Genomic DNA, 230686 nt, shown 5'->3' on the forward strand with positions numbered 1-230686 from the left:
GAACTTCGCCGCGACGGATCGATTGGTTAACGCTTCTAGCGTCGAAGGTTCTCGAACACCGCGGCAATCCCTTGTCCGCCACCGATACACATGGTCTCGATCCCGTACCGTGCCTGGCGCCGGTCGAGTTCGCGCAGCAGATTGGCGAGGATCCGCCCACCGGTAGCGCCGACAGGATGTCCGAGCGAGATTCCGGAACCGTTGACGTTGAAGCGTTCTTCGATGTCCTGCGCGCTCAATCCCCAGGCTTTGGCGCACGCGAGAACCTGGGCGGCGAAGGCCTCGTTGACTTCGATGAGGTCGATGTCGTCGAGCGACAGATCGACACGGGAGAGAGCCTTCGCCACGGCAGGCACCGGTCCGATGCCCATCCGGTTCGGCTCCACACCGGCCACACCCCAGCTGACCAGTTTCGCGAACGGCCGCAGGCCCAGCCGTTCGGCGTTGGCCGCAGTGGTGACGATGGCCGCGGCTCCGGCGTCGTTCTGGCCGCAGGCGTTTCCGGCGGTGACTGTTGCTTCGGGGTCGACGCGACCTCGAATGGGGCGCAGTGCAGCAAGATCGGACAGTTGTATCCCTCGGCGCGGATGCTCGTCTTGGGTGACGACTGTCTGCTCACCACGGCGTCCGGGCACCGAAACGGGAATGGTCTCGTCGTCGAAGTACCCACTGTCTTGGGCGTGAACGGCCCGTTCGTGCGATCGCACCGCGTATCGGTCCTGCTCGTCGCGGGTGATCGAGTACTCCAGGCGCAAGTTCTCGGCGGTCTCGATCATGCCGCCTTCCACCGGAAAGTTGACTCCGCCGGAGTTCGTGCGCGGTTTGGCCAATCGGTCGTGGAACTCGACGGAAGGGCGCTTTGTGCCCCAACGCATGTCGGTGGAGTAGAACTCGGTTCCGCTCATGCTCTCGGCGCCGCCGGCGATGACCAGATCACTCATCCCGGTCTGTACCTGCATCGCGGCGTAGATGATCGCCTGCAATCCCGAACCGCAACGGCGATCGAGTTGTATTCCGGGAACGGACACGTCGAGACCGGCGTCGAGTGCCGCGATTCGCCCGATGGCCGCGGCCTCTCCGTTGGCGTACCCCTGACCGAAGATGACGTCGTCGACATCGGTGGACGCAATGCCGGTTCGTTCGACGAGGCCACGCACAACAGTGCCGGCGAGTGTGGTGACGGGAACGTCCTTGAAGACTCCGCCGAATCCGCCCACCGGGGTGCGAACGGGTTCACAGATGACTGCATCGTGCATGGAATGCGCCTGTCTCGAGGAGAGGTGGGGAATGCGTCGCGTGAACGGGCCGATCGAAGGGCCCACCGCGACCTGGCCACTCGAATATCCAGCACGCGTGGCGCGGTTGTCAACAGCAGGAACGACCTGTTCGGACATAGTTTCCGCCATACGGTTCGTATGCGAAATCGACTTTGACACATATACCGTTCGGGGATTGAATGGATACAGCGTCTCTGCCGCACACACGTCGCGGTGGGATGAAAGTTCCTGGAGTCGAATCAATTTCGTCGACCGGGAGGGCACGAAGTACCGACTGACAGGTGGAACAGTGACTCGTTTGGCGCAGACGGCGGGATTGACCGAAACTCAGACCGATATCGTCGGGGCGGTACGCGAGTTCGTCGATCGTGTGGTCATCCCCGCGGCGCAGGAACTCGAACACTCGGATACGTACCCGACCGACATCGTCAAGCAGATGAAGGACATGGGTCTGTTCGGACTGACCATCGACCCCGAGTACGGGGGTATCGGCGAATCATTGCTCACCTACGCGCTGTGCGTCGAAGAATTGGCCCGTGGATGGATGAGCGTGTCCGGTGTCATCAACACGCATTTCATCGTGGCTCACATGATTTCGGCGCACGGGACGCCGGAACAGAAGGCGAAGTACCTGCCGCGTTTGGCTTCCGGGGAACTCACCGGTGCATTTTCCATGTCGGAGCCTGCCCTCGGTTCCGATGTTGCTGCCATATCGACCAAGGCGAAGCGGACGGTCTCCGGCGATTACGTGATCACCGGCCAGAAGATGTGGCTGACCAACGGGGGTTCCTCGACCTTGGTGGCAGTCCTGGTCAAGACGGACGAGGGCGCGGAGAAGCCGCACAACAATCTGACGACGATATTGATCGAGAAACCCGCAGGTTTCGGCGAGGTACTCCCGGGCCTGACCATTCCGGGCAAGCTCGAGAAGATGGGGTACAAGGGAATCGACACCACGGAGATGATCTTCGACCGTTTCGAGATCGGAGCCGAGGAGGTTCTCGGTGGCACCCCTGGCTCGGGATTTCGGCACATGATGGACGGCGTCGAGGTCGGCCGGGTCAACGTCGCCGCGCGTGCCTGCGGAATTGCCCAGCGCGCTTTCGAACTGGCTGTCACCTACGCCAAGCAACGCGAGACTTTCGGCAAGCCGATCGCCGAGCATCAGGCCATCGCGTTCCGGATCGCCGAGATGGGCACCAAAGTCGAAGCGGCACATCTGATGATGGTCAACGCTGCCAGGCTCAAGGACTCGGGTGAGCGCAACGATGTCGCCGCGGGTATGGCGAAGTATCTGGCGAGTGAATTCTGCTCGGAGGTCACCCAGGACAGCTTCCGTATCCACGGCGGATACGGCTATTCCAAGGAATACGAGATCGAGCGGTTGATGCGTGAGGCGCCGTTCCTTCTGATCGGTGAAGGCACCAGCGACATCCAGAAGCAGATCATCAGCAAGGGCCTGCTTCGCACGTACAACTGAGCCGAGAAGCGGCACCGCGAATATGCGCGGTGCCGCTTTGTCGTGTCGGGTCAGCGGGTGAAGGCCAGGGTTGTCACCGGTGACCGGTTGCCGTATGCGTCAACGGCTTCGACGCGGGCTTCGTATGCGGTGCCCGCTGCGGCATCGGGAATCGGAATGTCGAGGCTGTTCGGCCGCGGCATGAAGTAGAAGTCCGAGAGCACCTTCGACGAGACCACCTTCGCTCCGGTGGCTGTGTCCGTGACCTCGACGGCGTAGTGGTGCACCATCTGATCGTCCTTGGCCTGCGCGATCCTCAGTGCGGTCGCACCGTTTTCGCCGGTCGTCACCGAGAGCGGAGTGCTCGAGGTGAACTCCGGCGCGTGCGTGTTCCGTGCGCCCGAGGTGTAGCGGAAGTTGTCCTTGATCTGCTGGTTGGTCGACCCGTCGAGTTCGACCGTCCACCCCGAACCGCTCAGCGTGCCCGCGCTCGAGTACGGCGGCTGCCAGTTGGCTGACCACGCGCCACCGGCGTAGATGTCGTGCTTGTCTGCCGCCATGTTGATTCGGTTGATTTCCGTGCGGTCCTGGTAGACCTCGACGAAGAGCGCTTGGGCAGTGGGTGATTCGAAACGGTTCGCGAGACCGGACTCGGTCACCATCTGGTAGCCGTGATCGATTTCGATGTACGACATCGAGCCGTCGTTGACCGACGTGAAGTCACGCTGATGGATCGACCGGTCGTCGTTGTTGTTCAGATGTGAGTGCCCGGAGAAGAAGATTGCCTGAGGGAAGGCACTCAGGTCTTCGGTCAATCGAGGGTTCGACGCCTGCTGCCCGTCCATGGCTGTGTTGCTTGCCGGCCGGTGTCCCTGGACCAGGATCGGCTTGGTCAGGTTCCCGGACTCCGCGGTGATTTCGGTCAGGCGGGACTTCAGCCAATTGCGTTGCGCTGAATCATTGTTGTAGGTTTCGGTGTTGACCGTGAAGAGATGGACACCATTGACGTCGGATTCGTAGTATCCGCCACCGGAATCCGGGAACCACTCCGCCGGATATCCGGCTCTGATCGCCGCGAGACTTGCATCGTGATTGCCGTTGGAGATCAGGAGTTGTGTGTCGTTCATGCCCTTTCGGGCGAGGTTTGCCTGGAAGATTTCTGCGACGATCTTGTGGTCGGGCCCCTTGCCGTCTCCGTTGTCGTTGATCATGTCCCCGTTGGAGAGGATGGCGTCGGGTTTCGGGAAGATGGAACCGATTGTGTCGAAGAAGCTTTCGTACTTCTTGTCGTTGTTCGCGTGATCGCCGACGTGGACGTCGGACATCACGACGACCTGAGCCAGCGGCTTTTCCGAGGTCTTGATCAGGTAGCCGAACGAGACGGCCGCGCTCGCGTGATCGCCGCGGAAAGCTGCGACAGTGACGTTGGTGTCCTGTGCGATGTGCAGCGGACGTCCCGGCGTGGCAGCTTGGCTGTCGGTGGTGGGTGTCGTTCCGTCCACGGTGTAGCGGACGGTGGCGCCGCGCTCGGCGGTGAAGGTCAGGTCGACGGGGTGCTCGTACCGTCCGCCGGGGACGCTGACGCCGGGCGCTGCGGGCGGCGTGTTGTTCTCGCCCGAAGAGCTGCCCCATTCGAAGGACGAACTGCCCCAGCCGGGTTCGGCGTGGGATTCGGCGGGGGCGATGCCGGGAACGGCGAGAGCCGCTGTCACGGCTGCTATCGCGATGGTCGTACGTCTCACGAGGATTCCTTGTCTTCGACGCGGTGGTTCAGACCTATCCGTAATTGGTCTGGACCAATTACGGTAGGTGGCGCCGGGTAGAAGAAGGTGTGTCCTGAATGTCCGATTAATGAAGCGTGTGTGAACACCCTGCAGTGCTTGGTACCGGTATACCCGGCTGCGTTTATGGCAAAGTCGATGGAGTGGACCTACGTCAGATCGAGTACTTCCTTGCCGTTGCCGGTGGTGAGTCCTTGTCGACGGCTGCGCAGAATCTGTCGGTCACCAAGCCGTCGCTGTCGCAGGGTATTCGTGGCCTCGAGCGTGAACTCGGAGTCGAACTGTTTCACCGCGTCGGTCGCGGTTTGGTGCTGACGGCAGCAGGTCGGGCATTGGTAGGGCCGGCGAGGCAGATGACTCGCAGCAGCGCGGCCGCGTTCGACGTCGCGATCGGTACGGCCGACGAGCCTCGTGGCCGGCTCGACATCTGCTCCGCGGCACATGGTCTCGAAGGTCCGATCGCACGCATCGTGGCAGACTTTCGTGAGCGGTGGCCTGCTGTGACCGTTCGGGTCGGTGAGTTGCCGCAGGGTGCAACGTCTGAGCAGGTGTTGGCAGACGGCGCGTGCGAGGTGGTCTTCAGTTACTGGCCACCCGACATGTCGGCGCTGTCCACGAAAGTGTTGGGGGTGAACGAGTACTGGCTGGCAGTGCCGTCGGGGGTTCATCCTGACGTCTGGCCGAATGGTGTGAAACCCGCTGCGGGAGAGCCGGTGTCATTGACGGCATTGCCCGATCTCCCCGTGGTGGGTGTGCTCAAACACTCGCGGGCTCGCCTTGCCATCGAGTCGTCTCTGCAGGCCGCCGGGGCCCGGACTCGGATGTCGACGGAGTTGGCGCAGCGGGAGACCGTCGGCGCGTTCGTCTTTGCTGGTTTGGGCATGGCATTCATGGAGCGTTCGTTGGCCGAGAGATCGGTCGCGTCCGGCGCGGAGATATTTCCGGTGGAGCCGGCGATCTCACTGAATTACGGCGTCGAGTTCGATCCGGAGACGCTCTCGCCGTTGGGCAGGCTGTTCGTGGAGGGCTTGTGACGTGGGGAGATGTTCTCGATGTACGCAGACCCGGCCGGTGAGAGCGGGCCGTCGCGGTAGACCAAGATCGTCTGCCGGGTGATCGGTGGGAAAAGCGAGCGAACCTCAGATGCCGGGGAGTCTTGTTCGGCGATCGATCTGGGCAGCAGCGCGGCGCCTACACCTTGCCCGACCATTTCCCGGACAGCAAGGCGATCTGGCACTTCCACGACGACGTCGGTGAGTTCCAGATCGTCGTCGATCGAGTGCCCGCGCCGAACTGCGGATGCCTCGACCACCATCGGCAGGCGCGCGACCACGGTGCGCGGAACCGGATCGGGGAGGTCTGTGGCCAGGCGAATGGGGATCGACAAGACCGTTTCCTGGGTGCTCACGGCAATTTCTCGAAGCCCGTCGGAGACTTCGGCACCCGGGTGGGTCTCGAGAAACCCGAGTTCACACGTACCTGCTCTGACGAGCGCGCGCACGTCCTGTGCGTTGGCGGAGGCGTTCGTGGAGAACCGAATTCCGGGTGCCGTCAGATGGAGGCGTCCGGCGACCTCTGCAACAGGGTCGATGGCGAGATCGGACTGAACTGCTATGGCGAGTTCCCCGGCGCGCAAAGCGGTTACCGCAGCCACCGCGGCCTCGGCCCGAGCAACGTCGGCGAGCAACGTACGGGCAGAATCGGCAACTGCCAGTCCGACCGTGGTGGGAGCCAGACCGCGAGTGGTGCGCTCGAAGAGTGTGGCTCCGAGAGCTCGTTCGAGGTTGCGCACGGCCTGCGAGAGGGACGGTTGCGAGATACGCAGGACGTCCGCGGCGGCAGTGACGCTGCCGTGATCGACGACCGCGACGAGATACTGCGCGCTGCGTATGTCCATGCCGGGTGCCTGCATCTGACGAATTCTCCCAGATGACGGAGCCTTGGCGGCGGTGACTTGCTGCGACCTGCGGACATAGGTCTGAGCTATGGCTCTGTGCGCCTTCTCGTCTTTGTGGCGCAGGCCATAGCGATGGTCGACTGTTCCAGTACCACCGACCGCGGTTCGTGCTCGGTGAGTACCTGGAACACAGGAGCGTGATGTGAGCGAGCTTCACCTACCCAACCGGATACGCCACTCGGCGTCGACACGGCCGTCCGATCCGGCAATCACGTGCGGCGACCGAACGTTGACTTGGGCTGAGCTGGATGGCGAGACCAGCACCTTGGCGAGTGTGCTGGCAGAAGTGACCACAACGGGTGCTCGTGTCGGTGCGCTACTGCGTATGGGGCTCGAAGGTGCGGAAACCTTCATCGCATGTGCGAAGGCAGGCGCTGTGTTCATACCGTTGAACTGGCGGCTCAACCCACTCGAACTCGTCGACATCGCCGAGGACGCGGAGCTCGACGTCTTGATCGTCGATGACGAGTTCGCCGCGGGGGCGGCGGCGATGTCCGCAGCGTTGCCGGACATCGAGGTCATAACCGTGGGAGCTGCAGGGGGCCTGCCGGATTCGCGAACCTGGGCGGAGTTCGTGGCATCAGGTACCGGTGTCGACCCCGGACACGGGCACGATCCGGACGCAGCAGTTCTGCAGCTGTACACGTCCGGGACAACCGGCCGGCCCAAGGGCGTCGTGGCCACGCACCGGAATCTGTACAACGAGCCCGAGGGGTTCGATGTCTACGAATTCGGTTCGAATGCAGTCGCACTCGATGCACTTCCCCTCTTTCACATCGCCGGTGCCGGCTGGATGAGTACATGCTTGTCGGCCGGAGTGCCTTTGGTGCTGCTCGGAGACATGGCGCCGGCTCGGGTCGCTGATGCCATCGCGACCCACCGCGTCACCCACGCATTTCTGGTGCCTGCAGTCATTCAGACGCTGGTAGATCTGCCGACTCTCGACAGTTTCGATCTGACCAGCCTGGAGGTGGTCGCCTATGGGGCGTCACCGATCACTCCGGCGCTCCTCGCCCACGCGATGACTGTCTTGAACTGCAAATTCGTTCAGCGATACGGGATGACCGAGACGACGGGTTCGGTATCCGTCCTTCGTGCTTACGACCATCATGTGAGCGGGCCGCGTTCGGAGTTGCTTCGCTCTGCGGGCAAGCCGATGATCGGCGTCGAGATCTCGATTCGAGACGTCACCACTGGTGAGGAATTGCCGCCCAATAATTCCGGTGAGATCGTCGCGCGCAGTAGAAACAACACTCGCGGATACTGGCGACGTGACCGTGAGACCGCCGAATTGTTCACCCACGACGGTTTCCTCCGAACGGGGGACGCCGGCCATCTGGACGACGAGGGGTATCTGTTCGTCACCGATCGACTCAAGGACATGATCATCACCGGCGGAGAGAACGTCTATCCGATCGAGGTGGAATCCATTCTGGCCGAGCACCCCTCGGTCGCCGAGGTCGCGGTGGTCGGGGTTCCCGACAAGCGCTGGGGTGAATCCGTGACCGCAGTGGTCAAACTGGTCGACGGTGCCGACGTGCCGAGCGTCGACGAGTTGATCGCTTTCAGCACAGCGAAGTTGGCGTCGTACAAGAAACCTCGCCAGATCCATTTCGTGGACTCCCTACCTCGCAACGCGAGCGGAAAACTGCTCAAGTCGAGCCTGCGGACCATGCTGAACGCGAGCGGAGAAGCATCATGATCGTGACCGAAGACGTCGGTGTCGCACAACGTGAGGCATGGGCGAACAAAGTCCTTCCACCGGTCGAACAGGTGCGGGACGGATTGTGGTCGATCCCCGTTCCCATGCCGGACAACCCTTTGCGTTACGTACTCGTCTACGCACTCGCGCTCGACGACGGACTTGCCCTCATCGACGTCGGTTGGGATCACGAACAGTCCTGGCAGGCTCTCGTCGACGGCATAGCATCGATCGGATACCACGTTTCCGAAGTGCGCTATGCGGCAATCACGCACCTGCATCCCGATCACTTCGGCCTGGCGCCGCGTCTTCGGCAGGTCAGCGGCGCAACGCTTGCGATGCATGTGGCCGACGCGACGCTCCTCGGATACCACGGTCCCGAGCAGACCCGCGACGACATCAGTGGCTGGAACCTGCAATTGTCCGAACTCGGCGCACCGGCCGAAGTGCTCGACGCGTCTCGGGTCGACCTGGTGCGGTTCGCCGAGCACGAAACCATCGACATTGTTCTGGGAGATGGGGATTCACTCAACCTGCCCGGTTGGAATCTCCGCGCCCAGTGGACACCGGGGCACACTCCCGGACATCTCTGCTTCGTGGAAGAGGCCAGAGGCTTGTTGTTCAGCGGCGATCACATGCTGCCGAGGATCAGCCCGAACATCTCCACGATTCCCGGTGAACTCGAGAACCCACTTCATCGTTATCTTCTCTCGCTCGAGGCGACGACAACACTGGGCGAGTGCGAAGTGCTTCCGGCACATGAATATCGATTCCGTGGGATCGCCGATCGTGCACGTCAATTGATGGGGCACCACGAGGAGCGATTGGCGGAGATCGTGGCTGCGGTGCAGGATGAGCCCGAATCCACGGCCTGGGAACTCTCACGCACGATCTCCTGGTCTCGCCCGTTCGAACAGATGTCGCCGCGACTACTTCGCTTGGCAGTCCGCGAAACCCATGCTCATCTTGTTGTTTTGGCCAAGCGGGAGATCGTGACACCGTCCGGCGGCACACCCGTGCGCTGGAGCATTCGCGCGCAGTGACCTTTCAAGAATCTCATCACGGAAGTAGGAACCGAACATGAGCGTCGTGCTCACCGACTTCGCCGACGGCGTTGCCGTCATCACCCTCAATCGTCCCGAGGCCAAGAACGCGGTCAATCTCGAACTTGCCGAAGCCTTGGCTGCGGCCATCGACGAGTTCGAGGAACGCCCCGATCTCACCATCGGCATTCTGACCGGAGCTGGTGGAACCTTCTGCGCCGGTATGGATCTGAAGGGATTTGCGCGCGGAGAGCGGCCATCGCTACCGGGTCGTGGTTTTGCCGGTCTGACCGAGGCTCCGCCGTCGAAGCCGCTGATCGCAGCCGTCGAAGGTTGGGCACTCGCCGGCGGTTGCGAACTGGCCTTGGCGGCCGACTTGATCGTGGCGTCCACGGACGCGAAATTCGGCCTGCCCGAGGTGAAGCGGGGACTTGCCGCGGCCGCCGGCGGACTCCTACGTCTGCCGAAAATTCTTCCGTATCAGTTGGCCATGGAAATCGCGATCACGGGGGATCCGCTCAGTGCCACCGTGGCGCACCATCACGGCTTGGTCAATCGGCTCGCCGAACCGGGACAGGCGCTGACCGTCGCACGCGAGCTTGCGGCCCGAGTAGCGGCTAACGGTCCACTGGCTGTTCGCGCGACCAAGCAGGTACTGGCAATGTCCGCCAAGTACACCGATCCGGATGCCTTTGTGGCGCAACGCGAATTCATCGATCCGGTCTTCACCTCTCGTGATGCCAAGGAGGGCGCCACGGCATTTGCCGAGAAGCGCTCTCCCGTGTGGAGTGGTTCATGAGTGCCGAGACGATCGAGCGTGCGGCCGTAAGCATCGAACGAGACGGTGCTGTCGCGACGATTGTTCTCTGTCGGCCGCACCGCCGCAACGCTCTCGATCTCGACGCCTGGATCGCTCTACGTGAAGCAGTCCTCGAACTTCAAGAGGACGCGCAGATTCGCTCGGTGATCCTGACCGGCGCGGATGGGACCTTCTGCGCGGGCTCCGATCTGGACAAGCGTGGCTCGTCGCACCCGCTCGATCGCATGCGTGTCATCAACGCAACGGCAATCGCACTGAGTGAGTTTCCCAAACCTCTGGTGGCGAAGGTCGACGGGTTTGCCGTCGGAGCCGGATGGAACATGGCGTTGCTCTGCGACTTCGTCGTGGCGGCCAAGGGTGCGAAGTTCAGCCAGATCTTTGCCAAACGGGGGTTGTCTGTCGACTTCGGTGGTTCGTGGATCCTGCCGAGACTGGTCGGCCTCCAACAAGCCAAGCGACTGGTGATGCTTGCCGAGACGATCGACGCACAGGAAGCCTACGAGCTCGGGTTGGTGACTTATCTGGTCGAACCGGCCGAGCTGGACGAACACACGTCAACACTGGCGCAGCGGCTCGCCGCCGGCCCGCCGGCCGCACTGAGTCAGTCTGCCGCCATGCTCGAACGTCACACCTCCCTCTCGTTGCGGGAGGCCTTGGACAACGAGGCGAGGGCGCAAGCGGTCAATTTTGCGACGGATGCCACCGACGCGGTTCGTGCCTTCGTGGAAAAGCGGGAGCCGATCTTCACCGGAGAGTGGGCCGTACCAGGGGCAACTCGGGTGGAGTGAGCGACGGATCGCTGGTCGTATGATGGATGAGTGGATCTGCACTTCGTCACCTACTTCGTCGCTGTTGTCGACCACGGTGGGATAACGAAGGCCGCTCAGGCTCTCTACATTTCGCAGCCCTCTCTGTCACAGGCAATTCGTACGCTCGAGCGTCGACTCGGCGCCACGCTGTTCGACCGGACGGGCAGGCGGTTGGTTCTTACCGACGCGGGCCGCACGTTCGATCTCGCGGCCAGGAGAATCCTTGCCGACGTCGAGCGCGCGAAGGCGAAAGTGACCGCCGTTCGCGAACTCGAGTTCGGTCGTGTCGACGTCGTCTCGTACTCGGCGTTCTCGATCGATCCGATGGTCGAGTTGGTCCGGCGATTCCGGGCCAACTTCCCGAAGATCGTCGTGCGTGTTCTCGACACGTACGGCCCGGCCGGGGTCGACAATGCGTTGCGGCGAGGGTCGGCCGAGGTCGGCGTCACCGATCTGAGTATCGGGTACGAAGGTTTGGTCACGGCTCCGATTGCCACTCAGGAGTTGGTGCTCGCCACCCATGCGTCGTTGTCCGGCCGACTTGCAACGCCGTTGGCGGATCCGGTTCCGCGAGCGCTCTTGCACAGTTTGCCGCTTGTGGTCGATCTCGGTGATCAATCGAATCAGTTCCGGGGCTTGCTCAGCGAAGGCGCCGAGAACGTAGTCGTGGACTGTGTCCACCCTGTGACCACGTGGGAACTCGTGCGTCGAGGAATCGGCGCCACTGTAGTGCCGAGAAGGGTTGCACAACAGCAGATGACAGACGTCTGCGCCTTCTCCTTCGATCCGCCGCTGACACGCGACGTCGGTATCGTCTATCGCTCGGGCGAGCAATCCCCGGCGGCCGCTGCATTCATCGCGACGGCTGCGGAAATGGCCACCTCCGCCGTTCCGTCCACGGAAGAGGAGTGAACTGTGGAGTTCCGGCAGATGGAGTACTTCCTCGCAGTGGTCGAGAACAAGGGGATCAACGGCGCCGCAGCGGCTCTCGGCGTTGCTCAGCCGACCGTGTCACAAGCGTTGCGCGGGCTCGAACGTGAACTGGGAGTGAGGCTGTTCCACCGCATCGGGCGCGGCATGGTGCTCAGTGCTGCCGGTCGCAGTCTGGTCGGCCCGAGTCGACAGGTTTTGCGAGACGTAGCTGCGGCGGCTGAACAGTTGACGGCATCCGATGGCGCCATCGTCGGTCGCCTCGACATCATGGCTTTCCCTGCACTGACCTCGGGGACGATCGTCGATCTGATTGCGGAGTTCTGTCGACGGTATCCGCAAGCACGAGTCAGATTCTCGGAACTCGAGCGTGAGGACAATCTGGAAAGTCTCATCCGGGACGGCCACTGCGAATTCGCGGTGGCTCATCTGCCGCTCGAGGCGGGCGAAGGGCTCGAAATCGTCGAATTGGGGGAGCAGGAATACCGCCTGGTCTACCCGGCGGGAACGGAACTACCCGAGGGGCCGGTACGCCTTTCGGAAATGCCGGACATTCCCATGGTATTCGTTCCTCGCGGGGCAGCGATGGGTGACGCGATCGAAGATTCGATCCGAAAGGCCGGTACCAGAACGGAACTCGCGGTGGTGACCGAGCAACGGGAGTCGCGGCTCCCGATGGTCATCGCCGGACTCGGCGGTTCGTTGGTCGAGCGCTCGGTGGCGAAATCGATGCCTGGTCAGGTGGTGGAACGGGCCTGCGAGCCGAGATTCCTGCGTGCGTACGGTCTCGCCTTCGACCCCTCGACGTTGTCGCCGGTGGGACAGGTATTCGTGAACCTGATCCACGAGTACCTGTCCGACGAACGCCGGTCACAGCACTAGAGTCGGCAGATTCGTTCTCGCGCGGCAGAGTACTCGGCGGCGAGACGCTCTACTACTGCATGCGTCGGAAGGACTGCATCGATCGCTCCGATGCCCTGTCCGGCGCCCCAGATGTCACGCCAGGCCTTGGTATCGGTGTCGTTGGTCGCGAAACTCATTGCGGATGGATCGGATTCGGCCAGGTTGTCGGGGTCCAAGCCGGCGGCAACGATGCTGCCCCGCAGGTAGTTTCCGTGTACTCCGGTGAACAGGTTGGAATAGACGATGTCGGAGGCCCCTGAACCCACGATCATCTCCTTGTACGCAGGATCCGCGTTAGCCTCTTCGGTTGCGATGAAAGCTGATCCGACGTATGCCAAATCGGCCCCGGCCGCGAGCGCAGCGAGAATCGAATCACCATGAGCGATGGCACCTGACAACAGCAGTGGACCGGCGAACCACTCACGAATCTCCCGAATCAGGGCAAACGGCGACTGCCTACCGGCATGACCACCGGCCCCGGCAGCTACCGCGATCAGTCCGTCGGCGCCCTTCTCGATCGCCTTGCGTGCAAAGCGATTGTCGATGACGTCATGGAGAACGATTCCGCCGTATGCGTGGACTGCGTCGTTGATGTCGGTGCGAGCGCCGAGGGACGTGATGACGATCGGAACCTCGAACTCGGCGATGGTCGCCAGATCCTCTTCCAGGCGGTTGTTGGACCGGTGGACGATGAGGTTGACGGCAAATGGCGCCGACGGATTCTCCGGGTGCTCACGATCATGTTCCTCACGAGCCACGGTGATCAGTTTGAGCCAATCCCGAAGTGCTGACTGCGGACGAGCATTCAGTGCCGGGAAGGACCCGATGATGCCAGAGGTGCACTGCGCGATGACGAGGTCAGGAGTCGAGATGATGAACATCGGTGAAGCGAGAACCGGGACACGCAGTTGCGACGTCAGGTCTGCGAAGGTCGTCACCTGGAACCGCCTTTCTGATCGACGGATTCGAGAAGTCTCGAGCGGAGGTCGGTCTTGAGGACCTTACCGGCAGCCGATGTCGGAAGGAGTTCTACCTCGACGACTTCGCGAATCTTCTTGTACGGCAGCACCTGCTCGGCGACGAACGCCTTGATCTGCTCGGCGTCGAACTCGGCGCCCGGAATCATCACCACGAAGGCTACGGGCTCCTGGCCGTTGCTCCCCACTTCGCGGCCGACGACCGCGGCAGTCGAGATCGCCGGGTGCGAAACCAGAATCTCTTCGAGTTCCCGCGGATAGACGTTGTACCCCTTGTAGATGAGCATGTCCTTGGCCCGGTCACAGATGAAGAGGTATCCGTCCGAGTCCAGGTACGCGATGTCTCCCGTGTCCAACCAGCCGTCGACGAACTGTTCTGCGGTGGTTTCCGGGTGTCCGAGATAGCCGTCGGTGACCTGAGGCCCACGCACCCACAGTTCGCCGCGTTCGTTCTCGCCCAGAACGGTCTTCCGGTCGAGCTGATCGCGAATCTGGATTTCGGTGTCGAAGATCGGGAGGCCGACGCTGCTCTGCCGATATTCCGAGCCGTTGATCAGCGGAGCGGCCGTGACCACACAGGTGGCCTCGGTCAGCCCGTACCCTTCGACGACGAGCGCTTTGGGAAATGCCCGGCGGAGTGCGGCGAGCGTGACACTGTCGATCGGGGCGGCACCCGAAGACACGACGCACACGCTGTCGGTGTTGCGCACCGTAGCGTCGGGATGAACCGACAGTGCGTGCCACATGGCGGGAGACCCGGTGAGATAGGTGGCCTCGTGCTTTTCGATCAGCTCGAGCATCCGGCCGGGTTCGAACCGACCGGCGAACACCTGGGTGAGACCGGAAATCAACAGGAACGACGTGTTGAGCAACGAATGTGCGTGGAAGAGAGGGGAGACCACGATGGTCGCCCCGGTCCCGGGCGTCGGACCGAGCACGTCGAGGCCGTCGATGCGTCGAGGCGTGACGAGACCGTCAGGACCTGCTTCCAACTCGTGACCGGTTCTCCACCCACACATCTGCGTGATGTTGCCGACGACGTTGCGGTGAAGAACACGAACACCTTTGGAGACTCCGGTGGTTCCGCCGGTGAACGCGATGTGTGCGATGTCGTCGCTACGAACCGAGGCAGGGGTGAATTCGGTGGGTAGATCCGCGATGAAGGAGTCGAATGCGACGACCGACTCCGGTGTGTCGAGCGCGCCCTCGGTGTCCTGGACCATCACGATCGTACGCACGGAGGTTCCGGAAGAGGCCGCGAGCAGTATGTGCAGCTGCGAACTCTGAGTGACCGCAGCAACGGCGGACGTCTCCTCGATCTGCTTGCGCAGTCCAAGTTCTGGTTGCAGCGGATTGACCAATGTGACTGTCGCCCCGGCCTGCAGGCAGCCGTAGTAGGCCTGGAGGAACTCGACGCAGTTGCCGAGGTGTAGCAACACGACATCGCCGACGCCGACCCCGGCCTGCCGCAGTGCGCCGGCGAATTGTGCACTGCGCTGACCGAGTTCGCGGAACGTGCACGTGCGCTCGCCGTCCACGACGGCGAGGCGATCACCGTAGAGTGCCGCCATGCTGGGCGCCCAGTACGCCATGGTGGTATCCGGGTATTGCATGTTGTGCCGCAGTTGTGGATTGGCGATCACGCTGGTGCCCGTCACCGGGGAGCCATTCGGATAGCGCCGTCGAGTCTGATGGTCTCGCCGTTGAGGTAGCCGTTCTCGAGCATCGAGACGGCGAGCTGGCCGAACTCGTCCGGACGACCCAGTCGTGAGGGATTGGGAACAGAGGCTTCGAGGGCCGTGCGCACGTCTTCGCGTAGGCGCGCCAGCAGGGGAGTGTCCATGATGCCGGGAGCAATGGTGTTTACGCGGATTCCGCGGCTGGCGAGATCGCGGGCAGCGGTGACCGTCATACCGACGATGCCGGCTTTGGACGCTGTGTAGTTGATCTGACCGATCTGACCTTCGAATGCTGCGACCGACGCCGTCATGACGATGGCACCTCGCTCACCGTCCACGGCGTCGAGTTCCGCCATCCGCTCGGCGCCGAGACGGAGTGCGTTGAACGAACCGACAAGATTCAGCTTGACGACGAACTCGAAATCTTCGACCGATCCGGCTTTTCCGTCCTTGTCGAGAATGCGCATACGACGCCCGGCACCCGCGCAGTGGACGACGCCGCGGAGGCCGCCGCGCTCGTGCGCCGCGTCGAGTGCTTCGGCGAATTGTTCGCTGTCGGTGACGTCGGCCGGGGCGAATTGTGCGGCAGCACCGAGATCGGCCGCCACCTGCTTACCGTCGGACGAAGGCAGATCGATCAACGTGACCTGCGCTCCGGCGTCGAGCAGCCGTCGAGCGGTTGCCAGGCCGAGGCCTGAAGCGCCGCCGGTGATCGCGGTGGAAAGTCCCTCGAGTTTCATGGATCAATTCTTCTTTCCTGCTGGATGACGTGTCGGCCCGAAAGCGTTGTCGGGTCAGATCAATTCGAGAATGGTCGCATTGGCCATGCCGCCGGCCTCGCACATCGACTGGAGACCGTAGCGAATTCCGTTGTCGCGCATGTGATGTGCCAGGCGAGTCATCAAGATCGCACCTGATCCGCCGAGTGGGTGGCCGACCGCGATAGCGCCGCCGAGCGGATTCACACGATCGATGGCTGCGCCGGTTTCAGCCTGCCAGGCAAGCGGGACGGGGGCGAATGCCTCGTTGATCTCGAAGGCGCCGATGTCGTCGATGGACAATCCGGAGCGATCCAATGCCTTTGCGGTGGCGGCAATCGGACCGGTGAGCATGATGACCGGGTCGTCGGCTGCGACCACTGCGGTGTGAATACGAACGAGCGGCTTCCACCCACGTGCCCGGGCGTACTCGCTGGTCGTGACGAGTGTGGCGCCCGCCCCGTCGGAGATCTGAGAAGAGTTGCCGGCGTGGATGGCACCGTCGGCGTCGAAGGCCGGGGGCAACTTCGCGAGCGACTCCACACTTCCGCCTCGCCGAATGCCTTCGTCCTGGGACAAGCCCGCGATCGGAGTGATCTGCCCGGTGAATGCCCCTTCATCGGTGGCACGGGCCGCGAGTTCGTGTGAGCGGAGGGAGTATTCGTCCAGAGCTGTTCGTGTGAGTGCCCATTTCCGGGCCATCATCTCGGCGCCGGTCCCCTGGCTGAAACCGTCCACCCCGTAGCGTTCGAGTACCGAAGCCGGAAAATGCTCACCGTTCTTGCTGGCGGTACCCATCGGTACTCGTGACATCGATTCGACGCCTCCGGCTACGACCACGTCGTTCTGACCGGAGATGACGGTGGCCGCAGCAAAGGAAACTGCCTGCTGGCTCGATCCGCAGGCCCGGGTCAGTGTGACGCCGGGAACGCTGTCGGGCCAGCCGGCAGCGAGTGCCGCTGTGCGGGCGATGCTTCCGGCCTGCTCGCCGACCTGACTGACGCAACCCCAGATCACGTCGTCGACCGTCGCCGCGTCGAGTCCGGTCCGTTCAGCGAGCGCACGCAGTACACGGGCGGACAACTCGGCCGGATGGATCTCCGAGAGGGCGCGGCCGCGACGGCCGATCGGTGTACGTACTGCGTCGACGATGACGGCATCTCGCATGTATCTCTCCTGCTGTTCGTGCCCGGTTCTGCGACTGTGCGGTCGGGGCGTGTCTCGAGTCGATCACGAGCGGGTCGACCCGGCAATGTCTTTCGGTGAATGGCTTTGTTAGCGAATGGCTATACGTGGAGTACTCAGCCTCGGATGAGCTTGCGATCGCGCTCGGGATTGGCGAAGACGAGGACCAGAACCGCGGCGATCACTCCGATGACGCCGATTGCCTGGAAGGACTGGGCGTAACCGTCGGCCGGGGTTGCAGCGTTGTCCACGATGACTCCCGTTGCGTAAGGAGCAATCAGGCCACCGATCGACATGATGGCGAGGAAGAATCCCATCGTTCCGGCAGTCTGCTGCGGCGGGCACAGCTCCGAGATCGCAGCGTTGATGAGCGGGAAGGTGATTGCCGAGAACCCGTAGCCGATCGAGACCATGGCGACAGCGACGATGGGGGTGGAGATCTGTGGCAGGAACAGGAGAATCGATCCGCAGATCAGAACGCCGACACAGGGAACGATGACGCGAACCGTACGAGAGGTGAAGCCGCGGCCGATCAACTTGTCCGTGACGGAACCGGAGGTGATCATGAGGACGAGACCGACGATCGAGGGCAGCGCGAACATCGAACCGGCCTGCATCGCACTGTATCCGAGGCCGACCTCGAAGTACGACGGCAACCAGGTGAGAACGACGGTGGTCAGCGCGTAGATGGTCGCGATGAGGAAGCAGCAGCTGACGAAGGTGCGGGAGAGCAGGATCTTGCGCCACGGCACGTTGGGCTCGGTGACCGCCTTCGTGGCTGTCCCGGCTGCCTCGGTTGCTTCTGTATCTGCAGTCTTGGTCGCCTTGACGGACTTGCTCGTGTACGGGCCCTCGGACCAACCGGCCAGCCAGCAACCCATCCACACGAGACCGAGAACGGAGAGCGAGAGAACTGCTGCGCGCCAGCCGTAATGAACGGCGATGAAGGTCAGTACCGGCGCGAGGGCGATCTTTGCGACAGAGGCAGATCCGGCGAGCATTGCGCCGGGAAGGCCGCGCTTGGCCGGCGGGTGCCACGAGTACGCCGCGGTGTGCATCAGCGCCGAACTGGGGCCTTCGGCAAATCCGAGGAGCATGCGCGAGACGATCAACATCGCGAGGCTGGCGCCGAGAACGAGGGGGAGCATGACCACGGACCAGATTGCGGCCAGGATCAACAGCGCCCAACGCAGGGTCAGGTACTTGTTGAGCGGTCCGGCGAGGAATCCACCGATGCAGAACATCAGGAAGAAGAGCGAGCCGACCATGCCGATTTGCGAAGACTTCAGTCCGAGCTCACGAGCGAGGGGCTGAGCGATGATTCCGAGGACTGCCTTGTCCGCGTAGTTGACGATGTAGAGGAAAACGACGAGCCCGGTCATCGTCCACGCACGCTTGCGGGTACCGAAGACGGGAACTGCTGACGAATCTGGCGTTGCTGTTGCTTCGGGCTGGACGTCGTTACGCTGTGGCGCGATGGGGGTCACGTGGCGTCCCTTCGAGACTGGTGGGCGGATGCGATCGTGCTCGAAGCGCGGCCTCGAAGCGATCGATGGTGGTGTGTTTGCCGGCTGACTCATTCAACGTGTTCTGGATCACTTTGAGCAATGTCGCGTCGATGATCGGAACGATAGCGGTTGCCTATGTATCGCAGGTCAGGCCATATTGGTACGCCCTATCGGACGCATAGCCGATGAGTGTTGGATCGAATGCGGAACATTGAGGCAAGGTGAGATCAGGATCACCCTGTCCCCTTGACCGACTGGAGTTCATACATGCAGCGCACCGTGTTCAACGAGGATCACGAGGCATTCCGGGCAACCGTTCGCGATTTCATCGCGAAGGAAGTAACCCCGGTTCACGAGAAGTGGGAAGAGGACGGTCACCCGCCCCGTGACTTCTACCGACGACTCGGAGAGCTGGGCGTACTCGGAATTCAGGTGCCGGAAGAATACGGCGGAGGCGGCGAGAAGTCGCTCAAGTTCAACGTCGTCGTCGCCGAGGAAGTTGCTGCCGCCGGGGCGTCGTTCGGCTCGCAGTCGGTGCATACGAACCTGATCCTGCCCTACCTGCTCGAGTACGCGAACGAAGAACAGAAGAGCCGCTGGTTGCCGGGCTTCGCTTCCGGAGATCTGATGTTCGCGATTGCGATGACCGAACCGGGAACAGGATCGGATCTGGCGAACATCGCGACCACGGCCAAGCTGTCGGAGGACGGTACGCACTACGTGGTCAATGGTTCCAAGACGTTCATCACCGGTGGAGTACTTGCCGACCGCGTCCTGGTGGTGTGCCGTACCGCGCCCAGCACAGCGGAGAACCGGCGCACGGGGTTGTCGATTCTGGTGATCGATACGTCGTCGCCCGGATACTCGGTGGGGCGCAAGATCAACAAGATCGGGCTCAAGACCTCCGACACTGCGGAGCTTTCGTTTGTCGACGTCAAGGTGCCCGTCGAGGACCGACTCGGAGAAGAGGGCGACGGCTTCAGCTATCTGACCCACAACCTGGCTCAGGAGCGGTTGACCATCGCGTTCGGAGCGGCCGCCACTGCCAGTGCAGCGCTTCGCTTTGCCATCGACTACGTCAAGGACCGCAAGGTGTTCGGCAAGCCGGTCGCGGCCTTCCAGAACACCAAATTCGTTCTGGCCGAATGCGCTACCGAGGTTGATGCCATCCAGCTGGTGTCCGACAACGCACTCGAATGTCATGACCGCGGCACTCTGACGATTCCCGACGCAGCGAAGGCGAAACTGTTCTGCACCGAGGCGGCAGGTCGAGTGATCGACAAGTGCCTCCAATTGCACGGCGGGTACGGCTACATCACCGAGTATCCCATCGCGCGTCTTTACGCAGACACGCGTGTCACACGAATCTACGGTGGCACAAGTGAAGTCATGAAGACCATCATCGCGAAGGATCTTGGTCTCTGACGCACTCTCGACATGTTTTCGGCCTCGGAACAAATGTTCCGAGGCCGAAAACATCTTCCGGGTAGGTCAGTTCGCCGGAACCCCGATTACGCCGTCCGCGATCAGCGTCGATGCGTGATCGGCGTTGGTTCCGAGGATGTCGGCGAGCACCGCGATCGAATCGCCGCCGACCTCGGAGGCGGGTCCGGTACCCAGGTGTGCGCCGTCGAACGAGGCAGGATTGGCGGCAGCCAGGTAGCTTCCGATTCGAGGTTGATCGAGTGCGGAGAACATCGGGTTGTTGTCCAGTTCGCCAGATTTCACCACTTCCTCGAAACTGCGGTACCTCTCGAACAGAACCGACGATGTGTCCAGCGCTGCAGCGATCTCGGCGCCGCTGTGTTCCCGGAACCAATGTGAGAACAGAGCAGTGAGTACCTCTCGATGACGGTAGCGATCCGCTTCGGCGGAGAAGTCGGCTCCGAGTGCAGCTTCGACAGCGTCGACAGCCGCCGTGGTGCCGGTGACCGACGCAAGGTCGCGGAAATGGCGGGTAGTGAGTGCAACGATCATGAACCGGTCGTTGTCGCTGGAGACGAAATCGATTCCGTACGTGCCGTAGACGGCGTTTCCGCCGGACTCGCGACTGCGACCGTTCACTTGTACTTCGGTGAGGTAACCGAGGGTTCCCGCGGTGGCCAATGCGACGTCTTCGAGTGGGAGCGTGATCCGAGATCCATGTCCGGTCGAGTCACGTTGGCGCACTGCGGCAGTGATCGACAGGGCGGCGTAGAGCCCGCATGCGACGTCCCAGGCGGGCAGTGCGTGGTTGACAACTCCGGCGTAGTCGGCGGGGCCGGTGATCTGTGGAAATCCCAAGGCGGCGTTGACCGTGTAGTCGACTCCGGGGCTGCCGTCGCGGTGTCCGAGGATCTCGAGGGTGATGACGTCGCTACGCAACTGGGCCAGGGAGTCGTGGCTCATCCACTTACGGCCGCCGGCGTTGGTGACCAGGATTCCGCCGCCAGGTCCCGGCGCCGTGACCAGTTGGCGTATCAGTTCTTGGCCGCGTTCGGCGCGCATGTCCACTGACAGTGACCGTTTGCCTTTGTTGAGTCCGGTCCAGTAGATGCTCTCGCCCTTGTCTGTGACGGGCCAGCGGTTGTAATCGGAGGCACCTCCGATCGGGTCGATCCGGATCACCTCGGCGCCGAGTTGGGAGAGCGTCAGTCCGCACAGCGGCGCGGCGACAAAGCTCGAGACCTCGACGATGCGAAGCCCGGACAGCGGGCCTGGGCTCTGAGTCATGTGTGGTCCTCCGTGATAGAAGAGTGTGTGCTCATGCCATCAACACGGTGAAACGCCAGTCGAGAACCGGAGTTTGTGTTGCAGAAGCATTGTGGGAGAACACGAGCGAACGCAGTTGCACTGCAGTTCCGTGTTCGAGGGGCGACGAGTTTTCGACGTGCAGTTCGCTCGTGAGGGTATCGCCCTCGTGAACGGGTCCGGTGTGATCGCACGAGTGCCACCCGAGAACCGTCACCACGTTGGGCAGAGCGCGAGTCGCCTGGGCGAGTGCGATCCCGATGGTGTGGCCGCCGTAGACGAGGCGACCGTGGGCGCCGACGCGATCGTCGTGGTGCGTCGCTGCGATGTTCAAGCTCAGCCGGGCAAGTTCGGGTGCGCTGGAGACGACGTCGCCGCTGCTGTGGAAGACGGAGCCCACCAAATCGGAATCGAAGTGCCTGCCGGGTACCCGCTCTCGATACGTGTCGAGGTCCCAACCGTCAGGTGATACGTACGGAGCCGGTTCGGACGGACCGATCGCCCCGAGGTCGTCGGCGTGGCGAGTTCTCGCCTCGATCGGGTCGGGGCTCAGGGGGAGCATGGCGCAGCGGTAGAAGTCGAGGACCGTGTTGCCGTTCTGATCAGCAGACGTCATCCGTAGCGCGGCAAGTCCGGTGGCGCCGCGTCCCGGCTTGGCCGAGTTCTCGCGTAGACCGACAACCTCGGTGCGCGTGTACAGGGTGTCGCCGAGTACCGGGAAACGGTGGAATCGCAGTCCACGGTAGAAGAGGTTCGCCTTGACGTGGTGTGTGACCACGGTTGACTGGCCGATGGCGATGTCGGTGACCAGTCCTGGATTTGCCACTGGTGCACCGGAACCCGTGACGCTCGACGACAAGTGTGCGTCGAGAGGCAGGCGCATGCGGTCACCGAGGATCGCCTGATGGGAGGCGGCGAGTCCACTGGTCAACGTCACCGCGGGCGCTTCGTCGAAGATCTGACCATGGGTGAGCTCGTCGAAGTACGGGCCTCCCACGTAGTGCTCGCTCATACGGTGACTCCTTCGGCTCGGGCAAGCGTACGACGCGCTGCCACGGCCACAGCTTCGTCGAGCATCTGGCCGTCGAGTTGGGCGGCACCCGAACCCAGGGTTTCGGCTTCTTCGAGTGCGGTCAGTACCCGTCGGGCGTCATTGACGGCGTCGTCCGAAGGAGTGAATGCGGTAGTGGCCGAGTCGATCTGCGCCGGGTGGATGACCCATTTGCCGTCGAACCCGAGAGCGCTGGTCCAGTGCGCGGCGCGGCGGAAAGCGTCGTCGTCGGTGATGCCGAGAAAGGGCCCGTCGATGGCTGCGACGCCGGCTGCGCGGCAGGCGATCAGAATTCTGTCCTGGACGGCAAGCCAGTGTTCAGGCAGTGCCGAGCGTGAACGGCCGAGCGCTGCACCGAGATCGGCGTATCCGATGATCGCGGCTTGGAGACGAGGAGTCGCGCGGGCGATGGAGTCGGCATTCTGGACGCCGAGCGGAGTTTCGATCAGGGCTTGCAGGGTGGTGTGGTGCCCACCGGCAGTGAAGAGGATGTGCTCGGCCTCGAGTAGTTCGTCGGCGGACTCGACCTTCGGGACGATCACGCTCGTCAGCGATTCTCCGAGGGCGCCGCAGGCGATCAGGTCGTCGCGGGCCCATGGTGTGGTCAGGCCGTTGATTCGGACCGAGATGGTGCGCGCCCTACCGAACTCGTGCACCAAGGTGCTCACGAGGGTTCGCGCCAGGTTCTTGTTCGCCGAAGTGACGGCATCTTCGAGGTCGAGAATCACCTCGTCTGCGTTCGAGAAGAGTGCTTTGCGTGCCTTGCGCTCGTCTGAACCCGGCGCGACCAGGGACGCGCGACGTCTGGTGGCGCGGTAGTGGTTCTCGTCCATAGTGTGTCGATTACCTCGATCTGGAAATCAAATGTACGGCCAGTTGTGAAGTGGATGAGCTGCCGTGAACGGCGTTGATGTGCACCGAACTGCCTCGATGCTGGCAGTTGCTGCGTATCGATGTCAAGGCGCGGTATTGACATTGCGCGAACAATATCGAAATATGGCCGTACAAACTTATTTCAAGTCGAGGCGGATTCATGCTCAAGCTCAACGACGAAGAGACATTCCTGATCGAAACCGTGCGCCGGTTCGTCGACCGAGAGGTCAAGCCCACGGTCCAGGAGGTGGAGCACGCGAACGAGTATCCCGAGAAGTGGATCGATCAGATGAAGCAGATCGGGATCTACGGGCTCGCGATTCCCGAGGAGTACGGCGGATCGCCGGTGTCCATGCCCTGTTATGCGCAGGTGACGCAGGAACTGTCACGCGGATGGATGTCCCTGGCGGGGGCGATGGGCGGTCACACGGTGGTCGCGAAACTCATCTCGCTGTTCGGTACCGAAGAGCAGAAGGTGAAGTACCTGCCGCGAATGGCAACCGGCGAGATCCGGGCAACGATGGCCCTCACCGAGCCCGGCGGAGGTTCCGATCTGCAGGCCATGACAACCAACGCCAAGAGCGACGGCACAGATCTGGTCGTCAACGGCGCCAAGACATGGATCACCAATGCCCGCCGATCCGGCGTGATCGCCTTGCTGTGCAAGACCGATCCAAGCGCAAGCCCTCGTCATGCGGGCATCTCGATCGTTCTCGTCGAGCACGGCGAAGGGCTGACCGTCTCCCGCGACCTCCCGAAGCTCGGATACAAGGGCGTTGAGAGTTGTGAACTGGCCTTCGACAATTACCGCATCTCCGAGTCGGCCATTCTGGGCGGTACTCCCGGAAAGGGCTTCGGGCAGATGATGAAGGGACTCGAGACCGGCCGTATCCAGGTGGCTTGCCGCGCACTGGGCGTCGCCACGGCCGCACTCGAGGATTCACTTGCCTACGCGCAGCAGCGCGAGAGCTTCGGCCAGCCGATCTGGAAGCACCAGTCGATCGGCAATTACCTCGCCGACATGGCAACGAAGCTGACGGCCGCACGGCAGCTGACGTGGCACGCGGCGCAGATGTACGACAGCGGCGAGCGGTGCGACATGGAGGCAGGCATGGCCAAGCTGTACGCCTCCGAGGTGGCGATGGAAATCGCTTTGTCCGCCGTCCGCATCCACGGCGGTTACGGCTATTCGACGGAGTACGACGTCGAGCGGTATTTCCGTGATGCACCACTGATGATCGTCGGGGAGGGAACCAACGAAATTCAGCGCAACGTGATCGTTTCGCAGCTGGTTGCCCGCGGCGGTCTGTGACGGATCGGTGAGCAAGTAGGATCATGTCGCTATGAGCGGTAAGGAAAGAGAGACGGAGCCGGCGTACCAACGCCTCTCTCGTGAGCTTCGTCAGCAGATCTCTGCCGGTACCTACCGCGACGGCATTCAACTGCCCACCGAATCCGAACTGGCGCAGCATCACGGCGTGAGTCGGCAGACGGTCCGCCGAGCCTTTCACGATCTGGTTGCCGAGGGCATCGTGTACCGAGTACCCGGGCGCGGAACGTTCGTGACCGAGAACAGCGGCCGCTATCTCCGTCATCTCGGATCCATCGAAGATCTCATGAACCTTTCGCGGGACACGACGATGGAAGTGGTGTCACCGCTGCACCGGCGCGTGGACATCGAGGCGGCCAGTCGGCTTCGGCTCGACACCGACGTCGTGTACACCGTGGTCTTCCGGCGGATACACGAGGGAGTTCCGTTCGTGCAGACGACGGCGCATCTGCCGGAGGCGATCGCGCGGCAGATCATCGACCTGCCCGCCATGGCGGCCGGTGCGGTGAGCGCCAATACGGTGATCGGCTTGCTGGAACCGCTGATCGACAGTCCGATTGTCGAAGCAGCACAATCGATCACGGTGTCCCCGGCCACGGCGGACGTTGCCAGGGACGTCGATTGCGAAATCGGCCACGCCATGTTGCGGGTGGACCGTTTGTACTCCAACGCGCAGGGCGTTGCCAACGAGTTGTCGGTGAGCTATTTCTTGCCGGAGCAGTACACGTATCGGGTCACGCTGCGCCGCGGCGCACATTAGCGCTGCACTTTTCTTTGCTGTTCAACACCTTTCAGGAGAGAACTATGCGAATTTTCAACGGAATCGACGAAGTAGAGACGGCTGTCGGTGAGCACTTGGGCTACAGCGCGTGGTTCCCGGTCACACAGGATCGGATCGACAAGTTCGCCGACGCCACCGAGGATCACCAGTGGATTCACGTGGATCCCGAGCGCGCAGCGCAGGGTCCGTACGGCGGCACCATCGCCCACGGCTATCTGACTCTTTCGTTGTTGCCGGTGCTCGGCGCTCAGGTGATGCGTGTCGACGGAATCTCCATGACCGTGAACTACGGAAGCAACAAGGTGCGATTCCCCGAACCGGTCAAGGTCGGTTCTTCGGTGCGGGCAGGTGCGGAGATTCTTTCCTTCGAGCGCACCGCGAAGGGCGCGACGATAGTCGTGCGGTACACGATCGAAATCGAAGGAGCGGGTAAACCTGCGCTGGTAGCGGATACCGTGCGCCTGTTGGTCTCCTGAATCCTTTTCCATTCTTCCAGAACGAGATTCGAGGTCAGTTGTGAAACGAGCAGCATTGGTCGCGCCGGTCAGAACCGCGGTGGGCCGTTTCGGAGGGGCACTTCGTGACGTGCCTGCGGAAAGTCTGGCTGCCACCGTCGTCAAGGAGACCGTGCGTCGTAGCGGAATCGATCCGTCCCGCATCGACGACGTCGCGATGGGGCAGTCGTATGCCAATTCGGAGGCACCGTGCATCGGAAGGTGGGCGGCGCTCGAGGCCGGGTTGCCGATTTCGGTAGCCGGCTTCCAGACGGATCGCCGATGTGGAACGGGTCTGCAGGCCATCGTTTCCGCGGCCATGATGGTCCAGACGGGTGCGGCCGACGTGGTTCTCGCGGGTGGCGTCGAATCGATGAGCGGGATCGAGCACTACACCACCGGAGCGCGGTGGGGCACCAGATCCGGTGGGCTGCAACTGTTCGACCGCCTCGATCGTGGCCGCGAGCGCTCGCACCCCGAGTGGCGATTCGGTCGGATCAGCGGAATGATCGAAACGGCCGAGAACGTCGCGACACGCTGCGGGATCACGCGGGAAGAGTCGGACACCTTCGCCGTCGACAGCCACCGAAAGGCAACACTGGCAAGAGAATCCGGCCGCTTCGATGCCGAAATCGTCGCCGTCGAACTGACGGATCGAAAAGGGAACGTCACACAGTTTCGTGCTGACGAGGGGATTCGTCCGGATACCTCACTCGAAACCCTGGCACGGCTGCGTGCGGTGACCGAGGGAGGCGTCGTGACCGCCGGTAACGCCAGCCAGCAGAACGACGCTGCGGCAGCGATGTTGGTTGTCGCCGAGGATCGTCTGGACGAGCTGGGGCTGGAACCCATCGGGTTCCTCGACAGTTGGGCCGCGGCCGGTTGTGAACCGGCGCTGATGGGCCTCGGGCCGGTTGCCGCCGTCTCGAAACTGTTTGCTCGCACCGGGGCACGCTTTGCCGATTTCGATCTGGTCGAGCTGAACGAGGCGTTTGCGTGCCAGGTTCTCGGCGTCGTGAAGGAATGGGGATTCGAGGACCTCGATCGCCTGAACGTCAACGGTTCCGGCATCTCGCTCGGGCACCCCGTGGGAGCGACGGGTGCGCGTATGGCAACAACCGCGCTTCACGAACTCGGCCGACGCGGCGGCGGAAAAGCGCTGTTGACCATGTGTATCGGCGGTGGCCAGGGTATGGCGGCCGTGGTGGAGTCTGCCTGACGAGGTTCGCTTCTGGGTACACTTGCGGCGGGGGATCGGAAGTTCTACGGAGGCAGTCGGTTGACGAATGCAGGCGCAGCAGACACCAGTGGCGCGCTGAGCGTCGAGGATGTTCGTCGCGCCAGGGCCGCACTCGAGGGGCTCGATGTCACCAGTTGGTCCGGTCGCTTCGAGCTTCTCTCCGACACCAACCGTCTGCGTCTGTTGCTCTGCCTTCATCACGCACCGGGTATCTGCGTCACGGATTTGTCCGTGGCGCTGGGGATGAGCGGCACAGCCGTCTCACATGCGCTGCGGCTACTGCGTAGCCAGGGGTGGGTGAGCGCGACCCGCGACGGCCGATCGATGCGATACCAACTGGCGGACGACACCGTTCACCAGCTGCTGCATTCGATCGGCGCCACACATTTTCACGACGAGACACCCACCCCCGGGCACACGCACAGCTGAGCGCTACTCAAGGAGTCGCGAAGAACTTCTCGACGGCCGGCGCAGCGTTCGGGTTTCCGTTGGTGATTCCTGCGCCGACTCCGGCAACCGTGCCGATGACTCCACCGACGATGCAGCCGGCGATGAAGTTCGGGAAGATCGACAGGCAGCCGATTCCGACGCCGAGGTTGGCTCCGATCAGGGTCGACTGCAGACCACCGTTGTTCCAGCCGATATTGACCTCGTTGGCCATCGTGTCGAACGCGGCCTGCTTCGGATCGTTACCGGGGAAGAGCATCAACGCCGCCTGGCTGTTCGACTCTGCGGTCGGTGTCAGTAGGGGTTGGGACGGATCGAAGCCCGCATTCGGGGGCGCTGCGACCGCGGTGCCGGCTCCGGCGCCGACTGCGGCGACGACGAGTACGGACATGGTGAGAGTTCGGGACAGTTTCATGGGGACGGCCAATCTGTCTGTGTGGAACCAGTCGTGAATGGTGGCGGTGCAGTTCGTTAACCAGAACTCCACCGTCTGGATCGATCGTGCGGACCTCCTCGGGCACAACGGGACCCGTCGTCTCCGCGCGACGGGCCGTGTTTGGTGGCTACCCGACTCCGAGTGCCCTGAAACCGCCTAGTCTCATTCGTTTTTCGACAACCGCGCACGCAATTCTTCGACCTCGGCAGTAAGCCGATCTACCTCGGCTTGCAGGGGTTGGCGTGCCAGAGCGAGGGATTCGTCCATGCGCTCCTTGTCGAAGCGTGGCGTGATGTTTCGACTGCAGTTCCAGTCGAACGCTTCGACGTCGATGACGATGGAACGCTGGGCTTTTGCCGTCATGGTGCCGCCGGGGACTTGCAAGAGCTGTTGCAGTAGTGCAGGGTCCTCGTCCGCTTCGATCACCTGCGCGCGCCCGTAGATCTTCAATCTCGTTCGCGTCGGGTAATCGATGACGAACAGCGAGATGCGATTGTTCTCTTCCAGATTGCCGAGCGTCACGAATTGCTGATTGCCGGGGAGATCGGCGAATCCGATTCGATTCGGGCCCAACACATGCAGGAATCCGCGCGGGCCGCCGCGATGTTGGACGTACGGCCAACCGTCGGGCGTCACCGTGGACATGAAGAAGGAATCCACGGATTTCACGAATCCCTGCGCGCGGAAATCGAATTCCATCGGGCCCTCGTCGGGCTGATCGAGTTTCGAACCGTACACGGTGAAACTTCCGGTCGACCGCTGACGCTCCACCGCAGCGGGGGAGAAGGCGATGTGTGCGTATCGGGTCGACATTTTCCAACTCCTGATGCTCAGTGCCAACGGTGGTCGGCAACGGCAGTTCGCGGACCGAACTTGGGTTTGACGGCTTGCCCGCTGACCTGCAGAAGCCTCACGGCGCGGTATCGATGCGGTTGAAGGGGAGCGAGGTACTGCACCATCTGGGCGTCGTCGATCGGTTCACCCAGCAGTGACCACCCGACGACGGCAGAAAGGTGGTAGTCGCCGACCGAGAGTGCATCGGAATCGCCGAATGCACGCTGAGCCACTTCGGCGGCAGTCCAGATCCCGACGCCGGGTACCGCTCGCAACCGTTTGGTCGCCTCGGTCCTGGGGAACGTGGATGCCTGCTCGAGGCGGTCGGCGACGCGAGCGCACTGAACGATCGTCTTGGACCTCGCGGGATCGACGTTCGCGCGATGGAATTCCCATGACGGCATTCGACGCCATTGGTCCGCGGTGAGTGGAACCCGCATTCCGTCGGGCGCGGGGCCGGGTGGGCGCTCCCCGAACTTGGTCAGCAGGCGGCGCCACGCGGCGAATGCGTCGATGCCGTGGACTCGTTGCTCGAGGATCGCGGGAACGAGAGCTTCCATGACGCGGCCGGTGCGGCCGATGCGCAGATGAGGGAAGCGTCGATGAGCTTCGGCGAGCTTGGGATGTTCGGGGGCAAAATCTTCGGCTTCGTCGTCGAGACCGAGCAGCGCTTCGGCGCCGGTCAGGAATTCCGTGGCGCCGGGACCCCAGGCCTGTACCCGGACCGTGTGGCGATCCGACTGGGTGATGCGGTAGGTCACAGGACCCGAAAGTTGGCGGGAAACTCGCCAGATCGCTCCGTCGGCTGACCGTCGATGTGCGGGGTCGCCGGGTCCGCGCTGATGCGGGCTGAGCGTCAGCGCGGCATCGAGCGGTCGCTGAGAAGTCACCGTGACTTCGTCGACCGGAGATAGCGGCGTCATCGAGGTCAGCGTATCGCCACCGTCCATCCTCCGTTAAGGCGTGTGTCGGTGGCGCAACGTATTGTCCGAGCCATGATCATCGTGAGCACCGACGGATCCTGTCTGCGAAACCCCGGTGGGGCTATCGGCTGGGCGTGGGTCAATCACGAGGGTCCGAGCATGTCCGGCGGAGAAGCGTCCGGCACCAACCAGATTGCAGAGTTGCGTGCTCTGTTCGAGGCCGTCGTCGCCCATCCCGGTGCTGATCCTCTACTCATCGAATCCGACTCGCAGTACGCCATCAAGTGCGCTTCCGAATGGTTGCCCAGTTGGAAGCGCAAGGGCTGGAAGACCGCGAGCGGCGGGGCGGTCAAGAACCTCGAACTGGTGCAGAGTATCGATCGAGCCATCACCGATCGAGTCGGTCCGGTGCGCTTTCGCTGGGTGCGCGGGCACGTCGGCAACCACTACAACGAAATGGCAGACAAGCTGGCCGGCGAAGCCGCACGCGCCATCGTCTCGGGGGACATCGCATCGGTCCCGCTTGCTGCCCCGGTGAAGAAAGAACCGACCGCCGTGAACTCTCCTTACAAGGAGAAGTCCACGACGGTCGAAGAACCGGCAGATCTGTTCACACTATTCTGAGCGGTTCAGAATCCGTCGGCAACCTGAACCAGCGCCCGGCCGGTGTACTTGCCTTCGCGGACCTGATCGATCACCGAGACGACGTCGCGGACGGCAACGAGGTTCGTGATCTCCTTCAGATGACGTGGGGCCAAGTCGGAGCCCAGACGGGCCCACAGCGCGCGACGGGGTTCGATCGGCATCAATACCGAGTCCATGCCCAGCAGTGAGACTCCGCGGAGAATGAACGGCAGCACGGTCGTAGGCAGCGCGGCGCCGCCGGTCAATCCGCTGGCGGCCACAACACCGCCGTAATTGATCGTGCTCAGAACGTGAGCGAGGGTCTTTCCACCGACGCAGTCGACGGCCGCCGCCCACTGAGATTTTCCGAGCGGGCGAGGCTTGGCGTCGGGATCCTCGGGAAGCCTGCCGATCACCGAAGACGCACCGAGTGACGTCAGAAGGTCTGCCGCGCCGGGCTTGCCGCTGGAGGCGATCACGTCGAAGCCCGCGCTTGCCAGAAGGTCGACGCTGACGGTGCCGACTCCGCCGCTCGCGCCCGTCACCAGGACGGGACCGTCGGCGGGCTTCACTCCGCTGGCCAGAATGGCTTGGACGCTCATGGCTGCGGTGAATCCTGCCGTGCCGATCGCGGCAGCGTCGGCGGTGGAAATGCCGTCGAGCTTCACGACCCACTCGGCAGGCAAACGGGCGATCTCGGCGTAGCCGCCGTTGCGGGCGGTCCCGATCTCGTAGCCATGTGCGACGACCTTGTCGCCCGGGGCGAATGCGTCGGACTCGGAGGCGATGACCTCGCCGGCGACGTCGATACCGGGGACGATCGGGTAATCGCGAACCACCCCGCCTTTCGGCGTGACCGCGAGCGCGTCCTTGTAGTTGACGCTCGAATACTCGACGCGAATGGTGACCTCACCTGCCGGGAGGAAGGATTCGTCGACGGTTTCGGGGGCGAAGTCGATGGTGCCGTCGCTGTCGCGGGCGACCCAGGCGTTGAAAGTAGTCATGGGTCGAACATAAAGGCCTTCGGCCCTGTGCGCCTTTTTGGTAGTGCGAACTACCGGAAAGGCGCACAGGGGCGGAGCCCCTAGATCAAGCTGCCCTCATGCACCGCTCGATCGAACGCCGGTAGCGGGCCACCGGCGCGCAGGGTAGTTGCCAATGCAGGATCGGCGAGATGGAGACGGCCGATCGCGATCAGATCGAACTCTCCGCTGCCGATGCGCTCCTCGAGCTGTGGGATGTTGTCGACTACAGGTGCGACGCCTTCGATGCGGCTGTCCCGCAGCGACTTTCCGATACCGACGCTGCCGACGGCCATCGTGACGGCGCCGGTCAGCTTCTTCGCCCAACCCGCCAACGAGAGATCGCTGCCTTCGAAGGCCGGCACGTCGAAACGCCTGATGCTGGCGTCGAGAACGTCGACTCCGGCGTCGACCAGCGCGCCCAGGATGACGCCCAACTCTTCGGGGGTTTCGGCGATCTTCGCGGTGAAATCTTGCTGCTTGTGCTGTGAGAAACGGTAGATGATCGGCAGATCCGGTCCGATGGCCGCGCGGATCGCGGCGACGACGGCGGCCGGGAACCTGGTACGACGCTCCAGGTCGCCTCCCCACGCGTCGTCGCGCTGGTTGGTGCCCTCCCAGAAGAAGGAATCGAGGAGGTAGCCGTGACCGCCGTGGATCGCGATGCCGTCGAAGCCGAGTTCGACGGCGTGCTTCGCGCTACGGACGTACGCGTCGATGACGTCCTGGATGTCCTGCTCGGTCATCGCTTCGGTGCTGGCCTGTGCGCGTTCGACGTAGGCAGCGGAGTACGAGGTGACGCCGAGCGGGCCCCACTCGCCTGAGGGGCGCATCGGCTTGAGTGAGGGGTCCATCTGCGTCATCGCGCCCCACAAAGGTCCGACGTGCCAGAGCTGAGGCACGATCTTGCCGCCCGCAGCGTGCACGTCGTCGACTACCTTCCGCCATCCGGCCTGAGCAGCGGGAGTGTGGAGGTTGGGGACGTTGGCGTGGTCGACAGCAGTCTCGTGATCGATCGCGACGCCTTCGGTGACGATCAGTCCGGTGCCGCCCTCAGCTCGTCGGCGGTAGTACTCGGCGACGTCCCGGCCAGGCACGCCCTCGATGGAGTACGTGCGCGTCATCGGCGACATGACTATGCGGTTGGACAGTTCGAGCGAACGGATGCGGAGCGGTTGGAACAGCGGGTTGGTCACTTCGTCACAGCGCTTTCATGAATCGGAAGAATCCGGGGTCCTGGTCGACACGGAGCCGGGTGAGGGTTCGGTAGCTGATCAGCCACTTGCCGTCTTCTTTGCGGTATTTCTCGTGGTAGTGGCCGTAGCCGTGTAGGTGCAGTTCTTTCTCGCCGTCGTTCCACCACAGCATGTCCTCCATCGCCCAGATGCCGGTTGCGGTGGTGGGCGAGGTCAGCACGATTTCGGGAGTGTGTGCGTGGTGCGCCGTGGTGAGGGGGATGTCGCCGTCGAGCATGTTCCGAATTGCCGCGGTGAGTTTGTCGATGCCCACTACCTGGTTCGAGGTGTCGCCGGTCTTGGGTTGCTTGTCTGTCGGGAGTCCGCCCCACGTCTCGCTGACGACGTCTGCGGTGTGCAGGGTTGGGTAGACGTGCCACTGCTTGGTGTCCATGCAGCGTAGGCGCGCGGCGAACACACGCTTGATTTCCTCGATTGCGAGCAGTTCCTCGACGGCACTGATCGACCCCACTTCGGACTCGGCCTGAGACATTCAACCTCCAACGGTGATCGGCAAGATGGGTTCACATTCGGGTGCTCCGGGCGGGCCGTCAACGACCTGTCCCGGTGAGCGCGACGGCACTCGGTATGGTCGAGCGAACGAAAGGGGTGTCAGACGTGTGTACCGAAGAGGTCCCATCGACCGGACCGGAGGAGATCGCCGAGGTTCGGGCTTTTTGGCGCGAGTTGGGTGTTCCTGGCGTGATCGACGTCCATACCCATTTCATGCCGAAGAGCGTCATGGACAAGGTGTGGGGCTACTTCGATTCGGCGGGACCGATGATCGGTCGTCCTTGGCCCATCGCCTACCGACTTGCCGAGGAGGAGCGGGTACACCGTCTCCGCGAGTTCGGTGTCCGGGCTTTCACGTCGATGATCTACCCGCACAAGCACGCGATGGCTGAGTGGCTCAATCAGTGGGCCGTCGAATTTGCCGCGCAAACGCCCGATTGCCTGCACACGGCCACGTTCTATCCCGAGGAGTCGGCGGCGTCGTACGTCGGCAAGGCCCTGGATTCGGGCGCGCGAATCTTCAAGTCCCACATCCAGGTCGGAAACTACGACCCGAACGACCCTCTGCTCGACAAGGTCTGGGGTCAGCTCGAGGACTCCGAGACGCCCATCGTGATCCATTGTGGATCGGGACCGGCGCCGGGGGAGTACACGGGACCTGATCGCATTGCTTCGCTGCTCGCACGGTACCCGCGCCTGTCGTTGATCGTCGCCCACATGGGGATGCCCGAGTACAGCGAATTCCTCGATCTGGCAGAGGCTTACGGCAATGTCCGCCTGGATACGACCATGGCGTTCACCGACTTCACGGAAGAGCAGTGTGCCTTCCCGAAGGCGGACGTATCACGGCTCGTCGACATGCAGGACCGGATTCTGTTCGGTAGCGACTTCCCGAACATTCCGTACCCGTATCTCACAGCCTTGCAAGCGGTTACGCGCTTCGATCTCGGAGACGAATGGCTGCGAGCCGTCGTGCACGACAACGCTGCCAAGCTCTTCTCGGTGAGCTGAGCCCACCGAGAAGTATTTCGCTCATCGCAATTTGATGCTGCCGCCGTCGGCCATCAACGTCTGTCCGGTCATGTACTTGGAATCCTCGCTCGCCAGGAACACCACGACGGGAGCGATGTCGGTTTCGGGATCACCGATGCGTCCGAGGGGCACCTTGGCAACCGATGCGGCTGCGCGCTCAGGGAAGGCTTCCTGCCACTTGACGACGCCTTCGGTGGCGGCGAACGGGCAGACCACGTTGACCCGAATGCCTTCCGGCGCCCACTCGTTGGCGACGACGCGCGTCAGGCCTCGCACAGCTTCCTTGGCCGCAGCGTAGGACGTCTGGGTGGGCATTCCGTCCAAACCTGAACCCGATGCGAAGTTGACGACCGAACCCTTGGTCTTCGCGAGTTCGTCGTGGCACGCCTGCATGAGGTGGACAACGGGGTAGAAACCGGTGTTGAAGGACAGGTCGAACATGTCCTGCGTGGTTTCGAGCAACGGAGCCTGACGGGACGCATGAGCGTTGTTCACCAGGATGTCGAGCTTGCCGAAAGCCTCGAGCGCGGCGTCACGGATCTGCTCGGCCGAACCGGCGGCAGCAAGGTCGACGTTCAGGAACTTGCCGGAGCCGGCCAGTTCTTGTTCGAGGGCCTGGCCCTGCTCGTCGTTGATGTCGACGAACAGGACCTTCGCGCCTTCACGGGCGAAGACTCGGGTGACAGCGCGACCGATTCCACCGGCGCCGCCGGTGACGATCGCTACCTTGCCGTTCAACCTCATGAAACGCTCCTCTTCGTAAGTGCTGCTCAAACTGTTGCGGTCTCGTCGACTGCAAGTGCGATCTTTTCGAGGCCGGCGATGCTGTAGGCGGCGTAGGTCTCGTACGGCCCACGGCCGGAGAAGTAAGACGAGAGCTGGCCACCGAGCTCTTCGACGGTGAACGCGGATCCGGCTGCGTCGAAACGATTCTCGACCTTGGGTGCTTCCATCAACGCCACCATCTTGCCGTAGACGACGAAGACCTGTCCGTTGATCTCGTCGGAATCGGGGGATGCGAGGTAGCTGACCAGGGTCGCGACGCGCTCGGGTGCAAGCGGATCGAGGCCGACGACGCCGGTGTTGTTCTCGCCGAAGGCTTCTGCCGTCATGGCGGTGCGCGCACGAGGGCAGATCGCGTTCGTGCGGACGCCATAACGGGAGAGACCTGCAGCGCTCGAGAGCGTCAGAGCGGTGATGCCGGCCTTGGCTGCCGAGTAGTTGGGCTGTCCGGCGCTGCCGAAGAGGAAAGCCTCGGAAGAGGTGTTGATGATGCGGCCGTAGACCGGTGCGTCGGCTGCCTTGCTGGCTGCGCGCCAGTGGACTGCGGCTGCGTGCGAGGTGGCCGCGTGGCCCTTGAGGTGCACGCGGATGACGTCGTCCCAATCGGATTCGGTCAGGTTGAAGATCATCTTGTCGCGCAGGATGCCTGCATTGTTGACGAGGATGTCGAATGATCCGAAGTTCTTGACGGCCTCTTCGATGATGCGCCCGCCGAGTGACCAGTCGGAGACGTCGCCGGTGATGGCGAGTGCCTGTCCACCTGCGGCCTTGATCTCGTCGACCACGTCGTTGGCCGCTGCACCCATGTCGTTGACGATGACGGCTGCACCGGCAGCCGCGAGTCCGAGTGCTTCGGCGCGACCCAGGCCGGCGCCGGCGCCGGTGACGGCGGCAACTTTGCCTTCCAAGCTCAGTGATTGCGTCATGTCGTGCTCCTTCGATCCGGTCTGGCGGGTAGGTATAGCAAAATTAGTATTCATTCTAATTTGAAGTCGAGAGTTCGGTAGTCGTTCCGAAAAAATCATTCGAGCGAAATCAGAATTAGTTCTAGTTTTGAACAGAAGTTTGGCCGACTGAGGAGGAGTCTCACTCAGCGGGAGCGGTGATCTGGGTCACGAGCGCTGCATGCCACCTTGGGGCGACGCGGCGATCCCACCGCGTACGCGTTTGCGTCACCACCGATCCGCTCAGTTCTCGGCCGCATTCGTCGGCTCCAGGGTCGGATAGTTCCCACCGAAAACGCAGTACGGTCGGCCCCGAATTCACCGGGCCGGACATCAAGGAAGGCACCAGCAGTGTCACTGAATTTGGCAGATCTGTACGAGGGCATCTCGGATCTGATTCCGGACCGCACGGCGCTCGTGTGCGATGGTCGTCGTCGCACCTACGTCGAGCTGGACGAGGGCTCGAATCGCATCGCCCGCCACCTGGCGAGCGTCGGTGTCGGGCCCGGCGATCACGTTGCTCTGCACATGCGCAACAGCATCGAGTTCGTCGAGAGTTTGCTCGGCTGCCTCAAGATTCGTGCGGTCCCGATCAACGTCAACTATCGCTACGTCGACGCCGAACTGACCTATCTGTACAACGATTCGCAGTCGGTGGCACTGATCGTGGACGAGGAGTTCGTTTCCGTCGTGGAGACGGTTCTCCCGGCCGCGCCCGGCATCAAGCACGTCGTTGTCGTCGGCGAGTCAGCCGTCCGCGATATCGAAGGCGTCGACGTCGTTCGATTTGCCGACGCTGCCGCGGAGCAGGCCGCCACTCGTGACTTCGCGCCCCGCAGCAACGACGACCTCTTCGTCATCTACACCGGCGGCACGACAGGGATGCCCAAGGGCGTCATGTGGCGTCATGAAGACTTCTACTTCGCGGCGCTCACCGGCGGAAATCCGTTCGGTCCGCCGCACACGACCGCTGAGGCTCTGTTCGCCGCGGTGCCGAACGTCCCCGCGATGAACATGCTCAGTACCGCACCCCTGATGCACGGTGCGGCGTCGTACTCGCTGTTCACCGGATTCTTCATGGGCGCCAACGCAATTCTCATGGCGCGGTTCGACGCGAAGACGACGCTCCAGCTCGCCGGAAGTGAGAAGGCCGTCTCCATCACCGTCGTCGGAGACGCGATGGCACGTCCGCTCGCAGACGAATTGGCAGCAAACGCAGCAGATTACGACCTCAGCACGGTCGGAATGGTCTCGTCCGGCGGAGCCTTGTTCTCGCTCTCACTGCGGGAGCAGCTCAAGTCGATGCTTCCGAACCTGGTGATCCGCGACGGATTCGGCTCCTCGGAGTCGGGCGTCGACGGCAATCTGGAGATCGGTCAAGACGGCCTGATGCGCATCGCCGCTCGCGACGAGACCCGCGTCGTGGACGAAAGGATGCGGCCGCTGGAGCCGGGATCGCCCGAGACCGGTTACATCGCTCGCAGTGGTCACGTGCCGGTCGGCTACTTCAATGATCCGGTCAAGACCGCGGCTACGTTCCCGGTGATCGACGGGGTGCGGATGTCGGTGCTCGGCGACGTCGGACGCGTGGAAGCCGACGGCTCGATCGTCCTGCTGGGGCGTGGTTCTCAGTGCATCAACACCGGCGGGGAGAAGGTGTATCCGGAAGAGGTCGAGCAGGCGCTCAAGAGTCACCCGGCGGTGCTCGACGCTTTGGTCGCGGGAATTCCGGATGCAAAGTTCGGTGAGCGCGTCGCTGCGGTCATCACGACCCGCGAAGGCTTCGACGTCCCGGACGCTGCCGAGATCGGTGAGCATTGCGCGTCGCAGGTCGCTCGGTACAAAGTGCCGCGCACCGTCATGAATGTTCCGTCGATCAGGCGTTCTCCCAGCGGAAAGGCCGACTATCGCTGGGCCAAGGCCACTCTCGCCGAGCAAGTCTCCTAGTCCGGCCGGAGCCGTCCAGCGCGTTTGTGAGGGACGCGTTGGGTGGCTCCGGTGCTCTAGCCTGTCACCGTCAGAACCAGCAGAGCGACGTTGAGTGCAACGATCAAGCCCGCCGCAATCCACGCCGCGACGGTCGTGAGCGGGGCATTGCGCGCGTCGCCCATGAGTTCGGGGTCCGAGGTCATTCGCACCAGCGGGATGATCGCGAAGGGGATGCACAGGCTCAAGACCACTTGGCTGAGCACGAGCGCCAGCGTCGGGTCGACGCCGAGTCCGAGCACGATCAGTGCCGGGATGAGCGTGACGATCCGGCGTGTGATCACCGGAATCCGAATGGCCAGAAGACCATGCATGATCTCGGCGCCGGCCGCGCATCCCACGGAGGTCGACGCGAGTCCGGAGGCGAGGAGGCCGATCGCGAACACCACGGCTACGCCCGGGCCGAGCGAATTCTCGATCGCGGCATGCGCACCGTCGATGGTGTCGGTGCCGGGTACTCCGCGCAGCGCCGAAGCGGCCAGCAGCAGCATGCCGATGTTCACGCCACCGGCGATGATCAACGCGACAACGACATCCCAACGGGTGACTTTGAGTAATCGCTGCAACCGTGGGCCGGGTTTGATGTGGCCGTGGCGATCACGTGCCAATGCGGAGTGAAGGTAGATCGCGTGCGGCATGACCGTTGCTCCGAGCATGCTGGCGGCGAGCAGTACGGTCTCGGTTCCTTCGAAGCGGGGGACCAGTCCGGCGACGGCCTCGCTGCCGGAGACGTCGGTGAAGGCGAGCCCGGTCAGGAAGCCGATGGTGATGATGGCCAGCAATCCCATGACCACGAACTCGAAAGTGCGCTGTCCGCGCCGACTTTGGATCGTCAGGATGACCATCGACACGCATCCGGTGATCAGTCCGCCGAGGAAGAGCGGGATGTTGAAGAGCAGGTTGAGTGCGATGGCGCCGCCGATGACTTCGGCGACGTCGGTCGCGATCGCCATCATCTCGGCCTGGAGCCAGAACGCGCGGCGGTTGTTCTTACGCAGGCGCTGACCCAGCATTTCGGGCAGGGATCTGCCGGAGACGAGACCGAGTTTCGCGGACAGATACTGCACGAGGACGGCCATCGCGTTGGCGAGTACGAGTACCCAGATGAGGAGGTAGCCGTACTTGGCGCCGGCGGTGAGGTTGGCGGCGACGTTGCCCGGATCGACGTACGCGATTGCCGCGACGAACGCCGGACCGAGCAGGGCGATGGATCTCCCCGTGGGTCGTCGGCGCGGAGTCGTCGGCTCTTGCGTACTGGTGCTCATCGGTCTCCTGGTCACACATACTCGGACCTGTTGGTTCGAATAAGTGAACTATAGAGTTCGGGGAGCCGAACTTTCAACAGCTGTGCGCGGTTACCGACCGCAGAGGGTCCCTAACCGCGCACAGGCCGGTTAGGCCGTCACGCCGGCAGCCAGGAGAGCGCGAGCCTCGGGTCGGCCGTCGAGGAGGGCGTTGGTACGCAGTTCGACCTTCCACTCGCCGTCCGTCTTGATCAGTTCCCAACGGTTTGCGGTGATGCGGAGGACCTTGAATCCCGTCGGGTTCTCGGGATCTTTGATGACCAACTGCGAATGGCAGGTCGCGACGGCCTTGTTGCCGTCGATGCGGATGTGGGCGGGTGTCATCATGTGGGCCGCGCCGTTCATGATCCAGTTCTGGTGTGAGGCGCTGTGAACCATCGCGCGCAGTTCGCCGCGGCCGTGCATCGCACCTGTATCGACGTCGTAGACGCCGTCCTCGAGCCACAGGTTCGCGACCTCGTCGGCTGATCCGCTGTCGACGGCAGGGCTGTATGTGGTCAGCAGTTCGGTGATCGCGAGCTTGTCCTCGAGCAATTCCACTCGGGCGAGCAGGGATTCGATCAGGGCGGTCGAGTCGGTCATCGGTACGTCCTTTGCATTGAATTGTCGGGGAATCAGGAAGTGGTGAAAGAAAAGCCCTCGGCGAGGGCGATTCGGTGAAGTTCTTCGAGTTGTTCGCAGTAGTGCTCGACGCTTCGAGCGCCGACCGAGCAGCTGGCGATGGTCGCCCCGGCGTCACGGACGCGAGTCAAGGCGCGAAGGGTGGATTCGCGATTGCCGAGAGGATCGAGCGGCGCACCGGCGGGAAGCACCACGTCGAATCCGTCGGGGAGCGTCGTGGCATCGAGCATTTCCTTCAGTTCGGAGAATCGCAGCCCGAACGGCACCCACCCGTCGCCGTGTGTGGTGGCCCGGCGCAGCGATCTCTTGGTCCGGCCGCCGATCCACAGCGGCACCCGTTTCTGGACGGCGTGGGGTTCGACGACAAATCCGGAGTAGTCGTAGAACTCGCCGTGATACTCCGGAGTCGGCGTCGACAGTGATGCCCGAAGTGCGGCCAAGGCATCGTCAGCGCGCGCTCCTCGGTCGGCAAATGGAGCATTTATGATATCGAATTCTTGTTTCAGAGTCCCCACCCCGAGGCCGAGTATCAGGCGTCCATTGCTGACGCGATCAAGCGTTCCGTAACGCTTGGCGATCTCGAGGGGGTGGTGGTAGCCCAACACCAGCACCTGGGTCGCCAGCAGGATTCGTGATGTACGCGCGGCGAGAAAACCAAGGGTGGCGAGCGGATCCCAGTAGGTTCCGCCGCGCTCGGCGGCAATCTCCTCGGGGACCGCCACGTGTTCACTGCAGGTCAGATGATGGAAACCGAGTCGATCCGCCGTGGCGGCCACTGTGGCGATCTCGCCGATGTCAGCACTTGCCTCCCACTCCGAGCGCGTGCTCGGGTGCTGAATCAGGACCGGCGTGACGATTCCCAGGTGCATCGGGCGTTTATAGCGTCCCCACTCGCCCAGCGGCAGGTGAATTACCGCTGATCGGGATCGAAAAGATCGATTCACTTTCCAGAAACTGTGACCTGGGTTATAGTCGGTAGAATCAATTCCAGTTTTCGGGAGGCGTCCATGACCATTGTTGACATGAACGACACACTGTCCACCGTCCAGACTGCCGGTGGGCAACCCAAGAAGGATCTGCCGCCGTCGATGGTCGAGCGGATGACAATGATTCTCGACGCCTTCGACGGCCGCGCCGCGCGGCTGACGCTGGAAGAGGTCGCGTGCCGTACTCAGTTGCCGCGCTCCACGGTCCACCGCATTCTCGATCAGCTGGTCAAGCTGGACTGGGTCGATCACGCATCGTTCGGCTACTGCCTCGGGCGTCGCGCGCTCGGCCTCGGTGGTGGCGACGGCGGCCACAGCCAGATCCGCGAAGCCGCTGCACCGCTTCTGCACGAACTGCACCTGCAGACCGGCATGGTCGTTCACCTATCGGTGCTCGACGGACGCGAGAGCGTCTATCTCGACAAGGTCGGCGGACGATTCGCCGCGGCGCTCCCGTCCCGCGTCGGCGGCAGAGTGCTCGCTCATTCGACGGCTGGTGGCAAGGCGATGCTGGCGTGGATCGACCCCGAGCGCGTCGACGCTCTGTTCGGGCCTTCTCTTCCCCGCTGTACCGAGAACACGATCACCGACGTCGCTGTGCTCCACCAGGAACTGAACCGCATCCGTCAGCGTCGGGGACTGGCCTTCGAACGCGGGGAGTCGGCGCGTGGAGTCGCTTGTGTGGCTTCGGCAATTCGCGGACACGAGGGTCCCGTCGGCAGCATCGCGTTGTGTGGTGACATGCGGACCGCTCAGCTCGAGCGAGTTGCTCCGCTGGTCGTCGACGCGGCTCGCGAGGTCTCACGGACGCTGTACCCCGAACTGGGTGCTCCTCGCCGCGGCCGCAAAACGCCTCCCGTTCCGACCAATACGTTCTCGGCGGAGACGATGGATCGCCTGCTGGCAGCGTCGTCCGACCACTGGATCTGACGTATTTTGATCGACTTGTCTCGCTGATCGGGACGAGTCATAGCAGCTCAGCGGTACTGATGGCACCGTTCGGACCATGACGACTGAACTGAGCTACGAGGGAACTCTGAAGGAACTGCAGACCGATCTCGGTGTGCTCCGGTACCACGAAGCCGGCGACGGCCCGCCGCTCCTGCTGCTGCACGGATCGGGCCCCGGCGTCACCGGTTGGCGTAACTACCGCGGCGTTCTCGCGGACTTCGCGGAGCACTTCCACTGCTACGTTCTCGAGTTTCCCGGATTCGGCGTCAGCGATCCCGGCCCCGACCATCCGATGATGATGGCGCAGGCGTCGGTCGGGATGTTCCTCGACGGCCTCGGCCTCGGCCCGGTCCACATGATCGGTAACTCCATGGGCGGCATCGTCGCCACCAAGGTCGCGATCGACGAGCCGCACCGGGTGAGCAAGCTCGTCACCATCGGCGGCATGGGAAAGAACACCTTCTCGCCGGGGCCCGGTGAAGGCATCAAACTTCTCATGGAGTTCACCGACAACCCCACCCGCGAAGCCCTGGTCCGCTGGTTGCATTCGATGGTCTTCGACCGTGCCGTCGTCACCGAGCAGCTCATCGAAGAGCGTTGGGCCCTGGCCACCGAGCCGACGACGCTCGAGATCGCCCGTCGTATGTACAGCAGCAAGGCCATGGCCGCCATGGGCGCGGCTGCCGCTGCGTCGACCGCCGTGCCGTACTGGGCGCAGCTGAACAAGATCAAGGCGCCGACGCTGTTGACCTGGGGACGCGACGACCGCGTCAGCCCCGTGGACATGGCGATTCTGCCGATGCGCGACATCCCCAACGGCGAAGTTCATATCTTCCCCAACTGCGGACACTGGACGATGATCGAAGCTCGCGACGCCTGGGTCGCGTCCGTTCTGGCATTTCTGACGCGTCCAGAAGGCAAATAAGGCCCGTGCGCCTTTCTGGTAGCCCCCACTACCAAAAAGGCGCACAGGGGTGCTCCCACTCACCGGGAAGCGTTTCTGCACTTCGGTGGGCTACCTGCCACCGTTTCACCAACAGATTTTCATTCTGCCCAGGCACTCGCCGGGTAGCGAAACCAGAAAGCCGGAAAAATCATGGGTCAGGTTCTGGACAACATCTCACAGTTCGCCGACGAGATCCGCGCCGACGGGGTCGAGGGCGACAAGCTGATGCGCTTGACGGACGGCAGCGCGAAGCGCTTGCGCGACTCCGGCGTCATCCGGATGTTCCAGCCGAAGGAGTTCGGAGGCCTCGAGGCGCATCCGCGTGAATTCGCCGAGACGGCAATGGCTATCGGCGCGATGGACGGTGCCACGGGCTGGGTCAGCGGCATCGTCGGTGTTCATCCGTGGGAGCTTGCGTTCTTCGACCGCAAGGCTCAGGAAGAGGTGTGGGGAACCGATCCCGATACGTGGATGGCGTCACCGTATGCGCCGATGGGCGTGGCGAGGCCGGTCGAGGGTGGGTACATCCTCAACGGTCGTTGGTCGTTCTCGTCCGGCACCGATCACTGTGACTGGATCATGATCGGCGCGATGGTCGGTGACGAGTCCGGCAAGCCGTTGATGCCGCCGAAGCACCTGCACGTACTGCTGCCGCGCTCCGATTACGACATCGACCAGGACAGCTGGAATGTCGTGGGCCTGCGCGGAACCGGGTCGAAGGATCTGATCGTCAAGGACGCGTTCCTGCCCACCTACCGCACGATCGACGCCGGAAAGGTGTACGACGGGACGGCGTGGAAGGAAGCGGGTCGTACGGAGACGTTGTACAAGTTCCCGTTCTCGTGCATTTTCCCGTTGGGGATCACCTCGTCGTTGATCGGTATCGCCGAAGGTGCGTTGGCGTGCAACATGGCTGCGCAGCGTGAGCGTGTGACGGTCAGTGGTGTTCCGATCAAGGAAGATCCGTACGTGCTGTTCGCGATCGGTGAGGCGGCGGCCGAGATCGCTGCTTCTCGGGCTGCGATCTTGGAGACGGTGGATCGTTTCTGGGACATGACGGAGAAGGGGCAGGAAGTTTCGTTCGAGCTTCGTGCGATCGGTCGGCGTACGCAGACTGCTGCGGCGTGGCGGGCGGTGCGGGCGGTGGACGAGATCTTTGCTCGTTCCGGTGGTGGGGCTTTGCAGTTGAACACGCCGATGCAGCGGTTCTGGCGTGACGCTCATGCCGGTCTCGCGCATGCGATTCATGTGCCTGGCTCCATTTTCCATGCGTCGACGCTCTCGCAGCTCGGCGGCGAACCGCAGGGTATCCACCGCTCGATGATCTAGTCCCACAAATACTTTCGAAGCAAGGACGGTTAGGCATGACTGAAATTCGGGGCCTGGGGTATCTCAGGATCCAAACGCAGGACGTGGCTCGCTGGCGCGAGCTCGTGGTCGACGGACTCGGCCTCGCGGTCGGTAGTGGCCCGGAAGCCGACGGCCTCTACTTGCGCCTGGACGAGCGTCGTGCGCGACTGATCGTCCTGCCCGGTGAGACGGACAAGGCTCTCGCAGTGGGCTGGGAAGTGCGAGATCAGTTCGCGCTCCAGCGTGTTCGTGAAGCAGTGGAGAAGGCCGGAGTCGAGGTCGAGGTTCTTTCCGAGGTCGACGCCAGCTACCGCGATGCCGAGCAGGTCATCGCATTCGACGATCCCAACGGCAACCGAGTCGAGGTCTTCTTCGGACCGGTACTCGACCACAGCCCGTTGGTCACCCCGCATGGCGGCCGTTTCGTCACCGGCGATCAGGGCCTCGGCCATGTGGTGCTTCCGGTTACGCGTTTCGACGAGGCATACACCTTCTACACCGAGGTGCTCGGATTCCTCCCGCGCGGTTCCATCCGTCTCGGCGGCATCGATGCGCCGCCGCCGGCTCGCCGCGTTCGCTTCATGGGTGTCAACCAGCGCCACCACAGCCTGGCGTTGTGCCCGGCGCCGCCGGTTGACGAGCCCGGTCTCGTGCACCTGATGATGGAAGCCGAGACTCTCGACGCCGTCGGTCAGGCTCTCGATCGTGTTGCCAAGCTCGGCTTCTCGATCTCCTCGACGTTGGGTCGCCACACGAACGACAAGATGGTGTCGTTCTACGTGCGCGCACCCGGTGGCTGGGATCTGGAGTTCGGTTGCGAAGGCATGCTTGTCGACGAAGCCTTCTACACCGCTGAGGAAATCACGGCGGACAGCTACTGGGGCCATGACTGGTCCGACAGTGAACCGCTGGCCGCGTTCACTCCCAAGAGCTAGCTCTTACGCAACGAAAAAGCTCGGTCCCAATGCATATCGGGGCCGAGCTTTTTCGTGCAATAGATCAGGAAGCTGCTGCGGCCAAACCGGTTTCGAGGTCGGCGAGAATGTCGTCGATCCCTTCGATGCCGACCGCAAGGCGGACGAGCCCCGGGGTGACGCCCGAAGCGAGCTGCTCTTCGGGAGTGAGCTGCGAGTGCGTCGTCGACGCGGGGTGGATGACGAGTGAGCGAACGTCACCGATGTTCGCGACGTGGCTGTGCAGTGTCAGGGCGTTGACGAACTTCTTGCCCGCGTCGACACCACCGGCGAGCTCGAAGGCGACGATTGCGCCGGTGCCCTTGGGCGCCAGCTGCTTTCCGCGCTCGTGCCACGGCGAGGAGGGCAATCCGGCGTAGGCGACCGAGGTGACCTCGGCGCGGCCGTCGAGGAACTCGGCAACCTTCTGTGCGTTGGACACGTGGCGCTCGATGCGCAGGCTCAAGGTCTCGATGCCCTGCGAGATGAGGAAGGCGTTGAACGGTGCGATGGCCGAGCCGAGGTCGCGCAGAAGCTGAACGCGTGCCTTGAGGGCGTAGGCGGGTGCGCCGAGATCGGCGAAGGTGACGCCGTGGTAGCTGGGATCCGGAGTGGTGAAGTTGGTGTGGCGTCCCTGGGTCCAGTCGAAGGTGCCACCGTCGACGATGACGCCGGCGATCGCGGTACCGTGTCCGCCAAGGTATTTGGTGGCGGAGTGGACGACGATGTCGGCGCCGTGCTTCAGCGGCTGAATGAGGTACGGAGTTGCGACCGTGTTGTCCACGATCAGCGGGATGCCGTGCTCGTGGGCGACTGCGCTGATGCCGGGGATGTCGAACACGTCGTTCTTGGGGTTGGAGATGGTTTCGCCGTAGAACGCCTTGGTGTTCGGAAGGATTGCCTCACGCCAGTGATCGAGGTTGTCCGGGTCCTCGACGAAGTCGACGGTGATACCGAGCTTGGGCAGCGTGTAGTGGAAGAGGTTGTACGTGCCGCCGTACAGGCGAGGGCTTGAGACGATGTGGTCCCCGGCCTCGGCGAGGTTGAGGATCGCGAAGGATTCGGCGGCCTGACCGGACGCAACCAGCAGAGCCGCGACTCCGCCTTCGAGGGCGGCGATGCGCTGCTCGACGGCGTCCTGCGTCGGGTTCATGATGCGGGTGTAGATGTTGCCCGGCTCGGCGAGGCCGAAGAGCGCCGCCGCATGGTCGGTGTTGTCGAAGACGTAGCTGGTGGTCTGGTAGATCGGAAGCGCCCGAGCGTTGGTAGCGCTGTCCGGGCCCTGTCCGGCGTGGACCTGCTTGGTTTCGAACGACCAATCGGCGGTCGGATCGGTATCGACGGGGGTGTTCTCGCTCATGAATTCATACTCCGTGGTGAAGGTGGGTTGGTGCGGGTCAGGCGGTTTCGACGACTGTATGCACTGGGACGGGATTGCGGGTGAGATCGAGTACGGGGCAGTGGGCGTCGACCGTTTCCTGCAGTTCCAGGTAGCGCTCGCGGGGTTCGGGGCCGGTCAGGGTGACGACCACGCGGACCTCGGAGAATCCCGGACGGACGGCGTCGTCGAAGCCGAAGAATCCACGAACGTCGAGGTCACCTTCGGCCCTGGCCGAGATGTCGTCGAGAGCGATACCGAGTTTGTCCGCCCAGACGCGGTAGGTGACCACCTGGCAGGAGAGCAGGGAAGCGAGGTAGTACTCGACAGGATTGGCTGCGGTGTTCTCGCCGCCGAGGGCCGGTGGCTCGTCGACCTCGACGCTGTACTTACCGAGAGAAATGGTGCTGGCAACGGCGTCGTGCGCCTGGGCGGAAGCCTTGAATACGACGTGTGCTTTGCTCGCGTCTTTGTCGATGGCGTCGGCGTTGGCTGCTACGACGGAACTCAGGTGTGAGATGGAGGCGGTGGTCATGACAGAAATGTCCCCTGATCTGGGTGTACATACGAGTATCGACGTGAGCGGCGCTCACGTCGTAGGTCCGATCAGTAGATCGGACACCCGGATGTACAGACATGCGCAAAGTCGACATGGCGCCGCCGCGTCAGCAGCGTGCCCGTCTCGTATGCGCCGATTCCCGTCACAGGAGAGACTGTAACCGGTTCATACCCTTTCCGACCAGACGTATAGGAAATCTGTCTCGGATTGTGGTCTGTCATGCGGGCGGCAGTCCGCTCCATCGGGGTGTCCGACGAGTGGCGAAAGCGTCGAGTCCTTCGGCGATGTCCGGAGAGCGCAACACTGCGTCCTTGGCGTCGTCGGTGACCTTCCATCCGTCGGCGTCGGCGTCGGCGTAGAGAGCCTCGATGGCCTTCAGACTCAGACTCACGGAGGTGGGGGAGGACTCGCAGATCTCCGCTGCCATCACCAGTGCCTCGTCGAGTGCCTTACCAGGGGCAGTGACTGCATTGACGACGCCGAGGTCCTTTGCCCGTTCGGGATCGAGTGTGCGGCCGGTGATCAAGAGTTCACGGGCGACGTTGATCGGAAGCGCGCGAGGAGCCCGAAAGAGTGCGCCGGACGTCGCAACCAGACCGCGTTTGGTTTCGGGAAGGCCGAATTGCGCTGTGGCGGAGGCGACGATCAGATCGCAGGCCAGTGCGATTTCGAAACCGCCACCAAGCGCGTAGCCCTCGACTGCAGCGATCAGGGGCTTGTTCCGCCGGCGCCGAATGACGCCGTACTCACCGCCGCGAGGCATGCGAAGGTCGGCCCGCTCTCGGATATCGGTTCCGGCGCAAAAGATGTTGGGGGTTCCGGTGATGATGCCGACCCACAGATCAGGGTCGTCGTCGAGAAGATTCAGCGCGGCTTCGATTCCCTCGGCAGTCTCACGGTTGATCGCGTTACGGCGTTCTTCGCGTTCGATCCTGACGATGAGAACGCGGTCATGGCGTTCGGTGGAAACAGTCGACATAATTGGACTGTAGTCCACTTATCGGAGGCGGAGGTGCGTCACCTGACGGGACGGACATTGGACACATTCCGGACTGTGGCGAAGACTGTGTTCTGAGGCGGAGAAGGGCAGGTCGACGTGATTTCCAAACGAGAACAGAACAAGCGCGACACCAACGACAGGTTGCTCTCGGCTGCTCGAATTCTGTTCTCGGCGCAGGGTTTCGCCAGCACGACCGTCGACGACATCGCCGAGCGAGCCGAGGTGTCGCGAGCCACCTTCTTCAATTACTTCCAGGGCAAGGACTCGGTTCTCGAGGCGTTGCACAGTGATCATCTCGATCAGCTTGCGGCACTGGTGGATCAGCTCATGGAATCGCCGATGCCGACTTCTGATCGGATCTCCCGGATTTTTCAGGATTTTGCGCAGCAAGCGATCATGCATCCGCGCTATCTGCGCATGGTGACTGCAGAACTCGAGCGCGACTTCGCCTCCTCCGGAGCGGGGGCGGCCCACGATCATCGGTTCCACGTGGAACTTCTGCGGATCGTCACTGCCGGTATCGAAGCCGGCGAAGTGAGATCGGACTACCCGCCGCTCTTTCTCGCACAGATGATCGGTGGTACGTACGGAGCGTTGGTCCGCTTCTGGCGGCAAGACGCCGATTACGACGTGGTCGGAGAATTCGATCGCGGAGCCAGGTACGTCGCGGAAGGCATCGCTGCTCGCTGATCAGGGAGTGGGCACTACCAGAGGCAGCATCTGCTGGACGCTCTCCGAAAGATAGTTTGCGGCAGTCTGATCGCCGGACAGATGGCGCAGCAGGCTCTGCTGGAACAGGCCGTCGAAGATTGCGTACATCGCCGCCGAGGTGACCGATGCCTCTACGTCGAGAAGTTCGGCGTAGCGAGAAACAATGCGCCAGATCATGTTTTCGAGACTCTCGTCGATCGCGGCGACGTCGGCTCGGAACGACTCCTCGAACATCGACTGCGCGCGCAGGTCGTACCAGAGGCGGTGCATCGTGGGTTCTTCGATCATGGTCTCGGCGAGCAGTGCGCCGAAACCGGTTTTCAGTTCCTCCGGTGTCTTCGCGGTGGCGACGATGCCGTCGTAGCGGGTGACGCAGCGTGCCTTGTAGTGGCGCACGCAGTGGGTGATGAGATCGACCTTGTCGCTGAAGTAGTAGTGCAGGACGCCGTGGGAGAACTCCGAATTCTGGGCGATTTCGCGCAGGCTCGTGCGTGCGTAGCCCAATTCGGCCAGGGTTTGCAGTGCGGCCTCGGCGAGTTGATCACGTCGCTCGGAGAATTTGTCGACCTGGCGACGCGACACCTTGTCTGCGTTGGACCGCTTGGCGGAGTCGGACCGCTTCGCGGAGTCAGACTGCTGGTCCGGGGAGCTAGGTGCAGCCTTTTTCCCTGCCTCACTAGGCTTCTCGACTGTCGTGGTCACGATGGCACGTCCTGTTCCCTGCGGTTTCCACAGCGGCACGATCACCGCGTCCGAATCAGTGTAACCCCTGGTCTTTGACGAGCGTGTAACAAAATCTTGACAGTCGTCAAGATTTCTCTTGACACTCGTCCAAAGTTGAATACTCTGTGACTCACACCACTTGGCAGCGTCGCTGTGAACGGTGGCATCGCGAGAGTCGTTTCAGTCATGGAGGCAGTCGAAAATGAGCGTGTTTGATCTCGAGGGACGAAAAGCACTGGTCACAGGTGGTGCCAAGGGGCTCGGAGCCGGAATGGCTGAGGCGTTGGCGAAGGCGGGGGCGTCAGTGATGATCGGCGACGTTCTCGAAGACGAGGGTCGTGCCACCGCAGAGGCTGTTGGTTCGGGCGGAGTCAAAACCGGCTTCGTAAAGCTGGACGTCACCGACGACGCCAACTGGGAAGAGGCAGTCGCCGCCACCGCGGAGACTCTCGGCGGCTTCGACATCCTCGTCAACAACGCAGGCATCGAGATTTCCTCGCTGGTGGTCGACCTCGATCCGAATGACATCCGCCGTATGTGTGAGGTCAACATCCTCGGAACAGCGCTCGGAACCAAACACGGACTGCGCAGCATGCGTCCGGGTGGCGTAGCCGGAACCGGCGGTTCCGTCATCAACATCTCTTCAGTGGCCGCAACCATTCCGTTTCCCGGGATCAGTGGATACTCCGCGACCAAGTCCGCGGTCGATCGCTTCACCAGAGTTGCCGCCGCCGAGTCGGGCAAGCTCGGCTACGGAGTCCGCGTCAACTGCATCTACCCGGGTCTTGTCGCCACGGAGATGGGTCTCGGACTCGCGGCGGACATGGAGAAGCTCGGTCTCTGGCCCAGCGCCGAAGCAGCAGTCGGAGACGTCATCGGCCTCACCCCGCTCGGCCGCCTCGGTGAAGTGAACGACATGGCTGACGCCGTTGTGTTCTTGTCCTCCGACGCCGCGCGATTCATCACCGGTATCGGCCTCCCCGTCGACGGTGGCATGGGCATGTAGCTCGCCCTTCATTCGTACGTACACCCTTCTCACGTCTTCGAAAGGTTCCACGAACATGTCCGAAAAGAAGCCCGTCATCGTCTACGGCGTCTCCGGGTACACCGGCCGTCTGGTGTGTGAATACCTGCGCGAGTTCAACATCCCGTTCATCGCAGCCGGCCGCGACGCCGCTCGCATCCAAGAGGTCCTCGACAAGATCCCCGGATTGGACACCGTCGATCACGAGGTCGTCGAGGTCGAGCACACCGTCGAGGCGCTCACCGAACTGTTCACCGGTGCACAGGTTGTCAGCAACATGGTCGGGCCGTTCATCAAGCTTGGCGGGACCGTCGTCGAGGCCGCGCTGAATGCCGGTTGCCACTACATGGATACCACCGGTGAGCAGGACTGGGTACTCGACGTCCAGGAGAAGTTCAGCGACAAGTATCAGGAGAAGGGCCTGCTCCTCTCTCCCGGTATCGCGCAGATGTACACCACCGGTGAGATCGCGGCCAATATCGCACTGGAAACGCCGGGGCTCGATACGCTCGACATCCTCGTGCTGTGGAAGGGATTTCCCACCTACGCGTCCACTCAGACGATCTTCACCATCCTCAAGGCGAACTGGTACTACCTCGAGCAGAACAAGTACGTGCAGTGGGCGCCCGGCCAGACTTTCGACGTCGTCGTTCCGGGCCAGCACGAAACTGCGCTTGCATTGCCGTGGGGCGGAACATGCCACCCGGTGTGGTTCAAGAACGATCCGCGAGTTTCCAACGTCAAGGCTGCGGGCGGAGTGTTCGACCGCACCGTGATGGAAGGCGTTGTCGCGACGCAGAAGATCGTGGAGGAGCAGATCAAGACCCTGCCCGCCGACGAGCAGGAAGCCGCCTTGGCCGAGATCGCCGGATCGGTTCAGGCCGGTATGCCCCCTCGTGAGAATCCGCGCATCAACACCTCACTCGACTCCGTCTACGCGTCGGGCCCGCTGGGTCGCTCGCACGTCGTGATCCACGGAAACTGTAACTACAAGCAGACGGGCCTCCTGCACGCCTATGCAGCGCATTCTCTGCTCCAGCAGGCGCCGAAGCGGACCGGGCTTGCCTCGGCTTGCCAGGCGTTCGGCCATCGCGAACTGCTCGGCGCGCTACGTAGTTTCGGGCTGGCTCTGGAGCCGGAAGTAACCATCAACGCCTAACTCGTCGCCCTCGTCATCATGTTCACGGCTCCCGGCGTGTAGCGCGCCGGGAGCCCCGCCCTGGAGGCTCCCCATGCGTTTGACCGACTATCTCGACAAGGGAGCCTCTCTTGGTTCCACCGCACCGTGTTTGACGATGGGGGAGCGCACTCTCTCCTACGGCGAGGTGCAACAGTTCAGCCGACGCTTCGCAGCTTCGCTCGCGGCTTCGGGCATCGCGCCGGGCGAAAAGGTCGCGATTCTGTCCGGCAATGATCCGATCTCGTTCTCGTGCGTATTCGGAATAAGCCGGGCCGGCGGCGTCTGGTGCCCGATCAACCCTCGCAACGAAGCTGCGGAAAACCGAGACCTGTTGGATTTGTTCGATTGTCGCGCTCTGTTCTTCCAGAAGTCCTATGCGCCGCTAGTCGACCAGATCAAGGATGCGCTTCCCCAGTTGGTGACGCTCGTCTGCATCGACGGCGAATGGGACTCGGCACAGTCCCTCGAAATCTGGCTCGGGGAAGAAGAACTCGACGCCGCGGCGCCCGACGACGTCACCATGCTGGTCGGCACCGGTGGTACAACTGGACGGCCAAAGGGAGTGATGTTGACCGGGCACAACATCGAGACGATGACCGCAATCACTTTGATGAGTTATCCGTTCGAGGGGCGCCCGGTGTATCTGGCGCTGGCACCGTTGACTCACGCCGCCGGTGTTCTGTGCTTCCCGATCATGGCCCTCGGCGGCGAAGTGGTGATCATGCCGAAGCCCGATCTCGGGTACTTCCTCGCGAACGTTCAGAAGCACAAGGTGACTCACACCTTCCTGCCGCCGACGCTCATCTACATGCTGCTCGAGCACGAGGCCCTGTCTGCCACGGATCTCAGCTCGCTGCAATGCTTCTGGTACGGAGCGGCGCCGATCTCCCCGACCAGACTCGCGGAGGCGATCGACAAGATCGGCCCGGTCATGGCTCAGCTGTTCGGGCAGAGTGAAGCCCCCATGATGATCTCGACGATGTCACCGAAGGAGCACTTCGGCTCGGACGGCACTGTCGCAACGTCACGACTTTCGTCGGCGGGTCGACCGTCGCCGCTGGTGACCGTCGGGATCATGGATGACAAAGGCGCGCTGCTCGGACGTGGCGAGCGTGGTGAGGTGGTGATTCGCAGTTCGTTGGTGATGGCGGGTTATTACAAGAACCCCGACGCAACCGCGGAAGCGTCAGCCCACGGCTGGCATCACACCGGCGATATCGGGTACCTGGACGACGACAATTTCCTGTTCATCGTCGACCGTGCGAAGGACATGATCATCACCGGCGGTTTCAACGTCTATTCGGTCGAGGTGGAGCAGGCACTCATGGCGTATCCGGGGATTCAGGACTGCGGAGTGATCGGGTTGCCGGATGACAAGTGGGGCGAACGCGTTGTGGCAGTGGTGCAACCGCACCTCGGCGCCGACATCGACGGCGCCGAGGTGATGGCTTTCGTGAAGGCTCGCATCGGAAGTGTGAAGACTCCGAAGCAAGTCATCGTCTGGGACGATCTACCTCGCTCCAAGGTCGGCAAAGTTCTCAAGAACGAGATCAAGAGCGAGCTGACGGGCTGAGGTCACGACTCGCACACCACGTCTTCGGCCGGTAGTGAGCCGTCGAGCAGGTACGAGTTGACGGCGGCGTTCGCGCAAGTATTCGCGTAGCCCGGGAACACCGCATGAGTGCGGCCTGGAACTGTCACGAGCCGTGAGCCTTTCATCGCTTCATGCATGCCGAGGCCTTCGTCGTACGTCGTGCGGGTGTCACCGGTTGCCTGGATCTGCAATGCCGGAACGTTGTTGTCGATGTCGATCCGCGTAGGGGCCTCACTGCGCCAGAACGCGCACGGCATGATCGTGTTGTGTGTGCCGGCAAAGATCGGCTGATCATCACGGTGCTCCTCCAACTTGTTGCGGTACCACTGGGGATCGCTCGGCATCGATACGTCTCCGCAGACGATGGCGATTGTCCCGGCATAGTCAGGACCGGTTCCCAGTTCGGTCTGGAACCATGCCTGCATCAATCCCGTCAGCTGGGGATGGATGTTCTCGACGGTCTTGCCTGCGGCGAGATCGCGCAACTGAACCAATACCTGTGCGAATGCCTCGCTTTCCTTTTCGGTGTCGCCGGTTCCGTTGACGTACATCAGGAATGGAAGGACGTGATCGTCGACGGCATGATCACCGATCTGTATCGGAGTGGTGGCCGCGTCCGAGATCAGCTTCTCGATGAGGGCGCGAACTTCGGCGGGCGTCGATCCGAGTGCATAGGTGGAGTTGTGTTCTGCTGCCCACTGCGAGAATCCGTCGATCGCTTTCTCGTTGGCCGGGCCCATGTCCTGGAACATCTCGTATCCGTATTTCTTCGGATCCGGTGCACTGTCGAGAACTACACGGTCGATCCTGTCCGGGAACATTTGAGCATAGGTTGCACCGAGGTATGTGCCGTACGACCACCCGAAGTACGACGCCTTCTCCTGGTCGAGGGCGCCACGAATCACGTCGAGGTCGCGGGCGATGTTTTGAGTATTGATGTGTGGCAGATAGTCCGGGTACTTGTCCCAGCATGTGTCAGCGGCCTCGCGTGCGAGCGCAACACTTTCGTTCCATCCCTCGTCCGTGGTGCCAGGCGAACGCATCCATGTCATCTGTTCGACGCCGCAGTCGATCGGTGTGCTCTTGCCGAGTCCTCGGGTGTCCATGCCGATGACGTCGTATGCCGCTGCGACTTCCGGTGTCATGCCCGCATTCAGAATCTCGGGCAATCCCAGTCCTCGGCCACCCGGGCCACCAGGGTTGGTGAGCAGGATCCCGCGTCGCTGTGCGGGGTCGGTGGACGCGACCCGCGAGATCGCCACTTCGATCGTTTTGCCGTCAGGGACGGAATAGTCCAAAGGTACTGTGACCATGGCGCATTCACTTGCGGTCGACGTTCCGGTATCTGTGGCGCATGGCCCCCACTCGAGATCCTGTTCGTAGAACGCGCTGAGATTCGATTGTGGATCATCCTGCGGAGTAGCAGGATCCGAGCACGCCGCCAATGCAGGTACGGCGAGCGCGGCAGCGGCGATTGTGGTAGCCAGCCACCTTCGTGGTCGAGGCATGCGTGATCTGGGCATGGTGAATCCAGTCATTGTCGTGTCCTTGCGTTGAGCCCATTTTCGGGCAGTGTTGGTCACCCCACTTCGAAGGTGGGGGTTAATCAGGGTTTTTCAGAGGCGGGGTTGACGGGCGGCGAACTCCGCGGCCACAGCCTTCGCGAATCTTTCCTGGGTGACGGTTCGTCGATCCGCTTGGTGTTCGCGCAGCACCGCTACCAACCGGGTGGGGGAAGCGTCCTCCGGTGCAGCCTGTTCGGGTAGCACGCTCTCGGTGAAGTCGCAGAACTGAATGGCAAGGGCCGCAATCGTGTCCGCGTCAGCCGGTGCGTCGGCGAGGGCATACATGCGAGTTATCAATTCGATGGCCTGCTCGCGGTTCGGCTCGGCCAATACCCGGCGATGGGCGGACAGGAGTGAATCGCAGACCTCGGGATCGCCCCCGGAGACCGTGAGTGCGAGGATCAGAAGTTCACGCTCGTTGTCGATCCACGCTGTCGGCGCACCGGCAACGACGTACTGTGCGAGCACTTCCGAAAACGCGTCGGGTAGTTCAGGATCGGCATTGCGGCGTAGCGACTCGATGTGCGCACGCTGAACAGCGATCTGTTCGGCCTTCGTCGCCAATTCCTTGTCGAGGGCATCGAGTGCAGACCGAGTGTCGTGAGCGTCGCCGTCGAGTAGTTCGGCGATCTTGGCAACAGGAATCCCCAGATCGCGCAGGCGGCGGATGCGACTCAGTCGTGCCAGGTCCACCGCCCGGTACGTGCGGTAGCCGTTGGGTTGGCGTTGTGGTTCTTCGAGAAGGCCGTTCGAGTGGTAGTAGCGCACGGATCTGACGGTGGTGCCGGCCAATTTGGCCAGCTCGCCGATGGTCATCATCGCCCTGCCCTCCCGTGATCGAATCGGATTCCGTCTGTGAAAACCATTCTCCAACCTTGACGCGGCGTCAGGGTCAAGATTCGCGCCGGAGAACGTGACCGTTGACACTTTAAGGAGGCGGACTTAATCTGACTTTTGTCCTTTACGACATCGTCGATTTCGAGGAAGTGCCCTGATGGCTACCCCTTTTCCTGCGGCAACAATCTTTCCGATCCCCACCGACCCGCTTGCTGCGTACGGTCCACTCGTTGCTCGCCGGAATCCCGAGTCGGTAGTCCCGGCACCGTACGAACACCTTGCGGTCAAGGCGGTCGCGCCGACGATCGGAGCGGAAATCTCCGGTATTCGACTCGGCGGGGGTCTGTCTGATGCCGTGATTGCGGAACTCCGCCGAGCTCTCCTCGAATGGAAAGTCCTCTTCTTCCGCGATCAGGACCTCGACCGAGCGGAACATCGAGCTTTTGCCGAGCGTTGGGGCGATCTCGAACAGCATCCGTTCTTCAAGTACACGCAGCCCGGGCAGACGGACGTCGATGTCACGACACTGGCGAAGGATGCGATGGTCGGCGGAGTCGAGAACAACTGGCACAACGACGTTACGTGGCACGAGTTTCCTTCGTTCGCAGCAGTTCTTCGTGCGGTCGAGGTGCCAGAGGTGGGTGGTGACACTTTGTGGGCCGATACTGCAGCTGCCTACGATCTGCTTCCTGAAGACATCAAGAAGCGTATCGACCCGCTTGTTGCAGAACACGATTGGATCAACTCGTTCGGCAGGTCGATGCCGGTGGATGCGGTCGAGATGTTGCGTCCGAAGTTCCCCGCTGTGCAGCATCCGGTGGTTCGGATCATTCCGGAAAGTGGCAGGCGGGTGTTGTTCGTCAACATGACCTTCACGCAACGGATCTTGGGTGTGTCAGAAGAAGAATCGAACGAACTTCTCACGATGCTGTATCGCCACGTCAATCGTCCGGAATTTCAGGTCCGTTTGAAGTGGGAGCCGAATACTGTTGCCTTCTGGGACAATCGGACCTGCCAGCACTACGCGGCCAGTGACTACTTCCCGGCTCGTCGTGTGATGGATCGAATCTCGATTGTCGGGGATCGACCGGTGGGCGTCGGGGCTGATACGACGCTCAGCGCCTCGAGTGTCTACTACGGGAAGTAGTAACGCACCTCACATAGTTTTTCGACGCCTTGTCGATATGATTTCGACAAGGCGTCGATAAAAGTCGGCGTGACTCGTATCGACGACTTTGGAGCTTCCCGAATGTTCCTCGCCCTGCGTGAACTGTGGTTTGCGCGAAATCGATTCCTCTTGATGGGTGCCGTGGTTGCCCTCATCTCGATCCTGATGGTGATCCTGTCCGGCCTCTCGTCCGGACTGGTCAATGATGGTGTGTCCGCGTTGCAGCGGACGCCGATTCAGGCGTTTGCCTTCGCGCCGGACACCAAAGCCGACTCGGCGTTTTCGCGCTCGGTCGTCACCGAGGAGCAGGCGCAGGCATGGCGCATGCAACCCGATGTCCAAGACGCCGAGCTCTTCGGCAACATGATCGTCAATGCAAAAACTCGCAGTGGCACGCCTGTCGATCTCACGCTCTTCGGTATCGAACCTGGCTCCTTCCTCGAGCCCGTCACCGCCGACGGGAGGGGACTGCAAGCCGACACGGACATCATCGTCAGCTCTACTTTCCGCGACGACGGTGTTGCGATCGGTGACACCGTGATACTCGATCGACTCGGTACGGAGCTGACAGTTGTCGGATTCACCGAAGACAAGCGCACTTTCGGTCACGTCGACGTCGCCTACCTGCCCCTGCGTACTTGGCAGGAGGTTCACGCCGGTGCCAAGATCGGCGAAACCGCCAATGCCAGTGCCTATTCCGAAGCAAGTGTTGTTGCGATTCGGGGCGTTGGTGGCGCGTTGCCGGACCTCGTGTCGGGCGATGCGGCGGCAGGAACGTCCGCAAAGACGCTCGAGGAATCTTTCGACTCCTCACCAGGCTTCTCTGCGGAAATGATGACAATGTCGATGATCAAGGCGTTTCTGTACGCGATTTCGGCGCTGGTGGTCGGTGCATTCTTCAGTATCTGGACGGTTCAGCGCGGTCGTGAACTCGCAGTGTTGCGCGCGATGGGAGCCTCTACCGGCTTCCTGCTTCGTGACGGCATGGCGCAGGCACTGGTAGTGCTGCTTGGTTCCATCGGCCTCGGTGTGTTGCTGGGCTTGGGGCTCGGTTCGGGGCTCGAAGGCGGGGGGATGCCGTTCGCCCTCGAGTCCGGCCCAGTCGTCAACGGCGCAGTGCTCTTGGCGGTACTCGGGCTGGTCGGCGCAGCCGTTGCCATCGTCCGTGTTACCCGTGTCAACCCGCTCACCGCATTGGGAGAAAACCGATGACCACAGTCGAAAAGACCACAACCGGATTGGTATTGACCGCTGTCAGTCTTCGATTCGGTGACGGTGACTCCACCGTGCTCGCCCTCGACAACGTGAACCTGGAGGTCTCGTGCGGTGAACTTGTCGCGATCGTCGGACCGTCAGGCGCTGGAAAGTCGAGCTTGCTCGCTGTGGCCGGCGGACTCGGTCGGCCGTCGAGTGGAACGATTGTCATCGACGGCGTGGACGTGTCGGCGATGCCGGCCCGTGCTCTCGCCAAACTTCGACGAGACAAGGTCGGCTTCGTCTTTCAGTCCGGCAACCTGATTCCAGCGCTGACGGCGCGCGATCAGCTTCGGCTGATTCCCAAGCTCACGGGGCGGCCGGGTCGCGATCCCGAGGAGTTGCTCGACTCGGTCGGTATGAGTCACCGTGCAGATCGTCGACCCGGTCAACTCTCCGGCGGTGAACGCCAGCGCGTCGGTATCGCTCGGGCATTGATGAGCAATCCCTCGCTACTGCTCGTCGACGAGCCGACGGCTGCTCTCGACCGCAAACGCAGCCATGAGGTGGTCGAACTGCTCTCGCGCGAAACTCACGAGGCAGGCGTCGCTACGATCATGGTGACCCACGATCACGACGTGCTCGGGCACTGCGACCGCATCCTCGAAATGGTTGACGGTCGGTTGCGTCAGAGCGAGTAAGCCCGCGAGGGGACTGGAGGAGATTCGGTGCCGAGGATCGATGCGCCCACTGTGGTCGAGCATCGTGCTGCTCAGCGCCGTGCCCTCCTCGACGCTGCACACGCTCTTCTGTCCGAGGCCCCGGATCGGCCACCGGGGCTCGGTGAGGTGGCAGCGAAGGCCGGGCTCGCCAGGTCGAGTGCCTACCACTACTTCCGGTCCCGGGAAGATCTCCTCAGTGCCGTCGTCGAAGACATGTTCCCGCGCTGGAACGACAAGATCGTCGAGGCGATGGCAGGCGCAGACGATCCGGTATGGGCGTACGTCGAGGCAAACCTCCAACTGGTTGCCGACGGAGAGCATGCGATAGTCGGAGCGCTGGCGACACTGACCCCGCAAACATTTCGAGATTCGCGGATCATGGAAATGCACGACAGTCTTGTGCTTCCGCTGGTCGAGGCCCTCCGCCTCCGTGGCGTGTCGGACCCGAAGCTCACCGCCAAGTTGATCAACTCGCTGGTGCATACGGGTACCGAACTGATCGAATCCGGTTGCAGCATGGACGAAGTCAGGTCCGCCGTGCGTGAGGTCCTCGCGTGAGTGGCAGCCTCAGGCCGTAATCAGATCCATCCGAAGGTACTCGGTGATGCGGAGCAGCCTCGGGGGTTGGGACACGTCTGAGGAAAGTGCTTGAAATGCTTCGTCTTTCGCGACGAGGCGTGGGGTGCCGAGGCTCACCTCCGTCTCGTCGACCGACAGTCGAGCGCTTCCCGCTCTCAAGACGTTCTGCACCCAGTCCGAGCCTGATCCATACACCAGAATGAAGACATAGCCACCCTCGACCGGATAGGCGTCGAGAGGTGTCCGGTAGGTCGTGCCGGATGTGCGTCCGACGTGAGTCAGTACCGGCCATTTCCCGCTCGAGATCGCGCGAGGATTGAACACTCGCTTGTTGACATGTCCCCACCATCTCGGCATCGGCATTGCGGTCTCCCTTCGCGAGCGCCTTACGAACGTAAGGCGGGCTTACACCTGTAAGGGTGACTTACGTATGTAAGGTTGTCAACGTATTCGTTCCGCCGAGGGGAGTCTGTGTGTCACGGCAACCGCGACAGTCGCTGAACAGAACTCGCGTAATCGAGGGTGCGATCCGCGTTGCCGACGCGGGTGGTGTCGAAGCCGTCACGATGCGACGGGTGGCCCAGGAACTGGGCATCGAGGCGATGTCGCTCTACCACCACGTGCCCAACAAAGATGCGATTCTCGACGGCCTCGTCGATGCGGTCTTCGAGGCGATCGACCTGCCCGACAGTGAGTGTGCGGATTGGCGAGACGCAATCCGTGGACGCGCCTATTCCGCTCGCACAGTCCTGTCGCAGCACCGTTGGGCTCTCGGTCTGCTGGATTCGCGACGCAACCCTGGCTCGGCGACCCTGCGTCATCTCGACGCTGTGCTCGGAGTCCTCCGGAAGGCCGGGTTCACACTCCCGATGGCCGCCCACGGAGCCTCGCTGATCGACAGCTATATCGGCGGATATGTTCTCCAGGAGGCGAATCTACCGATAAGCGCACCCGGCGACGTCGAAGAAGTTGCGAGTGACATCCTCGAGCACCTTCCGGCTGAAGAGTTGCCCTTCCTTCACGAGATGATCGTCGATCACGGTCTGAGTCCGGCTTACGACCACACGAGTGAGTTCGCCTACGGTCTCGATCTCATCCTCGATGCGCTGGAGGCGCGCCGAGGCTAGCGCTGAACCGGCACGTGCTTCGTGACTATCCGGTGGATCAGACGAGCAGCCGTTCGGGCAGTGCGATTGTCGACGTCGAGGCTCGGGTTCAGTTCGGCGACATCGAGAACCGCGAGTTTTCCGCTGGACGTGACTCGGTCACATACGTATTGGATGGTTTCGAGGCTGACTCCGTAGGCCGCAGGTGCGCTGACGCCCGGCGCCACAGCTGCAGGCAGGACATCGAGGTCGATGGTCAGGTAGACCAGATCGACGTCGTCGAGGAAGTCTGCGAGGAACTGATCCACGACGCCTCGGCCGATCGCTCCGCATTCTTCGTCGAGCAGATAGCGAACACCGAGGCGGTGAGCCGTGTCGAACAGTGCCGTGGTGTTGCTCGGTTGGCTGATTCCGATCACGCTGTACTGATGTGAGGTGCCTGCCGCGGCTTCGTCCTCGGCGATCTGACGAAAGGGTGTGCCGGAGCTGGGTATCGGATCGCCCCGCAGGTCGAAGTGCGCATCCAAGTTGAGGATTCCGAGTTTGGCTCCAGCGGTTCGCAACTCGGAGCCCGCGACGCCGAGGTATGTGCCGTAGGCGATTTCGTGTCCTCCCCCGAGAACCACAGGGAAGTGTCCCGAATCAAGCGCAGCGCTGACGGCGTTCCCGAGTGCGGCTTGACCGGCCTCGAGTTCTTCACCCGACACGGCAACGGTTCCGGCGTCCTGAATCTGCAGTGGTTCGGCCAGCGCCATGGAAGCCAACCCGGCTCGCAACGCGTCCGGGCCATCCGCGGCGCCGCGGCGGCCCTTGTTGCGGCGGACTCCTTCGTCGCTGGAGAATCCGATCAGAACACAGTCGCCGGGAGCTGTTTCGGCTGAATACGGTTGCACGGCATGATGCCACCGCAGATGCTCGGCAGTGGTGCCGTCGGAGCGCCCGGTCCACGGCTTGGGTTCGATGTCGACTGCGATCTGATGAGCCACGACGGCCTCCCGGTGAGTGTATTTCAGTAGCTTGTGGCGAGTGCGCCGTTTTTCCAGACCTCGCGCACCAGAGGGACGCCCGGGCGGTAGGCGAGGTGGAGGTACGACGGTGCATCGAGCGCGATGGCGTCGGCACGTGTTCCGAGAGAAAGGGTTCCGACGTCGGTGCGCTGCAGCGCCCGGGCGCCTCCTGCAGTGGCTGCCCAGACTGCCTCGGCGGGTGTCATGTGCATGTCTCGCACCGCAATTGCTATGCAGAACGGGAGGCTGGTGGTGTAGCAGGTGCCGGGATTGCAGTCGGCGCCGAGAGCTACGGTGACGCCGGCGTCCAGCAGTGCGCGGGCGTCGGGGTACTTGTTGCGGGTGGAGAAGTCGGCACCCGGCAACAGTGTTGCGACGGTGGAACTCTGAGCCAGGGCGTCGATGTCCTCGGCGGTGACGTAGGTGACGTGATCGACGGATGCGGCTCCCATCTCGACGGCGAGTTGAACTCCTGGCCCTTCGCCGAGTTGATTGCCGTGGACGCGGGGGATCAGTCCAGCGGCGACGCCTGCGCTCAGGACTGCATGTGCCTGTTCGCGGTTGAACGCGCCTCGCTCGCAGAAGACATCGATCCACTTCGCGTGTGGCGCACAGGCAGGGATCATCTCGTCGCACGCCATGGCGACATAGTCATCGACGCGACCGGCATATTCGGGTGGTGGAACGTGGGCGGCCAGCAGTGTGACCTCGTCGGTGAACTGTCCGGCGATCAGTGCGCTGCGTAGTTCGCTCTCGGTGTTCTGCCCGTATCCGGTCTTGCATTCGACGGTTGTGCTGCCGGAGCGCAGGGATTCGTCGAGTAGGCGTCGAACATTGGCCTGCAATTGTTCGTCGGTGGCCGAGCGCGTCGCTTCGATGGTGTTGCGAATGCCGCCGGCGGCGTACTTCTCGCCCGCCATGCGAGCTGCGAATTCCTCGGCCCGCTCGCCACCGAACACCAGGTGCGAGTGACTCTCCACGAAACCGGGGAGCAGGGCCCGACCGCCGATATCCTGACCGATATCGGCAGCCGGGGCGTCGGCGGAATCACCGACCCAAGCAACAACGCCGTCGTCGAAAACGATTGCCGCGTCGTGTCGTACGCCGAGCTTGCCCTCACCCAGAGTCGGGTCATTGGTGACGAGGGTTCCGATGTTGGTCAGAACAGTGGTTCGAGAACCATTCGTGGTCAATGTAATTCCTAACTCAGGGTGAGGTGGTGAAGCTGTTTCAGTTCTCGGTCATCGGGATTCGGACGCCGCGGGTGGCTGCCGTGTCGATGGCGTGGTCGTATCCTGCATCCGCATGCCGGATGACGCCCATCCCGGGATCGTTGGTGAGAACTGCTTCGAGCTTCTTGGCTGCGAGTTCGGTGCCGTCGGCGATGCACACCTGTCCCGCGTGGATGGAGCGTCCCATACCGACGCCGCCGCCTTGGTGGAGTGAAACCCACGAAGCGCCGGACGCGGTGTTGACCAGGGCGTTGAGCAGCGGCCAGTCGGCGATCGCGTCGGACCCGTCGATCATCGATTCGGTTTCGCGGTACGGCGAGGCGACCGATCCGGAGTCGAGGTGATCGCGGCCGATGGCGATCGGTGCGGAGAGCTCGCCCGAGGCCACCATCTCGTTGAACTTGAGGCCGGCGAGGTGGCGCTCACCGTATCCGAGCCAGCAGATACGAGCCGGAAGGCCTTCGAAGGCAACCTTTTCGCCGGCCATGGTGATCCAGCGGCGCAGGTGCTCGTTCTCGGGGAAGAGTTCGAGGATGGCCTTGTCGGTGGCCTCGATGTCCTTGGGATCACCCGAGAGCGCTGCCCAGCGGAAGGGGCCGAGGCCTTCTTCGAAGAGCGGACGGATGTAGGCGGGAACGAATCCGGGGAAGTCGAATGCACGGTCGTAGCCGGCCTTGCGGGCCTCGTCGCGGATGGAGTTGCCGTAGTCGAATACCTCGGCGCCGGCGTCCATGAATCCGACCATGGCCTTGACGTGTGCGGCCATCGCGTTGCGGGAATCTTCGGTGAACTTCTGCGGATCCTTCTCCGACATGGTCTTCATGTCGCCGAAGTCGATGCCGATCGGCAGGTAGGCGAGGGGATCGTGCGCCGAGGTCTGGTCGGTCACGATGTCGATGGGGGCCTTCATCTCCAGCAGCGCCGGGAAGATCTCTGCCGCATTGCCTTCGAGGCCGATGGAGAGTGGCTTCTTGGCATCGCGTGCCGCGGTCGCCAGTTCGAGCGCGTGCTCGATGCTGTCTGCCTTGGTGTCGAGGTACTTGTGGGCGATACGACGGTCGATGCGGGTGATGTCGCAGTCGACGCAGATCGCGACGCCGTCGTTCATAGTGACGGCGAGAGGCTGAGCGCCGCCCATGCCGCCGAGACCCGCAGTGAGGGTGATCGTTCCGGCGAGTGAGCCGTTGTAGCGCTTCTTCGCGATGGCGCCGAAGGTCTCGTACGTACCCTGCAGGATTCCCTGGGTGCCGATGTAAATCCAGGAGCCTGCGGTCATCTGGCCGTACATGGTCAGGCCGAGGTCTTCGAGACGGCGGAACTCTTCCCAGTTCGCCCAGTCACCGACCAGGTTGGAGTTGGCGATCAGCACTCGCGGTGCCCACTCGTTGGTGCGGAAGACACCGACCGGCTTGCCGGACTGCACCAGCATGGTCTCGTCGTTCTTCAGCGTCTTCAGCGTGGCGACCATGGCGTCGAAGGCAGCCCAACTACGCGCTGCGCGACCGGTTCCGCCGTAGACGACGAGGCTGTCCGGGTGCTCGGCAACATCGGGGTCGAGGTTGTTCATGAGCATGCGCAGGGCACCCTCCTGCTGCCAACCGAGCGTCGTGAGCTCGGGGCCGCGGGGAGCGCGGACGGGGCGCGGCTCGTGGCCGGGGGTGCTGATTTCCATTGTGTTCTCCTAGCTTGCTGAAGTTCGAAAGACGTTGGGGGATCAGACGCGAGAGTCGGTCATCGCGGTGTGATCGGGGTAGATCATCGACGAAGGGGGATTGCTCGTGCGCTTGGCGAGTGGGTAATAGATCAGCCCGGTGAACACGATGCCGACGAGCCACGAGATGTCGGCGCCGCCGAGCATGTCCGTGACGGGGCCGGTGTACATCTTCTGGGCGAGGAACGGGATCTGGGCGAGAACGCCGGCGGCGTAGCAAGCCAATGCGGTGAAGTTCCATGCTCCGTATCGACCGTTGACGTCGTACAGCGCCGGAATGTCGATGCGTTCCTTGGAGATCAGGTAGTAGTCGATCAGATTGATCGCACTCCACGGCGTGAACACCATCAGCAACACCAGGACGAAGTTCTTGAAGTTGTCCAGGAAGTCGGCGCTGGCGGCGATGGCGATCAAGACCGAGACCGCAGTGAAACCGAGGATGTAGAGGGTGCGCGCGGTGCTCGAGATTCGAGACTGTCCGTTGAAGGCGGTGACGGTGGTCAGGATCGACATGAATCCGCCGTAGGCGTTGAGCACGTTCACCGTCAGCTTGCCGACCAGGATGACGAAGTAGATCAGGAAGGCGATGGCAGCGGGTCCGGCCAGATCTCCCATGAAGCCGACCTGGTTACCCAGGAACGCGTCGCCGGCGCAGGCCGCGACGAGAGCGCCGAAGGTCATGGACCACTGCGATCCGATGACACTACCGAGGAACGTCGACCAGAACGTGGTGCTCTCGGAAGTGCTGCGCGGCAGGTAACGCGAGTAGTCGGCGACGTACGGGCCGAAGGTGAGCTGCCAACCGGCACCCAGCGAGATCGCGAGCAGGAAGGTGACTATGTCGAAGCCCTTGATGCCGACGTACGAGGCGACGTCGTACTCGAGGAACAGTCGAACGGCCAGGTAGGAGAATCCGACGATGCCCACGACGGTGGCGATCCTGCCGACGATGTGGATCAGCTTGTAGCCGGTGACCGCGACGAATGCGGTGAGGAGACCGAAGACGACGATGCCGACGGTGGGGCTGTCGATGTGCAGGATCTTGTTGACGGCCTGTCCGGCCAACACGGTGCCGGTGGCAGCGAAGCCGAGGTACATCAGGATGACGAGAACAAGCGGTACGACTGCTCCCTTGACGCCGAACTGGGCGCGACTCGAGATCATCTGGGGGAGACCCATACGCGGGCCCTGTGCGGAGTGAAGCGCCATGACAGCGCCACCGAAGATGTTGCCGATCAGAAGTCCGACGATCGCCCAGATGGCGTCCGCGCCGAATACGACGGCGAGAGCGCCGTCGACGATTGCAGTGATCTGCATGTTGGCGCCGAACCAGAGAGTGAACTGGCTGCGCGGGGTGCCGTGTCGTTCTGCATCCGGGACGACGTCGATAGTGCGTCGTTCCGGAGTGAGGATGACCTCGGCCGGTCCATCGTGAGTCATAGGCCTGTCTTTCTGCTGCGAGCCCGTCGAGCGACGGAATCGACGTCGGGGTATTGCCCACCTTCTTCGTGCTTGGTGCTTTGCGCCTTGTGCTTTGTGCGCTGGGTCACTGTCACTGCGGATAAATGTATATGCCTGTATATACAGGCGTCAATACCCGGGACCCGTTTTCGCGTAAATGCTGTGTAACACCGCGCGAGAAATCAGAAACCCTTACCCGGGTTGAGGATTCCGAGCGGGTCGAAGGCAGCCTTGATCGATCGGTGCAGTTGCATGCTGTCCTCGCCGAGCTCGAGAGAGAGCCAGCGACGCTTCAGAACGCCGACGCCGTGCTCTCCGGTCAGAGTTCCGCCGAGTTCGAGAGCACGCCGGAAGACCTCGTCCGCGGCGGTCCACACGGCTTCGGGGACCGAGCCGTCGGCAGTGCGGTCGAAGACGAAGGTCGGATGGACGTTGCCGTCACCAGCATGCGCGACGGTCATGATCTTGACCATGTGCTCGGCGGCGGCTCGGTCGATACTCTCGAGCATGTCGGGCAGTTTCGACCGCGGGACCCCGACGTCTTCCACGAGACATTGCCCGAGTCGTTCGGAAGCCGGATAGGCGAGTCGGCGAATCTCGAGTAGCTGTGCGGCTTCTGCCGCGTCCTGCGAGACGGCGACAAAATCTGCGCCCGCCCTCTCGAAGTGTTTCTGCATCGCCGCGGCTGCTGCGTCGGCATCGACCCCGTCGGCCTGTGCGATCAGCATCGCGGCGGTGTTGTCTTCCAACCCGATTCGTTTCCAGTCGTCGACTGCGCGCAGCGTTGCTCGATCGATCAGCTCCAGCAGGCTCGGTCCGATCCCGTCGCGAACGACCGCGGTAACTGCGTCCGCTGCGGAGCGGAGAGAATCGAAACTGCCGACGACGGTGACCGGTGCTCTCTTGGGCTTGGGCTGCAACTTCAGCGTGGCACTCGTGACGACTCCGAGTGTTCCCTCCGAACCGACGAGAAGACTGGTCAAGTCGTATCCCGCAACACCTTTGACGGTCCTTCGGCCTGTCCGCACGATCCGACCGTCGGCGAGCACAACCTCGAGACCCAGGACTGAATCGCGGGTGACGCCGTACTTCACGCAACGCAGTCCACCGGCGTTGGTGGCGATGTTTCCGCCGATCGTGGAGATCTCGAAACTGCTCGGATCAGGGGCGTACATCAGCCCGTACTCGTCTGCTGCTCGACTGATGTCGGCGTTGATCACCCCGGCTTCCACGACAGCGAGTTGATCGTCCGGATTGACCTCGAGAATCGAGCGCATGCGAGTGGTCGAGATGACCAGGCAGCCCTCGACGGCTGCCCCGCCGCCCGCCAAACCGGTTCCCGCACCGCGGGTTACCACCGGGACACGGTGAGCAGTAGCCCATTTCAGCGCCTCGGAAATGTCGGCCGCAGTTTCGGCGAGCATGACGGCTGCCGGATGGCCGGGTTCGGTGAGATGGGCCTCGTCACGGCGGTACGAGTCCATTACCGCAGGGTCGGTGATCAGGCGACTCGAACCGATCGACCGAGCAAGTTCGTGGACGGACATTCTTTTCTCCAGTCGGTCAAAGGTTGTATGCGAGTGCATCCACAGCGGAGATCACGGCGTCTTCTGCTGCCCGCTCACCTACGGTCACCCGCACTCCCTCGCCGGGGAACATCCGGACCGAGACACCCTGCGCGACGCAGGCCGCTTCGAGCGCAGAAGCTCTCTTGCCGAGAGGGATCCACACGAAGTTGGCACCGCTCGGGACCGTCTCGACGCCGCGCAGAGCCAATTGCTCACGTAGGTGAGAACGACCCTCGGTCACCGTTTCGACTATCGAATCGGTGTGTGCCGGATCGGTCAGGGCCGCGCAGGCCGCGGCCTCGGCAACGGCGCTGAGCCCGAAGGGCGGTGCAGCGCTGCGAAGATCCGCTGCGATCGCCGAGTTGGTGACGGCATAGCCGGCACGAAGTCCGGCCAATCCGTAAGCCTTGGAGAAGGTTCGGAAGACGACGATGTTGGGAAAGGCTCGAAGCAGGTCGACGCCGTCGACGTCGCTGGTCGCGAACTCCCGGTAGGCCTCGTCCAGGAGGATGAGGACGTCGCTCGGGATTGCACGGGCGAACGAGACGAACTCGGCGGTCGAGAACTCGCTACCGGTCGGATTGTTGGGGTTGCAGACGAGTACCGCGCGGGTTTGCGGGGTCACCGCCGCCGCCATTGCACTCAGATCGTGCCGATGTTCGGAATCGAGTGCGACGGGGACACCGCTCGCCCCGGCGATTCCGATCAGTATCGGGTACGCCTCGTAGCTGCGCCACGGGTAGACGACCTCGGTGCCCGGACCCGTGTACGCAGTCAATACCTGCTGGAGCAGTGCCAACGAACCGGCGCCGACCAATACCTGGTCGTCGCCGACGCCCAGGCGGCCGCTCAACCGAGCGATCAGCGTGTCGCCGAACAGCGACGGATACAAGTGCGAGTGTGAGGCCGCGAGATTGACGGCCTCGAGAATGGCCGCCGAGGGTGCAACCGTCGACTCGTTGCTCGACGCCCGCCACCGAACCTGCTCGAGGCCGGCGGCTTTGGAGTATCGAGGGAGTGCTTCGATTTCGGGTCGGGGGCGAGGCCTCAGCGCACCGGGCGCGCTCATGCCAGGGCGCCGATCGCGTTCTCCGCGGCCGCAACAAGTGCACCCGATGCCGCCAAGTCCACCGCGGCCTCGATCTCGGGGGACAGGAAGCGATCGGTACCCGGCCCCTGCACCTTCTCGCGCAGGGTCCGAAGGACGGCTCCGGTGGCGGGGGAGGGCTCGAGTGGGGAGCGCAAATCGATTCCTCGTGCTGCAGTCAGTATCTCGATCGCGAGAACTCGGGTGAGACCGTCGATGGACCGGCGGAGCTTGCGTGCACCCGACCATCCCATGGAGACGTGATCTTCCTGCATGGCCGAGGAGGGAATCGAATCGACACTGGCCGGGCTCGCGAGTCGCTTGAGTTCGGACACGATGGCAGCTTGTGTGTACTGCGCGATCATCAGTCCGCTGTCGACACCGGGGTCGTCGGCGAGGAAGGGGGTCAGACCGTGATTGCGTGCTACGTCGAGGAAGCGATCGGTGCGGCGTTCGCTGATACCCGCGACATCCGCGGTCACGATGGCGAGGAAGTCCAAGACGTAAGCGACGGGAGCTCCGTGGAAGTTACCGTTGGATCGAACCCGTCCGTCGAGGGTGACAACGGGATTGTCGACAGCACTGGCCAATTCGCGCCCGGCGACGAGGCGGGCGTGATCGACGGTGTCGCGTGCGCCGCCGGCGACCTGCGGTGCGCACCGCAGTGAGTACGCGTCTTGAACCCTGGTGCAGTCAGGGCCCGCGTGGCTGGCGACGATCGGGGAGTCGGCAAGCAAGCGCACCATGTTCGAGGCGGCCGCGCCCTGTCCGGGGTGGGGGCGAAGCGCCTGAAGATCGGCGGCGAACACTTGATCTGTGCCGAGCAAGCCCTCGACGCTCATAGCGGCAGCGATGTCGGCCAACTTGAGCAGATGATCGAGATCGGTGATCGCAAGGGCCAGTTGGCCGAGCATCCCGTCGGTACCGTTGATCAGTGCGAGGCCTTCCTTCTCGGCCAGAACCACCGGTTCGAGGCCATGAGCAGCCAATGCCGTTGCCGCATCGGTGAGTTCACCGTCGGCGGTGCGGACGGAACCTTCACCGATGATTGCCATCGCCACATGCGCCAGTGGTGCCAGATCTCCCGAGCATCCGAGGCTGCCGTATTCGTGCACCACCGGGGTGATGCCTGCGGTGAGTAGGTCGGCGTACGCCTGTGCGACTACAGGGCGCACTCCGGTCCGCCCGGTGGCGAGCGTCGACAGACGCAGAAGCATCAAGGCCCGGATCACTTCGCGTTCGACTTCCGGTCCCGAACCTGCCGCATGTGAGCGGATCAGGCTGCGCTGCAACTGTGTCCGCAGATGCGCCGGAATGTGCCGGGTGGCAAGTGCGCCGAATCCGGTGGAAACTCCGTAGACCGGTGTGGGGTCTGCGGCCAGCGCTTCGATGCGTGCACGACTTTCGGCGATCGCGGCCAGTGATTCCGCGGTCAATGCAACGCCGTATCCGTTGCGCGCGACGTCGACGACGTCGGCGATGGTGACAGCGCCGATTCCGACCTCGATGGTTCGGGTGGCTGTCTGGGTGGCAGGGGTGGCGTTCATGGGACTCCAATGATGATGCGTGGCTATCTAACAAAGTCTTGTATACGAGACTCTAGTCTTGAATATGAGACGAAAACAAGGCCCGCAAAGTACGGAACGGAGAAATTGGCTACATGTCTGCGGTCGGGGTCTCCACCATTCGATCTCCGAGATCGGCGGAGAACTCGGCGCTGACGGCGCGCACTCGGTCGGCGATCAGGGCACTCTCCTCGGCCGATTTGGAGCCGGAGAGGAAGGTGACGCCGAGAGCTGCGACCGGACGACCGTCCCGTGTGATCACGGGGCTGGCGATGCAGTTGATCCCGGATGTCGTCGCATTCCCTTCGACCGCATATCCGCTCTCACGTGCTGCGGCGAGCAGTTCTCGCAGTTCGGCGAGCGTCGACGGACCCGTTCCGGTCCGCGTCGGCCAGGTGTACCCCTCGTAGAGCGCGCTGATCTGTTCCACGTCCAGACGGCTCAGAATCGCCCGCCCGACTGCGGTGAGATGCGCCGGAAGGCGGGTCCCGATCTCGGTCACCAACCGAACGCCGGGCTTCAGAGGTTCACGTTTGTCGAGGTAGATGACGTCAGAACCCTGAAGTACCGCCAGATGGGAGGTCTCGTCGGTCGACTGAGTGAGTGCCAGCATGAATCGTTGGCCCTCACGGTGAAGTGGGCCGGACCGCATGTACGACGCACCGACTTCGAACGCCGAGACACCCAGGGTCCAGGCGCGTTGATCAGCCCAGTACGAGACGAACCGTCGATCCCGCATGACATTGAGGAGGTGATGCGTCGTACTCTTCGGCAGCTCGAGGGCGCTGGAGATTTCTGCCGTCGCCAGCGGCACACCCCGGCGGGCCAGGAGATCGAGCACGTCGAGCACGCGCTCAGCAGATTTCACGCGGCTCGTCGTCATATGGGGTGTGTCCTTACGGGTAGGGCTGAGGTGGGAGCGGGGAACCACATTGTCTCGGATACGAGACTGAATCGCCAAGTGCTCGGATACGAGACTGAATCGCCAAGTGCTCGGGGTGGTCAGGGTGTCTGGCTGCCGAGTTCCGCGGACAACCGGGCGCAGTGCTCCACCAAGACGCGGCCGTGGCTGGCGCAGACCTCGTCCGTCAGACGGAATGTCGGGCCCACGACGCTGAGCGCTCCGGCTATCTGACCGACCGCGTTGTAGATCGGCGCGGCAACTCCGGTCGAGTGATCCTCGATGGTGTCGTGCGCAATGGCGTACCCGCTCTCGCCTACCTTGCCGCTCAACGCTGCGCCGACGGCGGTGCCGTCCAGGGGAACGCTCTGGCCCACCCACCCCATGTGGCGGATCGCGTGCGTGCCCTCGATCTGATCGAGATACAGCGCAGTGTCTTTCGGTCCCTTCGTCGACAGGTAGGTCGACTCTCTCGTGGTTTCGGCGATGGCCTTCATCGCGGGCCGCGCTCTCGGCAACAGTTGATTGTCACCGAGTGCGCGAGCCCCGATCTGTAGTAGCCGCGGGCCGACGCGATAGACGTTGTCCTCGCCGCGGACGACGAACTCGGTTTGTTCGAGGCTTCTGATCAGGCGAAGCGCGGTACTGGTTGCCAGATCGGTTGCCTTGGCGGCGTCGCCGAGCGTCAACCCGCCGTGCTCGACGATCGCACCGAGAAGTTCGAACGTGCGATTCGCGCTGCGGGTCACGTCGCCGGGGGCCATGTCCTACTCCAAGTGCCGAGGGATGTCTGCGCTGAATCTATCGCGAGCCCGGCAGTACCTCACCGTGGTGCTCGTCCAGCAGGGGACTGCGGCGGACATCGGGGCGTCGGCTATCACCGAACACGACGGGTTGTCGTACGTAGGAGATTTTTCCTGCTACCGGGTGCTCGAACGATTCGACGACTCCGCGATACTCGGCCTGCGCGGAGGTGAGTGCCTGCTGGACGTCCCAGATTTCCGAGCCGGCGAGGCCCGCGTCGCCGAGAATACCGACCACGTCGGCGACGGTCTTTCCGGCAGCCCAGTTTTCGATCTCCTTGCGCAGTGCCGGTTCGTTCTCGGTCCGGGCGGTGTCGTCGGCAAATCGGGGATCTGCGATCAGGTCGACGCGATTCATCGTCTGCGCCAGCTTCTCGAAACCCGACTGGCTCGCAACTGCGAGGACGAAGAGTCCGTCGTCGGCCTTGTAGGTGTCGAACGGTGTTGACACCGGATGACGGTTGCCGACGCGTGGGGGAGTGAGCCCGGTGGATTGCAGTTGGCTGTGTGCTGTCGGCAGCATGGCGAGCATGCTGTCGAACATCGCGACGTCAAGGTGCTGCCCGAGTCCGCTCGCCCGTGCACTCAGCAGGGCGGTACTGATTCCCCAGGCGGCGAACAGCCCGGCGACCAGGTCTCCGAACGACTCACCCAACCGTGTCGGCCCGGATTCCTCCGAACCGGTGATGCTCATGATTCCCGAAAGAGCCTGGACTACAAGGTCGTAGGCGGCGGCTCCGGACATGGGCCCGTCCTGTCCGAAACCGGAGATGGACGCGTACACGATGCGCGGATTGCGAGCCCGCGCAGCCTCGTAGTCGATTCCCAGGCGCTTGGTGACGCCGGGGCGAAAGTTTTCGACGACGACGTCGGCGGTCTCGATGAGCGTCAGCAGCGCCTCACGGTCCTCGTCGTTCTTGAGGTTGAGTGCCACCGAACGCTTGCCACGATTGAGCACGTTGAAGTAGATGCTCTCGCCGTCGCGGAACGGGCCGAGGTGCCGAGAGTCTTCACCGTGTTCGGATTCGATCTTGACGACGTCCGCACCGGCGTCGGAAAGCAGTGCGGTGCAGTAGGGTCCGGCAAGGACGCGCGAGAGGTCGATTACCCGGATGCCGTCGAGTGGGGGAAGTGCAGTCATGTCCGCGCCTTTCAGAACTCGGTGGAACGCGGCGACGGAGCATTGCCGGCAATGGTGAGCAACTGGATCTGCGAGGTGCCCTCGAAGATGCGGAGAATGCGGCAATCGCGGTACAGGCGTTCGATTTCCGATTCGCGCATGAAACCTGCGCCACCGTGGATCTGTACGGTTTGATCGACGATCGAGAAGCAGGCTTCGGTGGCGACGTACTTCGAAATCGATGCGGCGCGGCGGATGTCCTGACCGGCGTCCTTGACGTCGGCGGCCCAGTCTGCGGTGACGCGTGATGCGACAAGTTGCGCGTCGCAGCCACCGAGGAGTAGCTGGATTGCCTGGAAGTCGAAGATCGGCGTGCCGAACTGCTTTCGCTCCGTTGCGTACTCGCGTCCCAGTTCCCAAGCGCGCAGAGCGATGCCGTTTGCCATTGCCGCTACGTCGATGCGTGCTCGGTTCAGGGCGGTCAAGGCAATGTTGCCGCCGCGACCTTCGGTGCCGATCACGGAGTCGAGCGGCAGAACGACGTCGTCGAGGTAGACGGTGTACGTCGGGGCCGAACGAATTCCCATCTTGTCCTGCGGCTCCGAGTAGCTGATTCCCGGAGTTCCCTTGGGGACGACGAAGGCGGTGATGCCTCGGAATCCTGCGCTCGGGTCCGTCTTGGCGAAGAGCACGACCAGGTCGGCTTCCTTGGCGTTGGAGATGTACGTCTTCGATCCGGAGAGATGCCAGCCGTCGTCCTCGCGTCGGGCGACGGTACGCATCGAGGCGATGTCGGAGCCGGCATCGGGTTCTGTGAGTGCAAAGCCGGCCAGTAGTTCGCCCGACGCGAGCTGGGGCAACCAGCGATGCTTCTGCTCTTCGGAGCCGCCGACGAGAATCGGCTCGAGGCCCAGGTAGTGGGCGGTGTAGATCGATGCCAGCGCGGCGTCGGTGCGTGCAACTTCTTCGATGGCGACCAGTTGGGTTCGTGTCGACAGACCCAGCCCGCCGAATTCCTCGGGCACGGAAATGCCCATGAGGTCCTGCTGCCCGAGGCGCTTGACCAGCTGCGCCGGGAACTCCTTGGACTCGTCGCGTGCGGCTGCTCCTGGGTGGATCTCGGCGTTGGCGAAGGCTCGGACAGTGCTGCGGAACTCTGCGAGATCGACGCTGTCGGTGTCGGGCGCGGTCTGGGTAGTCACGGGGGCTCCTTCGAGGCGGAATAGTTACGAATTTCATCTAATGAAATCTAATTGCCACTAGTTGGCATGGACTGACTATGGCCGAGGGTGGCGAATTTGTCCAGGGGTGAAGTTGTTGTGTCGCGGCTCACGTTCTGCAATGATCAACTTGTCTAAGCCTGTATAGACAAGTTGATTGCGGATCGAACCCACTACAAGTCGGAAGCAGCGTGGCTTTCGACGGAAGGTGCTGACATGAGCCTCGTTTCAGTCGACACGACACCGGACTCCGAGAATGTGAGGAGGGTGTCCAGTACGTATTTCGAGGGCTTGTCGGCGGATCGATACGCTGCGCTCGCCGAAGACCGCAAGCTGGCGATTGTCGCCGCGCACATGGACCTTTCGCGTCGACGAGGACACAACTCGTCGATCTCGCGACTCGCGCCGGCCGGGGAGTTAGGGGATGGCCCCGCGATTCAATACGTCGGCGACGACATGCCGCAGCTCGTCGAAGCGGTCTTGGCGACACTTGCCCGTGCCCGCGTGGAACCTGAATTCGTGGTGCACCCCGTGCTTCGCACAGCCGTACAACCGGCGCACAGCACCGAAGACGCCCGGGCCGGGGAGCGCACCGAATCATGGATCCACATAGGACTACCCGCACACTGTTCGGACGCGCAGGCGCAGGTGATCGCGGACGACGTCGCCGGAATCCTCGACCGTATCGCGCGTGCCTTCCGCGATTCCGTGCCCCTGCGGGACCTCGTCGACGAGGCGCGCGAGCAACTGGACTCGAACGGCTACGCCGAAGAAGCTGACTTTCTCCGGTGGTGCAGCGCCGGAAACTTCAGTGTCATCGGTGGTGCGCGAACTGTCGACAGTGACGAGCCGTACGCCATCGGCGTGCTCCCCGATCCAACCGGCTCTTCGGATTCGAAAGCGGCGCCCCTCGCGATTGCAGTGGTGTACCTCCGGCAAGGGTTCGGTGGATCCGAATACGCCACCGAGATCGACGTGTCCGTCGGCGACCGTGCGTACCGATTCGTCGGGTTCTTCACCGCGACCGGTATCGTCGCCGACGTCAGGCGAACCCCGCTCGTGCGAGGACGCGTCGCAGAAATCTTCGAGGCCTCAGGATCCACCGTCGATTCGTTTGTCGGACAATCGATGCTGGCAGTGATTCAGTCGATTCCGGTCACAGTGCTCCTGGCGGCCGAGCCGGCCCGAATCGCGGACGCGCTGGACGAACTCACTTCCGTGGACGGCCGCACATCGATCCATCTGTTCTTGCAACCGGTGGGAAGTTCCCCGGTGACAGGGCGAGATCAAGAGTTGTCGGCTTTGCTCTTCGTTCCGCGCGAGAAATTCAGTACGACGATCAGAACAACGGCCGAGTCGGTACTCGCCGACGCACTCGGTGCCCACAATATCGAGTTCTCCAGTCGAGTCTCGGAATCCCCCTTGGCCGTCGTACATTTCACGGCCACAGTCGGCGGCGGCGCGAACTTCGCGTCGGCGCGACAAGCACGGGAGATTCGGGACCTCGTCGTCGACGCGTGCCTGACGTGGGACGAACGATTCGTTCTGGATGCTTCGCACTACGACGAGCGGCGCAGGCGTGCTCGGTTCGCCGAGCGCGTTCCGGTGGCATACAAGCAGGATTTCGACGCTGTCCGAGCCGCCGAGGACATGGCGGTGTTCGAGGGCCTCGCGCCCGGAGAAGTAAGTCCAAGGTTGGCCCGTTCTGTCGACGGACCGGGTACTCACCGTCTCGGGCTGTACGTCTCGGGTGATCCGCTCTCGCTGGGCGAGGTGCTGCCCGTATTGCAGAGCCTGGGCGTCGAAGTGGTCGACGAGCGTCCGTACGAGATCGCACCGGCGGGAACCGAACAGTCCAGGATCTACGAGTTCACGCTCGACTATCCGAGTGCTCCGGTCGAAGGCTTCGACAACTTTGCCGCGCGATTCGCGGCGACGTTTGCCGCGGTTCGAAACGGTGACGCCGAGCCGGACTCGTTCAACGAATTGGTCGCGATCGCGGGACTCGGCTGGAAACAGGTAGTGGTGCTGCGGGCATACGCGGAGTTCTTGCAGCAAGCGGGATTTCCTTACAGCACCGGTCGCGTCGCCGAGGTACTTGCCGATCATCCCGAGATCGCCGGCAGATTGTGCGAATTGTTCGAGAGCCGTTTCGATCCTGACGTCGTCGACGGAGATCGAGGTGCACGTGCAGCAGCGGACGTGGAAACGGCCGTGGCGCAGGTGCAAGGACTCGACGCCGATCGGATCCTGCGCGCGTTGTCCGAACTGGTCCGTAACACGTTGCGTACCAACTATTTCGTGTATCCGACTCAATCGCTCGGCGCGCTCTCGTTGAAGTTCGATTCGGAGAAGCTGTCCGTATTGCCTTTCCCTCGACCGAAGTTCGAGATATTCGTGTACTCACCCGATGTAGCAGGTGTGCACCTTCGTTTCGGTACGGTGGCTCGCGGCGGCTTGCGCTGGTCGGATCGGAAAGAGGACTTTCGCACCGAGGTACTGGGATTGGTGAAGGCGCAGGCAGTCAAGAACGCAGTCATCGTGCCTGTCGGAGCGAAGGGCGGATTTGTCGTCAAACGCCCACCGGTTCCAGGGCGGGGCGCAGACGCAGACCGAGAAGCTGCGTTGGCGGCCGGGATCGATTGCTACCGATCCTTCATTCGCGGACTACTCGATCTGACCGACAACGTCGACAAGCAGAGCGGGGCCGTTGTCGCGGCGCGGCGGGTCGTTCGCCACGACGGAGACGACACGTATCTTGTTGTCGCCGCGGACAAGGGAACTGCGAAGTTCTCCGACATCGCGAACGAGGTTGCCGCGGAGTACGGATTCTGGCTCGGCGACGCCTTCGCGTCCGGCGGGTCGGTCGGCTACGACCACAAAGCCATGGGTATCACGGCGAAGGGCGCCTGGGAAAGTGTCAAGCGGCACTTCCGTGAGCTCGGCGTCGATACCCAGCACGATGACTTCACCGCGGTGGGGATCGGAGACATGAGTGGCGACGTCTTCGGCAACGGTATGTTGTGCAGCAAGCACATTCGCCTGATCGCGGCGTTCGATCATCGGCACGTGTTCGTCGATCCGGACCCGTCGCCTGAGCGCTCGTACGACGAGCGATCACGTCTCTTTGCGCTCCCCCGATCCTCGTGGGCCGACTACGACCCGACCTTGATCAGTGCCGGCGGCGGAGTGTGGGAACGCTCGGCGAAGCGCGTTCCGATCAGTGACGAGATACGAGAGGCACTGGGCCTCGAGGACGACGTCACCGACCTGACTCCACCGCAACTGGTTCGGGCGATTTTGCGGTCCCCGGCAGATCTGTTGTGGAACGGCGGCATCGGAACGTACGTCAAGGCCTCCGGTGAGTCCGACCTCGAAGTCGGCGACAAGAGCAACGACGCCGTTCGGGTGAACGGCAACGAAGTGCGTGCCCGAGTGATCGGTGAAGGAGGCAATCTCGGCCTCACCCAGGCCGGACGGATCGAATACGCACGCGGCGGTGGACGGATCAACACAGACGCCCTCGACAATTCGGCCGGAGTCGATTGTTCCGACCACGAGGTGAACATCAAGATCCTTCTCGACTCTCTGATCAGCTCAGGCGTCGTCACGGACTCACGTCGTGACGCACTACTCGAATCGCTGACCGACCAGGTCGCAAAACTCGTTCTCGCAGACAACCGTTCGCAGAACGAACTGATGGGTACCACGCGGGCGGATGCGGGGGCGATGATCGGTGTGCACGGCAGAGTGATTTCCAACCTCGAATCGCGCGGGATCGTCGACCGTGTCATCGAAGGGTTTCCGACCAAGAAGCAGTTCGCCGCGGCCGAGAAGTCGGGAACGGGGCTGACGTCGCCGGAACTCGCCACACTGATGGCCCACGTCAAGCTCGATCTGAAATCCACGCTGTTGGCGGGAAGCTCGATCGACAACCAGATCTACCGCCAGGTGCTGGCGAACTATTTTCCGGAGGGCGTTCGAGTTGCAGGGGGTGACGCTCTCGACCGGCACCCACTTCGTCGCGAGATCGTCGCGACAGTGCTGACGAACAACGTCATCGATCGAGGCGGCATCACCTATGCGTATCGGCTCGGTGAAGAAGTCGGCGCTGATCCGGAAGACGCAGTACGTGCCTTCACTGTGGTCTCCGAGGTGTTCGGACTGTGGGGGTTGTGGCACGACATCAGCGAAGCCTCGATCTCGACCGCAGTGTCCGACGAGTTGATCCTGCTCACCAGGCGACTGCTCGACCGGGCGTCACGGTGGATGCTGACACGTCGTCCGCAACCGCTGGCCGTCGGGGCCGAGATCAGCAGATTCGGTGATCGCATCGCGGAGGCGTCGGCAGAGCTCGATGGCTGGCTGGTAGGCGCAGATCAGCGGAACCTGGCTGCGCGAACGGTCCTCATCACGGACAAAGGCGCGCCGGAGAACCTGGTCAGGCGAGTGGAGATATTGCTCGATCAGTTCGGACTGCTCGACGTGGTGGAGATCGCGGACCTCGCCGATCGGACGATCTCGGAGACCGGCGAACTCTATTTCCGGCTCGGTGAGCATGTTGGGCTCGTCCCGATGCTCAATCGAGTGTCGGCGTTGAGCAAGGACGGAAAATGGAACGCGTTGGCGAGGTTGTCGTTGCGGGACGAGTTGTACTCGACGGTGCGGGCCCTGACCCTCGACGTCTTGGCCGACGCGGAAGCGGGTGACACGACAGCGGAAAAACTCTCGAGGTGGGAAGAAAGGAATGCGTCGAGAATCGAGAGGTCCACTCTCGCGCTCGCAGAGATCGAGGCGTCCGGGCAACACGATCTTGCTGCGCTTTCGGTTGCGACGAGCCAATTGCGGCGCATGGTGGGTTAGGTCCGGCGCGGACGCTCGCGGATGGATCGGAAAGGTGCACGAGGCGGATAGACTTCGGAGGCCGAACGGGAGAACCGACTCGGTGGTTTTCGACGAACGGGTGGTGGCGATGGCGATTGCCGAAGTGGACGCAGAACTCGCCGTGCTGTTCAACGAGGCAGGCGGCGAGTCCGCCCCTGCCTACGAACGGGTCAAGAACCTCGTGGTCTCGCAGATCAACTCGGGTCGGTGGACCGAAGGCGATCAGCTGCCTTCGGAGAATCAACTGGTCAGTGCGCTGGGGTTGTCACGAATGACGATCAATCGAGCGCTTCGCGAACTCACCAGCGACGGTCTGATCGTGCGGATGATGGGGGTCGGTACTTTTGTCGCCGCCACGAAGACCGCGTCCCCGCTGTTCGAAGTCAAGAACATCGCCGACGAGATTCAGCGCCGCGGCCACCGTCATCGAACCGAGGTCGTCTTCGTTCGTGAGGAAGAAACCGACCACGGGCAGACGTTCCTTCGTGAATCGGTGGGCAAACGGGTGTTCCATTCGCTGATGGTGCACTTCGAGGACGAAACTCCGATTCAGGTGGAAGACCGATTCGTGAATCCGAACGAGGCGCCCGACTATCTGCGCCAGGACTTCACCGCGATCACCCCCAACAACTACTTGAGTGACGTTGCGCCTCTGGTTCGCGGCGAGCATGTCGTGGAAGCGGTGTTGGGTAGCCCGGACGAATGCGAGCTGTTACGCATCGATCGCGGGGAACCGTGCCTGCTGATTCGCCGCCGCACCTGGTCGGCTAACGGATTGGTCAGCGCGGCGCGCTTGATCCATCCGGGTTCACGCAATCGCTTGGAAGGAACCTTCGAGCGCTGATCGTTTCGAATGGCGAATCCTGAACACTCGCTCGTCCGATTGCACCATTTTCGGGGCCGACTTCGGTGCAATCGACCAGGACGTGACTGCGAGCACACTGAGATCATGGGTGGACGGTTATTGCTTCCGCAACCTCACTTCCCGACGAGTGAGACCTGAGCGGATCCCAGCAACGCCGTCTACGCCGCTCGCTTCCATGATCGAAGGAGTTCGACCTGTGACCGACTTGCCCAAGGACCTACTTGTCGCCCCGAAGTGGCAGGAACGCCTCGACGAACTGGCAGCCAAGCATTCGGTACCGGGCGCGCAGGTCGGTGTGATCGCGCTGGGCGAAGACTGCGCGGCGGATATCCGTGTCATCACCACCGGAGTGACGAGCCTGAACACGCGCGTCGACGTCGACGCAGACACCCTGTTCCAGTACGGATCCGCGAGCAAGATCTGGACGACGACGCTGATCATGCAGCTCGTCGACGAGGGCAAGCTGACGCTGGACACCCTGGTGGTGGAGGTGCTTCCGGAGTTCACGATCGCGGATCCTTCCAACACGAAGGAAATCACGATCCGCCAGTTGCTCACGCACACAAGCGGTATCGACGGAGACCTGTTCAACGACACCGGTGACGGTGACGACTGCGTCGAGAAGTACGTCGACGAACTCGCGACCGCGATCAGCGTCACCGAGCCCGGCGGGCATCTGAGTTACAGCAACGCGGGTTTTGCCGTTGCCGGCCGCATCGTCGAGGTCCTTCGTGAGATGACGTGGGACGAGGCGTTGGTCGAATATCTCTGGAAGCCACTCGGATTGACGCACATCATCACCAAGGCCAAGGACGCGCCGCTGTTCCGCACGGCCGTCGGCCACGTGGCCAACCCGGATCGGACGTCGCCGGACAAGGTGATTCCGACCAAGCAGTGGCTGCTTCCGCGCGGTATCGGTCCGGCCGGGATCATCACCGGATCGGTCAGCTCGCTCCTGACCTTCGGTGCTGCACACATGCGTGACGGACTCGCATTGACGGGTGAACGCATTCTGTCCGAAGAATCCGCGCGCCTGATGCGCACTCCGCAATTCGACCTGACCGCGGTCTCGAGCGTCGATCAGGCCTGGGGTCTCGGCTGGATCCTGTCCGACTGGGGTGGCGTGACGTCCGCGCAGCACGGTGGTGCGACGATCGGCCAGATCACTCGTTTTCACACCTTCCCCGAGCTCGGTCTCGCCATGGCCGTGGTGACCAACTCGCGTGGCGGCGGCGCCCTGGCCCACGACATCGAGAAGGAGATCGCCCAGGAGCTCGATCTCGTTCTGCCGGAGCCGAAGTCCGAGCCGAATGCGGAAGACATCGACCTGTCGCACATTCTCGGAACCTATGAATCGACAACCGTGCGAATCGAACTCACGCGCGGCGAGGACGGCGGATTCCAGGTGCAGAACTTCGCCAAGGTCGAGATCGACGGCGAGCCGCCGGCTCCGCCCACCAAGGTCGTGCCTCTGTCCGCCTCCCGGTTCTTGATCAGTAACGAGAGCGCTTCGGGTGAGATGGCTCATCTCACGATCGATGGCGAGCAATATCTCTACATGACAAGGCTTTTCAAGAAGATTTCCGACTAGTCGCGGCGATTCTCTCCGCTGAATGAAATCTCGGGCAGGTCGAAGGCGATGAGGGCCCTCGACCTGCCCGCACTACTTTTCGAGGAAAACTCATGATGAAACCTCTCGCTCCTTTTCCGGACGTGAATCACCCCGCGGCACTGGATGCTTACGGCCTTGCGCCGGTCATCGACGGTCACAACGATCTGGCCTGGACGGCTCGCGAAACTGCCGCATACTCGGTGGAGAATCTCGAGAAGGATTCCATCTTCCAAACCGACATCGACAAACTCGGTCGCGGCGGCGTCGGTGCGCAGTTCTGGTCGGTTTACACCCCGTGTGACCGGACGGAGCCAGAGGCGGTTCAGTACACACTCGAACAGATCGACTACGTGTACCGGATGATCGAGCGATATCCGGATACTTTCGAATTCGCGCGTACAGGTGACGACGTGCGTCGCATCTGGAGCGAGGGCAAGGTCGCGTCCTTGTTGGGCGCGGAGGGCGGTCACAGCATCGGCAGCTCGCTCGGTGTCCTGAGAATGATGGCGCGCCTTGGTCTTCGGTACATGACGCTGACGCACAACGACAACACCGGGTGGGCGGACTCCGCGACGGACACTCGAGTACACGGCGGGCTGACCGACTTCGGTCGCGAGATCGTGCGCGAAATGAATCGGCTCGGCGTACTCGTCGACCTGTCGCACGTCTCGGTGGAAACGATGAGAGATGCCATCGAGACGTCTTCGGCGCCGGTGATTTTCAGCCATTCGTCGTGCTCTCAGCTGTGCGGTCACCCCCGTAATGTTCCCGACGACGTCATGCGACTGCTCGCGGACAACGGCGGGGTCATCATGATCGCCTTTGTACCCATGTTCCTTTCTGCCGAGTACAACGAGTGGTTCAAAGGCGGGCGAGTCGGCCCACGACCGGCGATGACAGTGGACCATCTCGCCGACCACGTCGAGCATGCCCGAGACGTCGCGGGCATCGACCACATCGGTTTGGGCAGTGACTACGATGGGTTCGACGACTTTCCGGACGGTATGCAGGACGTATCCGGTTTCGCGGTGTTGATAGACCGTCTGGCGGAACGCGGTTGGTCCGCGGAGGACTTGGCAAAGCTGATGGGCAACAACGTGTTGCGTGTGCTCGACGAGACCAGTGCGGCCTCGATGTCGAGCCTTTCCTAGCCGTATCGACGCCCGAGAAGATGAGGATGAGAATGAAGAAGATTCGTACCGTTGCACTGAAGCTGGTTGCTTCGGTGTCCGTAGTTCTGGTTGTGCTGGTATCGATAGCGCTCGTATTCAATGTCGGCTCCAGCAAAGCGAGCGTTCCGGCCGGGGAGACGGGCAACCAGTTCGTGTCCGTCGACGGAAAGAACATGAGCTACTCGATCCGCGGCAACGGCGATCAGACCATAGTGCTGTTACCCGGGTTCGGAACGTCCGCACCGATTCTCGACTTCACACCGCTTGTCAACGAGCTCGCACCTGACTACCGCGTCGTCACGATCGAGCCCTTCGGTTACGGCTACAGTGATGGAACGGACAAGGACCGCACGACTGCGAACATCGTCGAAGAGATTCATACGGCAGTACAGTCGCTGGGAATTGACGAATACATCCTCATGGGGCACTCGATCACTGGTCTCTATGCGCTGGACTACACCGCGAAGTACCGTGACGAGGTCACCGCATTCGTGGGTATCGACAGCAGTGTTCCAGGGCAGCCGAACATGGATACCAAATTCCCGATCGACGCACTCCGAGTTGGAAGGCAATTGGGCTTGGCGGAATTGCTGTCCAAGGTCGTCGGTGGTGAAGCCTCGGACGAGTACCTCGATCCCGCCGCAAAGGACGAGATGCGACAGTTGACTGCGAAGAACAACTTCAGCGATACCTATCTCAACGAGATGGATCATCTTTCGAGTAACTTTGCTGAAGCAATCGGCAAGACGTTCCCAGCCGATCTTCCGATTCTGTTGTTCGCCGTGAACAATTCAGAAGTTCAGGGCTGGACAGAGCTGCACGAGGGGCAGGCAGCCTCCGTCGATCACGGAGAGGTGATCTTGCTGGACGGAGACCACTACCTGCACCACACCAGGTCGAAGGAAATCGCCGAGAACCTCGGAAGGTTCTTGGGTGAGCTGAACTGAATCCGGAAGGACGTTAAAGTTGGAGGCGGGGCCATCGAGTCGAGATGGTCCCGCTTCTTTCTTCTCCACTGATCGTTCGGAGGCATTGTGGCGCAGACCTGGTCACGCGAAGAACTAGTGAGCGAGCTGGACTCGGCGTATTCGAAACTCGAAGCGTTACTCGACGGCGTCGCCGAGGCCGATGCGTTCGACGCCGTTGCCGTCGATGCGTGGACGGTGCACGACGTACTCGCTGTGCGTGTCTGGTGGGCAGAGGCCGTCGCAGAGTGGATAGGTGCCGGGCTGCGAGACGAGGCTCCGCAGACGCCGGCGGCGGGTTACAAGTGGACGCAAACACCCGCACTGAACCAGTCGGTTGTCGACGCGAGCATCGACATTCCGGCTCAGGAGCTTCGTGACCGCTTGGGAGCTGCTGTTGCGATGTTGCGCAACTACATCGAGACCCTTGACGATGATCAACTGCTGTCGGTCGGGGTTTTCTCGTGGACCCGGACGTGGCCGGTCTCGAGGTGGATCGCCGTCAACACGATCACCCAATACGCGTCGTTGTCGAAAATGATTCGGCGAGTGCTGAAGTCGAACAATCAGCTCTGAAGTCGATGCATCCGCCACACCGTCGGTCCGTCAGTCAGTGAGATTTCGCCTGCTATCGTGAAACCGAACCGTTGGTACAGCGGTAGATTTCGTTCGGTCGACGTATCGAGCCAGCAATTCTGTTCGGTTCGATCCAGTTCCGCCAAAGCATGTTTCAGTAGCGCAGAACCCAATCCGGTTCCGCGTGAGCGCGGCGTCGTACCGATCGTTGCCAACGACCACGCGTTGTCGGGGACGGGAAGCGCAGACAGTTGTTCGTCAGCCTGAAGAACGCGCTCGAACCGATCTCCGTGCAGTTCGACGATCTTCTCGACGGTCGCTTCATCAGGCTCTGGAGCGTCCGGCGGCAGGACTGCGATGACGCCGTTGCCGGAATCGTCTATGTAGGAACGCCCGAACGGTAGTGCCAGGTGTTCGAGGTAGATCCGTTGCAGAGTCGCGACGCGTTCCACGTGGGAGTCTTCGGCGACGCACCAGTTCGTCCAGGGGTAGTCGGCAAACGCCTCGCCGAGAACCTCGGCGGCACGGTCGAGGTCGTCGATGGACAGCGGTCGAACAGAATTCTGCATAGTGCCACTTCAGCACAGTGAGGTCTTCCGTCGCCACTCGATTTCGGCGGTGTAGCAGGTGCGCGGGCCGTGGTCACGTACTTGTGAGTTCATTCAAGAAAGTTGGACGAGGCTGTCGATCCTGCGTTGACTGGTAGTGATCGGGCAATCGCCGAGCTGTCAACTCCGGGCACGTGAGATCCGGGTACGGCGATTCTCCGCGAAAGGAACAGATATGAACAGGCTCGAAAGCAAGAGTGTAGTGATCACAGGCGCCGCCAGTGGAATCGGGCGTGCAGCAGCACAACTCATGGCGGCAGAGGGCGCCAAGGTGTTGGTCGCCGACCTCGATCCTGTGCGTGCAGAGGAAGCGGCGGTGGCGATTCGCGAGACCGGTGGCAATGCACTGGGTTTCGGCGTCGATGTCATGAACGAGGACTCTCTGGCAGCGATGATCGAAAAGGCGGTCGCCGAATTCGGCGGCATCAACGTCCTGTGTAATCACGTGGGCGGTAGTAACCCGCGCAAGGATCTCGACCTGCTCCGGATGGACTTGGACGAGTGGGATCGCGTGATGTCGCTCAACGTCCGCAGCACTGTCGTCGCTTCACGACTTGCCATTCCGCACATGAACAGTGCCGGTGGAGGATCGATCGTCAACACGGCCTCGGTAGGTGGATTGATCGGGGATTCCCTGCAGTCTGCCTACGGATCCGCCAAAGCGGCAGTCATTCGTCTGACGCAGTACATCGCAGTCCAGTACGGAGCAAACGGCGTTCGGTGCAATGCCGTAGCGCCGGGCGCGATCATGACACCCGCTCTCGTGGACAACATCCCCGCTGATGTCATCGACGGCATGAAGCAGGCAAACGCCCTGCCTTACCTCGGCGAACCCGAAGACATCGCGCATGCCATGGTCTACCTGGCTTCGGACGAATCTCGCTACATGACGGGGCAGACCCTGGTGGTCGACGGCGGACTCACCAGCAAGAGTCCGCTCGCGACCGGCCGTTCGTCGATGTTGAGCTGAATCAGCTCCGCCAACCGCTGGGGCCGGCGCCCAGAACCTCGATGGATCCCTGACTGGCGTGTGAATGCTTGGTGCGGTGCGTCATTCGCCACTTTCCGTCGATCCGCGCCCATGAGTCGTGGTAGTCGCCGAGGGTGAAGAAGTTCAGGTGAGCCTTGCTCCCGGTGCCCACATGCATGTCGCTGACATAGGAGCAGCTGGTGGCGAGATCGCCGACCACCTCGACCAGCACGTTACCGATCAGATGTTGGGTGGGACCGCACTCGTCGAGGAACGAGCGGATGGACGCCACTACCTCGGCGGGTCCGCGCAGAGTTCCGGTGCCCAATTCTGCCGTAGCGTCCGGCGTCATGATCCGGTGGAGTTCATCCCACTCTCGCGCATCCATGGCTCGGGCGAACTCGAAGATGGAGCGGGTGATCTCGCGTTCGTCGAGAAGAGTGGTGATGTCGATGCTCATGCTGTGCGCCTTTCTTAACGTCGGGGGGTTAATAAAGGCGCACAGCAGATGTCAGCGGTTGAGCAGCTTGCGCATCGCTTCGGCAGCACCCTTGACCATCTTGTCTCGGGGGAAGCCACTGCGCTTCTTGGCGCCTTCGTAGTTTCCTGCAGCCACCCAGATCGGGCCGTCGGCAAGGTGTTCGAGACCTTCACGTGCAACATCTTCGGGCTCTGCGACGTTCATGCCCGGGATGTCGAAGTTCAGTCCCGCGCGAATCATAGCGGGTGTGCGAGTGACACCGAGAATGAACTCGACGACGTGAACGCCGTACGGCTGGAGTTCGAGCCACAGGCTTTCGGCGAAGATGCGCCCGAATGCCTTGGACGCCGCGTAGATGCTCTGGTGCTCGGAGCCCATGAATCCGGCCAGCGAACCGAGCAGCATGATGCCGCCGCGTCCGCGATCCTTCATCAATCCGCCGAAGTGGTGCGAGAGTTCGAGCTGCTTGTTGATGTTCAGCTCGATGACTCCGGCAAATCCCGTCAGATCTCCGGTGACGAACTCGTGGCCGTAGCTGTTGGCGCCGGCGTTGAAAATGAGGAGACCAACCTCGACGTCGTCGGTGACAGCCTTGATCTGATCGAGCGCGTCCGGAACGAGCAGATCCAATGCGAGAGTGCGTACTTCGACGCCGTTGGCGCGTGCCTTGGCCGCGGTCTCCTCGAGCGGGCCCGGCTTGCGGGCGATGAGAACGAGGTTGATGCCGATCTTGCTGAGCTCGTCGGCGAACCCTGCGCCGACACCTTCTGAACCGCCGGCGATGACTGCCCACGGGCCGTAGTACTGAGGATCGATCATTACTACCTTCTTCGAAAGATGTTGGCTTGACTAGTGAAACGGAGTCGGTACGGGTTCGCTGTCGTCGACGATCGGCTGAGGCACCGGCTCGTCGTTGAGGATCTCGAGTTCGCCCGCTGTTGCAGCGTTCACGATGGACGCGATCAAGGCGCCGCACTGCTTGCGAGGGGCACCGGGTCGTCCCTCTCGCTGCCCGAATTCACGGTCGTCGGCGATTTCGAGGCACTGGGCGCGGGCCTGGTCACTCCACTGAACGGTGGTGTGTTCCCAACTGTTCTTCTGGACCAGGACCTGAGCCTTGCACTCAGCGCACTGAAGAGGCTGCATCTTCGTCTGCCTTCTTTGCAGCGAGGTTGTCTTCGACTTCCTTCTGCCAGGCTGCGACGGGTCGCGCGGTGTCGAGTTCGAATTCGAAGCGCTCGGTCATCTCGGGAGCGATGTCCGCGACATCGACGTAGAACTGTTCGTACCAGCGACGGAGCTGGTAGACCGGGCCGTCTTCTTCGCACAGGAGCGGGTTCTCGATGCGAGTCTTGTTCTTCCAGATCTCGACGTCCTGCTCGAAGCCCTTGGCGATGAACGTGCCGAAGTTCGCGGCCATCGCGTCGGCGGCTTCACCCTGGAAGCGATCCGACTTCTTGACGATGATGCCGTACTGGAGCACGAACTTGTCAGCGCTGACCGGGTAGTGGCAGTTGATGAGCACAGAGTCGACGTTGTAGTCCTCGTACTCGTAGGTCAGGTCGTCGACCATGAAGGAGGGGCCGAAGTACGTGGCAACCGAGTTGCTGCCGACCATCTTCGGGGTGCCTGCTGCGTGGGGACGCATGTCCGAGCGAGCGACGCCGCGCATGTACTGCGTTGCGGCGTGGCCTTCGAAGACGTTCTTGAAGTACGTCGGGAAGGAGTAGTGCACGTAGAAGAAGTGCGCCATGTCGACGATGTTGTCGACGATTTCGCGGCAGTTGGTGTCGACGGTCGTGGTGTACCAGACCCAGTCGCTCCACTCGTCGCTGAGCGCGCCTTCGATGCGGGGGATAGCCACGTCGTCGGTCGGCGGGTTGCCCTCGGGGTCGTGCCAGACGAAGAGCATGCCGTCCTGGTCGAGGGTTTGCCAGGCGCGCGTCTTGGCCAGCGGGGGGACGCGGCGTGCGTACGGAATCTTCTGGCACTTGCCGTTGCCGCCCCAGCGCCAATCGTGGAACGGACAGGCAATGGCGTCGCCCTTGATGGTGCCCTGGCTCAAGTCGCCACCCATGTGACGGCAGTACGCGTCGAGGATCTTGACGTTGCCTTCACTGTCGGCGAAGACGACCAGTTTGGTGCCGAACGCCTCGATGGAGTGCGGCTGGCCGTCCTTGAAGGACTCCGTGAGTCCAATGCAGTGCCATCCACGCGCAAAGCGTGTAGGCGCGGTTCCAGCTTGGATCTCGCGAACCTCGTCGTTGTCGGACTGAGTGATCGTCACGATGAGTCCCGTCCTTTCCAGGGGCAGTGTCGACGCCCGACGCTAGGGGAGCGTGAATTGCCTCTGGGGTCTCGTCTCACTGGCCGGGATCAGCGGCGAGCGCGAGGATCCGGCGGCTGATCCCGGCCTCCGGGACTTCCGATCACCGGAACGCGTGACCGACATATCGTGACGGGGCAGCCGTTATGTCTATCTGCCGATCCGCTCCCTCACGGTTCGGTGCGAGGAGTGTCTCCCATGGTCAACAAGGTTCTGAGTTCAGTCCGTGATCTGCTTCCGAAGATCGCGGCCCGCGCTCAGAAGGTCGACGATTCGCGCAAGATCTCCGAACGGACCATCCGGGAGCTGTCCGAAGCCGGCGTCTTCTCCATGCTGGCGCCGAAAAGATACGGAGGTGCCGAGAGCGACCCGGTTCAGTTCTACGAAGTGGTCAGGGCCATCTCGGCTGCCTGCGGCTCGACCGGTTGGGTCGCGTCGGTGGTGGGGGTGCACCCGTGGCATCTTGCACTTTTCGACGACCGAGCGCAGGCCGACGTGTGGGGAGAGGATCAGACGACGCTCATTTCGTCCGCCTATGCGCCGGTCGGTCGACTGACGGCGGTGGACGGAGGCTACGAGCTATCGGGCCAGTGGGGTTTCTCCTCCGGTTGCGACCACGCGAGTTGGGCGTTGCTGGGAGCGATGGTGGTCGGCATGGATGGTCGTCCCGTCGATTTCATGACGGTGTTGGTGCCGCGCACCGATTACGAAATCCGTGACGTGTGGGATGTCGTGGGTATGCGGGGCACCGCGAGCAACGAGATCGTGGTCGAGAAGGCCTTCGTTCCCGAGCACCGATTGAAGCGCAACTACGAGACCGCACAACTGCGTGGGCCTGGCCAAGCGGTCAATCCTGGCCCGCTGTACAAACTTCCGTTCGGGAGCATCTTCACCTCGACGGTTGCCGCTCCGTGTGTGGGCATCGTCGCCGGTTGTTACGAGGGGTACCTGGACGTGATGCGTGAGCGCGTCCGTCTGAGTTTGGGTGGTGGACGGTTCAGCGAGGATCAGTTCGCTCAGGTCGCCGTCGCACGTGCGTCGTCGGAGATCGATGCTGCGATTCTGCAGATGGATCGCAATATCCGGGAGATGTACGAACTTGCTGTGGCCGGTCAGGAGCTCCCACTCTCGATGAGGCTGCGTGCGCGTCGTGATCAGGTTCGTGCGACGGAACGCTCGGTGGAAGCGATCGACATGCTTTTCAAGACGGCAGGAGGGAACTCCCTCTCTCGCGGAAACCCGATCGAGCGTGCGTGGCGTGACGTTCATGCGGGCAGCGTTCACGTTGCCAACGAACCCGAGCGCGCGTTGGCGCTCTACGGCCGGGCGGCGTTCGGACTGCCGGTGGAGGACAACCTGATCTGACGGGTTGGCGCGTCACCGGGTGGGGTATTTGCCTTTGGATGAGGGAAGTACCGGCTCTGACCATCGGCTCGATCGTCGACATGGCGGGTGTCGCGCGCGCGAAGGTGATGCCGGCCGGCCGAACCGGTGTCTTCGAGAAAGCCGGTGCGGGAGTCTCACCGAGCTGGAACGTCTTCTGTAGCGACGATCGGATTGCCTTCACCGATTCCTTTTCCGTCGTGGGTGATCTCCGGTTGCGTATCGACCGCTCCGACCTCCGTGATCTCGGCGGGGGCGTGTCGTGGGCGCCGGCGACGTTGCACGAGCAAGACGGTGCGACGGCTGCCGTGTGTACTCGGTCCGCACTCACTGCCGTCGTGGCGCGGCTTGCCGCCGACGGACTGGAAGCTCGGGTGGGTCACGAGATCGAGTTCACTCTTTTCGGTGATGCGTGCAACGGAGCGTGGTCGGCGTACGGGTTAGGTGCAGTCCTGCTCCGCGAGGACTTCCTCAAGGACCTTCTGCGCAATGCCGAACGCGCACAACTTCATATCGAGCAAGTGCATGCAGAGTACGGACCGGATCAATTCGAGATCTCCATCGCTCCGGCAACTCCTGTTCAGGCTGCCGACCTGGTGATACTGGCCCGGATCTTGATCAGCCGCACTGCCAGAGCCCACGGATTGGCGGCCTCGTTTTCACCGATACCTACGGTCGGAGGTGCAGGGAACGGTGCACACCAGCACTTTTCGTTGAACTCAGGTGGGCGGCCCGTCTTCTCCGGTGGCGGGCAGGAGTACGGGATGACCGACAAAGGATCGTCAGCTTTGGGTGGAATCCTCTCTCACCTCGCGGAATTCACGGCCATCTTTGCGTCCTCACCGCTCTCCGGGGTCAGGCTGCGACCGGACAATTGGTCGGGGGCCTACGTCTGTTGGGGGCTCGAGAACCGGGAAGCGGCACTGAGGTTCTGCGCAGAGTCACCGTCGAATCCACACGGCGCCAACGCCGAAGTGAAAATCGTCGATCCATCGGCCAACCCGTATCTGGCGACCGCTGCGATACTTGGCCTTTCGCATATCGGTATCGGCAATGCCTCGCCATTGCCGCCGGAAATTGTGGTGAACCCGTCGACTCTCACGGAGGCGGAACGTGATGAGCGCGGGGTGACCCGAGTCCCCACCGATCTGCGCGAGATAGTGCAGAAGTTCAACTCCTCCTCGGTGGCGAAGGAAATCTTCGGGGAGTCGATCATCGAAGCGATGGTGTCAGTGAAGGGAGTTGAGCGCGAGACTTTCTCCCAGATGGACGAGGCGACAACCGTCGAGCGGCTTCGATATACCTGGAGCTGAAAGGGTTGACGCGCAAGATGTCGAGTCCTATGTTTAAGCTATTCCTTAATTAAGGAGTTGCTTACATGGACGAGCGAAGTGGCCGACTCGATGCAGTGTTCAGCGCATTGGCCGACCCGACGAGGCGTGAAATGCTCTCTCGCCTCACTGATGGTTCGATGACCGTCGGTGAGTTGGCCGAGCCGTTCGAAATGAGTCGACCCGCCATCTCTCAGCATCTGAAGGTGCTCGAGCGAGCCGGTCTCATCGAACGAACCGCCACCGCGCAATGGCGCACGTGCACCCTTCGCGCAGAGGGTCTCGACGACGCCAGCGCCTGGGTCGACGAACACCGGCGAGGCTGGAACGAACGCTTCGACCTCCTCGACGAGCGTCTACGTGAGCTGAAGCAACCTCGACCGAAGAAGGAGAAGGACAATGAGTGACCAGAACGTCGATGCCACTGCAGAATTCACCATCACCCGGATCTTCGATGCGCCGCGCGACCTTGTCTGGCAGGCGTGGACCGACCCCGACGAGGCGGCGCGCTGGTGGCATCCGAAGGGTGTCAGCAGTCCTCGGGAGTACGTCACGATCGACCCCCGGGTTGGCGGAACGTACCGCTACCTGATGATCAACGACGAGAACGGAGCCGAGTACCCCACCGGCGGAACCTATCTCGAGGTCGACGAGCCGAAGAGGCTGGTCTTCACCTGGGGAAATCCGAGTGATCCAGTGGATGCCGCACCTCGGATAACGGTCACGCTCGCAGAACGGGGTGACAAGACCGAAATGACCTTCCACCTGGTAGGAATTCCGGGATTCAAGGGTGACGGGAATGCGTACGACGGATGGGAATCCGCTTTCGACGTGTTGGACGAAGTTCGCGCCGGCGACTAGTCGGGAATCGGACACCGCGACAGCGGTGCCGGTGATTGAATGGGGCTGATAGTCCATTCGTCACCGACGCAGGAGAGCCTGATGGCACCAGAAGTTGCGGTAGTTCTCGAGGGATACACCTACTTCGAATGCCCGCGCTGGCACGAGAACCGGATCTGGGTATCGGACTTCTACACCTACCAGGTGATTTCGGCCTGCGAGGACGGGACAGACATACGCGTCGAGGCGGAGGTTCCAGGGCAGCCGTCCGGGCTGGGGTGGCTTCCGGACGGCAGATTACTGGTCGTCTCCATGCGGGACCAGAAGATTCTGCGGCGAGAATCCGATGGCGAGTTGGTGGTGCACGCAGACTTGTCCGGGTACGTCAGTGCCAACGTCAACGACATGCTGGTCGACGCACAGGGACGAGCGTACGTGGGCAACTTCGGGTTCGATCTGATGAACCTGGCCCCCGTCGAGACGGCAGATCTCCTCCGCGTCGACCCGGACGGATCGGTGCACGTCGTCGCGCGAGATCTCCACTTCCCCAACGGAATGGCTCTGACGTCGACCGGAGATCTGCTCGTGGACGAAACGCTGGGAAATCGAATCAGTGCGTTTGCCGTCCAGGCCGACGGCTCTCTGGGTGAACGCCGCGACTGGGCGTCGTTCGGGCCGGTGCCTGGTGGACCCGAGATGGAGACCACCCTCGCTCAGATCGTCGTTGCGGCGGACGGGTGTTGTATCGACGGAGACGATTCGATGTGGGTGGCCGATGCCCTCGGAAGCCGTGTTCTTCATGTGGGCGCCAGCGGGGAGATAGTCGACGAAATTGCCTTCGACAGCGGTGTCTTCGCTTGCGGACTCGGCGGTTCCGACGGTCGTACCCTGTTCGTTTGTGCCGCCCCGGATTTCAATGAACACGCTCGCAAGGTGGCTACCGAAGGAAAGCTGCTGTCGATTCGCCTGGAGCCTTTGATCTGATATGGAATTGGTGACCTCGCTACCTGCCGACACTCCGCTGCGGCAGGTAGCTCAGCACGTCCGACGCATCGAGAACCTTGGTTTCGACACGGTGCACATCTCCGAAACCATTCGTGATCCGTTTGCGGTGGCGGCCCTGGCCGTCGAGCACAGCAGTACTCTCACTGTCCGGACGTCGATGGTTGTCGCGTTTGCGCGCAGTCCCATGGTGACGGCTTTGGCTGCCTGGGATCTTGCGGGTTTCTCGGGTGGGCGATTTCAACTGGGGCTTGCGACGCAGGTGCGTGGGAACATCGTCGGGCGGTACTCGATGCCGTGGACGGATCCTGTTGCGCAACTGCGTGATTACGTCAGCGCTGTACGCGAGATCTTCCGAGTTTTTCAGGAGGGCGGTGAACTCGACCATGCCGGAACGCACTACACCTTCGACCGGCTGCAGCCCTACTTCAATCCGGGGCCGCTCGATGTTCCGGCTCCGGAGATCTGGACCGGGGGAGTGAACTTGCGCATGTGCTCACTGGCGGGAGCCGTCGCCGACGGTTTTGTTTCTCACCCCACCAGCTCCCATCCGAAGGTGCTCGCGGAGAGGATCATTCCATCGTTGACGGCAGGAGGAAGGAAGCCGCGACTGATTGCCGTTCCGAAGATGATCACCGGCAAAGATCCTGCCGCGATACTTGCTCAACGAGAAGCGGTGCGCAGTGAACTTGCCTTTCTCTACTCCACTCCGGCGTACCGAGTCGCGCTGGAGGTCCTCGGATTATCCGAGGTCGGGGAAGAACTGACAGTGATGGCGCGGGCAGGTGATTGGGCTCGACTACCTGCCGTCCTCACCGACGATGTTCTCGACAGGCTGGTCACGCAATGCACCTACGCCGAACTCCCCGAGGTGCTGAGTTCGAAATACGCGAGTCTCTGCGACGGCATTGCACTGGCGGTGCCGGCGAATCCCGCCGACGACCGCGTCTTCGCAGCGATGTGTGAGGAGATTCGAGCCGCCGCAGCGTCTGCCCCGTGACGTCCAGTCGGCGCGAACTACACTCTCGACATGGGGCGCGTCTACGAAGGCATCGATGAAAAGCTCACCACGTGGTTGCAGGCTCAACCGCTGTTCGTCGTTGCCACCGCACCGTTGTCTGCTGACGGGTTGGTCAATTGCTCACCCAAAGGGGGAGTCGGATCGTTTGTGGTGCTGACATCCAACCGGGTGGCGTACCTCGACCTCACCGGCAGCGGTGTGGAAACCATCGCGCACGTGCGCGAGAACTCCCGAATAACACTGATGTTCATGGCGTTTGACGGACCACCGAAGATCGTACGACTGCACGGTCACGGACACGTTCTGCTTGCAGGGTCGGAACCGTTCAACGAGCTTGTCGGTAGGTTCCCTGAGCACCCGGGGCTGCGGTCGATCGTCGTGGTCGATCTGACGCGCATTTCGGATTCGTGCGGATACGCAGTACCGCTGATGGACTACCAATCCGATCGTGACGTGCTCGACCGCGTAGCGGAGAAGAGGGGGCCGGAGCGGCTCATCGCCTATCGCGCCGAGAAGAACGCGAAGAGTGTGGACGGGTTGCCCGGTATCGACCTGGAGTGATACAAAATCGCGTCGCCGTGCGAAAGAGTGTGGGGCAGGTGATTCTGACATTGCCTGCCCCACGTCCTCGTTGTGCTGGTTACTTCGCCATGTCCTGGGCTGCTCGGTACGAGAAGACCATGGCCGTGCCGAGCGGAACGCCAGGACCGGGGTAGAAGCGGCCGCTCAGTGACGCGCTCGTATTGCCGGCGGCGTACAGGCCGTCGATGGCGCTGCCGTCGGCACGCAGGACTCGACCGTTGACGTCGGTGACCAATCCGCCCTTGGTGCCGAGGTCACTGAGGACGATGCGGGCCGCGTAGAACGGACCGTTCTCGATCGCCGTCAGTGCCGCATTCGCGCCGCCGTTGGGTGGGCAGAAGAATGCGTCGTACGGGTCTTCGCCGCGATGGAACTCTTCGTCGACTCCCAGCTTTGCGGCATCGTTGAACTTTTCGACAGTGCTGCGCAATGCGTCGGCCGGCAGTCCGGTCTTGGCGGCGAGTTCTTCGAGAGTGTCGGCGGCGACCCAGGTTCCGGCCTCGAGGTGCTTGGCGGGCGCCGTGTTCGGGATGCAGATGGCAGGTAGTCCGCCACCCTCGCGCGAGTCGAAGATCATGAACGACGGCACTGCAGAACCGTTGTCGTCGTGCGCATCCATGGCCCGGCCGAACTGGTCGTACGGGAGAGACTCGTTGAGGTAACGCTCGCCCGCGTTGTCGACGACGAGTCCGCCGCGAACGCCGACCATGAATGCGGCGCTGCCGTCCGGCTGCTCGACGCCGGGGCAGAACCACGCCTGATCGAGCAAAGCGGTTGCGCCACCGACAGCAATTCCGGCGGAGATCGCGTCACCGGTGTTGGCGCCGAAGGGACCCATACTCCAGATCGCTTTGCCGGGGGTGCCGGCCTGCTCACGCATCTCGGCGTTGCCTTCGATGCCGCCCGCTGCCATCAGCACACCGCGGTTCGCCTTGATTCGCTGGGTTTCGCCGCCGGATTCGACCTCGGCGCCGACAACCCGACCGTCTTCCACGATCAGGGAGGTGAGGATGGATTCGGTACGAAGTTCTGCGTTACCGGTGCTCTGGACTGCGGCCAGCAGTCGGCCGATCAGTGCGCGCCCACCGATCATCGGGCCGGGAGCATGATCCTGACCGGTGCGGTCTTGGTCGAGTTCCGGACGCACCTTGCCGGCGAGGTCACCGATGTCGGCGGGATCGAGATCGAGAGGGTTGATGGAGCGTCCCGTGTCCATCCGGCCTTCGGCCTTGTAGTAGTCGGGGAACGCACGGAACTCGAATTCGATGTGCGGGTTCTGCTCGAGTAGTGCGACGACATCGGGAGCGGTCTCGACATAGGCATCCTGGCGCTCGGACTCGGCGTCGCCGAGCAATGCGCGCAGATAGGTGCGTGCGTTCTCCGTTGAGTCGGGGAGTCCCGCACGTTCCTGTACTTGGGTTCCCGGCAGCCAGATGGATGCGCCCGAGTACGCGGAAGTTCCGCCGAAGCGATCGGTTTTCTCGAGGACGATCGTCGTCAATCCTCGAGCTGCCGCGGTGTATGCGCCGGTCAGCGCGCCGCCGCCGGAGCCGACTACCAACACGTCGCACTCGGTGGTCCAGTCCTGCATCATTGCGTCCTAACTCCAAGAGGGTGGGGTGTCCACGGAATACCGCACGGGGAGAGAAGGCCATGCCAGGTCCCACTGAGCGGGCAATATGCCGAGATGGGTGGTCGAGATGAGAGAATTGGCGAGGTCGTTCGCGACCGGGACACAGAATCGATGATGGGGGCGACGTTGCCGAGAATTGCCGAGGTCAGGGACGCTGCAGAGCCCAGTTCGGACGAGCAGCGGGCGCGCCATGTGCGGATGCTGGAAGCGGCAGCCGAATTGGGGACCGAGAAGGAACTCTCACGGGTACAGATGCACGAGGTCGCCAAGCGGGCGGGCGTGGCCATCGGCACTCTTTATCGCTATTTCCCCTCGAAGACGCACCTCTTCGTCGCTGTGATGGTCGAGCAGATCGACCAGATCGGTGCCAGCTTTGTCAGGCATCAGGTTCAGTCGGACAATCCGCAGGATGCGGTGTACGAGGTATTGGTTCGCGCGACTCGCGGGTTACTGCGTCGGCCGGCTCTCTCGACTGCGATGCTGCAGTCGTCCAGTACCGCCAACGTCGCGACGGTGCCGGACGTGGGAAAGATCGATCGCGGCTTCCGGCAGATCATCCTCGACGCGGCCGGGATCGAGAACCCCACCGAGGAAGACAACACCGGGTTGCGTCTGCTGATGCAGCTGTGGTTCGGGGTCATCCAATCGTGCCTCAACGGTCGAATCTCCATCCCCGATGCGGAGTACGACATCCGCAAGGGATGCGACCTGCTTCTGGTGAATCTCTCACGGCACTGACGTGACTTCGCCCCTCTCTGGGGAGGGTTCGTCATGTTCGCAAAATTGAAATAAATTCTATTTTTGAATCCGCATCAGTTGAGAGTTGATGTCAATCCGGACATTGCCCTGACATCATTAATAGAATAAATTACAGAAAAATAGACGGTGAGCCAGCTCACCGACCGAAAACTCCACGAAGGAGCGAACATCATGGGTCATGCAGTCATCGTCGAGGCCGCTCGGACACCGATCGGCCGTCGTCGCGGCGCCCTGGCGGGACTGCACCCCGCCGAGATTCTGGGAGCAGCGCAGCTCGGCGTTCTCGAACGGGCAGGCGTCGCACCGGAAGACATCGGACAGATCATCGGCGGCTGTGTCACCCAGGCAGGTGAGCAGTCCAACAACGTCACGCGGCAGGCGTGGCTGCACGCCGGATTGCCGTACAGCACCGCGGCAACCACTATCGACTGCGCCTGTGGATCCGCCCAGCAGGCAGTGCATTTGATTTCCGGCCTGATTTCTTCTGGTCAGATCTCGGCCGGTATCGGCTGCGGCGTCGAGGCTATGAGCCGTGTGTTCCTGGGTCAGGCAAACGCACCGGGAACGGGAAACCCGTACCCGGACGACTGGACCATCGACATGGGTGACCAGTTCACCTCCGCGCAGCGAATTGCCGAGAAGCGTGGGATCACGCGCGCCGACGTCGACGCGTTCGGTCTGGAATCGCAGCGCCGCGCAGCTCAGGCTTGGGCAGAAGGACGCTTCGACCGCGAGATCGTGCCCGTCAAGGCTCCCGTGGTGGACAAGGAAGGCGTGCCTACCGGTGAGATCGCCACTGTCACTCGCGACGGGGGACTGCGTGAGACGACGGCAGAAGCGCTGGCTGGGCTCAAGCCGGTCATCGAAGGCCATATCCACACCGCCGGCAACTCGTCGCAGATCAGTGATGGCGCGGCTGCGGTACTGCTGATGAGCGAAGAGCGCGCACAGGAACTGGGATTGAAGCCCCGCGCGCGGATCGTCGCGTCCGGCATGGTCGGATCCGATCCCTTCTATCACCTGGACGGACCGATCGAGTCCACCCAGATGGTGCTCGACAAGGCCAAAATGACCTTGGACGACATCGATCTCGTCGAAATCAACGAAGCCTTTGCCTCGGTCGTGCTCTCCTGGGCGCAGGTTCACGGCGCAGACCTGTCCAAGGTCAACGTCAACGGTGGTGCGATCGCGCTCGGACATCCCGTCGGTTCCACGGGCGCTCGTCTGATCACCACTGCGCTGCACGAACTCGAGCGCTCGAACAAGTCGACGGCTCTGGTCACGATGTGCGCCGGTGGCGCTCTCTCGACCGCCACCATTATCGAACGCATCTGACCCGTACTGACACTGTCGAATTGACGAGGTAGACATGACTATTGGATTGAGTGAAGAAGATCGTGACCTCCGCGACTCCGTACGGGGCTGGGCGGCGCGTCACGCAACACCCACCGTCGTCCGTGAAGCCGTCGAGGCGAAGGTCGAAACTCGCCCCCAACTCTGGAACGGGCTTGCCGAGCAGGGGCTTCTCGGACTACACGTAGCCGAGGAATTCGGCGGCGCAGGATACGGATTGGTCGAACTCGCCATCGTCGTCGAGGAACTTGGACGCTCGATGGTTCCCGGACCGTTCCTGCCGACGGTAGTGGTCAGCGCTGTTCTCAGTGATGCCGGAGAAACGGACAGACTGCCGACGCTCGTGGATGGCAGCACGCTCGGAGCTGTTGCACTACAGCCGGGTTCGCTGAAGATCACCCGCGACGGCGACAACACCACCCTCAGCGGAACGTCCAGCCTTATTCTCGGCGGCCATGTCGCTGACCTGTTCCTCCTCGCGACGGACAGCGGATTCGTTCTGCTCGGACGTGACCGCCTCGAGGTCACGGACTTGGCCAGCTACGACGTCGTGCGTCGTAACTCCGAGGTCACCGTCGACGGTTTGGTGCTCACCGATTCCGAGATCCTCACCATCGATACCCAGCGTGTACTGGACATTGCCGCAACACTGTTCGCGGCCGAGGCATCAGGCTTGGCCGACTGGGCAGTCACGACGTCGGCCGACTACGCGAAGGTGCGTCAGCAGTTCGGTCGCCCGATCGGCCAGTTCCAGGGTGTCAAGCACAAGGCTGCACGTATGCTCGCGCTTGCCGAGCAGGCACGCGTCTGCGCTTGGGACGCTGCGCGTGCGCTGACTCCCGCCAACGGCGTCGGTGCCGAAGAGGCTTCTCTCGCAGCAGCCGTCGCCGGAGCCACGGCCCTCGAGGCTGGCTTCTCCGTCACGCGTGACTGCATCCAGGTGCTCGGCGGAATCGGCTACACGTGGGAGCACGACGCGCACCTGTACCTGCGCCGCGCGCAGTCCCTGCGAATTCTGCTGGGTTCCACGGCATCCTGGCGTCGTCGCGTTGCCGAGCTGACCATTGCCGGAACCCGTCGCGTGCTCAGCGTCGAGCTGCCGCCCGAGGCCGAGGCGATCCGAGCCGACGTCCGAGCCGAGCTCGCTCCTGCACTCGAACTCGAAGGCGCCGCCCAGAAAACGTATCTCGCGGAAAAGGGCTACACCGCACCGCACTTCACGGCTCCGTGGGGCAAATCCGCCGATGCCGTCAGCCAGCTGGTCATCGCCGAAGAACTGCGCGCTGCGAAGATCAAGCCGCACGACATGATCATCGGCAACTGGGTCATCCCGACGCTCATCGCGCACGGCAACGAAGAGCAGCTCGCCAAGTTCGTCCCGCCGTCACTGCGCGGCGACATCGTCTGGTGTCAGCTCTTCTCCGAGCCCGGCGCAGGTTCCGACCTCGCCGCGCTGAGTACAAAGGCCACCAAGGTCGACGGTGGCTGGAAGTTGCAGGGCCAGAAGGTGTGGACGTCGATGGCACGCGACGCGCACTGGGGAATCTGCCTCGCGCGCACCGACGCCGACGCCCCCAAGCACAAGGGTCTGTCCTACTTCCTGATCGACATCAAGAACAGCGGCCTCGACATTCGCCCGCTTCGCGAGATCACCGGTGAAGCACTGTTCAACGAAGTCTTCTTCGACGACGTCTTCGTTCCCGACGAGTGCCTGGTCGGCGAGCCAGGCGACGGCTGGAAGCTCGCTCGCACCACGCTGGCCAACGAGCGTGTCTCGCTGTCCAACGACTCGTCGCTCGGATCGGGTGGCGAGGCTCTTCTGAGCCTGGTCGACGGACTGCCCGGTGGCATCGACGACGAGCAGCTGACCGTGCTCGGAAAGGTGCTGTGCGACGCGCAATCCGGTGGTCTGCTCGGTCTGCGCACCACGCTGCGCTCGCTCACCGGCGCGCAGCCGGGTGCCGAATCCTCGGTGGCGAAGCTGATCGGTGTCGAGCACATCCAGCAGGTCTGGGACGTGGCAATGGAGTGGGCCGGACCGAGTTCACTTCTGGGCGAACAGCATCGGATGTCTGCAACCCAGATGTTCTTGAACTCGCAGTGCATGTCCATCGCGGGTGGTACAACCAATGTTCAGCTCAACATCATCGGTGAGCGAATCCTGGGTCTGCCTCGCGACCCTGAACCGGGAAAGTGACCTGCACATGAGCAATCGCACCTTCGTCATCGGCGTCGGCATGACCAAGTTCGAGAAGATCGAGACCCGCGACTGGGAATACCCGGACATGGTGACCGAAGCCGTCTCGAATGCCCTGACCGATGCCGGGATCGGCTACGGCCAGATTCAGCGTGCTGCGGTCGGTTACGTGTTCAACGCGTCGACAGCAGGACAGCGAGCTCTCTACGAGACCGGTCTGACCGGCATTCCGATCTTCAACGTCAACAACAACTGCGCGACCGGCTCGACGGCGCTGATGATGGCGCGCGAGTGGGTCCAGGCCGGACAAGCCGAGTGCGCCTTGGCCGTCGGCTTCGAGAAGATGACCAAAACGGCGTTGACCGGTAACGGTGAGATGCCCAAGGTCACGACCTTGGACTCTCAGCTGAAGATCATGGTCGAGGATTACGGGTTCGCCCGATCGCCGATGACAGCTCAGCTGTTCGGTAACGCTGCCGTCGAGCACATGAAGAAGTACGGCACCACGGTCGAGCAGATCGCAGCGGTGGCGGTCAAGAATCACAAGCATTCGGTGAACAATCCGTACGCACAGTTCCGTGACGAGTACACCCTCGAACAGGTACTCGGCGACAAGATGATTCACGAGCCGCTGACACGTTCGCAGTGCTCGCCGACCTCGGACGGCGCCGGAGCCGCGATCGTCGTGAGCGAGAAGTTCGTGCGTGAGCACGGCCTCGAAGACCGGGCGATCGAAATCGTCGCACAGGCGTTGACCACTGACACCGAGGCAGCGTTCGCCGAGAAGTCGATGATCGACGTGGTCGGCGCGCCGATGACGGCAGCTGCGGCAGAGCAGGTCTTTGCGCAGGCCGGGATCACCATCGATGACGTCGACGTCATCGAACTGCACGACTGCTTCGCGATCAACGAGATCATCACCTACGAGGGCCTGGGGATGTGCGCGGTCGGAGAAGGCGGAAAGCTCGTCGAATCCGGCGCGACCACGTACGGCGGCCAGTGGGTCGTCAACCCGTCGGGTGGTTTGATCTCGAAGGGACACCCGCTGGGCGCGACGGGCTTGGCGCAGTGCGCCGAACTCACGTGGCAGCTCCGCGGGACCGCGGATGCGCGGCAGGTCGAAGGCGCTCGTATTGGCTTGCAACACAACCTCGGACTGGGCGGCGCGTGCGTCGTGACGGTCTACCGAGCCGGAACTTTGGAGAACTGATGGCTATCGATCTCGAGGTGGCGTTGGCCGCCGAACCGACTGTGCGCGAGGCGTCGTGGACCGATCGCGACGTCATGCTCTACCAATTGGGACTCGGGGCAGGGGTGAATGCTCTCGATCCCGCTGAACTGACCTGGGTGTACGAAAAGGGGCTGAAGGTACTCCCGACGTTTGCAATGGTTGCAGGCCAGGGAGTTTCGGCGGGTGTACTGCCCGCACCGTCGATGAGTATGCCGGGAATCGACATCGATCTGCGAAAGATCCTGCACGGTGGGCAGTCGCTGGCACTTCACGCGCCCATCCCGTCGACGGGTGCTGCCCGTATTTCTTCTCGGGTCGCCGATGTCTGGGACAAGGGAAAGGCAGCTGTGATCGTTCTCGAGACGGCGGCCGAGGACCTGGACGGGAATCCGTTATGGACCACCGGAATGCAGATCTGGGCGCGCGGCGAAGGTGGATTCGGCGGCAACACCGGGCCCGAAGTTGTTGCCGGGGTGCCTGATCGAGCGCCCGACAAGGTACTGACGTCGAGCACGAGTCCCTCACAGGCGCTGGTGTACCGACTCAGTGGAGACATGAACCCGCTGCACGCTGATCCCTCCTTCGCGAAGATGGCGGGCTTCGATGCACCGATTCTGCACGGCCTCGCGTCGTACGGCATCGTCTGCAAGGCCGTGGTAGACGGGATTCTCGACGGAGATCCGACGCGGGTGAAGAACTACTCGGTGCGGTTTGCCGGTTCGCTCTTCCCCGGCGAATCCATCACCACCTCGGTATGGCAGGACGGCAACACACTGACGTTGGCGGCGACGTGCCCCGAACGCGAGAACTCCCCGGTTCTCACGCACGCAACAATGGAGATCAACTGATGGACCTCGGTTCGCACCCCACAGCAGCGACACATCCGGGCGGCACGATTCTGACGTCGCCGCCGCAGGACGCCCCGGTCGACCGGGCCACGGCAGCAGCGCGTCGCGTTGTCGACGCGATGCTGCGCACCGACCGCGGAAACGCCAATCTGGACCGGGTTGCGGAGGAGCTCAACAGCATTGCCGAGCATCTCGAACAGCACTCACCCGAGGTGGCCGAGCGGTTGATCGACATGTGGAACGGTGAGGGCGTGACTCGTCACGACCCCGTGACCGGCCCCGAGAACGCCATTGCGCCGCCGCTCGTTCTGGAAGGGCTCGCTGACGGGTCGGTGCAGGGAGTGGTCACGTTGACGCTGCCGTACCAGGGCCCTCCCGGCCATGTGCACGGCGGTGTTTCGGCGCTGCTGCTCGATCACGTTCTCGGCGTCGCGAACGCCTGGGGTGGAACTTCCGGCATGACAGCACAATTGAGCACTCGGTACCATCGCCCGACTCCGCTGTTCGAGCCACTCACGATCAGCGGCAAATTCCTGTCCAAGGACGGCCGCAAGATTCACACCGTCGGTGAGATCAAAACTGCGGACGGCGAATTGTGTGTGTCGGTAGAGGGATTGTTCATCGACAAGACCGTGCCGCGCCCCAGGTAGGGGCTTCGCCCCCGTGCGCCTTTTTGGTAGTGGGAACTACCAAAAAGGCGCACAGGGGTTCTGACGAAGGAGGGCCCAGTGGGCAAGCTCGACGGACGTGTAGCAGTGGTCACCGGTGCCGGTATGGGCATCGGGCGCGGAGTGGCGGGCGCGTTCGCGCGTGAAGGCGCGTCGGTGTTGGTTGCCGAGATCGACGAGGCGGCGGGCCTCGAAACCACCCAGTGGTTGCGGGACGAATGGGGCGCGGAGGCGGAATTCGTCCGGACCGACGTCACTGACAAAGCTCAGGTTGTTGCCATGGTCGACAAGTCCGTCGAGCGGTTCGGACGCCTCGACATCCTGGTCAACAATGCTTGGCGGACTTTCGGTTTCGCTCGGCTCGAGAAGATGACCGACGAGCAATTGCGCGGCGGTTTCGACATGGCAGTGATGGCGGCATTCTGGGCGATGCAGGCTGCCCTGCCGGAACTGGAGCGTCACGGCACGGGCCGCGTGATCAACATGTGCAGCCTCAACGGCGTGAATGCTCACATGTACTCGGTGCAGTACAACGCGGCGAAGGAAGCATTGCGAACCCTGACTCGCACTGCTGCCCGCGAGTGGGCTCCCAAGCAGGTGAACTGCAACGTCATCTGTCCCGGTGCGCAGAGTGCGGCGTACAAGCGTGTCGCCGAAGCCAATCCGGAGAACGTGGCAGTGATGGCCGCACAGAACCCGATGGGGCGGATCGGCGATCCCCTCGACGACATCGGCCCCGTTGCGGCCTTCCTGGCAAGTGACGACAGCCGTTACGTCACCGGCAACACCCTCTTCGTCGACGGTGGTGGGCACATCAACGGCGTGCAGTGGGCGCCGACCGTCGACTGATCGACGGCGACTCGGCCGGTGTATCCGGCATCTATTTGGCCGTGAACCCGGCGTCGACCGGCAACGCGATACCTGTGACGTATCGAGCCTGATCCGAAACCAGCCAGGCTATCGCGTTGCTGACTTCGGCAGCTTCGATCAACTCGACGTTCAAGAGGTTGCCCACGTCGGCTCCGCTCGATGTCGGGGAGTCCGCAAACAGCTTCGCGACCGCATCGTTGACGACCATCGGTGTATTCGCGCCAGTCGGGTGCACGGAGTTGACACGAATATTGTGGGGAGCAAGCCAGTGCGACCACGTGCGCCCGAGCCCCACAATGGCGTGTTTACTCGCGCAGTAGCCGGCGGATCCGCCGGTGCCGTCACCTCCACGACCGACAAGTCCCAGAGTTGATCCGGTCAGGACTATTGCGCCACCTGTACCTTGTTCGATCATCGCGGGCGCTGCTGCCTGGACGGTATTCCAGACGCCGAATAGATTGACCTCCATCTGGTCGCGGAAGGCGCGAGCATCGTCGATATCCGGGGACATCATGCCGATACCGGCGTTGGCCAGGACGATGTCGACGCTGCCCAGCTCCGCAATTCCTTCGGATACCGCAGTTCGCAGTGCGGACAGATCGCGAACATCCACTTCTCGCGCGACGATACTTCGTCCCAGGTTCTCGACCGCTGCTGTTGTCTGCCGCAAATCGTCGGCGGTTCCCATCGGGTAGGCCACCGATTCGATCTGACGGCAGATGTCGAGCGCAATGATGTTCGCGCCCTCCTGCGCCAATCGCACGGCGTGGCTCCTGCCCTGACCTCGGGCGGCCCCGGTGATCAGTGCGGTTTTGCCTTCCAACTGTCCGGGCATGCGTGCTCCGTCCGTCGTGAATCATGATTACTCGGTCATGAGTACTGACCCGAGGGGACGGCGAAATTCGTCGCCGGCGACGTAGTCTGAGTTCAGTTACAGCGGGAACTCGCTTCGGAAGAGAAGAGGCTCGGGATGTCCGATTGGGTGAAGAAGGTCGAAGCTGAAGCCAAAGGGCTCCTCGCCGAGGCGGAAGAAGAGCTGACCGTCCTCGAAGGTGTCGACACCATAGATCCGCTTGCCGACGACGATCCGGCACCAGAAGACGGCACCAAGCCGACGTCAGACTGACCCTGCGACACGTCGGCGCGCCTCGACACCGCTCGGTATCTCAGAACGGTGGCGGGTCGTCTCCGAAATCGATGGGTTCTCGGTGAGCCGGCGGTGATTTCCACTGCCTACATTGAACGTATTTCTCTGCTCGTTTCTGTATCCGTCGACGCTGGCGATTGCGTTCACTCTGGATACGGGCAGCTTTGTTCTCCTCCTGGGTCCGCCGATTTCGACCGCCCTGGGGCGGTGTCGGTTCGTGCGATCCAGCCATCAATCCTGCGGGTCGCGTTCGGTAACAATGCCCGGTCGGCGACGTCAGCGACATGGTCCGATCCTCGTTCGACGTGAACCGCCACCGGTCGGAATGCTTGAGGCGATGATGGTTGCGGCAGAACGCACTCATATTCGACGCGATCGTTTTACCGCCGCATTCGGGGTCGCCGTGATGGAACGGTTCATTGTGGTCCAGATCGGAATTCCAGGCCGGGACATCACAATGCAGCCATTGGCAGCTGCCCGCGATGATCCGTAACCAGGTTTCGAGAACGGCGCCCGGTCGGTAGACGCGCGCCGAAGCAGGCACCGGCTCTGCGACGTCATCAGCAGGTGCGCGGACGTTTCGAATTACGGCGTCACGGGCGATATCGCGAGCATGCTCAGCGCTGATCACCCCGTACCCGTCGAGGTGGGCGGGCTCACCGCCACCGTGCAGAGTGGAATCAGTCATCACGACGTGAACCACGGGCCGACGAACGACAACACTACCGCTACGATCCTGCGGGCAATCAGCTCGGCCACAGTTGCACGGCAAGAATTGTGATCCGTTGGTCAACTCGAAGAGCGCGTCGGCTCGTCGCTGCTCGTACGTTCGTGAGTCGTTTCGGCATACCGACACTGCCAACTCGCGTAGTCGGCCGTCGAATGCCCTAGCCTGCTCTGCCGGAACGCTTCCCAAGATCTTTGCCATCCCGTCCTCGGCAGCGCTGACCCCGACGAAGCGATCGGTGAGAGCACGGCGTCGGCGTTCTCGCATACCTTCCGGGTCCACCATCGCCACGATCCGATCGATCGCCGCTGTCAGTCGCCTTCCCGTCAAGCCCGTTCCGCCTGCTACTGGTGGGGCGAGAACCTGCGCGAGCAGTAGTCGTTCCACCTCGTCGATCAATTCGTCTTTCACGTTCGCGGTCGCGGAATCGATCAAACCAACTCGGTACAGATCCAACTCGCCACGCGCCATCGCCGCTCGAGTGCGATGCAGACGAGTCCTTAACGAGAACCCCAACCCGATCAGCTTGCCGGCAGCCGCGCGACCCATCGTCAGTGACGCACCGACTTCCGACTCCGCCAACTCGTGTGCGGTCGACGACCACACTGGCGACATGCTCCGAGCTTCGCCGCGAAAAGAACTCGGCAATCACAGCGAGCTTGCGTTCGACCAGCATCGCCTCGCATGCATGCAGATCGGTCATGAGATCAACCAGCGCACAATCAGTTTCGGTACCGGTCAGCTGTGCTGAGATACCGAAGAGCTCTGTTGTCGGGTTGAACATGCATCCATTCTATTCGAATGTGTGTTCGATGCGAACCGAATTCTCAAATCAGTCGGAATAGTCCGAATCGGCCGAAATGCTTATTGTGCTTGCGTTTTGGATCCTGTTCATTCGAAACTCGAACGTGATTGTCGTGCCACTGTGTAAGTATCGGCTTGTGGCAGACAACGCGGTGAAACTCAGTGAACAGTCGCTTGTGCTCTTCATGGACTATGGACAGTTTTACTTATACGGCGACGATGACGGTTTCGGGAGGGAAACGGACCTGCTCGAACTCGCGATGGCTTCGCGCCCTGCGTACAGTGACGGCACAGTTGTGATTGTCCTGAGCCCGCACCAGAACAACTTCAACATGCATACAACGGTCGAAGTCTGGTCCTCCCGACCCACATCCGATCGCGAGAAATGGCAGCAGGTCAGTGAGTCGTTTCTGACGGTTGGTCCGCAGGGGTCAATCAGCTTTGATTCACCTCCGGGTGGGGAGTTCATTGTCTGTGATGTACCCGAGGGGTCATATCTGGTCGAGATTGCCGGCCGCGGTTTTGTAAACTACGGCTGGCCCGGATCGACGGAACCCGGAGATGTTTGGCGGGTGCGTATGTGGCCTGCAGGTGGTGACGAGGTGCGGCCATCGCTGCAGTGGGACATGCCGGGATATGGCGTTCCTGTGGACGAACCGATACCTGAACCGATTCCTCGTCCACAACGGGACATCGAGTCGAAATGGATAACGATTTACGGCGAGAACGGCGAACCGTCCAGGGTTGTGCAAATCAGTGACCTCCGCGCCGAAGCTGCTGAACGAGAGCGGCAGGAGTGGGGAGGAGATCCGATGCCTGAACTCGAACGATTCCAGTCCGGCAAAGAACTAGCTCGTATGGACCGACCACTTGCCGAAGCGGTCGTCCGCATGAACGTCGCGACTCTTCGTCGACTCGCGTTTTGGGCCGCTGTGCAGGCGTATGAGCATGCGGGATTAGCCGACAGGGATTGGGTTCGTCCGGCCCTCAACGCTATGCATGTGGGACAACAACTTCCGGAACCCTTCGGAAATCGCACAACGGCATTCGAGCACCTACACGAGGAGGAATTCGGTGCGGGGACCGACAATGTGGAGTTGGAAGTCAAGATCGAGATAGTGGACCATTCGTCGCAACCGGAGTCCAATCCGTTCGATCACGGGAATATTCATGTCCCGTCCTACGCTCTCAATGCGATTTTCGACGCGATCGAATCGGACCCGTTGACCGCAGCGGTCAATGCATTGGGAACGGCAGCAGTCACGTTCGGGAAGGATATCCGCATGTTGTTCGCGAGAGCGCGAGTTGAATTCGACCTCGAAGACTGAACCCCAAGTTATTCAAGGGACCTTCGTAGTGCGGTGAGCGGATCCGAGGCATCTCGACGCCCACGCGGACCAGGCCCTTCGGGGTTGACGAAGCGGCCCTCGTCCGAGCGAGTCCACTCGCGTACGGCCCATCTCTCCTTGATCGCCCAACGGCCGTCGCGCCGCTCCATGTGGTCGATGAACCGCGCACCACTGGTGAAGTTGATCATTCCGATGTCTTCGGGCCCGCCCCAGTGTGTGGACATCGAATATGCCTCGCTGATCGCGTGGTCGCCGTGCAGTTCGACCAGGTGGTTGCCGATGTGGTGCATCGTGCCGCCGATCGCGGAGAGTTTTGTTGTGGCCCAGGCGATGTACTCGTCGATGGTGCCGTCGAATCCGGTGTGATGGTCGATCGCGTCCGGGTGGTAGGCGCTGCGGACGAGATCGAAGTCGAGGCGATCGATGCCGCGGCAGTACGTCAGAACCACCTCACGAATTGCCTGCTTGTCGATGAGATCCTGCAGTGCCTGGTCCATGTCACGCCTCCTTGATGCTGGTCATCCAGTCGAGTAATTCCGGTAGTTCTTCGGCAGCGCAATCGAATACGGCAGGCCGAAGCACCACGGCAGACGCGCCGCGGTCGGACCAGTCCAGGACCTTGTCAGCGGTTGCCGAGAGGTCGACGGACCGATTGTCGCGCCGAACCGGCGCCGCAGACACTTGCACACGTGCGGTATCCGGCTCGCGGTCGTGGGCTTCGAACGTGTTGCGCAGCAATGTGACACTGTCGGTGAACGTTCCCAGGTCGGTCGGGTTCACGGTCCAACCGTCGGCGACGCGTGCTATGCGGTCGAAGTTCCGCCGGCTTGGTCCGAAACCGAAGAGCACCGGTACGCGATTTTGGATCGGCAGCGGGAGGCTGTGGTAGTTCTCGAAGGCGAAGTCGCGTCCCTTGAAGGTGGCCGGAGCATTGGTCCACAGTTCGCGACACGCTGCGACAGCCTCCTCCATGCGCCCGAATCGCGCGTCGAAAGGCATGTTGGTAGCGGTGTATTCGGCTTCTTGCCAACCGACGCCGAAACCCATGACGGCTCGACCTTCGGACAATGAGTCGAGAGTTGCAACCTGTTTGGCAAGCAGGGCGGCTGGGCGAACAGTGGCGATCAGAACCGATACTCCGAGGCGAGCGCGTTCGGTCACTGCGGCGATCGAGGAAAGAAGTGAAATCGGTTCGTACCAAGGGTGATCCAACGGGAACAAGAAGTTGTGTTCGGCTACCCGCTGAGCGTGTGCTTCGGCATTGAACCCGAGATGATCGCCGGTGCAGATCAGATCGATCCCGGCACGGTCAGCACGCGCGGCGAAGTCCAGAACCGGGCGAATCTTGCCGTCGAACAGGGCCTCGAGGCCCAAGATGTTGACGCCGATTTCCACAGTCGTCGTTCCTCTACAGTGCCCGCTTGGCATGCGCGGACATCTCGCCCATGTTGTCCAGACAGAAGAGTCTCGAGCTGAACTGCCACGACCCGTCGACGCAGGTGAAGCGATCGAAGTAGCGCCCCGCCAGAATAGGTTGCAGGGCAAGATTTTCGGTACCTTGGATGACCGTGACGTACGAGAGTGCCGTCGCTGATTCACCGTCGACCGCGATTCGCGTGTTGGTCAGCAGATGTTTGGTTCGTGGAACCGGCGGATCACCGTACATTCGAATGAAGCCGCTGCAGGCTGCGAACACTGCGTCGGCGTCGGACGAAATGAGCGTGATGGCAACCCCGTCCGGCCCGCACTGCCCGTAGTCGGACGAGGCGAACAATGCAGCGACTTCACGCAATCGGCCCTGATCGATCAGATGCGTGTACTCGCAGAGCAGGTCACGGATCGCCGACTCGGCGACGATCCGTGACAGCTCCGTGGTCATACGGTGATCTCGCGCCGAACCATCTTGCCGGTTGCATTGCGAGGCAACAGATCGCTGGTGATGCGCCACTTCGACGGCACCTTGAAGTAGGACAGTCGCTCGGCGGCGTAATCACGCAGCTCCGCCTCCGTTGTGGCGGCTCCGGGACGCAGGACAACCACGGCGGACACTTCCTGGCCGAGGTCGGGGTGCGGCATGCCGATGACAGCGCACTCGATCACGTCGGGGTGTTCGTCGAGCGTCTGCTCGATCTCGGTGGGGTAGACGTTCTCGCCGCCACGCAGGATCAGGTCGGAACGACGACCGGTGAGACGGAGACGCCCGTTCTCGATTACGCCGAAATCGCCGGTGCGGAGCCAGCGTCCGGGGGCAATTGCCGACTCGGTCGCCTCGTCGTTCTCCCAGTATCCGAGCATGACGAAGGGGCTGCGTACGCACACTTCACCTTCGATGCCGTCCGGCAGCCATTCGCCGAAGGGATCGCGAATCTCCATCGAGACGGTGATGATCGGACGCCCGAGAGTGCCTGGGAACTCTTCGAGTTCGGCGCCGACGGCGACCGCAATGGCGGTGCTGCATTCGGTGAGGCCGTAGCTGTCGACCAGAGCATTGCGTGCGAACGGCACCTGCTCCTTGAGGCGTTCTTTGAACGCGGGCGACGACGGCGCGGATGCCAGCGAGAATGCAGTCAGCGAAGAGACGTCGTACTTGGCGATGTTGCCGTGCTCGAGTAGCCGCGATGCCATCGTGGGGACAGCACCCCAGTTGGTGACACGCTCGCGTTCGACCAACCCGAGCACCTTGTCGACGTCGAAGCCGCCCTCGGTCAGGATGACGGCACTGCCCGTCGCGAGACGGGGAACCACCAGATTGTGAAGGCTGGCGATGTGGAAGAGCGGGGAGGTGAGTAGATAACGCAGTGGGCTCGGCTTGGAAGCGTCGTACTCACGGCCGGTGAATGCGGCGCCGATCGCGTCGCTGTACTTGTGGTAGTCGACGACGGCCATCACGTTGCGGTGCGAATGGAGTGCGCCCTTGGGGCGGCCGCTGGTACCACTGGTGAACAAGATGACGGCAGGGTCGTCCTCGTCGATGTCGGTGCTCGGCACGTCGGAGCCTGCATATTCCGCGATGAGCGCGGGCAGATCCTCTTCCATGGTGAGGACCGTGATGTCTGCCGGCAGTTCGGGGAGGGCGGCGCCGCGCTTGGCGTCCACGACCAGAACCTTCGGACGTGAGAGCTCGATCCCGTGGGTGACCTCGCGCGGAACCCACCAACCGTTGAGACCGACTGCGATCGCGCCGAGCGCCTGCGTCGCGAAGAACGTCATGACCCATTCGGGAGTGTTGGCAGCGAGGATGCCCACACGGTCGCCCTTGCGGACTCCGTACTTGTCCCGCAGAGCAGTTGCCAGCGCGGCAACGGAATCGGCATGCTCGGTGAACGAGATTCGACGATCGCTGGTGACGAGATAGTCGCCGTCGCCCCAGGCGCGAGATGCCGAGATCAGTTCACCGATGGCGTGACCGCGGTTCTTCATCACAGGCATGACGGTGCCGAGAACCTCTTCTTCGACGATCTCGAATGGCCCACCTGGACCGGTGAGGCGTGAGACCGCCTGGTCCAGAAGCAACTGCGGATCTGCGGGGGCAGTCATGGAATGGCCTTTCGTATTGTGGCGCTTTTCACGTCACAAAATCTCACGAGAAAATCATATCTGTGGCGGCGGTTACCACTGAGCGAGACTGGGACCGTTCCGGCTCTGAGGCGTCGATACGTTCGAGTCGTATCGCAGTTGGAGTAATCGACATTCCGATATCGACTAGGACACAGGACACGATGACGAACACCGCCACCGAAGCATCTTCGAATGCAGCTCTTGCAGCTCCTCAGCGCGAGGACGTCGCGCAGATGTTGATCGACCGTCTCGGTGATCAGCACCTGGGCCTGCGGACGCGGACGCAGGACTGGAGCTGGGACGAGGTGGTGCGCGAGAGCGCAGCGCGCGGCTCGCTGGCGAAGTCGCTTCGCGCGCCCGGACCGTTTCACATCGGAGTACTTCTCGAGAACGATCCGGAGTTCCTGTTCTGGCTCGGCGGCGCGGCCCTGACCGGGGCCACGATCGTCGGCATCAATCCGACCAGGCGTGGAGCTGAACTCGAGGCTGAGGTCCGGTACGTCGACTGCCAGCTGATCGTCACCGACAAAGCAGGCTACGAGAAGCTTGCCGGCCTGGACCTCGGGCTGACCGAAGATCGTTTCGTCCTCGTCGACGACGCGTCGTACCCGGACAAGATTGCAGCACATCACGTCGAGTCGCCTCAGATCGACCTCGGTGTCGACGCGTCGACGCTGTTCTTGCTTCTCTTCACCTCGGGCACCACCGGAATGTCCAAGGCAGTGCGGTGCAGCCAGGGGCGTCTGACGCGGTTGGCCTACGCGAACTGCGCCAAGTACGACATCGACCGCGACGACGTCTGCTACTGCTGCATGCCGCTCTTCCACGGCAACGCGTTGATGGCGCTGTGGGCGCCGGCCCTTTCGCAGGGAGCTACGGTCTGCCTCGTTCGTAAGTTCACGGCCTCGGGATTCATGCCGGACGTTCGGTTCTACGGCGCAACATATTTCACCTACGTCGGTAAGGCCTTGGGGTATCTCATGGCGACGCCGGAACTGCCCGACGACATCGAGAACACCCTCACCCACGGCTTCGGGACCGAGGCGTCGCCGGGGGACAAGGCAGAGTTCATCCGTCGTTTCGGTGCACAACTTTTCGAGGGATACGGTTCGAGTGAAGGTGCCGGTTCAGTAGTGCTCGATCCGAACCAACCTGCCGGAGCGCTGGGCCGTCCCGCGAGCGAGAACATCGTCATCGTCGATCCCGATACGCGCGAAGAGCGACCCCGCGCAATTCTCGACGAGCACGGTCACGTGCTGAACCCCGACGAATCCATCGGCGAGATGGTCGACAAGGCCGGATCGAAGAAGTTCGAGGGGTACTACAAGAACGAAGACGCGATCGCCGAGAAGATTCGCCACGGTTGGTACTGGACAGGCGATCTCGGCTACGTCGACGAGGCCGGCTTCATCTACTTCGCGGGACGCAAGGGCGACTGGATCCGCGTCGACGGTGAGAACACCTCGGCTTTGATGATCGAGCACATCCTGCGTCGGCACCCCAAAGTGATTGCCACGGGTGTCTTCGCGGTACCGGATCCGCGTTCGGGTGATCAGGTCATGGCTGCGATCGAGGTCGCCGATCTCGCCGATTTCGATCCGGTCGAGTTCGCCGACTACCTTGCCGCGCAGGCGGATCTGGGTACCAAGGCAGCGCCACGATTTGTTCGCGTTTCGACCGACCTGCCCGTCACGGGCTCCAACAAGGTACTCAAACGTGAACTTCAAGCCGATCGCTGGCGGACCGACGAACCAGTGTTCCACTGGGTGGGCCGAGGCACTCCCGAATACACGTTGATGACCGAAGCTGACGTGGTGAACCTGGAGAAGGAGTTCGAGACGCACGGCCGCACGCGGTTCCTGTGAGTGAAGTTGCGCTGGTGACCGGCGCTTCCCGGGGGATCGGCCGAGAGTGCGCGCTGGCATTCGCGCGTGCCGGATTCGACGTTGCAATCACTGCTCGCACCGTTCGTGAAGGAGAGGGGCGGGCAGCCCCGCGAACGAGGCAAGGCGAGCAAATGATTCCGGTGCCCGGCAGCCTGGAGACGACGGTTGCCGAGATCGAGTCCTTCGGTGTGCGCGCATTGGCCGTTCCGATGAACCTGCTCGATCTGGCATCCGTCCGCGGCGCCGGTGAACGGGTGCTGGCCGAGTGGGGACGTGTCGACGTGCTGGTGAACAACGCCTATGCGCAGACTGTCGGAAACATGGACCGGGTGCTCGACATCGAGATCGACGACGCTCAGGCGATGGCGATCGGGAATTATCTGCACCAACTCGCTCTGGTCCAGGTGATACTCCCGTCGATGATCAAGAGCGGCAACGGCGTAGTGGTCAATCTGGCATCGGGCTCGGCGACCATGGATCCGCCTGCGCCTCCCGGCGAGGGTGGTTGGGGTCTGTCGTACGCCGCGTCGAAGGCGTCGTTCGGACGTATTGCCGGAGCGATCAACTCCGAGTACCGAGACGCCGGAATCAAAGCGTTCAACCTGAGTCCGGGATTTGTCATCACGGAATCAGGGAAAGCCCGTGGTGGCGCGGACGCAATCGTGGACGCCGGATTTGCGGCCACACCGGCATCCGTACCCGCTGCAGCGGCGGTGTGGCTTGCAACAGATCCCGATGCGGACCGGTACCTCGGTCGCGTCGTGGATGGTCCGAAATTGATGGCGACACTGGAGGAAACGGTATGAAGCTCGGCGTGGTCGTTCCGGTCGAACTGGGTCGAAGCGGAGACCCTGATTGGATTCTGCAATTCGCCCGTGCGGCCGAGTCGCTGGGTTTCGACGAGATCTCGGCAGTGGAGCACTCGGTGGTCATCGCCGACACCGAGAGCGAGTACCCCTATTCTCCGACCGGAAAATCGCATCTTCCCGATGACTGCGACATCCCGGATCCGCTCGAACTGCTTTCGTTCGTGGCGGGTGCCACAACCACTTTGGGCTTGTCCACTGGAGTTCTGGTGCTGCCCAATCACAATCCGGTAGTGCTCGCCAAACGATTGGCGACGCTCGATCGCCTTTCCGGTGGGCGATTGCGCATCTGCCTCGGCCTGGGGTGGATGAAGGAAGAGATCGAGGCGTGCGGCGGTGACTTCGAGCGCCGCGGCAAGGTAGCCGATGAGGCCATCGCGGTGATGCGTTCACTCTGGGCGGGCAAGGAAGCAGTCGATTTCGACGGCGATTACTTCTCGTTCAAGGGTGCGTACAGCTGGCCGAAGCCGCACCGCGAATCCGGAGTTCCGCTCTACATCGGTGGACACAGTCTCGCTGCTGCTCGGCGAGCAGGCCGGTTGGGTGACGGTTTCCAGCCGCTGGGACTGGCCGGTGAAGATCTCGACAAGGCCGTAGCAGCGATGAAAGCTGCTGCGGTGAAGGCAGATCGAGATCCTGCCGACGTCACGCTGGTACTCGGTGCGACACTGCCCAGGCTCGACGAAGCGAAACTCGAGTGGGCACGCGGGTTGGGAGCCGATCGAATCGTGCTGTCCGCCAGTCGTCGTGGCACGTCGCTGGAACTGATCATCGACGAAATGGCCGAATGCTCGAAGCGGCTGGGGCTGAGTAACTAGGAGTGCGGGCGTGACCGGCAGCCATCGGAGCGGCTGCCGGTCATTGCTGTCGGAACGTCGATCAGTTATTGCTTGGTCAGCAATTTGCTCCGGAGCTTTGCGATCGTGTCGGCGTCAAGTTTCAGCACGTCCTGCGAAAACTTCTCCCACCCACCGAACTGGTCGCGAATCTTGTCGAGTACTGGCTGAATCTGGCTGGGACGCTGCTCCATCAACGGTTTCAACAGATCGACATCGATTCCTTTCGAAGACAGAAACGTGTAGGTCTGTTCGTTCTTGGCTTTGTTGTAGGTGTTCGACAGGACGAAGTCGTCGACGATGGTCTTGTCAGGAACACCCAGAATGCCGAGAAGTAGAGCTGTCATCAGTCCAGTGCGGTCTTTGCCTGCCGTGCAGTGGTAAGCGACTGCGGACTCGGAATCGGCGATGGTCCGTAGGGCTTGGGAATACCCGGCCATTCCGTCAGGCTTGGACAGTTGGTCGACGGCGCCGGTGTCGCTGATCCGGACGGCTTCACCGCCCCCGAGCACCTGCTCCACGATTGCAGGGTCACCAGATTTCAGGGCACTCGTAATCGCTGTGGCAAGAGCCTGAGTGCCGGCATCCAGGACTGCCGTGTTGACCACTTTCACGTTCGCGGGAACCTTGTCTGCTCCGTCCTTTGCGATCTCGCTGTCACCTCGGAAATCGACAACGGTCCGGATGCCTGCGTTCTCGATCGTTTGTTGATCGTCAGCAGTCAGATCGCTCAAGCGGTCGCCACGAAAAACCAGGCCCCACTTGACTGATCGGCCGTCGGCTGTCTCGTATCCGCCGACATCACGCACGTTGGCTGCGCCCTGCAGCGTCACGTGGCGGGTTGACGCGATGGTGGAAGTGCCGTCCTCGTCTATGACCTCGAAGTACCAGCGTGACAGTGGGTCGAGGCCGTCGACCTCAGTGGAGAAGCCGTCGACCGTGCCAATTTCCTTTCCTTCTGCGGCTGGGTTTTTCGGGTCGGTGGCGGCGAATACACGCACCTTTTCCGAGCCGCCGTGTTCCCAGACCAGCGAGTAGTGTCCGGCGGACGCTGATGTCACGTCGAGGTCGGTCGGCGTTTTCGCCGACTCGGCCTTGCTGCATGCGCCGAGTACGAGCATGAGTCCTGCCGCCGACAGCGCAAGAACTCGAGTTTTGCAAGTAGCCATGGGTCCTCCGAATCCAATTGGAAATCGGAGGCTACGCACCAGTGATCACTGTGTCGTGACCGTGTTGTGCAGAGCGGGAAAACTGCAGGCTGGAGTGCTTGTCGCCGATGATGATCAGGGATGGGCCAGCCCGTTCAGGAGCATCGCGCCGACAAAGATGGCACTGCTTGCGCGAGCGCTGCAGGACGGGTTGATCGCAATCGACGAACTCTGATCGAAGCGCGAGCGATCGGGTGCGTCGATCCGGGAGTCAGTCGAGGGCGGTGGCGTCGGTTGTCGGCGTCTTGGTGCCGGGAGTCGCTTCGATGTCGAGAACGACCTGGCTGTCGGTGGCTTCTTCGGGGAAGACGTACCGACGCATGGCCCACCAGCGGAAGGCCGTCGCCAGCAGGGTCCCGATGATCGATCCGCTGATGAAGTCCGCGAAGTTTTCCATCAACACCGACACCTCGGGTTGACGCAGATGGAACACGTACCGGGAGGTCCAGAGTGGTACCTGGTTGATGGCCAAACCGATACCCGCGACGATGAAGAACAGAGCGGCCTCGTGATGGCGCTGTCGACCACCGCGCTGCGCAAACGACCATTCGCGGTTGAGGACGTAGGACAGAACCGTCGCGATCAGGACCGCAAGGATGTTGGCCGTCACCGGGTGCTGAGGCAGAACCGTCCACTTGATGCCGAAGAACAGCACCGTGGTGACGATGAAGGCGATGCCGCCGACCACCAGGAACTTGAGCATTTCTGCGTGCGGCAGGACGCGCACGAGAACCCGCTCAGGAAGCCTATTGACCATCTTTTCGACAAACGCCATTGTTCGAGGCTAACCCTGAATACGACCGAGGGCACAAATCGTCGATGCCCGTGTCGGCAAGATCATCAGAATCCGTACCCGAGAATTGCGTGCTTCTGCGCGTTGAAAGCGAAGTCGAAATTCAGGATCTCCTGCGGATCGGACGCGTGGAGTCGGTGCGCCGCCGCGAAGGTCTTGGCCTGGTGCTCGCCCAGGTACAAGCTGCTCAGGACATCAGAGGGCATCGTGATCGCAGGCACCGCGTCAGTGGCCGTACAGGTGGCCTTGCCGTCCTTGACCTGAAGTGCGAAGGTTCCGCCGGCCTTCAGGAACGGATCTTCGACCTTGATGACTGTGTCCAGGTCAGCAGCATATTCACGAGCCTCGAGAGCCGCGGGAACGTCCATGATGCGCAGCCACAGTCGATCGGAGCGCGTCGTCGTCCGGGCAAGGCGGTAGTCCGTGAGCATCAGCCGGAGTGGATCGGCAGGATGCTGGCGTGTCTCGATCCGGGTGACGAGGTCGAGGCCGCAGATCGTGCGCCACAGCGCCGCGTGCGCATCTTCGGTGATCGTCACGAACTCGTCGATCCGGGCGATGCTGTCGCGGCCCTCGCTCGTGTGCCGGTAAGCGATGTATCCGTCCGCGTGTGTCAGAAAGAACAGTCCGGAGGCGCCGTCACGATCCTCGGACGGGTCGGCGAACATATGGTCCCAGAGCGGTTGCGGACGGACCTGAGCGCCGGGTGTCTGCAGCCGCCAGCGGTCGTAGATCTCGGGAAGAAGCGTCGAGGCAGCTTTGATGTCGACGATGGACACGCCACCATTGTCGGGCACCTCGGGGCGGAATCGTGCGAAGCGGCGATCGAGGGTGATGCCTTCGCTGAAGGTGGCCGGGCCGTATCCGAAGCGGTTGTAGATGCCGGCCTCGCTGGCCGTCAGGGCCGCAAGTGGTGCTCCGGTCGACTCGATGTGGGCGTGAAGTGCAGTGAACATCGAGCGTAGGACACCACGTCGACGGTGAGTCGGGGCGACGGATACCCAGGTGATTCCGCGCGTGGGGAGTTGGCGTCCGCCGGGCACGGTGAATTCCATGTCGATTTCGATGGCCACGCCGACGGGTAGGTCACCGTCGACGGCGAGGATGATGTCCTCGGGCTTGTAGAGCGCCTTCGTCAGTTCGCTGACCGCGGGAGACGGGTGAAAACCGAACCCCACCGAGTCGAGTAGTTGGAGAGCCGGCCAGTCGCTCTCGGTAGCGGTGCGGATGGTGATCTTGTTTTCGGGGCTCACGTATATCGACTTTGGCATAGATTGCGTGAAGACGCACATGAATATCGGGGCTGACGTTTCCGCACCGGCTCCCAGGGGTACCGCCCGACGGACCAGTCCTGCGGCACGGAGAAAACCGATACGGAGAAACACTGTGGCGATCACCGACATCAAGGAATATGCCCATCTGACCGAGGAAGACGTCGAGGCACTCGGGCGCGAGCTGGATGCCATTCGGCTCGACATCGAGGAGAAGCGCGGCGCGCACGACGCTCGATACATCCAGCGGACGATCGCGTTTCAGCGCTCTCTGATGGTGGCCGGCCGCATCGTCTTGTTCGCCAGCAAGAAGAAGCCTGCCTGGATTCTGGGGACTGCGCTCCTGGGGGTCGGCAAGATCATCGAGAACATGGAACTCGGCCACAACATCATCCACGGCCAGTGGGACTGGATGAACGATCCCGAGATTCACTCGAGCAACTGGGAGTGGGACAACACCTGCCCGTCCTCGGGATGGAAGCACTCGCACAACTTCACCCATCACAAGTTCACCAACATCGTCGGACTGGACAACGACGTGGGCTACGGAATCATGCGCGTCACGCGCGATCAAAAGTGGCACGCCGACTACCTCTTTCAACCGATCACGAATTTTGTGCTCGCGACCCTCTTCGAGTGGGGAGTGGCACTGCATCACCTCGAAACGGACAAACTCCGCAAGGGTGAGGTGAAGTGGTCCGAGAAATCGGAGATGGCCAAGGACGTCGGTAAGAAGATCGCGCGTCAGGTGGCGAAGGATTACATCCTGTTCCCCGCCCTGACCGGCCCCGCGTGGAAGACCACGTTGACGGCGAACGTCGTTGCGAACCTCATCCGAAACTACTGGAGTTACGCCGTCATCTTCTGCGGGCACTTTCCCGACGGTGCCGAGAAGTTCACGCTCGAGGAATTCGAGAACGAATCGCGCGCTCAGTGGTACCTACGACAGATGCTGGGCTCTGCCAACTTTCATGCCGGTCCCGTCATGGCCTTCATGAGCGGCAACCTCTGCTACCAGATCGAGCATCACTGCTTCCCGGATCTGCCGAGCAATCGGTACTCGGAAATCGCGGTGCCGCTGCGGGACTTGTGTGACAAGTACCACCTCCCGTACACGACCGGGCCGCTGTGGAAGCAGTACGGATTGACTCTGCGCACCATCTGGAAGTTGTCGCTGCCCAACAGGTTTCTCTCGGCTTCCCAGGACGACGCTCCGGAGACGCACTCGGAGTTGAAGTTCCGCATCCGAGGCGGAATCAAGGAAGTGTTCGGCGTCGATCCGCAGACGGGTAAGCGGCGCGGACTGCGAACAGCGATCGCGATGGTCTCGAGCTGATCAGTTACCGCTTGTGCGCCATTGAACGAACCACGAGATCGCCGGTCGACTGGATTGCCTGCACCAGCACGATCAAGATCACGACTGCGACGAACAGCACCGGTGTGTTGAATCGTTGGTAGCCGTACTTGATTGCGAAGTCGCCGAGTCCACCGGCGCCGATGGCACCTGCCATGGCCGAGAAGCCGATCAGCATCACCGCCGTCAGGGTTGCTCCTGCTACCAATCCCGGAACGGATTCGGGCAGTAGCACCTTGGTGATGATGTCTTTGTCGGTGGCGCCCATGGACCGCGCTGCCTCGACGCGTCCGGAATCGACTTCACGCAAGGCGTTCTCGACGACGCGCGCAAAGAAGGGCACCGAACCGATGGTCAGCGGGACGATCGCTGCCGTGGCGCCGAGCGCTGTTCCGACGATCGCCCTCGTTGCCGGGATGAGGAGCACCAACAAGATGACGAACGGCAGCGAACGGCCGACGTTCACCACGGTGCCCAGAACCGAATTGAGGACGCGGTTGGGACGGATTCCGTCGGGCGCGCTCGCGTGCAACAGAACACCGAGAGCGATACCGATGATCACGGTGAGCACGAACGAGACACCGACCATGTAGAGCGTGTCGAGTAGGGCTTCCCATGCTTCGCCCAGGGAATCCTGCCAGGACGTCTTGTTCATGAGAACGTCACCTTCACTTCGCGCTGCGAAAGATGTTCTTCGACAGACTTTCTTGTCTCTTCGTTGCTGACGAGTCCCGTGTGTGAGGCGAACTCCACGCGAAGGCGACCGACCTGATGGGATCCGATGTCCTCGATACCGCCGGAGATCACGGTGACGTCGACGTCGAGATCTCGTGAGAGTTGGGAAATCACGGGTGAGGTGGACAGTGAATCGACAAAGGTGAGGAGCGCCGGAATTCCGGTCGTGGACGTTCGTACCGTTCCGGTCGGCAGTAGCGCCTCTCCGAGGGGTGAGTCCGGGTCTGCGACCAGTTCGGTGAGCGTTCCCTCGTCGACGATGCGGCCCTGATCGATCAGCGCAGCGCGATGGCAGATCCGTCGAACCACGTTGAGCTCGTGGGTGATCAGAACAATGGTCACACCGAGTCGTCGATTGAGATCGGCGAGCAGGTCGAGGATCGAATCGGTTGTGTCCGAGTCGAGGGCGCTCGTGGCCTCGTCGCACAGGAGGACGTCGGGTGAAGCCGCCAAGGCTCTCGCGATGCCGACGCGTTGTTTCTGGCCGCCGGACAGTTGCGAGGGGAAGGCGTCACGTCGGTCTTCCAAGCCCACCAACTCGATCAGCTCGTCGACGCGGGCACGTCGATCTGCCCGCGAGTATCCCGCCACTTCGAGAGGGAAGGCGATGTTGGCGGCGACCGAACGGGAATGCAGCAGGTTGAAATGCTGGAACACGACCCCGATCCGCTTGCGTGTGTCGCGCAGTTGCGCTGGACTCAGCGCGGTCAGATCGGTGTCGCCCAACAGAATCCGGCCACTGGTCGGGCGTTCGAGCAGGTTGAGGCAGCGCAGCAAAGTCGACTTGCCGGCGCCGCTCTTGCCGATGATGCCGAAGATTTCGCCGTCTTCGATTTTCAGGGATACGGAATCGAGTGCATGCAGAACCTTTGTGCCGCTGCGGTATTCCTTGGAGACCGATTCGATCGAGAAGACCATGACGGGTCTCGATCAGGTAGCGCTGGCCGGAATGACCGAGCCCTGATAGGTCTGCTCGATGAACGTCGCGACGTCGGCGGACGTCAATGCCTCGGCCAACTTCTGTACTCGCGCATCGTTTTCGAGCGAGGTGCGTACGGTCAGGACATTGGCGTACGGGTTGCCCTCGGCCTTCTCGAGCACCAGGGCGTCCTTGGCCGGGTTGAGGCCACCTTCGATTGCGTAGTTGCCGTTGATGATTGCGAGATCGACATTTCCGTCGTCGAGCGTGCGCGGCAGCTGCGGGGGATCGACCTGGGTGAACGTGAGTCCCTTGGGGTTGTCGATGATGTTCTTCTCGCTGATCTGCGTGATGTCGGTGCCGGGGGCGCCCAACTGCTGATCGAGCTTGATCAAACCGGCCTGCTGCAGCAGGTACAGCCCACGGGCGAAGTTCGTCACGTTGTTGGACAAAGCGACCGTTGCGCCCTGGCGCAGGTCGGCCACGTTGGTGACCTTCTTGGAATATGCACCGAGGGGCTCGACGTGGACCTTCGCCACGGCGACCAGGTCGTCGACACCCTTCTCCTTCGACCACGATTCCTGGTACGGCACGTGCTGGAAGAAGTTGGCGTCGGTGTCTCCGGCTTCGAGCACCTCGTTGGCGTCGAGATCGCCGGTGATCTCGCTGACCTCGATCTTGGTGTCACCGAGCAGGCCCTTCTCTTCGACGAACTTCAGGATCTCGGCGTGCGGAACCGAAGAAGCGACGATGCGAAGAGGTGCGTTCTCGTCGGAGGAGTTGTCGCTCGAGCACGCGGCTACGGTTCCGACTGCGACGGCGGCCACTGCGAAGGCAGCGAGGAATCTTCTGGTGCGCGAGCGTGACATGTGAATCTCCAAGACATAGCCGAACGCACGCCGAGATGGCGTGACAGTTGCTGAACGCTAGCCCGGTAAACCTCCCGTGAGGAGATACAGAATCACCGCGATTTTTTCATGTACCTATTGTCCGAGCAGGATGACCGGAACGTCCTCGGCGAAATCGACGACCAATTCACGACGCGAGAACAGCCAGGTGCCGTCGACCTTTTGGAAGCTGTCCTGGTAACGGATCTCGATCCGGTTGTCCCGGTGGCCCTCGCCCCGCGGATAGATGTGGTGAGCGGAGCAGTAAGCCTCACCGTGTGCGGTGGTGGGGCCGTCGAGGTCGAGGATCTGCTGCTCGACGATGTGCCGGGTCGAGTGCAGATGTGAGACGGCATCGACCACCGAACTGCTGACGACGAAGTTCCCACGTATCTCCGTCGGCGCACCCGTTCCGTTCAGTGCCGGCGGCAAGACGAATGCCACGTCGTCAGTGAAGAGAGCCGCAAGTGCAGTGGTGTTTCGGCGGTCGACGGCCTGTGCGTACCTGGCGGCCAAGTCGGTGAGAGCGACGCGATCCGAGGAGTCCATGCGCATATCTCACCCTATGTGACGCCGCTCATGTTTCGGCTTCCCGCTCATCGAGACACTCACAGCGCCCACCTGGGCATCTGGTTAGCGTCCAGGCCAAGAGTTGCCAGCCATGAATGCCATAGGAGAAACAGCGATGGATCTGAGGGAATCGCCCGAGCAGCAGGAGCTCCGCAAGGAGTTGCGCGCGTACTTCGCGGCGCTGCTGCCGGAAGAGAAGCGTCGCGCGGCCGGCGAGCAAGGTGTGGGTGGCGAGTACTTCCGCGAGATCGTGAAGTTGCTGGGCAAGGACGGTTGGCTCGGTATCGGCTGGCCCAAGGAATTCGGTGGACAGGGACGCTCCATCGAAGAGCAGTTCGTGTTCTTCGACGAGGTTCAGCGCGCAGGTCTGCCGTTCCCCTTCGTGACGGTCAATACCGTCGGACCGACGTTGATGAAGTACGGCACCGAAGAACAGAAGGAACGTTTCCTGCCCGGCATCCTGGCCGGCGACATCGTCTTCGCAATCGGGTACACCGAGCCCGAGGCCGGCACCGACCTCGCGTCACTCAAGACTCGTGCGGTTCTCGACGGTGACGAGTGGATCGTCGACGGCAACAAGATCTTCACCAGTGGCGCCAACACTGCCGACTACGTGTGGCTGGCCTGCCGCACCGACGCGGATGCCCCCAAGCACAAGGGAATCTCGATCCTGATCGTCCCCACCGAGGACGCAGGCTTCGAGTGGTCACCGATCAACACCGTCGGCGGCTTGATGGTGACGTCCACGTACTACTCCGGCATTCGAGTTCCGTCGAAGGACGTTGTCGGCGAGGTCAACGGTGGCTGGCAGCTCATCACGGCTCAGCTCAACCACGAGCGAATCGGCCTGGCGGCCATCGGTGGTCGCACGTACGGTCTGTGGAACCTGGTCCTGGACTGGGCCAAGGAAAACGGCGCCATCGACATCCCGTGGGTGCAACAGGACTTCGCTCGCACACACGCCAAGCTCGAGGCCATGCGACTGCTGAACTGGAAGATGACGGCAGCCGTCGCACAGGACACGCTCTCCGGAGCCGACGCCGGTGCCACCAAGACGTACGGGACCGAGACTCACGTCGACGTCTACCGCACCCTGCTCGGAATTCTCGGCTCCGCCGGTCGCATCCGCCCCGAGTCTCCGGGCGCTCTGCTTGCCGGTCAGATCGAGCAGATCTCGCGTCAGGGTGTCGTGAACACCTTCGGCGGCGGCGTCAACGAAGTTCTGCGGGACATGGTCGGCACCATCGGCTTGGGACTCGTTCGCGAAAAGAGGGTCAAGTGAGCGACATTTCGGCGCAACTCGACGCTTTTGTAGGCCAGACGCTTGTTCCCACCACCTGGGGGCCAGACGAGGTCAACATCCCCATGATCCGGCATTGGGCCGAGACCATGGGCGATACCAACCCCGTCTACCTCGACGACGACGCTGCCCGCGCCACCGGTCGTGACGGCGTCGTCGCTCCCGCTCAGATGCTTCAGGTCTGGATCATGCGGACCTTTACCGACAAGATGGCGGGCAACGACCCGTCGCAGGTGTGGACCGATCTGATCGCCACCCTCGACGCAGCCGGCTACAGCTCTGTCGTGGCCACCGATTCCGATCAGGAGTTCTTCGCCGAACTGCGCCCAGGCGATCGCGTTAACTACACCGAGGTCATCGAGTCGATTTCGCCGGAGAAGAAGACCGGCCTCGGTGTCGGACACTTCGTCACGACGCTCAAGACCTACCGCAACGGTGACGATCAGGTTGTCGGCACCCAGCGGTGGCGGACGCTGCGGTTCAAACCTCAGGAATCTGCTGCGCCCGAAGCTCCTCGTGCACTGCGTCCGCGTCCGGCTCTCAACGCGGACAATGCCTTCTGGTTCGAAGCGGCCAAGGAGCACCGTCTGGTGATCCAGCGCTGCACGTCCTGCAAGACGTTGCGTCATCCCACCGGCCCGATGTGCGGCGAGTGCCGGTCACTCGAGTGGGACACGATCGACGCGTCGGGGCGTGGCACGGTGTACAGCTTCGTGGTCAATCATCACCCCAAGATCGACGCGTTCGACTACCCGCTCATCGTTGCGGTAATCGAACTCGAAGAGGGAACCCGATTGATCGCCAACATGGTGGGTATCGCGCCCGAAGATGTCGTGGTCGACATGCCCGTGGAACTTGACTGGATCGACGCCGACCCGGATCTGACGCTTCCCGCGTTCCGGCCGGCCGTACGCGAGGAGCACTGATGGACTTCAATTTCAGCGAAGAGCAGGAAGCAATTCGCGCACTGGCCGACGAGGTCTTCACCAGCAAGGCAACGATCGAGCGCACCAAGGAGATCGAACTCTCCGCTGAGCGCGTCGACCGTGAACTGTGGCGCGAACTCGCGAGCACCGGCCTGCTCGGTATCGCCCTGCCGGAGGAGTTCGGCGGCGGTGGCCTCGGCTTGTCCGAGCTGTACGCACTGCTCGAACAGCAGGGACGTCACGTTGCGGCCGTGCCGATCTGGGAAACGACCCTTGCAGCATTGGCTGTCAACGAACTCGGCTCTGATTCCCTTCGCGCCGAACTCCTTCCGGGAGTTGCCGACGGCAGTCGATTCCTGACCGTCGGTCTCGAAGAGTTCGGTCCGTACACGGGCGGCGACCCACTGACCACGGCTGAGCAGGACGCCGACGGCAACTGGACTCTGACGGGTGAGAAGGCAGTAGTGCCGATGACTCACGTCGCGAACCTTGCTCTCGTTTCGGCAACCGCTTCCACCGGTACGGCACTGCTGCTGGTCGACCTGAGTGCCGAGGGAGTGACGCTCGAACAGACGCAGTCCACCAACTGGGAGATCTGTGCCAACGTCACCTTTGCCGGTGCCCCCGCGCAGCTGATCGGTGCTGCTGACGGCACCACGGTTCCGTGGCTGATCGACCGCGTTCAGCTGGCATTGGCCGCAATCCAATGGGGCGTCGGGTCGGGTGCAGTCGCGCAGGCCGTCACGTACCTGAACGGCCGCAAGCAGTTCGGCCGTCCGCTGGCGACCTTCCAGGCCGTCAATCATCAACTCGCTGACTGCTACATCGATCTCGAAGCGATGCGCGTGACACTGTGGCAGGCCGCCTGGCGCATCTCCGAGGGACTGGATCTCGGCACCTCGGTACTGGTCGCCAAGTGGTGGGCTACCGACGGCGGACAGCGCGTCGTGCATCGCACCACGCATGTTCACGGCGGCATGGGCGTCGACACCGACTACCCGGTTCACCGTCATCTGTTGTGGGGCAAGCAGATTGCTGCCACCCTCGGTGGTTCCAGCTCCGATCTGGCGCGTCTGGGTGCGCAGCTCGCATCCGGTGTGGAGGTGCTCGCATGACCGTACTTGCCGGTCGCAGTTACGCAGACGTCGTTGTCGGAGAGGCATTGCCCGAGTTGGCGATCCCGCTGACCCGCACGTTGATCGTCGCCACGGCAATCGCCACTCGCGATTTTCAGGACGTGCACCACGATCCGAGCCTGGCCCAGGGGCGTGGCTCGAAGGATGTCTTCATGAACATCCTCACGAGCAACGGTCTTGTCGGTCGATACGTCACGGACTGGGCCGGATCTGCATCGACCCTGCGCCGCATCGCCATTCGTCTCGGGGCGCCCAACTACCCGGGTGACACCATGACGATGACCGGTGAGGTCGTGTCCAAGGAAGACGGAGTGGTCGTGGTCAAGGTGCAGGGTGCAAACAGCCTCGGCAACCATGCATCCGGCACCGTCGCAGTCGCTTTCAAGGAAGAGGAGAGGCCCTGATGGCGATCAGCCCACTCTCGGGAGCCGCCGCCATCGTCGGCACCGGATCCACCGAGTTCTCCAAGAACTCCGGCCGCACCGAACTGCAGTTGGCGTGTGAGGCCATCGTCGCGGCACTCGCTGACGCCGGTATCGATCCGTCCGAGGTCGACGGTCTGTCCACCTATACGTCGGAGACGAACGGCGAAGCGATCGTGGCTCGCAACTGTGGCCTCGGCGAGCTGAAGTTCTTCTCGCGCATTCACTACGGTGGCGGCGCTGCGTGTGCCACCGTGCAGCAGGCGGCCATGGCAGTTGCGACGGGTGTTGCCGACGTCGTGGTTTGTTACCGCGCCTTCAACGAGCGCTCCGGTGTGCGCTACGGCCTGGGCCAACACGATCGACCGATGGACAGCACGGCGGACCGCGCCGCGTATGGGTGGATGACTCCTCAGGGATTGTCGACTCCCGCTCAGTGGGTCGCCATGTTCGCCCGCCGCTACATGCACCAGTACGGTGCGACGAGTGAGGACTTCGGACGAGTTGCAGTGGTGGCGCGCAAGCATGCCGCCAACAACCCGGCTGCTTGGTTCTACGAGCGTCCGATCACACTCGAGGACCATCAGAACTCGCGCTGGATCGCCGAGCCGCTGCACCTGCTCGACTGCTGCCAGGAAACCGACGGCGGCCAGGCATTGGTCATCGTCTCTGCCGAGCGCGCAAAGGATCTGGCCAACAAGCCCGTCGTCATCAAGGGCGCCGCTCAGGGCAGTAGCAAGGATCAGCACATGATGACCAGCTACTACCGGCCCGACATCTCCGGTATCCCGGAGATGGGCCTGGTTGCTCGTCAGCTGTACGGCCAGAGCGGCCTGACACCGGACGACATCAACGCCGCGATCCTGTACGACCACTTCACTCCGTTGGTGCTTCCCCAGCTCGAAGAACTGGGCTTCTGCAAGCCAGGCGAAGCAAAGGACTTCATCCGCGAAGGCAACCTCGAGATCGGTGGACGCCTGCCGTCCAACACTCACGGTGGTCAGGTCGGCGAGGCGTACCTGCACGGTGTCAACGGAATTGCCGAAGGTGTGCGACTGGTGCGAGGCACGTCGACCAACCAGCCCGAGGGCGTCGAAAACGTATTGGTCACAGCCGGAACAGCAGTACCCACCAGCGGTCTCGTTCTCGGCGCTGTTTGAGAGAGGAAAAGACAGTGACAACTTCGGAAGCTGCGAAGACCGCCGGCGATTGGCGTGGAGCCGATCTCGGGACCCGCACCGTGTCGTACACCGAGCGCGACGCGATCCTGTACGCACTTGCCGTGGGCGCCAAGGCGACCGAGCTGGACCTCGTCTTCGAGGATCAGCTTCGGGTACTGCCGACCTTTGCTCTGACGCTGGCGCAGTGGGCTCCCGACGCTCTGGGTTCGGCGGGCGCCTTCGACACCTCGACGGCACTGCACGGCTCGCAAGAGCTGAAAGTGCTTGCTCCGCTTCCGCGTAGCGGTGACGTGACCTTGAAGGCTTCGGTCGGCGAGGTGTGGGACAAGGGCGCAGCGGCCGTGTTCGAAGTGAAGGTGGAGTGCGAATACTTCGTCGCGACCTGGTCACTTTTTGCCCCCGGTGCCGGTGGATTCGGCGGAGAACGTGGACCCTCACGTCCGGCGGAGCCGACCGGCGAGCCTTCGTTGACCGGTGTGTTGACCACAGCGGAGAACCAGACGGCGATGTACCGGCTCCTGGGCGACAAGCACCACATCCACATCGATCCCGAGGCTGCGGCGCGGATCAACCAGCCGCGTCCGATCATGCACGGCCTGTGCACGTTGGCCGCGAGCACGCTCGAGCTTGCCCGGGTCGCCGGAGTGCATCCGGCGGACCTCGTGAGCCTCGAGGGTCGATTCGCTGCGGCAATCCATCCGGGTGAAGCGCCGTCCATCGTTGCGTGGGGAACTCCCGACGACCTGGCCTTCCAGGTCACCAAGGGTGATCAGGTAGCGATTTCCGGTGCACGAGTGAGCTTCTCCGCTCGCTAGTCCCTCCAGACTCAACTGCGGGGTGCTTGACCCCTCGTCGCGCCCCGCAGTTGTTCACACGAAGAAGCAGCCCCCGAGCGAATCCGCTCAGGGGCTGCTTCGTATTTGTTTCAATCCTGGTGGGTCGCCATGTAGCGAGCCGGGTACTCACCGCCGCCGTGAACGGCGATGTCGGCGCCGTTCACGTACGAGGAGAGCGGGCTCGCCAGGAACAGGCAGGAGTTGGCGATATCGGCCGGCACGGCCATGCGCTCCATCGGAATGGTCCTGGTGACCGCAGCGCCGCCGTCGGCGCCGTAGACCTCGGCGGCAGCCTCGGTACGGATCAGGCCGGTGGTGATGTGGTTGATCCGGACCTTCGGCGCCCATTCGAGGGCCAATGCCTTGGTCAGAACGAGGAGGCCTGCCTTGGCTGCGCTGTACGCCGCGGTTCCGGGCTGCGGGTCGATCGCCGAGACACTGCCGATGTTGATGATGGCACCGCCGTCGTCCTGAGTCTGCATCACTGCATTTGCGGCCTGGGCAACGTTGAAGGGTGCCAACAGGTTCAGGGCCACGATCTTCTCGACGAAGCGGGGTGACACCGTCGCAGCATCGGCATCGGGGGAGCCGCCGGCGTTGTTGACCAGGACGTCCAGACGGCCGAAGCGCTCGACGGCATCCTGGACGAGGGCTGCGGCGTCGGCGGGATCGCGGACGTCAGTGGCGCGAAAGGCTGCGCTACGGCCGTCGGCGGTGGGTAGGTTTTCGGGCTCGTTACGGCCACAGACCAGCACGTTCGCACCCGCGGCGAGGAAGGTTTCGGCGATGACGTAGCCGATGCCTTTGGTGCCGCCGGTGACGATCACCGAGCGTCCGCTGAAATCGACGGGGTTGGGCAGTGTCACGGTGGAGCCTTCCTGGTGCGGTGCCGAGCTGAATTGCCGCCCAATGTGATTGACGCGACGTGGTCGCACACCTTAGGGTCAAGCAAGTGCTTGGTTGTTTTGTAGGTCGAGTGTAGACGACAAACAGCGGCAGTCACCAGAATCGACCGGTCCCTCCCGCAAAAGGGACCTCTGCGTCGACGGACATTGGAGTAGTCACATGGGCAAGCTCGAAGGCAAAGTCGCACTCATCACCGGTGCGGGTCAGGGAATCGGGCAGGGGATTGCCCTGGCCTTGGCCAAAGAGGGCGCCGTGATCGCCGTTGCCGGCCGCACCGAATCCAAGTTGCACACCACGTGCGGACTACTGGCTGACATCGGTGCGCGCGGTGAGGCGGTGGTCTGCGACGTCAGCAAGAAGGACGACATCACCGACGCCGTGGACCGTACCGTCGAACTGTTCGGCGGAATCGACATCCTGGTCAACAACGCCAACGACTGCAAGCCCGGCCCACTCTCGAGCGTGCTCGACGAAGACTTCGAGCGTTCCTTCGCGACGGGGCCGCTCGCCACCCTGCGCATGATGCAGGCGTCGTACCCCCACATGAACAGTCGTGGCGGTGGCGTCATCATCAACATGGTCACCTCGGCGGCGGTGCGCTGGGATGCCAGTAACTACGGCGCTTACGGTTCCATCAAAGAAGGCATGCGCTCGTTGACCCGCGCTGCGGCCTGTGAATGGGGCAAGGACAACATTCGCGTTCTCAATGTTGCCCCGCACGCCAAGACTCCCGCGTTGCAGTGGTGGATGGACAAGAATCCCGAAGAGGCAGCGGCATTTGTCGCAGGTATTCCGCTGGGACGCGTCGGAGACCCCGAGACCGACATCGGTCGTGCCGTCGTCTTCCTCGTCAGCGAAGACGCCGGGTACCTCACGGGTGCCACGATCCCGCTCGACGGCGGCCAGTCGCGCTGGGGCTGACCGCCATCGACCCGATCAGGTCATCACGGCGCCGCCGTCGACGGCAATCGTCTGGCCGGTGACGTTGCGAGCCTTGTCACTGAGCAAGAAGGCGACCATCTCGGCGATGTCTCCGGGCGTCTGAGCTCGACCCATCGGAACCATCTGTGCGACAAAAGAATCGAAGACGTCAGCATCGGAAACATCTGTGAGCGAGGGATCGCGTCGACGCAGTTCCTTGATGGTTCGAAGCCACATGTCGGTGAGGATCAGGCCGGGCATGACCGTATTCGAGCGAAGTCCTCGAGTCGCACCGATCCGGGCGACGCTGTGACTCATCTCGATCACGGCGGCCTTCGACGGTCCGTAGTGCGCGAGCATGTCACCGCCCAAGCGGGCACCGATCGACGCGATGTTGACGATCGCTGCCGGACCCTCGGTTCTGCTCACGAATTCGCGGCACATCAGGAAGCTGCCCTTGGTGTTCACCGCAAAGGTGTTGTCCCACTGGTCTTCGGTGATCTCGAGGAACGGAGTGAAGACGCCGATTCCGGCGCCGTTGACGAGTGCAGTCGGGCTTCCGGCCGATGCAGCCACGTCGAAGGCGTTCTTGACGTCACCTTCACGTCGAACATCGCATCGTGCCGTGTGGACTGCTACGCCAAGGCTTTCCAGGCGTGCTGCGGTGTCGGCGAGTGCGGCCTCTTCGATGTCGAGGAGAAGCAGGGTGCCGAAGTCCTCCGCAAGGCGCTCGGCAATAGCGGCGCCCAACCCGGCAGCTGCGCCGGTGACAATGGCTACGGGCGCGCTCACGGCAGGTGCGTTTCGAGCAGTGGGGCAAGCAGTTCGGCTGCGCGCGCCGCCGTGATGACCTCGCTCGGGTCCACCTTGGTCACGACTTTCGAAGCAGAATCTTCGTAGACATGCTCACCGATGAGTCGCCCCTGCTCGTCGTACGGCCAGACAAATGCCAAGGTCCGACGCACGAGATACCAACCGTCGGGGTCGATGTCCGACGACTGTTCGGGGGCTGCGGGGGTGGATCCACCCGATTCGTGCACCGCGCCGAACACCCCGTCTCCCAGAATCGATCCTGGGACGAATTGACTGAAGAGAGTCTCACCCGAGAATCCGCTGTCGGAGACCGCGAAGTCGGACTGTCCGGTCCACATGACAAGGGTGTCCGTCTCGGCGAGTGACTGGTAGAAGTTGGTGACGGCGTCCATGCCGTCCAGAACAATCGACTGCCCGTCTTCGAACAACCGGTAGACGGGTTCTTCGACGGTCATGTCGGGCGAGAGGATTTCCTTGTAACGACCGGAGACCTCGAGCAATGCGTGGCGCCGGTAGTTTCGGAGGATCTTCTGGTGCCGCGGATTGTCGATGGTTTCCAATTGCTTTTCGACGCCATCCATCATGTGGACGAATTCGTGCTCGTACTTGCTCATCACATCTCCTGGTTTCGCGGATTCGGCGGGCTGTCCGGATCTGCGACAACTGTGACCTGACGTGGCATTCGCTGTACATGTAGAACTTCGTTCGACAATTGCCAGTTTGCTTAACTCCGCTGTTCAGATACCGTGATGGTCATCACTTTGCTGGCGAACGGCGGCCTAAGACAACCGAATGGACGGTAATGAAAAAGGCGAGAAGAGGTGAAGATCTGAATCTGCGGTTGGTGTCCTCGTTGCTCGTCGTCGTGGCGGAAGGGCACTTCGGACGAGCGGCAGACCGGTTGTTCGTCACGGCGCCTGCTCTCAGTCAGCAGATTCGTCGACTCGAGGAGCAGGTGGGAGTCGAGTTGATCGATCGCAGTTCGCACCCGGTGGTGCTCACCGCCGCGGGTGAGGTGTTCGTCGCGGATGCACGGCCCGCTCTCGAGTTCGCCGTCCGCGCGATGAACGGGCTCGACGCACTCGAGCGTCGGCGGGCCAGGCGGTTGCGGATCGGATTCATCAACGGGGCGGCCGGAAGTTTGGGACGTGCGGTGATCGATTCGTTGCATGCGGAGGTGGAGCTGGTCCAATTGGACTGGTCCCAACAGGTTTCCGCGGTGGCGAGCGCGACCGTCGACGCGGCCTTCGTGCGACCGCCACTGCCGGTGCTCGACGGTGCGGTGCTCGAACGGATAGGCGTCGAACCGCGGGTGGTGGCTCTGCCTCGAGGGCACCAACTGGCGGGTCGCGCGAGCATCGAGATTTCTGAAATAGATGGGACTGTGCAGGTTTCGAGTGACGGCGCACCACCCGAATGGGTGAAATGGTGGTCGGTGGACCCGCGCCCGAGTGGTGTACCCGTCCGGTACGGTCCCTCTGTCCGCACGATGGACGAAGCGCTCGAGGTTGTCGCCAACGGTCGGGCGGTGGTGATAACGGCAGCAACCATTGCCGAGTACTACACCCGCTCGGATATCAGTTTCGTGCGCATTTCCGACATCGAGCAGTGTTCGATCGATCTGTGTACCCGCGAGGGCGACAGCAGTCCGGCAGTGATCGAGCTACGCAAAGCTGTTTCAGCCCTCGGTACCGCCAGGTGATTGCCGTGTCCTGATGTGATGCGCATGTACTCGGATGAAATACGCATTCTTGCCGTCTTCGTTTTAGTCAGATAGACTAAAACCATGAAAACGATCAGCACGGCACTTGAAATCGTCGAGGCAGCACGAGTTTCGGCCGATGTGTTCGGGGGAGACTCCAGCGATCTCGACACCCGTCGCGCTGCGAAGCGTCGTTTTCATCGGCTCGCCTCCGCCATTCATCCGGACCGGGCGAAGCCCGAAGATCGGGTGCGATACTCGGCCGCAACATCTCGGTTGAACGAGCTATACCGCAGTTGGACAGCGGAGTTCGAGCCGGCAGATTCTCGGCCCGTTTATGTCGGCGAGCGGGGCGAGTACACGTTGGGTGGACTGGTAGCGCGCGGCTCGGTCGCTAACCTGTACCGGTCCGATGCCCGTGTCGTACTCAAGATTCCGCGAGACCCTCGGGCGAACTCGATGATCGAGGCCGAACGGAATGTGTTGACGGACATCGAGAATTCGTGCGAAGCCGGTTGGGCAGTCTCGTACTTCCCGCGATTGATCGATCAAATCACCCATGTGGGCAGCGGCACGAGACGTCAGATCGATGTGCTGGACGATCTGACCGAAGGTTTTGTGAGTCTCGCCGACGTCCGTGAGGCGTATCCGGGTGGCCTCGATCCACGGGACTGGGCGTGGATGCACCGACGGCTACTTCGGGCTCTGGCAGCAGCTCATGCGACTGGTTGGGTGCACACCGCGATTACCGCGGAGAACGTGCTGATCGAGCCTGATCGGCACGGGGTGGTGCTGGTCGGCTGGTCCTTTGCCACCCGTACGGGCAGCCGCCCGGTGGCGACGATCGGTTCCGATCGTGATTCGTACCCACCGGAACTCGGCGAAGGAGCGTCTCCGGCCTGGGACGTCTACATGGCTCATCATTTGATGCTCCGAATGCTGGGCGAGCAGACCCACGAACGGATGAAGGCGTTTGCCGACGGCTGCATGCAGGACAACCCGAGATTGCGTCCCGACGCGGTCGACCTACTGGGTGAGTTCGACGAACTCCTCGATCTTCTCTATGGCCAGCGGACATTTCGTCCGTTCGCCGTTCCATCCACGAAAGGACAGTGATTGTCATGGGCTACGGAAACTGGGACGACAACACCTATTTGGCGGGCAAGACTTTTCGTGCCGCACGCGGTGTCGACGATTTCGGTTACACCGATTCGCTTCGGTCGCGTCCGCGAAGCAGTTGGAAAGCGGACCCGACCCTCGACCCCTTCGGCGTCGACAAGCGTGAATGCCGAGACTCGGCCGGGCACCCCGATTCTCTCCCGATAGCAGTGCTTTTCGATGTCACCGGCTCGATGGGCGCTGTTCCTCGAATCATGCAGGACAAGCTCGGAAAGCTGCACGGGCTGCTGCAACGCAAGGGATACGCGGATGATCCGCAGATTCTGTTCGGTGGTATCGGCGACGCCGATTCCGATCAGGTGCCACTACAAGTCGGTCAGTTCGAGTCGGGTAACGCGATGGACGAGCAGCTTCGGACCATCTTCCTCGAGGGCAACGGTGGTGGACAGAAGTCGGAAAGCTATGAATTGGCAGCATATTTCATGGCGCGCCACACCAGTACGGATGCCTGGGAGAAGCGCGGAAGGAAAGGCTACCTCTTCATCATCGGCGACGAGCTGAACAAGCCGCGGCTCTCGGCTCGTCACATCCGTTCGGTGATCGGCGACAAGGTACGTCAGGACGTATCGGTCTCGTCGATCTACCGTGAACTCGAAGAAAGATGGAATGTCTACTTCGTTCTGCCAGATCAGTCGTCGTACTTCAACGATCCGGAAATCGCGGATCACTGGAAGAAGTTGCTCGGTGAACGCTTCGTCAAACTCGACGACCCCGCTGCGGTGTGCGAACTGATCGCGCTGACGGTCGGAATCGGTGAGGACCGCATCGACCTGCGTGACGGACTGGCGGATCTCCGCGACATCGGTTCAAGAGCTGAAGCCGAGACCGTCGGCAAGGCTCTCGCTGTGATCCCAGGGCGCAGCACCGCGACGGTGGCCGGGTTGCCCCACGATCTCGGAACCGATACGGACGATGTTGATTTCGCATAGAAGGAGAGCATGATGGAGCCGTTCGAAGACCGCGATATCGTCGTCGTAGACCTCGGGTTCGGAGATGCGGGGAAGGGAGCAACCGTCGATTGGCTTTGCTCCGACCAAGCCGATTTGGGTGTGGCCGCAGTGGTCCGGTTCAACGGTGGGGCACAGGCAGCGCACAACGTGACGGTCGGCGAGTACCACCACACGTTTTCGCAGTTCGGTTCGGGAACGCTGTCCGGCGTCCCGACGTTTCTCTCGAGATTCGTGTTGGTCGAGCCCATCGCCCTCGCCCGGGAGGCGCGTGCTCTGGAAGCGCTCGGAGTTCGAAATCCGTTCGATCTGATACGGATCGACGCGCGCGCATTGTTGACGACGCCGATTCACGTGGCCGCCAACAGGGCCCGTGAGGATGCTCGCGGCGGTAACCGACACGGCTCGTGTGGCAAGGGGATCGGTGAGACCGCGGCGTATGCGCTCGAAGTTGCGAATGCGCCTACGGTGGGAGACTGCCGGCGACCTGATTCCTTGCGTCGTAAGTTGTCGGCGTCGGCCACATTCTACGGACCGTTGATCGCGGAGAGTCGCCACGGTTTTCCGCCGATCGACGACATGGTCGACATGTACGCGGAATTCGGTGCCGTCGTGGACATCGCCGACCCGGATGCGCTGGGCGCGTTGGGTGCCCGTGGTCGTCTGGTATTCGAGGGGGCACAAGGTGTCCTTCTCGACGAGTGGCGGGGGTTTCACCCACACACCACGTGGTCGACGGTCGAGCCGTCCAACGCGCGAGCGATGATCGACGAGTTGGGGCGGGACAGTTACGTACTCGGCGTCACCCGCACGTACATGACACGACACGGAGCTGGGCCCTTCCCGACGGAGGATCCGGAGCTGGCGAAGGTGTTGCCCGAGCTGCACAACGGGACGGGTGAGTATCAAGGCGGATTCCGGACGGGCCACCTCGACGAGTTGTTGTTGCACTACGCAATCGAGGTGAGCGGTGGCGTCGACGGTTTGGCGCTTACTCATCTCGACGCGATGGATCGCGCGCGGGCTGCAGGCGTCCCGATCCACGGGGTGCACGCGTACGAAGGATTGCCGTTCGTTCCCGTCGGAGAGTGGAAGGATCTCGATCACCAGCAGGCGCTGACAGATTCCCTGAAAGCCGTAGGGGTCGTGCCGAAGGAACTTCCGGCCGACCCGGAGGATTTCGCCCGGTATCTGAGCGAGGAAATGGGTGCGCCGGTAGTGCTGACCGCGAACGGTGCCGACCGGGTCGATCGTCAGATGCGATGCCCAGTGCCTGCATGATGGACGGTGTGGACCAGTCACTTGTCTCGATCGATGTCATCGCGCTCCGGTTCGGCAATCCGGAACCCGGGATGTTGCGATTTGCCGTCACTCCGCGGCAAGCGGAGCCGTACACCGGGCAGTTGGCGCTGCCCGGTGTACTGCTGGGCGCCGGTGAGCGGTTGCAGGACGCCGCCAGGCGAGCCGTGACCACCAAGCTCGGAATTCCCGACGAGAAGATCCTCGTCAGCGGTCAATTGACCGTGTTCGACGAACCCAATCGCGACCCCCGCGGTCCGACGCTCTCGGTGACCATGTGGGCAGTGATCTCGTCGGACGAGGTGCCGGGTTCGGCCGAATGGGTGAGCTGGGACAACCCGGGGGACCTTGCGTTCGACCACAATCGGATAGTCGCCGATACCCGCCCGATCCTTGCTGACACCCTGTTGTGGCGAGATCAGGCATTCACGCGGGCACTACTGGGTCCGTCGTTTCCGGCGTCGTACGCGCTGGCCGTGGCGGAGGAGCTTTCCGGTGTGCGTCCGGACCCGGGCAATTTGAACCGGACGCTCAAAGCGTTGCCAGGGCTGGAACGTACGGACGAACGAGTCCGGGTCAGTGCCACCGGGCGACCCGCGGTGGTCTGGGCGTGGACCGAAAACAGCTGACCTACCTCAGAAGTTGCCCCGCGCGGCCTGCTCACGCTCGATCGCTTCGAACAGGGCTTTGAAGTTTCCCAACCCGAATCCCAGTGAGCCGTGGCGTTCGATGATCTCGAAGAACACGGTGGGACGATCTCCGATCGGCTTGGTGAAGATCTGAAGAAGATAGCCGTCCTCGTCACGGTCGACGAGGATGCCTCGCTTCTGCAATTCCTCGATCGGAACTCGAACCTCTCCGATACGCGCGCGCAGTTCTGGATCCTCGTAATACGAAGCCGGAGTGGAGAGAAACTCGATTCCTTCGTCGGCCAGAGCGTCGACTGCTCCGAGGATGTCGTTGGTCGCAAGTGCGAGATGCTGAGCGCCGGGACCTTGGTAGAACTCGAGGTACTCGTCGATCTGTGACCGCTTCTTCGCGATGGCAGGTTCGTTGAGTGGGAACTTGACTCGGTGATTGCCGCTCGAGACGACCTTGCTCATCAGCGCGGAGTAGTCGGTGGCTATGTCGCCGCCCACGAACTCGGCCATGTTGGTGAATCCCATGACGCGGTTGTAGAAGTCGACCCACTGGTCCATCTTGCCGAGTTCGACATTGCCGACGACGTGGTCGAGGGCCTGGAAGATTCGCTTGGGCGCGCCGTCACGCTTGCGGTACGACGACGTCCGTTCGACGTATCCGGGAAGGTAAGGGCCGGTGTAGCGGGAACGGTCGACGAGGGTGTGCCGAGTCTCGCCGTACGTCGCGATGCTGGCCAGGCGAACGGTGCCGTGCTCGTCGGTGACGTCGTGCGGTTCGCTCAACACTGTCGCGCCTTGGGTGATGGCGTGTGCGATGCACTTGTCCACGTCAGGGACGCTGAGCGCGATGTCGCGGATACCGTCGCCGTGACGGCTGTGATGTTCGATCAGCGGACTTGCCGGATCCACAGCACCTTTGACGACAAACCGCACGGCCCCGCTTTTGAGTACAAACGCGTGGTGGTCGCGGTTTCCCGTCGACGGGCCTGAATAGGCCACCAATTCCATGCCGAACGCAGACTGGAAGAAATGTGAAGTCTGCGTGGCATTTCCGACGATCCATTCGAGGCCGTCCCAACCGCTCACGGGGAAGGGATCGTGATCGCTGTCGTACTCGACCAAGCCGACCAACTGGCGCAATTGCTCCAGATCCAGGCCGGCCAACTGTTCGTCGTCGGTGAGAGTCTGTTCGACGGTCATGGTGAGTCCCCTCTGAGTGCGATGTACACAGCGCGGTGCTCGAGTCATGTTCGGCACTGCCGGTACAAACAGATAAGTCCTTCAGAGGTTGGGTAGTCAACGGAGGTAGTTGAAAGTAGACACAGCGCCGGAATGCGAAGATGGTGGCACTGTTTTGTAGGCAATTTGCATAGTTGAACGACGAGTGGAGCGGACGTGAATCTCGACGCAGTGGATCTGGCTCTGTTGGACGCGATGAACAAGCACCCGAGAGCCGGTGCGTTGGAGCTTTCGCGTCAGGTCAAGGTTGCGCGGGCGACAGTGCAGGCGAGATTGAAAAGGATGGAAGATGCGGGCGTCATCGCCGGATACGCGCCGCACGTCAATTTGGCTGCAGCGGGTTTCGGAGTACAAGCATTCGTGACTTTGCAGATCGCCCAGGGGGCGCTCGACACCGTCACCGCGGAACTCGAGGCAATCCCCGGTGTGCTCGAAGCCTTTGCCACCACCGGCTCCGGCGACGTGCTGTGCCGGATTGCCGCTGCGTCGCACGAGGATTTGCAAGCGACGCTGCTCGAACTGAATCGGTCGGGGATAGCCACCCGGTCGACCAGCGTCATGGTTCTCTCGGTTGTGGTGCCGCTCCGGTCGATGCCCCTACTGCAGACTCTGCAGTCGAAGCAGACGACAAAAGCTCCCGCGTATAGACACGACGATCAGTCTCGCTGACGACCCGGAGCCCAGAATCCCAGAACGATCGCGGATACCCACATGATCGCGGCGAGCATGAGTGCTCCTTGATCCATGCCTTTGATGAAGGCTTCACGGGCGAATTCGGCCAACTGGGCACCCTGCGGCCCGGCTGCTTCGGCGACGTGGAGAGCTGCGGCCAGAGAACCGGATACCGGCTCCTTGGCCGGTTCGGGTAGCAAGTCGACCGCGGGCTGGACGTGATTTCCGTAGCCGGCGGCGAGGATACTTCCCGCCAGTGCAACGCCGATGGCGGAGCCGATCTCACGGGTTGCGTCGTTGACTGCTGAGGCAACCCCCTGTTTGGAGTCCGGTGCGTTGGAGACGATGGCAGCAGTGGCGGGGGTTGTCGACAAACCCAATCCAATGGCGGCCACTACCAAGGGAACACAGACTTCGGCATAGGTCGAACTGGCATCCAAGCGCGTCAGGAGTGCAATTCCGGTTCCGAGGAAGGCGACTCCGGTTGCGGTGAGGGCGCGTAGACCGATACGCGGAATCAGCAGGGGCGCAACCACGGACAGGGCCATTACCGGCACGGCGATCGGCATAAGGGCTAGCGCAGATTGCAGAGGGGAGTAGTCGAGCACCAGTTGCAGATACTGCACGATCAGAAAGAACAGGCCGAAGGTCGCCAGAAATTGCAGGGTCAGCGACGCCGCGCCGCTGCCGAATGCACGATTGGCAAACAGTCTGACGTCCAGAAGTGGGTGGCGAGTGCGTAATTCGACCCAGCTGAAGATTGCTGTCATGGCGATTCCGCCGATCAGCAATGCGAGAACCACCGGATCGAGCCAGCCACGGGCGGGCGCCTCGATCATCCCGAGGACGAACAGGCCAATCGAGCCGGCGATCAGCGCTGTACCAGGTAGATCGAGTGGAGTTGCCTCCGTGTCCTTCGACGTCACGATCGTGAACGACACCACGAGGATGAGAACTGAGACGACGGCCAGGCTGACGAAAATCGAATGCCAGGACCATTTTTCGAGGAGTAGCCCGGAGACGACGAGTCCGGCGATTGCACCGGACCCTGCGACGCCGGACCAGACTCCGACGGCGCGGGCACGCTGCGCCGGCGGGAAACCTGCAGTGAGTAGAGACAGCGTCGCTGGCATGACAAACGCGGCGCCGACGCCGGAGATCACGCGGGAGACGATGATCCACGACGGTTCGTCCGCGAAGACCGGAATCGACGAGCCGGCAGCAAAAACGAGTAGTCCGAACATGAGCAGTTCTCGTCGACCGTATCGATCGCCGAGTGCGCCCGCCGGCAACAAGAGACAAGCCAGCGTGAGCGTATACCCGTCCACGATCCACGTGAGCTGGCTCTGTGTTGCACCGGTATCGCGGGCCAAGTCGGGAAGGGCCGTGTTGAGCGCGGCCATCGCTGCGACGACCAGCGCGACGGCGCAGCACGCGACCGTCAGCATCCAGATCTGTCGGATGGTCCACGTGGACTGTTCGAGCGTCGTATCGCTACTCACGAAACCTCCCGATAGAAACAAGACCATCAGTATCGTTACAAGAACAGCAGTTCCACAACCCCCAAGTGGGTATAACTGAAGTTGTGACGGTGGGAATCGACAAGCAGGGAATCGAACAGCAGGGAAACGACGAGGACCCGCGCAAACAGCGTTCCAGGTCCAGGTTGCTCGACGCAGCGACCACGCTGCTGGCAGAAGGCGGCGTCGACGCCGTGACGATCGATGCCGTCACCAAGTTGGCCAACGTCGCGCGTGCGACGCTGTATCGCCATTTCGACAGCGGCACGGAGTTACTCGCCGCGGCATTTGCACGTCTACTGCCGCCGGTGCCGGAGATGTCCGGTGAAGGCGATCTCCGCGCGCAGTTGCTCGAGTTGTTGACCAGTCAGGCCAAGGCCATCGAAAGCGCACCGATCCAGGTGACGGCGATGTGCTGGCTCGGCTTGGGGCCGGAACTGAAGGGTTATTCGAGCGTCGATGCCCTGTCCACGGACAAGCCCGAATTGCGATCGCTGCGCCAGACGGTTTTCGAGCAGTACCGACACGCGTTCGATCGGATCCTGCGCTCGCCGGGCGCGATCGACGCGTTGGGGGAGTACGACTACGACGTCGCACTTGCTCAGTTGGTCGGACCTTTGGTGCTCACCAAGCTGGCCACGCTGACGCCTCTCGGGGAGGCTGCGTGTGAGCAGATCGTGGACGACTTTCTGGCTGCACGCGGAGTGTCGAGCTGACGCTCACGGCTCCAGGTTGCGTCGAAGGACGTACTGTTCGAGCCTGTCGATTCCGCGTACTCGTCGCGGACGAAGGTGCCGCAGTTTGAAATTGGCGTCCGAGCCGAGTTGGGTGGCCAACTCGGAGTCGATCAGCACGGTGCCGGGACGAGCAGAGCTGGTGAGGCGCGCGGCCTTGTTGACCACCGAACCGTAGAGATCTCCGAAGCGAACCAACGTCGGCCCCATGGCCAGGCCCACCCGAAGCTGCGGATCGTCGTGATCGGCGAGGACCGCCTGCTGGATCTGCAAAGCGATCTCGGCTGCGTGATGAGGACTCTCGGCGGCAAACATGACCTCGTCACCGACGGTCTTGACCACCCAGCCGTAGTTGCGACCGATGATTTCGGTGGACGCGGACTCGAACCGCTCGAGCAGATCGTTGAGTTCGGCGGAGTCGAGGCCGCGGGTCAGCGAGGTGTACCCGACGATGTCGGCGAAACCCACAACCAGAACACGACTCGCTACTTCTTCGCCCGGGTTTCCCACGTTGCGGCCCGTCGACGACGCGACGTGACGCTTCCATACGTACGTCTGCAGAGATTCGACAGCGGGAATGATCTCGGCGCCGAGGCGCAGAACGATCTTCCGGATCGCTTCGGGCTCGTGATCTGCCGAGTCGGCGAGCTGGTCGATGATGTGTGTGCTGATCAGCGAGACCTGCCACTCAGCCAACCTCGACATCGACTGCCCCAGTGAACGGGCGGCAGCCACCTCACTGCTCTGCGAGATGACTCCTCGATTGACCATGTCGATGATCGTCTTGAGGGCGTTGGCGTCTTGCTGGGTGAACATGACGGCGTCAGGATCCTCGTCGACGGCAAAGCCCATCGCGACCCACAAACGATCGGCACGCTCGCGTGTCACACCGGCGAATTCCGCGATCTGCGATTGCGTGAAGCAGCGCGGTCCGCCGAGGAGGGACTCCTCGATGTCGGCTTGAATCCGGCTGAGCAGATGAGCATCGACGTCGACCGGATCAGCAGTGTGAGGTTCGGCAACGTGAGATTCAGCAGGGGCGGGTTCGGTGACCTCGTCGATCCACTCTGACTCCGAACTGCTCACCGTGCTCCTTATTGCCGCAACGAATTTCTGTCCACCATCTTCCACGCGGTGCCCCGAGAACAGTACTGAATTGGCCGAACCGTCTACGGATCCTCGGGCTCAGGCGGGCGGTGAGAGTCAACACGTCGGTGGCTTGTGCAAGAGTTGCCCCGAGAAAAGCACTGTCGATACCGAAATGCACGAGATACTTCTGAAAGGACCTGCGCATGCCACCCCGTAGACGTTCCGGCGCTGCCGCATCAACGCCGGATCACCTCACTGCGGACAATCTGGCAGCGCTCGCCACGGCTGTCGCCGAAGGCAAGCGCGCCACCGTCTATCTGCGCGAGGCGACTCCCAGCCTGGGGATCGAAGCCGGTACCTCGGCGAAAGTCGTGTCGGTGGACGGCAACACCGTGATGATCCGCCCCAAAGGCGTCAACGACGAATTGCCTTTCGAGGCAGAGGAATTGCGCATAAACCGCGTCTCCGCGGCACCGGCCAAACCGGCGCCACGGCCCAAACCAGTTGTGGAGTCCGAGCCCCTGATGGAGCCACTCGTAGAGCCTGTTCGACCGAAGCCGCGTGCGCAGCCTGCACCCGCTCCGGTACCGACTGCCACTGCTGCCCCTGCCGCGACACCTCGTCCGGCCGTCAAGCGTGCGAAGAAACTGCCGGCCGGTATCAGCGTCACCATCCATGCCGGCGCGGACAACGACTGGAGCGTGACGGTCACACAGGGCGCCAAGCGTCCGGGCAAAGCAGTTCCGGTCGCACCCGATGCGGTCGAGCGAGCTGTCCGCGAGTTGGGTGAGCCCACCGCAATCGAGGCTGTCGAGTCCATCATCGTCGCTGCACGGGACATGGCTGCAGCGCGAGTCGACGAGTTGAGTCGTCAGCTCGAGGAGGCACGCAAGATGCTCGAAGCGCTCGGAGCTACCGACTAGAAACGCTGCGTAGGTCCGCACTTTCCGGGGTATGCGTTTTTTGCAGCGGGGAGATTACCGGCGGAGAGATTGTGATGTTGCAGCGAATTGTTTCGGCTCTGGCAGCGTTGGTCTTGGCACTCGGACTCGGGTTCATCGTCAGCAGCAATGCGGTTGCTGCACCCACGCCCATGGGTGGTGGTTCGGGCATCATCATCGACAATCAGCTGGTCTGTACGTTGACCACTATCGGTCACGACAACGGCGGCAGACTCGTGGGTATCACCGCAGGTCACTGCGGTGGTCCTGGATCGTTCGTGATCCCGGAAAGCAACGAGGACGCAGGCGTGGTCGGCACGTTCGTCGAGTCGAACCCGGACCTGGACTACGGGGTCATCCAGTTCGATCCGGGCAAGGTCACACCAGTTCGAACGGTGGGCGCGGCAACCATCACCTCGATCGGCGCTCCGGCCAGCTTCCCGGCTACAGCCTGCAAGGAAGGCCGTACGACGGGCACGACCTGCGGCGTCGTCTGGGGAGACCTGAGCGCCGACGCATCCACCTGGACTCAGATCTGCGTCGACCACGGTGATTCGGGAGCCCCGGTCACGGTCGGGACGACGCTGGTCGCGATGGTCAACGCCTACCTCTGGGTGCCGTGCCTGGGGCCGGAACTCGGCACCAACATGACCTCCATCGTGGACACGATCAATGCCCACGGAGGTGTCGGCGCCGGGTACCGGCCGATCTAGCGGCGGGCTGGGATCAGCCGCACACTGCTCCACCCGAGGCTGATCCCACGAGCTTGGAGTACTTGGCCAACACACCACGTGTGTAGCGAGGCGGCAACGGCTCCCAGCCCTTCCTGCGGGCTTCCAATTCGGAGTCGTCGACCAACAATTCGAGTTGTCCGGTACCCACGTCGAGCCGGATCTGATCGCCGTCGCGAACGAACGCGATGGGACCGCCGTCGACGGCCTCGGGCGCAACGTGTCCGACACACAGGCCGGTGGTGCCGCCCGAGAATCGTCCGTCCGTCAGCAGCAGGACGTCCTTGCCGAGACCCGCGCCCTTGATCGCGCCCGTGATGGCCAGCATCTCGCGCATGCCGGGACCACCCTTCGGGCCTTCGTAGCGGATGACGACAACGTCACCGCCGGTGATGGTGCCGTCCTCGAGAGCATCCATCGCGGCGCGCTCGCGTTCGAAAACCCGTGCAGTGCCGACGAATACATCAGACTCGAATCCTGCCGACTTGACCACCGCGCCGCCGGGCGCGAGTGACCCCTTCAAGATCGTGATGCCTCCGGTCGGGTGAATGGGCTTGTTCATCGCCCGCAGGACCTTGCCGTCCGGATCGGGCGGGGTGATGTGCGCGAGATTCTCCGCCACGGTCTTACCGGTGACGGTCAGGCAATCTCCGTGCATGAGTCCCGCGTCGAGCAATGCCTTCATGATCACGGGGACGCCGCCGATACGGTCGACGTCCGTCATGACGTGCTTTCCGAAAGGCTTGACGTCGGCGAGGTGCGGGACCTTCGCGCCGACGCGAGCGAAGTCGTCGAGCGTCAGCGGGACGTACGCTTCGTGCGCGATCGCGAGGAGATGGAGCACCGCATTGGTGGATCCGCCGAATGCCATGACTACTGCAATGGCGTTCTCGAACGCTTCCTTGGTGAGGATGTCCCTCGCGGTGATACCTCGACGCAGGAGTTCGACAACGGCTTTGCCGCTCTCGCGGGCGAAGCCGTCGCGGCGACGATCCGGTGCGGGCGGTGAAGCGCTGCCGGGCAGCGACATTCCCATGGCCTCGGCGGCGCTGGCCATCGTGTTTGCCGTGTACATGCCGCCGCACGCGCCTTCGCCCGGGCAGATCGCCCGTTCGATGGTGTCGACGTCGGCGCGGCTCATCAGCCCACGCGAGCAGGCGCCAACCGCCTCGAACGCGTCGATGACGGTGACTTCCCGCTCACTGCCGTCGGAAAGTTTGGCGACGCCGGGGAGGGTGGAGCCGGCGTAGAGGAACACGCTGGCGAGGTCGAGGCGGGCCGCCGCCATCATCATGCCGGGCAACGACTTGTCGCAGCCGGCGAGAAGGACCGATCCGTCGAGACGCTCGGCCTGCATGACGGTCTCGACGCTGTCCGCGATCACTTCACGGGAGACGAGGGAGAAGTGCATGCCCTCGTGCCCCATCGAAATGCCGTCGGAGACGGAGATAGTGCCGAATTCGAGAGGGAACCCGCCGGCTTCCCGTACACCCTCCTTGACGGCCTTGGCCAGGCGATCGAGGGACAGGTTGCATGGCGTGATTTCGTTCCAGGACGAGGCGACGCCGATCTGCGACTTGACCCAGTCGTCGTCGCCCATTCCTACTGCACGCAACATGCCGCGCGCTGCGGTCTTTTCGAGTCCGTCGGTGACGTCACGACTTCTGGGCTTGATGTCGGGTTCGGTCATTTTCCAAGCATAGGCGTCAGCGGGGTGTGTTTCCGGCAGACGAGCGACTCGACTTGCCGACAAACGCCGTCCGTCGTGAATAGACTCGTCGCATCGCAGTTGGGGCTGAGTGTGCAGGTGATTGACGTACAGGGGGATTCACGTGGAGTCGGAACTGACTTCGGCTTTCGGATTTGCAGTTCTGGCCGCCTTCTTGACCGGTAGTGGTGTCTTCCTGGTCGTTCTGACGGTTCTGCACGAGATTGCCCGGTGGAAGGGCCGCTTCGTATCGGTGTGGGTGACTTTCTTTGCCGCTCTGCTGATACTGCCCATCCTGTTCGGCGCGTTGATCGCAGGCTATTCCGCGTTCTCCGAGGTCGACGGGTCCGAGGCTCTGCTTCCGCCGGCGTTCTGGATCCTGATCGCGGCCGGGGGTGCACTCGGCGGTTACATCGGAGTCAAGGTCGGTGTGGTTCGAGGCTCGGTCCTCGATTACCGGTTGTAATCGGGATCGACTCGATCAAACTTCCAGAGAAGCGCAGGCGAAGCCTGGGTGAACATCCCGAAGCTCTCTTGAACGCCCGTTCAGGTGCGGGTTCACTCCTAGCGTGCACACGAATGCCTTCGATCGAATATCCAGACGTGGCCTGCTGCAGGGATCGGCGGCCCTCGCCGGCGCAGTAGGTCTCGGTGTCGCTTCGGCGAGTCACGCCGGTGCCGAGGTTCCGGGTGGCAGCCCGGGCTTCGCGCACGGCGTGGCATCCGGTGACCCGTTGCCGGATGCGGTGATCATCTGGACCCGCATCACCCCGACGGCAGACGCGACGCCCGGTTCCGGCGTCGGGCCGGCGGTGACTCTCAACTGGCAGGTCGCGATCGATGAGGGGTTCGCGAGCGTCGTTGCGTCCGGAAGTGTTGCTGCTTCGGCGGATTCCGATCACACCGCGAAGGTCGACGTCACCGGACTCGATTCGTCGACGACGTACTGGTACCGATTCACTGCGGGTTCGGCTGTTTCTCCGGTGGGCCGCACCCGCACGGCTCCGTCGAACTCGGCAGATCTCGATCGTCTCCGCTTCGGCGTGGTGTCCTGCTCCAATTGGGAGGCGGGGTATTTCGGTGCCTATCGTCACCTCGCATTCCGCGAAGACCTCGACGCGATCATCCACCTCGGTGACTACATCTACGAGTACGGGCAGGGGGAGTACGGCGCGAGAAACGGATCCGTTCGCCTTCACGAGCCGGCCCACGAGATCATTTCGCTGGCCGACTACCGAATTCGGCACGCGCAGTACAAGACAGACCCGGATCTGGCAGCTCTGCACCTGAAGCTCCCGTTCATCACCACGTGGGACGATCACGAATCGGCCGACAACGCGTACCGGGACGGCGCCGAAAACCACACTCCCGGTGTCGAAGGTGACTGGGCAGATCGAAAGACCAACTCGGCCAAGGCATATTTCGAGTGGATGCCCGTCCGCCCGTCGGGTAGTGGTTCGAGCGTTCAGCTGTATCGTCGGTTCCGCTTCGGGAATCTGGCCGAGATCTCGATGCTCGACCTGCGTACCTACCGCGACGAGCAACCGACCATGAAGCAGGTCGACGATCCGTCGCGCACCATTACCGGACGCGCACAGATGGATTGGTTGACCAACGGAATCGTCACCTCCCCGACGCAGTGGAAGGTTGTCGGCAATCCGGTCATGATCACGCCCTGCGTGTTCCCGCCGCTGGAACCGGCGACCACCGCGGCGTTGACCGAACTGGTGGGTGTGCCGCAGGCCGGTGTCCCGTACAACACGGATCAGTGGGACGGGTACACCGCCGACCGCACCAGGCTTTTCGACGCGATCACCTCGAACGGTGTGGACAACACCGTCTTCATCACCGGTGACATCCACACGTCGTGGGCCTGCGACCTACCGACCAACGCCGCCAACTATCCGGGTGGGCCGACCGTCGGCGCCGAGTTCGTCGTCCCGTCGGTGACGTCGCCCAATATCGACGACATGCTGAAAGTGCCACCGCGCACGGTAACCGTTGCGGCAGAAGAAGCATTCAAGGCCGTGAACCGCCACGTGCGGTACGTCGAACTGGATTCGCACGGCTACGGCGTATTCGAAATTGCCCGCGAAGGTACTCAGATGGACTGGTACTACGTCGACGATCTCACCAATCCGCAGAGCAATGCGCACTACGCCGTGAGCTACCGTCTTCCGGCAGGCGCGGGCAGTAGAGTCTCACCCACCTCGGCCGCCCTCGATCAGGCCTCGTACCGACCAGGAGTCGACCAGTGAGTATCGAAGTTTCGCGTCGTAGCGTTCTGATCGGTGGAAGTGTTGTCGCCGGAACGGCATTGCTCGGAACGCCCGCTCGCGCGAGTGTTCCCACCAGCGCCGGAATCCCAGACCTGGACGTGCATGTCATAGTCGTAGACGGCATGCGGCCGGACGAGCTGCGATCGGAGCTCACCCCGACGCTGACCGGGCTTGCGGCCGGCGGTATCCACTACCCGGACGCCAGTGCCATCACGATCGCAGAGACGCTGCCGAACCACACGGCGATGATGACGGGAGTGCTGCCGGCGCGTTCGGGCGTACCCGCCAACTCCGTCTACGATCCGGCCATCGACAAGAAGCGTGACCTCGATCGGCCTTCCGACCTGCAGGCATCGACGGTTCTGGATCGGGTGCGCACCGAACTCGGATTGACCACTGCGAGTGTGCTGTCGAAGCGCTACCTGCACGGGTTGTTCGGTGACCGCGCCTCACTGGTGTGGGATCCGCAGCCGCTCGTTCCCGGTACCGAGCATGCGCCGGACAACTTCACGATCGACGCCTTGATCCGTATCGTCGGCGGGAACTCGCCGCGGCTCTCGTTCACCAACCTCGGTGACGTCGATCGGGTCGGGCACCTGGATCTGTCCGGTCCGTCCATCCGGATCGCTCGCACGGCTGCACTTCAGAACACCGACAACCAGGTTCGCCGCTTCGTCGACTTCCTTCATGACACGGGTCGCTGGAATCGGAGCATTCTGATCGTGTTGGCCGACCACTCGATGGACTGGTCGGAGCCCGCGCGGCTCATCGGCTTGGATCGACCGCTGAACGCGGACCCGTTGCTGGCAGGCAAGATTCGAATCGCCCAGAACGGTGGCGCAGACCTGATCTACTTCGTCGGACCCGATGGCGAACGGGCGGAAGCCGTCAGCCGGATTCAGCAGATCGTGGATGGTGTGGACGGCGTCGAATCCAGCCACCTCCCCGCCGAATTCGATCTCGGCACCAATGCCGGTGACGTCGTTGCGTTTTGCGCTCAGGGCTGGCGGTTCAGTGATCCGACTCCACTGTCCAACCCGATTCCCGGCAACCACGGCCACTTCGTGACACTGCCCATTCCGTTCTTCCTCAGCGGCGGACATCCCGCTCTGGACGGTGGACGGAAGATCGACACGCAGGCTCGCACGATCGACGTCGCGCCGACGGTCGCGGCTCTGCTCGGCCTCGGTGCACCTGCCGGCGGCTGGGACGGCGTCGCTCGCACGACGGGTGTGTCGCTGAACGTCTAACGAGGATCGCGACCGGTCAGGGCAATCAGCTTGTCCTGCAACGACGCATCGTCAGGAAGATCGACGGGAGCGGAAAACAGACCGCTCTCGGCGAGCATGTCGCGCTGCCCGTCGAGGTCGGACCAGACGGCCTCGACGAGGTCTGGATCGAGTCGCTCGTCTGCTCCGACCGCTCGCGCAAGGTCCCAGGTGTGGATCGTGACGTCCGAGGTCTGCTGGCGCAGATAGGGTTCCACCTTCACCGTGCCGTACGAGAGGTGAACGTGGGCACTGAGGTCCGTCGATTTCCACGCTTTGATTGCGGCATCGGAGTACTTCTGCCATTCGGTCCACAGGTCGTCCCCGACGGGAACGATGTCCGGTGTCGCCTCGCCGACCGTCAGTCCGGCCAGGAGCGGCGGTACCCACTGCTGCTCCTCGATGACGTGGCGGACGAGGTGTTCGACGTGCCAGTCGGAGTCGGGCGTGGGTGCGTTCCAGTCCTCGACCGCAGCGAGTCGTGAACCGAATTCGCGGTGGGCGGTGAGTACGAGTTCGAGCCAATCGAATGCCATCACTCGAGGGTAACCCGATCAGCGTGACGTTAATCGGTGCGTGAGGCTTCGATTCGGTGAAGACTGTCGGGGTTGTCGCTCAGTCGAATCGAGGAGTTTTCATGACCGTCCCCACCGTCACTCTGGCCGAAGGTCTCACTGTCAGCGCCCAGGGATACGGCGCGATGTCCGTCGCCCCGGTCTACGGCCCGGTGGATCCGGCCGAGGCGCTCGCCACGCTGCACCATGCGGTGGACATCGGGATCACATTCATCGACACCGCGAACGTGTACGGCGAGGGATCGAGTGAGCGGGCAGTGGGAGAGCTTCTCAAAGACCGCCGGGAGGAAGTGCAGTTGGCGACCAAGTTCGGTCTGGTCGGCAACATCGCCAACGGTCAGCGCGGGATCAACGGAGACCCGGCTTACGTGCCGCGGGCACTCGACGAGTCTCTGGGACGACTCGGCGTCGATCATGTCGACCTCTACTACTTGCACCGGGTCGACCCGAACGTGCCGATCGAAGACACAGTCGGCGCGATCGCGGAGCAGGTGAAGGCGGGCAAGGTCCGCAACATCGGCCTGTCCGAGGCGACCGGCGATGAACTGCGTCGTGCGTACGGGGTGCATCCGATCGCGGCGATCCAGTCGGAATGGAGCATCTGGAGTCGGGACGTCGAGAACAAGGTAGTACCCACCGCCGCGGAACTCGGAGTCGGATTCGTGCCCTTCTCGCCTGTGGGCCGAGGCTTCCTGGCGGGATCGTTCGATGCGGAGACGCTCGGTGACAACGACCTGCGCCGACGCTTCCCACGCTTCTCGGACTCCGCGCTCCCTGCTAATCAGAAGGTTCTCGACGTGGTCCGCGCCGTCGGTGAGGAGCTCGGCGCGACGCCTGCACAGGTTTCCCTGGCATGGCTCGATGCCAAGGGCCGTCAGCACGGGTTGCCTTCCGTTTCGATTCCCGGCACGCGGTTCGCTGCACGAGTCACGGAAAACGCCGGAGCGTTGGACATCGTTCTGAGCGAAGACCAGATCGCTCGCCTCGACTCCCTCGCCGCGATCACCGAAGGCTTCCGTTCGGCTGATTTGAATTGGGTCTCTCAGGGCCGCGAATAATCATGTCCTGAGCCTTGCGAAAGACAGGAGTAACATACAGACCCGATGAAAAAAGTGTGGTTGGTCTGGGGTGTCGGTGTTTTTGCCTACGTGATCGCCGTGCTTCACCGCACTTCGTTCGGTGTCTCGGGTCTGTCTGCTGCTGATCGGTTCTCGATCTCGCCCAGCGTTCTGTCGAGCTTCGTCGTGCTGCAGATCGTTGTGTACGCCGGTATGCAGATTCCGGCAGGAGTTCTCCTCGACCGCTACGGTTCGCGGATCATGATCGCAGTCGGTGCGTTCATCATGATGTCCGCGCAGTTGGCTCTCGCCTTCACCGAATCGCTGCCCGTCGCGATCGGTGCACGTATTGCCGTCGGTGCCGGGGATGCACTCACCTTCATCTCGGTGTTGCGGTTGGTACCGCAGTGGTTCCCGCCCCGGCAGGTGCCGTTGGTCTCGCAGTTCACGGGCATCCTCGGTCAGCTGGGCCAGGTGATGTCTGCGCTTCCGTTCATGTTGCTGTTGTCCGGACCGGGCTGGACTTTTGCCTACGGCAGCGCTGCCGCTGTCGGACTGTTGGCGTTTGCGCTGGCGTTGAGTGTCATCCGCGACGCGCCTCCCGGTGCCGACGTGGTCGCCGTGCCGGCCGGCGCCAAGGAGATCGGGCGACAGATCAAGACGGTGTGGATGCGGCCCGGCACCCGACTCGGGTTCTTCAGCCACATGGGGACTCAGTTCTCGATCACGACGTTCGCGCTGCTGTGGGGTGTGCCGTACCTGAAATCGGCTCAAGGCCTCGACTCCACGACGGTCGGCTCGCTGCTGACGCTGTCGGTCATCTCGGCAATCGTGGCCGGCCCGATCCTCGGTATTCTCACCGGTCGCTATCCCATGCGTCGATCGTGGTTGGTTCTCACCATCATGGTGGCCAGCGCGCTCATGTGGACGATCGTGCTTTCACGAAGCGAACCGTCTCCGCTCTGGTTGTTGACGATCCTGGTGGTCGTCATCTCGGTGGGTGGGCCGGGTTCGGTGATCGGCTTCGACTACGCGCGCACATCCAATCCGAGTTCGGCGATGGGCACCGCGCAGGGCATGGTCAACATCGGGGGATTCCTCGCTTCCCTCATCGTGATTCAAGTGATGGGCGTCATCCTCGGACACATGGGCGGGTACACGTTCGACGGATTCCGTGTCGCCTGGATGGTGCAATATCCAGTTTGGATTCTCGGTATCGTCGGTGTGCTCGTCACCCGAGGCAAAGCCCGGCGAGCCCTCGCAGCAGAAGGCGTACACGTACGGCCGATTCGCGAAGTCATTCGTCGCAACAAATAACTCGATCGCATCGGGTAATTCATCCCCTGCGGGTGAGGTTCCCAAGCGTCCGAGCCACCAGGCTTGATGGATGAACGACGCAATGAACATCGGACCGGTCGAGCTCGTGGTGCTGGCATTCCCAGGTTCAACTGTGGATCCTGAAGCTGTCGCCGCGCTGCAGAACGTGGTGGAACGAGGTTTTGTCACTCTGCTCGACCTCGTGTACATCGCCAAGGACGCGGACGGACAGGTGTCGCAGATCGATGTCGACGAAGATCTCACCGACATCGGACTGGCGATTCTGTCCATCGAAGCCAAGGCATTGATCAGTGACGAGGACCTGGACGTGGTCCGTGAGTCACTCGAACCAGGAACGTCCGCCGCAGTCATCGTCTACGAGCAGACGTGGGCGCGTGAGCTCGCGTCGACGGTTCGCGGTGGCGGCGGCGACGTAGTCCTTCACGTTCAGATACCGCGCGAGGTAGTCGTCGCAGCGGTCGAAGCAGCATTTCAGTAGCGACAATTACCCAAGGAGTTCGGCATGGTTTTTCGAGGTGGACGCAGAGGGCGGCCGGGGTTGCTCGGCACGGTGGCGCGCACGGCGGTAGTGGCTGGAACCGCAAAGGCGACGTCCAACGCCATGGATCGACGGAGTCAACGAAAGGCCAGCGAGCAGCAGCAGGAATATCAGCAGGAGTACCAGCAGCAACAGCCGCCGCCGCAGCAGCAGGTCGCCCCCGTGCAGTCCGTTCCCCCTTCAGGCGCGGACGATCTGGTCTCCAAGCTGCAGGAGTTGGGACAGCTTCATCAGTCCGGCGTGTTGACCGATGCCGAGTTCGCGGCGGCAAAGGCGCAGTTGCTGAGCTAGCCCTGCTGTTCTCTTCAATTGCGGCAATGCGCATTGCCGCAATTCGGCGTGAAAGGCTGACTTATGATCGACCCACGTGCGGCATCGGCCGCAATCGAAGCCGCGAACGCCCGAGTCGCCGAGACTCTACCGTTCTCCGACGACGCCGACTTCACCGAGGCGAAGCGGGGTTTCGTCGCCGCGCTCGATCCGGGGCTGGTTGCCGATTCGGACGGGAAAGTCCTGTGGAACAACGATTCCTACGCCTTCCTTGACGAGGACTGCCCGCCAACGGTCAATCCGAGCTTGTGGCGTCAGTCGAAGTTGGTCGCCAAGCAGGGACTCTTTGCGGTGACGGATTCGATCTATCAGATTCGCGGACTTGATCTGTCGAACATGACGTTGATCGAGGGAGATACCGGAATCATCGTCATCGATCCACTGATCTCCCGGGAAACCGCTGCTGCGGGGCTCGCGTTGTACCGGGAACACCGTGGTGATCGACCAGTAGTCGCGGTGATCTACACGCATTCGCACATCGACCACTTCGGCGGGGTCAAAGGAGTGACCACCGACGACGACGTCGCCGCCGGGCGATGCGTGATCGTCGCACCCACCGGGCTCGTGGAGCACGCGGTCGAGGAAAACGTCTATGCGGGAACGGCAATGGCTCGACGCGCGGCCTACATGTACGGAGCGGCCTTACCCCGAGGTCCCCGAGGTAGCGTCGGAGCCGGGTTGGGGCAGACCACCTCAACCGGCACACCGACGCTCATTTCGCCGACGGTGTCGATCTCGAAGACAGGTCACACGGAGACGATCGACGGCGTTCGGATCGAATTCCAGATGACGCCCGGAACCGAGGCCCCGTCCGAGATGAACTTCTACTTCCCGGATTTGCGCGCACTGTGTATGGCGGAGAACGCAACTCATACTCTCCACAACCTGCTCACGCTTCGCGGTGCCCTGGTACGAGATCCTCATGTCTGGTCTGCGTACCTGACGGAATCGATCAATCGTTACGCCTCACGATCCGACGTTCTGTTTGCGTCCCACCACTGGCCGACGTGGGGGACCGAACGGCTCACCGAGTTCCTGTCATTGCAGCGCGACCTCTACGGGTACCTTCACGATCAGACACTTCGTCGAATCAATCAGGGGTGGACCGGTCTCGAGATCGCCGAATCGATCGAGCTGCTACCTGCATTGGCGCAAGCGTGGCACACGCACGGGTACTACGGTTCCGTCAGTCACAACGTCAAAGCCATCTACCAGCGATACATGGGTTGGTTCGACGGTAACCCTGCGCATCTGTGGGAGCATCCACCCGTCGAATCGGCCAAGCGTCACGTGGAGTTCATGGGCGGATCAGCAGAAGTGTTACGGAAAGCTCGGGAATCGTACGAGCGCGGCGACTTTCGCTGGGTTGCGCAGGTGGTGAACTACGTGGTCTTCGCTGAACCGGACAACGTCGAGGCCAAGAATCTGCAGGCCGATACCTTCGAGCAACTCGGGTACGGCGCCGAGAACGGCACATGGCGGAACTTCTACCTCACCGGTGCATACGAACTGCGCAACGGCTCAGTGGGGACGCCCACGGTTGCCGCGGCGCCCGACATCACCGCAGCGCTGTCGGTAAGTCAAGTCTTCGATGCAGTATCGCTGCGCGTGGATGGAGTGCGCGCAGCGGGCTCGCACATCGTCGTCGATTGGAACATCACTGACGAAAACATCGTTCACCGAACGGAACTCAGCAACGGAGTTCTGATCCATTTCGACGTGGAAGGTGGGTCTGCAGATGCTGGGTCTGTGGATGCGATGTTCAGTTTGAGTCGTCTCGGCTTGCTCGGTGTGCTGCTCGGTGGTGCGGACTTGGGTGCTGAGATCGCGAATGGAACCATCTCGGTTTCCGGCGACCCGGCGAAGCTCGCAGAACTTGCCGGATACCTCGACGAGCCGGATCCGAACTTTGCGATAGTCACTCCGACCTAGCGCTGTATCAGTCCTGAACGAGCCTGTACTTCAACAGGTCTCGAGTCGCGCACCTTTTTGAAGTTGTCCGGTTCGTCTCTGGTTATCGAAAGTGTGTTCGATTAAACTTTGGGCATGGACAGTCGGGATGCGTGGCAGCTGGATGGCGAGGACCTCAAGGGTGAGGTTCTGGATCTGGTGCGCGCCCGACACGAATTGCAGTCGCGGATGGTGTTGTTGATCGTGGAGATGTTTTCCCGGGAGACTGTGGTCGGGAAGGGTTTTCGGGCGATCGCGCAGTGGTTGCACGGGTCGACGAATCTGGAGATCGGTGAGTGCAGTCTGCTGGTCGGGTTGGCGCGGTTGTTGATGCTCGAACCTGTTGTCGGCGATGCGTTTCACCGCGGGGATGTTGATGCGTTGAAGGCGCGGCAGGTGGCGTCGTTCTGTCAGCATCCGCCCAAGAACATGACCCTGGCGGACGTGGACAAGGCCCGCGGGATCTTGCTCGGGTTGGCGTCGCAGAACATTGCCGATTGTGATGCGGTGCGGGCGGCGATCCGGCGGATCGAGAAGCAGTACGGCAAGCGTGAGGACGGCGTTCCGGTGGGTGAGGATTCGGAGCGTAACGAGTTCTACGCCTCGAAAGGCTTGTACGGGCGCGTGTCGGTGAAGGGTGATCTGGATGCCGTGAACGGGGCGCGTCTGATCACGTTGCTGTCGAGCCTGTCGGCGCCGACGCCGGAGAAGGACGGCGTCAAGGACACTCGCACTCCGGCATTACGGCGGGCGGATGGGTTCTGCGAACTACTGCGGCGGTACGAGCGGGCGGGGTTGGGTCCGATCGAGGGCGGGGTGAAACCACACATCACCGTTACCGCCAGCGCAAAAGACATGACCGACCTCAAGGCGTTGAAAGACCTCCTGCCGTCCACCGAGGAACTGGGTTTCGCGTGGACGGATTGGGTGGGCCCCATCAGTATCGATACCGCACGGATGCTGGCGTGCGATTGCACGATCACGCGGATTTTGTTGGATGAGAATGGTGTTCCGCTCGACTGCGGTAAGGAAGCGAGAACAGCGACGGTGCCGCAGCGGCGGGCGTTGGCGGTTCGTGATGGTGGGTGTGCGTTTCCGGGATGCGGGACACCATCGGGGTGGTGCGATGCCCATCATATCGTTCACTGGAACGATGGTGGCCCAACGGATCTCGACAATCTGGTCTTGTTGTGCGGTCACCATCATCGGACGCTGCACCACACCGAATGGCGGGTCGAGATCGGCCCCGATCGGAAATCGGTGTTCTATCCGCCGATGTCGATCGATCCGTATCAGCAGCCGATCGGCGGGAACAGCCCACCGACAGCGGCGTGAACCGCGACAACTGACGAATACGCCGGGGCACAACCATGCCCCGGTGCTTGCTCAATCCAGTATTTACTCAAGACAACGTGATGTCGGCAATCAGGCCGTGGTGATCGGATCCCTCGATCTCGATCCGTTCCAAGGATGTCGCCACGGCGCCTTTCGTGATGATGTGGTCGATACCGACCACCGCCGGATACCGCTTGTCGGTCGGATAGGTCGGGATCAGGCCGGAACCCAATTGGTCGGCGGCGCTGGTGTATCCGTTCGTGAGAAGATTCCGGAACTGTTTGTTCGAGTACGACGCGTTGAAGTCGCCGCTCACTATCACGTTGTCCCGCCCGGCGACTTTGTCCATGTAAGACCCGAGCCTTCGCTGCTCGTCCGCCCACACCGAAGCCGGTGAGATGTACGCCGGTGCCGGATGCACGGCGAACAATGTGACTGGCTGCGCCAAGCCGACATTCAGTTCTGCGGACAGCGTTTCGGGTGAGAATCCGTCGAGGCTACGCGGATTGGAGAGTGGAAAGCGACTGTAGATTCCTGCCCCGCCACCACCGTCGGTGTACGGGACGAGGAATTGGTGGCTCAGAACCTCGTCAAGCCCGGCGGCTTCGAGCGCGTCGGCTTCCTGGTACGTCAACTCCTGGACCGTCACCACGTCGACCTCGCGTTCGCGGACCATCGCCACAAGCGACTCCGGATCCGCTGCACCGACCATCAAGTTGGCCTGCATGATTCGAATCGATGGACCGTTCGCAGACGTCGACTCCCCAGTTCCGCCGATGTACAGCGGGCTCACAGACCATCCGAACAACCCAAGGACGAGGATCGAGGCGGCGCACACGATCCACTGACGCCCGATACCCGAGACGACGGCACCGATCAGCGGAGCAATCATCAACAAGGGCGCCACTGACGCGAGAACGATCACGATGTTGTGATCGACGTCCAACTGAGTTGCGATCAAGGCAACCAAACCAGTCACGATGCCGGCCACACCGGCCACGGCCGAAAGGCGGCGAAGAACCAGTCGACGAGGGGTCACGGCATCGGGTTGCATGACGTCCATGGAAGCAGAAGAGCGTCGTAGCTCCGGGAAACTGCAGGTGGAGTCGGTGTGCCCTACTGTTTGCGCCCTATTGTTGCGGATACGGAAGGTGGCTGCTGCTGTTCTCACTGACGGAGATCGAGCGGCCGAGTTGGGGGAAGGCGCGTTGAGAGCACGCTGGCCTGTCACAGACTTTGCACCCCGCGCCGATCGGCACGATGGTCGCGGGGTCGTCCGTCTGAATTCCGTGTGAGTAGACCATGCGATCGGCGTAGCCGATGTCGCAACCGAGTCCGACGGCGAAGTTGCGCTCGGGTGCGAGGTACCCGAGTCCGCCGCTGTGGGTAGTGCGCGCCACCCAGAGGTATGTCCGGCCGTCGGGCATCTTCGCGACCTGAGTGAGGATGCGACCTGGGCTCGCGAATGCCTCGTGGATGACCCACAGCGGGCAGCTGCCTCCGACTCTGGAGAAGTGAAAGGCGGTAGCAGACTGACGCTTCGAGATGTTTCCGGCGCGATCGGTTCGGACGAAGAAGAAGGGGATGCCGCGTTGGCCATGACGCTGGAGAGTGGACAACCGGTGGCAGACGGTCTCGAAGCCGACCTCGAACTTGAGGCTGAGCAGGTCGATGTCGTACCGCAAGGCCTCAGCGGATTGCAGGAATTGGGTGTACGGGAGTAGCAGTGCGCCGGCAAAGTAGTGTGCGAGTCCGACGCGAGCCAGCGCTGCGGACTCGGCGCTCAATGATTCATCCTCGGCGACAAGGGAATCGATCACGTCGGCCTGCGTGAAGAAGGCCAACTGCATTGCGATCTGGAACGCGCGTTGTCCTGCCGACAGACGACGGGCGAGTGTGAGGACCGACTTGTTCGGATCGTAGTAACGCTTGGGGCCGAGCTTGTCGGGTTCGTCGGTACGGATCGTCACGGTGACGCCGTGCTGATCGCGAAGTAGTCGTGCCAGTTGCAAATCCACTGCGCCCACGGACAATCCGTTGTCCAGGAACATCTGTTCGGCAGCGTCGTCCAGAACGGCGATGTGATTCTTTCGGTCGTAGAAGAAGTCCCGAACTTCCTCGTAGGGCATCGGTACGAGTGACACATCGGATGCTGGTTCGCCGGACAACTGCGTCGAGAACTGGTCCAACTGCTCTGTCGCGGCGTGAAGGCGGCGGTGCAACATCACGAGGGTGCGTCCGACCGCCGGCATGCGGGCCACCAATTCGTCCACCTCGGCCAGAGATACGTCTCCAGATTCCGAAGTTTCGGCCAAGGCGTGATGAACGTCCGCAACCAGGCGTGCGTCGGAATCGGAGGCGAAGAATTGCACGTCGAGATCGAACTCGGCGTTGAGCTTGAGAAGGACGGGCACCGTCAGCGGTCGTTGATCGTTCTCCAGTTGATTGACATAGCTGGGGGAGAGTTCGAGTGCCTTCGCCAGTGCGGACTGTGACAGGTTTCGTTCCTCCCGCAGCCGTCGCAGCCGCGCTCCCGCGTACATCTTCTTCATCGAATCTCCTCGGTGCCGATCGCGTTCACCCTACCGAGAAGCTATTCGCAACATTCGCAACATTGCAGCATTGTCATTGCACAAATAGGCAATTGCGAGGGCCTATCCCGAGGTGAATGAGCTGCGTAGCGTGCAAATAGATACCGAAGAACGTGAGAAGAGGACCGATGAAGACGCATCTCGTACGCACTCACCGCTCTGCCGAAGAGTTCCCCAAGGAAGACCACCTCGCGTGGAAGATCGCGGAAGTTGCGACGGATTCCGTCGACGTCACCGACGCCACATCCGACATGATCGTCAACCGGATCATCGACAACGCGGCAGTTGCCGCAGCTTCCCTGGTACGCCGTCCCGTGGTGAATGCGCGGGCGCAAGCACACTCGCATCCGTATACGCCGGGCTCCACCGTGTTCGGTATCCCCGGTACGTTCTCGCCTGAATGGGCCGCCTGGGCCAACGGTGTCGCGGTTCGTGAACTCGATTTCCACGACACGTTCCTCGCCGCCGAGTACTCGCACCCCGGAGACAACATCCCGCCGATCCTCGCCGTCGCTCAGCACACCAGCCGTGACGGTCGAGACCTGATTCGTGGTCTGGCGACCGGCTACGAGATCCAGATCGACCTGGTTCGGGCTATCTGCCTGCACGAGCACAAGATCGACCACGTCGCACACCTCGGCCCCTCGGCTGCGGCAGGTATCGGAACTTTGCTGGGCCTGGGGACCGAGACGGTCTACCAGGCAATCGGCCAGGCGCTGCACCTCACGACGGCGACACGTCAGTCCCGCAAGGGCGAGATCTCCAGTTGGAAGGCGTACGCGCCTGCGCTGGCAGGCAAGGTTGCCGTAGAGGCGGTCGACCGCGCGATGCGCGGTGAGGGCGCACCGTCACCGATCTGGGAAGGCGAAGACGGCGTCATCGCCTGGTTACTCGGTGGCCCGGACAAGGAGTACCACGTTCCGCTGCCCGGTTCGGGTGAGGCGAAGCGCGCCATCCTCGACTCGTACACGAAGGAACACTCCGCGGAGTACCAGAGCCAGGCGCCGATCGACCTCGCTCGCCGGATGCGTTCTCGCGTCGGTGATCTCGACCAGATCGCGTCGATCGTCCTGCATACCAGTCACCACACCCACGTCGTCATCGGCACCGGTTCCGGCGATCCGCAGAAGTTCGACCCGACCGCCTCGCGTGAAACCCTCGACCACTCGGTGATGTACATCTTTGCCGTTGCGCTACAGGACGGTACGTGGCACCACGAACATTCCTACGCGTCCGAGCGTGCACAGCGCGCGGACACGATCGAGCTGTGGAACAAGATCTCCACGCGCGAAGATCCCGAATGGACACGCCGTTACCACTCGACGGATCCGGACGAGAAGGCTTTCGGTGCTCGCGCCGAGATCACCTTGAAGAGCGGCGAAGTCATCGTCGACGAGCTTGCGGTGGCCGATGCGCACCCGCTCGGCGCACGTCCGTTCGCTCGCGATCAGTACGTCGCGAAGTTCCGCACCCTCGCCGAGGGCGTCATCGAGCCGAGCGAACAGGACCGCTTCCTCGACGCGGCTCAGCGCACCGCCGAATTGAAGGCAGGCGAACTCGATCAGCTGACCTTCACCGTTTCCGAAGACGTTCTCGCTCGGGCTCCCAAGGTCGCCAAGGGACTTTTCTGATGTCGGGCCTCATCGCAGCAGCGACGTCTGCAGCCGACAAGCGGATTGCCTTCCGGGCGGGGCTGACGTCCGGAAAGATTCAACGACTCCCGGGTGCCATCAATCCGCTGACAGCCAGACTGATTCAGGAAATCGGGTTCGAGGGTGTCTACGTTTCAGGTGGTGCGTACTCCGCCGGATTGGCGCTTCCCGACATCGGACTGACAACCTTGACCGAGGTCGCCGGCCACAGCAAGCAGATCGCGCGCGTCACGGACCTCCCGACGCTCGTCGACGCCGACACCGGTTTCGGTGAACCTATGAGCGCGGCCCGCACGGTCACGATCTTCGAGGACGACGGAATAGCCGGTCTGCACCTCGAGGATCAGATCAACCCCAAACGCTGCGGGCACCTCGACGGTAAAGCAATTGTGCCCACCGAAGACATGGTTCGCCGTGTTCGTGCTGCAGTGTCGGCGCGTCGTGACCCGAACTTCGTCATCTGCGCGCGCACCGATGCTGCCGGAATCGACGGTATCGACGCGGCGATCGAGCGAGCAAAGGCCTATGTGGATGCCGGTGCCGATCTGATCTTCACCGAAGCTCTTGCCACCGAGGCCGACTTCGAGAAGTTCCGCGCAGCGGTCGACACTCCGCTCCTCGCCAACATGACCGAGTTCGGGAAGTCGAATCTCATTTCGGCGAAGACGTTGGAAGAGATCGGTTTCAACGCCGTCATCTACCCCGTGACCACCCTTCGGCTGGCGATGTTCGCTATCGAAAAGGGTCTGCGCGAGATTTTTGCGGAGGGCACGCAAGAAGGACTGCTCGGCGAAATGCAGCATCGCAGCAGGTTGTACGAGATTCTCGAGTACGAGCGCTACAACGAATTCGACAGTGGCATTTTCAATTTCAGCTTGGAGGGGAGTAGGACATGACCGAACAGATTCCGACGATCTATAAGGGCTTGGCCGGAGTTGTCGTCGATACGACGGCTATCTCCAAGGTAGTGCCCGAGACGAATTCGTTGACGTATCGCGGTTACGCAGTGCAGGACCTTGCCGCGAACTGCAGCTTCGAAGAAGTTGCGCACCTGCTCTGGTACGGCGAACTGCCGACTCCCGAGCAGCTCGAATTACTCTGCCTGCGTGAGCGTGCGGCCCGTCGTGCCGACCGCTCACTGCTCTCACTCCTGACCAAGATGCCGGACAACTGCCACCCCATGGATGTTGTCCGCACGGCGATCAGCTACCTCGGCGCCGAGGATCCGGCGGAGGACGACAACTCGGAGAAGGCCAATCTGGCCAAGGCGCTGCGGATGACGGCTGTGCTGCCGACCATCGTCGCAGCCGATTTCCGCCGCCGGCGCGGTCAGGATCCCATCGCGCCGCAGTCGGACCTGGGTTTCGCCGAAAACTTCTTGAACATGTGTTTCGGTGCTGTTCCGGAGTCGGCGATCGTGAAGGCCTTCGAGGTCTCGCTGATCCTGTACGCGGAGCACTCCTTCAACGCCTCGACGTTCGCCGCTCGTGTTGTGACGTCCACACTTTCGGACATCTACAGCGCAGTGACCGCTGCTATCGGCACGCTCAAGGGCCCGTTGCACGGCGGTGCAAACGAAGCTGTCATGCACGACATGCTCGAGATCGACGACCCCGACCGCGCCGAAGCCTGGATGTCGGAGAAGTTGGCTGCCAAGGAGAAGGTCATGGGCTTCGGGCACCGCGTCTACAAGAACGGTGATTCGCGTGTTCCGACCATGAAGCAGGCCCTCCTCGACGTCGCGGCAGCGACCGACGGCGAGAAGTGGGTGCAGATGTACGAGATCCTCGAGAAGACCATGGTCAGTGCCACCGGAATCAAGCCGAATCTCGATTTCCCTACGGGCCCTGCCTATTTCCTCATGGGCTTCGACGTCGAGATGTTCACGCCGATCTTCGTGATGAGCCGCATCACCGGATGGACGGCGCACATCATCGAGCAGGGGCAGTCGAATGCACTGATCAGGCCGCTGAGCCAGTATTCGGGCGTGCCACAGCGCACAGTCGTGGCATGACACCCCTTTGATGCTGCGTCGGCGAGGTTCGGTTCTGGCATCACCGTCTCCTGGCCTCGTCGACGCTTCTCCGTTCGCACTATCTGCAACTTTGCATCGAGAATTCGCAAAGATATTCAAGTGCAATGTGTTTCGACTTTTCTCTACCGGAAATAACGTCAGTGTCATGACTGAAACGCACGAAGAAATCTTGATCATCCGTCGTGGCGAGACCCTCGACGTCGTGTTCAACCGGCCGGAAAAGCGCAACGCATTGACCCCGCAGATGTACGACGCCATTGCCGGAGCCTGCCGGCGCGCCGACTCCGACCGCGAGATTCGGTTAGTCACTCTCCGAGGTGCTGGGGGAGAGGCGTTCTCGGCGGGCTCCGACATTGGCCACTTTCAAACCTTCTCGAGCTTTCAGGACGGGCTCGACTACGAAAGCCGGTTCGTCGGCGTACTGACCGAACTCGAGAAAGTGAGGGTTCCCACCCTCGCGGTCATCGACGGTGTGTGCGCGGGAGCAGGGCTGTTGCTGTCGGCAGCGTGCGATGTGCGGATCGCGACGCAGGGGTCACGCTTCTGCCTACCGATCGCGCGCACACTCGGAAACTCGTTGTCGATCCATTCCGTGGCGTTGCTGGCGGACAGGATCGGCAGTTCGCGTCTGATGTCGTTGATTGCTCGGGCTGGGGTGATGTCGAGTGGCGAGGCTCTGCGGAGCGGCTTCCTCAGCGACTGTGCAACAGAGTCCGAGTTCGCGACCCTGACTGCCCAGGTATCTCGCGATCTACTTGCCGCCGCCCCGATGACCGTCTGGACTATTCGGGAGTCCCTGCGACGCATCAGAACCCGAGTGATTGCCGACAACGATGATCTGATGAGCATGATCTACAGCAGTGACGACTTCAAAGCCGGCGTCGACGGTTTCCTTCGCGGAGAACGACCGCTCTGGGCCGGCGTGTAGTTCGGCGGTAGAACCACAGGCTTGCGTTGGAGCGCGCTCTAACCCCTAGCGTTGCCGACCATGACAACAAAGACCTGGATCATCACTGGAGTTTCTCAGGGTTTCGGCCGTGAACTCGCACTGTCTGCACTTCGATCGGGGGACGCGGTAGTCGCTGCAGTTCGTCGTCCCGAGTCCGTTGCAGATATCGCGTCGGAGCATCCGGATCGGTTCTCGGCGGTGATGTTCGACGTCAGAGACACCGCAGCGGCTCCGGGCGTCGTCGAATATGCGCTCGAGCGTTTCGGTCGCATCGACGTGCTGGTCAACAATGCCGGTCGTGGGATGGTCGGCGCGTCGTATCGGAAGAATCTCGCCGAGGTATGCGTCTGGGCCGACCTGGCTCGCAGTGCCGACTTCGCGGATGCTGCCGGACCCGTCCGTCCGTTCTAGGCTGAGAAACATGGCTACCGAAGACTTGATGCGTAAGGCACTCGAGGCACTTGGGGAAGTGGACGGGCCCATGTCGATCGAGGTGATTCACCGACTCGTCGATGCAGGAGACGTTCAGGAGCCGATGTCGATCGCCGAAGTCGCGGACCTGCTGGATGCCTCGGCACATACGCTGCGCTACTACGAGAAGATCGGTCTGGTCGAGGTCGATCGTGACTCGAGCGGACATCGTGTGTACGGTCCGGAATCTGTTCGGAGGCTGGTGTTTCTGACCCGCATGCGCATCTCGGGTATGGCGATTCGCGACCTGCAGCACTACGTCGAACTGGTCGACGCCGGTGAAGGGACAGTTCCGGAGAGGCTCGACATGCTGCTCGAACACCGGGACACCGTTCGTCGGCAGATCAAGGAGCTCACGTTGTCTTTGGCTGCGACGGAGTACAAGATTGCGACGTACGGCGGGCGGACCGGAGAGCAGGATATTCAGCCGAGTGAAACCGGAAGCAACCCTCGCGGGGTCTCTTGAGCGATCTGGTTCAGCGCAGACTCCAACGTCGGAAATTGATACTGGAAGCCGCTGTCCGCGAGCACCCCTGGTGAAACCCAGCGACTCTTCGTTACCAGTTCAGCCTCGGTGTGGATGATTCGTGCGCCGAACTCGAGCATCCAGCCCGGCGTCGGAAACCCATATTGTCGGCCAAGTTTCGCTCGCACCATCCGCATCATGTCGGTGTTGGTTACCGGATACGGGGATGCGATATTGACCGGGCCTGAGATCTCCGGATTCTCGTAGATGTGGATGATCGCGCGAATGACGTCGGCGATGTGAATCCAGCTGAACATCTGTCGGCCGTCGCCCATTCGTCCGCCGAAGCCCATTCGGGCGAGGTTGACGAACGGATTGATCGCCCCACCGCCGGCTCCGAGGACGATCGACATCCGAAGTGCCACTTTGCGAACAGGCGTTGGGGTTGAGAACAATTCGTGTTCCCACGCTCGCGCGACCGCTACGGAGAATCCCTTTCCCAGCTCTCCGTTCTTCTCGTCCATCGGTCGATCTCGTGCGTCTCGGTAGATCGTGCCGGTACTGGCATTCGCCCAGAGTGAGGGTGGCTGCGGCGTGCGGGTCAGCGCACGACCCAACAGTGCAGTCGTTTCCACTCGGGAGGAGAAGATGTCGTCGGCATTGCGCTTGTTGTAGCGGCAGCTCACGGAGCGGCCGGCGAGGTTGACGAGCAGATCCGTGCCGCTGAGTACATCGGCGACGCCGTGCTCGTCGGACCACGTGGCATCGCTCGTTCCTCCCCGGCCGATCGTCCGAACGTCGACCCCGTTGGATTCGAGCGTTCGAAGAAGGTGTTGGCCTACGTAACCCGACGCACCACAGACAACAACGGTCTTCATGATTTTTTGTTCCGCTCTGGAGAAACGACTTTGGTCATCAGGGCGGCGACGTCGCCGACCAGGCCGCGGGCCACTGGTAACCGCGCGAGGGTGAGCGCTTTGGCGATGATCGGGACCAGGCCGTCGACCAGGGATCGGGTACGAGTTTGCCCCGGAGACGAGTCGGTGACCCAGTGCAGCGTCACGCCCAGATAGCTGAGCCACAAGAGTGTTGGGAGCTGGGTCTCCAATGACGACGGCGTCTTCTGCTTCGACGCCGCCAGTGCTTCGCGCATCAATTCGACGGCCATCGATCTCGCATCGGTCGACTCGGCCGAGAACGGGCTGGACTGTGATGTGGTGGGCAGGGCAACGTGCAGAAACGTGCTGCCGAAGCCGTGATAGGGCCCCATGACATCGAGTCCGGTGTGCAGAACAATCGTGAGATTTTCTGTCAGTGACCCACCTTCGCGAAGGAGTGGAAGCGCCCGCGCGCGGTGATCGCGTTGGATGACGAGATACAGCTCGTGAACCAGTTCGTCCTTACTGGCGAAGTAGTAGTAGGCGTTCCCGAGCGAGACCTCTGCCTCATTTGCGATCTTGCGCATGGTCGTCGCTGCGAAGCCTTCGTCGCGGAAGAGCCGCAATGCTGTTTCCACCAGCTTTTCCCTGGTCTCGATCCCGCGACTACCCATCGACACTCCTTCTTTGAACATGTTCAAGTGCAGCGTACGCCCTGGAGTTGAACACGTTCAAGAGTGGATCTGTTGCGTGAAAGATAATAAGCGCGCATACTAAATGCATGAATGAATGTGCTTTCGGTTCGCCAGGGGGCCGGCGATGAATGCCTGGTTAGGGGTTGTCTCTGCCGAACATGTGCGTCGCGCAGTGGATCTCGGTATCGCACAGATCGGGCACGGAAAGAGAGCTGGTTTGGTACGGATGAAAGCAGGTGACGTGCTGGTCTATTATTCGCCGGTCGAGTCCATGGGCGACCGAGATCCGTTGCGCGAGTTCACAGCTCTCGGTGTGATCGAAGAGGGTGAGATCTGGCAGGCGGACGAGGGGTGTTTCAAGCCGTTTCGGCGGCGAGTTCGGTACGAACAGTTCAACCCCGTTCCTCTCGACGCAGTCCGGAGTCGATTGGCGCTGACCTCGGCACCGAATTGGGGGTATCAACTCCGGCGTGGCTTGATTCCGTTGGATGACAACGACGTCGAGGTTCTGCGTTCGACGACGAGCTGACACACTGGCGCTGTGGCGAAGAAACTGGAAACCGACTTCGAGGACGCGGACGAGAGTCCCGGTCTGATGTTGTGGCGTGTCACCAATGCTTGGCAAGCCTCGATTCGCGCGGCGCTGCGACCTTTCGACCTGACCCACGTGCAGTTCGTTCTGCTCGCCGCACTGACCTGGCTGGATGCAGAGACGCCGATAACTCAACGCGGTCTTGCCGAGTACGCGCGCACCGACGCGATGATGACGTCACAGGTGATTCGGACCCTCGAATCCAAGGGGTTTGTCGAACGACGTCCACATCCGACCGATGCTCGTGCTCGCTCGCTTGCCGTCACGCCGGTGGGTGCGGCCTTGGCCGGCAGGGCGAACCGCGCGGTGGAATCTTCGGACCGGGAATTCTTCGCCGCTCTGGGGGATCGTCAGGCGGCCTTCGTCGCGATGCTCGGCACGCTTGATCGACGGTAACAACCCTCAGTTTCGAGGAGGTTGCTCTGTAGTTCTCTGCAGCAGTGCGTATTTGGCTTCCAGCCCGTCCAGCAGGGATTCCAGCGCGAGTTCGAAACTGGCACCATCGATTTCCGTAGCACGCTCGCGCAACAGATGTGCTCGCGTGAGGTGCGGGTAACGCTCGGCGTAGATCGCCGGATCGTCCACGAATCCGCCGGAGAACGTCGCTGTCGCAGCGCCCATGACCACGTACTTGACGGAAGCGCCGATCAGCGTTGCCGTGCGCTGCGGCCATCCGGCGCGCACCAGTCCGCCGTGGATGGCGTTGGCGCGGTCAAGGGCGATGGGCCTGACGCTCGGACCGTAGGCCAAGTAGGGAACGATATTGGGATGCTTGCCCAGGGCAGCGTGGTAGGACCGCGCCCACGTGCGAAGCGCACCGCGCCAATCGTCGGAGTCGAAGCCGCTCACGTCGACGGACTCCATGATGACGTTCGCGACGTCGTCGAGTAGCTCGTCCTTGTTGGCGTAATGGCTGTACAGCGATGGTGCTTGCACGCCGAGAACGGTGGCGAGTTTGCGCATCGAGAAGTCGGTCAAACCGTGCTCGTCGACCAATTTCAGGGCGGTGTCCCTGATGATCGGCTTGCTCAGTAGTGGAATCCGCGGTCGCGCCATCGCACACCCTTTCGTGTGAAAGTACTGGACAACCTTACACTGTGAGTTTATTATCCAATTAACCTAACAGTGTTCGGGAACGTGGAGGATCAGATGACACGGGTGTTCGAGAACAAGTCCGATCTCCTGGGGGCGGTCGGTGAAACGCTGGGCTCGAGCGAGTGGGTCGAGGTCACCCGCGAGATGGTCCATCAATTTGCCGACGCGACCGGTGACCATCAGTGGATTCATGTCGACGACGAAAGAGCCAGGCGCGAATCACCTTTCGGTGGACCAATTGCGCACGGGTATCTGACGCTCTCACTCCTGCCGCTTCTGTCGAAGTCCGTGTATCGCATCGACGGCGCGAAAATGGTCATCAACTACGGGTCCGACAAGGTTCGATTCCCGAGTCCGGTGCCAGTCGGGGCCAAGGTTCGAAATACCGCAGTGCTCTCCGCAATCGAAGAATTGCCGAACGGTTCACTACAGAGTCAGATCACCAACACCGTCGAGATCGAAGGCGTGGGCAAACCTGCCGTCGTTGCGCAGACCGTCGCGCGAATCTTGTTCTGAAATCCTGCAAGAAGAAAGCAGACTCCACATGAATCTCGAACTGACCACTGAGGAAGTTGCGTTCCGCGAGGAGATGCGAAAGTTCTTCACCACCGAATTCTCGCCCGAACTTCGTGCGCGTGCAGCGGGATTCGGAAAGCTGACGCGTGAAGACATCGTTGCGGGCCAGCAGATTCTGAACGCACACGGACTGGCGGTTCCGCACTGGCCGATCGAATGGGGTGGCAAGGACTGGACTCCGGTACAGCGCCACATCTATTCCGAGGAAATGCAGTTGGCGTCGGTACCCAACCCGTTGCCGTTCAACGTGAGCATGGTTGGGCCCGTCATCGCGGCCTTCGGCTCGCAGGAGCAGAAGGAGCAGTTTCTCCCGGCGACGGCTAACGCCGATATCTGGTGGTGCCAAGGTTTTTCGGAACCCGAAGCCGGTTCGGATCTCGCTTCACTCAAGACAGCCGCTGTTCGTGACGGCGCAGACTACATCGTCAATGGTCAGAAGACGTGGACTACTCTCGCGCAGCACGCCGAGTGGATCTTCTGTCTGGTTCGTACAGATGTCAGTGCTCAGAAGCGGCAGGCCGGAATTTCGTTCTTGCTCATCGATCTGGCAACTCCCGGCATCACGGTTCGCCCCATCAAACTGATCGACGGCAGCGTCGAGGTCAACGAGGTGTTCTTCGACAACGTCCGCGTCCCTGCGGAGAATCTTGTCGGCGAAGAGAACAAAGGCTGGGACTACGCCAAGTTCCTGCTCGGCAACGAACGCACGGGCGTCACGCGGGTCGGGTTCTCCAAAACTCTTGTCGCCACGGCAAAAGAGAAGGCGCGGGAAGTTCGCGTTGGAACCGGCACCCTCCTCGATGATCCGTTGTTCGCGGCTCGGTTGGCTGAGTTGGAAAACGATTTGCTTGCGCTGGATCTGACTCAACTGCGAGTTGTGGCGAGTTCGGCAGACGGCAAGCCGAACCCGGCGTCCTCGCTGCTCAAGCTCCGCGGCTCCGAATTGCAGCAGGCAGCAACGGAATTGCTGATGGATGTTGCGGGTCCGGACTCGTTGCCGGTGAATACGGTCGAGATCGACTCGCCGGAGTGGGCGCAGCAGGCGGCGCCGCGCTACCTGAACTACCGGAAGGTTTCCATCTACAGCGGATCAAGTGAGGTGCAGCGCTCCATCATTGCCTCCTCGATTCTCGGATTGTGAGCATCTGACATGAATTTCGAACTCGACGACGAGCAGACGATGCTTCGCGACACGACGCGTGAATTGCTCAACCGCAGCTACGACGCGGAGAAGCGCAACGCCACCTCGGCTACTGACGAGGGATGGAATGCCGCGGTGTGGAAGCAGTTCGCGGAGCTCGGGCTGCTCGGCCTGCCGTTCGCGGAGGCTGACGGCGGAATGGGCGCTGGACCGGTCGAGACCATGGTCGTGATGACCGAACTGGGCCGTGCGCTTGCACCCGAGCCGTACTTGGGTGGTGTTCTGATCCCCGGCGGTTTGATCGCGGCTGTCGGTTCGGCAGATCAGCGGGCGCGGCTCCTGCCGGCGCTCAGCGACGGGACCACTCTGTCGGCCTTCGCGCATACGGAACCCGGCACGCGCTGGCCGGTCGCCACCGTCACGACCACGGCGTCGCAGTCGGGATCGGGATCGGGGTGGACTATCACCGGCGTCAAGAACCCGGTCCTGCAGGGCGACAGCGCGCACGTCGTGATCGTCAGCGCCGCACTTCCAGACGGGGGCACCGGGCTCTTTCTGGTAGATGCGGAAAGCGCGGGTGTCTCATGGAGCAAATACGCAACTCACGACGGCCGTCGCGGTGCGCAGTTCACGTTCACCGATGCCGCGGCCGAACAGCTTGGTGAGGGCGGCGATGTCACGGAGGCGATCGTCGAAGCAGAGGTTCGGGCGCAGGCAGCTCTGTGCGCCGAGGCGATCGGGATCATGACCGAAGCTCTGCGACTGACGACGGAATACCTGAAGCAGCGCAAGCAGTTCGGTGTTCCGCTCGCGAAGTTCCAGACGCTGACTCATCGTGCGGCCGACATGTACGTGGCGCTCGAACTGGCGAGCAGCATGAGTCTGTACGCCACCATGGCCATCGCCGACGGAGTGATCGATCCGACCATCGCGTCGCGAGCGAAGCTGTCTGTCGGTCGCGCCGCGCATCAGATCGGTCAGGAAGCAATTCAGATGCACGGTGGTATCGGTATGACAGCCGAGTATCCGGTCGGGCACTACGTCTCGCGGCTGGTGGCCATCGAACACACTTTGGGCGCATCTGACGATCACCTCAGGGTGCTGGCCGCCAACGTCTCGAACTATTCGATGGTGAACGTCACCGAGTAGATCGGTGGTGAAGATAACGGGAGGTCACGCGCAGGTCGCGTGGCCTCCCTTGTCTGTGCGGGGGCCGACCCGCGGTATTCGCGGTCAAGTAAAATTCCTGTGATCAGTCCGAGAAGAGAAAGGGATCGAAGTGACCGCGCATACCGAGCAGCTCGAGTTCCAAGCAGAAACACGTCAGCTGCTGGATCTGATGGTTCATTCAATCTATACGAACAAGGACAGCTTCCTTCGTGAGTTGATCTCCAACGCTTCGGACGCGCTGGACAAGCTCCGCCTCGAGTCGTACCAGGACAAAGACCTCAACGTCGACGTCTCCGATCTGCACATCGAGATCGACATCGACAAGGCAGCACGCACCCTCACGATCCGCGACAACGGCATCGGTATGTCTCGTGACGAGGTCGTCGACCTGATCGGCACGCTCGCCAAGTCCGGCACCGCCGAGGTACGTCGTAAGCTCAAGGAAGCCAAGGATGCAGCGGCATCGGAAGAACTGATCGGTCAGTTCGGCATCGGTTTCTACTCCACGTTCATGGTCGCGGACAAGGTCACGCTGCTGACCCGCCGTGCCGGTGAAGATCACGCGACGCGCTGGGAGTCGACCGGCGAAGGCACGTACACGCTCGAGCATGTGAACGAGGCGCCGCAGGGTAGCTCCGTGACCTTGCACCTGATGCCCGAGGATTCCGAGAACGGCCTGCACGACTACACGTCGGAATGGAAGATCAAGGAACTGGTCAAGAAGTACTCCGACTTCATCGCGTGGCCCATCCGTATGGATGTCGCTCGTACGTCGACGCCGGCCGAGGGCGAGGAGCCCGAGGTCACCATCGAGACCGAGACGATCAACTCGATGAAGGCGCTGTGGACTCGCGCCAAGGACGAGGTGTCCGAGGACGAGTACAAGGAGTTCTACAAGCACGTCAGCCACGCCTGGGACGAGCCTCTCGAGGTCATCCCGATGAAGGCCGAAGGTACTTTCGAATACCAAGCGCTGCTGTTCATTCCGTCGACGGCGCCGTTCGATCTGTTCATGCGTGAGCGCAAGGCCGGGATCCACCTCTATGTCAAGCGCGTCTTCATCATGGACGACTGCGAAGAGTTGGTGCCCGATTACCTGCGCTTCGTCAAGGGCGTGGTCGACGCACAAGACCTCTCGCTCAACGTCTCTCGTGAAATTCTGCAGCAGGACCGGCAGATCGCTGCCATCCGTCGTCGTCTGACCAAGAAGGTCCTCTCGACCATCAAGGACATGAAGGCGAACGAGCCCGAGAAGTACTCGACCTTCTGGACCGAGTTCGGACGCGCGCTCAAGGAAGGCCTGATGGCCGATGCCGACAACCGCAAGACGCTGCTCGACATCTCGTCCTTCGCCTCGACCAACAGCGAAGAGGGCGTGACCACTCTCGCCGAGTACGTTGAGCGCATGAAGGACGGTCAGGAACAGATCTACTTCATGACCGGCGAATCTCGTCACCTCATCGAAAGCTCGCCGCACATGGAGGCTTTCAAGGCCAAGGGCCTCGAGGTTCTGGTACTTACCGATCCCGTGGACGAGATGTGGGTCGACGCAGTCTCGGACTTCGACGGCAAGACCTTCCAGTCGATCGCCAAGGGCGAGGTCGACCTCGACACCGAGGACGAGAAGAAGGCGGCCGAAGCCGAGCGCGAAGAGAAGGAAAAGGAATTCGGCGCGCTGCTGACGTGGCTGACCGAAACCCTGTCCGACGACATCAAGGAAACGCGTCTCTCGACGCGCCTGACCACGTCGGCTGCCTGCATCGTCGGCGACGCGTTCAGCATGTCTCCGACGCTCGAGAAGATGTACAAGGCTTCGGGTCAGCCTGTTCCACACAGCAAGCGCATTCTCGAGCTCAACCCGGAGCATCCGCTTGTCTCGGGTCTGCGGGAGGCGCAGGCCGCCAATGACAATGCAGAGAACCTGACGGAGACGGCTCAGTTGCTCTACGGCATGGCGTTGCTTGCCGAGGGCGGCGAGCTGAGCGATCCGGCGCACTTCACGCGCCTGCTGGCCGATCGTTTGGCCCGCACAGTCTGATCTCGTCTAGCTCGCTCGAACTCCCGGCACTCACCTTCATCGGTGGGTGCCGGGAGTTTTTTCTTGATCGTTTTCTAATGAGGACCGTTTCTGTCCGCAATAACTTCTAACGTAGTTCTCACAGGGCACGAACCCACGAGCGAAGGAAAACATCATGAACGCACCGATCACCACCGTCACCGGCGAGCGCGCGGATCTCCTCCAGAGCCTGCGTCGGCATCGTGAATTCCTTCTCTTCACCGTCAAGGACCTCACCGACGAGCAGGCCGCTTCGAGGCCGACCGTGAGTGAACTGTGCCTCGGCGGATTGATCAAGCATGTGGGTCAGGCGGAAAAGGGATGGGTCGACTTCATTCTGGAAGGGCCGGCCGGACTTGGTGGGGACTTCGACCCGACCCAGTGGTCGGAAGAGATGCAACAGGAACGGGCGAACGAATTCGCGATGGTCGAGGATGAAACCTTGGCAGGCATCGTTTCCGAGTACGAGGGGATCGCGGCCAGGACCGACGAGTTGGTGGCCTCGCTGGACAGCCTCGACATCTCGCATCCACTGCCGTCGGCGCCGTGGTTCGAAGCGGGAGCTCGCTGGTCAGCGCGGCGCGCATTGCTGCACATCATCGCCGAGACGGCCCAGCATGCGGGCCACGCGGACATGCTTCGCGAAGCCATCGACGGTTCCAAGACGATGGGTTGATGGATGGATTGATCCACCGGGATGTTTACACATCACACAAATATGTAACACTAGTGTCTATGAGCACCGAAAAGTCTGCCTTGCAACCGCCGATGCAGTGGGACGCCTGGGGCGATCCGGCCAAGAAGCGTGAACTGTCGGACGCAGTCACATCATTGTTGACCGGATTTCTCGGTGTCTCCGCACCGACTCGATCGCGTCTCGCCATCGAAGACGTCCAGGTGGCTCCGTCCGCTATGGCCCAGTCGCATGTCGAAGCGCTGTCCGGGCTGGTCGGGGCCGAGTACGTCAGTACCAAGGATTCCGATCGAATCCTTCGGGCCGGTGGCAAGAGCACCCCGGATCTGCTTCGCCGTCGTAGCGTCGAGCCGCAGGACGCACCGGACGCAGTCGTCACCCCAGGGACAGACGCAGAGGTCGAGCAGATTCTCCGATACTGCTCTGCCAACCGGATCGCAGTGGTCCCATTCGGCGGCGGCACCAGCGTCGTCGGCGGGCTCGATCCCATTCGTGACGGGTTCGACGCAGTTCTATCTCTCGATCTGCGCAGGTTCGATCAGCTCGTCGGGTTGGACGAGGAATCGGGCATCGCGACGTTCGGCGGCGGAACTACCGGCCCACGGGCCGAGGAGCTTCTGCGTGAGCACGGTTTCTCGGTCGGGCATTTCCCGCAGAGCTTCCTGTTCGCCACTCTGGGCGGGTTTGCCGCAACCCGGTCTTCGGGGCAGGCGTCGGCTGGATACGGACGCTTCGAGGACATGGTCCAGGGCCTCACTGTTGTCACTCCGAGTGGTGTGATCGAGACCGGGCGTGCGCCGGCATCTGCCGCAGGCCCCGATCTGGGTGAGCTCTTTGTCGGCTCCGAGGGCACCTTCGGCGTCATCACGCACGTGCGTGTGCGGGTTCACCGTCTGCCCGAGACCACCGTGCGCGAAGGGTGGAGCTTCCCCGACTTCGCCACCGGCGCAGCCGCATTGCGTGAGCTGGTCCAGGAAGGATCGGCTCCGACAGTATTGCGGTTGTCCGACGAGGCCGAGAGTGGCGTGAATCTGGCGACCACCGACAAGATCGGCGAGAACGCCTTCACCGGTGGTTGCCTCGGCATCACTACCTACGAGGGCACCGCTTCGCACACCGCTGAACGGATGGCGGAGGCCCGCGCAATTCTCACCGCTCACGGCGGCACGTCGCTCGGTGAGGAGCCCGGAAACAGCTGGGAACACGGGCGATTCGATGCGCCGTATCTGCGTGACGCTCTGCTCGACGTCGGCGCACTGTGCGAAACCCTCGAGACGGCAACCACCTGGGGTAACCTCGCGAACCTGCGCTCCTCGGTCACCGAGGCGCTGACCAAGGCTCTCGTCGAGCAGGGGACTCAGCCGCTCGTGATGTGCCACATTTCGCACACCTACAAGACCGGTGCTTCGCTGTACTTCACCGTCGTCAGCGCGCAGACCGAGGATCCGATCGCTCAGTGGCACAAGGCGAAAACTGCCGCTGGCGATGCGATCATCGCCGCCGGTGGCACGATCACCCATCACCACGCTGTCGGCGCCGATCACCGCCCATGGATGAAGGACGAGATCGGTGAATTGGGCGCGAACATCCTTCGCGCAGTGAAGAATGCAGTGGACCCTGCCGGCATTCTCAATCCTGGAAAGCTGATTCCGTGACCGAAACCCGCAGTCAGATCGAGAAGGTTACCGTCCTGATCAATCCGATGGCGGGACATGGTCACGCGCCTGCGGCAGGACGCAAAGGTGTTGCGCGACTGCGCGCTCGGGGAGTTGCCGTCACCGAGATCATCGGAACCGACGCCGACGACGCCAAGAAATTGGCCCGTCGTGCGATCGAGGAGGCTACCGACGCGCTGGTGGTGGTCGGCGGCGACGGTGCCATCAGCATCGGACTGCAGGCTGCCGCGTTGACGGATACGCCCATTGGGCTCATCCCGGCGGGCACCGGCAACGATCACGCCCGTGAGTTCGGTATTCCCACAGGCGATCCCGAGGCAGCAGCCGATGTCATCGCAGACGGTGTCGTGCAGCAGTCAGATCTGGCGAAGATCACGCTGGCCGACGGTTCCGTCGTCTGGTCGGGAACCATCATCGCCAGCGGCTTCGACTCGCTGGTCAGTGAGCGGGCCAATCGGATGTCCTGGCCCAAGGGGCCGATGCGCTACAACCTGGCGATGCTCGCCGAGTTGGCGAAGATGAAGCCGCTGCCGTACCGGATCGAACTCGACGACGAGGTCATCACGGTGGACGCGACGCTGGTCGCTGTTGGCAACGGGCGCTCGTACGGTGGCGGCATGCTCATCACGCCAGGAGCGTCGAAGTCGGACGGGTTGCTGGATCTGACCGTCGTCGGGCACGGTTCAAGGTTGCGTCTGGTGCGCCTGTTTCCGCGGGTGTACAAGGGAACTCACGTCTCGCTCGACGCCGTGCAAACGTACCGATCCAAGAAGGTCCGGCTGGTCTCCGAAGGCATCATCGCTTACGCGGACGGTGATCGGGTGGGACCGTTGCCCATCACGATCGAGGCAGTTCCCACGGCGCTCAACATCTTGACGCACACTCGGATCTGAGTCGGTTCTGCCGGGCACTAGGTAGCGGTGGTGTCAGACTTCTCGGATGAACGAATCGACGAAGTCGGCGCACCGCCGCACTGCGTGGACGTCGGAGAAATGGCAGCTAGCCACCGACATCCCGTTGACCGCTGCGGCCTGCCTTTTCTTGGTGGCGTACGCGTACCAAGTGCTGGCGCAACCGACGGGCCTTCCACATCGTCTGACCGAATGGACGATGTGGGCTGCGTGGGTCGTTTTTGCCGTCGACTACGCAGTTCGCCTGTGGTTGGCACCTGCCCGCGGTCGCTGGTTCGTCAGGCATCTCTTGGACTTGGCGATGGTGGTGTTGCCCATGCTGCGTCCGCTGCGCCTACTTCGGTTGGTCACACTGCTTGCGATAGTTCACCGCTCGAGCGGGCAAAGCTTGCGTGGACGGGTGGTTATTTACGCCACTGGTGCCACGGCCTTGCTGATCGGTGTCGCGGCGCTGGCCATGCTCGATGCCGAGCGTCACGCGCAGGGCGCTGCCATCACGTCGTACGGAACGGCATTGTGGTGGGCGATGGAGACGGTCACGACCGTCGGTTACGGAGACATGGCGCCCGTTACCACGACCGGGCGCATGATCGCCGGAGCATTGATGATCGGCGGAATTGCGTTGCTGGGCATCGTGACTGCCACACTCGCTTCCTGGTTGGTCGAGCGCGTGGCGGAACAGGACGAGGCATCCCAGGCCGCGACGCGTAAGCAGGTGGCGGACCTGTCCGAGGAAGTCCGAGCCTTGGCCACCCGCACGCACCGAGTCGATCTCGCGTCCGTCGATACCGATTCGCTGCGTCGCGAACTGGCGTCGAGGGGAGTCGTGGCGCAGCATGCACCTTCGGACAATTGACCCGCAGTACAGCAAACAATAGAACGATGGTCTGATAATCTTGCGTGATGGTGGCGACCCACGGATTTCAGCGCGCGCGCAGGCCTGAGCAGATCGAAGCGCGTCGGTGCGCGATTCTCGATGCGGCCCGCGCGATGCTCGGGTCCAGGCCCGTCGCCGACATCAGCCTGCGTGAGCTCAGTGAGAGCGTCGGACTGGCGAAGTCGAACGTGCTTCGCTACTTCGACAGTCGCGAAGCCATCTTTCTCGAAGTGCTCGACGAGAACTGGGTTGCGTGGTTGGACGGGTTGTCCGAGTCGTTGACCCCGACCGGTGACGACTCGCCGTTCGCCACTGAAATCCATGTGGCATCGACGGTTGCGGAATCGCTTGTCGCACAGCGTTTACTGTGTGAGTTGATGAGCGTAATGGCAGGTGTCCTCGAAAGAAACATCTCCGTCGACTTCGCCCGTGACTTCAAGAAGCGGGCAACGGTCAACTCGGGAAGGTTTGCGTCGCTGATTCATTCGCAATTGCCTCACCTCTCGGAGGGCGACGCGGCTCAATTCGCCAAGGTAACCCTGGTGATTGTTGCAGGCTTGTGGCCGACTGCCGAGCCTGCCGAATCCATGGTCGTCGTACTGAACGAGATGCAGGCGCCCCCTGCTGCCGACATGTTCGCAACCGGCCTACGTGAAGGTCTGATCAATCAGCTCGTCGGGCTGTCGGCGCGAGCGGCAACCCGAACGAGCTGAGCCCGTTCAGGCGCTGTGCAGCGTCAGGACGGTGATCTCGCTCGGTGCGAACACGCGGAATGGTGGACCCCAGAACCCGGTTCCGCGGCTTGTGTACAACTGCGTGCGGTCGCCGTGACGAGTGAGCCCGTGCACCGAAGGTTGATCGAGTTTGACCAGAAAGTTGAAGGGCCAGATCTGTCCGCCGTGGGTATGACCGGCGAGCTGCAGATCCACTCCCGCGGAAGCGGACTGAGTTACCTGCTTCGGTTGATGGGCGAGCATCAGGATCGGCAAATCGGGGTCGGTGCCGGCAAGGGCCATATCGAAGTTCGCGCCGTGACCGTCGAGCTTCGATCCCAGAGCGGTGGCGTCGTCGACTCCGGCGATGACCAGGTTGTCGCCGCCCTTGGTGACGACGAGGTGCCGGTTGTGCAGGGCATCCCAGCCGATCGAGGTCATGTAGTCGAGCCACTCCTGAGCCTCGTGGAAGTACTCGTGATTCCCGGTGACGTAGACACGGGCGAGTCTGGCTTCCACCGACGCGAGTGGGGTGGCTTGGCCGAGGCGCTGCTCCACTGTTCCGTCGGCAATGTCACCGACGTGGGCCACGATGTCGGCGTCGAGTTCGTTGACTGCCGCGATCACGCGCTCGGACCACTTCTCGCGATTGATCGGCCCGAAGTGAGTGTCGGTGATCGCGACTACCCGAAGTTTGTCCATCCCCGCACCAAGGCGGGGGATGGTGACGTCGACCTGCTTGATCCGTGGCAGTCTCATGGCTTCCCGGTAGCCCCAGATCAGCAGAACGGCCGAGATGATCAGTGCGGCAACGGCGACAATTCTCGATCGAAGCGGGTCATCCACGCCGCCGACGAGCAGTCCGAGCCTCAGAACTTCGCCGAGCAGGGTCCACACGAACACGACCCAGATGATTCCGAGGAGGGCGTCGCCGATCAGGCGAACTGGATCGCGGTCGGTGTGTCCGTGGCTGAGCACCAAACTGGCAGGCAGGGCGATCAAGAGGGTGGCAAACAGAACGGTGCCGAAAACTGCCACCGCCGTCGGCCAGTCCGGCCGGATGAACAAGCTCCACCACGGGTACACGAACAACAGGGCCAAGATCGACGCGACAATCGCGGATATGGCAACGATCCGCAACGGTCTGCGGCGCGGAACTCGAGCGACGTCGGTCGCCTGGGGTGTAGTCACCCCGTCCAGAGTAAAGGTCCACTGGTCTATTAACAAGGGGACGGTGGTCCGCTATCGGGATGTCGGTGTTCTCGGATAGGTTTCCGAACGTTGAAACTCGGCCAGTGATCAGGTGGGTGGCGCATGGAGAAGTACGACGTCAAGAAGGCATACAAGGATCTCTACTCGCCTGGGCGCCGCGATTTTGCCCTCGTGACCGTTCCCCGCTTCGGCTACTTCGCCGTCGACGGTCACGGTGATCCCAACACTGCCACCGAGTACTCCGAGGCGCTCGAAGCGCTGTATTCGGTGTCCTACGCGACCAAATTCGCGAGCAAGAAGGAACTGGATCGCGACTTCGTCGTGGGCCCGCTGGAAGGGTTGTGGCGGGCAGATGACCCCGAGGTGTTCGTGACGCGGGACAAGTCGTCGTGGGATTGGACGATGATGATCTCGCAACCGGAGTGGATCACGGAGACGGAACTGTCTGCGTCGATTGACGCAGTCCGGGCCAAGGCAGTGCGGGCCAAGAAGGAGATTGCCGCTCTCGACAAGGTCAGGTTTCTCGAGTTGGAGGAAGGTCTGTCCGTCCAGATTCTTCACGTCGGCTCGTACGACGACGAAGCTCCCACCCTGGACCGGCTGCACAACACGTTCATCCCGTCGAACGGCCTGAGCTTCAACGGCGATCATCACGAGATCTACCTCAGCGACGCTCGCCGAACGCCGCCCGAGAAACTGAAGACGGTTCTGCGTCAGCCTGTTTCGAGGTAGTGATTACGGCTCGAGGCCGCGCAGCTTCTCGAGGTCGCGTCGCTCGCGTTTGGTCGGTCTGCCGGCGCCACGATCACGTCGCGGAATGGACGCGATCAGTTCGGGCGGTGGTGGGGGCGGCGAATTGTCCTGCAGGCAATCGGCGGCCAGCACGGCGCTGACTCGCTTCGTGATCGGCTTGACCACGACGACGATGCGCTCGATGCCGGATACACGCACCCGCACCTCGTCGCCGGCTTTCACCTGCTGAGCTGCCTTTGCCGACGTTCCGTTGACCCGAACGTGTCCCGATCGGCAGGCGGTCGCCGCCTGCGAGCGTGTCTTGAACAGCCGAACCGCCCACGTCCAGCTGTCCACACGAACACTGATCGCGTCGGAAGGGAGATGAGCTGGCACGCACTCCAGCCTACCGACGAGTGCTCACAGACCCTGCGCGCGGATGCCCGAGTAGGCGCGCGGCGCGTACCGCAGTTGTAGCGGCAGCAGATGCCAGAATCGATCTGTCAATGTCAGGAAGCGGGCGAACCAGAAGTACATTCGTTCGTCGCGCGGCGTCCATTCCCATCCGAGAGTTTCGCGCGCCTTCTCCGGCATCAGTGCCTTGCCGATCCAGTTCGCCACGGCCATCGTGGGGCGTGAGGTCAGACGCCACAGCCACGTCGGAACCTTCGGAGCCGGTGCGATGTCGTGCTCGGCGATGCGCGTCGACCATTTTGTGGTGTGGGTGTTGATCAGGTGGTTGTCGAGCATGTCTTCCCAGTACGTGCGGAAGCTGGCGTAGTCGTCGAAAGCCGGTCGGTCGGTGAGTCCGTAACAGCGCCACCAGGTTACGGCCTCACGGACAAGCTGGTCCTTCTGCTCCGCCGTGAACTTCTTGTACGCGAATCGCTCGTTGAAATCGAGTATCACCTCGAAGAACGTGACGTGTGTCCACCAGAAAGTGTCAGGAGCGAGGGCGTGGTAACGCCCGCCGGTTTCGTCGATTCCTTTGAGATCGGTGTGGAAGTTGCGAACGAGCGTGCCTGTGCCCTCTTCGGTCCGGTCGTACACGACGCCGTAGATGGGCGGCAGTGAGCGGAACAGGCGGTCGAGCGGGTTGTCGAAAAAATTCGAATGATCCTGCAGCGCTCCACTTACCGCGGGATGCATGTTCTGCAGCGTGCCTGCGCGTCCGAGATACAGCAGACCGCGAACGTCGCCGAAGTGTGTCCACGTCAGGGAACCGGGGCCGATCGGATCGGCTCGTAGTTCCCGGGGCTCTGGTCGCGCCTGGGGCTTAGGTCGACGAGTATCGGTGTCCGGATCGCTGCTCATCTGGTTGACCCTCCGCCTGCGCTCATGTGACAACGGTTGTTGTCAAATGATGACTTTTGCTGCGCCGCGCGAATTTGTCAATGGATTCGGCTAGATCTGCCCGAAAACAACTCCGGCCCCTCACCTGCAACAGGTGAGGGGCCGGAAGAGTGAAGCGGTCGGACTCAGGCGTATTCGTAGAAGCCGCGACCGGTCTTCTTGCCGAGGCGACCGGCGTCGACCATGCGGCGAAGCAGCGCCGGCGGAGCGTAGTGCGGTTCTGCGAATTCCGCGTACAGGGACTCTGCCGCTGCGAGGGCAATGTCGAGACCGACGGTGTCGAGCAGCGTCAGCGGGCCCATCGGGTAGCCGCAGCCGCCCTTCATGGCCTCGTCGATGTCTTCTGCTGTGGCGTAGCCGGATTCGAGCATCCGGACAGCCTGGCACAGGTACGGGATGAGCAGAGCGTTGACGATGAAGCCCGAACGGTCGCCCGCGCGAACCGTCTTCTTGCGCAAGGTGTTCTTGGCGTAGTCGGTGACGGCGAGAACGGTCTCTTCGGACGTCGTCAGGCTGACCACGATCTCCACGAGCGGCATGACCGGCACGGGGTTGAAGAAGTGAACGCCGACAACCTGGCCGGGGCGCGAGGTGGCCTTGGCGATCTTGATGACGGGGATCGACGAGGTGTTGGTCGCCAGAATGCCTGCAGGCTTGACGATCTTGTCGAGCTTGCCGAAGATCTCGTACTTGAGAGCTTCGATCTCGGGAGCAGCTTCGATCACCAGATCGCGATCGGCGAACTCTTCCATGTCCAAGGTGACGCGGACGCGTGCGATCGCGGCGTCGGCTTCTTCCTGGGTGATCTTGCCCTTGGCGACGCCGCGGTTGATCGACTTGGCGATCCGTTCGCGAGCAGCGGCGGCAAATTCTTCTTTGGTTTCGAGCACCAGTACCGAGCTACCGGCTTTTGCACAAACTTCGGCAATGCCGGCACCCATGGTGCCGCCGCCGATTACGCCTACGAGTTCCACGATTCTCCTCAAAAATTAGGGGCAAGCCCCTGTGCGCCGTTCCGGTAGTCAGAACTACCAGAAAGGCGCACAGGGGCGCGAAGTGCCTTACTTCAACAGCGCACGCGACATCACGACGCGCTGAATCTGGTTGGTGCCTTCGTAGATCTGCGTGATCTTGGCGTCGCGCATCATGCGCTCGACCGGGAAGTCGGTGGTGTAGCCGGCGCCACCGAACAGCTGCACGGCGTCGGTGGTGACCTCCATGGCAACGTCCGAAGCGAAGCACTTCGCCGCAGCGGAGATGAAGCCGAGGTTCTTCTCGCCACGCTCGGCGCGTGCTGCGGAGGTGTAAACCATCAGACGTGCGGCTTCGACCTTCATCGCCATGTCCGCGAGCATGAACTGAACAGCCTGGAAGTCGCTGATGGACTTGCCGAACTGCTTGCGATCCTTGGTGTACGCCAGCGCCGCGTCGAGTGCGCCCTGGGCCAGGCCGACAGCCTGAGCACCGATGGTGGGACGCGTGTGGTCGAGGGTCTCGAGTGCCGTCTTGAAGCCGGTGCCCGGTTCGCCGATGATGCGGTCGCCGGGGATGCGGCAGTTCTCGAAGTACAGCTCAGCGGTGGGGGAGCCCTTGATGCCGAGCTTCTTTTCCTTCGGTCCGACGACAAAGCCCTCGTCGTCCTTGTGGACCATGAAAGAGGAGATGCCGTTTGCGCCCTTGTCGGGATCGGTGACAGCCATGACGGTGTACCAGGTGGACTTGCCGCCGTTGGTGATCCAGCACTTGGAGCCGTTGAGGATCCAGTCGTCGCCGTCAGCCTTTGCGCGGGTACGCATCGAAGCGGCGTCGGATCCGGCTTCACGCTCGGACAGTGCGTACGACGCCATTCCGCCGTTCACGAGGTCCGGGAGCACCTTGGACTTGAGCTCTTCGGAACCCTTGAGGATCAGGCCCATGGTGCCGAGCTTGTTCACAGCGGGGATCAGCGAGGAGGATCCACAGACGCGGGCGACTTCCTCGATGACGATGCAGGTGGCGACGGAATCGGCGCCCTGGCCGTCGTAAGCCTCGGGAACGTGGATGGCGTTGAAGCCGGACGCGTTGAGAGCGGTGAGCGCTTCCTCGGGGAAACGTGCGTTCTCGTCGACGTCCTTGGCGTACGGCGCGATTTCCTTCTCGGAGAGTCCGCGGATAGCAGCCCGCAGTTCGTCGTGCTCTTCGTTCAGTGCGAAGAGATTGAAATCCGGGTTTCCTGCCATGGGAACGCTCCTTGGTGAAGGTGGCTTGAAGGCGGTCGGTGCGGCTCCGGCGTTACCAGCGAGATTCGCGGACAGACCGGTGCCCATGACCCCAGTCAAACACGGCACTGAGTGCCAGGTCAAGGGATGGGTGTGTGAAGTTTCGGTGCACGAGCAGTGTCAGCCGAGTTGTTCGTGGATTTTTCTGCTGATCTCATCAGCGGACGTGCCCGGGGCAAAGGCTACTACCAGCACGGACTTCGATTCTGGCGTGCTGGTCTTGGACCCGGGTGCCACGCCGTACGTCCGCCGAACGTCGAGCAATGCCTGACTTAGTGCATCAGCTGTGGCGTCCTCGTCGCCTTTGATCATGCTTCGCAAGAGGTAGTTGTGGCACGCGGTGACAGCTGCGGCAAAACCGACAACCTCGAGGACAGGTTCGCGGGGCACAGCGCTGCGCAGGTAGTCGACGAAGAGGCGCTCGTAGCGGAATCCGGTGACGAGTTCGCGGTCGCGAAGAGCCGGAACATGCTGTACGACGCGGTATCGCCGCATCGACAGGTCTCGGTTCCTGCGGAAGAAATCGAACACCAGTCCCGCGGCCTCGCACACGGACGCCCAGGGGTCGGCGGAATCGGACGCGAGGAACTCTGCGACGTGTTCGAGGAGGGACTCGTGATCGGCGAAGATCACGTCTTCCTTGGAGCGGAACTGCCGGAAGAACGTCCGACGCGACACACCGGCGGCAGCGGCGATCTGCTCGACGGTGGTGGCTTCGTACCCGTTCTCCGAGAACAACCGGATCGCTTGAGACGCGACGTGTACCCGAAACTGTGCGGGGTCAGTTCCGGGTACATCGGAGCGCTCGGTCATGGATGCAAGTATCCAGGTTTCGTCGGCGTCAGTTGTCGGCGCGTAGCTGGAACTTGAGAACCTTGCCGGTGGGGGTGCGAGGAAGGTCGAGCGGGAAGACGATGTCGCGGGGAACCTTGTACCCGGCCAGCAAAGTGCGGGTGTGCTCGACGATGTCTTCGGCGGATGCCTGTAATCCCTTGCCCAGCACCACGAATGCCTTCGGGCGCTCGCCCCACTTCTCGTCCGGAACGCCGACGACTGCCACGTCGATCACCGCGGGGTGACTCATGATCGCCTGCTCGACCTCGACGGTGGAGATGTTCTCGCCGCCTGAGATGATGATGTCCTTCGCGCGGTCCCTGAGCTGGATGTATCCGTCGGGATGCATGACGCCGAGGTCGCCGGAATGGAACCAACCACCGGCAAATGCTTCGGCTGTCGCGGCCTCGTCGCGGTAGTACCCGAGCATCACGTTGTTGCCGCGGAGCACGATCTCACCCATGGTCTGGCCGTCGGCGGGGACGTCGTTCATCTCGGCATCGACAACGCGAGCATTTTCGGCCTGCACCATGCCGACTCCCTGACGCGAGAGAAGTGCGGCGCGCTCGGACGGCGGCTTGTCGTCCCAGGCTTCCTGGTATTCGCAGATCGTGTAGGGGCCGTACACCTCGGTGAGGCCGTAGACGTGAACCACGGTGACACCGATGTCTTCGAGTTTTCCGATGATCGTCGGTGACGGGGGAGCGCCGGCGGTGGTGATGCGCAAGGCGTCGACCTTGTGGGCCTGGTCTGCGTCGGCGATGGTGGAGCAGACGGTAGGAGCGCCGCACAGATGTGTCACGCCCAGATTGTCGATGGCGTCCCAGATCGCATCGGCGCGGACCGCGCGCAGGCAGATATGTGTGCCCGCGGCCTGAGTGACGGCCCACGGCGTGCACCACCCGTTGCAGTGGAACATCGGCAGTGTCCACAGATACTTCGTCGCTCCGTCGAAGCCGTTGTGGAATGTCTCGCCGAGCGAGTTCAGGTACGCCCCGCGGTGGGAGTACATGACGCCCTTGGGTTTTCCGGTGGTACCCGAGGTGTAGTTGATGGCGATGCACTGCTGCTCGTCGTCGACGCCCCAGTGCAGTGGCTGATCGGAGAGAGCTTCGCCTTCGGCAATCAGATCGGCGTACTGCCCGGTGACGATTCCGGTGGGAACGTCCGGATAGGGGACGGTGGAGTCCGGGATCTCGACGATCTCACGCAGGCTCCCCACGTTTGCCTTGGACGAGGTGACCGAACCGACGAATTCGGAGTCCACGAACAGGATCGTGGTTCCCGAGTGATCGAGAATGTATTCGAGTTCGGGACCGGCGAGGCGTGAGTTCAGGGCGATCAGGACCCCGCCGGCGAGGGGGACGGCAAAATGCGCGAACAGCATCTCGGGTACGTTCGGCGCCAGGTATGCAACGCGGTCACCGGGCTGAATGCGTTCACGCAGGACGCGGGCCAGAGCCGCGACCTCGTCACCGAACTCTCGGTACGAGTAGGTCCGGTCGCCGTGAACGACGGCGGTGCGCTCGGGGAACACCGCGGCGCTGCGCTCGAGAAAGCGCAGCGGACTGAGCGGGGTGTTGTTGGCTGCAACAGCTGTCGGGACAGACACGGTTCCTCCGAAGGCGACGTGGCACGGTTGGTGTCACGATAAGTGTGATCGGCACTACAAATGGCCTGGATGCACGCTATTGCCCAGCCAAAGGTGCCGCTACCCTCTGAATTGGGTACGTGGAGGTGAGAGTGAGCAGGGTACTGAGACCGAGCGACGACGACGCGTTGCGCGCCGAACTGCGTCGGCTGCACCCCAAAACCGAGTTGCCGGTTCTGTTCGGCGGCTGCGTCAGCGACCGGTCGCTGACCATCACCGGTCACGTCGGCACGCGCAGCAACATCCTGCGAAACCTCCGGATCGACGCCGAATGCGGACTCGGCGGTCGGGCGATCGCAGAACAACGACCGGGCGCGGTCCAGGACTACGCGAACTCGTCGCACATCACTCACGACTACGACTATGAAGTGGGTACCGAAGCGATTGAATCCTTGATGGCAGTCCCCATCGTCGTACGCGGGGTTACTCGCGGAGCGATCTACGGAGGACTGCGTGCCAACCTGCCGATCGGCGACGTGATCGCAGAGACGATGATGCGATCGTCGTACGCGTTGGCCCGAGAATTCGAGATTCGCGACGAAGTGGATCGTCGGGTGGCGATGCTCGATACCGCTGCGGTGGAACATGGTTCGAACCGCGATGCCCAGATATCCGAAGGGTTGACCGAGAGCGTCCTGGCGCTCGGCGAGATCGCGGCGAACCTCGAGGACATGGCTCTCAGCGCGCAGGTCCTCGCGGTCGAGGCAAAGTTGCGGGCGTTGGCGTCGCCGAAACCTTCCGCGAACACTCCAGTCGCGAACACCGTTGTCCTGTCGCCACGCGAGCGGGAGGTGATGGGGTACGTCGCTCTCGGACTGCGCAATGCCGAGATCGCCGAGAGGTTGTCCCTGAGCGTCGAAACGATCAAGACGTACATGAGGAATCTGATGGGAAAACTCGACGTCCGCAGTCGTCACGAAGCGGTCGTGGAAGCGCGGCGGCAAGGTTTGATTCTGTGAGGGCTTGATTCTCTGATCGGTCCCGCCAAGCGGAATTTCGGAACTGCGTCGCCACTCCGGTTGATATGACGGACCTCACTATCGGCAGAGTTCGACACGAGTGATGAGGGCATCGATGCAGGATTTGTTCGACAACAACGACATGACCGGCCTGGCCGAAGCGATCAAGAGCGGCGACGTCTCCGCCAAGGAAGTCCTCGAGTTCAGTCTGGACAGGCTCGACGAGCGCAACCCGGCAGTCAACGCGGTGATCAGTGAGCGCCGAGAGGAAGCGCGCAACGAGGTATCAGGCGGCCTGCCGGATGGTCCACTGCAGGGCGTCCCGTTCGTGATCAAAGACCTCGGCATGGACGTCGCAGGATTGCCGAGCACCAATGGATCTCGATTGTTCGCCGACGCTGTGGCAGAAAAAGATTCGACGCTCGTCGAGCGCTACCGCCAGGCTGGTCTGGTTGTCATCGGCAAGACGAACACCCCGGAGTTCGGCAAGAACGCGAGTACCGAACCTGCGCTGTTCGGACCCACCCGTAACCCTTACGCCCTTGATCGTTCGCCCGGCGGATCTTCGGGTGGCACGGCTGTAGCTGTTGCCGTCGGGATCGTGCCAGGCGGGCATGCCAGCGACGGTGGTGGATCGATCCGTATTCCCGCATCTGCCTGCGGCCTGGTAGGCCTCAAGCCGAGCCGAGGACGTACTCCGACGGCACCGGCGCGCACGCTCTTCTCGTCGCCGATGAGTGTTCATCACGCGCTCACCCGAAGTGTCCGCGACACTGCGTTGCTTCTCGATCTGTCCGCCGGGCCGACAGTGGGCGATCCTTACGTGATCCTGGCGCCTAAGCGGCCGTACATCGAGGAAGTGGGTGCCGATCCCGGACGGTTGCGGATCGGTCTGAGTAACGCTCTTCCTGACGGCACACCGGTGGACCCGGAGTGCTCGGCCGTCGCGACCGGTGTTGCCGGCCTGCTCGAAGAACTCGGTCACGATGTCACCGAGAGTGCCCCGAACTTTCCGCTCGATGCGCTCACTGCCGGGCTTTCGGTGTTGATGGGCATTCCGATGACGATCGAGGTCGACGAACGACTCGACGCCCTGAACCGCGCGATCCGCGACGACGACCTCGAGCCGATGGCGCGGATGATCTACGACCGCGCGAAGTCCGAAAGTGCGACGAACGTTGTCAAGGCATTGCAGGAACTCGAGCGGGCCGCCCAGGTGATCGGTGCGTTCTTCGTCGATCACGACCTGTTGCTGACTCCGACGATGGCTCGGCCGGCAGCTCCGCTCGGTCTGCTCGATACGGCGAATCCTATGTCGATCTGGGAGCATTCGGCCGGGTACAGCGGCTTGACCAGTCCGTTCAACAGTTCAGGTCAGCCGGCGATTTCCTTGCCGATGGGTCATGACTCGGCCGGCGTTCCGATCGGCGTGCAGTTGGTCGGCGCGTTCGGCCGTGAAGATCTGCTGATTCAGGTTGCGTCGCAGCTCGAAACAGCCCGTCCGTGGTCCATTGCGCCGGTGTGGCCGCCGGTCCCGGCGTAGCGCGCGGTCGTCCGAGCCGGGGAGGACGTCAGGCGATGATGCGAATCGGCCACTGGCCGTTCACATCTGCCACGTCCCTCCCTTGGCTGAGAAGGTACTCGGCGAAATCGCGTTGCCGCTCGGCGTGCCAATCGGCTTGATCGACCATGAGATCGAGCCCCAGGATGTCGGGGAACCGCACGGCCAACTCGCGGGCCAACGCTGCCGCAGCTTTGGCATCGGCCTCGGCTTCGTGCGCCGACTCCAATGAAATTCCGTAGTGCTCGCACACGGCCGCAAGCGTTCGCTTGCCCTTGCGGAACGTATCCATCGCCCGATCGATCACGTACGGATCGATCACCAACCCCGGAACGAATGCAGGCTTGCCGATGCGCAGACCCTCGGCATGCATGACCGTCAGATCATAGGAGGCATTGAACGCCACGACGGCGTGATCGCGCGCCCAGGAATTGTGCAGAGCCTCGCGAATCTCTTCGTAGCCCTCGGAATAATCCTGGCCGTGTTGCGCCGCGAACTCGGTGCTGATGCCGTGAACAGCCGAGGCGCCGGCGGGGATGTCGACGCCGGGATCGAGTAGCCACGTGCGTGTTTCGACACTCGAACCGTCGATCACCGCGACGCAGGCACTGACGATACGAGCGGTCGACGGATCCCGCCCCGTGGTCTCGAGGTCGAACGCGCAGATCGGGCGATCGGACCAGCTACTCATCGGGGGCCTTTCGGTGCAGAACGTCATGTCCGAATCACTATGCACCCCCCTACCGACACAAACGACGAACAGCCACCTCCGGGGTGACGGTGGAGGTGGCTGCTGCGTGACTGTGTGACGGACCTACAGAATCTCGGTTCCGACCGTGAAGCGATCCATGACGTCTTCGCGCGGAGTCACACCGAAGCCCGGTCCCTGCGGCACGGCGATGTGGCCGTCCTCGATGACAAAAGGTTCGGTGATGTCTTCCTTGTAGAAGCGATCGGACGCCGAGATGTCGCCGGGCAGCGTGAATCCGTCCAGCGCCGCGAGGGCTGCGTTGGCGGCGCGGCCGATTCCGGTCTCGAGCATTCCGCCGCACCACACCGCAATACCGTGCGCCGAGGCGAGATCGTGGATGCGCTTGGCTTCCAGATATCCACCTACGCGGCTTGGCTTGATGTTGATGACCGAAGCGGCGCCGAGCGTGATGGCATCCGCCGCATCCTTGGCCGACTCGACCGACTCGTCGAGGCAGATCGGAGTCGAGAGGGACTGGGCAAGCTTGGCGTGCTGCACCAAATCGTCCTCGGCCAGCGGCTGTTCGATGAGGAGCAGTGCGAATTCGTCCAGGCGGCGCAGCAACTGCGCGTCGACGAGGGTGTACGCGGCATTCGCGTCGACCTGCAGAGGAACGTCGTAGCCGAACTCCTTGCGCACCGCAGCCACGGGAGCGATGTCCCAGCCCGGCTTGATCTTCAGTTTGATTCGCACGTAACCCTGCGACAGATAATTACCGACGGTTTCGAGTAGCTGCGGAATGCTGTCCTGGATGCCGACGGACACTCCCGAGGGCACCCGAGTGCGAGTGGCACCGAGGTACCGAGCGAAAGACTGTCCACGAGCGCGCAATTCAGCATCGAGGATTGCCATTTCGATAGCCGACTTCGACATCTGGTGACCCACGACGTGGTGAAGTACGCTGCCGACCGTCTCGGCCGAGAGCGGCTGATCCGACTGCGACTTACGCAGCGTCGGAACGAGATACTCGCGAAGCATCGCCCGCGCACCAGCGGTGTATTCGGAGTTGTAGTACGGATCGCTGAGCGAGCCGCACTCGCCCCAGCCGACGGTCTCCACCGGACCGTTGGGGCCGTCGGTGGTGCCGCTCACTTTCAGGACGAGGGTGTTGCGCTCGAGCTGGGTGCTGAATGACGTGGTGAAGGGGGAGACGAGAGGGATGCGCAGTTCGCGCAATTCGACGGACTCAATGTGCATGGACTTGCTCTTCTCCGGTTGTCTCGCAGATTTTCGTGAACATGTAATAGCCGCTGGGGTCGAAGCCGGTCGATTGCCATTCCTTCGAGGCGATCAGTGGTTCGAGGTACTCGCGAAGCGCGTGTCGCCAGGCAAAGGCAGAGGCGCGGTCGACTGTTCTCAGATGCTCGATGTCTCTGGGTATTCCGACTGCGATATCGACGCAGTCGGGTGGGATCGGGAGCATTCGAGGCGTACCGTCTTCGGTGGGTTGAAGCACCTTGAATGTATCATTCACGGCCACAGTAGAACTCGGAGACCCATCGACGTCGAGGTCCCAACTGACGAGCATACGATCGCTGGCGTCGCCTGCGTTGATTCCGTCTGCCATCGACCCGTAGAAATCCGGGTTGTATTCGGCCGGTTCGGCTCCGAGACGCTGAATGTTGAAATAGGCATTTCGTGCGACCAGTGGATCGAAGGTCCACCGGATCGTCCTGACGCCGCGCTCGATGCACCAGTCTCGCTGATGATGCTTGAGGGCGCGGCCGATTCCCTTGCCTGCGTGTCCCGGTAGTACTCCGGCGATGTGTGAGTGCAGAACCTCGCCGAGAGGCTCGACGAAGAATCCGACGCAACCACCGATCATTTCGCCTTCGGAAAAGGCTCCCACCACGTAGTGACCACCGTGGTGAAGCGCAACCAACATCGCAGTGCCGAAATGAGCCGGTCCGGGACTGGTAGCCCAGATCTCGTCGAAAACGGCGGATAGATCGGCTATTTCGCGGGTATCGACCAGTTCTCGAAACTCAACCGCTTTGCTTTTCGACACGAGGGCCCCCTTCAGACGTGATCGAACGAATAAGGCCCGCAACCAACGCCGTTCTCGGAGCGATTGCGGACACGAGCGCATGCTCGGTCTCGGCGTGTGCACCGCCGCCGACGCCACCGAGGCCGTCGAGGGTGGGGATGCCGATGCCGGCAGTGAAGTTTCCGTCCGAGGCTCCGCCGACGGCGAGGCCGACGGGAGGAGTCAGATCATGCTCGAGCGCAACGCGTTCCGCCAACGCCAGCAACGGTGCGGACATCGTCGCTTCGAGAGGGGGACGGTTGACGCCACCCGAGACCGTGACTACGGCTGCGGGGTGGATTGCCTGCAGGGCTCGGATATTCGCATCGACGCGCTCCTGCTCGGCGGCGCTGGTTGCGCGCACGTCCACGTCGACGAAGGCTTCTGCCGGAACGGTGTTGGTTGTGGTTCCGGCTGAAATGACAGTCGGGGTGACGGTGGTTGCCTGTGCCGGCGAGGACAAGTCGTTGATCGCGATCACGAGACGAGCCAGTTCTACTGCAGCGTTGATGCCTTTTTCCGGCTCCAGCCCGGCGTGGGCGGCGCGACCGGCAACATGGATCCGATACAGCGACACTCCCTTGCGGACAGTCTTCAGTTCGCCACCGTCACCGCCGGCCTCGAGAACCAGTACCGCGCCTGCCGCAAGTTCCTCGATGAGGGACCGCGACGTGGGTGAACCGATTTCTTCGTCACCGGTCACGAGGAGTGTGATTCCGTCGAGTGCATCGTCGCCGTGCAGCTCCCGGACGATAGCGAGGGCGTGGATTGCCTGAACGACACCAAGTTTCATGTCGAGTCCGCCCGGACCTCGGAGCGCTCCGTCGGTGACGGCTGCGGGCAGGCGTGTCAGGGTGCCGATCGGCCACACGGTGTCATGATGACCGAGCAGCATCAGCCGCGTCGGTGAGCTGCCGAAACGGGTCACCAGATGGGTACGGCCTTCCGTCACTATCGACTCCGGTGTCACGCCGAGTCGTTCGTGGACAAGGTCTGACGTCCACTTCGCGCTGCGGGCAACAGCTTCGAGATCGTGTGACGGCGACTCGACTTCGATGAGCGCGATGGCGTCCTCGAGGATCTGAGGAAGTTGGCGCTCGGCCAGATCGCGGAGAATGGTCATCGGTTGTTCACTCGCGGATACGCGCGGCTTCCGACGTGTAGCAATTGTGTACTCCCGTTGTCGGAGAAAGTGATCCGGATCCAACCCGCTGATTGAGGTAGTTGGGTCGCGAATACTCCAGGGTGAACTTCGATCAGGCTGAGAGAGACGGACTCTGCGCTTTCGGCGGTGACCGAAGGGTCGATGTGATCGGTGCGGCGGGCGGTCAGGGAACCGCCGGTCCTTTCCAAGACGAAATCGGCTGCGGCATCGCGGTACAGGCCGCACAGCGCATCGAGTTCTTCAGGTGAGGACGTGACGCGGGTGTGGGGGTCACCAGGCGAGAATGCCGGTGTCACACTGACGCCGCCTATGGAACCGATTACTTCAGCCAGAAGATCGCCGGAGAGAGCGTCCATTGCTCCACCGTTGGCCATCAGGACCACGGCTAGACCGCACGACGGCACCACTCGCAAGAACGACTGCTGGCCGAGAGTTCCGCCATTGTGGCCATGAGCCAGTACCCCGCCCCAATTATGCAGCAGCCACGTGGTTCCCATGATGTCCGCTGACGACACGTCACCGATCTGGCGGCGCTCCTCGAGCATCGCCAGATGGGTGGACCGCTGAAGCAGAATCGGATCCTCGCGCATCGAATCCTGCGCGAACAGAAGAAGGTCCTCGGCGGTGCTGTTGATGAGACCGGCGGGGCCCATCGAGCGAGGGATGAGGAATTGTGGTGTCTGCTCGAGGTCGTCGGCAGCGCCGACGTGCCCGACTGCAGCGCGGTGCAGTGCCGTCTCCTCAGGCAGGGTCGTGGTTTTGGTCAGGCCGAGCGGTTCGATGATCCGCTCGCGCAGAACCGCGTCCCAACTCTTACCTCGGAGAACCTCGATGATTCGTCCGGCGATCACGAAGCCGGTGTTGCAGTACGACCAATCGGTGCCGGGGGCGAAGAGCTGCACCGTTGATTTCAGTGATGCGACGTATCGCTCGACGCAGTCGTCGCCGCGCCCGCCGTCGATGAAAACGTCACCGTCGATGCCACTGGTGTGAGTCAACAGGTGGCGAGTCGTGACCGTTTCGGTGGCTACCGCGTCGGCAACTGCGAAGTCCGGCAGGATGTTCCGGACAGGTGAGTCGAGATCCAGCAATCCTTCTTCGACGAGCTGCATGATCAGGGTGGCCGTCCAGACCTTGCTGATCGAACCCATCTGGAACAGCGTGTCGGGCGTAGCCGCGACGCCGGTGCGGGTACTGACGACACCGGACGTGACCACGGTGCGGGAGAATCCGCTGCGGGTTGTGGTCAGAATTCCCAGTGAGGCGCCGGGCACCCCGTACTTCGCACTCAGGGTGTCGAGTCGGTACTGCCAGTAGTCGGGATCGACCGTGGTCAGTGCGGGCTTGGGGGAGAGGTGCCGTTCGATCCAGTCGACGAGACGAGTGCTGTACTCCAGTCGGTGGGACGGCCGACCCGTCAACACGAAGGCATGTGACGCGTCCGGGAAAACCACCAACTCGGTCGGGGTGCCGGCCAAACGCAGTCCACCGAACCACTGTTCGGCCTGGTTGACCGGGCAACGGACGTCGCTGCCGCCGTGAAGGATCAGCGTCGGTGTCGTCACCTGGGAGACTCGCCCCAGCGGCGAAAGTTCCCGTACCCGAGATGACTGCGGGTCGAATTCGACCGTCTGCAGCAAGATGCCCTCGTCCGAGGGGCCGGCTGTGTTCGCGATGTCGCAAACGAGACCACCGGCGACTGCGACGGCAAACCGATCGGTGACGGACGTCAGGGCGCACGTCATGAATCCGCCGTAGCTGTAGCCCGTGAGTACCAGTTGCTTCGGATCGGCCATCCCCTCGGCGACAAGGGTTTCGACCGGTTCGAGCAGGTCGGCACGATCCGCCTCACCCCAGCCGTCCCGCACACCGTCGAAGAAGTCGTTTCCGTAGCCGTCACTTCCGCGCGGATTGATCATCAAGACCGTGAATCCCAGCGCGACCAGTTCCGCGTGGTATGCGTGCATCACGGTGGGCGTTCCGGTCCAGGCATTGTGTGGTCCGCCGTGGACGTCCAGAACCAGCGGACCGGCGCCCGTGACGTTCGGGTCGCGCAGGATCCAACCCTGAACACGGGTGCCGTCGCTGATGTCGAACCAACGCTCGGAGGCGACTGGAAACGCGACGGAAGTTGTCAGTTCCGTGTTCAATTCGGTGACCGTTTCGACTGCACGAGTCTCGAGGTCGATGACGGCGACCTCGCCGAAGGATGTCGCCGTTGCCAGCGCGACGACGGCTCGCCCGGACGTCAGGGCAAGGCCTGAGACCACTGTCCGCTCGCCGGTGAGAAGTGGTGAGACGGAGCCTGATCCGAAATCGACCTTGTGCAGTTCGGTGGAGCCGTGGTTGCGGATGCAGAAGACGATGTCGCCGTCGGCGGTGAAACTCGGTGCGCCACCGGGATAACCGGTTCCGCCCGGCATGACGTTTCGGTCGAGTCCGGACGTCAGGCTGCGGTCTTCCACTCGCTGGTCGCGGTGCAGGACAAGAAGTTCGTTGTTGTGAATGATCGGTGTGTGCCAACCGACGGCTACGACCGCGTCGCCGGCAGGTGTCCATGCAAGTGGTCCTGCGATGCCGCGTGCGTGCCCCAACATCCGCGGAGTGGAGGCGAGATCAGTTAGCGATACGGTCCAGGCGGAACTCGCCCGCGTCAGATCGGCGTCGCCGTCCATCGCCGCGGTGAAAGCCAGTTCGGTGCCGTCGGGACTGTACGCGGGATGCGAAGCGTCCCAATCGCCGTCCGTCAGCTGCCGAAGCGAGCCGGCGGCCAGATCGAACTCGAACAAGTGCGCCCGAACGCTGCCCCGGACACCGGATCCGTCGACCTTGTAGTTGAGGTGCTTCGCCACCAAGAGGCATGACGATCCGGCGGCAGTGCGGTCGACGGGGGCGCTGAAGGCGATCCGAGCGCCGTCAGGAGAGAACACCGGTGCCCCCGCGCCGAGCGGGAGCTGCGCCGTGGTGGTCAGCTGTGTTGCCGGACCCCCGGTGGCGTCGACCTTCCACAGTTGTGGTGTGCCCGAGGAATCCGGCCGAACGAAGACCAACAGCGTCGAAACGGGATGCCAAGCCGGCGAGGTGTCGGCAGGTCCCGCGGTGAGCTGTAGTTGCGGGGAAGCCAACCAGATCGAGTGCTCGTTGGTATCCGCAGCCGGATTCGATTCGGTACGTACGTATGCAATGCGTCCCGACGCCGATACGGCGATGCTGGTCGGTGTAACCACGGACGCGTAATCCTGGATTCTCGCCGAACGACGTTCTTCGGCACGGGCTACGGCTGCGGGAGAGTCGAGAGTGGTCGGCGTTGTCATTGGAACATCGGCTCCCCGAATGTCGGGATCGCGGACAACAGCTTTGCCGTGTACGGCTCCTTGGGCGAATCGATCACGTCGAGAACCGGCCCGTGCTCGACGATCTCGCCGCCGAGCATGACTGCGACGTGGTCACAGACGTAGCGGATCACCGCCAGGTTGTGACTGACGAACAGAACCGTCAGACCAAGCTGCTTCTGCAGATCCACCAACAGATTCAGAACCGCGCCCTGCACGGACACGTCCAGAGCGGAGGTGATTTCGTCGGCAAGCAGAACTGCCGGTGCGGCTGCCAAAGCCCGCGCGAGGGCAACGCGTTGGCGCTGACCACCCGACAACGACGATGGGTATTCGTGCGCCTTCTCCACCGGCAGTTGGACGGTGGTGAGGAGTCGAGCGACCTCGGCAGCGCGGTCGCCGCGGCTGCGCCGAGCTTTGTCACGACGCTCGGTGGACCGCAGCGCCTCGGCGAGTGACTGGCCGATGGTCATTCGCGGGTCGAGGCACGAGTACGGATCTTGGAAGACCATCTGGATCCGGTGGCGCAGACGAGCCGTCGCGCCGCGGGCGTGAGCGACGTCCACACCGTCGAGAAGGATCTGGCCGGAACTGGGCTCGGCCAGGCCGACAGTTGCTCGCGCCAGTGTCGACTTTCCGGAACCCGATTCACCGACGAGACCGACCACCGATCCGGAGGGGATGTCGAGATTGATGTTCTTGACGGCGTGGAATTTTTTCGAACCGCTACCGAGGTGGACGTTGACGTCACGGAATTCGAGTCTGCTCATCGGATCTCCTCTGCAACAGCCAACAGTTCTTCCAACTCGATGTCGGCGGTGCTCTCCTCGGCGTCGAGGCTCTCCACCTGCCAGGCTTCGTCGACGGTGGCAAGCGGCTTGTCGCGATCGGTGCTCATGGTGGGGACCGCGGCGATCAGCGCGCGGGTGTACGGATGCTTTGCACGGCCGGCAATCAGATCGTCGACTGCGATGTCTTCGACGATTTCGCCGGCAAACATGACGAGGACACGGGTGCACATGCCGGTGATGACGGCCATGTCGTGCGAGATGAGAAGGATTGCGGCGCCGGTTTCTTCGCGAACCTCGTGGAGCAGCCCGAGGACCTCACGCTGAACGGTCACGTCGAGCGCAGTGGTGGGTTCGTCCGCGATGATCAGAGCGGGCTTACCCATCAGACCCATGGCGATCATCGCGCGCTGACGCATACCGCCGGAGAACTCGTGGGGGTACTGCTTCGCACGCCTGGGCGCGTCGGGGATCTTGACGGCGTTCAGTCGCTCGACTGCCGCCTTCTTCGCGTCGGCCTTGCTCATACCTTCGTGGAGCCAACCGATCTCGGCGACCTGGTATCCGACCTTGAGAGACGGATTCATGGACGACATCGGATCCTGGAACACCATCGCCATACGTGTGCCGAGTTGGCGGGCAACCTTGCGCGAAGCCGCGTCGTCCGGCCGCTTGCCGTCCTTCATCAGCACGGTGCCGTCGAACTCGATGAGCCCGGCGTCGACCACGGTGGGGTGGTCGGTCAGCTGCGCGATTGCCATGCAACTCAGTGACTTTCCGGACCCGGATTCACCGACGATGCCCACGGTTTCGCCGCGGTGAACTGTAAAACTGATGTTGTCGACGGGGCGACGCCAGTCGTCACCCGCGGGGACTGCGACGGACATGTTGCGGACGGTCAGTACCGCGTCTTCGTCGGTGGGCGCCGAATCGGCCTGGGCAGTTTTCCGGTTGATCGGCTTCCACTTCGGCAGGCGACTGCTGATCGGGCTGCGAACTCCCGCGCCGCGAGCAATGGCCTCGCCGAGCAGCGTGAAGGTCAAGCCGGCGAGCACGACGGCGATGCCGGGGGCGAGTGCGGTGGCCGGGTTGACGAAGATCTTCGACAGACCTTCGTTGAGCATCCGGCCCCAGTCGAATGCAGGCGGCTGAATGCCCAAGCCGAGGAACGAGAGTCCGGCGAAGACCACGAGGCCGCTGCCGACAGCGATGCTGGCATTGACGATGAGTGGTTCACGGATATTGGGGAGAATGTGGCGGAACAGCAGCCCCGGCTTGGTAACCCCGAGGATGCGTGCTGCGTCGATGAAGTCGCGTCCGTTGACCGACGAAGCCAGTGCGTACGTCAACCTCGCGAACGGCGAGGCCAGGGCGAGACCGATGGCGATCACCGCGCTGCCAGCACCCTGTCCGAGAACGACCAACAGGAAGATCGCGAGGAGCAGTCCGGGGAATGCGATGGCGAAGTTGAGGAATGCCACGACCATTCGTCCGACCCAGCGGGGAGCGAGCGTCGGGAGCGTACCGAGTATCAGGCCAATTGTGACACCGAGTGCGACGGCTCCGAGAGCCATGAGCACCGACAGTCTCGCGGCGGTCATCGTGCGGGCGAAGACGTCACGCCCGCCGGCGTCGGTGCCGAAGATGTGCTCGGAACTCGGTCCCTGAGAGAGTGCCTTCGGGTTGGCTGCGACAGCGGCGTCACCCCAGATCATCGGTCCGAAGATGACGAGGGCGATCAGAGCGGTCAGGAAGGTGAGGGCCAGGATTCCCAATGGGGTGCGGAACGTTCCGACGATCCAGTGTCGTCGCGGGGGCGTCTTGGGGGCCGCAGTGGGGGCCGTAGGTGAGGTGCTCAACTCAGTTCTCCCGAATTGTGGATCGTGGGTCGATGAGAGCGAGCACCACGTCGACGATGAAATTGATGAGAAGGACGATGGCGCCGTAGATCACGACCAGTGTCTGGGCGAGCGGGTAGTCCTTCTCGGTGATGGACTTGACCAGCGCCATGCCCATGCCGGGCCAGGCGAAGATGCTCTCGATGAGCACGGTGCCGGCAATCAGACCACCCAGGAGGAGTCCGGCGAGCGTCAGCGTCGACGTCATGAGGTTGGGCATTGCATGACGGAAGTAGATTCGTGCCACGGGCATTCGCTTGGCGCGCGCCGTACGGATGTAGTCCATGTCCAACACGCCGAGCGCCTCTGCACGGACGATGCGTGACATCGAGGCGATGGCACCGATCGACATGGCCGCGACCGGGAGGATGTAGCTTTCCGGTCCACCTCGGCCGGCGACGGGCAGAACAGGGAACGTGACGGCAAAGAGGTAGACCAGCGCCGTACCGAACATGAACTCGGGGATCACGGCGATGGTGCCCGACGTTGCGGTGTAACCGATCTCGACTCCGCGTCGTCGACCGTTGCGGGTCAGTGCAGCGAAGATGAGGCCGATCGGAATGCCCACTAGCAGCACCGTGACGACTGTGAGTACAGCCAGTTCGAGTGTTGCCGGTAGGCGGGACGCGATCACCTCGAAGACCGGAGTCCTCAAGGTGATCGAGTCACCGGGATTCCCGCTCAGCAACCCGCCGACGAATCGGAAGTACTGCTGCCACAAGGGAAGGTCGTAACCGAGCTGAGACCTCGTTGTCTCGACCAGTTCGACCGGTGCGTTCATTCCCAGAGCCAACCGAACCGGGTCTCCCGGAATCAGTTGGAGCATCAGGAACGCCGCAGTCACCAGCGCCCAGAGTGAAATCACGAAGGTGCCGAAACGACGCAGAAGATATGCGGGCCAGCTGTCGGACTCGAGCCACTTTGCTCGAGCCTGAGGCGCCGCTTCTGGTTTCGCGGCTTCAATAGTTTGACTCATGGGCTGTCTTTCCGGAGGGCGGGATGCTGGGGCGGGAAGATATTTCAGAGTGGGCGGACGGCCTACTGGTAGAGACGCAGCGCAGAACCGTTGAGCGACTTGCCGAATGAGAGTCCGGCCTTGTTGAAGTACACGTTCATGACGGAGTCTGCGAAGGGCACGGCCGCGATCGTCTTGGTGAGCTCCGACTCGGCGTCGGCCCAGGCGTCACAAGCGTCGCTACCGGTCAGACCGGAAGCCTTGGTGGCTGCTGCTTCGTAGGCGGGGTTGCTGACCGATCCGAAGTTCTTGCCTGCTGCGGGAACCGGCCCGGCAAAGTACGCAGTGAAGGTGCTGGGCAGCGAGGAGTTGACCTGGACCCAGGCGATGTCCCAGGCAGAGTTGTCCTTGCCGCTCAGAATGACGTCGATGATCTTGTTCGAGTCGCCCCCGGTCACCTCGACGTTTGCGCCGAGTTCGGACCACGCCGACTGAGCAAGTTCGGCCGCCGCGTTGCGCGGATCGTCGGTGCCGTCGTACACGAGGCGGAGATTGAGCGGCTTGCCATCCTTGCTTCGCTTGCCGTCAGCGCCGGCGGTCCAACCAGCGCCGTCCAGTGTTGCCTTGGCGGCAGTGAGGTCGAAGTCCGGAATGTTGCCTGCGACAGAGTCGTAAACGCAGGCGCGCGGTTCGACGGCGACGAGGCTGGTTGCCCGGACCCCGTGTCCGGCGGTGATGACCTGAGTGAGGTCGTCGAGATCGACCGCTTGGATCAGGGCCTTGCGCACTGCGGGATCGCTGGTGGGATTACTCGCGATCTGGTTGAAGTACATCTGGCCTGCCGGCAGAGGCCGACCGACGGAGTCCAGATTGGCTGCCGCGACGCGGTCCTTGTCCGGACCGGCGATCGGAGCTGCGTTGAGTTCACCCGAGAGCAGCTGATTTGCGGCGGTGCTCACGTTCGGCGACATGGCGGCGACGACCGTCTTGGGGACGCCCGGGGTGTCGGAGGTCGTGCCGTCGGGGCCCCAGTTGTAGCCCTCGCGACGCTGGAACGTGTAGTGGTCGTTGGCGGCAACTTCGGTGACTTCGAACATGCCGGTGCCGAGCGACTTCTTGTTCGACGCTGTCGGATCTTTCAATCCGGCCTCGCACAGGATCGGCAGGCGACCGACGTTGAGAAGAAGGAACGGGCTCGGCGCCGGAGTGGTCACCGTGACAGTGCGCGTTGCCGGATCGGCAGTCGCAGTGGCGCCGGTCGGCACGGAGGACCCGCGCAACTGTGAACCGTTGTCCGGGTTGGCCACGAAGTTGATGTTGTCCGCGACGGTCTGCGGTGTCAGCGTCGATCCGTCGGTACAGGTCACCCCGTCACGGATGGTGAAGGACGCCGAGGTCGGGGTCTCCTCCCACTTCTCCGCCAACCACGGTCCGACTTCACTGGTATCGGGATCCTGGTAGATCAGGTAGTCGTACGCCAAACGCGACAACTCGGCGGTCGCCGAGGCGGCCGACATGATCGGGTTGAGTGCACCCGGATCGGCCTGCAGGGCGAAACGGAAGGTCCCGTCGGTGGCCGGTTCACCGCCACTGGCGCCCGAGGACGTGCCTCCCGAGCCACAAGCAGACAACACAAGCGTGAGCCCTGCGGCTGCCGCAAGTGTTGGATAGAAGCGGTGTTTCATGGTGCCTCCGTGATGGAGCAGGGGCCCGAGCGAAAAACGTGAGGGCGCGGTTGAGTGTTGACTGCTAAATCTTGGCGCATGACGTGACGCGCATCTCTGTCGATCCTCACGAAAATCGGGTCGATTTTCGTCCGCTCCCACGAAAACCGTCAGGATCAGTGAATACCTGTCCGTATACCGACAGCGACCGGCGAAACACGACGATTTCCCCGGTCGCTACCGGCGGTCTACTGGTACAGCCGAAGAGCGGAGCCGACGTAGTTGCGTCCGAAGGCGAGCCCCGAATTGGAGAAATACTGCGTGGTGATCTGGTCGGCGAACGGAATCGCGGAATTGGCTTTGACGATTTCCGACTCGGCCTCCGCCCATGCGGAGCACGCGGAATCGCCGGTGACCGCTGACGCCTTGGCTACCGCTGCGTCGTAGTTTGAATTGGAGATGGACGCGAAGTTCAGTCCGTCGGCCGGAACGGGGCCGGAGAAGAAGGGCACGAGCATGCTCGGCACTGCAACGTTGATTGTTTCCCACGCCACGTCCCATGCGGAGTTGTCCTTGCCGCTCAGTGCGACGTCGAGAATCTTGTTGGCATCGCCGCTGATCAGTTCGACGGTTGCGCCCAGGTTCGACCATGCTGTGAGTGCAAGATCTGCCGCGGCGTCGGACGAGTCACCGAGTGCCTCGTAGAGCAGTCGGATTCGCAGCGGCGCGCCGTCCTTGCTCCGCTTGCCGCCGGCTCCGATCTTCCAGCCCGCCGTGTCGAGAGTTGCTGCCGCTGCTGTCGGATCGAAGTCGGGTACGTTGCCGGCGACCGAGTCGTAGACGCACGCGCGTGGTTCGACGGAGACCATCGTGCTCGAACGTGTGCCACGTCCTGAGGTGTAGATCTCGGCGAGGTCGTCGAGATTCAGCGATTGGACGAGAGCCTTCCGCACCGCCGGATCGCTTGTCGGATTACCCGGCATATGGTTGAAGAACATGTCGCCGGACGGGAAGGGTTGCTTGATCGTATCCAGCGGCGCAGAGTTCAATCGGTCCTGATCCGCGCCGGACACCTGTGCAGCGTTCAGATCGCCTGCCAGAAGTTGGTTTGCAGCGGTGCTCATGTTCGGGACGATCGACGCGACGACGGTTTCCGGTAGACCGGGCGTAGTAGAGGTCGTATCGTCGGGTCCCCAGTCGTAGCCGTCGCGCCGGGCGAAGGTGTAGTGATCGTTTGCGACGGACTCGGTCATCTGGAACATGCCGGACCCGATGGTGGTCTTGTTCGCCGCTGCCGCATCTGTCAATCCCGCCTCGCACATGATCGGCAGGCGTGCCAGGTTGAGAAGCAGAAACGGGGACGGTTCCGGGGTAGTGACCGTCACCGTCCGGGCCGCGAGATCAGCAGTGGCAGTTGCAGTTGCCGGCACGTAGACCCCACGGAGAGCAGACCCCTTGGTCTCGTCGGTGACGAAGTTGATGCTGTCTGCGACGGTGCGGGCGGTCAGCGCAGATCCGTCGGAGCACGTGACACCGTCACGAATGGTGAATCCGGCTGAAGTGGTTGTCTCTGACCACTTTTCGGCCAGCCAGGGCCCGGGGTCCCCGGTTTCCGGATCGACGTGAATCAGATAGTCGTAGCTGAGACGCGCAAGACTGTGGGCGTAAGTGGACGTGGTCATCAATGGATTCAGCGCTCCTGGGTCACCGAACAGTGCCAGCCGGAATGTTCCGTCCGTGACGGGTCGGCCGTTGTTGCCGCCGGGTGACCCTCCTGACGAACAAGCAGATAAAAGAAGGGTCGCGCAGCCGGCGACTGCCAGCACGACACAAGTACGTTTCTTCATGGAGCCTCCGGTGGCGGAATCCTTGACCCAAGGCGAAAACAGATGCGGCGGGCAAGGAACGAATGACGATTGGACGACACTAACGTGGCGACCCCTCAGTCGTATCGTGGCGATTCACGAAAGTTCGGAGACTCTTCGTAGTGAGTTACGGTCGCCCTGCCCGGTCGACTCCGAGCGTCTGTGCACAGTTGTCGAACGGGCAGGACGTCGAAGCGCTACTGGTACAGGCGCAGGGCCGAACCGGTGAAATTACGGCCGAATGCCAGACCCGCATTGTTGAAGTAGAGAGTCGTGATCTTGTCGGCAAAAGGTACCGCCGAGTTTGCTTTGATGATCTCGGACTCAGCGTCTGCCCAAGCGGCACAAGCGTCCTCGCCCGTCAGCCCGGAAGCCTTGGTGACGGCTGCGTCGTAGGCCGGGTTGGAGATCGACGCAAAGTTCATTCCCGCAGCGGGCACCGGACCGGAGAGGAAGGGGACCAGCATGCTGGGCAGCGCGACGTTGATCGGCTCCCACGCGACATCCCACGCCGTGTTGTCCTTGCCGCTGAGTGCGACATCGAGAATCTTGTTCGAGTCTCCACTGGTGAGTTCAACGGTGGCGCCCAGGTCGTTCCACGCGTTGACTGCGACGTCGGCGGCAGCATCGGTCGCGTCGCCGAACGTCTCGTAGACCATCCGAATTCGGAGCGGTGTGCCGTCCTTGCTGCGTTTACCGTCCGCGCCGACCTTCCAGCCCGCAGACTCGAGAGTTGCTGCGGCCGCACTGGTATCGAAGTCCGGTAGGTTTCCGGCGACAGAGTCGTAGATGCAGGCCCGCGGTTCGATGGACACCATTGTGGTCGATCGGGTTCCGCGGCCGGCGGTGAAGATCTCGGCGAGGTCGTCGAGATTGAGAGCCTGGACCAGCGCCTTGCGTACGGCAGGATCGCTCGTCGGATTGCCGGGACTGTGGTTGAAGAACATCTCGCCCGCTGGAGCAGGCTGCTTGACGGTATCCAAGTTCGCGGCGTTCATGCGGTCCTGATCGGGGCCGGAGACGGCAGCGGCATTCAGATCACCGGACAACACCTGGTTGGCCGCTGTGCTGTTGTTCGTGATGATGGATGCGACGACATTCTTGGGTACACCGGCAGTGTCGGAGGTGGTGTCGTCAGGTCCCCAGTTGTATCCGTCGCGCCGAACGTAGGAGTAATGATCGTTGGCGACTGCCTCGGTCATCTGGAACATGCCCGATCCGAAGGTCGTCTTGTTTGCCGCCGTCGGATCCTTCAACCCTGCCTCGCACATGATCGGAATCCGCGCCAGATTGAGGAGCAGGAAGGGAGAGGGCTCCGGAGTCGTAACCGTCACTGTCCGTGTTGCGAGGTCGGCGTTGGCAGTTGCAGTTGCCGGTGCGTACACCCCGCGGAGAGCGGATTTGTTTGCGGCGTTCGTGATGAAGTTGACGGTGTCTGCGACAGTCTGAGCAGTCAGGGCGGATCCGTCGGTACAGGTGACGCCGTCGCGAATGGTGAACGACGCGGAAGTAGTTGTCTCTTCCCATTTTTCGGCGAGCCACGGCTTGGTGACGCCGGTATCGGGATCTGGGTTGAGTAGATAGTCGTAGCTCAGACGTGCCAGTGCGTGTGCCGGTGAAGCGGCAGTCATCAGCGGATTCAGTGCCCCGGGGTCGGCCACGAGTGCAAACTTGAAGGTGCCGTCGGTGAGAGGCTCACTCCCACCAGAACCTGATGAGCCACCCGACGAGCATGCGGTCAGGGCAAGAACGGTGCCCGTTGCCGCGGCCAGTAGTGCGTAGGACCGTTGTTTCATGGTGCCTCCGGAAGGTGTGGTCCCGCCCGAGTGACGCGAGGTCTGTCGGGTCAGGAGCAAAAGACGATTGCTTGAATCTTCACCCAACAAAAGAACGAGAACATCGTCCGGATTTACGAATGTTTCGTGAGACTTGGTAGATCGCTACAACATTGTCGGATGGAAGAGACGAAGCTGGAGCATCAGGCTGAATCGAGTTTCCGGATCATCGAGATCGATGCCGGCAATCCCGGCAAGCTTCTTGAGGCGGTACCGGAACGTGTTGACGTGGATGTGAACCAAGGACGCAGCAGCCGGAATGTCGCCGAACGTGTCGAGCCAGGCGCGGAGAGTGTCGACAAGGTTGATGTCGTGACTGCGGTCGTACTCACGCAGTACCGCGAGCGGACCCGATGCGGTCTCGTTCTCGTCCGCCAGGGAGTCGGAGAGGCGCAGAAGTAGGGAATTGATCTGCACGTCGTCGGCGCGCGCGACGGTCCGGCCCGAGGAATTCCACGTCGACCTCAGAACGCGAAGCGCTCGGTCGGCTTCGTCGCGTGACTTCTCCAGCGTCATCACGTCGGCCACTGTCGCACCGATTCCGATGACCACCGACTTTTCCGAACGGGAACGGTCTGCAAACTCCGACGCGATCCGACGCACGTAGTCGTCGTCGGTCTGGTGCCGGGTGTGTGGGATGACGGCGTAGACGGTGCCGCCGATCGCTGCCGCCACCGACAGCGGAAATACTTGGTCGAGATAGGTATTGAGTGTCAGGGCCAGTTGATCGACATCGGCTTCGGCCTCCAACGATGCACCGGCGCCGCTACGGAAGCCGGCCGCAAGTACGTTTGCCTTCGAGCGGCCGTAGCCCAGTCGCTCGGCCGCTTCCTTGGCTGAAGTGCCGCCACTCAGTAACGTGATCACCTCGCCCAACCTCAGCCGTCGTGCCGAATCCGCGGCCAGCTTGGCGCGAAGCAAACTCATCGCGGCCACGCCCGCCGCCTCGACGAGCGTTTTGACCTGCAATTCGTTCGGCTCCTCGTCCAAGATCACCCAGATCGAACCGAGGATCTGCGATGCCGCATGTATTCGCATGCCGACGCGGGGCCTGATGCCCGGCCCGATACCCGGTAGAAATACCGGCAGGGTAGAGCCGTAGATCTTGTTGAAATACCCCATTGACCTGAGCCGATCGGAATAGTGCTGCGGCACTTGATGTCCGAGGACACTCTGCTTACGTGCCTCGTCGCCGAAGGCTTGATCCGCCGAGAACGCGAGGATCCGGCTCGACTGATTCTCGATGGTGACCGGGCCGTTCAATACCTGAGCGATCGAGTTGGCAAGATCGAACAGGTCGGCGTCGGCGGCCGACGTGCGGTCCCCGTTGTTGCCGGATTCGAGGATCTCGTTGATCAACGACGCGCTTTGCAGCCAGCTTGCATCCTTGACCATTCCGAGGAGTGCGACGTCGGTGTCGGCCACCGCCTTCTCGACGAGGCCGTCGAAGTCCAGGGGCTCTTTGACGATCAGCGCTACCGCACCTGCCGAGCCGTATTCTCTTACCGCCGTTGCGATATCGGCCGAACCGGCGAGACCTGCGCCGAGTACGACGGCGCCCGCACTGTCCTGGGTAGCTTCGGACCCTTCGTGCAGGGTCACGCGGCTGACAGTGCGGGCGCCGTCGACGGTGTCGCCACCGCTGAGGAACGTCATTCCCAGTCTGTCGACGATGTCGACGATCGATACTCCCGTAGGTGTGGTCACCACCACACCTTAGGGGGAGCGGGGTCGATCAGTTGTCTGGTTGCCCTGCTCAATTGCTGGGCTGCTCCGCCACGGCCTTCTCGACGAACCGGCGGGTCTGATCGAACGCCGCGGGCACCTGGACGGAATCGGTCATGTCACTGATCTCGGACCACCGTTCGGCGACGACCTCGGGGGAGAGTGCGCCTTCGGGGATGTAGACGCCCTGCGACTCTTCCATGCGAGCGATCGCGAAGACGCCGGCGCCGGCGCTGAGGATGGTCTTCGTCGGTGCGTCATCGGAGACCATGAACAGTGCGCCGGGTGAAATCGATTCGGGTGCAAGCAGAGCGAGAGTCTTCTCGTCGAGGAGGTCTTCGGTCATGCGGGTCGCGGCGGTCGGGGCCAGCGAGTTGACGCGGATGCCCTTGCGTTCGCCCTCAATGGCGAGAACGTTCATCAGGCCGACGACGCCGGACTTCGCGGCGCCGTAGTTCGCCTGGCCGAAGTTGCCGTAAATTCCCGATGCCGACGTAGTCATGAGGATGCGTCCGTAGTTCTGTTCGACCATGTGCGGCCAGACTGCCTTGGAACAGATGACGGAACCCATCAGATGCACGTCGATGACTTTGCGGAAGTCGTCGAGCTCGGCCTTGATGAACGACTTGTCGCGCAGGATTCCGGCGTTGTTGATCAGGATGTCCACGCGGCCCCACTTGTCCACGGCCGTCGCGACCATGGCGGCAACGGCGTCGACGTCGGTGATGTCGCAGTGGTCCGCGATGGCCTCGCCGCCCAGCTCGACGATTTCCGCCACTACTTTGGCTGCTGCGGTATCAGCGCCGCCACTGCCGTTGACCGAGCCACCCATGTCGTTGACGACGACGCGTGCGCCGCGTGCGGCGAGGGCCAATGCGTGTGAACGGCCGAGTCCGCCGCCTGCGCCCGTGATGATCGCTACCTTGCCGGAAAAATCCAACGACATTGGAAAACCTCTCTGATCTGGGATACTACTGAGTATTACTATGCGATGGCGTGGAAACAGTCAAGGGCCGGCAGGCAGTGTGAATGGGAGTGGAAGTCGAATGAGTAGTGATCTTCCGGACGTGCGATCCGCGATCATCACCAGCGCCGCCGACGCCTTTGCCGAAGACGGTTACGCGGCCACGACTGTAGATTTACTGGCCGATCGAATCGGCGCCACCAAAGGTCTTGTCTACTACCACTTTCGTTCGAAGTTCGACATCTACCTGGCAATCTACGAGCGCGGGATGAGCCTGCTCCGCGCTGAGGTCGAGTCTCGGATGGGCGGGGCAGAAAGCGGCCTCGCGCGTCTCGAAGCGATGTCGCACGCCCACCTGGTCAATCTCATGACACATCTCGGGTACCACCACACGATCCACCAAGGTGTCCGCGGTCAGATGAACTCCGCGCTCAAGCCGAGGCAACAGCAAGTCCTCGTGGAACTGAATTCGCTGCGACTCGACTACGAGAATCTGTTCGTCGACGTGATGACCGAAGGTGTCGCGGATGGTTCCATTCGTGCGGGCTCACCTCGAATGGCGGCAAAAGTCCTCCTCAGCAGTCTCAACGGCATCGACCTCTGGTACCGAAGGCGTGAAGGGCAGACGTTGGCGGAGACGGAGTCGTTGGCGGACCAGATCGTCGAACTGTTGATCGGCGGATTGCGCGCTGCGAACTGACTGAAAGCTGCATTCGTCGAGCGGGTTTTCTCCGACCGGTTCGTGCTGTCCTGCGGCTTGTCGTTCGGTTTGTCGTGCTCTGACAGTCGGGGTAGCATGTTGGCGTCGTGCGCGGACTTGCGTAGGAATTCAGGGAAGAGGAGGTGTGGCTGTAATGCGTGGCCAACCTCCGAGTACCAACTGAAGCTGTAGCCGCCCGGGTTGATCCGGTATTTTGCTGCAGCTTCATCGTGTGTTCATCGGCTTCGGCTTTGCTGTGAAGCAAGCGTCGTCGTTCACTCTTCCCTCGAAAGCTGTTCAGCATGCGCGAATTTCGTCGTTCACGTTCGGTACTGCCGCGTCGTTCCGCGGGGCTCGGTGACTCACATCCCGGACACTCGCGTGCCGCACGCACCGTCGTCAAGGCGGCCCCGCCCGAGGCGGTGGCGCCCGTCGAATCGACCGTCGTCAACAGCGGCGTGTACCGCGACGGCGAGCGGATAGCGTCACCGTCCACGCTGGCGGAAGCACTGTCATGCCTTCCGGATTCGCAGTCGATGGCGTGGATCGGCATGTACCGGCCCGACGACGCCCAGTTGTATGCCGCTGCACAACATTTCGACCTCCACGAACTGGCGGTCGAGGATGCGATCGTCGCGCACCAGCGCCCCAAGCTCGAGCGCTACGGCAAGACACTGTTCGTGGTGCTGCGTGCTGCGCGGTACCGCGACGAGACCGAGCGGGTCGAATTCGGCGAGTTGCACATCTTCTGTGGTCCGAACTTCATTCTGACCGTCCGTCACAGTGAATCGCCGGATCTGTCGGCGGTGCGGACTCGCATGGAGAACGATCCTGACCTGTTGCGGTTGGGTACCGAGGCCGTTCTCTATGCCATTCTCGACGCAGTCGTCGACGGGTACGCCCCGGTGGTGGCCGGACTGCAGAACGACATCGACGAGATCGAAACCGAAGTATTCAGTGGCGATCCCGGAGTTTCGCGTCGCATCTACGAACTGACCCGTGAGGTGATCGAATTCCAGCGGGCGACGCGTCCGCTGCTGGGAATGCTGCGTGGGTTGTCGGCAGGGTTCGACAAGTACCACACGGACGAGGAACTCCAGCGATACCTGCGCGACGTCACCGACCATGCGACGACTGTGGTGGAGCGGGCCGACGGCTTTCGTCAGTTGCTCGGAAACATCCTCACGGTGAACGCAACTCTGGTGTCGCAGAACCAGAACGAGGAGATGCGCAATCTGACGCAGGCGAGCTACGCGCAGAACGAGGAGATCAAGAAGGTCTCGGCGTGGGCGGCAATTCTCTTCGCGCCGACGCTCATCGGAACCGTATACGGGATGAACTTCGACGACATGCCGGAACTGCACTGGCACTTGGGCTATCCGTTTGCGCTCTCGATGATGTTCCTGACCTGTGGAAGTCTCTACACGATCTTCAAGCGTCGGGGCTGGCTGTAGAAAGTGCCGGCTGTAGAAAGCGCTGTGCGCCTTGCCAACCGAGATCGGTTGGCAAGGCGCACAGGTGTTTTTCGGGAGGGCGCTCGAATCAGAGCGTTGCGACGCAGACCGTGAACTTACGTTCCGGGTGCTCGAATCCCGAGTCTGCCCCCGAACCGCATTCGTCGATCGACGTGGAGTTCTGCAGGATTTCGACGACCTCGACTACATTGGTGCCGCTGGTATCCGAGCATTCGATGCGGGCGGGCTCGTCCATTCCGCTGCCGAGGTCCATGCATCCGCCGACTACCCAGTCGACGTCGAGACAGACAGCGCCCTGCTCGTCACCCGCGAGGGTCTCGTAGTAGTACGAGTCGACATCGGAGGCACACAGATCAGAGGTGGGAACCTTGGCGACCACCTTGTAGTTGGAATCCTTGCTACCGCAGTCCGCGTTGTCGATTTCTGCGGCCGTCGTGGTGCCTCCGAGCTTGACGCAATCACCGATCGACACGTCGATGTCGACGTCGCCGCCGTCGTCCGAGCCCTCCTGGCCGGTGATCTTCGAGGTGGTCGGGGCCGCGGAGGTAGTGGTCGAATCGGCAACCGAGGAAGATGATTCCGCAATGGCTTTCGGCTCGATGTCGGAACCGCAACCGACGGTGAAGGCGGCGATTGCAGAAGTTGCGATCACCGCAGTGCAAAGTCGCCGGACGATTCCGGACATAAGGACCCCTTTGTTGATTCTTGGATAATTCTGTTGGTTCGTGGATTGTTCGGGACCTATTCCAATACATCGGTAGTCGAATTGCCAACCGGACTGTCAGTATGGGTAGGTGGAGCTACCCCTGATGCCGCCGCTTGCCCCGATGCTCGCGAAGGCTGCGGCCACTGTGCCGCCTCAGCCCGAGTCCGGTGACCCGACGTGGTCGTACGAGCCGAAATGGGACGGATTTCGAGCAATCATCTTTCGTGACGGTGACGAAGTGGTGCTCGGATCGCGAGGAGGAAAGGACCTGGCGCGGTACTTTCCCGAAGCGGTGGAAGCCGTCAAGTCTGAATTGCCCGAAAAATGTGTGGTGGACGGAGAACTGGTGGTTCCCCGTGAGATCGACGGTGTGACGCGCCTGAGTTGGGAAGCGCTCTCCGAGCGGATTCACCCCGCCGCGAGCCGCGTCGCATTGTTGTCGGAACAGACGCCCGCGCAATTTGTCGGGTTCGATTTACTGGCGCTCGGGGATCGCGACGTCTCGATCGAGGACTTCGGGGTTCGACGTGCGTTGCTCCTCGATTGCGTCGGTGGCGGGCCGAGTTGCCACCTCACGGCAGCGACGGCCGACAGCGCCGAAGCAATGGCCTGGTTCGAAACCTTCGAAGGCGCGGGTCTCGACGGGGTTGTCGCCAAGAAGCTGGCGGGACCGTACCTGCCGAACAAGCGCGAGATGATCAAGGTGAAACACGCCAGGACCGCGGATGTCGTACTGCTGGGCTACCGTCCCCACAAGAGTCAGCCAGGTATCGGGTCGATGCTTCTTGGTCTGTACGACGGTTCCGAATTGAAGATGGTCGGTGGCGCTTCTGCTTTCACCGCGGCGCGGCGGATCGAGTTGTTGGCCGAACTCGAACCTTTGCGCCTCGGGGACGACGTTGTAGCCGAGGGAGAGGCCAGCCGGTGGAGATCGGCCGCAGACCGCTCCTGGATTCCGCTTCGTCCTGAGAGGGTGCTCGAAGTGGCGTACGACCAGATGGAAGGGGAACGCTTTCGGCACGCTGCACGATTCCTGCGCTGGCGTCCGGACAGGGTGCCCGACGAATGCACATTCGATCAGTTGGAGGTTCCGGTGCGATACGACTTCGCGGATGTTCTTGCAGGCGGTAAGTGATGGCGAGCCCGGCAGCTGAACTGGACGTCGACGGGATCGCGGTCCGATTGTCGAGCCCGGACAAGATCTACTATCCGCAGTTGGGTGAGGACGGCGGAACCAAACGGCATCTTGTCGAGTACTACCGAACGGTGGCGCTGCAGGGTGCAGCGTTGCGGGCGCTCCAAGATCGGCCCACGCATCTTCAGCGATTCCCCGACGGCATCGAGGGCGAAGAGGTTTACCAGAAGCGGCTGCCGGCAAAACGGCCCGAGCACGTCGAATCCTGCGAGGTCACGTTCCCGTCGGGTCGCAAGGCCGACGTCCTTCGAGTGCGAAGTGCTGCGAACATCGTGTGGGCCGCCAATCTCGGGACTGTCACGTTTCATCCCTGGGCCGTGCGGTGCCCGGACACCGACCACCCGGACGAACTGCGCATCGATCTCGATCCGCAACCGGGGACCGGGTTCGACGAGGCCGTTGCCATCGCGGACGAGGTCCTTCGCCCTCTGCTCGCTGAGTTGGGATTGGAAGGATTTCCCAAGACGTCCGGTGGCCGAGGCCTTCACGTCTACATCCCGCTCGAGGCGCGCTGGGATTTTGTCGAGGTCCGTCACGCGGGTATCGCCCTTGCTCGTGAAGTCGAGCGTCGTAGTGCCGATCGCGCCACAACCGCGTGGTGGAAGGAAGAGCGGGGTGAACGGATCTTCATCGACTTCAATCAGAATGCCCGTGACCGGACGATCGCGGCGGCGTATTCCGCTCGTAAGACGCCGATCGCAACTGTGTCGACGCCGGTGACCTGGGACGAACTGCGCGACGTGCATCCAGACGACTGCACCATCGCCACGGTTCCCGGCTTGCTCGCCGATCGTGGTGATCCGATGGAAGCCATGCACGACAAGGCCTTTGCCCTCGATGTTCTGTTGGAGATGTGGGAGAAGGATCTGGCGGCAGGACTGGGCGATCTGCCGTACCCGCCGAACTATCCCAAAATGCCCGGTGAACCCAAACGTGTTCAACCGAGCAAGGACCGCGATCGGAAGAACAAAGACGGGTAGCGTCAGAGGCGGACATATCGGGTAATTCGATCAGACGTCGAATGTACGGTCACGTCGAATGCACTGTGGGGGTTGGATATGGATCGCCGGAAAATGCGAGCAGCAAGCTTAGCGGCGGGCGGCGTGATTCTTGCCGCCTTCGGATTGTCACTCGGTAGCGGAACAGCGTCTGCCGCGACGTTGGATTGTTCGGCGCGCGGGCAAGATCAGACGATCGTCGACGGGTCATCCGCGTGCCGAGCGGTGGCAGATCCCTCCAGTTACGCGATTTCACACGTCGAGGGCGACGGCGTCGGCGTCGCGGATTCTCGAGACGGCGGCAGGTCGGCAGGCCTCGGCCTCTTCGGCGGCGTTGCTGCGGCGGAGTCGCGCGGTGGGTTACTTGCCGCGGTCGCGTACGGCCCGGGTTCGCTCGCACTCGGTCGCACCGACTCCTCACCCTTTGCCGTGGTGCTCAGCGGACCTGGCGGCAGAGCGGCAGTGGGTGACGCGGACGTCGGGGCGATCTGCTCAGGTGGTCCCACCCTTGTTTTCAATATCGCCACAGGTCAGGGATGTTTCAGCGACGGCACTTCGACGTGGGTCACCCCGTGAGGGCACCCCGGCCCTGAGCCTCTTGCGTGACAGTGGTCACAATGGTGTCAAGCTCCTGCCACCGATCGGGTGACCGGGCAACTTGATCAGCGGGGATCGGAGGACGCGATGACTCCCAGTGCACGACGGGGTTCACTCGCCCGGGTGGAGGTGCCTTCGCGCACCGAGCTGTACGTGGACCGGCGATTCCTTCCCTTGGCCGACCGCTTCTTCGCGATGTATCGCCAACCGCAACAAGGCGGCGGCGCGCTGGTCGTGTACCTGGGCGGCGAGAAAGTGCTCGACATCTGGGCCGGCAATGCCGATCGTGATCGGCGCTGGGACCACGACACGGTGTCGCTGTCGTTCTCGACCGGCAAAGGCGTCGCCAGCACCGTCGTTCACCGACTCGCCGAACGTGGGTTGATCGACTACGACGCCCCGGTTGCTCGGTACTGGCCTGAATTCGCGGCGGCCGGCAAGGACAAGATCGCCGTCCGGGAACTGATGTCACATCGCGCGGGCCTTCACCGAGTTCGCGGCTTGATGCCGCATCCTCTCGACCTGATGGACTACGACGCGGTCGTTGCCGCCCTGGCTGCCGAGAAACCGGATCCGCGTCGGCTTCGAGGCCCCGGCTATCACGCTGTGACCTACGGCTGGTTGGTAGCCGAACTTGTGGCCAGGGTGTCCGGTCAGCCGTTCATCGACGTCGTACAAGCGGAGATAGCGAAGCCCCTCGGAGTCGACGAATTCTGGTACCGCGTACCCGAAACCGAGCGTCCACGGATCGCGAAGCTGTTCCCACATATCAACCCTGCCGGCTTGAACTGGGCCTTCGCGTCGACCGTGCTCTCACACGTCGGTCCGACTCGCGGACTCGCGGAGGCCGCGATGCCGGACGGATTCGACGTCATGGTGCGCAACCCGGCTGTCCACGACGCCGTCATGCCGGGCTGGAACGGAGTGTTCAGCGCGCGTGCTCTCGCGAAGATGTACGGCGCCATCGCGAACGGCGGCGTGATCGACGGGAAGCGGTTCCTGAAGGAATCGACCATCGACCAGATGTCGACCATCCAGACTCGCGATCGGGATTACGTGCTGGCGGTGCGGCCCAACTGGACTCTCGGTTACCACCCGCCGATCATTGCCGCGCGGCGGCAGCCGCGGAATGCGATAGGCCACTACGGAGTCGGCGGTTCAGGCGCGTATGCGGACCTGTCCAGCGGACTCTCGCTCGGTTTCACCACCAACAGGTTGGGTAGTGCTGTGACAGCTCTCGGTGATCTTCGCCTTGCGAGGCTCGGCGCCGAGGCGCAGGAGTTGGTTCGTCGAATCTGACACGAAGGGAATGCCATGAGCAGCAACGTGTACCGGGTGACCGAGATCGTCGGCTCGTCCACCGAGAGCAGTGACGCGGCAATTCGCACCGCCATCGCCCGGGCGAACGAGACGGTGCGCAACCTCGAATGGTTCGAGGTGGTGGAAACTCGCGGTCACATCGAGAACGGCGCCGTGGCGCATTTCCAGGTCACGTTGAAGGTCGGCTTCCGGCTCGACGGCGACGAATCTTGAGTCGTCGTTCATGAGTGTTGATCTCAGGGCGGCCGTCGGGTTCATGGCGGGACATGCCAGAACTCTCGATCGGCATCGACTGAATTTGATTCTCGGACAGGGTGACCGGACCGCGGCATTGGCGGCTGTGGACAGTTATCGCAACCCGGACGGTGGGTACGGCTGGGGACTCGAACCGGATCTTCGCTCGGCATCGAGCCAACCTGGCGGCGCGCTGCACGCCTTCGAAGCCTTTGCCGACATCGGAACGCCGACGCCCAGAGCCATCGAGCTGTGCGACTGGTTGCAGACCAATTCGCTGGCAGACGGCGGTTTGCCGTTCGCCTTCCCGATCGCCGACCCGGCCGGTTGTGCGCCCTTCTGGGTGGATGCGGATCCGTTGGCGCCGTCGTTGCAGATCACCAGCATCGTGTGTGCTGCAGCGGCTCGCGTTGCCGAATTCGACGAGGCCGTCGCCGAACATCCGTGGTTCGCCTCTGCCGTTCGATATTGCCTCGACGCGATCGACGGGGCCGATTCTCTGCATGCCCTCGAGCTCGCCTTTGCCTTGCAGTTTCTCGACGCGGTTCACCGGAACAGTCCCGAAGCGTCGTCGTTGGTGAGCACTCTTGGTTCGCGTATCCCGGCTGACGGCTTGGTTCACGTGGACGGGGGAGCCGAGGGCGAATTCATGCGGCCCCTCGATTTCTCACCGCTTCCCGGCGGCCCGACCCGCGCGTTGTTCGACGCATCAGTGATCGAGTCCGAACTGTCTGCGCTCGCTGCGCGACAACATGGCGACGGCGGTTGGGCGGTGGATTTCGACAGCTATTCGCCCGTCGCGGCGTTGGAATGGCGAGGTCACGCCACCGTGCAGGCGGTGTGGCTGATGAAGCGCAATGGGGTGATCTGAAAACGATTCTCGCGCCAAATTGGAACACGTTATAGTCTGGGAACCAGTTCGAGCTTCGTGTTTCAGGGATAGGGGAATGTCATGGCGTATGTGATCACGCAGCCGTGCTGCAACGACGCCTCGTGTGTTGACGTGTGTCCGGTCAATTGCATTCACCCGACACCGGACGAAGCTCCGTTCGCGACCACCGAAATGCTCTACATCGATCCCGACACCTGCATCGATTGTGGTGCGTGTGTGGACGAATGCCCGGTCGAGGCGATCTTCCCGGACAACGAACTCGACGAGGACGACGCGCCGTACCTGCAGATGAATGCGTCGTACTTCGAGAAGCATCCGATGGGCCCGGATTGGCCCGAGCCGATCACGATGGCCAAGATCGATCCCGAACTGGGAACGCTGAAAGTGGCGATCGTCGGCTCCGGCCCGGCCGCCTGCTACGCGGCGATGGAACTGACCGGCAAGCCTCGCGTCGAGGTCGACATGTTCGATCGACTTCCCACTCCCTACGGTTTGGTGCGCGCCGGCGTGGCGCCGGATCATCCCGGAACCAAGGGGGTCACCGATCAGTTCCGCGCCGTCGTCGCGAAGAAGACTGTGCGCTGCCACTTCAACGTCGAGGTGGGCACCCACATCTCGCATTCGGAACTCTTGGACCATCACCACGCAGTGATCTACGCGGTGGGCGCTGCCGGGGATCGCAAGCTCGAGATCCCGGGCGAGGATCTGCCGGGAAGTCACGCCGCCACCGAGTTCGTCGCCTGGTACAACGGCCACCCGGGATATGCCGATCGGACTTTCGATCTGTCCGGCGAGCGAGCGGTGATCGTCGGAAACGGCAACGTCGCACTCGACGTCGCACGCATCCTGGTGACCGACCCTGACCAGCTTGCGAAGACGGACCTCGCCGAGCACGCATTGGAAGCGCTGCGGAACAGCAAGATTCGTGAGGTGGTCATTCTCGGGCGTCGTGGGCCGGCGCAGGCCGCGTACACCAATCCCGAACTGTTGGCGCTCGGACAGATGGCGAACGTGGACGTAGTCGTCGACCCGATCGAAGCCGAACTCGACGAGGCCAGTCAGGCGTTCGTGGACAGCGATGCCGCCGAGCCGTCCGTCCTGCTCAAGGTCAAGCAGGCGCAGGAATTTGCTTCGCGTACCGCAGATCCTTCTCGCAAGCGGATCGTTCTCCGGTTCCTCTCCTCTCCCGTCGAGGTCCTCGGCGACGGTGCAGTCTCACAGGTGCGGATCGTGAAAAACGAATTGGTGGCAACGCCGACCGGTCAGCTCTCCGCCCGGCCTACCGAAACCGAGGAGACGATCGACACTTCACTGGTGCTTCGGTCGGTCGGATACCGCGGCACACCGATGGCCGACTTGCCCTTCGACGACGCTCGCGGCGTGATCCCCAACGAGAACGGCAGAGTAATCGACACCGAGACCGGCACGCCGATCCCGGGTGTCTACGTCGCGGGTTGGATCAAGCGCGGACCGACTGGCGTGATCGGCACCAACAAGTACTGCTCCGCCGAGACCGTGTCGATGATCTTCGACGACTTCGCTGGTGGGCGCCTCGCCACCCCGACCGAGGATGCCGACAAGTTGCAGGTTTTGTTGGCAGACCGGTCGCCGGATCAGGTGGACTATCAAGGTTGGCAGCGGATCGACAAGGCAGAACGCGCATCCGGTGCCGCAACCGGACGGCCGCGAACCAAACTCATCTCCATCGAATCCATGTTGGCGGCTGCCCGGAGCGAGGGATAGCAACGTTTGGGCGAACATCCGAATTGCTCGATTGCCGCTTTTGTGTGTTAATGACTATGGAAATGTGCGGTTTGCTCTCTTCGGCGTGCTCGGGTGTGTAGGTGTGCTCCGAGCGGGTGCGTCCGAATGGTGCATCGGCATCGGTACCAGGCGGGTATCGATGCCGGCCGCGCACGATCCACGTGAGTACGTGGTCAGTCGAGCGAAGGTAGTGACATGGGCAGCAAACAGGGTCGTCGGACGTCACGGGTTGCCGTGGCAATCGTCGGAGCAGTGGCCGCCGGCCTCGCTCTGGCCGGACCCTCCGCGGCTGTTCCGCTCTTTCCCAGTGGACCCGACATCCCGTTGCCCGTGATCCCCGGCGTTCCGTACCTCGACCCGGCAATTCCGGTTCCGGGCATCCCGGGTACGCCGATCCAGGCGCCCATCGGCGTCCCCAACTTCTCCGCTCCGTCGCTCAATCCGTCCGCGGGCGAGACCGTCGGTATCGCGCAACCGATCATCATTCGATTCAACGAGGCCGTCGGCGACCGTGCGACGGCCGAACGCGCTATTCGCGTGACCACCGATCCGCCGGTCGAGGGCAGCTTCTACTGGATCAACGACAGCCAGGTCCGTTGGAAGCCGACACAGTTCTGGCCGGCGAACATCTCCGTGACCGTCGACGCCGGTGATTCGCACTCCACGTTCAACATCGGTGACGCACTCGTCACCGTCGCGGACGACAACACCAAGCAGGTCACGGTCACCCGCAACGGCGAGGTCGTGCGCACCATGCCGACGTCGTTCGGCAAGCCGGGCCACGAAACACCGAACGGCACGTACATCGTCGGCGAGCAGCTGCGCGACATGTACATGGATTCGTCCACGTACGGCGTTCCGATCGATTCTCCCGAGGGGTACCGCACCTACGTCGAGTACGCGACGCGAATTTCCTACAGTGGCATCTTCGTCCATGCAGCTCCGTGGTCGGTTGCGCAACAGGGTTTCACCAACGTCAGCCACGGCTGCCTCAATGTCAGCACCGAGGATGCCAAGTGGTTCTTCGAGAACGCTGGCAAGGGCGACCCGGTGATCGTGCAGAACACCGCAGGTGGAGTCCTCAGCGGCGCCGACGGATTGGGTGACTGGAACCGCTAGACATCGACGAGGAAGGCCCTGCGCGAGAAGTATTCGCGCAGGGCCTTTTTCGTGTCGCGTTCAGCTCGAGTGTCTTGTACGTTCACCATTCATTCGTTGCGGGCGGTCAGACTGCCTCAGTGAGATCGAGTCCGGAAAGAACGCTGCCCACTTCAGGCAAGCCAGGTCTGTGGGGCAGACCATGGCGTGATTACGCGCTGTTCGCGCTCTTGGTAGGTCCCAATCTCGCGTTGCTGATCTTGTTCACCTATCGCCCGCTGGTGGACAACATCCGACTTTCGTTCTTCGACTGGAACATTGCGGACCCGAAGGCGACGTTCATCGGGCTGAGCAATTACCGCGAGTGGTTCGGACGAAGCGACACCTGGCAGATCGTCACCAACACAGTGGTATTCACATTGGTCACAGTGGTGGGTTCGATGGTCATCGGTTTGGCGTTGGCCATGCTGCTCGATCGCAAGCTCGTCGGGCGAAACCTGGTCCGGTCGGCCATCTTCGCGCCGTTCGTGATCTCCGGTGCAGCGATCGGTGTCGCGTTTCAGTTCGTCTTCGACCCCAACTTCGGCCTGATCCAGGATCTCCTGCACCGTGTCGGACTCCAATCGCCCGACTTCTATCAGGATCCCCACTGGTCGCTGTTCATGGTGACGGTGACATACATGTGGAAGAACCTCGGGTACACGTTTGTCATCTATCTCGCTGCACTGCAAGGAGTTCGGCAGGAGCTGAACGAAGCTGCCGAAATCGACGGCGCCAAGCCGTGGACCAAGTTCCGCCGGGTGCTCCTACCTCAGTTGCGCCCGACGACGTTCTTCCTCTCCATCACCGTCATGCTCAACTCACTCCAGGTCTTCGACATCATCAACGTCATGACCCGAGGTGGCCCGCTGGGTACAGGGACGACAACGATGGTCTACCAGGTGTACAACGAGACATTCCGAAACTTCCGGGCGGGCTACGGTGCGACGGTTGCCACCATCATGTTCCTGATCCTGCTGATCATCACCGTCTACCAGGTTCGTGCCATGGATCGGGGAGAAGAGAAATGACAGCGGTAGAGGACAAGAAAAGCGCTGCTCCGACTTCCGTCGTTCGGCCCGGCCCGGACCGCAAGAACGTGGACCGGCGTGAGGTCGGCGTGAAGATCCTCGGCTATGCGGCAATGGTGATCGCGTTGGTCATCATCGTCCTGCCGCTCTACTGGATCGTGATGACCTCGTTCAAGGAGCGCCCGGAGATCTACACGCAGCCGGCAACGTGGTGGCCGTCGTCGCTGCATCCCGAAAACTATTCGGAAGCAACCACATCGGTCCCGTTCTGGATGTTCTTGCGGAACTCGATAGTGATCACGACGATTCTGTCGGCGGCGAAGTTCGTTCTGGGGACTCTCAGCGCCTATGGGCTTGTTTTCCTGCGCTTCCCGGGGAAGAACTTCGTCTTTCTCGGAATCATCGCCGCATTGATGGTTCCGAACCAGATCACCGTGATCTCGAACTACGCGCTCGTGGCAGAGTGGGGCTGGCGTAACACGTTCCAGGGCATCATAGTTCCGCTCGCGGGTGTAGCCTTCGGTACGTTCCTCATGCGCAACCACTTCCTCTCGATCCCTTCGGAGATCGTCGAGGCGGCGCGGATGGACGGAGCCGGCCACTGGCGGTTGCTCTGGCGCGTGGTGCTCCCCGTTTCCGGACCCACGATGGTGGCGTTCGGCATCATCACGGTGGTCAACGAATGGAACGAGTACCTGTGGCCGTTCCTCATGTCCGACGATTCCTCGGTAGCACCGCTGCCGATCGGATTGACCCAACTGCAGAACAACGACGGACTTACCAACTGGGGTCCGGTCATGGCAGGAACGGTGCTGACGATGCTACCGATCCTGGTGATTTTCCTTCTGCTGCAAAGACACATGATCAAGGGCCTCACCTCCGGTGCGGTCAAGGGCTGACAGCTTTCCCGTCACATTTCTTTCTCGAGGAGCAGTAATGGCAAACATGAACAGGCGCGGATTCTTGAGCCTCGGCGGTGCAATCGCCGCCGGCGCCGCACTGACCGCGTGCGCGGGATCCGGCGGGTCGAGCGCTGATGCTGCGGGAACATCCGGTGCGTCGGGTGATTCCAACACCATCACCTTCTGGTCGAACCATCCGGGTAAGTCCACCGACGTGGAGAAGGAACTGATCAACCGCTTCCAGACCAAGTACCCGGACCTGAAGGTCAACTTGGTGGACGGCGGCAAGAACTACGAAGAGGTGGCACAGAAGTTCAACGCTGCCCTCTCCGGTGGAGATGTGCCCGATGTGGTTGTGCTGTCGGATGTCTGGTGGTTCAACTATGCACTGGCCGGGGCAATCGAGCCGCTCGACGGACTCTTCTCCGAGGTGGGGGTCGACTCGGCCGACTACGTCGATTCACTGCTCGCCGACTACCTGTTCCAGGGCAAGCACTATGCGCTTCCCTACGCGCGGTCGACGCCGTTGTTCTACTACAACAAGGCGGTCTGGTCGCAGGCAGGTCTTCCCGACCGTGGGCCGGCGACATGGCAGGAGTTCGACGAGTGGGGACCCGAGCTGCAGAAGGTCGTGGGCAACGGCAAGTTGGCACACGGGTGGGGCAACGCGAAGGATTACCTCGGCTGGACCTACGAAGGCCCAATCTGGACGTTCGGCGGCTCGTACTCCGACCAGTGGAATCTGCAGCTCGACAACGAGAAGACCATTGCCGCAGGGCAGTTCCTCTCCAGCATGATTCACGACAAGAAGTACGCCGCGGTCTCCACTGACATCGCAAACGAATTCGGTACCGGCATTCTGGCGTCGACCATCGCGTCGACGGGCGATCTGTCCGGCATCAAGAAGACTGCCAACTTCGACTTCGGCACCGCTTTCCTCCCGGCAGTGGACGGAACTCCCGGTTGCCCCACCGGCGGTGCCGGGCTTGCCATCCCGTCCAAGATCTCCGATCAGCGTAAGAAGAACGCGCTCAAGTTCATCGACTTCATCACCAATGGTGAGAACACGGCGTACTTCTCGCAGAACGTCGGCTACATGCCGGTCCGCAAGTCGGCAACCTCGGAGCCGAGCATGAAGGCGTTCCTCGACGCGAACCCCAACTCCCGTACCGCTGTGGATCAGCTCTCGCGTACGCGCTCGCAGGACTACGCACGCGTGTTCGTCCCGGGTGGGGATCAGATCATCGGCACCGGACTCGAGCAGATCGCTCTCCAGAAGGCCGACGTCGCATCGACATTCGCCGGCGTTGCCACGCAGTTGCAGCAGATCATCGACCGGCAGATCACCCCCAAGCTGCCGAAGTAGTAGGAGAGAACACTCATGGCCAACGTGCAATTCGCGGGAGTCACGCACCGCTACGAAGGAACCGATCGACCGGCAGTCGACCGTCTCGACCTCGACATCGCCGATGGTGAGTTCCTGGTACTCGTAGGACCTTCCGGTTGCGGTAAGTCCACCAGCCTGCGAATGCTCGCCGGTCTCGAGTCCGCGTCGGACGGCCGGATCGAGATCGGCGGCACGGACGTCACGCACCTCGCTCCGCGAGCACGTGACGTCGCCATGGTGTTTCAGAGTTACGCGCTGTACCCGAACATGACCGTCGAGCAGAACATGGGCTTCGCGCTCCAGAATGCCGGAGTTGGAAAGACGGAGCGCCGGGAGCGGGTACTCGAGGCCGCGCGGATGCTCGAGCTCGAACCGCTGCTCGGGCGTAAACCGGCAAAGCTGTCCGGTGGACAACGTCAGCGAGTTGCCATGGGTAGAGCCATCGTTCGCCATCCCAAGGTGTTCTGCATGGATGAGCCGCTCAGCAATCTGGATGCCAAACTACGCGTCAGCACACGGTCGCAGATCGCCGCCCTACAGCGTCGACTCGGCACCACGACGGTCTACGTCACCCACGATCAGGTCGAGGCGATGACGATGGGGGACCGAGTGGCGGTGATGCTGGACGGTCGCTTGCAGCAGGTGGCGAAGCCGCGCGAACTCTACGACAACCCCGTCAACACCTTTGTGGCCGCCTTCATCGGATCGCCCGGCATGAACCTGATCGAAGCGCCGGTCGAGGGTACCGTCGCAGTGCTCGGTGATCTGCGGATTCCGCTGCCCACCGGGGCGTCCGAGCGGGAGCGGGTCGTCGTGGGAGTGCGCCCGGAGTCGTGGGATCTGGTGGGCGCGTGGCGAAAGGGCTCGCTGGCCGTGGATGCCGATCTGCTCGAAGAGTTGGGAGCCGAATCGTTCGTCTATGCAAAGGGTGCCCCGGATTCGCAGTGGCAGAGCCGATCCGGTCGAATCGTCATTCGCGTCGACCGGAAGATGTCGGTGGCACCGGGGGAGTCGCTTCATCTGCTGCCCAAGGCCGGCGAGGTGTACTTCTTTTCCGCGGAGACCGGAGTACGTCTGTAGCGATACTGTGTGCGGCATGACCGTCGCACGTTCGCTCTTGCTGTTCGTACTCGCCGCGCTGCTCGAAATCGGGGGCGCGTGGTTGGTGTGGCAGGGAATTCGCGAACACAAGGGATGGATCTGGGTGGGGCTCGGCGTCATCTCGCTCGGCCTCTACGGTCTGGTCGCCACCATGCAACCCGATGCGAACTTCGGGCGCATCCTCGCCGCGTACGGCGGGATCTTCGTCGCAGGTTCACTGCTGTGGGCGGTTGTGATGGACGGATTCCGCCCGGATCGTTTCGACATCGCCGGTGCGCTGATCTGTCTGGTCGGCGTCGGGGTGATCATGTACGCCCGGTAGGCCTTCGGCCCCGTGCGCGCTCAGGGAGTCCAGGGGGTCCCTAAGCGCGCACAGGGGCTTGCCCCTGCTACCAGATCTTCACACGCTTCTCCGGCTCCAAATACAGTGCGTCACCGGGCTTGACGTCGAACTCCTCGTGGAACGTGTCGAGGTTGCGGACGACGCCGTTGCACCGGAACTCCGGCGGCGAGTGCGGGTCGACGGCCAGACGGCGAAGCGCTTCGGCCTCACGGGCCTTCGTGCGCCATACCTGCGCCCACCCGAAGAACACGCGCTGCAAGCCGGTGAGTCCGTCGATGACCGGAGGTTCGGTACCTTCGGTCGCGATCTTGTACGCCGCGATCGCGATCGACAGCCCGCCGAGGTCGCCGATGTTCTCGCCGATCGTGAACTCGCCGTTGACGTGGTGGCCCGGAAGTTCCTTGGGCTCGAACTCGTTGTACTGCTCGATGAGAGCCTTTGTGCGCTTGCCGAATTCGCTGCGGTCCTCGTCGGTCCACCAGTCGACCATGTTGCCGTCGCCGTCGTACTTGGCGCCCTGATCGTCGAACCCGTGACCGATCTCGTGGCCGATGACGGCGCCGATCCCGCCGTAGTTGGCAGCGTCGTCGGCTGCCGCGTCGAAGAACGGCGGCTGGAGAATGGCTGCGGGGAAGACGATTTCGTTCATGCCCGGGTTGTAGTAGGCGTTGACGGTCTGCGGCGTCATGAACCACTCGTCACGGTCGACGGGGCCGCCCAGCTTGGCCAGGTCACGGTCGTACTCGGCGGCGTATCCGCGACGGTAGTTGCCCACCAGGTCGGTTGCCGAGATCTCGAGTCCGGCGTAGTCGCGCCACTTGTCGGGGTAACCGATCTTCGGGGTGAACTTCTCGAGCTTGGCCAATGCAGCCTCACGAGTCTGCGGGCTCATCCACTCGAGGTCGGAGATGTTGCGGCGGTACGCCTCCTGCAGGTTTGCGACCAGTTCCAGCATGCGGGTCTTCGCCTCTGCGGGGAAGTGTCGATCGACGTAGAGCTTGCCGACGGCCTCGCCGAGCAGATCCTGGACCAGGCTTACCCCGCGCTTCCAGCGCTCACGGTTCTCTTCGGTCCCGGACAGTGTGGTGCCGTAGAAAGCGAAGGTCTCGTCGACCAGGGCCGAATGCAGGTAAGGGGAGCGGGCATGAAGCACCTTCCACGCCGCCCATGCCTTCCAGTCGTCCAGTGACTCCGACGCCCAGAGTGCGGTGAAGGTGTGCAGGAATTCGGGCTGGCGGACCACGATCTCGGCGAACTTCTCCGAATCGGCGCCGAGACCGGACAGCCATGCCGCCCAGTCCAAACCGGGGTTCTGCTCGGTCAGTTCCTCGAAGCCCACCAGGTTGTAACTCAGATCTGCGTCACGACGCTTGACGACGTCCCAATGCCCGGCCGCGATCTTCTTCTCGAGCTCGAACACACGCTGGGCGTCGTAGCCGACGCCGGCGAGGGTGAACATCTTGTCGATGTGCGCGACGTACTTCTCGCGGATCTCCGCGTAGTTGTCCTCGCGGTAGTACGACTCGTCGGGGAGGCTGATTCCCGACTGGCTGAAGTGGATCAGGTACCGCTCGGAGTTCTTGGCATCGGTGTCGACGTAATGCGAGATGGCACCGCCGACGCCGACGCGCTGGTGGCGTCCGATCACGGTGGCCAGCGACGACCGGTCCGGCGCATCGGCGACGGCGTCGAGCTCGTCGTCGATGGGGCCGAGGCCTGCGGCCTCCACGGCGTCGGCGTCCATGAAGCTCGAGTACAGGTCGCCGATGCGCTGTGCATCGGTACCGGCGGCCGAGTTGGACTCCGAGGCTTCGGTGATGATGGTCTGTACGTCTTCTTCGGCCTTGTCGTAGAGCGTCCGGAAGGCCCCGTCGACTGCGCGGTCTGCCGGAATCTCGTATTCGGCGAGCCATTTTCCGTTGACGTGGACGAACAGATCGTCCTGCGCCCGTGTGTCGCCGTCGAGGTGGGTGAGGTCGATGCCTGAGCGATGAGCCGTGGTCATTTCTCCATCCTTACACGATCATGACGAACTGCTCGGTGTGTGCGCGATCGCTCCACGCCGAGTTCATCTCTTGTGCTGGGCAACGTCGGTATGGCATGGCACGATCGAATACGTGACCAGCAGACCTGCCGCAGATCCGCACCTGCAGGACCTCGCGCGACTACGACGTGTGCGAGACCGTATCGACCGGGAGTACGCGCGGCCTCTGGACGTGGAGGCGCTCGCGCGGGGAGTGAACATGTCTGCGGGGCATCTCAGTCGCCAATTCCGTCAGGCATACGGAGAACCGCCGTACGCCTACCTGATGACCAGGCGAATCGAGCGAGCGATGGCGTTACTGCGGCGCGGAGACCTCAGTGTCACGGACGTCTGCTTCGAGGTCGGTTGCAGCTCTCTCGGCACTTTCAGCAGCAAGTTCACCGAATTGGTGGGGGTTCCGCCCAGTGTCTATCGGCGCGAGGCCGAGCAGTCGACGGCAGGAATGCCGTCCTGCGTGTCCAAACAAGTCACCAGACCGATCAGGAATCGAGAAGCGCAGACCGCGCAGCCGCAATTAACGTGATCGCCATGGACATCACCATTCACTCGAGTTTCCTTCCGCAGGACGACCCTGAAGCCGCCCTGAACTTCTATCGCGACACGCTCGGCTTCGAGGTTCGCAACGACGTCGGCTACGACGGGATGCGTTGGATCACGGTGGGGCCGCCCGGCCAGCCCGGCACCTCCATCGTGCTGCATCCGCCGGCCGTCGATCCCGGAATCACCGACGAGGAGCGCCGCACCATCATCGAGATGATGGCCAAGGGCACCTACGGCGGACTTCTCCTGGCCACCAAAGATCTGGACGACACGTTCGAGCGGCTTCAGGCCGGCGACATCGACGTCGTCCAGGAACCGACCGAGCAGCCGTACGGCGTTCGCGATTGCGCCGTCCGGGACCCAGCGGGAAACCTGATCCGTATTCAAGAACTGCGCTGAGCCCGTCAACTGCGCTGAGACCGTCGGCGATCGACTGACAGATGGAGACACGATGACTGCCTTGCACACCGCAGACAGCCACGATTTGATCCGCGTGCAAGGCGCGCGGGTGAACAACCTCGAAGACATCAGTGTCGAGATCCCGAAGCGGAGGCTGACGGTATTCACCGGCGTCTCCGGTTCGGGGAAGAGTTCGCTGGTGTTCAGTACGATCGCCGCGGAATCGCAGCGGATGATCAACGAGACCTACAGCGCTTTCGTTCAAGGATTCATGCCGACGCTCGCGCGGCCGGACGTCGATGTTCTCGACGGCCTGACCACCGCGATCATCGTCGATCAGCAGCGGATGGGAGTCGACCCGCGCTCGACCGTCGGAACCGCCACCGACGCCAACGCGATGCTCCGCATCCTGTTCAGCCGTCTCGGAAAGCCTCACATCGGTTCGCCTCAGGCGTTTTCGTTCAACGTGGCCTCGATCTCCGGAGCAGGCGCGGTCACGATGGAACGCGGCGGACGTCAGACGAAAGAGCGTCGCAGCTTCAAGATCACCGGCGGCATGTGTCCGCGGTGTGAGGGACGAGGGGCGGTCAACGATTTCGATCTGACCGCGTTGTACGACGACACCAAGTCGCTCAACGAGAGTGCGATCACGGTCCCCGGCTACAGCATGGAGGGTTGGTACGGCCGGATCTACCGCGGCTGCGGTTTCTTCGATCCCGACAAGCCGATCAAGAAGTACACCAAGAAGGAACTGAACGATCTGCTCTACAAAGAGCCGACCAAGATCAAGGTCGAAGGCATCAACCTGACGTACACGGGTCTGATTCCGCAGATTCAGAAGTCGTTCCTGGCCAAGGACGTCGACGCGATGCAGCCCCACATCCGGGCTTTCGTCGAGCGGGCGATCACGTTCACCACCTGCCCCGAGTGCGACGGGACGCGACTGAGCGAGGGGGCGCGGTCGTCGAAGATCAAGGGCGTCAACATCGCCGACGCCTGCTCGATGCAGATCAGCGATCTCGCGGAATGGGTCAGCGGACTGAAGGAACCGTCGGTCGCGCCGTTGCTCACGACGCTCGGTGAAACGCTCGACTCGTTCGTGGAGATCGGACTCGGCTACCTCAGTCTCGATCGGCCGTCGGGAACCCTCTCCGGCGGTGAAGCTCAGCGCACCAAGATGATTCGTCACCTGGGTTCCTCGCTCACCGACATCACGTATGTTTTCGACGAGCCCACCACCGGCCTGCATCCGCACGACATCGCGAGGATGAACGACCTACTGCTGCGCCTGCGGGACAAGGGCAACACCGTGCTCGTGGTCGAGCACAAGCCGGAGACGATCGTGATCGCCGATCACATCGTCGACCTCGGTCCGGGTGCGGGTAGCGCCGGCGGAAACGTCTGCTTCGAGGGCACCGTCGACGGTTTGCGTGCCAGCGACACCGTAACCGGCCGTCACTTCGACGACCGGGCCGCAATCAAAGAGACCGTGCGGGAGTCCACCGGAGCAATCGAGATTCGTGGAGCGAACTCACACAACCTGCAGGACGTCGACGTCGACGTACCGCTCGGCGTCCTGGTCGTGGTCACCGGTGTCGCCGGGTCGGGCAAGAGTTCGCTGATCCACGGCTCGCTCGCGAAACGCGAAGACGTGGTGTCGGTCGATCAGAGCGCGATCCGCGGCTCGCGTCGGAGCAACCCGGCGACGTACACGGGGCTGCTCGACCCGATTCGCAAGGCATTCGCCAAGGCCAACGGCGTGAAGCCGGCGCTCTTCAGTGCCAACTCCGAGGGCGCCTGCCCGACGTGCAACGGCAACGGCGTCATCTACAGCGACCTGGCGATGATGGCCGGCGTTGCCACTCTCTGCGAGGAGTGCGAGGGCAAGCGCTTCCAAGCCGAGGTACTCGAATACAAATTCGGTGGCAAGGACATCAACGAGGTTCTCACGATGTCGGTGGCCGAGGCCGAGGAGTTCTTCGGCGACGGTGAGGCCAAGACCCTCGCTGCGCACAAGATCCTCGTCCGACTGGTCGACGTGGGGCTCGGATACCTCACGATCGGCCAGCCGTTGACGACGCTGTCGGGCGGTGAGCGTCAGCGCATCAAGCTGGCAACCCACCTGGGTGAGAAGGGCGGCGTGTACGTCCTCGACGAGCCGACCACCGGACTGCACCTGGCCGACGTCGAGCAGTTGCTCGGCCTGCTCGATCGACTGGTCGATTCCGGCAAGTCAGTCATCGTGATCGAGCACCACCAAGCGGTGATGGCACACGCAGACTGGATCATCGACCTCGGCCCTGGTGCGGGTCACGACGGCGGTCGGATCGTCTTCGAGGGCACTCCCGAGGAGCTCGTCGCCGACGGCTCCACCCTCACCGGAAAGCACCTCGCGGCATACGTCGGCAGCTGACCGGGCTCCTACCTCAGGCGTCGATACCCAAGTTGATGACGGCGAGGTAGGACCCGTCCGACTGCTTTTCGACGGTCATGAGGCCGGTGTCGTCGTAGATGCCGTCACTGGCGTTGTTCGTGTTGTTCTCACGACCGGTGTGCTCGCTGTACGGGGACTGCGAGTACACCTCGTCGAGAAGGGTCTCGTCGAAGAAGGTCTGCGACGTGAGGACCGTCTTCTTGTCGATGTGAACCTTGACGTGGATGTGGGTGGTGCGGCCCATGTACCAGCCGGGGAAGATCGTGGTGAACTGTGCGATGCCGTTTGCATCGGTGGTCTGCGCCCCGCGCAGATAGGTACCGTCGTCGGTGGTGGTGGCTTCGGTGTCGCCGACGCTGTACGAACCGTCGGAGGTCTCACCGGACCCTCCCATGCCGCCGCCCATTCCGCCGGGGGCGCCTGACGGTGGTTCGCCCATTCCGCCTCCGGGTGCACCTGACGGAGGTTCACCCATCCCGCCGGCCGGGGGAGTTCCGCCACCGCCGCCGCCGTTGGCGCTCAGCGAACCGGATTCGAAGCCGGAGTACACGCCGCCGGCGTCGCAGTGCCAGATCTCGACGACGGCGTTACTGACCGCGCCGATGCTGCCGTCGACGTTGCACTGGCTGTTGTCCTGCACGCGCATCGCAACCTGCAGCGTGGTGCCCGGACGGTCCTCGCGGATGTCGCCGCGAATGGAGTCGACGTCGAACCAGTAGGGACCCTGCGTCTCTTCCTTGCTCATGACGCACTGCGGTGCTTTGGCCAGCAGTGCGGTGACGGCATCGCCGGACGTGGCCGCTGCGGAAGCGCCGGAAGTGGTTGTCGTCGATGCAGCCGCGGCCGAAGTCGTCGTCGCGGTGCCACTGTTACCGGAACAGGCTGCGATGAGCCCGCCGACACTGATGGTTCCGCCGAGAGCGAGGGCCCGTCGACGGCTCACGCGTAGCCTGCTCGCTTCGATGTCTTTGTTCACGCCGCTGTACCTCCATTGTGTGGGCTGTTGTCTCAATGGTGGACGGGCGACCTGGTGCGGAACTGGTTATCCGCTGTGAACTTGCTGGGAGAGCATCTGGATGCTCGAGGTGGCCCGTACGTAGACCTGTCCGCCGGCGTCGACGATGCGCGTTTCGATCAGCGCGAGCCTGCGCCCGGCACGAATCACGGAGGCCTCGGCGCGTAAGACCGGCCCGCCGATGTCGGGTGAGCGCAGGAAGTCGATCTTGTGGTCGAGGACGCGATAGTCCTGGTCGACGCTGGTCAGGGTCTGGGCAGACAGGCCAGTGATGGCGTCGACTGCCGAGATGAGGACACCGCCCTGAACGGCGCCCAACGGGTTGGCCATCCAGGCCACGGGTGCGAACTCACCGACGACGGAACCCGGGGTCACGTCGACGACAGCAAGATCGAGGAGTCCGGCGAGTGGACCGCGTTCGAGTTTGCCGTCGCGGATTCCTTCGACGACGTCGGACCCGGACAACCCGCTCAGGTCGCTTGTCTTCTCCGGCGTCGGGACGGGCAGCGGCTCGCCCTCCACGTAGTCGTCGATTCCCACGACGGGGGGACGCGAGACCACCATGGCGCGACCGGCCATCACTGCCAGAAGGGTGCCGTTCTCGTCGCGAAGTTGCCCGGATGCGAGTCCGACGCCGTCGTCGAGATGCACGAGTGTTCCGGTGGCACCGACGTCCGCGACGTCGGGGATGTCGGCGCCCGCACTGACCGTGACCTGCGCGAGCACGGACTGATGGCCCGAGGTCAGTCCCGAGTACACCGCGCCACCCATGGCACCGTCGATCATGACTCCGATGGAACCGAGCACGGTCTTGCCACGGTGATCGTGGAATCGCTCGCCGACGGCCTGCGCGAAGGCCAGGTCCCCGGGCTCGACCGAAACGGCGCGCACACCCATCAATGTGTTGAGTGGG

Annotated in this window: 217 protein-coding genes and 1 pseudogene (2 of these 218 only partly in view); 122 read left to right on the forward strand and 96 right to left on the reverse strand. The window is 62.4% G+C overall.

Translation table 11 applies throughout. The features are described 5' to 3' along the window. A protein-coding gene (locus P3G66_RS01175) for a CaiB/BaiF CoA-transferase family protein (protein ID WP_073513355.1) crosses the window boundary here: on the forward strand, positions 1-30 show its 3' portion. The gene continues 1167 nt to the left of window position 1, outside the view; 30 of the gene's 1197 nt are visible here — the last part of the coding sequence; its start codon lies off the left edge, out of view; it ends in the stop codon at positions 28-30. 5 nt (positions 31-35) lie between these two features. Here the strand turns inward: P3G66_RS01175 and P3G66_RS01180 are convergent, their stop codons facing one another. Then, positions 36-1256 carry an acetyl-CoA C-acetyltransferase gene (locus tag P3G66_RS01180; RefSeq protein ID WP_276116083.1) on the reverse strand — a complete coding sequence of 407 codons (1221 nt, stop codon included), beginning with the start codon at positions 1254-1256 and terminating at the stop codon, positions 36-38. 310 nt (positions 1257-1566) lie between these two features. Between P3G66_RS01180 and P3G66_RS01185 the strand changes: the two genes are divergently transcribed. After that, positions 1567-2757 carry an acyl-CoA dehydrogenase family protein gene (locus P3G66_RS01185; RefSeq protein WP_276116084.1) on the forward strand — a complete coding sequence of 397 codons (1191 nt, stop codon included), beginning with the start codon at positions 1567-1569 and terminating at the stop codon, positions 2755-2757. Positions 2758-2807: 50 nt separating this feature from the next. On the opposite strand, the gene P3G66_RS01190 is transcribed toward P3G66_RS01185, so the two are convergent. Then, a complete protein-coding gene (locus P3G66_RS01190; RefSeq protein ID WP_007729525.1) occupies positions 2808-4478 on the reverse strand; it encodes a chitobiase/beta-hexosaminidase C-terminal domain-containing protein in 1671 nt (556 codons plus the stop codon). A gap of 182 nt (positions 4479-4660) precedes the next feature. On the opposite strand from P3G66_RS01190, the gene P3G66_RS01195 reads away from it, so the two are divergent. Beyond that, positions 4661-5551, forward strand: coding sequence for a LysR family transcriptional regulator (locus tag P3G66_RS01195; RefSeq protein WP_030537198.1), 891 nt, complete (start codon positions 4661-4663; stop codon positions 5549-5551). On the opposite strand, the gene P3G66_RS01200 is transcribed toward P3G66_RS01195, so the two are convergent. After that, a complete protein-coding gene (locus tag P3G66_RS01200; RefSeq protein WP_037128875.1) occupies positions 5485-6414 on the reverse strand; it encodes a LysR family transcriptional regulator in 930 nt (309 codons plus the stop codon). The two genes, P3G66_RS01195 and P3G66_RS01200, sit on opposite strands and share 67 nt — an antisense overlap. A gap of 202 nt (positions 6415-6616) precedes the next feature. Between P3G66_RS01200 and P3G66_RS01205 the strand changes: the two genes are divergently transcribed. The 6 genes from P3G66_RS01205 to P3G66_RS01230 are packed head-to-tail and all read left to right on the forward strand — an operon-like array spanning position 6617 to position 12660. Continuing rightward, positions 6617-8176, forward strand: a complete 1560-nt coding sequence (locus P3G66_RS01205) for a long-chain-fatty-acid--CoA ligase (protein WP_276116085.1) — start codon at positions 6617-6619, stop codon at positions 8174-8176. Then, the gene (locus P3G66_RS01210) at positions 8173-9219 is read left to right on the forward strand and encodes an MBL fold metallo-hydrolase (protein ID WP_042448546.1); all 1047 of its coding nucleotides are present in this window, start codon (positions 8173-8175) and stop codon (positions 9217-9219) included. Before P3G66_RS01205 ends, P3G66_RS01210 begins: the two co-directional genes overlap by 4 nt. Positions 9220-9256: 37 nt before the next feature. Further along, a complete protein-coding gene (locus tag P3G66_RS01215) occupies positions 9257-10018 on the forward strand; it encodes a crotonase/enoyl-CoA hydratase family protein (RefSeq protein ID WP_276116086.1) in 762 nt (253 codons plus the stop codon). Beyond that, on the forward strand, positions 10015-10827 hold the full coding sequence (locus P3G66_RS01220) for an enoyl-CoA hydratase-related protein (RefSeq protein ID WP_030537193.1): 813 nt from the start codon (positions 10015-10017) through the stop codon (positions 10825-10827). The genes P3G66_RS01215 and P3G66_RS01220 overlap by 4 nt, the downstream gene beginning before the upstream one ends. A 30-nt stretch (positions 10828-10857) precedes the next feature. After that, entirely contained in the window at positions 10858-11760 is a 903-nt protein-coding gene (locus P3G66_RS01225) for a LysR family transcriptional regulator (RefSeq protein ID WP_007729501.1), read from the forward strand. Positions 11761-11763: 3 nt separating this feature from the next. Next, positions 11764-12660 (forward strand): LysR family transcriptional regulator, encoded by an 897-nt coding sequence (locus P3G66_RS01230; RefSeq protein ID WP_003939949.1) that lies wholly within the window; start codon positions 11764-11766, stop codon positions 12658-12660. On the opposite strand, the gene P3G66_RS01235 is transcribed toward P3G66_RS01230, so the two are convergent. The 5 genes from P3G66_RS01235 to P3G66_RS01255 all read right to left on the reverse strand — a co-directional run bounded on the left by P3G66_RS01235 (position 12657) and on the right by P3G66_RS01255 (position 18860). After that, a complete protein-coding gene (locus P3G66_RS01235) occupies positions 12657-13619 on the reverse strand; it encodes a nitronate monooxygenase family protein (RefSeq protein WP_042448540.1) in 963 nt (320 codons plus the stop codon). The two genes, P3G66_RS01230 and P3G66_RS01235, sit on opposite strands and share 4 nt — an antisense overlap. Beyond that, positions 13616-15271, reverse strand: coding sequence for an AMP-binding protein (locus P3G66_RS01240; protein WP_276116268.1), 1656 nt, complete (start codon positions 15269-15271; stop codon positions 13616-13618). The genes P3G66_RS01235 and P3G66_RS01240 overlap by 4 nt, the downstream gene beginning before the upstream one ends. A gap of 41 nt (positions 15272-15312) precedes the next feature. Beyond that, a complete protein-coding gene (locus P3G66_RS01245; RefSeq protein ID WP_003939944.1) occupies positions 15313-16077 on the reverse strand; it encodes an SDR family NAD(P)-dependent oxidoreductase in 765 nt (254 codons plus the stop codon). 54 nt (positions 16078-16131) lie between these two features. Beyond that, entirely contained in the window at positions 16132-17262 is a 1131-nt protein-coding gene (locus P3G66_RS01250) for a thiolase family protein (RefSeq protein WP_276116087.1), read from the reverse strand. A 134-nt stretch (positions 17263-17396) separates the two neighbouring features. Next, the gene (locus P3G66_RS01255) at positions 17397-18860 is read right to left on the reverse strand and encodes an MFS transporter (RefSeq protein ID WP_276116088.1); all 1464 of its coding nucleotides are present in this window, start codon (positions 18858-18860) and stop codon (positions 17397-17399) included. A gap of 195 nt (positions 18861-19055) precedes the next feature. Between P3G66_RS01255 and P3G66_RS01260 the strand changes: the two genes are divergently transcribed. Beyond that, a complete protein-coding gene (locus P3G66_RS01260) occupies positions 19056-20213 on the forward strand; it encodes an acyl-CoA dehydrogenase family protein (protein ID WP_003940617.1) in 1158 nt (385 codons plus the stop codon). A 66-nt stretch (positions 20214-20279) separates the two neighbouring features. Here the strand turns inward: P3G66_RS01260 and P3G66_RS01265 are convergent, their stop codons facing one another. From P3G66_RS01265 to P3G66_RS01275, 3 genes are read right to left on the reverse strand one after another with little or no spacing between them, the layout of a single operon-like run. Beyond that, positions 20280-21500, reverse strand: a complete 1221-nt coding sequence (locus P3G66_RS01265) for a CoA transferase (protein WP_276116089.1) — start codon at positions 21498-21500, stop codon at positions 20280-20282. Between the two features lie 31 nt (positions 21501-21531). After that, positions 21532-22530, reverse strand: a complete 999-nt coding sequence (locus P3G66_RS01270; RefSeq protein ID WP_030537188.1) for a MaoC family dehydratase — start codon at positions 22528-22530, stop codon at positions 21532-21534. After that, the gene (locus P3G66_RS01275) at positions 22527-23402 is read right to left on the reverse strand and encodes a CoA ester lyase (protein WP_064443704.1); all 876 of its coding nucleotides are present in this window, start codon (positions 23400-23402) and stop codon (positions 22527-22529) included. Before P3G66_RS01275 ends, P3G66_RS01270 begins: the two co-directional genes overlap by 4 nt. Before the next feature lie 200 nt (positions 23403-23602). Between P3G66_RS01275 and P3G66_RS01280 the strand changes: the two genes are divergently transcribed. From P3G66_RS01280 to P3G66_RS01300, 5 genes are read left to right on the forward strand one after another with little or no spacing between them, the layout of a single operon-like run. Beyond that, on the forward strand, positions 23603-24754 hold the full coding sequence (locus P3G66_RS01280; protein ID WP_276116090.1) for an acyl-CoA dehydrogenase family protein: 1152 nt from the start codon (positions 23603-23605) through the stop codon (positions 24752-24754). 31 nt (positions 24755-24785) lie between these two features. Further along, positions 24786-25532 (forward strand): GntR family transcriptional regulator, encoded by a 747-nt coding sequence (locus P3G66_RS01285; RefSeq protein WP_042448526.1) that lies wholly within the window; start codon positions 24786-24788, stop codon positions 25530-25532. Between the two features lie 44 nt (positions 25533-25576). Beyond that, complete coding sequence (locus P3G66_RS01290) at positions 25577-26029, forward strand: MaoC family dehydratase (protein WP_003940415.1); 453 nt, start codon at positions 25577-25579, stop codon at positions 26027-26029. 40 nt (positions 26030-26069) lie between these two features. Continuing rightward, positions 26070-27266, forward strand: coding sequence for an acetyl-CoA C-acetyltransferase (locus tag P3G66_RS01295; RefSeq protein WP_064114110.1), 1197 nt, complete (start codon positions 26070-26072; stop codon positions 27264-27266). 60 nt (positions 27267-27326) lie between these two features. Beyond that, positions 27327-27716: a metalloregulator ArsR/SmtB family transcription factor gene (locus P3G66_RS01300; protein ID WP_003940184.1), complete on the forward strand. Its 390-nt coding sequence runs from the start codon at positions 27327-27329 to the stop codon at positions 27714-27716. A 7-nt stretch (positions 27717-27723) separates the two neighbouring features. Here P3G66_RS01300 and P3G66_RS01305 read toward each other — a convergent pair whose 3' ends face one another. The 3 genes from P3G66_RS01305 to P3G66_RS01315 form a co-directional block, all read right to left on the reverse strand. After that, positions 27724-28221 carry a hypothetical protein gene (locus P3G66_RS01305; protein ID WP_003940625.1) on the reverse strand — a complete coding sequence of 166 codons (498 nt, stop codon included), beginning with the start codon at positions 28219-28221 and terminating at the stop codon, positions 27724-27726. A 111-nt stretch (positions 28222-28332) separates the two neighbouring features. Further along, positions 28333-28983 (reverse strand): pyridoxamine 5'-phosphate oxidase family protein, encoded by a 651-nt coding sequence (locus P3G66_RS01310; RefSeq protein ID WP_003940212.1) that lies wholly within the window; start codon positions 28981-28983, stop codon positions 28333-28335. Positions 28984-29000: 17 nt separating this feature from the next. Then, positions 29001-29954, reverse strand: a complete 954-nt coding sequence (locus tag P3G66_RS01315; protein ID WP_042448519.1) for a DNA-3-methyladenine glycosylase — start codon at positions 29952-29954, stop codon at positions 29001-29003. A gap of 45 nt (positions 29955-29999) precedes the next feature. Between P3G66_RS01315 and P3G66_RS01320 the strand changes: the two genes are divergently transcribed. Further along, complete coding sequence (locus P3G66_RS01320) at positions 30000-30551, forward strand: ribonuclease H (protein ID WP_054188389.1); 552 nt, start codon at positions 30000-30002, stop codon at positions 30549-30551. A 5-nt stretch (positions 30552-30556) separates the two neighbouring features. Here the strand turns inward: P3G66_RS01320 and P3G66_RS01325 are convergent, their stop codons facing one another. The 3 genes from P3G66_RS01325 to P3G66_RS01335 form a co-directional block, all read right to left on the reverse strand. After that, positions 30557-31555 (reverse strand): MDR family oxidoreductase, encoded by a 999-nt coding sequence (locus P3G66_RS01325; protein WP_065351436.1) that lies wholly within the window; start codon positions 31553-31555, stop codon positions 30557-30559. Between the two features lie 80 nt (positions 31556-31635). Continuing rightward, entirely contained in the window at positions 31636-32769 is a 1134-nt protein-coding gene (locus P3G66_RS01330; protein WP_050654615.1) for a 12-oxophytodienoate reductase, read from the reverse strand. Positions 32770-32773: 4 nt separating this feature from the next. Further along, positions 32774-33301, reverse strand: coding sequence for a nuclear transport factor 2 family protein (locus P3G66_RS01335; protein WP_003939692.1), 528 nt, complete (start codon positions 33299-33301; stop codon positions 32774-32776). Positions 33302-33426: 125 nt separating this feature from the next. Here P3G66_RS01335 and P3G66_RS01340 point away from each other — a divergent pair, with 125 nt between their 5' ends. Beyond that, a complete protein-coding gene (locus P3G66_RS01340; RefSeq protein ID WP_172403435.1) occupies positions 33427-34332 on the forward strand; it encodes an amidohydrolase family protein in 906 nt (301 codons plus the stop codon). Between the two features lie 21 nt (positions 34333-34353). Here the strand turns inward: P3G66_RS01340 and P3G66_RS01345 are convergent, their stop codons facing one another. Together P3G66_RS01345 and P3G66_RS01350 are read right to left on the reverse strand one after the other, a co-directional pair. Beyond that, on the reverse strand, positions 34354-35097 hold the full coding sequence (locus P3G66_RS01345; protein WP_007729453.1) for an SDR family oxidoreductase: 744 nt from the start codon (positions 35095-35097) through the stop codon (positions 34354-34356). 26 nt (positions 35098-35123) lie between these two features. Further along, complete coding sequence (locus P3G66_RS01350; protein ID WP_007729451.1) at positions 35124-36062, reverse strand: 3-oxoacyl-ACP reductase; 939 nt, start codon at positions 36060-36062, stop codon at positions 35124-35126. Positions 36063-36431: 369 nt separating this feature from the next. On the opposite strand from P3G66_RS01350, the gene P3G66_RS01355 reads away from it, so the two are divergent. Beyond that, positions 36432-38027 (forward strand): acyl-CoA synthetase, encoded by a 1596-nt coding sequence (locus P3G66_RS01355; protein ID WP_064687742.1) that lies wholly within the window; start codon positions 36432-36434, stop codon positions 38025-38027. Positions 38028-38083: 56 nt separating this feature from the next. On the opposite strand, the gene P3G66_RS01360 is transcribed toward P3G66_RS01355, so the two are convergent. The 3 genes from P3G66_RS01360 to P3G66_RS01370 form a co-directional block, all read right to left on the reverse strand. Beyond that, complete coding sequence (locus P3G66_RS01360) at positions 38084-39331, reverse strand: Nramp family divalent metal transporter (protein WP_020909201.1); 1248 nt, start codon at positions 39329-39331, stop codon at positions 38084-38086. Between the two features lie 129 nt (positions 39332-39460). Then, on the reverse strand, positions 39461-39952 hold the full coding sequence (locus P3G66_RS01365) for a nuclear transport factor 2 family protein (RefSeq protein WP_003939809.1): 492 nt from the start codon (positions 39950-39952) through the stop codon (positions 39461-39463). Between the two features lie 32 nt (positions 39953-39984). After that, on the reverse strand, positions 39985-40860 hold the full coding sequence (locus P3G66_RS01370) for a TIGR03619 family F420-dependent LLM class oxidoreductase (RefSeq protein WP_162114384.1): 876 nt from the start codon (positions 40858-40860) through the stop codon (positions 39985-39987). Positions 40861-40998: 138 nt separating this feature from the next. On the opposite strand from P3G66_RS01370, the gene P3G66_RS01375 reads away from it, so the two are divergent. The 4 genes from P3G66_RS01375 to bphC all read left to right on the forward strand — a co-directional run bounded on the left by P3G66_RS01375 (position 40999) and on the right by bphC (position 45159). Next, positions 40999-41907, forward strand: coding sequence for an IclR family transcriptional regulator (locus P3G66_RS01375; RefSeq protein WP_276116091.1), 909 nt, complete (start codon positions 40999-41001; stop codon positions 41905-41907). A gap of 76 nt (positions 41908-41983) precedes the next feature. Then, positions 41984-42853 carry an alpha/beta fold hydrolase gene (locus P3G66_RS01380; protein WP_019745379.1) on the forward strand — a complete coding sequence of 290 codons (870 nt, stop codon included), beginning with the start codon at positions 41984-41986 and terminating at the stop codon, positions 42851-42853. 171 nt (positions 42854-43024) lie between these two features. Further along, entirely contained in the window at positions 43025-44203 is a 1179-nt protein-coding gene (locus P3G66_RS01385; protein ID WP_003940250.1) for an acyl-CoA dehydrogenase family protein, read from the forward strand. A gap of 35 nt (positions 44204-44238) precedes the next feature. Further along, positions 44239-45159 (forward strand): biphenyl-2,3-diol 1,2-dioxygenase, encoded by a 921-nt coding sequence (gene bphC / locus P3G66_RS01390; protein WP_007732786.1) that lies wholly within the window; start codon positions 44239-44241, stop codon positions 45157-45159. Positions 45160-45223: 64 nt separating this feature from the next. Here the strand turns inward: bphC and P3G66_RS01395 are convergent, their stop codons facing one another. From P3G66_RS01395 to P3G66_RS01405, 3 genes are all read right to left on the reverse strand, one after another. Continuing rightward, the gene (locus tag P3G66_RS01395; RefSeq protein ID WP_276116092.1) at positions 45224-46537 is read right to left on the reverse strand and encodes a bifunctional o-acetylhomoserine/o-acetylserine sulfhydrylase; all 1314 of its coding nucleotides are present in this window, start codon (positions 46535-46537) and stop codon (positions 45224-45226) included. Positions 46538-46574: 37 nt separating this feature from the next. Next, complete coding sequence (locus tag P3G66_RS01400) at positions 46575-47090, reverse strand: OsmC family protein (RefSeq protein WP_050656844.1); 516 nt, start codon at positions 47088-47090, stop codon at positions 46575-46577. Positions 47091-47331: 241 nt separating this feature from the next. Beyond that, on the reverse strand, positions 47332-48093 hold the full coding sequence (locus P3G66_RS01405) for an enoyl-CoA hydratase-related protein (protein ID WP_003940058.1): 762 nt from the start codon (positions 48091-48093) through the stop codon (positions 47332-47334). 117 nt (positions 48094-48210) lie between these two features. Here P3G66_RS01405 and P3G66_RS01410 point away from each other — a divergent pair, with 117 nt between their 5' ends. After that, complete coding sequence (locus P3G66_RS01410) at positions 48211-48804, forward strand: TetR/AcrR family transcriptional regulator (RefSeq protein WP_003940428.1); 594 nt, start codon at positions 48211-48213, stop codon at positions 48802-48804. On the opposite strand, the gene P3G66_RS01415 is transcribed toward P3G66_RS01410, so the two are convergent. Further along, positions 48805-49407, reverse strand: a complete 603-nt coding sequence (locus P3G66_RS01415) for a TetR/AcrR family transcriptional regulator (RefSeq protein ID WP_042448650.1) — start codon at positions 49405-49407, stop codon at positions 48805-48807. It lies immediately after the preceding gene. Positions 49408-49750: 343 nt separating this feature from the next. Between P3G66_RS01415 and P3G66_RS01420 the strand changes: the two genes are divergently transcribed. The 3 genes from P3G66_RS01420 (at position 49751) to P3G66_RS01430 (ending at position 53325) form a co-directional block, all read left to right on the forward strand. Beyond that, positions 49751-50554, forward strand: a complete 804-nt coding sequence (locus P3G66_RS01420; RefSeq protein WP_007732778.1) for an SDR family oxidoreductase — start codon at positions 49751-49753, stop codon at positions 50552-50554. A 55-nt stretch (positions 50555-50609) separates the two neighbouring features. Beyond that, positions 50610-51731, forward strand: coding sequence for a DUF5938 domain-containing protein (locus P3G66_RS01425; protein WP_003940189.1), 1122 nt, complete (start codon positions 50610-50612; stop codon positions 51729-51731). 73 nt (positions 51732-51804) lie between these two features. Beyond that, positions 51805-53325 carry an AMP-binding protein gene (locus P3G66_RS01430; RefSeq protein WP_099697508.1) on the forward strand — a complete coding sequence of 507 codons (1521 nt, stop codon included), beginning with the start codon at positions 51805-51807 and terminating at the stop codon, positions 53323-53325. Positions 53326-53327: 2 nt separating this feature from the next. Here P3G66_RS01430 and P3G66_RS01435 read toward each other — a convergent pair whose 3' ends face one another. Then, positions 53328-54884 (reverse strand): alpha/beta fold hydrolase, encoded by a 1557-nt coding sequence (locus P3G66_RS01435; protein WP_276116093.1) that lies wholly within the window; start codon positions 54882-54884, stop codon positions 53328-53330. 78 nt (positions 54885-54962) lie between these two features. Next, a complete protein-coding gene (locus P3G66_RS01440) occupies positions 54963-55730 on the reverse strand; it encodes a MerR family transcriptional regulator (protein ID WP_256519931.1) in 768 nt (255 codons plus the stop codon). Positions 55731-55905: 175 nt separating this feature from the next. Here P3G66_RS01440 and P3G66_RS01445 point away from each other — a divergent pair, with 175 nt between their 5' ends. From P3G66_RS01445 to P3G66_RS01460, 4 genes are all read left to right on the forward strand, one after another. Next, positions 55906-56895 (forward strand): TauD/TfdA family dioxygenase, encoded by a 990-nt coding sequence (locus P3G66_RS01445; protein ID WP_256519930.1) that lies wholly within the window; start codon positions 55906-55908, stop codon positions 56893-56895. A 102-nt stretch (positions 56896-56997) separates the two neighbouring features. Continuing rightward, the gene (locus tag P3G66_RS01450; protein ID WP_211921074.1) at positions 56998-58128 is read left to right on the forward strand and encodes an ABC transporter permease; all 1131 of its coding nucleotides are present in this window, start codon (positions 56998-57000) and stop codon (positions 58126-58128) included. After that, complete coding sequence (locus tag P3G66_RS01455; RefSeq protein ID WP_003939803.1) at positions 58125-58811, forward strand: ABC transporter ATP-binding protein; 687 nt, start codon at positions 58125-58127, stop codon at positions 58809-58811. The genes P3G66_RS01450 and P3G66_RS01455 overlap by 4 nt, the downstream gene beginning before the upstream one ends. Before the next feature lie 27 nt (positions 58812-58838). Then, positions 58839-59390, forward strand: coding sequence for a TetR/AcrR family transcriptional regulator (locus P3G66_RS01460; protein WP_007732757.1), 552 nt, complete (start codon positions 58839-58841; stop codon positions 59388-59390). Between the two features lie 9 nt (positions 59391-59399). On the opposite strand, the gene P3G66_RS01465 is transcribed toward P3G66_RS01460, so the two are convergent. Then, complete coding sequence (locus P3G66_RS01465; RefSeq protein ID WP_058037648.1) at positions 59400-59774, reverse strand: nitroreductase family deazaflavin-dependent oxidoreductase; 375 nt, start codon at positions 59772-59774, stop codon at positions 59400-59402. A gap of 110 nt (positions 59775-59884) precedes the next feature. Here P3G66_RS01465 and P3G66_RS01470 point away from each other — a divergent pair, with 110 nt between their 5' ends. After that, positions 59885-60538 carry a TetR/AcrR family transcriptional regulator gene (locus P3G66_RS01470; RefSeq protein ID WP_234551285.1) on the forward strand — a complete coding sequence of 218 codons (654 nt, stop codon included), beginning with the start codon at positions 59885-59887 and terminating at the stop codon, positions 60536-60538. Here P3G66_RS01470 and hutG read toward each other — a convergent pair. The 11 genes from hutG to P3G66_RS01525 form a co-directional block, all read right to left on the reverse strand. Continuing rightward, on the reverse strand, positions 60535-61503 hold the full coding sequence (hutG, locus tag P3G66_RS01475; protein ID WP_042926100.1) for a formimidoylglutamase: 969 nt from the start codon (positions 61501-61503) through the stop codon (positions 60535-60537). The genes P3G66_RS01470 and hutG overlap by 4 nt on opposite strands. Before the next feature lie 23 nt (positions 61504-61526). Then, positions 61527-62717, reverse strand: coding sequence for an imidazolonepropionase (gene hutI / locus P3G66_RS01480; RefSeq protein ID WP_054187472.1), 1191 nt, complete (start codon positions 62715-62717; stop codon positions 61527-61529). 37 nt (positions 62718-62754) lie between these two features. Beyond that, a complete protein-coding gene (gene hutU / locus P3G66_RS01485) occupies positions 62755-64428 on the reverse strand; it encodes a urocanate hydratase (RefSeq protein ID WP_007732742.1) in 1674 nt (557 codons plus the stop codon). Positions 64429-64470: 42 nt separating this feature from the next. Beyond that, entirely contained in the window at positions 64471-65907 is a 1437-nt protein-coding gene (locus tag P3G66_RS01490; protein ID WP_003940251.1) for a cytosine permease, read from the reverse strand. A gap of 203 nt (positions 65908-66110) precedes the next feature. After that, positions 66111-67475 carry an FAD-linked oxidase C-terminal domain-containing protein gene (locus tag P3G66_RS01495; RefSeq protein WP_276116094.1) on the reverse strand — a complete coding sequence of 455 codons (1365 nt, stop codon included), beginning with the start codon at positions 67473-67475 and terminating at the stop codon, positions 66111-66113. A 16-nt stretch (positions 67476-67491) separates the two neighbouring features. After that, positions 67492-68565, reverse strand: a complete 1074-nt coding sequence (locus tag P3G66_RS01500) for a histidinol-phosphate transaminase (protein ID WP_136470850.1) — start codon at positions 68563-68565, stop codon at positions 67492-67494. Then, entirely contained in the window at positions 68562-70130 is a 1569-nt protein-coding gene (gene hutH, locus P3G66_RS01505) for a histidine ammonia-lyase (protein ID WP_007732730.1), read from the reverse strand. The genes P3G66_RS01500 and hutH overlap by 4 nt, the downstream gene beginning before the upstream one ends. 109 nt (positions 70131-70239) lie before the next feature. Further along, the gene (locus tag P3G66_RS01510; RefSeq protein WP_276116095.1) at positions 70240-71031 is read right to left on the reverse strand and encodes an IclR family transcriptional regulator; all 792 of its coding nucleotides are present in this window, start codon (positions 71029-71031) and stop codon (positions 70240-70242) included. 119 nt (positions 71032-71150) lie between these two features. Continuing rightward, positions 71151-71813, reverse strand: a complete 663-nt coding sequence (locus P3G66_RS01515; RefSeq protein WP_003939923.1) for an IclR family transcriptional regulator — start codon at positions 71811-71813, stop codon at positions 71151-71153. Between the two features lie 37 nt (positions 71814-71850). Next, complete coding sequence (locus P3G66_RS01520) at positions 71851-72993, reverse strand: CoA transferase (RefSeq protein ID WP_003940060.1); 1143 nt, start codon at positions 72991-72993, stop codon at positions 71851-71853. An 11-nt stretch (positions 72994-73004) separates the two neighbouring features. Further along, complete coding sequence (locus P3G66_RS01525; protein WP_007732726.1) at positions 73005-74174, reverse strand: acyl-CoA dehydrogenase family protein; 1170 nt, start codon at positions 74172-74174, stop codon at positions 73005-73007. 234 nt (positions 74175-74408) lie between these two features. Between P3G66_RS01525 and P3G66_RS01530 the strand changes: the two genes are divergently transcribed. The 6 genes from P3G66_RS01530 to P3G66_RS01555 all read left to right on the forward strand — a co-directional run bounded on the left by P3G66_RS01530 (position 74409) and on the right by P3G66_RS01555 (position 84266). Further along, complete coding sequence (locus P3G66_RS01530; protein WP_276116096.1) at positions 74409-79055, forward strand: NAD-glutamate dehydrogenase domain-containing protein; 4647 nt, start codon at positions 74409-74411, stop codon at positions 79053-79055. Between the two features lie 109 nt (positions 79056-79164). Further along, a complete protein-coding gene (gene hutC, locus P3G66_RS01535; protein ID WP_024487384.1) occupies positions 79165-79920 on the forward strand; it encodes a histidine utilization repressor in 756 nt (251 codons plus the stop codon). A 217-nt stretch (positions 79921-80137) separates the two neighbouring features. Then, positions 80138-81532, forward strand: a complete 1395-nt coding sequence (locus P3G66_RS01540) for a serine hydrolase domain-containing protein (RefSeq protein ID WP_007732720.1) — start codon at positions 80138-80140, stop codon at positions 81530-81532. Positions 81533-81624: 92 nt separating this feature from the next. Next, positions 81625-82704 (forward strand): dipeptidase, encoded by a 1080-nt coding sequence (locus P3G66_RS01545; RefSeq protein WP_007732718.1) that lies wholly within the window; start codon positions 81625-81627, stop codon positions 82702-82704. A 32-nt stretch (positions 82705-82736) separates the two neighbouring features. Continuing rightward, positions 82737-83672, forward strand: a complete 936-nt coding sequence (locus P3G66_RS01550) for an alpha/beta hydrolase (protein ID WP_007732711.1) — start codon at positions 82737-82739, stop codon at positions 83670-83672. A gap of 87 nt (positions 83673-83759) precedes the next feature. Then, positions 83760-84266 carry a ClbS/DfsB family four-helix bundle protein gene (locus tag P3G66_RS01555; RefSeq protein ID WP_007732702.1) on the forward strand — a complete coding sequence of 169 codons (507 nt, stop codon included), beginning with the start codon at positions 83760-83762 and terminating at the stop codon, positions 84264-84266. On the opposite strand, the gene P3G66_RS01560 is transcribed toward P3G66_RS01555, so the two are convergent. Continuing rightward, the gene (locus P3G66_RS01560) at positions 84257-84835 is read right to left on the reverse strand and encodes a GNAT family N-acetyltransferase (RefSeq protein WP_007732700.1); all 579 of its coding nucleotides are present in this window, start codon (positions 84833-84835) and stop codon (positions 84257-84259) included. The two genes, P3G66_RS01555 and P3G66_RS01560, sit on opposite strands and share 10 nt — an antisense overlap. Before the next feature lie 214 nt (positions 84836-85049). Between P3G66_RS01560 and P3G66_RS01565 the strand changes: the two genes are divergently transcribed. Next, on the forward strand, positions 85050-85844 hold the full coding sequence (locus P3G66_RS01565) for an SDR family NAD(P)-dependent oxidoreductase (protein WP_007732699.1): 795 nt from the start codon (positions 85050-85052) through the stop codon (positions 85842-85844). Position 85845: 1 nt separating this feature from the next. Here P3G66_RS01565 and P3G66_RS01570 read toward each other — a convergent pair whose 3' ends face one another. From P3G66_RS01570 to P3G66_RS01585, 4 genes are read right to left on the reverse strand one after another with little or no spacing between them, the layout of a single operon-like run. Beyond that, on the reverse strand, positions 85846-86304 hold the full coding sequence (locus P3G66_RS01570; RefSeq protein WP_007732698.1) for a nuclear transport factor 2 family protein: 459 nt from the start codon (positions 86302-86304) through the stop codon (positions 85846-85848). A 51-nt stretch (positions 86305-86355) separates the two neighbouring features. Then, entirely contained in the window at positions 86356-87144 is a 789-nt protein-coding gene (locus P3G66_RS01575) for an SDR family NAD(P)-dependent oxidoreductase (RefSeq protein ID WP_020909164.1), read from the reverse strand. 30 nt (positions 87145-87174) lie between these two features. Next, entirely contained in the window at positions 87175-87471 is a 297-nt protein-coding gene (locus P3G66_RS01580) for a hypothetical protein (RefSeq protein ID WP_003940353.1), read from the reverse strand. After that, the gene (locus P3G66_RS01585; RefSeq protein WP_003940257.1) at positions 87449-88612 is read right to left on the reverse strand and encodes a Rieske 2Fe-2S domain-containing protein; all 1164 of its coding nucleotides are present in this window, start codon (positions 88610-88612) and stop codon (positions 87449-87451) included. The genes P3G66_RS01580 and P3G66_RS01585 overlap by 23 nt, the downstream gene beginning before the upstream one ends. A gap of 237 nt (positions 88613-88849) precedes the next feature. Between P3G66_RS01585 and hsaA the strand changes: the two genes are divergently transcribed. The 7 genes from hsaA (at position 88850) to P3G66_RS01620 (ending at position 94789) form a co-directional block, all read left to right on the forward strand. Continuing rightward, complete coding sequence (hsaA, locus tag P3G66_RS01590) at positions 88850-90016, forward strand: 3-hydroxy-9,10-secoandrosta-1,3,5(10)-triene-9,17-dione monooxygenase oxygenase subunit (RefSeq protein ID WP_003940567.1); 1167 nt, start codon at positions 88850-88852, stop codon at positions 90014-90016. A gap of 38 nt (positions 90017-90054) precedes the next feature. Continuing rightward, on the forward strand, positions 90055-91347 hold the full coding sequence (locus P3G66_RS01595) for a glutamine synthetase family protein (protein ID WP_007732696.1): 1293 nt from the start codon (positions 90055-90057) through the stop codon (positions 91345-91347). Positions 91348-91412: 65 nt separating this feature from the next. Then, positions 91413-91772, forward strand: a complete 360-nt coding sequence (locus P3G66_RS01600) for a metalloregulator ArsR/SmtB family transcription factor (RefSeq protein WP_007732695.1) — start codon at positions 91413-91415, stop codon at positions 91770-91772. Beyond that, entirely contained in the window at positions 91765-92226 is a 462-nt protein-coding gene (locus P3G66_RS01605; RefSeq protein WP_007732694.1) for an SRPBCC domain-containing protein, read from the forward strand. Before P3G66_RS01600 ends, P3G66_RS01605 begins: the two co-directional genes overlap by 8 nt. Positions 92227-92307: 81 nt before the next feature. Continuing rightward, a complete protein-coding gene (locus P3G66_RS01610) occupies positions 92308-93189 on the forward strand; it encodes an SMP-30/gluconolactonase/LRE family protein (RefSeq protein WP_007732692.1) in 882 nt (293 codons plus the stop codon). A gap of 1 nt (position 93190) precedes the next feature. Continuing rightward, positions 93191-94207 (forward strand): TIGR03617 family F420-dependent LLM class oxidoreductase, encoded by a 1017-nt coding sequence (locus P3G66_RS01615; RefSeq protein WP_007732690.1) that lies wholly within the window; start codon positions 93191-93193, stop codon positions 94205-94207. 30 nt (positions 94208-94237) lie between these two features. Then, positions 94238-94789 (forward strand): pyridoxamine 5'-phosphate oxidase family protein, encoded by a 552-nt coding sequence (locus tag P3G66_RS01620; protein WP_007732686.1) that lies wholly within the window; start codon positions 94238-94240, stop codon positions 94787-94789. A 79-nt stretch (positions 94790-94868) separates the two neighbouring features. Here P3G66_RS01620 and P3G66_RS01625 read toward each other — a convergent pair whose 3' ends face one another. Continuing rightward, the gene (locus tag P3G66_RS01625) at positions 94869-96401 is read right to left on the reverse strand and encodes an FAD-dependent oxidoreductase (protein WP_037128865.1); all 1533 of its coding nucleotides are present in this window, start codon (positions 96399-96401) and stop codon (positions 94869-94871) included. Positions 96402-96554: 153 nt separating this feature from the next. Between P3G66_RS01625 and P3G66_RS01630 the strand changes: the two genes are divergently transcribed. The 7 genes from P3G66_RS01630 (at position 96555) to P3G66_RS01660 (ending at position 104348) form a co-directional block, all read left to right on the forward strand. Then, on the forward strand, positions 96555-97181 hold the full coding sequence (locus P3G66_RS01630) for a TetR family transcriptional regulator (RefSeq protein ID WP_030536987.1): 627 nt from the start codon (positions 96555-96557) through the stop codon (positions 97179-97181). Positions 97182-97373: 192 nt separating this feature from the next. Then, positions 97374-98537 carry a steroid 3-ketoacyl-CoA thiolase gene (locus P3G66_RS01635; RefSeq protein WP_007732681.1) on the forward strand — a complete coding sequence of 388 codons (1164 nt, stop codon included), beginning with the start codon at positions 97374-97376 and terminating at the stop codon, positions 98535-98537. Between the two features lie 34 nt (positions 98538-98571). Then, on the forward strand, positions 98572-100752 hold the full coding sequence (locus P3G66_RS01640; RefSeq protein WP_007732680.1) for an acyl-CoA dehydrogenase: 2181 nt from the start codon (positions 98572-98574) through the stop codon (positions 100750-100752). Positions 100753-100759: 7 nt separating this feature from the next. Continuing rightward, positions 100760-101962, forward strand: coding sequence for a lipid-transfer protein (locus P3G66_RS01645; RefSeq protein ID WP_003940027.1), 1203 nt, complete (start codon positions 100760-100762; stop codon positions 101960-101962). After that, a complete protein-coding gene (locus P3G66_RS01650) occupies positions 101962-102831 on the forward strand; it encodes a MaoC/PaaZ C-terminal domain-containing protein (protein ID WP_007732676.1) in 870 nt (289 codons plus the stop codon). The genes P3G66_RS01645 and P3G66_RS01650 overlap by 1 nt, the downstream gene beginning before the upstream one ends. Beyond that, positions 102831-103481, forward strand: a complete 651-nt coding sequence (locus P3G66_RS01655) for a PaaI family thioesterase (protein ID WP_003940283.1) — start codon at positions 102831-102833, stop codon at positions 103479-103481. The genes P3G66_RS01650 and P3G66_RS01655 overlap by 1 nt, the downstream gene beginning before the upstream one ends. A gap of 78 nt (positions 103482-103559) precedes the next feature. Continuing rightward, the gene (locus P3G66_RS01660; protein ID WP_007732675.1) at positions 103560-104348 is read left to right on the forward strand and encodes a glucose 1-dehydrogenase; all 789 of its coding nucleotides are present in this window, start codon (positions 103560-103562) and stop codon (positions 104346-104348) included. Between the two features lie 31 nt (positions 104349-104379). Here P3G66_RS01660 and P3G66_RS01665 read toward each other — a convergent pair whose 3' ends face one another. Beyond that, on the reverse strand, positions 104380-105204 hold the full coding sequence (locus P3G66_RS01665; RefSeq protein ID WP_276116097.1) for a mycofactocin-coupled SDR family oxidoreductase: 825 nt from the start codon (positions 105202-105204) through the stop codon (positions 104380-104382). A 135-nt stretch (positions 105205-105339) separates the two neighbouring features. On the opposite strand from P3G66_RS01665, the gene P3G66_RS01670 reads away from it, so the two are divergent. Beyond that, entirely contained in the window at positions 105340-105495 is a 156-nt protein-coding gene (locus P3G66_RS01670; RefSeq protein WP_003940615.1) for a hypothetical protein, read from the forward strand. Between the two features lie 40 nt (positions 105496-105535). Here the strand turns inward: P3G66_RS01670 and P3G66_RS01675 are convergent. After that, positions 105536-107027 (reverse strand): annotated as a pseudogene (locus P3G66_RS01675) (DUF222 domain-containing protein). A gap of 157 nt (positions 107028-107184) precedes the next feature. Between P3G66_RS01675 and P3G66_RS01680 the strand changes: the two are divergent. Next, complete coding sequence (locus tag P3G66_RS01680; protein ID WP_276116098.1) at positions 107185-108375, forward strand: hypothetical protein; 1191 nt, start codon at positions 107185-107187, stop codon at positions 108373-108375. A gap of 8 nt (positions 108376-108383) precedes the next feature. Here P3G66_RS01680 and P3G66_RS01685 read toward each other — a convergent pair whose 3' ends face one another. The 4 genes from P3G66_RS01685 to P3G66_RS01700 are packed head-to-tail and all read right to left on the reverse strand — an operon-like array spanning position 108384 to position 111933. Beyond that, positions 108384-108893, reverse strand: a complete 510-nt coding sequence (locus P3G66_RS01685; protein WP_042924821.1) for a nuclear transport factor 2 family protein — start codon at positions 108891-108893, stop codon at positions 108384-108386. 1 nt (position 108894) lies between these two features. Next, positions 108895-109791 carry a TIGR03619 family F420-dependent LLM class oxidoreductase gene (locus tag P3G66_RS01690; protein ID WP_042924820.1) on the reverse strand — a complete coding sequence of 299 codons (897 nt, stop codon included), beginning with the start codon at positions 109789-109791 and terminating at the stop codon, positions 108895-108897. Between the two features lie 13 nt (positions 109792-109804). After that, positions 109805-110275, reverse strand: coding sequence for a nuclear transport factor 2 family protein (locus P3G66_RS01695; protein WP_042448401.1), 471 nt, complete (start codon positions 110273-110275; stop codon positions 109805-109807). Then, positions 110272-111933 (reverse strand): class I adenylate-forming enzyme family protein, encoded by a 1662-nt coding sequence (locus P3G66_RS01700; protein WP_007732670.1) that lies wholly within the window; start codon positions 111931-111933, stop codon positions 110272-110274. Before P3G66_RS01700 ends, P3G66_RS01695 begins: the two co-directional genes overlap by 4 nt. Positions 111934-112115: 182 nt before the next feature. On the opposite strand from P3G66_RS01700, the gene P3G66_RS01705 reads away from it, so the two are divergent. The 3 genes from P3G66_RS01705 to P3G66_RS01715 are packed head-to-tail and all read left to right on the forward strand — an operon-like array spanning position 112116 to position 115524. Beyond that, positions 112116-113819, forward strand: coding sequence for an AMP-binding protein (locus P3G66_RS01705; protein WP_042448397.1), 1704 nt, complete (start codon positions 112116-112118; stop codon positions 113817-113819). After that, positions 113816-114646, forward strand: coding sequence for an SDR family NAD(P)-dependent oxidoreductase (locus P3G66_RS01710; protein ID WP_276116099.1), 831 nt, complete (start codon positions 113816-113818; stop codon positions 114644-114646). The genes P3G66_RS01705 and P3G66_RS01710 overlap by 4 nt, the downstream gene beginning before the upstream one ends. Then, entirely contained in the window at positions 114643-115524 is an 882-nt protein-coding gene (locus P3G66_RS01715) for an LLM class F420-dependent oxidoreductase (RefSeq protein ID WP_276116100.1), read from the forward strand. Before P3G66_RS01710 ends, P3G66_RS01715 begins: the two co-directional genes overlap by 4 nt. Positions 115525-115589: 65 nt before the next feature. On the opposite strand, the gene P3G66_RS01720 is transcribed toward P3G66_RS01715, so the two are convergent. Then, entirely contained in the window at positions 115590-116711 is a 1122-nt protein-coding gene (locus tag P3G66_RS01720; RefSeq protein WP_082239179.1) for a tyrosine-protein phosphatase, read from the reverse strand. Between the two features lie 55 nt (positions 116712-116766). Between P3G66_RS01720 and P3G66_RS01725 the strand changes: the two genes are divergently transcribed. Then, the gene (locus tag P3G66_RS01725; protein WP_223304510.1) at positions 116767-116925 is read left to right on the forward strand and encodes a hypothetical protein; all 159 of its coding nucleotides are present in this window, start codon (positions 116767-116769) and stop codon (positions 116923-116925) included. A 36-nt stretch (positions 116926-116961) separates the two neighbouring features. Here the strand turns inward: P3G66_RS01725 and P3G66_RS01730 are convergent, their stop codons facing one another. Next, positions 116962-117525, reverse strand: a complete 564-nt coding sequence (locus tag P3G66_RS01730; RefSeq protein WP_003939753.1) for a GtrA family protein — start codon at positions 117523-117525, stop codon at positions 116962-116964. A gap of 65 nt (positions 117526-117590) precedes the next feature. Next, positions 117591-118946, reverse strand: coding sequence for an enhanced intracellular survival protein Eis (locus P3G66_RS01735; RefSeq protein ID WP_276116101.1), 1356 nt, complete (start codon positions 118944-118946; stop codon positions 117591-117593). Here P3G66_RS01735 and P3G66_RS01740 point away from each other — a divergent pair. After that, complete coding sequence (locus tag P3G66_RS01740; protein WP_276116102.1) at positions 118930-120150, forward strand: fatty acid desaturase; 1221 nt, start codon at positions 118930-118932, stop codon at positions 120148-120150. The two genes, P3G66_RS01735 and P3G66_RS01740, sit on opposite strands and share 17 nt — an antisense overlap. Before the next feature lie 4 nt (positions 120151-120154). On the opposite strand, the gene P3G66_RS01745 is transcribed toward P3G66_RS01740, so the two are convergent. From P3G66_RS01745 to P3G66_RS01760, 4 genes are all read right to left on the reverse strand, one after another. Next, positions 120155-120823: a methionine ABC transporter permease gene (locus tag P3G66_RS01745; protein WP_042448389.1), complete on the reverse strand. Its 669-nt coding sequence runs from the start codon at positions 120821-120823 to the stop codon at positions 120155-120157. Further along, positions 120820-121821, reverse strand: coding sequence for an ATP-binding cassette domain-containing protein (locus P3G66_RS01750; RefSeq protein WP_276116103.1), 1002 nt, complete (start codon positions 121819-121821; stop codon positions 120820-120822). The genes P3G66_RS01745 and P3G66_RS01750 overlap by 4 nt, the downstream gene beginning before the upstream one ends. A 12-nt stretch (positions 121822-121833) precedes the next feature. After that, on the reverse strand, positions 121834-122691 hold the full coding sequence (locus P3G66_RS01755; RefSeq protein WP_003940478.1) for a MetQ/NlpA family ABC transporter substrate-binding protein: 858 nt from the start codon (positions 122689-122691) through the stop codon (positions 121834-121836). A 114-nt stretch (positions 122692-122805) separates the two neighbouring features. Beyond that, positions 122806-123264, reverse strand: coding sequence for a nuclear transport factor 2 family protein (locus tag P3G66_RS01760; RefSeq protein ID WP_276116104.1), 459 nt, complete (start codon positions 123262-123264; stop codon positions 122806-122808). A gap of 130 nt (positions 123265-123394) precedes the next feature. Between P3G66_RS01760 and P3G66_RS01765 the strand changes: the two genes are divergently transcribed. From P3G66_RS01765 to P3G66_RS01790, 6 genes are read left to right on the forward strand one after another with little or no spacing between them, the layout of a single operon-like run. Further along, on the forward strand, positions 123395-124561 hold the full coding sequence (locus P3G66_RS01765; RefSeq protein WP_003940442.1) for an acyl-CoA dehydrogenase family protein: 1167 nt from the start codon (positions 123395-123397) through the stop codon (positions 124559-124561). Further along, complete coding sequence (locus P3G66_RS01770) at positions 124558-125505, forward strand: MaoC family dehydratase N-terminal domain-containing protein (protein WP_042448383.1); 948 nt, start codon at positions 124558-124560, stop codon at positions 125503-125505. The genes P3G66_RS01765 and P3G66_RS01770 overlap by 4 nt, the downstream gene beginning before the upstream one ends. Then, on the forward strand, positions 125505-126620 hold the full coding sequence (locus P3G66_RS01775) for an acyl-CoA dehydrogenase family protein (RefSeq protein WP_054781184.1): 1116 nt from the start codon (positions 125505-125507) through the stop codon (positions 126618-126620). The genes P3G66_RS01770 and P3G66_RS01775 overlap by 1 nt, the downstream gene beginning before the upstream one ends. Continuing rightward, positions 126617-127045, forward strand: coding sequence for a MaoC family dehydratase (locus tag P3G66_RS01780; RefSeq protein WP_054781185.1), 429 nt, complete (start codon positions 126617-126619; stop codon positions 127043-127045). The genes P3G66_RS01775 and P3G66_RS01780 overlap by 4 nt, the downstream gene beginning before the upstream one ends. After that, on the forward strand, positions 127045-128223 hold the full coding sequence (locus P3G66_RS01785) for a lipid-transfer protein (protein WP_276116105.1): 1179 nt from the start codon (positions 127045-127047) through the stop codon (positions 128221-128223). The genes P3G66_RS01780 and P3G66_RS01785 overlap by 1 nt, the downstream gene beginning before the upstream one ends. Before the next feature lie 14 nt (positions 128224-128237). Continuing rightward, the gene (locus P3G66_RS01790) at positions 128238-129059 is read left to right on the forward strand and encodes a MaoC/PaaZ C-terminal domain-containing protein (protein WP_003940443.1); all 822 of its coding nucleotides are present in this window, start codon (positions 128238-128240) and stop codon (positions 129057-129059) included. A gap of 110 nt (positions 129060-129169) precedes the next feature. Here P3G66_RS01790 and P3G66_RS01795 read toward each other — a convergent pair whose 3' ends face one another. After that, a complete protein-coding gene (locus P3G66_RS01795) occupies positions 129170-129946 on the reverse strand; it encodes an SDR family oxidoreductase (protein WP_003940546.1) in 777 nt (258 codons plus the stop codon). 199 nt (positions 129947-130145) lie between these two features. Here P3G66_RS01795 and P3G66_RS01800 point away from each other — a divergent pair, with 199 nt between their 5' ends. Further along, a complete protein-coding gene (locus tag P3G66_RS01800; protein ID WP_058226566.1) occupies positions 130146-130907 on the forward strand; it encodes an SDR family oxidoreductase in 762 nt (253 codons plus the stop codon). 15 nt (positions 130908-130922) lie between these two features. Here the strand turns inward: P3G66_RS01800 and P3G66_RS01805 are convergent, their stop codons facing one another. Both P3G66_RS01805 and P3G66_RS01810 read right to left on the reverse strand, forming a co-directional pair. Further along, positions 130923-131699 carry an SDR family NAD(P)-dependent oxidoreductase gene (locus tag P3G66_RS01805; RefSeq protein WP_007732641.1) on the reverse strand — a complete coding sequence of 259 codons (777 nt, stop codon included), beginning with the start codon at positions 131697-131699 and terminating at the stop codon, positions 130923-130925. Next, positions 131696-132334, reverse strand: coding sequence for a hypothetical protein (locus tag P3G66_RS01810; protein WP_007732640.1), 639 nt, complete (start codon positions 132332-132334; stop codon positions 131696-131698). The genes P3G66_RS01805 and P3G66_RS01810 overlap by 4 nt, the downstream gene beginning before the upstream one ends. Before the next feature lie 188 nt (positions 132335-132522). Here P3G66_RS01810 and P3G66_RS01815 point away from each other — a divergent pair, with 188 nt between their 5' ends. The 5 genes from P3G66_RS01815 to P3G66_RS01835 all read left to right on the forward strand — a co-directional run bounded on the left by P3G66_RS01815 (position 132523) and on the right by P3G66_RS01835 (position 137476). Then, positions 132523-133422, forward strand: coding sequence for a LysR family transcriptional regulator (locus tag P3G66_RS01815; protein ID WP_276116106.1), 900 nt, complete (start codon positions 132523-132525; stop codon positions 133420-133422). A gap of 84 nt (positions 133423-133506) precedes the next feature. Further along, complete coding sequence (locus P3G66_RS01820; RefSeq protein WP_042448370.1) at positions 133507-134538, forward strand: hypothetical protein; 1032 nt, start codon at positions 133507-133509, stop codon at positions 134536-134538. Positions 134539-134543: 5 nt separating this feature from the next. Next, on the forward strand, positions 134544-135530 hold the full coding sequence (locus P3G66_RS01825; protein ID WP_042924860.1) for a hypothetical protein: 987 nt from the start codon (positions 134544-134546) through the stop codon (positions 135528-135530). Positions 135531-135542: 12 nt separating this feature from the next. Continuing rightward, positions 135543-136829, forward strand: coding sequence for an adenylosuccinate synthetase (locus P3G66_RS01830; protein ID WP_161120303.1), 1287 nt, complete (start codon positions 135543-135545; stop codon positions 136827-136829). Then, the gene (locus P3G66_RS01835; protein ID WP_020909123.1) at positions 136826-137476 is read left to right on the forward strand and encodes an NUDIX hydrolase; all 651 of its coding nucleotides are present in this window, start codon (positions 136826-136828) and stop codon (positions 137474-137476) included. Before P3G66_RS01830 ends, P3G66_RS01835 begins: the two co-directional genes overlap by 4 nt. A gap of 6 nt (positions 137477-137482) precedes the next feature. On the opposite strand, the gene hppD is transcribed toward P3G66_RS01835, so the two are convergent. Beyond that, positions 137483-138688 (reverse strand): 4-hydroxyphenylpyruvate dioxygenase, encoded by a 1206-nt coding sequence (gene hppD, locus P3G66_RS01840; protein WP_047270743.1) that lies wholly within the window; start codon positions 138686-138688, stop codon positions 137483-137485. Positions 138689-138883: 195 nt separating this feature from the next. On the opposite strand from hppD, the gene P3G66_RS01845 reads away from it, so the two are divergent. Further along, positions 138884-139396, forward strand: a complete 513-nt coding sequence (locus P3G66_RS01845; RefSeq protein ID WP_054831433.1) for an Lrp/AsnC family transcriptional regulator — start codon at positions 138884-138886, stop codon at positions 139394-139396. Here the strand turns inward: P3G66_RS01845 and P3G66_RS01850 are convergent. Then, complete coding sequence (locus P3G66_RS01850) at positions 139384-140928, reverse strand: MFS transporter (protein WP_047270745.1); 1545 nt, start codon at positions 140926-140928, stop codon at positions 139384-139386. The genes P3G66_RS01845 and P3G66_RS01850 overlap by 13 nt on opposite strands. A gap of 56 nt (positions 140929-140984) precedes the next feature. Between P3G66_RS01850 and P3G66_RS01855 the strand changes: the two genes are divergently transcribed. Further along, positions 140985-141635, forward strand: coding sequence for a TetR/AcrR family transcriptional regulator (locus tag P3G66_RS01855; protein ID WP_042448361.1), 651 nt, complete (start codon positions 140985-140987; stop codon positions 141633-141635). Positions 141636-141638: 3 nt separating this feature from the next. Here the strand turns inward: P3G66_RS01855 and P3G66_RS01860 are convergent, their stop codons facing one another. Continuing rightward, positions 141639-142631: an adenylate/guanylate cyclase domain-containing protein gene (locus P3G66_RS01860; protein ID WP_208690623.1), complete on the reverse strand. Its 993-nt coding sequence runs from the start codon at positions 142629-142631 to the stop codon at positions 141639-141641. Between the two features lie 314 nt (positions 142632-142945). Here P3G66_RS01860 and P3G66_RS01865 point away from each other — a divergent pair, with 314 nt between their 5' ends. Continuing rightward, complete coding sequence (locus P3G66_RS01865) at positions 142946-143665, forward strand: DUF6319 family protein (protein ID WP_030537011.1); 720 nt, start codon at positions 142946-142948, stop codon at positions 143663-143665. A 74-nt stretch (positions 143666-143739) separates the two neighbouring features. After that, positions 143740-144396 (forward strand): S1 family peptidase, encoded by a 657-nt coding sequence (locus P3G66_RS01870; protein ID WP_007732621.1) that lies wholly within the window; start codon positions 143740-143742, stop codon positions 144394-144396. A 13-nt stretch (positions 144397-144409) separates the two neighbouring features. Here P3G66_RS01870 and ilvD read toward each other — a convergent pair whose 3' ends face one another. Continuing rightward, positions 144410-146104 (reverse strand): dihydroxy-acid dehydratase, encoded by a 1695-nt coding sequence (gene ilvD, locus P3G66_RS01875; RefSeq protein WP_161120059.1) that lies wholly within the window; start codon positions 146102-146104, stop codon positions 144410-144412. 142 nt (positions 146105-146246) lie between these two features. On the opposite strand from ilvD, the gene P3G66_RS01880 reads away from it, so the two are divergent. The 3 genes from P3G66_RS01880 (at position 146247) to P3G66_RS01890 (ending at position 149651) form a co-directional block, all read left to right on the forward strand. After that, the gene (locus P3G66_RS01880) at positions 146247-146588 is read left to right on the forward strand and encodes a hypothetical protein (protein ID WP_276116107.1); all 342 of its coding nucleotides are present in this window, start codon (positions 146247-146249) and stop codon (positions 146586-146588) included. Positions 146589-146691: 103 nt separating this feature from the next. Next, positions 146692-148380 (forward strand): alkaline phosphatase D family protein, encoded by a 1689-nt coding sequence (locus P3G66_RS01885; RefSeq protein WP_276116108.1) that lies wholly within the window; start codon positions 146692-146694, stop codon positions 148378-148380. Next, entirely contained in the window at positions 148377-149651 is a 1275-nt protein-coding gene (locus tag P3G66_RS01890; protein WP_058037682.1) for an alkaline phosphatase family protein, read from the forward strand. Before P3G66_RS01885 ends, P3G66_RS01890 begins: the two co-directional genes overlap by 4 nt. On the opposite strand, the gene P3G66_RS01895 is transcribed toward P3G66_RS01890, so the two are convergent. Next, positions 149648-150205 carry a TIGR03086 family metal-binding protein gene (locus P3G66_RS01895; RefSeq protein WP_020970773.1) on the reverse strand — a complete coding sequence of 186 codons (558 nt, stop codon included), beginning with the start codon at positions 150203-150205 and terminating at the stop codon, positions 149648-149650. The two genes, P3G66_RS01890 and P3G66_RS01895, sit on opposite strands and share 4 nt — an antisense overlap. A 101-nt stretch (positions 150206-150306) precedes the next feature. On the opposite strand from P3G66_RS01895, the gene P3G66_RS01900 reads away from it, so the two are divergent. The 6 genes from P3G66_RS01900 (at position 150307) to P3G66_RS01925 (ending at position 156793) form a co-directional block, all read left to right on the forward strand. Then, positions 150307-151302, forward strand: a complete 996-nt coding sequence (locus tag P3G66_RS01900; protein WP_214924398.1) for an aldo/keto reductase — start codon at positions 150307-150309, stop codon at positions 151300-151302. A gap of 45 nt (positions 151303-151347) precedes the next feature. After that, positions 151348-152619, forward strand: a complete 1272-nt coding sequence (locus P3G66_RS01905) for an MFS transporter (RefSeq protein ID WP_007732605.1) — start codon at positions 151348-151350, stop codon at positions 152617-152619. Between the two features lie 70 nt (positions 152620-152689). Beyond that, a complete protein-coding gene (locus P3G66_RS01910; protein WP_007732604.1) occupies positions 152690-153118 on the forward strand; it encodes a DUF6325 family protein in 429 nt (142 codons plus the stop codon). A 24-nt stretch (positions 153119-153142) separates the two neighbouring features. After that, positions 153143-153469: an SHOCT domain-containing protein gene (locus tag P3G66_RS01915; protein WP_003939954.1), complete on the forward strand. Its 327-nt coding sequence runs from the start codon at positions 153143-153145 to the stop codon at positions 153467-153469. 63 nt (positions 153470-153532) lie between these two features. After that, positions 153533-155440, forward strand: a complete 1908-nt coding sequence (locus P3G66_RS01920; protein ID WP_276116109.1) for an alkyl sulfatase dimerization domain-containing protein — start codon at positions 153533-153535, stop codon at positions 155438-155440. 114 nt (positions 155441-155554) lie between these two features. Then, positions 155555-156793, forward strand: coding sequence for an HNH endonuclease signature motif containing protein (locus P3G66_RS01925; RefSeq protein WP_276116110.1), 1239 nt, complete (start codon positions 155555-155557; stop codon positions 156791-156793). Positions 156794-156860: 67 nt separating this feature from the next. Here P3G66_RS01925 and P3G66_RS01930 read toward each other — a convergent pair whose 3' ends face one another. Beyond that, on the reverse strand, positions 156861-157856 hold the full coding sequence (locus P3G66_RS01930; RefSeq protein ID WP_047269774.1) for an endonuclease/exonuclease/phosphatase family protein: 996 nt from the start codon (positions 157854-157856) through the stop codon (positions 156861-156863). A gap of 67 nt (positions 157857-157923) precedes the next feature. Then, positions 157924-159345: a short-chain fatty acyl-CoA regulator family protein gene (locus P3G66_RS01935; RefSeq protein WP_003939891.1), complete on the reverse strand. Its 1422-nt coding sequence runs from the start codon at positions 159343-159345 to the stop codon at positions 157924-157926. A gap of 167 nt (positions 159346-159512) precedes the next feature. On the opposite strand from P3G66_RS01935, the gene prpD reads away from it, so the two are divergent. The 6 genes from prpD (at position 159513) to P3G66_RS01965 (ending at position 164957) form a co-directional block, all read left to right on the forward strand. Then, positions 159513-161015: a 2-methylcitrate dehydratase PrpD gene (prpD, locus tag P3G66_RS01940; RefSeq protein ID WP_063315793.1), complete on the forward strand. Its 1503-nt coding sequence runs from the start codon at positions 159513-159515 to the stop codon at positions 161013-161015. Further along, the gene (gene prpB, locus P3G66_RS01945) at positions 161015-161932 is read left to right on the forward strand and encodes a methylisocitrate lyase (RefSeq protein WP_042448311.1); all 918 of its coding nucleotides are present in this window, start codon (positions 161015-161017) and stop codon (positions 161930-161932) included. Before prpD ends, prpB begins: the two co-directional genes overlap by 1 nt. Then, the gene (locus P3G66_RS01950; protein ID WP_047269777.1) at positions 161929-163050 is read left to right on the forward strand and encodes a bifunctional 2-methylcitrate synthase/citrate synthase; all 1122 of its coding nucleotides are present in this window, start codon (positions 161929-161931) and stop codon (positions 163048-163050) included. The genes prpB and P3G66_RS01950 overlap by 4 nt, the downstream gene beginning before the upstream one ends. Positions 163051-163216: 166 nt before the next feature. After that, complete coding sequence (locus P3G66_RS01955) at positions 163217-163999, forward strand: enoyl-CoA hydratase (protein WP_276116111.1); 783 nt, start codon at positions 163217-163219, stop codon at positions 163997-163999. A 60-nt stretch (positions 164000-164059) separates the two neighbouring features. Continuing rightward, positions 164060-164431, forward strand: a complete 372-nt coding sequence (locus P3G66_RS01960; protein WP_276116112.1) for an SDR family NAD(P)-dependent oxidoreductase — start codon at positions 164060-164062, stop codon at positions 164429-164431. Positions 164432-164441: 10 nt separating this feature from the next. Beyond that, positions 164442-164957, forward strand: a complete 516-nt coding sequence (locus tag P3G66_RS01965; protein WP_276116113.1) for a MerR family transcriptional regulator — start codon at positions 164442-164444, stop codon at positions 164955-164957. Here the strand turns inward: P3G66_RS01965 and P3G66_RS01970 are convergent. After that, the gene (locus tag P3G66_RS01970) at positions 164915-165835 is read right to left on the reverse strand and encodes a TIGR01777 family oxidoreductase (RefSeq protein WP_276116114.1); all 921 of its coding nucleotides are present in this window, start codon (positions 165833-165835) and stop codon (positions 164915-164917) included. The two genes, P3G66_RS01965 and P3G66_RS01970, sit on opposite strands and share 43 nt — an antisense overlap. Beyond that, positions 165832-166509, reverse strand: a complete 678-nt coding sequence (locus P3G66_RS01975) for a TetR family transcriptional regulator (RefSeq protein WP_276116115.1) — start codon at positions 166507-166509, stop codon at positions 165832-165834. The genes P3G66_RS01970 and P3G66_RS01975 overlap by 4 nt, the downstream gene beginning before the upstream one ends. Positions 166510-166654: 145 nt before the next feature. Between P3G66_RS01975 and P3G66_RS01980 the strand changes: the two genes are divergently transcribed. Both P3G66_RS01980 and P3G66_RS01985 read left to right on the forward strand, forming a co-directional pair. Next, positions 166655-167059 carry an EVE domain-containing protein gene (locus P3G66_RS01980; RefSeq protein WP_030535154.1) on the forward strand — a complete coding sequence of 135 codons (405 nt, stop codon included), beginning with the start codon at positions 166655-166657 and terminating at the stop codon, positions 167057-167059. A 12-nt stretch (positions 167060-167071) separates the two neighbouring features. Further along, a complete protein-coding gene (locus P3G66_RS01985; protein WP_080961218.1) occupies positions 167072-167518 on the forward strand; it encodes a MarR family transcriptional regulator in 447 nt (148 codons plus the stop codon). 6 nt (positions 167519-167524) lie between these two features. Here P3G66_RS01985 and P3G66_RS01990 read toward each other — a convergent pair whose 3' ends face one another. Next, a complete protein-coding gene (locus tag P3G66_RS01990) occupies positions 167525-168178 on the reverse strand; it encodes a TetR/AcrR family transcriptional regulator C-terminal domain-containing protein (protein WP_054187737.1) in 654 nt (217 codons plus the stop codon). A gap of 93 nt (positions 168179-168271) precedes the next feature. On the opposite strand from P3G66_RS01990, the gene P3G66_RS01995 reads away from it, so the two are divergent. The 9 genes from P3G66_RS01995 to P3G66_RS02035 all read left to right on the forward strand — a co-directional run bounded on the left by P3G66_RS01995 (position 168272) and on the right by P3G66_RS02035 (position 178031). Further along, positions 168272-168733 carry a MaoC family dehydratase gene (locus P3G66_RS01995; protein WP_042453553.1) on the forward strand — a complete coding sequence of 154 codons (462 nt, stop codon included), beginning with the start codon at positions 168272-168274 and terminating at the stop codon, positions 168731-168733. A gap of 28 nt (positions 168734-168761) precedes the next feature. Further along, positions 168762-169934, forward strand: coding sequence for an acyl-CoA dehydrogenase family protein (locus P3G66_RS02000; RefSeq protein WP_276116116.1), 1173 nt, complete (start codon positions 168762-168764; stop codon positions 169932-169934). A 9-nt stretch (positions 169935-169943) separates the two neighbouring features. Continuing rightward, a complete protein-coding gene (locus P3G66_RS02005; RefSeq protein ID WP_276116117.1) occupies positions 169944-171083 on the forward strand; it encodes an acyl-CoA dehydrogenase family protein in 1140 nt (379 codons plus the stop codon). 130 nt (positions 171084-171213) lie between these two features. Beyond that, a complete protein-coding gene (htpG, locus tag P3G66_RS02010) occupies positions 171214-173142 on the forward strand; it encodes a molecular chaperone HtpG (protein ID WP_003940518.1) in 1929 nt (642 codons plus the stop codon). A 154-nt stretch (positions 173143-173296) separates the two neighbouring features. Then, positions 173297-173836 (forward strand): DinB family protein, encoded by a 540-nt coding sequence (locus tag P3G66_RS02015; protein WP_003940638.1) that lies wholly within the window; start codon positions 173297-173299, stop codon positions 173834-173836. 92 nt (positions 173837-173928) lie between these two features. Further along, on the forward strand, positions 173929-175509 hold the full coding sequence (locus P3G66_RS02020; RefSeq protein WP_037128630.1) for an FAD-binding oxidoreductase: 1581 nt from the start codon (positions 173929-173931) through the stop codon (positions 175507-175509). Beyond that, positions 175506-176423, forward strand: coding sequence for a diacylglycerol kinase (locus P3G66_RS02025; RefSeq protein WP_276116119.1), 918 nt, complete (start codon positions 175506-175508; stop codon positions 176421-176423). Before P3G66_RS02020 ends, P3G66_RS02025 begins: the two co-directional genes overlap by 4 nt. A 46-nt stretch (positions 176424-176469) precedes the next feature. Next, entirely contained in the window at positions 176470-177297 is an 828-nt protein-coding gene (locus tag P3G66_RS02030) for a potassium channel family protein (RefSeq protein WP_007731350.1), read from the forward strand. Positions 177298-177344: 47 nt separating this feature from the next. Beyond that, a complete protein-coding gene (locus tag P3G66_RS02035) occupies positions 177345-178031 on the forward strand; it encodes a TetR family transcriptional regulator (RefSeq protein WP_007731351.1) in 687 nt (228 codons plus the stop codon). A 6-nt stretch (positions 178032-178037) separates the two neighbouring features. Here the strand turns inward: P3G66_RS02035 and P3G66_RS02040 are convergent, their stop codons facing one another. Next, positions 178038-179222, reverse strand: a complete 1185-nt coding sequence (locus tag P3G66_RS02040; RefSeq protein WP_007731352.1) for a metallophosphoesterase — start codon at positions 179220-179222, stop codon at positions 178038-178040. 123 nt (positions 179223-179345) lie between these two features. On the opposite strand from P3G66_RS02040, the gene P3G66_RS02045 reads away from it, so the two are divergent. After that, a complete protein-coding gene (locus P3G66_RS02045) occupies positions 179346-179975 on the forward strand; it encodes a GyrI-like domain-containing protein (protein ID WP_007731353.1) in 630 nt (209 codons plus the stop codon). A gap of 3 nt (positions 179976-179978) precedes the next feature. Here the strand turns inward: P3G66_RS02045 and P3G66_RS02050 are convergent, their stop codons facing one another. The 6 genes from P3G66_RS02050 to P3G66_RS02075 all read right to left on the reverse strand — a co-directional run bounded on the left by P3G66_RS02050 (position 179979) and on the right by P3G66_RS02075 (position 186032). After that, entirely contained in the window at positions 179979-180371 is a 393-nt protein-coding gene (locus P3G66_RS02050) for a S4 domain-containing protein (RefSeq protein WP_003940158.1), read from the reverse strand. 24 nt (positions 180372-180395) lie between these two features. Continuing rightward, a complete protein-coding gene (locus P3G66_RS02055) occupies positions 180396-181289 on the reverse strand; it encodes an oxygenase MpaB family protein (RefSeq protein ID WP_007731355.1) in 894 nt (297 codons plus the stop codon). 164 nt (positions 181290-181453) lie between these two features. After that, complete coding sequence (locus P3G66_RS02060) at positions 181454-182302, reverse strand: 3-hydroxybutyryl-CoA dehydrogenase (protein WP_003940434.1); 849 nt, start codon at positions 182300-182302, stop codon at positions 181454-181456. A gap of 87 nt (positions 182303-182389) precedes the next feature. Continuing rightward, entirely contained in the window at positions 182390-183547 is a 1158-nt protein-coding gene (locus tag P3G66_RS02065) for an acyl-CoA dehydrogenase (RefSeq protein WP_003939784.1), read from the reverse strand. Between the two features lie 159 nt (positions 183548-183706). Further along, positions 183707-184399: a TetR family transcriptional regulator gene (locus P3G66_RS02070; protein WP_030535165.1), complete on the reverse strand. Its 693-nt coding sequence runs from the start codon at positions 184397-184399 to the stop codon at positions 183707-183709. Positions 184400-184427: 28 nt separating this feature from the next. After that, the gene (locus P3G66_RS02075) at positions 184428-186032 is read right to left on the reverse strand and encodes an acyl--CoA ligase family protein (RefSeq protein ID WP_231782527.1); all 1605 of its coding nucleotides are present in this window, start codon (positions 186030-186032) and stop codon (positions 184428-184430) included. A 131-nt stretch (positions 186033-186163) separates the two neighbouring features. On the opposite strand from P3G66_RS02075, the gene P3G66_RS02080 reads away from it, so the two are divergent. Continuing rightward, positions 186164-187030, forward strand: coding sequence for a response regulator transcription factor (locus P3G66_RS02080; protein WP_030535167.1), 867 nt, complete (start codon positions 186164-186166; stop codon positions 187028-187030). Between the two features lie 115 nt (positions 187031-187145). After that, positions 187146-188573, forward strand: a complete 1428-nt coding sequence (locus P3G66_RS02085) for an amidase (RefSeq protein ID WP_003940167.1) — start codon at positions 187146-187148, stop codon at positions 188571-188573. Positions 188574-188601: 28 nt separating this feature from the next. Here the strand turns inward: P3G66_RS02085 and P3G66_RS02090 are convergent, their stop codons facing one another. From P3G66_RS02090 to P3G66_RS02150, 13 genes are all read right to left on the reverse strand, one after another. After that, positions 188602-189282 carry a 3'-5' exonuclease gene (locus tag P3G66_RS02090; RefSeq protein WP_003940028.1) on the reverse strand — a complete coding sequence of 227 codons (681 nt, stop codon included), beginning with the start codon at positions 189280-189282 and terminating at the stop codon, positions 188602-188604. Positions 189283-189405: 123 nt separating this feature from the next. Beyond that, positions 189406-190539 (reverse strand): o-succinylbenzoate synthase, encoded by a 1134-nt coding sequence (gene menC, locus P3G66_RS02095; protein WP_030535169.1) that lies wholly within the window; start codon positions 190537-190539, stop codon positions 189406-189408. Beyond that, entirely contained in the window at positions 190529-191350 is an 822-nt protein-coding gene (locus tag P3G66_RS02100; RefSeq protein ID WP_007731362.1) for a GNAT family N-acetyltransferase, read from the reverse strand. Before P3G66_RS02100 ends, menC begins: the two co-directional genes overlap by 11 nt. Continuing rightward, positions 191328-192491 (reverse strand): M20/M25/M40 family metallo-hydrolase, encoded by a 1164-nt coding sequence (locus P3G66_RS02105; RefSeq protein ID WP_042925004.1) that lies wholly within the window; start codon positions 192489-192491, stop codon positions 191328-191330. Before P3G66_RS02105 ends, P3G66_RS02100 begins: the two co-directional genes overlap by 23 nt. Continuing rightward, positions 192488-195847, reverse strand: coding sequence for a serine hydrolase (locus P3G66_RS02110; RefSeq protein ID WP_276116120.1), 3360 nt, complete (start codon positions 195845-195847; stop codon positions 192488-192490). The genes P3G66_RS02105 and P3G66_RS02110 overlap by 4 nt, the downstream gene beginning before the upstream one ends. Continuing rightward, positions 195844-196635, reverse strand: coding sequence for an ATP-binding cassette domain-containing protein (locus P3G66_RS02115; RefSeq protein WP_003940215.1), 792 nt, complete (start codon positions 196633-196635; stop codon positions 195844-195846). The genes P3G66_RS02110 and P3G66_RS02115 overlap by 4 nt, the downstream gene beginning before the upstream one ends. Further along, positions 196632-198512 carry a dipeptide/oligopeptide/nickel ABC transporter permease/ATP-binding protein gene (locus P3G66_RS02120; RefSeq protein ID WP_225320135.1) on the reverse strand — a complete coding sequence of 627 codons (1881 nt, stop codon included), beginning with the start codon at positions 198510-198512 and terminating at the stop codon, positions 196632-196634. Before P3G66_RS02120 ends, P3G66_RS02115 begins: the two co-directional genes overlap by 4 nt. A gap of 1 nt (position 198513) precedes the next feature. Beyond that, entirely contained in the window at positions 198514-199527 is a 1014-nt protein-coding gene (locus P3G66_RS02125; RefSeq protein WP_003940249.1) for an ABC transporter permease, read from the reverse strand. A gap of 62 nt (positions 199528-199589) precedes the next feature. After that, complete coding sequence (locus P3G66_RS02130) at positions 199590-201191, reverse strand: ABC transporter substrate-binding protein (protein WP_030535172.1); 1602 nt, start codon at positions 201189-201191, stop codon at positions 199590-199592. A gap of 227 nt (positions 201192-201418) precedes the next feature. Further along, positions 201419-202852: an ABC transporter substrate-binding protein gene (locus tag P3G66_RS02135; protein WP_276116121.1), complete on the reverse strand. Its 1434-nt coding sequence runs from the start codon at positions 202850-202852 to the stop codon at positions 201419-201421. Positions 202853-203232: 380 nt separating this feature from the next. Then, positions 203233-204831, reverse strand: a complete 1599-nt coding sequence (locus tag P3G66_RS02140) for an ABC transporter substrate-binding protein (protein WP_276116122.1) — start codon at positions 204829-204831, stop codon at positions 203233-203235. Between the two features lie 144 nt (positions 204832-204975). Next, a complete protein-coding gene (locus P3G66_RS02145) occupies positions 204976-206577 on the reverse strand; it encodes a helix-turn-helix domain-containing protein (RefSeq protein ID WP_075835460.1) in 1602 nt (533 codons plus the stop codon). A 49-nt stretch (positions 206578-206626) separates the two neighbouring features. Continuing rightward, the gene (locus P3G66_RS02150) at positions 206627-207541 is read right to left on the reverse strand and encodes an SDR family NAD(P)-dependent oxidoreductase (RefSeq protein ID WP_007731375.1); all 915 of its coding nucleotides are present in this window, start codon (positions 207539-207541) and stop codon (positions 206627-206629) included. 100 nt (positions 207542-207641) lie between these two features. Here P3G66_RS02150 and P3G66_RS02155 point away from each other — a divergent pair, with 100 nt between their 5' ends. Continuing rightward, positions 207642-208259, forward strand: a complete 618-nt coding sequence (locus P3G66_RS02155) for a TetR/AcrR family transcriptional regulator (RefSeq protein WP_007731377.1) — start codon at positions 207642-207644, stop codon at positions 208257-208259. A 302-nt stretch (positions 208260-208561) separates the two neighbouring features. Continuing rightward, a complete protein-coding gene (locus tag P3G66_RS02160; RefSeq protein WP_007731382.1) occupies positions 208562-209713 on the forward strand; it encodes a magnesium and cobalt transport protein CorA in 1152 nt (383 codons plus the stop codon). Positions 209714-209801: 88 nt separating this feature from the next. On the opposite strand, the gene P3G66_RS02165 is transcribed toward P3G66_RS02160, so the two are convergent. Then, positions 209802-210419, reverse strand: a complete 618-nt coding sequence (locus tag P3G66_RS02165; protein WP_007731384.1) for a hypothetical protein — start codon at positions 210417-210419, stop codon at positions 209802-209804. Between the two features lie 109 nt (positions 210420-210528). On the opposite strand from P3G66_RS02165, the gene P3G66_RS02170 reads away from it, so the two are divergent. From P3G66_RS02170 to P3G66_RS02230, 13 genes are all read left to right on the forward strand, one after another. Next, positions 210529-211575, forward strand: coding sequence for an ATP-dependent DNA ligase (locus P3G66_RS02170; RefSeq protein WP_276116123.1), 1047 nt, complete (start codon positions 210529-210531; stop codon positions 211573-211575). Next, on the forward strand, positions 211575-212615 hold the full coding sequence (ligD, locus tag P3G66_RS02175) for a non-homologous end-joining DNA ligase (protein ID WP_161120070.1): 1041 nt from the start codon (positions 211575-211577) through the stop codon (positions 212613-212615). Before P3G66_RS02170 ends, ligD begins: the two co-directional genes overlap by 1 nt. Before the next feature lie 93 nt (positions 212616-212708). After that, positions 212709-213209 carry a DUF6764 family protein gene (locus P3G66_RS02180; protein WP_007731389.1) on the forward strand — a complete coding sequence of 167 codons (501 nt, stop codon included), beginning with the start codon at positions 212709-212711 and terminating at the stop codon, positions 213207-213209. A gap of 108 nt (positions 213210-213317) precedes the next feature. After that, positions 213318-214529 carry a serine hydrolase domain-containing protein gene (locus tag P3G66_RS02185; RefSeq protein ID WP_276116124.1) on the forward strand — a complete coding sequence of 404 codons (1212 nt, stop codon included), beginning with the start codon at positions 213318-213320 and terminating at the stop codon, positions 214527-214529. A gap of 15 nt (positions 214530-214544) precedes the next feature. Further along, on the forward strand, positions 214545-214763 hold the full coding sequence (locus P3G66_RS02190; protein WP_003939815.1) for a dodecin: 219 nt from the start codon (positions 214545-214547) through the stop codon (positions 214761-214763). 10 nt (positions 214764-214773) lie between these two features. Beyond that, the gene (locus P3G66_RS02195) at positions 214774-215655 is read left to right on the forward strand and encodes a hypothetical protein (protein ID WP_276116125.1); all 882 of its coding nucleotides are present in this window, start codon (positions 214774-214776) and stop codon (positions 215653-215655) included. An 81-nt stretch (positions 215656-215736) separates the two neighbouring features. Next, positions 215737-217419, forward strand: coding sequence for an FAD-dependent oxidoreductase (locus P3G66_RS02200; protein ID WP_276116126.1), 1683 nt, complete (start codon positions 215737-215739; stop codon positions 217417-217419). Positions 217420-217635: 216 nt separating this feature from the next. Beyond that, the gene (locus tag P3G66_RS02205; RefSeq protein WP_276116127.1) at positions 217636-218559 is read left to right on the forward strand and encodes a L,D-transpeptidase; all 924 of its coding nucleotides are present in this window, start codon (positions 217636-217638) and stop codon (positions 218557-218559) included. A 74-nt stretch (positions 218560-218633) separates the two neighbouring features. Beyond that, a complete protein-coding gene (locus tag P3G66_RS02210) occupies positions 218634-219608 on the forward strand; it encodes a sugar ABC transporter permease (RefSeq protein ID WP_276116128.1) in 975 nt (324 codons plus the stop codon). Continuing rightward, a complete protein-coding gene (locus P3G66_RS02215; RefSeq protein ID WP_276116129.1) occupies positions 219605-220507 on the forward strand; it encodes a carbohydrate ABC transporter permease in 903 nt (300 codons plus the stop codon). Before P3G66_RS02210 ends, P3G66_RS02215 begins: the two co-directional genes overlap by 4 nt. Before the next feature lie 37 nt (positions 220508-220544). Next, positions 220545-221876, forward strand: coding sequence for an ABC transporter substrate-binding protein (locus P3G66_RS02220; RefSeq protein ID WP_003940485.1), 1332 nt, complete (start codon positions 220545-220547; stop codon positions 221874-221876). Between the two features lie 15 nt (positions 221877-221891). Continuing rightward, positions 221892-222977: a sn-glycerol-3-phosphate ABC transporter ATP-binding protein UgpC gene (gene ugpC, locus P3G66_RS02225; RefSeq protein WP_007731405.1), complete on the forward strand. Its 1086-nt coding sequence runs from the start codon at positions 221892-221894 to the stop codon at positions 222975-222977. 16 nt (positions 222978-222993) lie between these two features. Beyond that, positions 222994-223320: a YnfA family protein gene (locus P3G66_RS02230; protein WP_003940244.1), complete on the forward strand. Its 327-nt coding sequence runs from the start codon at positions 222994-222996 to the stop codon at positions 223318-223320. Positions 223321-223387: 67 nt separating this feature from the next. On the opposite strand, the gene P3G66_RS02235 is transcribed toward P3G66_RS02230, so the two are convergent. Further along, positions 223388-225346 (reverse strand): M13 family metallopeptidase, encoded by a 1959-nt coding sequence (locus P3G66_RS02235; RefSeq protein ID WP_276116130.1) that lies wholly within the window; start codon positions 225344-225346, stop codon positions 223388-223390. A 112-nt stretch (positions 225347-225458) separates the two neighbouring features. Between P3G66_RS02235 and P3G66_RS02240 the strand changes: the two genes are divergently transcribed. Genes P3G66_RS02240 through P3G66_RS02250 form a run of 3 tightly spaced genes read left to right on the forward strand, consistent with a single transcriptional unit; the run spans position 225459 to position 228737 of the window. Further along, on the forward strand, positions 225459-225908 hold the full coding sequence (locus tag P3G66_RS02240; RefSeq protein WP_030535180.1) for a helix-turn-helix transcriptional regulator: 450 nt from the start codon (positions 225459-225461) through the stop codon (positions 225906-225908). 5 nt (positions 225909-225913) lie between these two features. Then, on the forward strand, positions 225914-226324 hold the full coding sequence (locus tag P3G66_RS02245; RefSeq protein WP_003940539.1) for a VOC family protein: 411 nt from the start codon (positions 225914-225916) through the stop codon (positions 226322-226324). Positions 226325-226376: 52 nt separating this feature from the next. Then, a complete protein-coding gene (locus P3G66_RS02250; protein WP_007731409.1) occupies positions 226377-228737 on the forward strand; it encodes an excinuclease ABC subunit UvrA in 2361 nt (786 codons plus the stop codon). Positions 228738-228750: 13 nt separating this feature from the next. On the opposite strand, the gene P3G66_RS02255 is transcribed toward P3G66_RS02250, so the two are convergent. Then, a complete protein-coding gene (locus P3G66_RS02255; protein ID WP_276116131.1) occupies positions 228751-229734 on the reverse strand; it encodes a protocatechuate dioxygenase in 984 nt (327 codons plus the stop codon). Positions 229735-229800: 66 nt separating this feature from the next. Continuing rightward, positions 229801-230686, reverse strand: the 3' portion of a protein-coding gene (locus P3G66_RS02260; protein WP_003940082.1) for a hotdog fold thioesterase. Its footprint extends 41 nt past the window's final position; the window shows 886 of its 927 coding nt (coding positions 42-927); the start codon falls outside the window, past its right edge; its stop codon occupies positions 229801-229803.

This window comes from Rhodococcus sp. C3V (assembly GCF_029269915.1).
Taxonomy (GTDB): domain Bacteria; phylum Actinomycetota; class Actinomycetes; order Mycobacteriales; family Mycobacteriaceae; genus Rhodococcus_F; species Rhodococcus_F qingshengii.

Bases quoted from the DNA above. Each gene is read 5' to 3' on its own strand.
- P3G66_RS01180 (WP_276116083.1), bottom strand. From the start codon at position 1,256: ATGCACGATGCAGTCATCTGTGAACCCGTTCGCACCCCGGTGGGCGGA.
- P3G66_RS01200 (WP_037128875.1), bottom strand. From the start codon at position 6,414: ATGGACATACGCAGCGCGCAGTATCTCGTCGCGGTCGTCGATCACGGC.
- P3G66_RS01210 (WP_042448546.1), top strand. From the start codon at position 8,173: ATGATCGTGACCGAAGACGTCGGTGTCGCACAACGTGAGGCATGGGCG.
- P3G66_RS01215 (WP_276116086.1), top strand. From the start codon at position 9,257: ATGAGCGTCGTGCTCACCGACTTCGCCGACGGCGTTGCCGTCATCACC.
- P3G66_RS01220 (WP_030537193.1), top strand. From the start codon at position 10,015: ATGAGTGCCGAGACGATCGAGCGTGCGGCCGTAAGCATCGAACGAGAC.
- P3G66_RS01240 (WP_276116268.1), bottom strand. From the start codon at position 15,271: ATGCAATACCCGGATACCACCATGGCGTACTGGGCGCCCAGCATGGCG.
- P3G66_RS01245 (WP_003939944.1), bottom strand. From the start codon at position 16,077: ATGAAACTCGAGGGACTTTCCACCGCGATCACCGGCGGCGCTTCAGGC.
- P3G66_RS01250 (WP_276116087.1), bottom strand. From the start codon at position 17,262: ATGCGAGATGCCGTCATCGTCGACGCAGTACGTACACCGATCGGCCGT.
- P3G66_RS01255 (WP_276116088.1), bottom strand. From the start codon at position 18,860: ATGAGTCAGCCGGCAAACACACCACCATCGATCGCTTCGAGGCCGCGC.
- P3G66_RS01260 (WP_003940617.1), top strand. From the start codon at position 19,056: ATGCAGCGCACCGTGTTCAACGAGGATCACGAGGCATTCCGGGCAACC.
- P3G66_RS01265 (WP_276116089.1), bottom strand. From the start codon at position 21,500: ATGACTCAGAGCCCAGGCCCGCTGTCCGGGCTTCGCATCGTCGAGGTC.
- P3G66_RS01270 (WP_030537188.1), bottom strand. From the start codon at position 22,530: ATGAGCGAGCACTACGTGGGAGGCCCGTACTTCGACGAGCTCACCCAT.
- P3G66_RS01275 (WP_064443704.1), bottom strand. From the start codon at position 23,402: ATGGACGAGAACCACTACCGCGCCACCAGACGTCGCGCGTCCCTGGTC.
- P3G66_RS01280 (WP_276116090.1), top strand. From the start codon at position 23,603: ATGCTCAAGCTCAACGACGAAGAGACATTCCTGATCGAAACCGTGCGC.
- P3G66_RS01285 (WP_042448526.1), top strand. From the start codon at position 24,786: ATGAGCGGTAAGGAAAGAGAGACGGAGCCGGCGTACCAACGCCTCTCT.
- P3G66_RS01290 (WP_003940415.1), top strand. From the start codon at position 25,577: ATGCGAATTTTCAACGGAATCGACGAAGTAGAGACGGCTGTCGGTGAG.
- P3G66_RS01310 (WP_003940212.1), bottom strand. From the start codon at position 28,983: ATGTCGACCCGATACGCACACATCGCCTTCTCCCCCGCTGCGGTGGAG.
- P3G66_RS01315 (WP_042448519.1), bottom strand. From the start codon at position 29,954: ATGGACGGTGGCGATACGCTGACCTCGATGACGCCGCTATCTCCGGTC.
- P3G66_RS01320 (WP_054188389.1), top strand. From the start codon at position 30,000: ATGATCATCGTGAGCACCGACGGATCCTGTCTGCGAAACCCCGGTGGG.
- P3G66_RS01325 (WP_065351436.1), bottom strand. From the start codon at position 31,555: ATGACTACTTTCAACGCCTGGGTCGCCCGCGACAGCGACGGCACCATC.
- P3G66_RS01335 (WP_003939692.1), bottom strand. From the start codon at position 33,301: ATGTCTCAGGCCGAGTCCGAAGTGGGGTCGATCAGTGCCGTCGAGGAA.
- P3G66_RS01345 (WP_007729453.1), bottom strand. From the start codon at position 35,097: ATGAGGTTGAACGGCAAGGTAGCGATCGTCACCGGCGGCGCCGGTGGA.
- P3G66_RS01350 (WP_007729451.1), bottom strand. From the start codon at position 36,062: ATGACGCAATCACTGAGCTTGGAAGGCAAAGTTGCCGCCGTCACCGGC.
- P3G66_RS01360 (WP_020909201.1), bottom strand. From the start codon at position 39,331: ATGAGCACCAGTACGCAAGAGCCGACGACTCCGCGCCGACGACCCACG.
- P3G66_RS01365 (WP_003939809.1), bottom strand. From the start codon at position 39,952: ATGACCGACTCGACCGCCCTGATCGAATCCCTGCTCGCCCGAGTGGAA.
- P3G66_RS01370 (WP_162114384.1), bottom strand. From the start codon at position 40,860: ATGCACCTGGGAATCGTCACGCCGGTCCTGATTCAGCACCCGAGCACG.
- P3G66_RS01375 (WP_276116091.1), top strand. From the start codon at position 40,999: ATGACCATTGTTGACATGAACGACACACTGTCCACCGTCCAGACTGCC.
- P3G66_RS01380 (WP_019745379.1), top strand. From the start codon at position 41,984: ATGACGACTGAACTGAGCTACGAGGGAACTCTGAAGGAACTGCAGACC.
- P3G66_RS01385 (WP_003940250.1), top strand. From the start codon at position 43,025: ATGGGTCAGGTTCTGGACAACATCTCACAGTTCGCCGACGAGATCCGC.
- bphC (WP_007732786.1), top strand. From the start codon at position 44,239: ATGACTGAAATTCGGGGCCTGGGGTATCTCAGGATCCAAACGCAGGAC.
- P3G66_RS01395 (WP_276116092.1), bottom strand. From the start codon at position 46,537: ATGAGCGAGAACACCCCCGTCGATACCGATCCGACCGCCGATTGGTCG.
- P3G66_RS01400 (WP_050656844.1), bottom strand. From the start codon at position 47,090: ATGACCACCGCCTCCATCTCACACCTGAGTTCCGTCGTAGCAGCCAAC.
- P3G66_RS01405 (WP_003940058.1), bottom strand. From the start codon at position 48,093: ATGTCGACTGTTTCCACCGAACGCCATGACCGCGTTCTCATCGTCAGG.
- P3G66_RS01420 (WP_007732778.1), top strand. From the start codon at position 49,751: ATGAGCGTGTTTGATCTCGAGGGACGAAAAGCACTGGTCACAGGTGGT.
- P3G66_RS01425 (WP_003940189.1), top strand. From the start codon at position 50,610: ATGTCCGAAAAGAAGCCCGTCATCGTCTACGGCGTCTCCGGGTACACC.
- P3G66_RS01430 (WP_099697508.1), top strand. From the start codon at position 51,805: ATGCGTTTGACCGACTATCTCGACAAGGGAGCCTCTCTTGGTTCCACC.
- P3G66_RS01435 (WP_276116093.1), bottom strand. From the start codon at position 54,884: ATGACTGGATTCACCATGCCCAGATCACGCATGCCTCGACCACGAAGG.
- P3G66_RS01440 (WP_256519931.1), bottom strand. From the start codon at position 55,730: ATGATGACCATCGGCGAGCTGGCCAAATTGGCCGGCACCACCGTCAGA.
- P3G66_RS01445 (WP_256519930.1), top strand. From the start codon at position 55,906: ATGGCTACCCCTTTTCCTGCGGCAACAATCTTTCCGATCCCCACCGAC.
- P3G66_RS01450 (WP_211921074.1), top strand. From the start codon at position 56,998: ATGTTCCTCGCCCTGCGTGAACTGTGGTTTGCGCGAAATCGATTCCTC.
- P3G66_RS01455 (WP_003939803.1), top strand. From the start codon at position 58,125: ATGACCACAGTCGAAAAGACCACAACCGGATTGGTATTGACCGCTGTC.
- P3G66_RS01465 (WP_058037648.1), bottom strand. From the start codon at position 59,774: ATGCCGATGCCGAGATGGTGGGGACATGTCAACAAGCGAGTGTTCAAT.
- hutU (WP_007732742.1), bottom strand. From the start codon at position 64,428: ATGGAAATCAGCACCCCCGGCCACGAGCCGCGCCCCGTCCGCGCTCCC.
- P3G66_RS01490 (WP_003940251.1), bottom strand. From the start codon at position 65,907: ATGACTCACGATGGACCGGCCGAGGTCATCCTCACTCCGGAACGACGC.
- P3G66_RS01495 (WP_276116094.1), bottom strand. From the start codon at position 67,475: ATGTCCGTCCACGAACTTGCTCGGTCGATCGGTTCGAGTCGCCTGATC.
- P3G66_RS01500 (WP_136470850.1), bottom strand. From the start codon at position 68,565: ATGAGCGCGCCCGGTGCGCTGAGGCCTCGCCCCCGACCCGAAATCGAA.
- hutH (WP_007732730.1), bottom strand. From the start codon at position 70,130: ATGAACGCCACCCCTGCCACCCAGACAGCCACCCGAACCATCGAGGTC.
- P3G66_RS01510 (WP_276116095.1), bottom strand. From the start codon at position 71,031: ATGACGACGAGCCGCGTGAAATCTGCTGAGCGCGTGCTCGACGTGCTC.
- P3G66_RS01515 (WP_003939923.1), bottom strand. From the start codon at position 71,813: ATGGCCCCCGGCGACGTGACCCGCAGCGCGAATCGCACGTTCGAACTT.
- P3G66_RS01520 (WP_003940060.1), bottom strand. From the start codon at position 72,993: ATGACTGCACTTCCCCCACTCGACGGCATCCGGGTAATCGACCTCTCG.
- P3G66_RS01530 (WP_276116096.1), top strand. From the start codon at position 74,409: ATGAGCCTCGTTTCAGTCGACACGACACCGGACTCCGAGAATGTGAGG.
- hutC (WP_024487384.1), top strand. From the start codon at position 79,165: ATGGCGATTGCCGAAGTGGACGCAGAACTCGCCGTGCTGTTCAACGAG.
- P3G66_RS01545 (WP_007732718.1), top strand. From the start codon at position 81,625: ATGATGAAACCTCTCGCTCCTTTTCCGGACGTGAATCACCCCGCGGCA.
- P3G66_RS01550 (WP_007732711.1), top strand. From the start codon at position 82,737: ATGAAGAAGATTCGTACCGTTGCACTGAAGCTGGTTGCTTCGGTGTCC.
- P3G66_RS01560 (WP_007732700.1), bottom strand. From the start codon at position 84,835: ATGCAGAATTCTGTTCGACCGCTGTCCATCGACGACCTCGACCGTGCC.
- P3G66_RS01565 (WP_007732699.1), top strand. From the start codon at position 85,050: ATGAACAGGCTCGAAAGCAAGAGTGTAGTGATCACAGGCGCCGCCAGT.
- P3G66_RS01570 (WP_007732698.1), bottom strand. From the start codon at position 86,304: ATGAGCATCGACATCACCACTCTTCTCGACGAACGCGAGATCACCCGC.
- P3G66_RS01575 (WP_020909164.1), bottom strand. From the start codon at position 87,144: ATGATCGATCCTCAGTACTACGGCCCGTGGGCAGTCATCGCCGGCGGT.
- P3G66_RS01580 (WP_003940353.1), bottom strand. From the start codon at position 87,471: ATGCAGCCTCTTCAGTGCGCTGAGTGCAAGGCTCAGGTCCTGGTCCAG.
- hsaA (WP_003940567.1), top strand. From the start codon at position 88,850: ATGGTCAACAAGGTTCTGAGTTCAGTCCGTGATCTGCTTCCGAAGATC.
- P3G66_RS01595 (WP_007732696.1), top strand. From the start codon at position 90,055: ATGAGGGAAGTACCGGCTCTGACCATCGGCTCGATCGTCGACATGGCG.
- P3G66_RS01600 (WP_007732695.1), top strand. From the start codon at position 91,413: ATGGACGAGCGAAGTGGCCGACTCGATGCAGTGTTCAGCGCATTGGCC.
- P3G66_RS01605 (WP_007732694.1), top strand. From the start codon at position 91,765: ATGAGTGACCAGAACGTCGATGCCACTGCAGAATTCACCATCACCCGG.
- P3G66_RS01610 (WP_007732692.1), top strand. From the start codon at position 92,308: ATGGCACCAGAAGTTGCGGTAGTTCTCGAGGGATACACCTACTTCGAA.
- P3G66_RS01615 (WP_007732690.1), top strand. From the start codon at position 93,191: ATGGAATTGGTGACCTCGCTACCTGCCGACACTCCGCTGCGGCAGGTA.
- P3G66_RS01620 (WP_007732686.1), top strand. From the start codon at position 94,238: ATGGGGCGCGTCTACGAAGGCATCGATGAAAAGCTCACCACGTGGTTG.
- P3G66_RS01625 (WP_037128865.1), bottom strand. From the start codon at position 96,401: ATGCAGGACTGGACCACCGAGTGCGACGTGTTGGTAGTCGGCTCCGGC.
- P3G66_RS01630 (WP_030536987.1), top strand. From the start codon at position 96,555: ATGATGGGGGCGACGTTGCCGAGAATTGCCGAGGTCAGGGACGCTGCA.
- P3G66_RS01635 (WP_007732681.1), top strand. From the start codon at position 97,374: ATGGGTCATGCAGTCATCGTCGAGGCCGCTCGGACACCGATCGGCCGT.
- P3G66_RS01640 (WP_007732680.1), top strand. From the start codon at position 98,572: ATGACTATTGGATTGAGTGAAGAAGATCGTGACCTCCGCGACTCCGTA.
- P3G66_RS01645 (WP_003940027.1), top strand. From the start codon at position 100,760: ATGAGCAATCGCACCTTCGTCATCGGCGTCGGCATGACCAAGTTCGAG.
- P3G66_RS01650 (WP_007732676.1), top strand. From the start codon at position 101,962: ATGGCTATCGATCTCGAGGTGGCGTTGGCCGCCGAACCGACTGTGCGC.
- P3G66_RS01655 (WP_003940283.1), top strand. From the start codon at position 102,831: ATGGACCTCGGTTCGCACCCCACAGCAGCGACACATCCGGGCGGCACG.
- P3G66_RS01665 (WP_276116097.1), bottom strand. From the start codon at position 105,204: ATGCCCGGACAGTTGGAAGGCAAAACCGCACTGATCACCGGGGCCGCC.
- P3G66_RS01670 (WP_003940615.1), top strand. From the start codon at position 105,340: ATGTCCGATTGGGTGAAGAAGGTCGAAGCTGAAGCCAAAGGGCTCCTC.
- P3G66_RS01685 (WP_042924821.1), bottom strand. From the start codon at position 108,893: ATGGACCAGGCACTGCAGGATCTCATCGACAAGCAGGCAATTCGTGAG.
- P3G66_RS01695 (WP_042448401.1), bottom strand. From the start codon at position 110,275: ATGACCACGGAGCTGTCACGGATCGTCGCCGAGTCGGCGATCCGTGAC.
- P3G66_RS01700 (WP_007732670.1), bottom strand. From the start codon at position 111,933: ATGACTGCCCCCGCAGATCCGCAGTTGCTTCTGGACCAGGCGGTCTCA.
- P3G66_RS01705 (WP_042448397.1), top strand. From the start codon at position 112,116: ATGACGAACACCGCCACCGAAGCATCTTCGAATGCAGCTCTTGCAGCT.
- P3G66_RS01715 (WP_276116100.1), top strand. From the start codon at position 114,643: ATGAAGCTCGGCGTGGTCGTTCCGGTCGAACTGGGTCGAAGCGGAGAC.
- P3G66_RS01720 (WP_082239179.1), bottom strand. From the start codon at position 116,711: ATGGCTACTTGCAAAACTCGAGTTCTTGCGCTGTCGGCGGCAGGACTC.
- P3G66_RS01730 (WP_003939753.1), bottom strand. From the start codon at position 117,525: ATGGCGTTTGTCGAAAAGATGGTCAATAGGCTTCCTGAGCGGGTTCTC.
- P3G66_RS01735 (WP_276116101.1), bottom strand. From the start codon at position 118,946: ATGTCGGTGATCGCCACAGTGTTTCTCCGTATCGGTTTTCTCCGTGCC.
- P3G66_RS01745 (WP_042448389.1), bottom strand. From the start codon at position 120,823: ATGAACAAGACGTCCTGGCAGGATTCCCTGGGCGAAGCATGGGAAGCC.
- P3G66_RS01750 (WP_276116103.1), bottom strand. From the start codon at position 121,821: ATGGTCTTCTCGATCGAATCGGTCTCCAAGGAATACCGCAGCGGCACA.
- P3G66_RS01755 (WP_003940478.1), bottom strand. From the start codon at position 122,691: ATGTCACGCTCGCGCACCAGAAGATTCCTCGCTGCCTTCGCAGTGGCC.
- P3G66_RS01760 (WP_276116104.1), bottom strand. From the start codon at position 123,264: ATGCGCATGGACTCCTCGGATCGCGTCGCTCTCACCGACTTGGCCGCC.
- P3G66_RS01765 (WP_003940442.1), top strand. From the start codon at position 123,395: ATGGATCTGAGGGAATCGCCCGAGCAGCAGGAGCTCCGCAAGGAGTTG.
- P3G66_RS01775 (WP_054781184.1), top strand. From the start codon at position 125,505: ATGGACTTCAATTTCAGCGAAGAGCAGGAAGCAATTCGCGCACTGGCC.
- P3G66_RS01780 (WP_054781185.1), top strand. From the start codon at position 126,617: ATGACCGTACTTGCCGGTCGCAGTTACGCAGACGTCGTTGTCGGAGAG.
- P3G66_RS01785 (WP_276116105.1), top strand. From the start codon at position 127,045: ATGGCGATCAGCCCACTCTCGGGAGCCGCCGCCATCGTCGGCACCGGA.
- P3G66_RS01800 (WP_058226566.1), top strand. From the start codon at position 130,146: ATGGGCAAGCTCGAAGGCAAAGTCGCACTCATCACCGGTGCGGGTCAG.
- P3G66_RS01810 (WP_007732640.1), bottom strand. From the start codon at position 132,334: ATGAGCAAGTACGAGCACGAATTCGTCCACATGATGGATGGCGTCGAA.
- P3G66_RS01815 (WP_276116106.1), top strand. From the start codon at position 132,523: ATGAAAAAGGCGAGAAGAGGTGAAGATCTGAATCTGCGGTTGGTGTCC.
- P3G66_RS01820 (WP_042448370.1), top strand. From the start codon at position 133,507: ATGAAAACGATCAGCACGGCACTTGAAATCGTCGAGGCAGCACGAGTT.
- P3G66_RS01825 (WP_042924860.1), top strand. From the start codon at position 134,544: ATGGGCTACGGAAACTGGGACGACAACACCTATTTGGCGGGCAAGACT.
- P3G66_RS01830 (WP_161120303.1), top strand. From the start codon at position 135,543: ATGGAGCCGTTCGAAGACCGCGATATCGTCGTCGTAGACCTCGGGTTC.
- P3G66_RS01835 (WP_020909123.1), top strand. From the start codon at position 136,826: ATGATGGACGGTGTGGACCAGTCACTTGTCTCGATCGATGTCATCGCG.
- hppD (WP_047270743.1), bottom strand. From the start codon at position 138,688: ATGACCGTCGAACAGACTCTCACCGACGACGAACAGTTGGCCGGCCTG.
- P3G66_RS01850 (WP_047270745.1), bottom strand. From the start codon at position 140,928: ATGGTCTTGTTTCTATCGGGAGGTTTCGTGAGTAGCGATACGACGCTC.
- P3G66_RS01865 (WP_030537011.1), top strand. From the start codon at position 142,946: ATGCCACCCCGTAGACGTTCCGGCGCTGCCGCATCAACGCCGGATCAC.
- P3G66_RS01870 (WP_007732621.1), top strand. From the start codon at position 143,740: ATGTTGCAGCGAATTGTTTCGGCTCTGGCAGCGTTGGTCTTGGCACTC.
- ilvD (WP_161120059.1), bottom strand. From the start codon at position 146,104: ATGACCGAACCCGACATCAAGCCCAGAAGTCGTGACGTCACCGACGGA.
- P3G66_RS01895 (WP_020970773.1), bottom strand. From the start codon at position 150,205: ATGGCATTCGATTGGCTCGAACTCGTACTCACCGCCCACCGCGAATTC.
- P3G66_RS01900 (WP_214924398.1), top strand. From the start codon at position 150,307: ATGACCGTCCCCACCGTCACTCTGGCCGAAGGTCTCACTGTCAGCGCC.
- P3G66_RS01905 (WP_007732605.1), top strand. From the start codon at position 151,348: ATGAAAAAAGTGTGGTTGGTCTGGGGTGTCGGTGTTTTTGCCTACGTG.
- P3G66_RS01910 (WP_007732604.1), top strand. From the start codon at position 152,690: ATGAACGACGCAATGAACATCGGACCGGTCGAGCTCGTGGTGCTGGCA.
- P3G66_RS01915 (WP_003939954.1), top strand. From the start codon at position 153,143: ATGGTTTTTCGAGGTGGACGCAGAGGGCGGCCGGGGTTGCTCGGCACG.
- P3G66_RS01920 (WP_276116109.1), top strand. From the start codon at position 153,533: ATGATCGACCCACGTGCGGCATCGGCCGCAATCGAAGCCGCGAACGCC.
- P3G66_RS01925 (WP_276116110.1), top strand. From the start codon at position 155,555: ATGGACAGTCGGGATGCGTGGCAGCTGGATGGCGAGGACCTCAAGGGT.
- P3G66_RS01930 (WP_047269774.1), bottom strand. From the start codon at position 157,856: ATGGACGTCATGCAACCCGATGCCGTGACCCCTCGTCGACTGGTTCTT.
- P3G66_RS01935 (WP_003939891.1), bottom strand. From the start codon at position 159,345: ATGAAGAAGATGTACGCGGGAGCGCGGCTGCGACGGCTGCGGGAGGAA.
- prpD (WP_063315793.1), top strand. From the start codon at position 159,513: ATGAAGACGCATCTCGTACGCACTCACCGCTCTGCCGAAGAGTTCCCC.
- prpB (WP_042448311.1), top strand. From the start codon at position 161,015: ATGTCGGGCCTCATCGCAGCAGCGACGTCTGCAGCCGACAAGCGGATT.
- P3G66_RS01950 (WP_047269777.1), top strand. From the start codon at position 161,929: ATGACCGAACAGATTCCGACGATCTATAAGGGCTTGGCCGGAGTTGTC.
- P3G66_RS01955 (WP_276116111.1), top strand. From the start codon at position 163,217: ATGACTGAAACGCACGAAGAAATCTTGATCATCCGTCGTGGCGAGACC.
- P3G66_RS01960 (WP_276116112.1), top strand. From the start codon at position 164,060: ATGACAACAAAGACCTGGATCATCACTGGAGTTTCTCAGGGTTTCGGC.
- P3G66_RS01965 (WP_276116113.1), top strand. From the start codon at position 164,442: ATGGCTACCGAAGACTTGATGCGTAAGGCACTCGAGGCACTTGGGGAA.
- P3G66_RS01970 (WP_276116114.1), bottom strand. From the start codon at position 165,835: ATGAAGACCGTTGTTGTCTGTGGTGCGTCGGGTTACGTAGGCCAACAC.
- P3G66_RS01975 (WP_276116115.1), bottom strand. From the start codon at position 166,509: ATGGGTAGTCGCGGGATCGAGACCAGGGAAAAGCTGGTGGAAACAGCA.
- P3G66_RS01980 (WP_030535154.1), top strand. From the start codon at position 166,655: ATGAATGCCTGGTTAGGGGTTGTCTCTGCCGAACATGTGCGTCGCGCA.
- P3G66_RS01990 (WP_054187737.1), bottom strand. From the start codon at position 168,178: ATGGCGCGACCGCGGATTCCACTACTGAGCAAGCCGATCATCAGGGAC.
- P3G66_RS01995 (WP_042453553.1), top strand. From the start codon at position 168,272: ATGACACGGGTGTTCGAGAACAAGTCCGATCTCCTGGGGGCGGTCGGT.
- P3G66_RS02000 (WP_276116116.1), top strand. From the start codon at position 168,762: ATGAATCTCGAACTGACCACTGAGGAAGTTGCGTTCCGCGAGGAGATG.
- P3G66_RS02005 (WP_276116117.1), top strand. From the start codon at position 169,944: ATGAATTTCGAACTCGACGACGAGCAGACGATGCTTCGCGACACGACG.
- P3G66_RS02015 (WP_003940638.1), top strand. From the start codon at position 173,297: ATGAACGCACCGATCACCACCGTCACCGGCGAGCGCGCGGATCTCCTC.
- P3G66_RS02020 (WP_037128630.1), top strand. From the start codon at position 173,929: ATGCAGTGGGACGCCTGGGGCGATCCGGCCAAGAAGCGTGAACTGTCG.
- P3G66_RS02030 (WP_007731350.1), top strand. From the start codon at position 176,470: ATGAACGAATCGACGAAGTCGGCGCACCGCCGCACTGCGTGGACGTCG.
- P3G66_RS02035 (WP_007731351.1), top strand. From the start codon at position 177,345: ATGGTGGCGACCCACGGATTTCAGCGCGCGCGCAGGCCTGAGCAGATC.
- P3G66_RS02045 (WP_007731353.1), top strand. From the start codon at position 179,346: ATGGAGAAGTACGACGTCAAGAAGGCATACAAGGATCTCTACTCGCCT.
- P3G66_RS02055 (WP_007731355.1), bottom strand. From the start codon at position 181,289: ATGAGCAGCGATCCGGACACCGATACTCGTCGACCTAAGCCCCAGGCG.
- P3G66_RS02065 (WP_003939784.1), bottom strand. From the start codon at position 183,547: ATGGCAGGAAACCCGGATTTCAATCTCTTCGCACTGAACGAAGAGCAC.
- P3G66_RS02070 (WP_030535165.1), bottom strand. From the start codon at position 184,399: ATGACCGAGCGCTCCGATGTACCCGGAACTGACCCCGCACAGTTTCGG.
- P3G66_RS02085 (WP_003940167.1), top strand. From the start codon at position 187,146: ATGCAGGATTTGTTCGACAACAACGACATGACCGGCCTGGCCGAAGCG.
- P3G66_RS02090 (WP_003940028.1), bottom strand. From the start codon at position 189,282: ATGAGTAGCTGGTCCGATCGCCCGATCTGCGCGTTCGACCTCGAGACC.
- menC (WP_030535169.1), bottom strand. From the start codon at position 190,539: ATGCACATTGAGTCCGTCGAATTGCGCGAACTGCGCATCCCTCTCGTC.
- P3G66_RS02105 (WP_042925004.1), bottom strand. From the start codon at position 192,491: ATGACCATTCTCCGCGATCTGGCCGAGCGCCAACTTCCTCAGATCCTC.
- P3G66_RS02110 (WP_276116120.1), bottom strand. From the start codon at position 195,847: ATGACAACGCCGACCACTCTCGACTCTCCCGCAGCCGTAGCCCGTGCC.
- P3G66_RS02115 (WP_003940215.1), bottom strand. From the start codon at position 196,635: ATGAGCAGACTCGAATTCCGTGACGTCAACGTCCACCTCGGTAGCGGT.
- P3G66_RS02125 (WP_003940249.1), bottom strand. From the start codon at position 199,527: ATGAGTCAAACTATTGAAGCCGCGAAACCAGAAGCGGCGCCTCAGGCT.
- P3G66_RS02130 (WP_030535172.1), bottom strand. From the start codon at position 201,191: ATGAAACACCGCTTCTATCCAACACTTGCGGCAGCCGCAGGGCTCACG.
- P3G66_RS02135 (WP_276116121.1), bottom strand. From the start codon at position 202,852: ATGACCACGTCCACTTACGCCCACAGTCTTGCGCGTCTCAGCTACGAC.
- P3G66_RS02140 (WP_276116122.1), bottom strand. From the start codon at position 204,831: ATGAAACAACGGTCCTACGCACTACTGGCCGCGGCAACGGGCACCGTT.
- P3G66_RS02150 (WP_007731375.1), bottom strand. From the start codon at position 207,541: ATGTCGTTGGATTTTTCCGGCAAGGTAGCGATCATCACGGGCGCAGGC.
- P3G66_RS02155 (WP_007731377.1), top strand. From the start codon at position 207,642: ATGAGTAGTGATCTTCCGGACGTGCGATCCGCGATCATCACCAGCGCC.
- P3G66_RS02160 (WP_007731382.1), top strand. From the start codon at position 208,562: ATGCGCGAATTTCGTCGTTCACGTTCGGTACTGCCGCGTCGTTCCGCG.
- P3G66_RS02165 (WP_007731384.1), bottom strand. From the start codon at position 210,419: ATGTCCGGAATCGTCCGGCGACTTTGCACTGCGGTGATCGCAACTTCT.
- ligD (WP_161120070.1), top strand. From the start codon at position 211,575: ATGGCGAGCCCGGCAGCTGAACTGGACGTCGACGGGATCGCGGTCCGA.
- P3G66_RS02180 (WP_007731389.1), top strand. From the start codon at position 212,709: ATGCGAGCAGCAAGCTTAGCGGCGGGCGGCGTGATTCTTGCCGCCTTC.
- P3G66_RS02185 (WP_276116124.1), top strand. From the start codon at position 213,318: ATGACTCCCAGTGCACGACGGGGTTCACTCGCCCGGGTGGAGGTGCCT.
- P3G66_RS02190 (WP_003939815.1), top strand. From the start codon at position 214,545: ATGAGCAGCAACGTGTACCGGGTGACCGAGATCGTCGGCTCGTCCACC.
- P3G66_RS02195 (WP_276116125.1), top strand. From the start codon at position 214,774: ATGAGTGTTGATCTCAGGGCGGCCGTCGGGTTCATGGCGGGACATGCC.
- P3G66_RS02200 (WP_276116126.1), top strand. From the start codon at position 215,737: ATGGCGTATGTGATCACGCAGCCGTGCTGCAACGACGCCTCGTGTGTT.
- P3G66_RS02205 (WP_276116127.1), top strand. From the start codon at position 217,636: ATGGGCAGCAAACAGGGTCGTCGGACGTCACGGGTTGCCGTGGCAATC.
- P3G66_RS02215 (WP_276116129.1), top strand. From the start codon at position 219,605: ATGACAGCGGTAGAGGACAAGAAAAGCGCTGCTCCGACTTCCGTCGTT.
- P3G66_RS02220 (WP_003940485.1), top strand. From the start codon at position 220,545: ATGGCAAACATGAACAGGCGCGGATTCTTGAGCCTCGGCGGTGCAATC.
- ugpC (WP_007731405.1), top strand. From the start codon at position 221,892: ATGGCCAACGTGCAATTCGCGGGAGTCACGCACCGCTACGAAGGAACC.
- P3G66_RS02230 (WP_003940244.1), top strand. From the start codon at position 222,994: ATGACCGTCGCACGTTCGCTCTTGCTGTTCGTACTCGCCGCGCTGCTC.
- P3G66_RS02235 (WP_276116130.1), bottom strand. From the start codon at position 225,346: ATGACCACGGCTCATCGCTCAGGCATCGACCTCACCCACCTCGACGGC.
- P3G66_RS02245 (WP_003940539.1), top strand. From the start codon at position 225,914: ATGGACATCACCATTCACTCGAGTTTCCTTCCGCAGGACGACCCTGAA.
- P3G66_RS02250 (WP_007731409.1), top strand. From the start codon at position 226,377: ATGACTGCCTTGCACACCGCAGACAGCCACGATTTGATCCGCGTGCAA.